Genomic DNA, 228,111 nt, shown 5'->3' on the forward strand with positions numbered 1-228,111 from the left:
GGCGGACTTCTCGAAACTTGCGGCCGTTCTGAAGGATGGCTCATCAGCCATCATCTCCAGCGCCGTCGTGGAAGCGATGACGACGAATGAGACTCTGTTCTTTCGGGACAAGGCCCCATTCGAGGACTTCACCCGCACCATGCTGCCGACCCTGCATGCCGCACGGCCGGCGGGCCAAAAGCTGCGCATTTGGTGCGCGGCGGCGTCGAGCGGTCAGGAGCCATACTCGCTCGCCATTCTGCTGCTGGAAAATCCCGGTCTCATTGGACGTCGTGACGTCGAGATCATCGGCACCGACCTCTCGAACGACGTGCTGGAACGGGCGCGGGCTGGACGCTACAACCAGTTCGAGGTTCAGCGCGGCATGGGCGTGCAGATGCTGATGAAGTACTTCACCAAGGTCGGTGACCTCTGGGAGGTGAAGGAACCCGTCCGCAAGATGGTGCAATACCGCAAATTCAATCTGCTCGAATCCTTCGCCAGCCTCGGCACCTTCGACATCGTCTTTTGCCGGAATGTGCTCATCTATTTTGATGCGCCGACGAAGGCGGACATCCTGGCGCGTATCGCGCGGGCGCTTACGCCCGATGGATTCCTCGTCCTCGGCGCGGCCGAAACGGTGATTGGCGTTGGCGATGCCTTCAAGCCGTTGCCGCAGCATCGCTGCACATATGTGCCCAATGTTACGCCCGCCGTACGGCCGGCGCCTGTTGGCATGAAGATCTGAGGCGGCCCGGCAGGGCTTGGGTGGCGGCGTCAGGAGGGAGCATCCTGATGCCGCGGATGGCACTCTTTGAGCATCTTTCCCTCTCGCGAAGTCCGGAGGGTGCGCGAGGCTATTGCTGCCGTGTGATTTGTTCGGCTGAACCGATCAGCATCACTTTCGGCGGGATCGGGTCTGCTGAGGCAGCGAAGCTCTCTGAGGCACGGTCAAGGGCGAATGCCGCTTGCTTCGTCACGAAAATTCAACGAGCCGGGTGAGGCCTTCAAAATCAACAAAGGCCTCACAGGGTGCGTCGCAAGGAGTGACGCACCCTGGGCCAGTCGGTTGCTCAGCGGAAAAGGCTGTCGATGTCGTCCTGGGAGACGACGTTCTGATCGTGCGACAGCGCCGGGCCATTCAGCAGCGCAGTATCACCCTCGCGCTGCTTTTCCATCTCCTTGGCGCGTTCCACGAGTTCGCTGCCGCCCCAAATCTCGGTCATGCGGCTCACGCGCTCTTCAATGAAGACGAGCAGCTTCACCACTTTGCGGATGCGCTGGCCCGTAATGTCCTGGAAATTGCAGGCCTCAAACAGCTTCACCACTTCGTTCTGAATGGCGTGCGCCAGCTCCAGGTCGCCGTCCGAAAGGCGGCTAACCAGCTTCTGACTCAAGTTGTCGATGGCTTCAGCTGAGGACAGGATGGTCTCGGTGGCGCCTTCGGTGTCGCTGACGACCGCTTCGAGCTCGCTGGTGGCCGTGTGCAGGCGCTCGCCCCGCGATCCCTCCGTGTGAATGGTCGCAATCTCGTGGCGTGTATTGCGGATGGCATCCTGGATGGTCTCGATGCCGGACCAAAGAACGCTGCGATCACGCTCACGCGCGAGGGTCGGATCGCGCTCTTGGAACTTGCGGATTTCTTCGCGGACTTCAGCAAGCTGTCCGAGAATGCTGTTGATCTGGCTATCGAACGATGTCAGGGCTGTCATCCCCTCGGCGTCGCTCACTGCATTGCCCATGGCCGTCTCGATGCGGAACGGACGACGACGCGCACCCGACATGCAACTCTCCTGGAACGCTCGGAAATCACCGTTCCACCTCTATACGGCGGAAAAACGTCCCCCGAAAGCCCCTGGCTGTCGCGTCCGCAAGCTTCATGCAAGCTCCTGATTGCACAAGGGCTTGTGGTTTGGTGGCATGGTTGCCGCTGGAGAAGACTTGTTCGCCTGTTTGCGGAGTGTGAGATGGCGATTGATCTTTCGATGCCGGTCCTCGTGGTGGACGACTACAAGACGATGGTCCGCATCATCCGCAATCTCCTGAAGCAGATCGGCTTCGATGACGTGGATGAGGCCGCTGATGGAACTGAGGCCCTCGCGAAGTTGAAAGAGCGCAAGTACGGTCTCGTGATCTCCGATTGGAATATGGAGCCGATGACTGGCTATGAGCTGCTGAAGCAGGTTCGTGGCGATGACGCTCTGAGCGACATTCCCTTCATCATGATTACTGCTGAGGCGAAGTCGGAAAACGTCATCGCGGCAAAGAAGGCAGGCGTGAACAACTATATCGTCAAGCCGTTCAATGCGCAGACCCTTAAGGGTAAGATCGACGCTGTTTTCGAGAGCTGATCCGCCTGGCGCGGGAAGGCGGGCGCGCAAGATTCGGTGCGTGGTTCATGTTGCGTCGATGGTGTCCCTCACCGTCGCTCAGGCTGCGTTTTCTTCGCGGCCGAGCGTCCCGCTCATCGGTGGGTTCTCCGAACGACATCCGGGCGCTGAAGGTGTGATGTAACCTTTCGGCGTGTTGTCCCTTGCCCGACTGAGGTGGGTACCGGGATGCTGGCCCGCGTCGCGGGTGGGGCGGTTCGGTGGCGTCGGCAACTGCTCCGAATCGGAGCCTTCGACGCGGTGCCGAAATCACTATTTTGGATTTAGGCGGCGCCTCATCCCTTTGATTTTGATCAAAAATGATTCGTTTGAAGAGGTAAGTTTGGTCCATTTTCGCGGGCGTTTTGTGCAATGCACTCCAGTGTGGAATTATTAATATTGAGTTAACGTATTTGCGCGGATTGCCGCTTGGGGAATCGCGAATATGCTACCTTCCTATGGTTGGTGCCTCTGGGGGAACCGGCTCCGGCATTTTTGCCGGGTCGGGCAGGGCGCACCCACCTTGAGTATGGAGGGTGGGATGTATGTGGTCGTGGACGAGCGGACGTCCGTTATCGAAAGCTATGTTGGGGCTTTTTCCCGCGAAGGGGTCGCTTCGCAGGGATTTACGCATAGTGAGTTCCGCGATTGGATTCTGACGACGTGCGAAGAGGATCTTGGTGCGGTCGAGAGTTTCCTTGTGGGGGACGTGGACGGGCGCACCGGATATCCAGACCTCATTCGAGGCTATTCAAGCGCTCCGATTATTGCGCTTGAAGATGTCAAATCGTTAACGCACACGCTTGAGTTGTTCACTGCGGGAATCGACGATGTCGTTCGTAAGCCCGTCCATGTGAAAGAGATCATGGCGCGCGCGGATGCTGTATGGCGTCGTGTTCGCGCGACCGAGCCTCAGGTTCTAGAGTGTGAGCGCCTGAAGGTGTTCTTCGATGGTCGCGATCCCGAGATTGACGGGCAGGCGTTGGCTTTGCCGCGCCGGGAACGCCACATCCTTGAGTACCTGGTGAAGAACAGCAAACGTCGCGTTACCAAGACGCAGATCTTCAATACGATCTACGGTATCTTCAACGACGATGTCGATGAGAGCGTGATTGAAGGTCACATGAGCAAGCTGCGCAAGAAGCTCCGCTTGAAGCTTGGTTACGACGTCATCGACGCTAAGCGTTATCTCGGCTATCAGTTCGTCGGCTGAACTGGGTATGTCGAGGGTCTGTACAGCCGAGAGAGATTCCTCGGCTGTACAGGCGGCGCGATGACGTGTGGCTTGAAGCGCGTTATCTGTGCTGCTCGTGCATTAAAGCATGGTGTCCTGCGAAATGGGGCATGAGCCGCTCGCGGTAGGCGTTGAACGGGCGCGGTTAGCCGGGGCTCGCTGGCCACTGCTGAGCCATGGCCGATTTGTTCGCTCCCATTAGGTGTGGCGGTAGCACCCTAGACGCGCGTGTCGTGGGCAGCTGAGGCAAGCTCTCCCATTTTCTCCTGAACAGCGTCTGCAGGCTAGCGCAGTGGGCCGAGAAGGATCCGGCGCCGGTGGGCTCATGCGTGTTGCGGTGTAACGTGTCAAAATCGGCGCTGCGTGCCGTTTTCTGCCTCACTGCGGCGGTGGGCATTCTGAGTGCCTGTCGCGTCAAGGTGTTTCCGTTGGTCATTCGTGGTGTGGCGGGCAGTGCGGATTGCCGGCTTTCGGCGTACTCGCGCCGCGTGCGGCTCTTGCCGGCCGGCGGCGCTTTCTCGCTACATTTTTGCCGCATTTGTCAAGATTGGGTGACACCGGAGGGCCAAGGCGGTTGCGAAGTGCGGCAGTAACATGGCAGACCTAGACATTGAACGGGCGCGCGATGTCGATCTCCACCAAGGGCCTTCCCTCGCATTCGGCGGGGCTGCAGCAGCAGTCCCGTGCTGAAGGAATGAGCGTCTGCGATCCCGTGTCCGGTGCTCAGAGCCGCGGGGGCAAGGGAATGGGCAGTCAGGTGCAGGGGGTCCCTCGTGTTTTGCTGGTGGACGATGATGCCCACCTCCTGGCCGAGCTCCATGAAGGTTTGCAGGCCCTTGATATCCCTACCTTAACAGCGCGATCGGCGATCGAGGCATTAGATCAGGTGAGGCGGAACGAGGGCTTGCAGGTCCTTGTCACGGATCTGCAGTTGCCGCGTATCGATGGAGCCGAGCTACTGCAGAAATTGGCGCTGCGCCGTCGGCGGCGCCCGCTCGCGGCAATCGTCATGACCGAACACGCCTCGCTGGACCGCGCGGTCCGTGCGCTCCGCCTCCATGCGGTGGATTTTCTTCAGAAGCCGGTGACGGTGGAAGAGGTCGCGAATGCGATTACCCGCGCATTCTCGCTAGTGCGGGAGGCTGAGCCCGTTGCGGTGGAGGGGCCGGGGACCATCGGGCGATCGGAGTATCTGCGAGCGCTGGTGGCCGCGCGGGCGGATCGCGCGGCAATTTTCGACGCGAATCTTTTTTCAGATCCCGCCTGGGAGATGATGCTGGACCTGGCGGTTGCGGAAGCGTGTGATCGGCCCATCTCCGTGACAAGTCTGTGCATCGCATCCGGCGCGCCCACCACGACCGCCTTGCGGAGGATTGATGAGCTTCGGCAAGCCGGGCTGCTCGACAAGATGCCGGATGCCCGGGACAAGCGCCGCATTGTGGTACGGCTCACGCCCTTGGGGCGCGAGCGCATGGAGGCCTTCGTGGAGCGGCAGGCCGAGCGCATCGGTCTCAAGCTGGACTGAACGGCAGTGGCACCCCGTGCGGTGTGCGGTATTGGCGGAAGGTTGGCCTTGAAGCAGTGCTGCGACTGGCCTATTGTGGCGCATTGGATTCAGCGTGGCGAATGTCAGGCGTTTGATATTTCGGGCGCGAGAGGATCGCAGTCAGACCTAAGCGGTGCGGGGCGATGAGCATCTATCTCGGAACGACATACGCGACTTACAACTACTACGCGAAAAACAGCGACAAGATGCTGGAGCAGCAGGCTGCTGATCCGATCACCAAGAACGCCACCGCCTATTACGAAGAGAATATCGGCAAGGTGACGTCGGTTGACGATTTCGTCAGCAATTATCGGCTGTTCAACTATGCCATGACGGCCTATGGCCTTAGCGACATGGTGTATGCGAAAGCGTACATGGCCAAGGTGCTCGAAAGCGACCTGTCCGATAAGAACAGCTTCGCCAACAAGCTGACCGACACCCGGTTCGTGAATTTCGCGAAGGCGTTTGCGTCCCTCAATCCGGATGCGACCGACACATCGACGACTGCTTCCACTGAGAGCGTGGTGAACGCCTATATGGAGCAGTCGCTCGAAGACGATGTCGGGCAGACGGACGCCGGTGTTCAGCTGGCACTCTATTTCAAGCGGACGGCTTCCACTGTTTCCACGGCTTTTGGCCTGCTTGCGGACAGCGCCATGTGGAAGGTGGTTTCCACGGCTTATGGGTTGCCCGAGAGCCTGGGCAGCATGGATCTGGATACGCAGAAGACCGTGGTCGAATCGAAGCTTGACCTCACGGATCTGCAGGATCCGGAGAAGGTGGACAAGCTGCTGGCCCGCTTCGCCGCTCTTTGGGACATCACCGAGAATGCGAGCAGTGCTCCCATCCTGGCGCTGTTCGGAATGGATACGTCGAGCAGCTCGTCCAGCGAGACGCTTGCATTGTTCTAGCTGGTGGGGCCGTGTCGGCGGCCGCGCGAAGCAGAAACGCTTCCAGACGCCTCGCAATCGCGGGGCGTTTTGCTTTTTTGCGGCTTCGCTCTCGCTCATCCATCGGGCGTTGGGCGGTCGATGGTCATGGCACAAGAGATCCACCGGCGTCTAAGGAATGGCAGATGTGCGCTCCGTTGGCTGCGTGGCGGAGGGGCGGGATTGTCGAGCCAGCCGCAGCTGCGGAGAAACCTTGGCTTGGCTTTGTCGGCCACAAGGTGCAGCAGTCCATAGTGGTGCGCTCCAATCGTCGGCGCCGGTAAGGCGAGACGTCGCGTTGAAGGGGCGGGCTCGACTCTCCGCTTTCGCTCACTGATCGAGCAGCTCGCGCAATTTATGGTGTGCTTCTACCGGGAATGCAACGGCGCGTGCGCCGGTCGCATTTTTGTTGTTCAATGAGGCCGTCGAGCCCATTGGCGCGATCAAACGGGCGCCCCCTTGGAACGAGGAGGTACAAGATGCTCCGCCTTGCAGCCCTGGTCGTGACGCTGGTGAGTCTGTGTCCCGCGCTGCCGGTGGTGGCTCAGCCGGTCATCGGCACTCCCGGTGCGCCAGACTCCACCATTGTCATTGACGGCCTGCAGCTGCCGCCACCTCCGCAGCCGTTTCGCGGTGTCATCAAGGATCTGTCACAGGATTCGAGGCCCTATTGGCCGGCCCGCATTGTTCCGCCGTCGGGGGCGCCCAATGTCCTGCTGATCATGACTGATGATGTGGGCTTTGGCGCCCCCTCCACCTTTGGTGGGGTGATCCCGACGCCGACGCTCGATCGGATCGCCAATGATGGCCTGCGGTACACCAATTTCCACTCGACTTCCCTGTGCTCGCCAACCCGTGCCGCGCTTCTGACGGGGAGAAACCACCATGTGGCCGGCTATGGTGTCATTGCAGAAATGGCCACGGGCTATCCGGGGTATGATAGTGTCATCACCAAGGATAAGGCCACCATTGGGCAGATCCTGCTCGGCAATGGCTACCGCACGTCCTGGTTCGGCAAGAACCACAACACGCCAGCCTTCCAGGCGATTTCCACCGGGCCCTTCGACCAATGGCCGACAGGCATGGGCTTCGAGTATTTCTATGGTTTCATGGGTGGGGATACCAGCCAATGGCAGCCGGATAACCTGGCCCGCAACACCACCTATATCTATCCATTTGAAGGTCATCCCGATTTCAACCTGACCACAGCCATGGCGGATGAGGCGATTGCCTATATTAATAAGGTGAATACCCTTACGCCTGATCAGCCCTTCTTCATCTATTACGCGCCCGGCGGCACCCACGCGCCCCACCACCCGACACCCGAATGGATCGAGAAGGCGACACGCCTGCACCTGTTCGACAAGGGCTGGAACGTGCTGCGAGAGCAGATCTTTGAGAACCAGAAAAGGCTGGGCGTCATCCCGGCGCATGCGCGGCTCACGCCTTGGCCAGATGACCTCTTGAAGCGCTGGGACCAGCTCTCCGACGATGAAAGGAAGATGTTCAAGCGCCAGGTGGACGTCTACGCGGCCTATCTCATGTACACGGACCATGAGATCGGGCGTGTCGTCGATGCGGTGGAGGTCGCGGGCAAGCTCGATAATACGTTGATTATCTATATCAGTGGCGACAACGGCTCCAGCGCGGAAGGCACATTGATCGGCACCCCCAATGAGGTTGCCATGTTCAATGGCGTCGATGTGCCGGTGGAGGACCAGCTCAAGTATTTCTATGATGTGTGGGGGTCGGACAAGACGTACAACCATATGGCTGTCGGCTGGACCTGGGCATTCGACACGCCGTTTTCCTGGACCAAGCAGGTGGCTTCGCACTTCGGCGGCACCCGGCAGGGCATGGCCATTTCCTGGCCGAAGATCATTACGGACAGGGGCGGAATCCGCAACCAGTTCCACCATGTGGTGGACATTCTGCCCACAGTGCTCGAGGCCACGGGCATCAAGGCGCCGGAGGAGGTGAACGGCATCCGCCAGGCGCCCATTGAAGGGGTGAGCATGGCCTACACCTTTGCCAAGGGAAATGCGAATGCGCCCTCGCGCCATGTCACCCAGTATTTCGAAATGATGGGCGACCACGCCATCTATCACGACGGCTGGAGTCTCTCCAGCAAGGTCATGCGCCCGCCATGGGTTACGGTGAGCAATCCGGACCTCGATCCCGTCCATTATCCCTGGGAGCTCTATAATCTGGCTGACGACTGGACGCAGTATCAGGATGTCGCCGCCGAGAACCCGGAAAAGGTGCAGGAGCTGTCGGCTCTGTTCTGGGCAGAGGCCAAAAAGCACCAGGTGCTGCCGCTCGATGCAACGCTGACCACGCGCCTCATCACGCCACGTCCAAGCATCACGGCGGGGCGCAATGTGTTCACCTGGCGCTCGCCGCTCATCGGCACCCCGAACGGGGACGCGCCCTCGGTACTGAACACCTCCTACACCTTCACCGCCGAGGTGGACGTGCCCGTGGGGGGCGGGGATGGCATGCTCATCACCCAGGGCGGGCGTTTTGCAGGCTATGGCTTCTACCTGTTGAAGGGCAGGCCGACCTTCACCTGGAACCTGGTCGGTTTGAAGCGCATCAAGTGGCAGGGGCAGGCGCCACTCAGCCCCGGCAAGCACACCTTGGTGTTTGATTTCAAATATGACGGCCTCGGTGCGGGCACGCTGGCGTTCGGCTCCACCAGCGGCATCGGCCGCGGCGGGACCGGTACGTTGAGGGTCGACGGCAATGTGGTCGCCACCGGCCGGATGGAGCATACCATTCCCTTCATCCTCGCCTGGGACGAAAACCTGGATGTGGGGGCCGACACCGGCACGCCGGTGGACGATGCGGACTATCAGGTGCCCTTTTCGTTCAACGGCACCATCGGCCAGATCACCCTCGCCATCGATGCGCCGCAGCTCTCTCCGGAGGATGTGGCGCGGCTGAAGGCGGCGCGCGCCAAGGCGGCGGACGGGCCCGTGGCCGGCGAGGCGGAGGCGGTGAATGCGCTGGGCGGGGTGAGCCCCGTCACCGCGCGGCTCGACCGGTTCAAAGCCTGCCGGGACGAGGCGCTGGCGAAAGATCTGGATCTGTTCGATCGCATCAAGTTCGTGCAGGAGTGCATGCACTGATAGGAGGAGAAATACCTCTTTTGGCTGTGGCCGAAGGGCCTCACCGCCGGCGCTGCGATGGCGCCATGGGGAAGTTCCTCTGGCGTGGGGAGCCGTCACCGGGCAAGATCAGGCGAGAAAAATGAGCCGGGGCAACCTGAAGGGGCGGCCGGCGCCGGTAGAGGGAGCGAGGCTCAGGTGGGCGATCATGATCGGAGAAGGCGCACTCGCGTTGCTGCCAGCCATGGGTGGCTGAAGAAGCGCGCGCGCGCGGAGCTGGCCGCGGCCATCTGCGCGATGAGCATGTGCGTCGGCGTGCCGGCTCGTGCGGCTGATCTTGCGCCGGCGGCGCCGCTTGGTGTCCCTGGGGCCGTCGGCGCGCCGGTGGAATCACGCTGGGAGTTCGAGTTCGCGCTCTATGGGTGGGCGACGGGCATTGACGGCAATGTGGGCGTGCGCCGCCTGCCGACTTTCCCGGTGGATGCCTCGTTCTCCGATGTGGTGTCGCACCTGGATGGCGCCTTCATGGGCACATTCCTGGCTAAGAAGGATGGCTGGACGCTTTTCGCGGACATTGTCTGGTCGAAGCTGTCCGCCGACAAAAGCCTGGATTGGACGGGGCTGCCCCAGCTTTCCGCCACTCAAAAGCTGTTCATCGCCAGCGGCATCGCGGGCTATCGGCTGCCGGTGGGCGGGCCCGGCTTCGATCTCAGCGCCACTGCGGGCTTTCGCTACCAGCGCCTGACCTTCGACACGAACATCAGCTCCGGCCTGCTGCCGATTTCTTTTTCCCAGAGCGATGTCAAAGAGTGGCTGGATCCGGTGTTCGGTCTGCTGCTGCAATACCGCATCAACGACAAGTGGTTCCTGAACGCGCTGGCGGATATCGGCGGCTTCGGCGTGGGCTCCAAGCTGACTTCGCAGGGGTTCGTGTCGCTGGGGTATAATTGGACCGAAGCATGGTCCACCGCCATTGGCTATCGGGCGCTTTATACGGATTATCAGTCAGTTACGAGTCCATCGGCGGATTTCCGCTACACCACCACCATTCACGGGCCCTTCCTCAGCGTCGCCTATCATTTCTGAGGACGGAGCAGCGGTCATCCCAGCATGCGCAAGCGTTTCATTCCGACCCTCCTCGCCATGACCGCGGGGCTCGCGGCCGCATGCGTGATCGCGTTCGGCACGCGGATGCCTGAGGGCCGCGCCCAGGCACAAACCGCCGTCATGGAGCTGGCACCGGGGGGCATCGGCGGCTTGGACGCGGATGCCGCCCATGCCGGCGATGGCCATGGTAATGCCATGGGCCATGTGGGCTCGGCGGCCTGCGCCTCCTGCCATGCCGATGAGACGCGCGCCTGGCTGTCCTCCCACCACGCCGCGGCCATGGCCCTAGCCACGCCCGAGACGGTGCGGGGCGACTTCGATGATGTGCGCGTGTCGGTGAAGGGAGCAAGCGCCCGTTTCTTCCGCGATGGCCCCCGCTACATGGTGGAAACCGACGGGCCGGACGGGCGCACCGAGACGTTCGAGATCAGCCATGTGTTCGGCGTCACGCCGCTGCAGCAATACCTGGTGACGTTTCCCGATGGCCGGCTCCAGGCGCTGCCTTTCGCCTTCGACACGCGGCCGAAGGCGGACGGTGGGCAACGCTGGTTCCATCTCTACCCGGATGCGCCACCGGTGGCGTCCGACCCCATGCACTGGACTAAGCTGTACCAGAACTGGAACTTCATGTGCGCGGAGTGCCATTCGACAGCCGTGGCCAGGAATTACGACCCCGCCGCCGACACCTTCCACACTACCTTTTCGGAGGTGAGCGTCGGTTGCGAGAGCTGCCATGGGCCGGGTGCCGCCCATGTGGCCTGGGCCAAGGGTGGGGCGGATCCCAACACCCCGCACAAGGGGTTCCCCACCGTGGCCGCTGCCCGGGCGGAGGCGGATTTCACGCCTGATCCGCACACCGGCAGTCCCGCCAAGGGCGCTTCCCGCGCCATTGGCGACGAGGTGGAGGGCTGTGCCCGCTGCCATGCCCGGCGCGGCATCTTCTCCGAGCACTGGCGGCCCGGCCTGTCCCTCACCGATACCCATTTGCCGACCCTGCTTTCCACCGGCCTGTTCGAGGATGACGGGCAGATGCGGGACGAGGTCTTCAACGACCACAGCTTCAAGCAGAGCCTGATGTATTCCAAGGGCGTGGTCTGCTCTGATTGTCACGATCCCCATTCCGGTCGGCTGAAGGCAGAGGGTGCGCAGGTGTGTTCGCAATGCCACCTGCCCGAGAAGTTCGAGACCACCGCCCATACCGGCCACGCCCCGGGGCCCAAGGCGCCGGATTGCATTTCCTGCCATATGCCGGTGCGCACCTATATGGGCGTCGATCGCCGCCACGATCATTCCTTCCGCATTCCCCGGCCCGATCGCACCGTGTCGATCGGCACGCCCAACACCTGCAACGACTGCCACGCCGACAAATCCGCCGCCTGGGCGGCAGAGGCCGTGGCGCGCTGGCATGGCCCCGATCGCAAAGGCTTCCAGACCTGGGCCGAGCCCTTCCACGCGGCGCGGGCAGGGGACCCGGCGGCGCGCTCCGCCTTGCTGCGGCTGGCGCAGGATGCGGCGGTGCCGGGCCTGGTGCGCGCCACGGCGCTGGCGGAGGTCCAGCGTTTCCCCTCCGCCGCCACGGCGGCCGTGAACGGGCCGGCCTTGTCGGATCCCGATCCCATGGTGCGGGTGGTGGCGCTGCGTTCGCTGGCGGGATTGCCGCCGCAGGCGCGCTGGCAGCGGGGCTCCACCTTGCTGGATGATCCAAGCCCCGTGGTGCGGCTGGAGGTCGCCTCGCTGCTGGCGGATGTCGCCCCCAATGCGGTGCCCGAGGCCGATCGTGACCGCCTGATCCGCGTTTTCGGGGAATATGAGGCGGCGCAGAAGGTCAATGCAGATCGACCGGAAGGGCGCGGCAACCTTGCCACCTTCCTGGCGCGTCAGGGGGATATCGCCGGGGCGGAACGGGAGCTCAAGGCCGGCTTGAAGCTGGACCCTTCCGCTGCGTCTCTGGCGGTGAACCTGGCGGACCTGTACCGCACGCAGGGTCGCGAGCAGGAGGCGGAGGCCGTGCTGCGCGACGCCATTGCCCACGCGCCCACATCCGGCGAGGCGCAGCATGCGCTCGGCCTGTCGCTGGTGCGCCAGAAGCGGCTGGTGGCGGCTCTGGATGCGCTGGGCCGCGCCGTTGCCCTGGCGCCGGACACGCCGCGTTATGCCTATGTCTATGCGGTGGCGCTGCAAACGGTGGGGCGTGGAGACGATGCGCGGCGGGTGGCGCGCGAGGCGCTGGAGCGCACGCCCTTTGACGCTGATCTGCTCGCCTTGGCCCTCCAGGATGCGCTGCGCGCGCGGGATGTGGCGCGGGCGGCGCCCCTGGCCGAACGCCTGTCGCAGATGCGGCCGGACGATATGGAGCTGGCTCGCATGGTGCAGCGGCTCGGCGCGACCCCCGGGCCGCGCTGAGCGGGCGCTTCAGACGCCGCGGAAGACCGGCTTGCGCTTTTCCAGGAAGGCGGTGATGCCTTCCTCGTAATCCGCGCTTTCGAACACCTGCCGGCGCATGTCCTGGATGCGCTCGAACACCTGTGCCGGAACCGGCTGGTCATCGGTCAGCACGCGCAGCTGCTCCTTCACCACCGCGATGGCGAGCGGCGCCTTCGAGGCCATCAGGGACGCGAAGGCGAGGGTGTGGGACTCGATCTCCACCGCCGGCACCAGCCGGTTGATGATGCCCCACCGCTCCGCGGCGTCGGCGGCCAGGGGCTGGGCCGAGAAAAACATTTCCTTCACGAGGTTCACCGGTAGCCGGTGCAGGAAGTGCAGCAGGCCGGTGGTATTGTATGGCAGGCTGAGATTGGCGGGCGTGATGGCGAAGGTTGATGTCTCGTCGGCGATGATCATGTCGCAGGAGAGCGCAAGGTCGAACGCGCCACCCCACACGGCGCCCTGCACCATGGCGATGACCGCGCCGGGATAGGTGCGGATGGCGCGCAGCACGCACTCCAGCGGATCGCGATAGGAGAGGGGGTCCTCATGTCCACGCGGCAGCTCGCGGATGTCGTGGCCGGCGGACCAGACCTGCATGCCGGGGGCAGCCCGGATCACCACCACCCGCACCGATTGGGCACGGCAGGTGTCGAGCGCCAGGAGCACGCCAGTCATCAGCTCCCGGCTCAAGGCGTTGCGCTTGGATGGATTGTCGAGCGTGATGACGCCGACATGCTCCAGGATTTCGTATCTCACGAGGGCCGGGGCCGTGATCTGCTGGGAAACGGTCATGTCGCTGCTCCTGGCGCACCCGGCGCGTGATGCTTCCGCCTCGCCCTACCATTTCTGCGTTGCGTTCGGGAGACGCTTTGCTGCGGTGCATTCACTGGCGCGCCCGGGCCGTTGCCGCGGGAAACCATGCCGGGCCGGCTTTTGCGCGTTTCCTTCGCCCGGAAACGTTCTAGGCGGCGCTATGGGTGAAAGCCGAGAGCTTGGCGACGAGTTCGGCCTGGCGGCTGATGTTCAGCTTCTGGAACACGCGCTTCAGCACCACGCGGGCGGTGCCCTCGGTAATGTGCAGCTCCTGGGCGGCGTCCTTCAGGGTGGAACCGGCGCCCAGCAGGGCCGCGAGGCGCGCCTCGCCCAGGGTGAGTTCGAAAGCGTTGCGCAGCACGCTGGGATCGATGACCCGATCCTGCTCCAGTGGTTGGGCAAGCACCAGAACATGCCCCCGGTGCTCGCCGTCGCTGAGATGGTGCGCCGACGCGCCGACCATGGGCAGGGTCCACACCACCAGGGGGGAGGCGCCTTCTGGGCCGGAAACGGTGGTGGGCTGGGGGGCGCCGCCCTGTTCCGCGAAGCCCTCGCGGGCCCGCTGCAGGGCGGTGGCGAAGGCCTCGTGATCGGTCCGCTGCGCCGGCGTCACGCGCCCTTCAGCATGGTTGAAGTAGCTGCCGATGAGCTTGCGCGCGGTCTGGTTCATGAGCAGGGGCCGCTGTTGCTCATCAAGCACGAAGGCGGCGCGGTCCATGCTGTCGAAGGCGGCGGTGGCGGAATGGCCGGCCGTGCGCTGGGCCGCAAAGCGCGAGGAAATGCGCAGCGACTGCTCCAGGTGCCGCGAGACCAGGCGCAGGGTCTCCATTTCCTCGGCGGCGTAGGGCCCCTTGGTCTTCGCCCGCTGCACCACGAGGCCGGTGGGGGCGCCGAGATCGGCATGGATCACCGCCGCCATCTGCCAGCCCAGCCCCACCCGCGGCAGGAACTGCGCATAGAAGGGCTGCTCCTCGATCCGAGCCTCTCCGAGAATATCCTTGTCGCAATAGACGTCGCCGGCCTGGAAGGCGATCTCGATGGACTGGTCGAGCCAGGGATTGTGCTGCCACCACCCCTCGTCCGTGTAGATGCGCACGGCATCCGATAGTCTCGGCGAGAAGGTCGCGATGTCCCAGGAGCCGGAAGGCTTGCGCGCATAGACCAGCGCGCCGGTGGAGCCGGAAAGGGCGGCGATGGCGTCCATGGCGCCGTCCCAACGCTCCGGGCTGAGTGTCGCCTCGTAGATGCGGTAGAGCACGTCACTGAACGTCAGCAAGATCCACGCTCGCGCCTGATGAGGGAGGGAAGCGCCAGGCCGGAAGCCGGCGGGCAGGGTCGAAGGTATAGCGGGACGCATTCTGAATGTTCAAGGGTCTAGATGATGTCCGCTCGCTCCGGAATATCCCGTCTGGGAGATGACGGGCCGGCAGCTTTTATGCGAGCTCATGACCGCCCGAGGCGCGTGCATCGACCCGGTTGTGGCAGTCGTTTGACTGTCATTGCGGGGCGCAGCTGAGATGGAGATGTCATGGGACACGCGCTAAGATTTCCAGCCGGGGCCGGGCACCTTCAGGCAAGGCTCTGTCCGCACGGGTACAATCTCTACGGTCCTGCCTCACTTCTATCCTCTGCTGGCGAGGAAGGGGCCCGCGCCTGTCGTCGGTAGGCGGGGGCGGCTGACGGCGCGTCGGCTCGCGTCTCAGCGAGACGAGCCGCTGAAGCCTTCTCCAGAACCCAGAAAATGGCCACGTCGAGCGGACGCATGTGGCCTGATCGTGAAGCGCGTAGATTTACGGGCTTGACGAGCAAGAGTTGCGGTTTCTAGCTGTGTCCCGTTCGAGAGTGCAGTGCATCACAGGTGCCGGCAGTCTGGATTGCGCGCTTGTGAGCATCGATTGGGCCGAGCTGAGCGAGGTATCGATGAGCAGCGAATCCACCCCCTCAACGCCTACTCCGATCCTTGATCCGCGCGCTTGGAGCGCCGCGGTTCTGCCTTGGGCGAAATCCTTTGGCGCTGGCGCGACGCCGTCGGCTTCGCCAGCCGCCTTGGCCGGCGCCTGGCCCGCAGTGGGCGCCACGGGCGGGCCCCTGGGCGAATATCTGCTCGATTCCTGGCAGCGCTCTGTGCTGTTCCTGGACCTGCTGCGCCAGCGCGGCAACGAGCAGGAGGCGATCACCTCGCGCCCGCAGGCGACGGTGCTCACCTTCGACCATGAAGTGCTGATGAGCGGCCGCGCTCTGCCGCGCCCCATCAACTATTCCCTGTCCCGCATCGTGCCGCCGGCCGGCATGGAGGTGGACCCGCGCAAGCGCCCGGTGGTGGTGGTGGACCCGCGCGCGGGCCAGGGGCCGGGCATTGGCGGCTTCAAGACCGAGAGCGAGATCGGCGAGGCGCTGCGGAACGGCCATCCGGTCTATTTCATCGGTTTCGCGGCCATGCCGGAGCCGGAACAGACCTTCCTGGACGTGGTGGAAGGGCAGGTGGCCTTCTTCGAGCGCATCGTGGAGATGCACCCGGACGCGCCGCGCCCGTTCGCCATCGGCAACTGCCAGGCCGGGTACCAGACGCTGATGGTGGCGATGCTGCGCCCGGACCTGTTCGGCCCCTGCATGGTCGCCGGTTCGCCCATCTCCTACTGGCAGGGCGTGCACGGCAAGAACCCCATGCGCTATTCCGGCGGCCTGCTCGGCGGGTCCTGGCTGACGGCGCTGGTGAGCGATCTTGGCCGCGGCAAGTTCGACGGCACCTGGCTGATCCTGAACTTCGACAATCTGAACCCCGCCAACTGGCTGTGGGGCAAGCAATATGACGTCTATTCGGCGGTCGACACCCAGGGCCAGCGCTATCTCGAATTCGAGAAGTGGTGGGGTGATTTCATCACGCTGAACGGCACTGAGATTCAGTTCCTCGTGGACGAATTCTTCGTCGGCGACAAGCTGACCCGCAACGAGGTGCGCTCCACCGACGGCAAGGTGTTCGACCTGCGCAACATTTCCTCGCCGGTGATCGTCTTCACCTCCGAGGGCGACAACATTTCGCCGCCGCCCCAGACGCTGGGCTGGATCCTCGACCTTTACAAGGACGTGGACGACATCCGCGCCGAGGGGCGCACCATCGTCTATTGCATGAACCAGAAGGTGGGCCACCTTGCCATTTTCGTGTCCTCCAAGGTGGGCGCGAAGGAAGACGAGGAAATGGTCCGCCTGATGGACCTCATCGACTGCCTGCCGCCGGGCCTCTACGAGCTGGTGATCGAGCCGGCGACGCAAGCCGAAGCGAGCGCGGCGGGTGCGGGCAAGGCCCCGTGGCACAGCCGCTTCGAGGCGCGCTCGCTGGACGATATCCGTGCCTATGGGCGCAATACGGTGGAGGATGATCGGGCCTTCGCGGCGGTGCGCCGGCTGTCCGAGATCAACCATTCGCTCTACCGCACCTTCCTGCAGCCGACGGTGCGGGCGATGGCGACGCCGCAATTCGCGGACCTGCTCTTCAAGGCCAATCCGCTGCGGGCGAGCTACACCGCCTTCGCGGACTCCAACCCCTTCATGAAGGGCGTGGCCAAGCTGGCCGGCGAGATTGCCAAGGCCCGCAAGCCCGCGGCCGCGGACAACCCCTTCCTGGTGGCGGAAAAGGCGCTGTCCGACCAGATCAACACCAGCCTCGACACCTTCCGCGATGCGCGCGACCAATGGGTGGAGAAGGCCTTCTTCGCCATTTACGGCTCGCCGGTGGTGCAGGGCATGCTGGGCCTGAACCTGGACGAAAAGGTGCGCCAGCTTCCGGCCAACAGCCCGCAGAAGGAGGCCTTCCGCGCGCACAAGATGGAGGAGTTCCGCTCTCGCCTGAAGCGGGGCGGGTTCAACGAGGCGCTGGTGCGCGCCGCGCTCTTCGTCATCTCGGCGGAACGCACCATGGACGAATGCGTGGCCAAGTCGCTCAACGATGCGCGCGGCAGGCTGACGCAGCTCTCTCTCGACGAGTTCAAGGCGCTGGTGCGTGAGCAGTTCTACATCCTGCTTTTGGAGCGGGACGCGGCGGTGGAGGCTATCGCCGATCTCGTGAGCGAGCCGGCCAAGCGCCAGGAACTGGCCGCCACCGTGGCGTCCATCGCGGCGGCGGACGGCACATACACCCTGGCCGAGCAGCAGCGGGTGGAGCGGCTGGCGGCTATCCTCTCCACTGCCGTACCCAAGGATCCCGCTTTGGCTCTCGCGGCGGACAATGTCCGCCAGATCGCGGCGAAATCCTCCAACTGATGTGATGCGGACGGTGTCGCCGTCCGCCCATCCTCCCGCGGCCTTGTTGTCCGCGACCATGCCGTGCGCGGTCCCGGGTCCGCGCCGGCAAGGTGCCGCCGTGTGCCTGGGGGCCGCTCAGGTGTCGGGCGGGGCCCTGAAGTCCCCCCTGGAAGCATCCGGTGGGTATCCGCCGCCGGGGTGAAGTCGGGAATTTGCGCCTGCGCTTTGCGGTGAGCCACCTGCCGGCTCCCGGAAGACGCCCGAATTTGGAGGCCGAGGACGATGCCAACGGTTGCGAACCGTCTTTTCGAGGAGATCAAGCCGGGCGACAGTGCCACGACCGAGCGCACCGTGCGCGGCTCGGACCTCAGGGCCTGGGCCAGCGCCTTCGGCGATGCGGGCGTCGTTGCCGGCATCGGCGAGGGGCAGGCGGTGGCAGGGATTTCGGCGTCGCTGTTCGCGGCGCTGGTGGGCTCGGCTTTGCCGGGGCCGGGCGGTGTCATCCGCAACAGCGCCGTGACGGTGTGCGGGGCCCTGCCGGTGGATGCTCCCCTGACCGTGAGCCTCGAGGTGAAGGAGACCCACGCAGCCGACAGGACGCTCCTGCTCGAAGGCCGCCTCGCCGGGCCGCATGGCGGGCTGATCGCCACCGCGACCATCACGGTCGCCGCACCCACCCACGCGGTGAAGGTGGAGGTGCCGGAACATCGGCTGGAAGGGTTGCTGGAACGCTGCCGGGGCCTGAACCCCATGCCGACAGGCGTGGTTCATCCTTTGAGCCTGGATGCCATCGCCGGGGCGCTGGACGCGGCGGCGGCGGGCCTCATCCTGCCCGTTCTGTTCGGACCGGAGGCGGATATCCGTCGCATCGCGGAGGCGGGCAAGCTCGACCTTTCGGGTGCCCGCATCGTCTCGACCTCGGGTGAGGAAGAGTCGGCGGCCAAGGCGGCCGCTGCGGCCGGGGCCGGGGAGGTGGCGGCGCTGATGAAGGGCAGCCTCCACACGGATGTTCTGCTCCACGCGGTGGTGCAGAAGGAGGCGGGCCTGCGCACCGGGCGCCTGCTGAGCCATTGCGCCCTCATGGCCGTGCCCACCTATGCGCGGCGCGTGGTGGTGACAGACGTCGCCCTCAATATCGCGCCCGACACCGACCAGAAGCGGGACATCTGCCAGAACGCCATAGGTTTCGCCCGTGCGCTCGGGGTGGAGAAGCCGAAGGTTGCCGTGCTGGCGGCGGTGGAAATGGTGCGCACGCGCATGGCCGCCACCCTGGACGGCGCCATCCTGGCGAAGATGGCGGATCGCGGCCAGATCGTCGGCGGCATCGTCGACGGGCCGCTCGATCTCGACGCGGCGGTGGATCCGGAGGCGGCGCGGGTGAAGCACATCGTTTCGCCGGTGGCGGGTGCCGCGGACGTGCTGCTGGTGCCGAACATCGAGGCCGGCAACATGGTCTACAAGAATCTCGCCTTCATGTCCGATGCGCAGACCGCCGGCCTGGTGGTGGGCGCGCGGGTGCCGGTAATGCTGACCAGCCGCGCCGACAGCGCTGCCGCCCGTCGCTTCTCCGCCGCCGCCGCCGTGCTCTACGCGGATGCGCTGAGGCGCGAGCCGGAAGCCATCTTGCCCGTGACCGCCGACTGACGCCCCACGGGCCGGACGAGGTTCTGGCCTTCCCCCAGTCTTTTCGTCCCCAGTCTTTTCGTCCCCAGTCTTTTCGTCCCCAGTCTTTTCGTCCCCAGTCTTTTCGTCGGCCGCGTCAGCGAGGCGCCCCGTCGACCGGCTCTTCCGGGAGCCAAGGAGCAAAGACCCATGACCGATGCCGTTCTGGTGGTGAACTCCGGATCCACGAGCCTCAAATTCGCTGCCTATACGACGGACAAGGACGCGCGGCTGCTGTGCCGGGGCGTGGTGGACAGCATGTCCACCGACCCCCATTTCATCGCCAAGGAGCCCGGCGGCAAGCCCATCGATGCCCATGAATGGGGCGAGGGGCAGGTGCTGCACCACAAGGCGGCGCTCAATTTCATCATCAGCTGGCTGGAGAAGCACGAGGCCAACATCAAGGTGACCTGCGCCGGCCACCGGGTGGTGCTGGGCGGCACGCGCTTTGACGGCCCTGCCCGCATCACGCCCGACGTGCTGGACTATCTCGACAGTCTCGCGGTGATGGAGCCTTCGCATCAGGCCTTCAACGTGCGCGGCGCGCGGGCCATCGCGGAGGATTTTCCCGGCCTGCCGCAGGTGGCGGTGTTCGACACCTCCTTCCACCGGACCATGCCCGAGGTGGCGCAGATCTATCCGCTGTCGAAGGCCCTGCGCGACACCGGCGTGCGCCACTGGGGCTATCACGGCATTTCCTACGATTATATCAGCCGCCAGGTGCCGAAGGTCGCGCCGGGGGCGCGGCGGGTGGTGGTGGCGCATCTGGGGGGCGGCGCCTCGGTGTGCGCCATGCTCGACGGCAAGAGCATCGAGACGTCCATGGCCTTCGCCGGCCTCACCGGCCTGCCCATGGCCACCCGCTCCGGCGACGTGCCGGCGGACGTGATCTTCTATCTGCTGCGGACCAAGGCCGGAACCGATGCCAGCCTTGAAAAGGAACTCTACGGCGATTCCGGCCTGCTCGGCCTTTCCGGCATCAGCAGCGACATGCGGGTGCTTCAGGAAAGCACGGAGCCGCAGGCGCAGCTCAGCGTGGATTACTTCGTCTACAGCCTCGTCAAGTTCATCGGCTCGTACACCGCGCTTCTGGGCGGGCTCGATGCCCTGGTGTTCACCGCGGGCATTGGCGAGAACTCGGCCCCCGTGCGCGCCAAGACCCTGGAGCGGCTGGAATGGCTGGGCCTGAAGCTGGACCTCGCCGCCAATGCCGGCAACGGGCCGCGCATCACCACCGCCGACAGCAAGGTGGCAGCCTTCGTCATCCCCACCAATGAGGAACTGATGATCGCCCGGCACACGCTGGATCTGGTGGCCGGCGCCTGAACACGGCCGGCGTCGCTTGCGTCGAAACACATTGCCTGGGCGCCCACTACACGCTTACCTTGCGTGATGTGACGTCCCCTCGCTCCGACCCGCCGGCTTTATGCCGCGCTCGTCTTGCTGAAAGGAGTAGTCCGCCGTGTCCTCCAGTCCTTCCCCGAAGCAACAGGATGCGTCCGCGGCGCCGGCCGGCGCCGATCTCGAAAAGATGCCGCTGGACCAGGTGTTCCGCGCGCTGGGCGTGAAGACGGACCAGGGCCTTTCCACCGCAGAGGCGCAGAAGCGTCTCGAAACCTACGGCCCCAACGCCATCATCGCCAAGGAACGCAGTCTGCTGTCCCGGCTGCTGGGCTATTTCGCCGGCCCCATCGCCTACATGATCGAGGCGGCCGCGGTGGTCTCCGCCATTCTGGGCCACTGGCAGGACTTCACGGTCATCGCCGCCTTGCTGGTCTTCAACGCGGCGCTCGATTTCTGGCAGGACAGCAAGGCGTCCAACGCCTTGGCGGCGCTGAAGAAGGGTCTCGCGCCCGAGGCCACCGCGCTGCGCGACGGCCAATGGGCGAGCGTGGATGCCGCCAAGCTGGTGCCGGGCGACGTGGTGAAGGTGCGCCTTGGCGCGGTGGTGCCGGCGGACCTGCGCCTGTTCGGCCCGGGCTATGCGGCCATCGACCAGTCGGCGCTCACGGGCGAATCCCTGCCGGCGGCCAAGAAAGAGGGGGACGAGGCCTATTCGGGCAGCGTGGTGAAGCAGGGCGAGATGGCTGGCGTGGTCATCGGCACCGGCGGCAACACCTTCTTCGGGCGCACCGCCAAGCTGGTGGCCGGGGCGGGCTCCGTCAGCCATGCCCAGAAGGCCATGTTCGACATCGGCAACTTCCTCATCGCGGTGGCGGTGGTGCTGGCCCTGGTGCTGGTCGCGGCCGAGGTGTGGCAGCGGGCCGTGGTGGCGCAGGACTGGAAGTGGGACGACGCCCTGGGCATCCTCCAGTTCGTGCTCATCCTGCTGGTGGCCTCCATTCCGGTGGCGATGCCGGCCGTGTTCTCCGTCACCATGGCCTTGGGCGCGCTGGCGCTCTCCAAGCAAAAGGCCATCGTCTCCCGCCTCGAATCCATCGAGGAGATGGCGGGCGTGGACGTGTTGTGCTCGGACAAGACCGGCACCCTGACCAAGAACCAGCTCAAGCTGGGCGAGCCCATCCTCATCGCCGCCACCGATGGCCAGGACGTGATCCTGGCAGGCGCCCTGGCCTCGCGGGAGGAAGATCACGACGCCATCGACACCGCCGTCATCGAGGGACTGAAGGACCCGGCGGTGGTCAAGACCTATACCCAGACCGCCTTCGTGCCCTTCGACCCGGTCACCAAGCGCACCCAGGCGACCGTGAAGGACGCCAAGGGCACGCTCATCAGCGTCGCCAAGGGCGCGCCCCAGGCCATTGTCGAGCTGGCGAAGCCGGCGGCGGACATCGCCACCAAGGTCAATGACACGGTGGCGGCGCTGGCGGCCAAGGGCAATCGCGCTTTGGCGGTGGCGCGTTCGGAGGACGAGGGCAAGACCTGGACGCTGCTCGGCATCCTGCCCATGTTCGACCCGCCGCGCGACGACAGCCGCGCCACGCTGGACGCCGTGGGCGAGAAGGGCGTGCGGGTGAAGATGATCACCGGCGACGACACGGCCATCGCCATCGAGACCGCCCGCCAGCTCGGCATGGGCACCAACATCCTCACCGCCTCGGACGTATTCCCCAAGGACATGGACCCGGACCATGTGCCGGCCAACATCTCCGATGCCATCGAGCGGGCGGACGGCTTCGCCCGCGTGTTCCCCGAGCACAAATATGCCATCGTGAAGGCGCTGCAGGCGCGTGGCCACATCGTCGCCATGACCGGCGACGGAGTGAACGACGCCCCGGCCCTGAAGCAGGCGGACTGCGGCACCGCGGTCTCGGGCGCCACGGACGCGGCGCGCGGGGCGGCGGCCCTCATCCTCACGGCGCCGGGCCTTTCGGTCATCAACAGCGCCATCGACGAGGCGCGGCGCATTTTCGGCCGCATCACCACCTACACCATCTATCGCGTGGCGCTGACCATGGACATCATGTTCCTGGTGGTGCTCTCGACCATCCTGCTGGGCTTCCAGCCGCTCACCGCCATCATGATCGTCATCATCTCGCTGCTGGATGACATCCCGATCATGACCATCGCCTACGACAACACGCCGGTGAGCCAGCAACCCATACGCTGGAAGATGCCGCGCATCCTCAGCGTGTCGGCGGCGCTGGGCTTCTTCTCGGTGGTGCAGTCGTTCGGGCTGCTGCTGGCGGGCATGTGGGCCATCAACTCCGTCGCCGGCCATGTCTATGGCCAGATGCTGGGGCTTGCCGACACCACCCACCTGCAGACGGTGATGTTCCTTCAGCTCGTCACCGGCGGCCACCTGCTGCTGTTCGTCACGCGCTCGGAGAAGTGGTTCTTCCTGCCGCCGTTCCCGGCCTTGCCGCTGGTCTCGGCGCTGCTCTCCACCCAGGTGCTGGCGATGCTGATGTGCGCCTATGGCTGGTTCGTGCCCGCCATTTCCTGGGAGGCCATCGGCGTCGTGATCGCCTACTGCTTCGTGTGGACCTTCCTCCTCAGCGCCCTGCGCATCGTGGTGGAGCGGCTGGTCAGCCACCGCACGTCCTCGCGCCTGCGGGCCATCCACATGTTCACGCAGCGCCTGCGGGCCTGACGCTCCCGCGGCCCCGGCGAAGATCCGCCGGGGCCGCAATGCGTCTCATCTGGAAGCAATGCTGACCTGAATAGTTGGGGTAAGCCGTATTCCCGTGTGTTGGAGCGGCGCCCTAAAGTGCTTTTGGCCGGCTCGACCTTGCCCGATATGAGGGCCGGGGTGGAAGGCGGCGGTTTCACCGAGAAGGAGAGCAGGATGGGCCTGCGCAAGAAGCTCATCGTCGAGCCCGGCACCCGGGTGCGGCTGAAGGATGTGGATGCCGCCTTCCATGGCGATTACGCATCCGCCGAGCACGCCAAGGAGGACCTGGCGAAGAATGTCGCGCGTCTCGCCGAGCTGCAGCAGAAGCTCTATGGCGAGAAGAAGCACGCCCTTCTCGTCGTGCTCCAGGGCATCGATGCCGCCGGCAAGGACGGCACCTGCTGGCATGTGATGGCCGCCATGAACCCGCAGGGCACCTATGTGACCGGCTTCAAGCAGCCCACCGAGGAAGAGCGCCTGCACGACTTCCTGTGGCGGGTGCATCCCCATGCGCCGGGCCTCGGCCAGGTGGCGGTGTTCAACCGCTCCCATTACGAGGACGTGCTGGTGGTGCGCGTGCACGATCTGGTGCCCAAGGAGGTCTGGTCGCAGCGCTACGACCTGATCAACGATTTCGAGGCGATGCTCACCCAGTCCGGTGTCACCATCCTCAAATTCTTCCTTTACATCACCCCCGAGGAGCAGCTGGCCCGCTTCGCCCAGCGTCTCGACGATCCGGCCCGCCAATGGAAAATCTCCGAGGCGGACTATAAGGAACGGGCGTTCTGGGACCAGTATATTGCCGCCTATGAGGACATGCTGGCGAAGTGCTCCACCAAGCACGCCCCGTGGTATGTCATCCCCTCCAACCACAAGTGGTTCCGCAATCTCGCCGTCTCCAAGATCATCGAGGAGACACTGGACGAGATGAACCTGAAGCTGCCGGCGCCCACCGTGGACCTGGAGCAGATCCGCCGCGACTACCATCACGCGGTGAAGGCCGAGAAATCGGGCAAGAGCGCCTGACGGTGGCTTGGGCCCGGGCCGGCGCACCTGTGCCGGCGCCGGGCCGGGCATTTCCGCGCGGGGGCGAATCGTGAAAAGCTCCCCGCCCGTCCATGCCCGAGGGCGCGGACACGACACACGGCGGAACCCATGGGTCTGACCTACCTGATTTTTCTGCTGGTCTATGTCGCCATGGGCTTCGGCAAGCTGCCGGGCTTCAAGGTGGACCGCACCGGCGCGGCCATTGTCGGCGCGCTGGCCATGATGGTGGCCGGCAGCATCAGCCCGAAGGCGGCCTGGGATTCGATCGACTACAGCTCGGTCGGCATGCTGTTCGGGCTCATGGTGGTTTCGGCCGCGTTCGTGGTGTCGGGCTTTTATGGCTGGACCGCCAACAAGGTGGCGATGCTGCCCGTCAGCGCGCCGGTTCTGCTGGCCGTGCTCATCGCCGTCGGCGGGCTGCTCTCGGCCGTGCTCACCAATGACGTGGTGGTGGTGGCGATGACCCCGCTTCTGGTCTCGGTGACGCTGGCGCGCGGGCTCAATCCCGTGCCGTTTCTGCTGGCCTTCTGCTTCGCGGCGAACACCGGCTCGGCGGGTACCCTCATCGGCAGCCCGCAGAACATGATCGCGGCCCAGCAGCTCGGCCTCTCCTTCAACGGCTTCCTGGCGGTGGCCGCGGTGCCGGCCCTTCTGTCCCTGCCTCTGGTGTGGCTCATCGTGGTGTGGCTCTATCGCGGCCGCTGGACCCTGGCGCAGCCGGAGAGCGAGCACCCGACCGTCGCGACCGTGGCGGTGCCGACACTGGACATGGCGGAAACGCTGAAGGCCGGCGCCATGACCTTCCTGGTGGTCCTGGCCTTCGTGGTCAGCGACTGGCCGCGGGATCTCATCGCGCTGGGGGCGGCCGGCGTGCTGCTCATCAATCGCAAGATCGCCTCCAGCGACATGCTCAAGCATGTGGATGGCAATCTTCTGCTGCTCATCATGGGCCTGTTCGTGGTCAATGCGGCCATGGCTGCCACAGGGCTGCCGCAGAACCTGCTCAACGACATCCGCGGCGCCGGCCTCAACCTGAACGAGCCGCTGTCGCTGTTCCTGGTGAGCGGCGTGCTCAGCAATGTGGTGGGCAACAATCCGGCGGTGATGCTGCTGGTGCCGTTCCTGGATCCCGGCCAGTCCAAGTCGCTGGCGGACGCGCTCGGCGCGGCGCTGGCGCTGGGCACCGGCTTTTCCAGCAACCTCATCGTGTTCGGCAGTCTGGCAGGTATCATCGTGGTGGAGCAGGCGGCGGCCTGCGGCATCAAGATCTCCTTTGGAGAGTTCGCCCGCGCCGGCGTGCCGGTGGCGCTGGCCTGCATGCTGCTCGCGGTGGGGTGGATCGTGCTCATCGCCCACTGACGCGGGTTTGCCGCCGGCCCGTGCGGCCGCGCCTGTGGCCTACGGGCCACAATCCCTGTTTGCGGTGACGATACGGTGCACGATTTTCTTTCATTGCTCCTGCGCCTTTGCTGAAAGTCAAATAAACCATCACGAGGTGGCTCCATCATCCGGCGCAGGCTTCGCCGGAAGGCGGGCAAAATCGGGGGTGGGATATGTCACAGACGGAAGTGGTGACAGCGGGCGCGCCTGGGGCGGCGCCGCCACAGGCGCAGAAGAAGGCGTCATCCTCGGCCGGCGCCGGGACGCGGCTCGATGCGGCGGGCATCGCGGCCCAGTTCAGCGCGCTGGGCAGCTCGCCCCAGGGGCTGGCGGCAGCCGAGGTCAAGGCCCGGCAGGAGAAATACGGCCCCAACGCCATTGCCGCCCACGAAGAGAGCCGCTGGCAGAAGCTGCTGGGCTACTTCTGGGGTCCCATTCCCTGGATGATCGAGGCGGCGGCGCTGCTCTCCCTGCTGCGGTTCGACTGGCCCGATTTCTCGGTGGTGATGGGCCTGCTCATCTACAACGCCATCGTGGGGTTCTGGCAGGACAGCAAGGCCGCCAGCGCCCTGGCGGCGCTCAAAAAAGGCCTAGCCCTGAAGGCGCGCGTGCTGCGCGACGGGCAGTGGGCGACGGTGGATACCGCCGAGCTGGTGCCCGGCGACGTGGTGAGCGTGGCCGGTGGCGACACCCTGCCGGCCGACCTCATCCTGACGGACGGCAAGTATCTCTCGGTGGACCAGGCGGCGCTGACCGGCGAATCCCTGCCGGTGTCCAAGAATGTGGGCGACAGCGGCTATTCGGGGTCCATCGTCCGCCAGGGCTCCATGACGGGCCTCGTCACGGCCACGGGAAACAACACCTTCTTCGGCCGCACCGCCAAGCTCGTCGCCTCAGCGGGTTCGAAGTCGCACGCCGAAAAGGCCGTGCTGCAGATGGGCGACTTCCTCATCATCCTGTCGGCGGCGCTGGCCCTGGTGCTGGTGTTCGCACAGGTGCACCGCGACATCGTTCACGATGGCCATTGGGAATGGCAGCATGCGGGCAATATCGTCCAACTCGTGCTGGTGCTGCTGGTGGCCTCCGTTCCGGTGGCGACGCCGGCGGTGATGTCGGTCACCATGGCTCTCGGCGCCCTGGCCTTGTCCAAGCGGCAAGCCATCGTCTCGCGCCTGTCGGCCATCGAGGAGCTGGCGGGCGTGGACGTGCTGTGCTCCGACAAGACCGGCACCCTCACCCTGAACCAGCTGACCTTGCAGGCCCCCATCCCCTGGGCCGGGGCCAAGCCGGAGGAGCTGATCCTCGGTGCGGCCCTCGCCTCGCAGAAGCAGAGCGATGATGCCATCGACAAGGCGGTGCTGGCGGCGGTGAAGGATCCGCAGGTGCTGGCCCAATACAAGCCGGTGGATTTCACGCCCTTCGATCCGGTGAACAAGAAGACCGCGGCCACCGTCACCGGGCCAGATGGCAAGACCGTGCATTATGCTAAGGGGGCGCCGCAGGTGATGGCGGCCCTCTGCGGCCTCTCGGCGGAGAGCGCCAAGGACTATTTCGCGGATGTGGACCGTCTGGCCCGCAGCGGTACCCGCGCCCTGGGCGTGGCTCGCTCGCAGGACGGGCAGAGCTGGACCCTGCTGGGCCTGCTGCCCATGCTCGACCCGCCCCGCCCCGATGCCGCCGAAACCATCGCCCGCGCCAAGGAGCTGGGCGTGACGGTGAAGATGGTGACTGGCGACGACGTGGCCATTGGCAGCGAGATCTCCCGCCAGCTCGGCCTGGGCGATCATCTTCTGGTGGCGAGCGAGGTGTTTGGGGAGGATTCCAATCCCGATCACATCGCCATCGATGCCGCCCGCGCGGTGGAGGTGGCGGACGGCTTCGGCCGCGTGTTCCCGGAGCACAAGTTCCAGATCGTGAAAGCGCTGCAGGAGCGCGGCCACATCGTCGCCATGACCGGCGACGGCGTGAACGACGCGCCGGCGCTGAAGCAGGCGGACTGCGGCGTGGCCGTCTCCGGCGCCACCGATGCGGCCCGCAGCGCGGCGGCGCTGATCCTCACCGCGCCGGGCCTTTCGACCATCATCCACGCCATCATGGAGGCGCGGGCGATCTTCGAGCGGATCACGAGCTATATTTATTACCGCATCGCGATGACGCTCAACATCATGCTGGTCGTGGTGCTGACATATCTCGTCTACAACTTCATGCCGCTGACCGCGATCATGATCGTGTTCCAGGCTCTTCTGGACGACATCCCGATCATGACCATCGCCTATGACAATGTGAAGGTGCAGGACAAGCCGGTGCGGTGGAACATGCACCGCATCATCTCCTTCTCCACCATCATGGGCATCATGGCGCTGGTGCAGAGCTTCGGCATCGTGGTGATCGGCATGTTCTGGATGAAGAGCCCGGAACTCACCGCCATCCTGCACATGGACTATCCCCATGTTCAGACCATGCTGTTCCTGCAGCTGGCGGCGGGCGGGCACCTCCTGTTCTTCGTCTCGCGCGTGCAGGGCACCTTGTTCCTGCCGCCCTATCCCAGCTGGCAGGTGCTCACCGCGGTGATGGGCACCCAGGTCTTCGCCATCTTCATGTGCGCCTTCGGCTGGTTCATGCCCGCCCTGCCGTGGCTGCTGATTGGCGTGGTGTGGGGCTACTGCCTGGTGTGGATGGTCATCATGGACGTGGTGAAGCTGTTCTACTTCCGCATCGTGAATGCGCGCGACCGCAAGAGCAGCATCATCGATGCCTCGATCGGGCCGGTGATGCCGGGCTGAACTGCCGGCACCCCGTGAAAAGCAGAAGGCCGGCGGGAGGCTCCCGCCGGCCTTTTTCCTGGGCTGCGTTCCGGTACCCCGCGCGCTCACTCCGGCCGGAAGGCCAGCAGGCGCAGGGCGTTCATGGTCACCAGCACGGTGGCGCCGGTGTCGGCGAGGATGGCGGGCCACAGGCCGGTGATGCCCGCCACCGTTGTCACCAGGAACACCGCCTTCAGGCCCAAGGCGATGGCAATGTTCTGGTGAATGTTGCCCATGGTGCGCCGCGACAGGGCGATCATGGCAGGAATGTCCCGCACCCGCCCGTGGAGCACGGCGGCATCCGCGGTCTCGAGCGCGACATCGCTGCCGCCACCCATGGCGATGCCGATGTCGGCGGTGGCGAGCGCGGGGGCATCATTGATGCCGTCGCCCACCTTGGCCACCACGGCGCCCTTCGCCTTCAGCTCGTTCACGATGCGCTGCTTGTCGGCGGGCAGCAGCTCGGCTTCCACCGCGATGCCGAGGCGCGCGCCGATGGCCTCGGCGGTGCGGCGGTTGTCGCCGGTCAGCATCAGCGTTCGGATGCGGGCACCGGCCAGGGTGCCGAGGGCGCTCGCCGCATCCGGGCGGGGCTCGTCGCGCAAGGCGAGGGCGCCGGCCAGCACGCCGTCCACCACCAGCACCGACACGGTCTTGCCTTCCTTGTTGAGCGCGGCGATGCAGGCGGCCTCGACCTCGCCCATCCGCGTGCGCTCCCCGGCGGCGGCGGGGGAACCCAGGAAGAGCGCGCGGCCCTCCACTTGCGCCGTGATGCCCTTGCCCGGCAGCGCCTTGGCCGCCTGCGCCGTGGGCACGGCGATGGCGTCGGCGGCCGCGCGCTCCAGGATGGCGCGGGCGAGGGGGTGGGACGATCCCGTTTCCAGGCTCGCGGACAGGCGCAGAACCTCCTCGGCCGCCAGGGCGAATGGCAGGATGTCCGTCACCTCCGGCCGTCCGGCGGTGAGGGTGCCGGTCTTGTCGAAGCAGACGGTGTCGACCTTGCGGAAGGTCTCCAGCACCGCGCCACCCTTCATGAGCATGCCGCGCCGAGCGCCCGCCGAAAGCCCGGCGGCGATGGCGGCGGGCGTGGAGATGACGAGGGCGCAGGGGCAGCCGATGAGCAGCAGGGCCAGGCCCTTATAGATCCACTCATCCCAGGATGCGCCGAAGGCCAGCGGCGGAACCACCGCCACCAGCACGCCCACGCCCAGTACGGCGGGCGTGTAATAGCGCGCGAAGCGGTCGATGAAGCGCTCTGTGGGGGCCTTCTTCTCCTGCGCCTCCTCCACCAGCCGCACCACGCGGGCGATGGTGTTGTCCTCCGCCGTGGCGGTGACCTTCACGCGCAAGGCCGCATCGCCGTTGACGGTGCCCGCGAACACGGCGTCCTCCGGGCCCTTGCGCACGGGCGTGCTCTCGCCGGTAACGGAGGCTTCGTCGATGTCGCTTTCACCGGCGATGATGATGCCATCGGCCGGCATGCGGTCGCCGGGGCGCACGAGGATGGTTTCGCCCAGCGCGAGGCTCTCCGCGCTCACCTCGCGCACGCCGCCATCGCGCTCCACCCGGGCGGTCTTCGGCACCAGGGCGGCGAGGGAGGAGATGGAGGCGCGCGCCCGCCCGGCCGCGACCCCCTCCAGCAGTTCGCCCACCAGGAACAGGAACACGACCGCGGCCGCTTCCTCCGCCGCGCCCAGGGCCACCGCGCCCAGGGCGGCGATGGTCATGAGCATCTCGATGGTGAAGGGCATGCCTTCGGCCGCGGCGGCAATGGCGCGCCGGGCAATGGGCACCAGCCCCACCAGCATGGCAAGGATGAAGAGCGGCGTGTCGAACTGCGGCACCACGAGGCCCGCCACGAATGCGAGCGCCAAAGCGATGCCGCTGGCGAGGGTCAGGCGCGCCTTGGCGGAACGCCACCAGGCGCCGTCGGCCGCTTCGGCTCCGTGAGCATGGGCGGAGGCGGGGCGTGCCTCCGCGGCGGCGGGCCCGCAGCCGGAGCAGCAGCCGTGCTCGTGCTCACCATGCTCGTGCGCACCATGGGCGTGGCGGTCATGGTCATGCTCAGCATGAGCATGGTCGTGATCGTCCTTTCCATGGGCGTGCGCGTGGGGAGTCCGGGCGCCTTCCGCCGGCGCGGAGGGGGAGGCGGGCAGGGGCGCGAGGGTGTAGCCCAGGGCGCCGAGCCGCTGCTTCAGCCGCTCCAGATCCGCCTGCGGTCCATGGTGGAGTGTCAATGTGCCCGCAGCCACCGAGACGGACACCTCCTCGATGCCGTCGACACGCCGCGCGGCGCCTTCAATCTTGGCCGCGCACGACGCGCAATCCATGCCGGTGACGCGAAACCGGGTCTGCGCAATGGGAGCGTTCACGATGACCCCTTTCCCTGAACTCCCCGGCACCCTACATCCTCTAGCGACTAGAGGAGCAAGGGGCGGAGGCGGGAAAAAATGAGCGAGGGCGTATCCATCGGGGCGGCGGCGAAGGCGAGCGGGGTGAAGGTGCCCACCATCCGCTTCTATGAGCAGATCGGGCTGCTTCCCCCCATGCTGCGCACCGAGGGCAACCGGCGGCTCTACGGGCCGGCGGACCTGAAGCGCCTGGCCTTCATTCGCCACGCGCGCGAGTTGGGCTTCGAGATCGAGGCGATCCGCGAGCTGCTGGCCTTGCAGGACCACCCCGAGCAGTCCTGCGCGAGCGCCGACGAGATTGCCCGCGGGCGGCTCGATGAGGTGCGCCAGCGCATCGCCAGCCTGAAGGTCCTTGAGGTGGAGCTGGAACGCATGGTGGCTGAATGCAGCCATGGCCGGGTGGCGGAATGCCGCGTCATCGAAGTGCTGGCCGATCATTGCGAATGCCGCTTTCACGGACATGGCGAGGACACCAGCGCCACCGCTTGAAGCTCTCCCGGGGGAGTACTGCGGGCCACCGCCGCGTTGACGCTTGGCGCCGTCCCCCATAACGGTGGCGACAGTCGATGCCGGAGTGCCCGTCCGCGCACGTGAGAGGGCTCGCTTCCGGTTTTGCTTCCCGCCAGCACGGTTGCCCCAGCCAAGGTTGCGCCCGCCATGAACAGCGACCCCGATGCCGCCGGCGCCTCGCCGCGCCACTCCCCCGTGGGCACGCCGGGTGAGGTGTTCCGTGCCTTTCTGAAGCTGGGCTTCACCTCCTTTGGCGGCCCCATCGCCCATATCGGCTATTTTCGCGACGAGCTGGTGCTCAAGCGCCGCTGGCTGGATGAGGCCCATTTCGGTGATCTGGTGGCCCTGTGCCAGTTCCTGCCCGGGCCGGCCTCCAGCCAGCTCGGTTTCGTCCTCGGCATTCTGCGGGGCGGCAGCCTTTGGGGCGGGCTCGCCGCGTGGCTCGCCTTCACGGTGCCATCGGCGGCGGTGCTGGTGGCGGTGGCGCTCACGGCGGCGGCGTGGGAAGGGGTCTGGGCGGCGGGCGTGCTGCACGCGCTGAAGCTGGTGGCGGTCGCGGTGGTGGCCCAGGCGGTGTGGGGCATGGCGCGGAACCTGGCGCCCGACCAGCCGCGCGCCGCCATCGCCCTTTGCAGCGTGCTCCTGGTGGTTTTTGTCGGCGGTGCGGTGGGGCAGGTTGGTGCCATCGCTCTGGGCGCACTCGCCGGCCTGTGGTTCTGCCGCGGCGGGGCTGCCGCCATCGGCCGGCCGATGGCGGTTCCCGTGTCGCGCCGCCTGGGTGTGGCCCTGCTGGCGCTGTTCGCGCTGCTGCTGTTGGTGCCGCCGCTTCTGGTGGGGCAGGGGCAGGCGGTGGCGCTGTTCGAGGCCTTCTATCGCTCGGGGGCTCTGGTGTTTGGCGGCGGCCATGTGGTGCTGCCATTGCTGCAGGCGGCGGTGGTGACGCCGGGCTGGGTGAGCGCCACCGACTTCCTGGCCGGCTATGGTCTCGCCCAGGCGGTGCCCGGGCCGCTCTTCACCTTTGCCGCCTATCTCGGCGCCATCATGGAGCCGCCGCCGCATGGCATCGGGGGGGCCATCCTGGCGCTCGTAGCCGTGTTCCTACCCGGGCTGCTGCTGGTCACGGGCATGCTGCCCTTCTGGAACGCCCTTCGGGAGCGGCCCCGTGCCCAGGCCGCCATGCGCGGCGCCAATGCCGCGGTGGTGGGCATCCTGGGCGCTGCGCTCTACGATCCCGTGTGGACGAGTGCCGTCTTGGCGCCGGCGGATTTCGCCTTGGCCCTTTCGGGCTTCCTGCTTCTCACCCGCTGGCAGGCCCCGCCCATCCTGGTGGTGGCACTGCTCGCCGGCATCGGCCTGCTGCGGGCCATCGCCTAGGGGCTATCGACATTCAGCGCCTGCGGTTCCGCTTATACCCCACCACCGCCGCATGCCTCATAGCGCGGCTCCTCTCCCACTTGCGGCGGAGGGCTTGGGCGGGGCAAGATCCTGGGAAGGTGGCCCCGGTCGCGAGGCGAAGGGCAGCGCTTCGAAAATCTCAGAAGCCTTGAATCTCCGGTCTCTGCGCCACTGAGGCGCTCCCGGCCCTCCCTCAACCTCCCCCGCAAGCGGGAGAGGGAACGTGCCTCTTAAATGTCGATCGGACCTGGGTCCTGCGCGGCGCAGTTGGCCTCATACGTTCAGGGCGTCGCGGATGCGATACCAGGTCTCCACCACCGGCACGGCCTGGGCCGCCACGGGCTGGAGCGGGAATGGGGGAAAGGCGAGGTCGTCGAACGCCGTGCGGCCTTCCGCGGAGCCGATGAGCTGCAGGGCCACCTTGTGCCCGAAATAGGTGGAGCGCGATACGCCCGTGCCGCAATAGCCGATGGCGAAATGCACGCCGTCCTTGGTGCGGCCGAGATGGGGCACCTCGTCATAAGTGTAGCCGATGCGCCCCTCCCAGGCGTGGGTTACGGGAATGTCGCCGAGAGCCGGGAAGGTCTTCAGCAGATCCCGCGCGAGGTGGGCATAGGCGCCGGGCGTGTCCGCCGGGGCGAGGCGCCCCACGCGGCCGCCCCAGACGATCCGGCGCTCGCCCGGCGGCGCGCGGAAGTAGGAAAAGACGCGGTTGGTGTTGCCATAGACGCGGCCCGCCGGCATCAGCGGCGCGAAGCGCTCCGGCGGGATTTCTCCGGTGGCGATCAGGCCTGAGCCCACGGGCACGATGCGCCGGCCGAGCTCCGGCACCAGCCCGCTCGTATAGCCATTGGTTGCGATGAGGACATCACGGCAGCGCACCGCGCCGCGGGCCGTCGACAGGGTGAAGCCGGCCTTCTCCGCCCGCAACCGCTCCACCTGCGCCGCGCCGTGCACACGCCCGCCCAGCGCGATCACCCGCGCCATGAGGCCGTGATGGTAGAGGCCGGGATGAAGGCTCGCATCGTCGGGCAGCACCGAGCCGCCATGGAACAGGTCGGTGCCGATTTCCCGGTGCTGCTCCGCGCGGGGCACCATGAAGCTCTCGACCCCCGCCACCGCCTTCAGGTCCTCCATGTCGCGGGCCATGGATTCGTAATGCTCGGGGCGGATGGCACCGCGGAAACGGCCGCTGCGGGCAAAGCCGCATTCGATACCTTCCCGATCGATGAGCCCGGCGATGTGCTCTAGCATCATCACGCCTTCGCGCAGCAGCGCTTCCGCCTTCGCGCGGCCCCGCAGGGTGATGAGATGCTTCACGCGGAACTTCTGATTGCCGCTGCCGACCTGGCCGCCATTGCGGGTGGAGGCGCCAAAGCCGGGCACGCCGGCATCCAGCACCAGCGGCCGGCGGCCGTTGCGCAGCAGGGTGAGGGCGGCGGACAGGCCGGTGAAGCCAGAGCCGACAATCACCACGTCCGCCTCATCCGGCAGGGGCTCCGGCGGCGTCCCTGCCCTCGGCGCCGCCTCCCACCAATAAGGTGCGAAGGTGAGTGAGGCGCCCGGCGGCACCGCGCCGCGCGCCAGTGCGTCCAGGGAGGGGTGTGCCGCAGCCTCGCTCATGATGTGCGCCTTTCCGCCGCGCGGTGCCGAATTCGCAGACAACCTTCCTAGCGCCGCGTTTCTGTGTAGGCAACTTTGTTGTCCATGCAGAAAATCGGCCCGCCGGGCGGAGCGCCGGAAAGGCCTTGGCGCGGGGTGGGGGCGCAAACCCTCAGTCCCAGGCGAGGGCGCCGCCGTTCTGGTATTCGATGACCCGGGTTTCGAAGAAATTCTTCTCCTTCTTCAGGTCCATGGCCTCGCTCATCCAGGGAAAAGGATTCTCCGCCTCGGCGAAGACAGGCGCGAGGCCGAGTTGGGCGCAGCGGCGATTGGCGATGAAGTGCATATACTGTTCGCACAGCGCGGCATTCAGCCCCAGAAGACCGCGGGGCATGGTCTCGCGCCCATAGGCGGCTTCCAGCTCGGCGGCGGCCTTGAGCATGGCGCGCACCTCCTCCTGAAAGGCGGTGGTCCAGAGGTGGGGAGCCTCCACCTTGATCTGGTTGATGACGTCGATGCCGAAATTCAGGTGAATACTCTCGTCGCGCAGGATGTATTGGTATTGTTCCGCGACACCGACCATCTTGTTGCGCCGGCCGAGCGAGAGGATCTGCGCGAATCCGGTATAGAACCACATACCCTCGAACACCACGTAGAAGGCGACGAGATCGCGCAGAAAGGCCTGGTCTGCCTCCGGCGTGCCGATGGCGAAGGCGGGATCGGAGAGGTTCTGGGTGTAGGCCAGCGCCCAGGCCGCCTTGTCGGTGATGGAGGGCACCTCCCGATACATGTTGAACAGCTCGCCCTCGTCGAGGCCAAGACTTTCCACGACGTATTGGAAGGTGTGGGTGTGCACCGCCTCCTCGAAGGCCTGCCGCAGCAGGTATTGCCGGCATTCGGGATTGGCGAGGTGGCGGTAGATGGCGAGCACGATGTTGTTCGCCACCAGGCTTTCGGAGGCGGCGAAGAAGCCGAGATTGCGCTTCACCATGTGCCGCTCGTCCGCAGTGAGGCCATCGCGGGATTTCCACAGCGCAATGTCCGCCTGCATGGACACCTCGGTGGGCATCCAATGGTTGTTGCAGGCGGAAAGATACTTCTCCCATGCCCATTTGTACTTCATGGGCAGGATCTGGTTCACGTCGGCGCGCGCGTTGAGCATGCGCTTTTCATCCACGCTCACCCGGCCGGCGCCACGGTCGATGGCGCCAAGGCCGGTGGCGTCGCTCAATGCCAGAGGGTGAGGCTCGCGGACCCCGTGCGCGGGAGGGGCGGTGACGAGGGGCTGCGGATCAGACCAGTCGAGCATGGTCAGGGCTCCTTCTGCGCTCACTGGCAGGATTCACAGGTGGGATCGGCCATGGAGCACGCGCTGGGTGCGCCAACGAGGATGGGGGTGACGGCATTGAGCTTGCCGTCGGTGCCGCGCAGGGTGGATTTTTCCACATGGGTGGCGGAGCGTGAGCGCAGGTAATAGGTGGTCTTCAGCCCCAGCCGCCATGCCAGGCGATAGGCTTCATCCAGCTTTCGGCCGGAAGGCTCGGCCATGTAGAGGTTCAGGGACTGGGCCTGGTCAATCCATTTCTGCCGCCGCGCCGCCGCGCGGATCAGCCATTCTGGCGCGATCTCGAAGGAGGTGGCGTAAAGCGCCTTCAGATCCTCGGGCACCCGGTCGATGGCGCTGACCATGCCGTCATAATATTTGAGATCGCAGATCATCACCTCGTCCCACAGGCCGCGGCTTTTCAGGTCGCGCACAAGGTTCGCGTTCACCACTGTGAAGTCGCCGGACATGTTCGCCTTCACATAAAGCTGGCTGTAGGCAGGCTCGATGGACTGGGATACGCCGACGATGTTGGAGATGGTCGCGGTGGGGGCGATGGCCATGACATTGGAATTGCGCATCCCGTTCGCCATCACCCGCTCGCGCAGCCCCGCCCAGTCGAGGCGGGCCGAGCGATCGAGTTCCATGTGCCCGTCGCGGGCGGCCGCCAGGAGGTCCAGGCTGTCCACGGGCAGGATGCCCTGCGACCACAGAGAGCCCTCGAACGAGGCGTAGCGCCCGCGCTCCTCGGCGAGATCCACGGACGCGGAAATGGCGAAATAGCTCAGCGCTTCCATGGAGATGTCGGCGAACGCCAGGGCTGCGTCGCTGGCTGTGGGCAGGCGCTGGTGTTCCAGCGCATCCTGGTAGCCCATCAGGCCGAGCCCCACCGGCCGATGGCGCAGGTTGGAGCGCCGCGCCTCGGGGATGGTGTAGAAGTTGATGTCGATGACATTGTCGAGCATCCGCATGGCGGTCGCGACCGTGCGCCGGAGCCGGTCCAGGTCCAGGCCTTCGCGCGTCACGTGGGCCGCCAGGTTCACGGAGCCGAGATTGCACACGGCCACCTCGTCGGCGCTGGTGTTGAGGGTGATCTCCGTGCACAGGTTCGAGGAGTGGACCACGCCCGCGTGCTGCTGCGGCGAGCGCAGGTTGCAGGGGTCCTTGAAGGTGATCCAGGGGTGCCCGGTCTCGAACAGCAGGGTGAGCATGCGCCGCCACAGCTCCACCGCCTTCACCTGGCGCCAGACCCGCATTTCCCCGCGCGCCGCCTTGGCTTCATAGGCCTCATAGGCCGCCTTGAAGGGCTTGCCGTAAAGGTTGTGCAGGTCCGGCGTCTCGTCGGGGGAGAACAGCGTCCAGTCGGCGCCGGCTTCCACTCGCTCCATGAACAGGTCCGGCACCCAGTTGGCGGTGTTCATGTCGTGGGTGCGGCGGCGGTCATCGCCGGTATTCTTGCGCAGATCGAGGAATTCCTCGATGTCCACGTGCCAGGTTTCGAGATAAGCGCACACCGCGCCCTTGCGCTTGCCGCCCTGGTTGACGGCGATGGCCGTATCATTCGCCACCTTCAGGAATGGCACGACGCCCTGGCTCTCGCCATTGGTGCCCTTGATATGGGCGCCGAGCCCGCGCACCTGCGTCCAGTCATTGCCCAGGCCCCCGGAATATTTGGCGAGCAAGGCATTGTCGCGGATGGCCTTGAAGATGCCGTCCAGGTCGTCCGCCACTGTGGTGAGGAAGCAGGACGACAATTGCGGGCGCGGCGTGCCCGCATTGAACAATGTGGGCGTGGAGGCCATGAAATCGAAGGACGACAGCAGATCATAGAACTCGATCGCCCGCGCCTCCCGGTCGATCTCACGCAGGGCGAGCCCCATGGCCACGCGCATGAAGAAGGCCTGGGGCAGCTCGAAGCGCGTGCCGTCGACATGGAGAAAGTAGCGGTCATAAAGGGTCTGCAGGCCGAGATAGTCGAATTGAAGATCGCGCTCGGGCTTCAGGGCGGCGGCGAGCCGGGGCAGGTCAAATTGCCAGAGCTCCGGGTCGATGAGGTCGGCCGCGATGCCGGCTTTCACATAAGCGGCGAAGTAATCCGCATATCGGTCGGCCATCTCCGCCTGGGTCGCCTGGTCGGGCCGGTTGTGCACGAAGCTGAGGGCCTCGCGCCGCAGGCTGTCCGTGAGCAGGCGGGCCGTGACCTTGGAATAGTCCGGTTCGGTCTCGATCAGCGTGCGGGCGGCCAGGATGGGCGCCAGAGCCAGTTCCGCATGGGAAATGCCGTCGTAAAGATTGCGCCGGGTCTCCGCGAGAATGGGCGCGGGGGACACGCCATCGAGCCCGGCGCAGGCCTCGCGCACCAGGATTTCCAGCCGTTTCGCGTCAAGGGGGAAGAGCGCGCCGTCGGGGCCGCGCACGTGCAGCTGCGGCGCGCTTGCCCCGGCGCTGGCGCCTTGCGCGGCGGCGCGCTCCCTGGCGCGGTCCTCGCGATAGAGCACATAGGCGCGCGCCACCTTGTGGTGTTCGCCGCGCATGAGGGCCAGTTCCACCTGGTCCTGGATGTCCTCGATGTGGAAGGTGCGCCCCGCATCGGCCCGGCGGGTCAGGTTGGCCACCACCTGCCCGGTGAGCTCGGCGACGATCTCATGCACCCGGCGCGAGGCGGCTGCATGGCCGCCTTCCACCGCCAGGAACGCCTTGGTGAGCGCCACCGCGATTTTGCCGGCATCGAACGGCGTCACCGCCCCATTGCGGCGGATGACCTGATAGGCCGGCTCGGCTGCGCGCGCTGCTGGCGGTTCACTGGAAGTGAAGGCCTTGGAAAGGGCCGGGCCGGCTTGAAGGGAAAGAGACATTTGCCTTGAACCCCAAATGGTTGGGGGCAAAGGCCAAGCGGTCGCAAAAGGGCGCGGGGCGGGCCCGCGACGCCAAGAATGCGATCCACCGGGACACCCCGCCCGAGGACGTTAGCTGTGTCACGGCAGGTCTCCTGGCTTGCGGGTCAACGCCTGAAGTCCGCCTTCCCGGGCTTGCGCCCAGTGGCATGGATGGACCTTGGCTCACCACTTACAGTTGCGGGGGCAGCGCCGGCATCGCACCGGCTTCCCTCTTCGCTCTCGCTCTTTCGAGTCGAGAGACCGTGACCGCTACATGTAGCGACGAGGTCCATGCGGCTGTCAATATATGGAGTGGAATGTCCCCTGTTCGCGAGGGGCGGTTCCGCCGAGGGCCGTCGCAGGCGTGGCACGCCCGCGACGGCCGCTCCTGCGTGGACGTCAGCCTTCGGCGCGCAGCGCGCGGGCGGCGGCCACCATGTTGACCAGGGCGGGGCGCACCTCCTCCCACTTGCGGGTCTTCAGCCCGCAATCGGGATTGACCCAGATCTGCCCGTCGTCGAGCCGCCGGCGGGCGAGGCCCAGAAGGTCCGTCATCTCCGGCACGGCCGGGATGCGGGGCGAGTGGATGTCGTAGACGCCGGGCCCGATCTCATTGGGATATTTGTAACTGCGGAAGGCATCGAGCAGCTCCATCTTCGAGCGCGAGGTCTCGATGGAGATCACATCGGCATCCATTGCGGCGATGGCATTGATGATGTCGTTGAACTCCGAATAGCACATGTGGGTGTGGATCTGCGTTTCATCCCGCACCCCGCAGGAGCACAGCCGGAAACCCTCCACCGCCCAGTCGAGATAGGCGCGCCAGGCCCTGCGGCGCAGCGGCAGCCCCTCGCGCAGGGCCGCTTCGTCGATCTGGATCATGGCGGCGCCTGCCGCCTCCAGATCCTGGACCTCGTCGCGGATGGCAAGGGCGATCTGCCGGCAGGCGGCGCTGCGCGCGATGTCATCGCGCACGAACGACCAGTTGAGGATGGTCACGGGCCCGGTGAGCATGCCTTTCACCGGCTTGGATGTGAGGGACTGGGCATAGCGCCACCACTCCACCGTCATCGGGCGCGGGCGCGAGACGTCGCCGAAAATGATGGGAGGGCGCACGCAGCGGGAGCCGTAGCTCTGCACCCATCCATGCCGGGTGAAGGCGAAGCCGGACAATTGCTCGGCGAAATACTGCACCATGTCGTTGCGCTCGAACTCGCCATGAACGAGCACGTCGAGGCCGATCTCCTCCTGCCAGCGCACGGCGCGGGCGGTTTCCTCGCGCAGGAACTGGCCATAGGCCTCCTCGCTCAGCGTCCCCTTCGCATGGGCGGAACGGGCGTGGCGGACCTCGGCGGTCTGGGGGAACGAGCCGATGGTCGTCGTGGGGAAGAGCGGCAGGCCGAAGCGCTGCTTCTGCGTCTGGGCGCGTTGGACGAACGGGCTCAAGCGGTGGGTCATGGCGGGTGAGACGGCGGCGGCGCGTGCCTCAACGGCGGCATCGTGAACCTTGGGCGAGGCCCGGCGGGCGGCTGCGGCCGCGGCCGAGGCATCAAGCGCGGCCTTCACCTTGTGCCCCTCGCCGGAAAGGGCGGAGGCGAGCACGCCGAGCTCGTCCATCTTCTGAAGCGAGAAAGAGAGCCAGGACTTCAGGTCGCGATCCAGATCGCCCTCCAGCTCCAGGTCGATGGGCACGTGCAGCAGCGAGCAGGAGGGCGCGATCTGGATGTGGTCGGTGCCGCGCCGGGAGACGATGGCCTTCAGCCGCTCCACCAGACCGGGCAGGTTCGCCCGCCAGATGTTGCGCCCGTCAATGGCGCCGAGCGACAGCACGAGCCCCCGTGGGGCCCGCACGGCGACGGTTTCAAGCTGTTCCGGCGCGCGGGCAAGGTCGAGGTGGAGGCCGGCGACGGGCAGGGAAAGGGCGGTGTCCAGATTGTCGTCGAGCGCGCCGAAATAGGTGGTAAGCATGATCTTCAGGTGGGGCAGCGCCCGCGCGAAGGCGGCATAGGCCCGGCGCAATGCGTCGCGCGTCGCCTCGTCGAGATCGAGCACCAGGCACGGCTCGTCCATCTGCACCCATTCCGCGCCATTGGCCACCAGCCGCCGCAGCATGTCGGTGTAGACGGGCAGGAGATTGCCGAGCAACAGCAGCGGATCAAGGCCCGGCGTCTTCGACTTGCCGAGCTTCAGGAAGGTGACGGGACCCAGCAGCACGGGGCGCGTCTGATAGCCCAGCGCCTTGGCCTCGCGGTATTCCTCAAGCGCCTTGAGCGAGGCGAGGGTGAATCGCTGGTCAGGGGCGAATTCCGGCACCATGTAGTGGTAGTTGGTGTCGAACCACTTCGTCATTTCCTGGGCCGGCACGCCGTTGCCCTCACCCGCGTGTGCATGCCCGCAGGAGCCAGCGGCTCGCGCGCCCTCGCTGCCTCGCGCCATGGCGAAATAGGTGGCGAGCGGAACCGGGCCGCCGCTCCAGCCATACGCTGGTGGAATGGCGCCCACCATCACGGACGTGTCGAGCACCTGATCGTAGAGCGAGAAATCGTTGGACGGGATGATGGAGACGCCGCGAGCCTTCTGGCGCGCCCAGTTCTGCGCGCGCAGAGCGGCGGCGGTGGCCAGGAGATCGGCTTGAGAGGTTCTGCCCGCCCAATGGCTTTCAAGCGCCATCTTCAGCTCGCGGCGGACCCCGATGCGCGGCGTGCCGAGTGTGGCGACGGGAATGGTGGATGACATCACGGCTGCAAAGCCCTTCTGCTGTGGGCAGGCCGTGACGGCAGGCGTGAGGTCCCCGCGCGGCGACAGCCGGTGGAGCCTGCAGCGCACACCGGGACACCCCGCCCGAGGACGATTTTGCCGGGGCAGGTCTCCTGGCTCGCGGGTCGTCACCTGAAGTCCGCCTTCCCGGGCTCGCGCCCAGTGACGTGAATGGACCTCGGCTCGCCGCTGACAGTTGCGGGGGCAGCGCCGGCCTTACACCGGCTTCCCTCTTAGCTCCGGCACCAGAAGGCAGGCCGGAGAACCTCGACATTGGAAATCTGTCCTGCGACGGCTCTCCTGTCAAGGATCATATAAGGACATGCTTATATCGTAATTTATCGCTCTCCGGCCGCATAGGGTGCGAAGACGCTGCGGTTTTCGTCCACGGCGAGGGGGCGGCCGATGAGGGGGAAGGCGCGCTGCGGGCAGGCGGGGCGCTCGCACACCTTGCAGCCCGCGCCGATGGGGGTGGCGGCGGCGGGATCGTCCAGCGCCAGCCCGCGTGAATAGACGAGCCGCCCCCCATGGCGGATGTCGCAGCCGAGGCCGATGGCGAAGGTCTTGCCCGGAGCTCCATAGCCGCCGGTGCCGTGGTGCACAGTGCGGGCGATCCACAGATAGGCGCGCCCGTCCGGCATCTGCGCCACCTGGGTGAGGATGCGCCCCGGCTGGGCGAAAGCCTCGTAGACGTTCCACAACGGGCAGGTTCCGCCGACGCGGGAGAAGTGGAAGTCGGTGGCCGATTGGCGCTTGGAGATGTTGCCGGCGCGGTCCACGCGGATGAAGAAGAAGGGCACGCCCAGCGACCCCGGCCGCTGCAGCGAGCTCAGGCGGTGGCAGATGGTTTCGAACCCCACCCCGAAGGCCCGACCCAGCCGCTCGATGTCATAGCGCTCCCGCTCGGCCGCGGTCAGGAAGGCCGCATAGGGCATCAGCAGCGCGCCCGCGAAATAGTTGGCAAGGCCGATGCGCGCCAGCGCCCGCGTTTCCTTCACTCCGCGCGCGGCTTCGTTCGCCAGCCGGTCGATGAGCGGGCCCTGCTCCAGAAAGGCGAGCTGGGTGGCCATCTGGAAGGCCCGCTGGCCGTCCTCCAGCCCACGCGCGAGGCGCAGCACCCGCTCGGCGGGCAGGAAGCGGCGCTGGCCTTCATCCTCCACCCGCGCCACTCGCACGCCGTGGTGGGCCTCCAGGTGGCGGGCAAGGCCTTCCGCCATGTCTCCGGGCACCAGTCCCGCGCGCTCGGCCAGTTGTTCGGCCGACTCATCCAGATCAGAGAAGTAATTGTGGTGGGCGTAGAAGAAGTCGCGCACCTGCTCGTAGGGCATGGGCGTGGCGAGCGTGGCGACGCCGCCGGAGCCCAGGCCCAGTTCGCCGGCCATGGCATCGGCCCGCTCCAGCGCGTGGCGCCAGCGCCGGTTCAGCGCCACCACGGCGCGGCCCAGGGCAGGCATGGCCGCGGCCACCTCCTTCAGCTCCGCAAGGCTCACCTGCTCGCCATTGAGCGGATCGGTGAAGACCTCGCGCAAGTCGGCGATCAGGCGGCCTTCCTCGCCCTCCGAGAACAGTTGAACGTCCACGCCGAAGATCTCGTTGATCTTCAGCAGTACGGGTACCGTGAGGGGCCGCTGGTTCTTCTCCAGCTGGTTGAGATAGCTCGCGGACAGGCCGAGCGCCTGGGCGAGCGCCAGCTGGGTGAGCCCGCGCTCTTCCCGCAGGCGCTTGAGCCGCACGCCGACGAAGGTCTTCTTCATGGCTGTCCTTCGCATTCGCAAGATTTGCAAATTGGCGAGTTAAGCATCGCAAATCCACGCATTTTCAGTCATTCCGCACCGTGTCGGTGGCAAATATTGTGAGGAAACGATCCGGCCGCAAGAAAATTCGCGGCTGGCGGCATGACTGAAGAACGCGAAGAGGAAGACCCTATGGGCCAGCGCAAGAGCTACGCCGCACTCGCCGCCGAACTGAAGGCGCGCTTTCCCGATGGCGTGGCGCCGGGCGGCGTGAGTGTGGACGACATCATTCAGCTGCGCCTGCAGAACAGCTTCGGCACTCATCTCGACATCGCCCGCGCCATGGCCCAGGTGATGCGCGCCGACATGGCCGCCTATGACGCCGACCCCTCCCGTTTCACCCAGTCGTTGGGCTGCTGGTCCGGCTTCCATGCCCAGCAGATGATCAAGTCGGTGAAGCGCCTCAGGGGCACGGTGAAGGGGGCGTATGTCTACCTGTCCGGCTGGATGGTGGCGGGCCTGCGCAACCGCTTCGGCCATCTGCCTGACCAGTCCATGCACGAAAAGACCTCGGTGGTGGATCTCATCGAGGAGATCTACGTTTCGCTGCGTCAGGCCGACGAAGTGGCCATGAACGACCTGTTCAAGGCCCTGAAGGCGGCGCGCGCCAAGGGGGATGTGGCGGCCGAGCGTGAGGCCATCGCGGCCATTGACGGCTTCGAGAGCCATGTGGTGCCCATCATCGCCGACATTGATGCCGGCTTCGGCAATGAGCACGCGACCTATCTGCTGGCAAAGGAGATGATCAAGGCGGGCGCCTGCTGCCTGCAGATCGAGAACCAGGTGTCTGATGCCAAGCAGTGCGGCCACCAGGACGGCAAGGTGACCGTGCCGCGCGAGGATTTCATCGAGAAGCTGCGCGCCTGCCGCCTGGCCTTCGAGGAGCTGGGGGTAGAAGCGGGCGTCATCGTTGCGCGCACCGACAGCCTGGGCGCCGGTCTCACCCAGAAGATTCCGGTCAGCCAGCGTCCCGGCGACCTCGCCAGCCAGTACACCAAGTGGCTGAAGACCACCCCTGTCACCGCCGCCGATCCGCTGCGGGAAGGGGAGCTTGCCATCGTGCTGGACGGCGCGCTGGTGCGCCCGGTGCGCCTCGCCAACGGACTGTTCGCCTTTCAGGACGGCACGGGCCGCGCACGGGTCATCGAGGATTGCATCGCCTCCCTCACCCAGGGTGGCGCCGACCTTCTGTGGATCGAGACCGATACGCCCAATGTGCAGGAGATCGCGGCCATGGTGGCCGAGATCCGCGCGGTGGTGCCGGGCGCGAAGCTCACCTACAACAATTCGCCCTCCTTCAACTGGACGCTGAATCTGCGCAAGCAGGTGCGGGCGGACTGGATCGCGCAGGGCCGCGCCGGGGCGGAGAGCTATCCCGACGGGGCGCTGCTCATGTCCGCCAAGCTCGACGACGATCCCCTGGGCCAGGAGGCGGATGCCCGCCTCGCGCGGTTCCAGGAAGACATCTCGCGCGAGGCGGGCGTGTTCCACAATCTCATCACGCTGCCCACCTTCCATCTCACCGCCAAGAGCATGGACGAACTGAGCCACGGCTATTTCGGCCCTGACCGCATGAAGGCCTACGTGAACACGGTGCAGCGCGAGGAGATCCGGCGCGGCGTCTCGGCCGTGAGGCACCAGCACGAAGTGGGCTCGGACCTCGGCGACACCTTCAAGGAAATGGTGGGTGGCGAGCGGGCGCTGAAGGCTGGTGGCCACGCCAACACCATGAACCAGTTCGCGGCGGAGTGACCTCCCGCCACGTTCCCTCTCCCGGCGCGGAAGGCGGCACCTGACCGCGCACCGGACGGCGCGGCCGTGGCAGCCCGCCGCCCGGCAGGGAGAAGGCTGGGTGAGGGGCGGCCCGCCCCGCGGTTCCGGGCTTTGCCGGAAAGGCGCCCCTCACCCCTTTTCATCCTCAACAGCATCGACCGAGGAGGATCGAGCATGAATGCCGAATTCAAGGCCGTCATGGCGCCGGAGCTGCCCGAGCAGGAGCGCGCCATCAATCGCGTGGCCGATGCCGTGCACCGGGTGAACGAGGCGATCCAGCGGGCGGTGGCCTCCGGTGTCTCGGTGGAGCTGGTGCGGGTCTCACGCCACCATGACGGGGCCGGCGCCTGGGGCGACCAGATGATCCCGCTGGTGCGTGAGCCCACAGCTGGCGGAGCCGCGTGAAATGGCCCCGCCCGCCGCCATCCCGCGCGAGGCCGCCAAGCCCCCGGTCAAGTCCCCCGCCGCGCGCTCTGCCGCGGGTGAGGGTGCCATTCCGGTGCCGGCGGAAACGCTGTTTCTGGAGATGGTGTTCCCCGATCAGGCCAATCATTACGGCACCCTGTTCGGCGGCAACGCCCTCTCGCTCCTGGGCAAGGCGGCCTTCGTGGCCGCCACCCGCCGCGCCCGCGCGCCGGTGGTGATGGCGAGCGCGCAGAAGACCGATTTTCACGTGCCGGTGCGGGTGGGCGAGATCGTGGAGCTTTGCGCCCGCGTCACCCGGGTGGGGCGCACCTCCATGACGGTGGAGGTGGAGATGACGGCCGAGGCCCTCCTCTCCGGTGCCCGCAGGCTCGCCGTGCGCGGGGCCTTCGAGATGGTGGCGGTGGATGCCGCCGGCCGACCCGTGCCCGTGCCTTCCCTTTCCAATTCAGCCGAGGATCACGCCCCGTGAAGCAGCATCACGTCCACACCTACAAGTCCGCCGAGCACCTGGCGCGGGCCGACCAGCTGGCCTGGAAGATCGCGGAAGTCGCTACCGATCCGGTGCCGGTGGAGCCGGATGTCGTCGAGATGATCGGCAACCGCATCATCGACAATGCGGCGGTGGCGGCGGCCTCCCTCACCCGGCGCCCGGTGGCGAGCGCGCGGGCGCAGGCGCTCGCCCACCCCTATCAGCCGGGCTCGACCGTGTTCGGCCTCTCTCCGCACCGGCGCGTGTCGCCGGAGTGGGCGGCCTGGGCCAATGGCGTGGCCGTGCGCGAGCTCGACTTTCACGACACCTTCCTGGCGGCCGAATATTCCCATCCCGGCGACAATATTCCCCCCATCCTGGCCGTGGCGCAGCATTGCGGGCTCGATGGCGAGGCGCTCGTGCGCGGTATCGCCGCCGGCTATGAGATCCAGGTGGACCTCGTGAAGGGCATCTGCCTGCACGAGCACAAGATCGACCACATCGCCCATCTCGGCCCCTCGGCGGCCGCGGGCATCGGCGCGGCTTTGGGGCTGGGAACCGAGACGGTGTATCAGGCGGTGCAGCAGGCGTTGCACGTCACCACCACCACCCGCCAGTCGCGCAAGGGTGAGATTTCAAGCTGGAAGGCCTATGCCCCCGCTTTCGCCGGCAAGATGGCGGTGGAAGCGGTGGACCGCGTGATGCGCGGCGAGGGCGCCCCTTCCCCGGCCTGGGAGGGCGAGGATGGCTTCATCGCCTGGATGCTGGGCGGCCCGAAGGCGGAATATCTCGTGCCGCTACCGGAGAAAGGCGAGGCGAAGCGCGCCATTCTCGACACTTACACCAAGGAGCATTCGGCCGAATACCAGAGCCAGGCGCTCATCGATTTGGCCCGCCGGCTGGGGCCGAAGATCGGCGACCTGGCGCAGGTGGCGTCCATCGTCATCCACACGTCCCATCACACCCATTATGTGATCGGCACCGGCGCCAACGATCCGCAGAAAATGGATCCGAAGGCCAGCCGGGAGACCCTCGACCACTCCATCATGTACATCTTCGCCGTCGCGCTGGAGGACGGGGCCTGGCACCACGTGCGCTCCTATGCGCCGGAGCGGGCGGGCCGGCCCTCCACCATCGCGCTGTGGCACAAGATCTCCACCGTCGAGGATCCGGAATGGACCCGCCGCTACCACGCGCGGGACCCGAAGGAGAAGGCCTTCGGCGGCCGTGTGGTGGTGACGCTGAAGGACGGCCGGGTGATCGAGGACGCGCTGGCGATCGCCGACGCCCATCCTCTCGGCGCGCGTCCCTTCGGCCGGCGGGAATACATCGCCAAGTTCCGTGAGCTGGCAAAGGGCGTGGTCTCACCGGCGGAGCAGGACCGCTTCCTCGGCACGGTGGAACGCCTTCCCAGGCTGAAGGCCGACGATCTGTGCGGCCTCACCTTCCAGGTGGATCCGGCCTTGCTCGGCGCCGCCCGCGCCACCGGAATCTTCGATTGGCGTGGCCGCGCGGTGCCGGAACTCGCCGTGGTCTCCGCCTGACCACCGCCACCGGACCGGACGCGGAACCCTCTTCCGTCCGCGGGGGAGGGGGCCGCCGGTCCGAGGCAGTGCGTGCGTCCCCATCACCTGTGGCCTTGCGCCATCTCCAATCGGTCTTCGAGGAGGATCAGATGTCCGAGCATCAGCCGAGCGCGGGAAAGGCCGCGCCGAAGAAGTCCGTGGCCCTGTCCGGCGTGGTGGCCGGAAATACGGCCCTGTGCACCGTTGGCCGCTCCGGCAACGATCTGCACTATCGCGGCTATGACATTCTCGACGTGGCTGAAAGCTGCACCTTCGAGGAAATCGCCCATCTTCTCGTTCACGGTAGCCTGCCCACCCTGGCGGAGCTTTCCGCCTACAAGGCCAAGCTGAGGAGCCTGCGGGGCCTGCCCGCCGCCGTGCGCCGCACCCTGGAGGAGCTGCCCGCCGCCGCCCACCCCATGGATGTGATGCGTTCCGGCGTCTCGGCCCTGGGCTGCGTGCTGCCCGAGGCGGCGGACCACAACCCGGCCGGCGGGCGCGACATCGCCGACCGGCTGATGGCCGCCCTCGGCTCCATGCTGCTCTATTGGCATCACTTTTCGCAGAACGGCCGGCGCATCGAGGTGGAGACGGATGACGACACCATTGGCGGCCACTTCCTGCACCTGTTGCATGGCCGCGCGCCGTCCGAGAGCCATGTGCGGGCCATGCACACCTCGCTGATCCTCTATGCGGAACACGAGTTCAATGCCTCCACCTTCACCGCTCGGTCCATTGCCGGCACGGGGGCTGACTTCTACTCGGCCATCACCGGGGCCATCGGCGCCCTGCGCGGGCCCAAGCACGGCGGCGCCAATGAGGTCGCCTTCGAGATCCAGAAGCGCTACGCCGATCCGGACGCGGCGGAAGCCGACATTCGCCGCCGCATGGCCGCCAAGGAAGTGGTGATCGGCTTCGGCCACCCGGTCTACACGGTGGCCGACCCACGCAATGCCGTCATCCGCGAGGTGGCGCGGCGCCTGTCGCTGGAGGCGGGTTCCACCAAGATGTTCGATATCGCCGCCCGCATTGAGCAGGTGATGGGCGAGACGAAGAAGATGTTCGCCAATCTCGACTGGTTCAGCGCTGTCTCATACCACATGATGGGCGTGCCGACGGCCATGTTCACGCCCCTGTTCGTCATCGCCCGCACCTCGGGCTGGAGCGCGCACATTCTGGAGCAGCGGGCGGATAACAAGATCATCCGTCCCTCGGCCAATTATGTGGGGCCGGAGCATCAGGCATTCGTGCCGCTGGAGGCGCGCGGACGCGCCGCCATCCGGGCCGCGTGAAGGAGTAGACAGATGCCCTATCTCATCTCTTCCGACCTTCCCGCCGAACCCGCCGGCCTGCGTTTCCGGGCGCTGGTGGAGCGGGGTGCCATTCTGCAGCTGCCCGGCGCCCACAACGGCATGGCGGCGCTGCAGGCGCGGCGCGCGGGGTTCGAGGCCCTCTATTTGTCCGGCGCGGCGATGACGGCCTCCATGGGGCTGCCCGATCTCGGCATCATCACAGTGGATGAGGTGGCCTTCTTCATCCGGCAGATCGCGCGGGCGAGCAGCCTGCCGCTACTGGTGGACGGCGACACCGGCTATGGCGAGGCGCTCAACGTGATGCACATGGTGCGCACCTTCGAGGAGGCCGGCGCCGGCGCGGTCCATATCGAGGACCAGCTGCTGCCCAAGAAATGCGGCCACCTCAACGACAAGAAGCTGGCGGATGCCCGCGACATGGCGGCCAAGGTGGCCGCCGCCGCCAAAGCCCGGCGCCACCTCTATCTCATCGCCCGCACCGATGCCGCCGCGAGCGAGGGCATCGAGGGCGCCGTGGCCCGCGCCAGGCTTTATGTGGAAGCCGGCGCCGACGCCATCTTTCCCGAGGCACTGACCGATGCGGAGATGTTTCGCGAGTTCGCCCGCCGCATGTCCGGCGTGCCCCTGCTCGCCAACATGACGGAGTTCGGCCGTACGCCCTTCTTCACCGCCGCCGAATTCGAGGCGATGGGCTATCGGCTGGTCATCTGGCCGGTCTCCTCCCTGCGGGTCGCCAACAAGGCCCAGGAGAAGCTCTACGCGACCCTTGCCCGCGAGGGTTCCACCCAGTCCATGGTGGGGGAGATGCAGACCCGCGCCGAGCTCTACGACACCATCGGCCTCAAGGCGTTCGAGGCGCTCGACGCTTCCATCGTGGCAACCGTGGTGCCCCCCTTGGCGGCGCAATAGGCGCGAGCGGCTCAGGCGGCGCTGGAGGTGGTCACTGGGCCGGTGACCACCTTGTTGCGACCGGCCGCCTTGGCTGCGTACAGCGCATCATCGGCGATCTGGAGCAGGGTGCGCTCGCTCTGCCCGTGGGTGACGTGCTGGGATATCACGCCGATGCTGACCGTCACCTGTTGCAGGGCGGGGGCATTCGGGCTTGGCGTCATGACCATGACGGAGCGGCGGATTCGCTCGGCGATCATCTGGGCGCCCGGCGCGCCGGTGCAGGGCAGCAGCACGACGAATTCCTCGCCGCCATAGCGGGCCGCGAAATCGCCCGGACGGCGGATGGCTTCGGAAATATGCCGCGCGACGCGCTTCAACACCTCGTCGCCGATGGCGTGGCTATAGGTGTCGTTGACCCGCTTGAAGTGATCGACATCCACCATCAGCACGGAAAGTTCCGTCTTGTAGCGTGCCGCCCGCTTCATCTCGTTGCCCATGGCCATGTCGAAGGCGCGGCGGTTGGGAATGCCCGTGAGCGCATCGGTGACGGCCATGATTTCCAGCTGCTCCTCCATGTCCTGGCTGTGCACCAAAGCTAGGCGCAGGGCCCGGAACAGCAGGACGATGAGGACGCACACCACGGCCGTGATGACCATGGTGACGAGCGCCCGCTCGTTCCAATCCTTCATGGCCGCCGCGGTGGAGATGCCGACCGCGAGCATCAAAGGAAAATCGCCGATGCGCGCGCTGACATAATAGCGCCGGATGCCATCGAGGGTGGAACGCTCGGTGATGTGGTCTCCCGGTGCAGCCAGCAGCTTCTGGAAGATGGGCGAGGTGGCGATGTCGGTGCCAATGCGCGTGTCGTGCCCGAGCGGCGGATGGCGGAACAGGAGAATGCCGTCGGTCCGCATGAGGGCAATGACGCTGTCCGCGCCAAGGTCAACCTTGGTGAACAGCTTGCGGAAGAATTCCATGCGGATCGAGGCGACGGCGATGCCGCCGAAGCTGCCATCCGGATTGGAGATGCGCCGGCTCATGGCCATGCTGGGCTCGCCATTGCGCAGGCGGCTTGGAAAAGGCCGGCTGATGAAGGTGCCGCGCCCGGGTTCCAGCTGGAGGCGGAAATAGTCCCGGTCCGAGAAATTTCCCACCCGGGGGATGGGGGAGCTGGAATCGAAGCGGATGTCGCCCTTGGCGCTCAGCACGATCATGGCGCCAAGGTCCCTGGCGCTCGCCGCGCGATCGAACAGCAGCATGCTGCGGACCGTGGGGTCCAGCGTATCGATGTTCTCGATGAGGGAGGCGCTCTCCAGGCCGATCAGCGAAAGCTGGACGGTGTCGAGGTTGCGCTCGATGTTGGCGGCCAGGGTGTTGAGGACGTTTTCCGCCGAGCGCTCAGCCAAAAGCCAAGTCGCTTCGTGGGAGCGGTGGAGAATGTAGCCCTGCACGCACACGATGGCCGCGATCAGCACAGCCACCACGGCTGGGAAAAGGGGGCCCCTCGCGAGGCGTTTCGGCCCTATGTCCATGCGGCTCACTCTTGCCGGCATCCAGATCCGTTGCTTCCTTCCTTACCGCGAATTGAGCGCGAGGAAACATGCTTTCGCCGCCAGCAGGAGGGCTTTCTCACCGGTTTTTGCTGGAATATACGACCTCAGGGTGTGGCTCGTATTCGTTGAAATCTATGGCCGTTGTCGCGCTGTGCATCCGCTCGCGCGCCTTGGGCCGGTCCGCGGTCTGCTCGGTGTGCGTCACGGCCCGGCGTGCTTTCGGTTGGGGGCGGCGATCAGGCCTGCTTGCGGATCTGGCGGCGCGCGATGTCGGCCACGGGGTGGAGCGCCGCCGGGTCGTCATCACCCACCAGGCTGTAGCCCAGGCCGTCATCCGACCAGCTGAAGCCATGGACGCCATGCCCGGCGTGCGGCGTCATGGGCGCCTCGGCATCCGCCTTCATCGGCCGGGCCAGCATCACCAAGCGCTTGCCCTGGTCGTCGTCATACATGAACAGGGCGGCCGGGCCATGCTCGGTTGCCACCACGCGGCCGCCCATGAAGCGATATCCGGCCGCGGCGAGATCGGGGATGGCCACGGGCCGCCCCAGGCGCCGCGAGGTCCAGGCGGCGAGCTGCGCGCGATCCTCGGCGCGGATTTCGACAGGCCGGGCGCGGTCCGGCGCGAACACGGCGTAGCTGGCGGAAGCCTCTTGGCCCAGCGCCTGGAGGCCCTCGGCCGGGGGCGTCTGGAAGCCGCGCGCCATCCATCCCGCTCCGGCGCCGACGGCAAGCAGCAGCACGGCCGCCGCCGCCGTCCTCCACTGCGAACGCCAGCTTGGGCGGGCACGGGCTTCGATCATGCGCTGAAGGTCGAGCTCGGGCGGCAGGGGCTCTTCGGCAACGGGAGCGAGGGCGGCGCGCAGCATGTCGCGTTCCGCGCGAAAAGCCTCGATCCGCGCCGCGGTTTCGGGGTGGGCTGCGAGATAGCTGACCACCTCGGCGCGGCGCTCGGGGGTCAGGGCATCGTCCACATAGCCGTTCAGGTCGTCCTCGGTGACGGGGCGGATGCTCATTTCACTCTCCGCAGGTGCGGGTGGGCGCTCTCGCGCCGCGCATGGTCCGACATGGCGTCATGAAGCCGCTCTCGCGCGCGTGACAGGCGGGACATCACCGTGCCCACGGGAATGTCCAGCACCTTGGCCGCCTGCGCATAGGAAAGGTCCTCGACGCCCACCAGCAGAAGCACCGCGCGCTGCTCCTCCGGCAGGTGGCCGAGGGCGGCTAGGGCGTCCTGGTAGTGCAACTGCTCCTCCTGCGGTGCCGCGTGGGCAAGCTCACCCTCGCCGGCCTCCTCGATAGGCACGGCCTGGGGGCGGGCCGACGCGCGGCGCAGGCGGGTCATGGCGAGGTTGTGCAGAATGGCGAAGATCCACGCGCGGGCGTCCCCATCCTCCCGGCGCTGATGCCAGCGACCCACCGCCCGTTCCAGGCAGTCCTGAACGAGGTCGTCCGCCGCCGCCCGGTCTCGCAGCAGCGCGCGCGCATAGCGCCGCAAGGCGGGAATGACGGGCGTGATGAGGCTCGCCATGTCGGCGCTCATGCGGACTTCTCCGTCGGCGTTGCCCGTCGGCCCGCGCGCCCGTGCGCCCTCGATCCGCGTTTCCATCCGGCGGAAGGCGCGGGCGTCGCCGCAGGGCGAGCGCGGGCGGAGGGGAAGGGCATTGCGGATCTCCATCGGGCACCGAGCCCGATCAACGGTGGGACCCCATGTAGCGTCGATTTATTCCCAACGCGCATGATTTTTTCGCCGGCATGAGTGGCCTGCGACCACAGCGGGAAAAATCTGAAATCCCGGGAATAAAGCCGGGGGTGGGTGGGTCAACGTCATGTCCGTTCCTGAAGAAGGGGATCCACCATGAGGACACTTTCCGCCTTCGCGGCACCCTTGGCCGCGCCCTTCGCCGTGCTGGCATTTTCCGCGAGCGCCGCTCTGGCGGGCCCGGCCGAAGATCTTGCCCGCGCGCGCGTCGCGGCCATCGCCGCCGGGGATCTTGTGGCCGTCACCGGCGTTTATGCTCCGGGTGCGCAGCTGCACTGGATCGGCGGTCCGTTGGACGGCACGTATGCGGGGCCGGAAGCGCTCACCGCCGTGTGGTCGAAGTTCGCTGCCGCGCAGGGCCCGCAGCAGGCTTCCATTGCCGCGATCTCGGAGGCGGCCAACCCCAAGGGCGCCACCGTCACTGCCGACGTGACCTTCGCCGGGAAGGCCAAGGTGGGGGTGCGCTATGTGCTGGTCTATCGCGAGGGCCGGCTGGTGGACGAGGTGTGGCAGGTTAATCCGGCCGCTGCGCGTTGAAGCAACCACGGGCGGTCGCAGAGGGTGCGCGCCGCCCTCCGGCGTGCCGTTGAAGCGTGTCCATGACTGCCACCCGAGGAGCAGGCCACAGGGACACAGGGAGCGATCACCATGCTGACACGACGTTGCCTGCTGCTGTCCAGCGCGCTCGCCGCCATCGGCCTTGCCCCTGGGCCGCGCGCGCTGGCGGCAACTTTTCCGGTGTCCTACTCGGACGCGGAATGGCGAAAGCGGCTGACGCCGGAGCAATATGCGGTGTTGCGCCAGGACGGGACGGAGCGGGCCTATTCCAGCCCGCTCAATGAGGAGCACCGGCGCGGCACATTCGCCTGCGCCGGCTGCGGCAATGCGCTGTTCTCCTCCGCCACCAAGTTCGACAGCGGCACCGGCTGGCCCAGCTTCTGGGCGCCGCTCGCGGGGGCGGTGGGCGAAACTCGCGACTTCTCCTACGGCATGGCGCGCACGGCGGTGCATTGCGCGCGCTGCGGCGGGCATCTCGGCCACGTCTTCAAGGACGGGCCCCCGCCCACGGGCCTGCGCTATTGCATGAACGGCGTGGCCCTGAGCTTCGCCCCCGCGGTGGGGTGAGGCGCCATGGTGCGGTTGCCGCAGGCTTGCCGAGCTGGCGCGCGCACCGGTCTCAGGCGCTCTGTCCCGGCGGTCCGGCCTTTTCGCTCAATGGCCTGTCCCTTCAGAGCGGCGTGGAGCTGAGCTTTGTGACGTGGTGGCGGCGCGGTCGTAAGTGTGGGCCGGTCGCCTTCGCCTCGCCCTCGACGGGGCGCATGGGTCAAAGGCCTTTGGTTCTGGTTGCCCATCCGGCGGCCCAGCGCCATCGGAGAGCGTATGTTTGAGGTGGGGTGCATCAAACCGGGCGTCGAGGCCTGTGCCTTCGCTTCCGGCCGAGTCCCGGCTGAACAGGGAGAGATGTGATGACAGCCAGACGTGGCTTCCTTCTCGGCCTTGCGGCCGTGTGCCTGGTGGGCGCGAGCGTGCCGGGCGCGGCACAGGAGGGCATCGCTGTTCCGCCGCCGGCGCTTGATGAGACCGCCACCGCCCCCAGCGAGGTGGCGGTGCTGGCCGGCGGCTGCTTCTGGGGCGTGCAGGGGGTGTTCCAGCATGTGAAGGGCGTGACGAGCGCCGTCTCCGGCTATGCCGGCGGGGAGGGCGCGACCGCGCGCTATGGCATGGTGAGCAGCGGCGCCACGGGGCATGCGGAATCGGTGAAGGTCACCTTCGATCCCCGGCAGATCAGCTATGGCGAGATCCTGCGGATCTACTTTTCCGTGGCCCACGATCCGACCCAGCTCAACCGCCAGGGGCCAGACCACGGCACCCAGTATCGCTCCGCCATCTTTCCCATGGATGATCAGCAGGCGCGCATTGCCAAGGCCTATATCGCCCAGCTCGACGGCACGCGGATCTATGATGCCGCCATCGCGACGCGGATCGAGCCGGGCCACGCTTTCTCTCCGGCCGAGGCGGCGCATCAGGACTTCCTCACCCGAAATCCCGGCAATCCGTACATCGTCGTCAATGATTTGCCCAAGATCCGCAATCTCGCCCGCCTTTATCCCGATCGCTACCGCGCCGCGCCGGTGCTGGTGGGGCAAAGCGGGCACTGAGGGGCTGGCGGCGAAATCTTGATCGGCGGTGGGAATAAATCCGGCCGAGTGGAGTCGATCCTTCAGGCGCCGCCGCGCTGGGCTTTCCAACGGGCGGCGCCGCCAACCCATCCGCCGGATCCCTTCCGGCCCGCGCTGCCGTGCTGCCCCTTCCTGAGAGCGGCGGTGCCCTGGAGACAGTCTTCATGATCAAGCTTGCCGTTCTGGCCATCGCGGCCCTTGCCGCCGGCATGTCGAGCGCCTGTGCCGCCGACCTCAATATCTACGGGCCGGGTGGTCCGCTGCCGGCCATGAAGGAGGCCGCCGCCGCCTTCGGAAAGGCCAAGGGCATCGAAGTGGCCGTGACCGCCGGGCCCACATCCGCCTGGATCGAGAAGGCCCGGCAGGATGCCGACCTCGTCTTCAGCGGCTCCGAGGCGATGATGACCGACTTCGTTGCTGCCATGAATGGCCAGATCCGCAGCGAGGATGTGGAGCCGCTGTACCTGAGGGCCTCCGCCATCCTGGTGCGGCCGGGCAACCCCAAGGGCATTCACGGCCTCGCGGATCTGATGAAGCCGGGGGTAAAGGTGCTCGTCGTCCATGGCGCCGGTCAGACCGGCCTCTGGGAAGATGTGGCGGGCCGCACCGGCAGCATCGACGATGTGCGGCGCCTGCGCGCCAATATCGGCTTCTTCGCCCCCAACAGCGCCGTGGCAAAACAGAAATGGGTGGATGAGACGGCCTACGACGCCTGGATCATCTGGAACATCTGGCAGGTCTCCAATCCGCAGCTGGCGGACACGGTGGAGATCGACCCCGAGCACCGCATCTATCGTGACACTGGAATCGTGGAGACCGCGCGCGGGCAGGCGAAGCCGGCCGCCAAGGCGTTCGTTGCCTTCCTGAAGAGCCCGCAGGGTGCGAAGATTTTTGAAAAATGGGGCTGGCACAACCCCGCGCATTGAGCGCCAGGACACTTTCCATCACAAGATGTAACAGAGTGGCCACGCGCGGAGATCGGGACTATTGGCCGACAAAGCATATCCCGGGGCAGGTTGGCCCCGGGCGTTTGCATCAAAGGCTTTGCCGCGAAAGTGCAGGGGGCTCGGCGCGGGGCCGGCATGGTGTAAGCGGGGGTTGGCCTCGATTGTCTCAATGCTTCATCGGCGGGCGATCAGGGCCTAAATCCGCGGCAGGATGCCAAATATTCGGCCATTATTCCGCCCGTTGTTAACTGTGCTTGGTGGGAAATCCACATCCTAGCAATAAGTTGCATTTGCGGACGGTGGCCTGGGGCTAATGATTGTCGCTGAGATGGGGGCATCGAACTGGCAATCGTCATTGCCGGGTATCTGGTTCCCGGGCAGGCCCGGGATCCGGTACGGGGCAGAGCCGAGCGCGAGAAATCATTCGAAGTGACGACGGCATGACCTTCCCGCTGCCCCCGGCGGCGGGAGAGTGCTGCCAATGATGAGACGCATTCGCATCTTTCGTTGATTTCAACGGAAATGTACAATAGTACCCCCACCTCAGGCGAGGGTCGTGTGACGCGACCCGTGATGTCAATCGGTTGAGTGCTGAGGGTCCCAATGTCCGTAACCAATGATGCCGTTCCCGTCGGAAGCTATGCCGCCTCCTCGAAGCCGGGCGGGGGAAGTGGTGCGGGTTTCCTGGCGCGGTTCAAGATCTTCACGAAGATCCTCATGGTGGTGGGCGTTCTCGCGCTGGCCGCGCTGGTGATCACGGCCATTGGCGTTCGCTCCCTGAGCGCCCTCAATTCCACCGCCCAGTCGATGAGCGGCGTTTCGGAAGCCGCTCTGAATGGCGCGCGCCTGTCCATCGGCATCACCATGCTCAGCCGCGGTGAATATCGCATCGCCATCGATCCGAGCGAGAATGCCCGCAAGGACATCATGCGGCAGGTGGAGGAGGAGCGCGCCCGGTTCTATAAGTACCTCACCGCGCTCTCCACCGCGCTGAGCGACCCCGCCGACCGCGCGCGCCTGGAGGAAATCCGGGCCCGGTTCGACACCTATATGGAGCAGATGGCGTCGACCGTGCGCACGGCGGAGAATGTGCAGGATCAGGAGGTCAGCGAGGCAACGGCGGTGCTGCGGGATTCCGCTCTGCGCGGGCGCGCGGCGGCTGAGAATGTGCGCAAGAGCGTTGCCGCCCTGGTCGGCTCCCTCGACCAGCGGATGAGCGAGTCGGTGGTCGGCGCCGAAGCCGAGTATCGCAAGGCCTCCATGGTCATGATGGCGGCTGCCGCGATCGGCATTTTCGTGGCGCTGGCGCTGGGCTATGTGATTGGCCAGTACGGCATTTCCCGCCCCATCCGCCATATCGTCGACGTGCTGCAGCAGATTGCCCGGGGCGATTTCCAGACCAACGTGGTGGGCGTGGACCGCGCCGACGAGGTGGGCGAGGTGGCGCGCTCGGCCCTGGTGTTCAAGCGGAACGGTGAGGAGAAGGTGCAGCTGGAGCGGGAGGCCGAGGAGGCCAAGCAGCGCGCCGAGGCCGACAAGCGCGCCTCGATGGCGCGTTTGGCCGAGGGCTTTGAAGCCTCGGTTGGCGGCATCGTCGACATCGTGTCTTCCGCCGCCACCGAGCTTGAGGCATCGGCCCAGACCCTTACGGCCTCCACTGAGGAGACTTCGGTGCAGAGCTCGGCCATGGCCTCGGCCTCGGAGCAGGCGTCGGCGAATGTGGAAACCGTGGCTGCCGCTGCCGAGGAGCTGGCCGGTTCCATCGCCGAAATCGGTCGCCAGGTGGAGGAGTCCGCACGTATGGCCCGCAACGCGGCGGCGAATGCCGATGCCACCGCATCGAAGATGCAGTCGCTTTCGGAATCGGCCACCAGCATCGTCGCGGTGGTCGACCTCATCAGCGCCATTGCCCAGCAGACGAACCTTCTGGCCCTGAATGCCACCATCGAGGCCGCGCGGGCGGGCGATGCCGGCAAGGGGTTCGCGGTGGTCGCCTCCGAGGTCAAGAGCCTCGCGGAGCAGACCGGCAAGGCGACCCAGCAGATCGCCGACCAGATCTCCGCCATTCAAAGCTCCACCCGCGAGTCGGTGGACGCCATGGCGGCCATCAACAAGTCGATCGACGATATCAACGGCGTCTCCAGCCTGATCGCCTCCGCCGTGACCCAGCAGATGGCGGCGACCGGTGAAATCGCACGCAATGTCCAGCAGGCCGCCGTGGGCACCAAGCAGGTGTCCGAGAATATCGAGAGCGTGAGCATCGCCGCGCGCGATTCCGGCGCGGCGTCGACCCAGGTGCTCGCCTCGGCCGAGGAGCTGGCCAAGCAGGCCGAGCGCCTGCGTGGTGAGGTTCACTCGTTCCTGTCGAACGTCCGCGCGGCCTGATCCTCCGGCGGTGAAGAAAGGCAAGGCGCCCGCTGCCCGCAGCGGGCGCCTTTGCGATGGCGGAGCCGCGCCGGATGCCGGCACCCAATGAAGGAGAGCGGCGGCTAAGGTTCCGCCTGTGCCTGCGGGATGGGGCGCCCTGAACGCCACCTTGAAGGCGCCATTCCACTCCAGCGGCGGAAGCTGCGCACGAAGGCGCTCTGGGTGGAATAGGACAGCGCGGCCGAGATCTCTCCAATGGAAAGCTCCGTCAGCGCCAGCAGTTCCGAGGCCATGACGAAGCGCACCGCATCACGCTCGCGCGCAAAGGATGTGCCTTCCGCAGCCAGGCGCCGGTCGAGGGAGCGCGGCGAGGTGTGAAGGCGCCGGGCGATGGCATCAAGGGATGTCTCGCTCAGGCTCAGGGCCGGTCGCAGCACGTGCCGCAGCCGCTCCGTGGTGGAAAGCGCGGACAGGCCCAAGGTCGCCGACAGCGTGGCCAGCAGATGTTCCCGCCGTGCCGGATCGAAGGTGGGGCAGGGGGCCGACAGATCCACCCGCCGCAGCAGAAGACAGGTTTGGGGCTGATTGAAGCGGACCTCGGTCCGCAGCAGGGCCTCGAAAAGCGAGGGGGTCGGCGGTGGCCTGAAGGAGAAGTGCACTTCAAGCGGCATGACGGCCCCGCCGGAGAGGCTGCGGATCATGTTCGCGCCCGCTCCCATGGCCAGGCCGTAAATCTGATCGGCGCCCGGGGCCTGGCGGTCGTAGATGCCGAAACCCAGCGCCGTGCACTCACCCATGGGGATGAGGTAGGAGCAGGCCGCCTGGGACATGCCGCCCTGCATGCTCACATAGTCGGCGAGTGCCTGGCCGACGGTTGGCGCCGAGGCCATCAGTTCGCCCACCAGTCCGAGGCAGCGATGGTCGTTGCGCGCGCCCACGCGCACGCCCAGCTCGGCCTGCCCGGTGAGGGCCGAGGCCCGCGCCATCATGGCCAGCGCCTGGCTGAAGGGCACCCGCGCACCGCTGACGAGATCGCGTGGACCGAAGCTCAAGCCCGCGAACACCGGCCGCGGGTCAATCCCCAGCTCCTCCAGCACCGCAGGCAATGCCGCCGCCGGGCTGACCCGCTGCAAGGCTGTCCTGGATGGGTCGGTCATCGGGCCCCGCTGGCGAGAAATGGCAAACAGGGGACGCGGTAGCACGCCTACCATCGCGCCAAAACATCACGAGGGCGTATGCCTTTTGCGGCTTTTTCCGCGCTCCGGGCGTTTCCGGGCCGGGGGCAGCCCCGAGGATCGCCCAGCTAAGGGAGACTTCCCATGAATGAAGTGTTCGGTCCAGGCGCGATGTCCCGTCGCGCCTTTCTGGCGACGACGGCGCTGGGAACGCTGGCCGCGGCCATGCCCGCCGCCCGCGCCGCGAGCTCGGCGGTGGAAGAGGCCCGCCAGATCGCCATCGACGCGTATGTCTACGGCTACTCGCTGATCACCACCGACATCACCCGCCTGCAGATGAGCAACGTGGCCAAGGCTGGGCTGATGAGCGCCCCGCTGGGCTCGTTCTTCAATGTCCGTGGCTATCCGCCGGCGACCTATCGCGGCGTTTCGGCCACCAATGCGGACACGCTCTATTCCATGGCCTGGCTCGACCTGAAGGAGCCCATGGTTTTCAGCCACCCCCAGATTACGGACCGCTTCTTCAACTTCGAGCTGGTCGACCTGTGGATGGTGGTGAAGCACTCCGTCGGCACCAACACCACTGGAACCGCTGCCGCCACCTATCTCTTCACCGGTCCCGGGTGGAAGGGCGAGGTGCCCAAGGGCATGACGCATATCGCCTACCCGACCCGCTATCTGGGCGTGCTCGGCCGCACCTACGCGCTCGATACCCCCGAGGATCTGGCGATCGTCCACAAGCTGCAGGACCAGTACAAGGTCGTACCGCTGTCCGCCTACGGCAAGGACTACACCTTCGCCGCGCCGCCGGTGGAGGATGTGGGCATCAAGATGGACGAGGCGCCGCAGAAGGTGATCCTCGCCCTTGGGCTGGAAGGCTACTTCAACTGGATGACGCGGCTGATCCCCGCCGCGGCGGAGCCCGCCGCCGAGGATGCGCCGCTGCTCGCGCGGATTGCCAAAATCGGCATCGTGCCCGGCCAGCCGTTCGAGATGTCGAAGCTGAGCGCGGAGGTGCAGGCGGCGCTGAAGGATGTGCCGCAGATCGTCACCGACAAGCTCAATGAGGGCTGGGCCCATCTCGGCAAGAACGTGAACGGCTGGCGCGTCACCACAACGGGCGCGATCTATGGCACCGATTATCTCACCCGCGCCATCTGGGCCTCGAATGGCTGGCCGGCCCAGCAGCCCAAGGTGTCGGTCTATCCGACCACCTATGTGGACGGCTCCGGCGCCAAGCTCGATGGCCGCAACGGCTATACGCTCACTTTCCAGAAGGGGGAGATGCCGCCGGTCAATGCCAGGGCCTTCTGGTCCATCACCATGTACCAGATCGACAACGGGCTGTGGTTCTATCCCAACAAGCTGAACAGGCTCACGCTCAGCACGCGCAACAGCTTCGTCTACAACAAGGACGGCTCGCTGACGCTCTACTTCCAGAACGAGTCCCCCGGCGCGGACAAAGAGGCGAACTGGCTGCCCGCGCCCGCCGCACCATTCGCCATGACCATGCGGCTTTACTGGCCGAACCGCACTGCCCCGTCGATTCTCGATGGCTCCTGGGCCCCACCGCCGGTGGTGAAGGCCTGATCTCAGCCGCCCGATGCCCGGCGTTCTCGCCGGCATCGGGCGGGCATGCTCCGGCAAGGATCGAAAAAGGATCGCGGTCCGCGGCTGGGCGAAGCTCTGGCCGCGATCCCCGGAGCAAAATCGCCATGGGCTGCGATCAGGCGGCCGATTACGGGCCTCGCGCAAGGCCGCGCTAGCCTCCGGCAGGGGTTGGCGTGCGTGGCTCGGACGCTCCCGCGTGAGGGCCTTCGCTGGCCATCACTGGCGACGCCGCGAGCAGCCAAGGCATTCATGAGCTGGAGGAAGTCGCAGGCTGGTGGTTCGGTATCGCGCCGCAGCGTGCGAAAGAAGTGGCTCCCCGAGCAGGACTCGAACCTGCGACCATTCGATTAACAGTCGAACGCTCTACCAACTGAGCTATCGGGGACCAGGTCGTTTCCGACCGAGGCCGGCGATATAGCAACCGGTTTTCCGCTTGTGAAGCCCTAAAGCGAAAAGGGTTGTTTCAACCTGTGGAAAGTTCCCCGGCCCGAGCGGGTCGGGGAACGCGAAAATCAAGCGCGCAGAAGGGTATCCGGCGTGTCGTCGCCCGGCGTCGCCTGGTCGTGGGCGAACTGGAGATGATAGAAGCCATAGTAGCGCCCGCGCTTGGCGAGCAGCTCTTCGTGGGTGCCTGATTCCAGAACCCGGCCGCTATCGATCACGCAGATCTTGTCGGCCTTGACCACGGTCTGGAGCCGGTGGGCGATGACGATGGTGGTGCGCTGGTTCTGCAGCACGCTGAGGGCCTTCTGGACCTCCGCTTCCGACTCGCTGTCGAGCGCGGCAGTAGCCTCGTCGAGCAGGAGGATGGGCGCATCCTTCAGGAAGGCCCGGGCGATGGCGATGCGCTGGCGCTGGCCGCCGGAAAGCTGCGTGCCGTGCTCACCCACATGGGTGTCGTAGCCGTGCTCGAAGCCCATGATGAAGTCGTGGGCATGGGCGGCGCGGGCGGCGGCCATGATCTCGTCCTCGGTGGCGCCGGGCCGGCCGAAGCCGATATTCTCACGCACGGTGCCGGAGAACAGGTAGACATCCTGGCTCACCAGCGCGACCGCGCTGCGCACCGAGCGGCGCGTGACGGTGCGCGTGTCCACCCCGTCGAAGCTCACCACGCCCGACTGCGGGTCGTAGAAGCGCTCGATGAGGTTGATGACGGTGGTCTTGCCGCCGCCGGACTGGCCCACCAGGGCCGTGGTCTGGCCCGGCTCGGCAACGAGGTTGAGGCCGCGCAGGACCGCCTCGCCCTGACGATAGCCGAACACCACGTCCTTGAGCTCCACCCGCCCGTGGGGGCGCGGCAGGTCCGGCGTGCCGGCCGGCTCTTCTTCGGGCGCCTTGGAATCGAGCAGCTCGAACAGCATGCGCGCCCCCATCAGGTGGGTCACCAGCTCCACATGCAGCCGCGAGAGCCGCTTGGCGGGCTCGTAGGCGAGCAGCAGGGCGGTCAGCACGGAGAAGAACTGGCCCGGCGACTTGCCCGCCACGATCACGTTGTAGCCCGCATAGAGAATGACGCCGCCGATGGCGAGGCCGCCCAGGGTTTCCATCAGCGGGCTGGACTTGGCCTGGGTGCGCACGAGCCGGTTGGCGTTGCGCTCCACGTCATCGATGTAGGTGTGGGTGCGCGCGCGCATCTCCGGCTCCAGCGTATACGCCTTCACCGTGCGGATGCCCTGGAACACCTCGATGGCGATGGAGGACAGCTTCACGCCCGACTTGAAGCCGGTGGTGAACAGCCCCTTGGCCCGGCGGATGAGCTTGCGCGTGCCGAACACCGCCGTGGGCATCACCACCAGCGCGATGATGGCCAGGAACGGATCCTGCACGATGGCCACCGTCGCCAGCATGAGGAGCGACAGCAGGTCGCGCCCGATGGACGAGATCACCAGATCCAGCGTGCCCCGCGCCCCGTTGGCGCCGGCCGCGAAGCGCGACGACACCTCCGCCGTGTGGCGGGTGGCGTAATAGGACACGTCCTGTTGCAGCAGCCGGTCAAAGGCGCGCTTCTGATTGTCGGCGACGATGCGGTTGCCCACCCGCGCCATGGCGATGGTCTGGCCAAAGGCGGAAGCGCCCTTGACCACGGAAAGCAGCATCACCGCGCCCGACACCAGCCACACCGCCTCCGGCGTGGGCGTGATGAAGATGGCGTTGACGGCATCGTTCATGAGGTAGGCGAGGGCGGCCGTGCAGGCGCCCATCATGGCCATGAAGGAGAGTGCAAGGGCATAGCCCTTCCAATGTCGCTTGCCATCCGAGAGCAGGAGGCGGCGCAGGATCGACGTCGTCTCTTCACTGCTCACGGGATCCCGCGAAGGGGGCACCGGTTTTGCGTTCATGCGGTTCTCCGGCGGCGGGCGAACGGCCGGCCGCTTGTGCGCTGTTCAAGCGCCATGGCCCTGGCAAGTCAATCGCGGGCAAATCAAACGCGAGCGTGGCCTGCGCGTGCGGTGCTTGGCATCTGCGAGGCTATTCCGCCGCCGCGCGCTCTAATTTGCCCATATGGGCGTCGAGGCATTCGGCAGGCTGGGAGAAATGTGCCGGGCACCGTGGAGGCCACGGAGGGAATCGAACCCCCGTACACGGATTTGCAGTCCGCTGCGTAACCACTCCGCCACGTGGCCCCACGAAGTGCGCTTATTACGGTGTGGGAACCGCGTGCGCAAGGCCGTGGCGGCGGATTTCCACGGCGTTTCGAATTTCGCGCGGGCGCTGGGGTCTTAAGGTGGTGCGCGGCCCGGTTTTTCGGCCTGCGCGACGGGGGCGCCGCCGAGCTCGCCGAAACCTGAATGTCCGCGCCAAGGTATAATGTTAAAGTGAATTGAAGGCCCAGGCGCGCTCCTATAAACCCCGCCCATGCCCGGTTTCGATGCTTCTTTGCCCGCAGTTGGACGCTTGATGCGATTAAGGATCAATCTCGCCCAGATTATAGTTGCCGTCGTAACGTTTCTGGTTTTGGTGGCGAGCTATTGGGGTTACCTTGAATACTCGTTTCTCGCGTCGCGTCAGGATGCTGTCGCAGCAGGGCGGTTGAGGGCACAGCAGATTAGTGAGGCTGCGCGCCAGCAGCTGACCGCTACGTTTCGCGGGGCGGATTATCTCTTGCAGAACGTGCGCAGAGACTACGTACGCTCGCCGGTCGACTTCAATCTTCTCGCCACGCAGGCCCTCTCGCTTCTGCCGGCGTCCTCAGAGGCGCAGATCGCGATTTATGGCGCGGATGGCCGGCTGGTCGTGGCCAGCGGCACGGCTCCCGTGTGGGACGATGTGACCGAGCGGGCCTTTTTCAAGCAGCAGCAGGCGCATTTTTCGGCGGATGCGCTGGTCGTGGGCGAGGCGGCGCAGGATCCGCGCGGCGCGCGCTGGCGTGTGCCACTGGCGCGCGCGCTGCTGACGCCGGAAGGGTTTGCGGGCGTCATCGTGATGACGGTATCGCCGCAGTTCCTCTCCAATGAGCTGGCGCTGGTGGTGCTCGGGGAGAACGACACGGTGGGCGCGGTCCATCTTCCCGAGGGCACCTACCTGGCCCGCAGCAGCCAGATCAAGACCTTGATGGGGCGGGCGGTGAAGGCTTCGCGGCCCTACCTGCATCTGCAGCCCGGCGCGCCCGGGCAGGGCGTCTTCATGGCCGAGGCTACCCACGAGCCGGTGGAGCGCATCTACGCCTGGGCCAAGCTGCGAGACCTGCCGGTGGTGATCTTTGTCGGCCTGTCCACCGGCGACCTCTTGGCACCGCTCAACGCCTCCATAGCGGCCCATCGCTGGACCAACCTGATCGGCACGCTGGCGCTGCTGGGTCTTGCCGCGGGGCTGGCGTTCCTGGCCTTCCGCGACATTCGCCAGCGCACCGCCTTGATGCGTCAGGAGGCGCTCTACCGGGCGCTGTTCGATCAGAACCATTCGGTGAAGCTGCTGACCGATCCAGGGGATGGTCGCATCCTTGCCGCCAATGCGGCGGCGGCGGCGTTCTATGGCTATACCGCCGAGCAGCTCTCGCGGATGAATATCTCGGACATCAACTGCCTGCCGCGGGAGGAGGTTGCCCGCTGCATGGCAGAGGCGAAGCAGGGGGAGCGGCCATCGTTCGTCTTCCCGCACCGTCTGGCTTCCGGCGACATCCGGATGGTCGAGGTGTTTTCCGGCCCCGTGACCATCGGCGAGAAGACGGCGCTTTATTCCATCATTCACGACGTGACCGACCGCTTCGAGCTTGAGCGCGGCCTGCGGGAAAGCGAGGAGCGTTACCGGGGCATTTTCGAGGCTGTTCCCGCCGGTCTCATCCTGGTCGATGAGACCGGCAAAATCACCAGCTGGAACGAAACGGTGCTGCAGATTCTGCGGACCGACGTGAACGGACTTGTGTCGCGCACGGCAACGCTGCTCGACGCCTATGGCGAAGCGGTGCCTCCGGATCGCCGGCCTTCCGCGCGCTGCCTGTCGGAAGACATCAAGGAAGAGCTCTATTCGGTCTGGGGCGAGAATGGGCGGCGTATCTGGCTCAGCGTGGAAGGGCGGCGCTTCAGCTCCGACGCGAAGGGCGTGCCGGCGGGGGCGATTCTCGTGCTCTCGGACATCACCCGGGCCGTGCAGCTCGAAGAGGAAGTGCTCATCAGCGAGCGCGTGTTCGAGGCTGCTGCTGAAGGCATCATGGTCACCGACGTGCGCTGGGAGATCATCCGGGTCAATCCGGCGTTCGAGGAGATCACCGGCTATCCGCCTCACGAGGTAATTGGCAAGAAGCCCAAGATGCTGGCGCCGGGTCGCAACGGGCTGAGCTTCTACCGCCCCATCTTCAAGAGCCTGGCCGCCAAGCGCAGCTGGGAAGGGGACATCACCAACCGGCGCCGCGACGGCCGCCTTTCGGTGGAACGCACGGTGGTCAGCGCCATCGTCCAGTCCGATGGCCGTCTCTCGGGCTATGTCACGCTGCTGTCCGACGTCACTGCGCGCAAGAAGCAGGAAGAGGAAATCTGGCTGCGCGCCAATTTCGACACCCTCACTGGCCTGCCCAACCGCACGCTGCTCGCCGATCGCATCGAGCAGGCGCTGAACATGGATCATCACTCCGAGCGCATGGTTGGGGTGCTGTTCATCGATCTCGACCGGTTCAAGCCGGTGAACGACCAGTGGGGCCATGCCGCGGGCGACGAGCTGTTGCGGCTGGTGGCGCGGCGCATTTCCGGCGCGGTGCGCGCGGAAGATACGGTGGCGCGTGTGGGCGGTGACGAGTTCGTGGTGTTCCTGCCGTCCGTGAGCAAGGAGGCGGACGTCAGCAAGATCGCCAACAAGATCCTGGATCTCCTGCGCTCGCCCTTCATCCTGTCGGAGGGCGAGGCCTCCATCTCGGCGTGCGTGGGCGTCGCGCTCGGCCGCGCCGGGGCCGTTAGCGCCGAGAATCTCATTCGCCGCGCCGATGCCGCCATGTATCGGGGCAAGACCAGTGGCCGCTCGCGGGTGGTGGTGTTCGCCGAGGCGGAGGAGCGGGTCGAGGCCTGATTCTGCGACACGCGATGGCGGGCCGGGCGCGGCCCGTCGTTCAGGCCTCCTCGGGAAGCGGCGCGATGCGCGTGCTGTCCTCGCCCCGGTGGACCGCCATTCCCATGCGGAAGCTCAGCGCCATGCGCTCGGCGTGGGCGATGGCCTTGAGGGCGCTCTCATGATCCAGGACGCGCCGCGCCACCGGGCGGAACAGCGTCAGCCACCTCGCGAAGTGCGCGTCCCCAACCGGACCGAGGGTGAGGTGCGGGGGCAGGGGGCGCCCGTCATAACGCTTGGTCTTCAACAGCACGGACGACCAGAAGCCGCACATCTTTTCCAGGTGGGCAGGCCATTCGTGAGGCGCGATTTTCGCCGCGAACACGGGGCCGATCAGAGGGTCGGCCTGCACCGTGTCGTAGAAAGAATACACCAGATCGCGGATGGCCTCCTCGGACGGGCCTTGCGCTTGTGGCGTGCCGGCAATGGTCTCGCTCATGCTTTCGTCTCCGGCGCGAAGATGGCCCAGAATCGTGATGTGGAACGCTTCGGAAGCAAGGGACATGCCGTCCCATGCGACGTGCTGCCACACTCGCGGGGCGCAGCCGGGCGATGTCAACGTGGCCTTTGGTGTGCCAAGCCCTTTGGCGCCTTGCAAAAGGGGCGGCAATGTGGCTCTTGAAGCCGAGCTGACCCGCCGGGCCGCCCCGCCAAGGCGCCCGGGCGTTATGGTCCGGAGGGAAGACATGATCGATTTCGTCGAGCTTCGCCGCGGCATGGTGGACGGGCAGGTCCGCACCAATGACGTGACGGACCACCGCATTGTCAGCGCCATGCTCGATATCCCGCGCGAGAAATTCGTGCCGCAGGCCCTGAAGTCGCTCGCTTATATCGATGACGACCTGGAGATTCGCCCTGCCGCCGGCTCCAAGCCCGCGCGCTACATCATGGAGCCGATGATTCTCGCCCGGCTGGTGCAGCTCGCCGACGTGGACGAGAAGGACCATGTTTTGGATGTGGGCGCTGGCAGCGGCTATGGCGCCGCTGTCCTGTCGCGCCTCGCGCAGCAGGTCGTGGCGCTGGAGGAAGATGCCGAGCTCGCCGCTCTCGCCAACAAGACCCTGTCCGATCTCGGCGTGGGCAACGTGGCGGTGATGCAGGGCGTGCTCGAAGCTGGCTGGGCGGCGGAGGCCGATTACGACCTCATCCTCATCGAAGGCGCGGTCGAGGTGATTCCCGAAAAGCTGTTCGCGCAGCTTAAGGAGGGCGGTCGCCTGGTCGCCGTCGTGGGTGAAGGGGGCGCCGGACGGGCCTGCATCTTCACCAAGGTGGGCGGCAAGCTCAGCGAGCGGGTGGCCTTCAATGCCGCAATTCCCTCTCTGCCCGGTTTCAAGGCACCTCCGCGCTTCATTTTCTGAATAGACCTGTGGCGCGTTTGCCGCGGTAATCCGAAAAGCGACGTTGGAACCGAACCAGTCGGTTTCGTCGCGCCTAAGCTGCGGATATCTTGCCTTTTCGTTACCGCGCGGCGGGTGCGCAGTGCGCATCGGGTGGCGTGCCGTGCCCGGTCCAGGAGATCTAGATGTCGGTTGCGACGAGCATTCGCCGAAACGTGTTCGCTTTCCTGGCGGGGTTCGGGGGCATCGCGCTGTCGGTCACCGTGGCGGGTGCTCAGCCCCTCGATGCCGCCCTCGCGTCAGCCTATGTGAACAACCCCACCTTGAATGCGCAGCGCGCCGGCACCCGCGCTACGGACGAGAACGTGCCGAAGGCCCTTTCGGGCTATCGGCCCACCATTGCGGGCACCGCATCGGTGGGGGTGTCGACGGATCGCGCCAGCTATTCGGGGCAGGTCTATAGCGGTGGCACCGTTCCGCGGACCTTCGCGCTGACCGCGACCCAGAGCATTTTCAATGGCTTCATCACCGGCAACTCGACGCGCAGCGCCGAGTCGCAGGTGCGCGGCGCGCGGGAAACGTTGCGCAACACCGAGCAGTCGGTGCTGCTGGCTGGCGTGACTGCGTACATGAATGTCATCCAGGCCTATGCGCTGCTTGACCTGCAGAATCAGAACCTGGCTGCCTTGCAGCAGGAGCTCCGCGCCACGCGCGACCGCTTCAATGTGGGCGAGGTGACGCGCACCGACGTGGCGCAGGCCGAGGCCCGCGTTGCGGACGCGCAGTATCAGGTGAGCCAGGCGGTGGCCGACCTGTCGGCGGCCAAGGCGGTTTATCGTCAGGTGATCGGTGTGGAGCCCGGCAAGCTCTCGAACCCGCGCTCTATTGAGTGGATGATTCCCTCGAAGCTCGGGCAGGTGATTTCTTCGGGTCTCGACCGCCATCCGGCGGTGAAGGCCTCTGAGTTCGCCGTGGACGCCGCCCTGTTCCAGGTGAAGGTGGCCGAGGGCGCGCTGATGCCCAGCATGAATGTGCAGGGGCAGCTCTCCCAGAGCTACCAGCCCGCCTTGACGACGGATCAGGCTTCGAGCGCCTCGGTGGCCCTGAACCTGACGGTGCCGATCTATCAGGGTGGCTCGGAATACGCCAATATCCGCCAGTCGAAGGAGCTGCTGTCGCAGGCCCGAATCGAGGTGGATGTGAATCGCGATACGATTCGCTCCCAGGCGGTTCAGTATTGGGGTTCCCTTGAGGCCTCGAAGGCGCAGATCGATGCCGCGCAGGCATCTGTTGCGGCCAATACGCTGGCGCTGGAAGGTGTGCGGGAAGAGTGGCGGGTCGGTCAGCGCACCACCACCGACGTGCTGAACGCGCAGCGCGACCTGACCAATTCCCGCTCCGCCTTGGTGATCGCGCAGCGTGACCGGGTGGTGGCCGCCTATTCGCTGGTTTCCACCATCGGCAAGCTCGACGCCACCTCCCTGAAGCTCAAGGTGAACGTCTACAATCCGACCGTTCACTACGATCAGGTGCGAGACAGCTGGGCCGGCGTGCGCACCCCGGATGGTCAATAGGGGACAGTGGGCGTTGGCGCTGGTGTGGCGCCAGCTGCCGGTGTCATAATCCCATAACTGATGATTCTGGAGACGCATGTGGGCGGATGTCCTGCCCGCATGCGTCGTTTCCGGCCGAGGTTGCGACATGGCTGCTACCCCGAAGGCGCAAGAGCCGTCGATGGAAGAGATTCTCGATTCCATCCGTCGCATCATCGCCGATGATGATCCTTCCGAGCTTGAAGCCGTGCCCACCCCGCCCCGCCCGATGGCGCCGGCGCGGCGCGTGATGAACGGCTATGGGCCGCGTCCGGTGGCCGAGCGACGCGCGGCGCCTCCGGCCGGTCGGCGCTACGGCCGGGAGACCGAGGCGGCGGTGACCGCGTTCAATGACGAGGCAGAGGATCACGCTCAGCCAGCCGCTCCCGTGAGTGTTGCCGCGGAGCGACCTCAGGCGGCCACCCGCTCCGAAGGTCTCCTCGCAGGGCCTGCTCGCGCGGACGGTCCGGAGGACGAGGGGCGTTTCGGCGAGCGGAATTCTCCTTTCCGGGGGAATGCGCGAGCCGAGCTTGGCATACGCGAAGCCATGACGCCGTCGCCCGCTGCCGGCGTGCGCGCGGGCTGGTCGGCGGACGTGTCCGCTCGGTCCGGCAGTGTAGAACGGGCCCCTGCGCGGCCGGAGCCCGCAGCCGCAGACAATAATACTGCCGATGCCGGCGCGGTCCGCGCCGCGGCGCCCCGCAGCGCGGGTGATGACCTGCGGCCGTCGCGCGAGCCCCAGGCCCGCGTCGCGCAGGCGCTACCCCCGGTGCGTCCGCAGCCTGTCGCGCGGTCCGAGGCAGGGGCCGCTGGCGCCGCCCAGGCTGCCGCCGTGGGTCCGAAGGTTGAGGGCGGCGAGCCAGCTGCGATTCGCCACGCTCAACCCATGCATTCAGCGCCTCGTGGCCCGCTGCCGCGCAAGGATCTGCTGTCTCCGGCGGTGGACGCTGCCGTGGCGGCCGCCTTCAAGTCGCTGGGCGATCTGGTTCTGCCGCAGCAGGAACGCACGGTTGAGGATCTCGTGAAGGAGATCCTCCGCCCGATGCTGAAAGAGTGGCTGGACCAGAACCTTCCGGCCATTGTGGAGCGGCTCGTGCGCGCCGAGATCGAGCGGGTCACGAGCTCTCTGCGGTGAGGGCGCAGGGCCGTCCGTTCCGCGAGGCGGCCCGCGCAAATCAGGTTTGATGCGCAGCGCAGTTGACGTTTTCTTTCCCGTGCGGCTTTAACCCCCGACGAAACCCATCTCGTGGCGAGCGCGACGGATGCCGGTTCCGGCAGGGCTTTGCCCGCCCGGGCGGGGCGTCGCGGCCGTGGAGCTCAAATCCATGCTCGAAAAAGTGTTCGATCCCGCATCCGTCGAAGCCCGCATTGCCACGGCTTGGGAAGACGCGGGCGCGTTCCGTTGTGGTCGCCCGGAACGCAAGGACAAGCCTGGCTTCTCCATCGTCATCCCGCCGCCGAACGTCACCGGCTCCCTGCACATGGGCCATGCGCTGAACAACACACTGCAGGACATCCTGGCGCGGTTCGAGCGCATGCGCGGCAAGGATGTGCTGTGGCAGCCGGGCATGGACCATGCCGGCATTGCCACGCAGATGGTGGTTGAGCGCCAGCTGGCGGCGGAGAAGCTTCCCGGCCGGCGCGACATGGGCCGGGCCGCGTTCATCGAGCGCGTGTGGAGCTGGAAGGCGCAGTCCGGCGGAACCATCGTCGGGCAGCTGAAGCGGCTGGGCGCGTCCTGCGATTGGTCGCGCGAGCGCTTCACCATGGATGAGGGGCTGTCGCGCGCGGTCCTGAAGGTGTTCGTGCAGCTCTATCGGGAAGGGCTGATCTACAAGGACAAGCGCCTCGTCAACTGGGACCCCAAGCTCATCACCGCCATCTCGGACCTCGAGGTGGTGCCGGTGGAGATGAAGGGCAATCTGTGGCACCTGCGCTACCCGGTGGAAGGCGAGAAGGGCCGCTTCATTGTGGTGGCCACCACCCGGCCCGAGACCATGCTCGGCGACACCGCGGTGGCTGTGCATCCGGACGATGAGCGCTATCGCGACCTGGTGGGCAAGAACGTGATTCTGCCGCTGGTCGGCCGGCGCATCCCCATCGTTGCCGATGAATATTCGGACCCCGAGAAGGGCTCCGGCGCGGTGAAGATTACGCCCGCGCACGACTTTAACGACTTCGAGGTGGGCAAGCGCCACAGCCTGCCCATGATCAATGTGCTCGATGCGGAAGCGCGGATCGATACCGCTGGCATCCGTGACGACCATGCGGCACGCCCCGACGCCTATGTGGAGACGCCGGATGCCGCCGGCGTGCTGGCCCACCTGCAGGGCCTCGACCGGTTTGCCGCGCGCAAGCAGATCGTCGAGCTGCTCACCAATCTGGAGCTGCTGGAGAAGATCGAGCCCCACACCCACATGGTGCCCCATGGCGACCGCTCCAACGTGGTCATCGAGCCGTGGCTGACGGACCAGTGGTATGTGGACGCCAAGACGCTGGCGCAGCCGGCCCTTGCGGCCGTGCGCGAAGGGCGCACCAGCTTCGTGCCGAAGAATTGGGAGAAGACCTATTTCGAGTGGCTGGAGAACATCCAGCCCTGGTGCGTCTCGCGCCAGCTGTGGTGGGGCCACCAGATTCCGGCCTGGTACGACCCCTTCGGCAATGTCTTCGTCGCGCTCAATGAGGATGAGGCCTTCGAGGAGGCGCTCAAGCACAATGTGGGCAATGAGAGCCTGTCGCCGGAAGAGGCGGAAGCGCTGATTCAGGATGCCGACAAGCGCGCCCAGTTCCTCACCCGCGATGAGGATGTGCTCGACACGTGGTTCTCGTCGGCGCTGTGGCCCTTTTCCACCATGGGTTGGCCCGATGAAACGGATGAGCTGAAGAAGTTCTACCCCACCAGCGTGCTGGTGACGGGCTTCGACATCATCTTCTTCTGGGTTGCCCGCATGATGATGATGGGCCTGCACTTCATGGATGGCGAAGTGCCGTTCAAGGACATCTACATCCACGCCCTCGTCCGTGACGAGAAGGGCGCCAAGATGTCGAAGTCCAAGGGCAACGTCATCGATCCGCTGGACCTCGTGGACAAATACGGCGCCGACGCGCTGCGCTTCACGCTGGCGGCCATGGCGGCCCAGGGGCGCGACATCAAGCTCGCCACCTCCCGCGTCGAGGGCTACCGCAATTTCGCGACCAAGCTGTGGAATGCGGTGCGGTTCGCGCAAATGAACGGCTGTGTGCGCCAGCAGGGTTTCGACCCCGCCAAGGTGGAGGCGACCCTCAACCGCTGGATCATCGGCGAGGCGGCCCGCGCCGCCTCGGAGGTGAGCGAGGCGATCCTGGCCTACCGGTTCAACGATGCCGCCGGGGCGATCTACCGCTTCTTGTGGAACGTGTTCTGCGATTGGCATCTGGAGCTGGCCAAGCCCGTGCTGTCCGGTCCGGACGGCGTGGCGAAGGATGAGACCCGCGCCACCACGGCCTATGTGCTGGACGTGGCCATGGCCCTGCTGCACCCCTTCATGCCGTTCCTGACCGAGGAGCTGTGGGCCGAGACCGGCAAGGAAGGCCCGGCGCGTGAGACGCTGCTGGCGTTGGCCGCTTGGCCCGATCTCTCCGGCCTTGAAGCCCCTGACGCGGAGGCTGAGGTCGGCTGGGTGGTGGACCTGGTGACCGAGATCCGCTCGGTGCGGGCGGAAATGAACGTGCCCGCCTCCGCCCAGGTTTCGCTGGTGCTGGTGCAGCCGAGCCCCGACACGGCGGCGCGCGCGGCGCAGTGGGATGATGCCATCCGCCGCCTGGGGCGTCTGGCGTCCGTCACCACGGCGGAGGCGCAGCCTTCGGAATCGGTGCAGATGGTGGTGCGGGGCGAGGTGGCCGCGTTGCCGTTGGCCGGTGTCGTGGATCTCGCCGCAGAGCTCGCCCGCCTGAAGAAGGAAGAGGGCAAGCTCGACCAGGAGATCGCCCGCATCGACGGCAAGCTCTCCAATGAGAGCTTTGTGGCGCGCGCGCCCGAGGAAGTGGTGGAAGCCGAGCGCGAGAAGCGGCAGGAATATGTCCTGCGCAAGGACAAGGTGCGCGCGGCCATCAGCCAGCTTTCCGCATCCTGAACCGCTAAGGCGGCGGGCACCCTTGGGGCCCGTCGCTCGTAGCCTGGCGTTGCGTTGCCATGCTGCAACACACGCCATTTCGGGTCAGCCCGGCAAGCGCTAGACTCTTGTCGAATATGGTTAATTTTAGATTTTTGGCGGCCTTCGGCTGTGACGGCAAAGTCACACAGCATCCGTTTCCACCCGCCAGCCTCACCCGCCGCCCCAAACGCCGCGATCCCGCCACAAAACGCCACGAAACCAGAAGCGGGAACGGGGTGGACAGCGTAGCTCGGAAGGTATTTCCGGCCGCCGCGTTGAAGGTAGGGTCCTGATGCGTGCGCATTGGATGGCAAGAGGGTTCGATATGCGGAACGCAGCGGGAAGGTGCCCCAGAGAGGCCGCGACCCGGCCTTTCCTCGGCCCCGATATTGCCGCTGCCGTCGAAGATAAAATTCGCATCATGTGTGCGGATCGTCTTTCAATCGCAAACAGCCGCCTTTGGGGCACGAGCCGGCTTCAGCGCGGGCAGGGCCAGGGGAGCGGCATGACCGGACCCAATGGCCCGCGCCGGGCGAGCCGCCTGCGTTCGCGGCCACAGGCGCGCTCCGTGGCGCGCGCCACCACGCAGCGCGTGGCGGGCTGGTTCTTCGCGGGCATGGTGGGCCTTCTGCTCGCGACGCCCGCTGCGCGCGCCTTCGATGGCACGACCCAGGACGGCTCGGCGCCGCCCTCTCACAGCTCTCAGCCCTTGACGCCGCCGGCCAATGTGCCCCTGGCGCCGGTCGTGCGGCCCGTGGATGAGGCCTTCCGCACCGGCGCGCAGGCGCTGCGCTCCGGCCAGACCGCGAAGGGCATTGACGCGCTCGGCTATGCGGCGGCGCAGGGCCACGCGGCCGCCCAATGGAAGCTCGGGCGCATCTATGCCGACGGCGATGGCGTCAAGCGGGACGATGCCAAGGCCTTCAGCTATTTCAGCAAGATCGCCAATTCGCACGCCGATGACTATCCGGGCACGGCGCAGTCGCGGTTCGTCGCCAATGCCTTCGTGGCACTCGGCGGCTATTATCTCGTGGGCATCCCGTCCGCCGGCGTGAAACGCGATCCGGTGCGCGCCCGCGACATGTATTCCTACGCAGCCTCCTATTTTGGCGACGCGGACGCGCAATATCACCTCGGCAAGCTCTATCTGGACGGCGTTGGCGGCCCCCGGGATGCACGCAATGCCGGGCGCTGGCTGACCCTGGCGGCGCAGAAGGGGCAGTTCGAGGCGCAGGCGATGCTCGGGCAGCTTCTGTTCCGCGGTGATGAGGGCGTGCCCCGGCAGGCGGCGCGCGGGCTCATGTGGCTGACTCTGGCGCGGGATGGGGCGGCGCGGCCGGAAGACCACTGGGTCGTGGCGGCGCATGAGGAAGTGTTCGCGGAAGCAACCCCCGACGAGCGCGCCATGGCTCTGACCTATCTGGAAAATTGGCTGAAGACCGCCAAGCGCTGAGGGTTTGACCCCAGGCGGCGCATTCGAGGCGCGAGGGAGCTGCCGTCGGCAGCCCTCCCGTTCATGCCGCATGCGGGATGGATGATTTCAGGCCGAAGGATACCACGCGGGAATCACCGGGGCTTGGTGTCTCCCGCCGCGGTGCACGTGTGGGCGGGCGCCTTCCCTTGCTTGCAGCGAGGCAGCAGGGCCGGCTAATCGCCACTCTCCAATGGCTTTTCGGCCTCATAGCGAGGCAGCTCGTGGCCCAGGCCCCGGCTCATGGCGAGGGCACCGGCGGTCCAGATGTGGTGGGTCGGCGGCAGGCTGTCGGGCGCGTCGAGCGTGCCGAGGGTGACGTCCACCGCCGCTTCATCCGCCATGTCGAACAGAATCGGGCTGCCGCAATTGGCGCAAAAGCCGCGCTCCACGCCGGGCGAGGAGGTGTAGCGCTTGAGGGTGCCGCGGATCACCTCGAAATCCCCGCGCGCGACCGTCGCCCAGGGCAGCGCATTGGAGCCGGAGCTGCGCCGGCACATGGTGCAATGGCACCAATAGGCGCTGCGCACCTCGCGCAGGCGATAGCGAATGGCGCCGCACAGGCAGCCGCCTTCAGCCCCCGGGGAATGCGATGTCATCGGCGGCCTCCGGCCATCACGCTGCAATGGAGAAATCGGCCCAGACGGGCACGTGATCGGAGGGCTTTTCCCAGGCGCGCACATGCTTGTCGATGCCGGTTGCGAGCAGGCGGTCCGCGGCCTGTGGCGACAACAGCAGGTGATCGATGCGGATGCCGAAATCGCGCTGCCAGGCGCCGGCCTGGTAATCCCAGAAGGTGAAGGTGCGCTCGGCGTCTGTGCAAGCGCGGATGGCGTCGGTGAGGCCGAGATTCATCAGCTCGCGGAAGGCGTTGCGCGTGCGCGGAAGAAACAGCGCGTCGCTGGTCCAGGCACTTGGGTCGGCGGCGTCCGCGGGTGCCGGAATCACGTTGAAGTCGCCGGCGAGGATCAGCGGCTCTTCCAATCTCAGGCGATCGGAGGTGAAGGCTTTCAGGCGCTCCATGAAGCCCAGCTTGTAGGGGTATTTTTCGGTGTTCGGCGGATTGCCGTTGGGCAGGTAGATGCAGGCGACGCGGACCACGCCGGTTTTCACCGACACCACGGCCTCGATGAAGCGGGCCTGCTCGTCTCCGTCGTCACCGGCCAGGCCGTGGGTCACGTCCTCCAGCGGCAGCTTGGAGAGCAGGGCGACGCCGTTGAAGGTCTTTTGGCCGTGCACGGACACATTATAGCCGAGCTGCTCGAACGGCTCCTTCGGGAAGGCATCGTTCTGGCACTTGATTTCCTGGAAGCAGACCACGTCGGGGTTCGCCTCCTTCAGCCAGGCGACGGCATGGTCGAGCCGCTGGCGGATGGAGTTCACGTTCCAGGTGGCGATGCGCATGGGTTCTGCTCTTTCCTCGCGTCCGGCACGGGCCGGGCTCGCGAGCATACTCCACCACGAGGCCGGGGCAACGGGCGGCGGCCGGCGCGGCGGGGCAGGCGGAGGTCGTATGGAGGTAGTTTTTAACCGCTTTTGATCAGGCGAGGGGTTATCTGCTGCTGCCGGCTTGCCCGTGCGGCGAAAGGGTGGCATTCACGAAGTTTGTGCGTGCATGGGTGGCGGCCGCATGACCTTCGCGTCGATCGAGTTCCTGTTCTATTTCTTTCCGCTGTTCCTCGTCTCCTACTTCTCTGCGAAGACGGTCCGGACGCGGAACTATATATTCTTGTCGTTTTCTCTGGTGTTCTATGCGGCCGGCTATACGCCGCATATTATCGTTCTGTTGTTCTCGGTCTGCGTCAATTTTTTCGTCGCGCGTGCCATCGATCGGCGCGATGGCGCCAAGCGCAAGCGTATCCTGGCGCTGGGTGTGGCTTTCAATCTCATCCTGCTGGGTGTGTTCAAGTATACGGGGTTCCTGCTGGAGAACCTCAACGTTCTTCTGGAGCCGATTTCGGTCGCGGTTCCCGTGCCGGGCATTTCGTTGCCGCTGGGTATTTCATTCTATTCCTTCCATGCCATTTCCTATCTGGCGGATATTTATAAGCGGAAGGTGCGGGCCAATGAGGACCCGGCGCAGTTCGGCCTTTATATGTGCATGTTCCCGCAACTGGTGGCGGGCCCCATCGTGCGTTACTCCACGGTGGCGCGGCAGCTCAGTGAGCGGCGCGTCACGCAGGCCCGTTTTTCGGCTGGCGCACGGCTGTTCGTCATCGGCCTGGCCTGGAAGGTGCTGATTGCGGACGAGGTCGCGCGGCTGGTCGGCGGCGTTTTCGATGCCACCACCCATCCCACCTTCGTGGAGGCGTGGCTGGGGCTCTACGCCTATACGGTGCAGATCTATTTCGACTTTGCGGGCTATTCCACCATGGCCGTGGGGCTGGGTGTGATGGTGGGCTTCGCGCTGCCCCGCAATTTTCGGCTGCCCTATACCGCGCGCTCCATCACGGATTTCTGGCGGCGCTGGCACATGAGCCTGTCCGCCTTTCTGCGCGACTATCTCTATATCCCGCTGGGCGGTAACCGGCGCGGGCCCATGCGCACCTATTTCAATCTTTCGGCGGTGTTCCTGCTGTGCGGCCTGTGGCACGGCGCCAGCTGGAACTTCGTCATCTGGGGCGCCCACCACGGGGCCTTTCTCATCGTCGAGCGGGCATTCCTCGGGCGCTGGCTGAAGCGTTTGCCCGAGGCCCTTTCGCATCTTTATGCGGTGCTCGTCGTGATGCTGGGCTGGGTGTGGTTTCGGGCCGATACGCTGCCAGGGGCGCTCGATATGTTTGCCGGGCTTTTCGGCGCCCACGGCTTCTACCGTTCGTCGCTCGCGCTGGGCTTTGGCCTCAACACGCTGTCCATCGGGGCGCTGGTGCTGGGCGGGCTCATCGGCTTCTTCCGCTGGCCGCGCTGGAAGCTGTTGTCCGGAGAGGGGCTGGCGGCGACGGTCGGGGATTTCGCCTTTGTGGGCGTGCTGCTGCTGCTGAGCGTGGCCTGGGTGGGCGGCACCACACCCACGCCGTTCCTTTATTTCCGGTTCTAAGGAGGCGCGGACCATGACCCTGCTTGCGCGCCATCGTCGCTATCTCGGGCTGCCTGTAGCGGGATTCTTCGGCTTCCTGCTGCTGTCGAATGTCATTCCCGATCCCATGGGCCGATGGACGGTGCGAACGCCCATCGATCCAAGTTGGGGCCTGCTGAAGAAGGCGCAGGTGGCGCTCCGTAATGGTCCGGCCTTCGTGCAGGATAATTTCGGTTTCCGGCCGAGCCTGGTGATGCTGCGTCGCGCCTTCCGCACGGCCATCGGTGCGCCGGACACCACGCCCGTTTATGCCGGGCAGGGCGGCCGCCTCCTGTGGGGCCTGGAACACACGCCGGAGCAGTCGGCGGGGGCGCTGGTGCGGGCGGGGCAGGTGGCGCGGTTCGTCAGCATGATCGGCGTCATGCAGCGCCAGCTCGCGCCGCTGGGCACCAAGGTGGTGGTGGCGATTCCGCCCAATGTCCAGTCGGTGGAGCTGGAGCAGCTCCCCCCGTGGGCCGCTTCACTGTCCTATCCGGTGACCGAATACGCTCTGGCCGTCGATGGCCTCAGGGCGGAAGGCGTGAGCGTGGTGGATCTGGTGAAGCTGCTGCGCGCCGCTCCGGAGCCGCGCTATCTGCTGACGGACACCCATTGGACTGCGCGAAGCTCATTGCTGGCCTTCAACGCGGTGATGGCGGCCGCCGGCCATCCCGATTGGCAGCTGGATCTGGCTGAGGTGGTCGGTCCCTTGCGGCCGCTGGGACGCCCAGGCGATCTGCTGCGCGCCATGCGGATGCCGCCGCAGGTGACGCTGGAAGATTTCGCGATCCGCCTGAAGGGACCGATGCGCGTATTCCGGCCGGATCCCGCGCTGACCCACCACAACCTGCACCCGGACTTCCACTCGACGGCAGTGGACTATGCGTCCACCGGCGCGCGCGTGCTCATCATGGGCGACTCCTTCACGGCGCGCGTCTGGCAGACCCTGTTCGTGAACGCGAAGGTGAGCGTGGTGGGCTGGATGCATGCTTCGCGCATCCATAATGGCAGCTGCGACTTCAATTTCACGGATGTGGTGCGTTTCAAGCCGGATCTGCTGATCTATGCGCGCACCGAGCGCTTCCTGCCGTGCCCGCTGAATACGTGGCCGGTGGGGCTGCCGGAGCCGAACGCCAGCGCCATTCCCGCCGGCGCCGCGCCATAGGGTGGCTTGGGAACGCAAAAGCCCTGGCGGCGGACTCAGGGCCCGCCGCGCCGATCAGCCTTTGCCACTCCGATCAAACCCGGGAAGGGGCCTCAGTTCCGCGTCTTCAGACGGCGAAGCTGGAGCCGCAGCCGCATTTGGCGGTGGCCATGGGGTTGTGGATCTTGAAGGCGGAGCCCATCAGGTCGGCCACGTAATCGAGCTGGGAGCCCTTGACGTAGTCGAGGGAGATCCGGTCGACCACGATCTTGGCGCCTTCCTTCTCGATGACGAAGTCGTCGGCTTCCTGCTCCGTCGTCATGTCGTACTTGTATGAGAAACCGGAACAGCCGCCGCCCTCCACGGAAAGCCGCAGGAAGGTGCCTTCCGGCTCGGAGGACAGGATCTGGCGGACACGGCGGGCGGCCGCGTCGGTGACGGCGAAATCGGGAGCCTCAGCGGCCGGCTCCTGGGCGGGGGCGATAGGTGCATTCATGGTATCGACTTTATGAAATGAAGCTGGCAATGCCGTTCAAGGTAAGCCCGGAACCCTTCAAGTTAAAGGGCTGCGTCGGGGAAAAAGCAGAGGCGGGGGGAGATTGAGATGGCGGTTTCCGGCGCAAAGCCTCGCGTTGCCTGGGCTTGTGATCCCGAAGCCTCGCGCGGGCGGCTGGTTCCCGAGGGGGAAATGCCGCCGCGCAGCGGCTTCCGGCGCGACTGCGACCGCATCATTCATTCCACCGCCTTCCGGCGCCTGAGGCACAAGACCCAGGTGTTCGTTTTCAATGAGGGCGACCATTACCGCACCCGCCTCACCCACACCCTGGAAGTGGTGCAGGTGGCGCGCTCCATCGCCCGCGCCCTGGGTCTGGACGAGGATCTGGCGGAGGCGCTGGCCCTGGCGCACGATCTCGGCCACCCGCCCTTCGCCCATGCGGGTGAGCGGGCGCTCGACGCCTGCATGGCCGGGCACGGCGGGTTCGATCACAATGCCCAGTCGCTCCGGGTGGTGACGCGCACCGAGCGGCGCTATGCGCTGTTTGACGGCCTCAACCTCACCTGGGAAACGCTGGAAGGCATCGTGAAGCACAACGGCCCGCTCATTGACCGGGAGGGACGGGGCATCGGCCATTATGAGAAGGGCCTGCCCCATGCCATCGCCGTGCATTCCGCCCAGCAGGACCTGGAATTGTGGAGCCATGCGGGCCCCGAGGCGCAGGTGGCGGCCCTCGCCGACGATATCGCCTATGACGTGCATGATCTGGACGACGGCATCCGCGCCCGCATGTTCACCCTCGATGAGCTGGAGCCCCTGCCGCTGGTGGGCGACGCGATCCGTGAGGTGCGCGCGCGCTATCCGGGGCTTGAAATGGCGCGGATGGTGAACGAGGTGCTGCGCCGGGTCATCACCCGCCTCATCGAGGATGTGGTGGGCCAGGGCGAGGCCGCGGCGGCGCAGGCGGGCGTGGCCTCCGCGCAGGAGGTGCGGCTCCTGGGGCGCACGCTCATCGCCTTCTCGCCGGAGATGGCGCGTTCCGAGAAGGCGCTGAAGGGCTTTCTTTATCCGCACATGTATCGCCACGAGCGGGTCAACGCCATCATGGCGGAGGCGCAGCGGGTGGTGCGCGAGCTGTTCGCCCATTTCATGGCCGCCCCGCGCGACATGCCGCCCTCCTGGCACGAGGACCTGGACAGCCTGGACGAGAACCGCCTGGCGCGCCGCGTCACCGATTATATCGCCGGCATGACCGACCGCTACGCCCTGGACCAGCACGCCCGTTTCTTTGACACGACGCCGGATCTGCGATAGGCGCCGCACCAACTAACCCGATCGGACATTTCCATGAACGTCTACGCGATCTTCGCCGATCTCGTGCGCGAAGCCGTCGCCGCTCTCGTTGCCGAGGGCGCTTTTGCCGAAGGCCGGGGCGCCGGCCTCGACCTGTCCCGTGTGGTGGTGGAGCCCCCGCGCGACGCCAGCCATGGCGACCTCGCCACCAATGCGGCGCTGGTGCTGGCGAAGGATCTGGGCGCAAAGCCCCGCGAGCTCGCGGACAAGATTGCCGGCAAGCTGAAGGCGAACGCGCATGTGGTGAAGGTGGAGGTGGCCGGCCCCGGCTTCATCAATCTCACCCTCGATGCCGCCTATTGGCCGCAGGTGCTCTCGTCCGCGTTGCGCGCCGGGGTCACGTTCGGCCGCTCCGCCCTCGGCGCCGATGAGCCGGTGAATGTGGAATACGTCTCCGCCAACCCCACCGGCCCCATGCATGTGGGCCATTGCCGGGGCGCGGTGTTCGGTGATGCCATGGCCAACCTCCTGGCCTTCGCCGGCTTCAAGGTGACGCGCGAATATTACATCAATGACGCCGGTGCCCAGGTGGACGTGCTCGGCCGCTCGGCCTACCTGCGCTATCGCGAGGCCGCGACCGGCGAGAAGGCGGAGATCCCGGACGGGCTCTATCCCGGCGATTACCTGGTGCCGGTGGGCGCCAAGCTGGCCGAGATGCACGGGGGCGAGTATCTCGCCGCGCCGGAGAGCGACTGGCTGCCCATCTTCCGCAGCTTCGCCATCGGCGAGATGATGAACATGATCCGCGACGATCTCGAAGCCCTGGGCATCGAGTTCGATGTGTTCTTCTCCGAGCGTTCCCTGTCAGCCGGCGCGGTGGACAAGGTGGGCGCCACCATCGAGGCGCTGCGCGCGTCGGGCGAGGTCTATGAAGGCCGCCTGCCGCCGCCCAAGGGCGCGCCCATCGAGGATTGGGAGGATCGCGAGCAGACCCTGTTCCGCTCCACCGAATTCGGCGACGACGTGGACCGCCCGCTGAAGAAGTCCAACGGCAGCTACACCTATTTTGCCGGCGACATCGCCTACCACAAGGACAAGGTGGAGCGCGGCTTCCACAAGATGATCGACGTGTGGGGCGCCGACCATGGCGGCTACGTCAAGCGCATGCAGGCGGCGGTGAAGGCCGTCTCCGGCGGCAAGGCCAGCCTCGACGTGGAGCTGATCCAACTGGTGCGCCTGTTCCGCAATGGCGAGCCGGTGCGCATGTCGAAGCGTGCGGGCTCCTTCGTCACCCTGCGCGACGTGGTGGATGAGGTGGGCCGCGACGCGGTGCGCTTCATGATGCTGTTCCGCAAGAACGACGCGCCGCTGGATTTCGACCTGGCTAAGGTCATCGAGCAGTCGCGCGAGAACCCGGTGTTCTACGTGCAGTATGCCCATGCGCGGTCGAAATCGATTCTGCGCAACGCCGCTGCCGCTCTGCCCGGCCTGCCCGAGGCGCCCGCCGCCTTCGCGGATGCGGCGCTGAACCGGCTCGATGACGAGGGTGAGCAGGGCCTTCTGAAGCGCATCGCCTCCTGGCCGCGCCTGGTGGAGCAGGCGGCCAGCGCCCGCGAGCCGCACCGCGTGGCCTTCTATCTCCATGAATTGGCGAGCGATTTCCATGCCCAGTGGAACCGCGGAAAAGACTTGCCTCATTTACGCTTCATTATCGAGAATGATCGAGATTTGACCTCGGCCCGCTTGGCCCTGGTGCATGGCGTGGCCACGGTGCTCGCCTCGGGTCTGAAGGTGCTGGGGGTGGAGGCCGTCGACGAGATGAAGTAGGGCTCGTCGAGCGCGGCTTCACTCGGCTCCACGGGGCTTCTCCTTAGGGCCGGACAAGAGGTCCGTCCGAGGCGGGGCGGACGAGAAGACATCGAGGCGACATGGTCGACGAAAGCAGGTTCCGCTACCGGCGAGACGCGGGCGCAAGGGACGATGGTGACGTCGGCGCGCGGGCCGAGCCCGTGCGTGAGCCGTCTCCACGCGAGCCATCTCTTCGCGAGGATATGCGTTATCCGCAGGAGCCGCGGCCGGAATCGGCGCGCCCGGCGCCCACCCGGCCTGCTCAGCCGGCTCCGGGGCGCCCAGCCACGTCGACGCGTCAGGCTCCCCCGCAGGTTCCGGCGGCGGAAACGCCCCGGGCCCCCGTGCGGTCTCAGTCGCCCGGGTCGGGCCGCGATGCTGCGACGGCGATGCGTGAGCCAAGCCTGCGTCAGGCGCCGCGCGCCGCACAGCCTGCCCGCGATTTGCCCACTCAGCGCGAGCCGCAGCCGGCTCGTGATGTGCCCACGCAGCGTGCGCCGACCGCGCGCGATTTTTCCGCGGCGCGTGATCTGCCGACTCAGCCCGCGCGGCCGGCCGCCCGCGCGGCGCGCCCACCGGCTGGCGTCGCGAGTTCTGCGCCGGTTGATCCGCTGGCGGAGCTGGCACGCCTCATCGGCGAGCAGGATCCCTTCGTCGATTTCGCCGATCTTCAGCCGGACCCGGCCACGTCCCGCGCGCCCGCCGCACCGGTGCAGGCGGATGCGCGCACGGCTGCCCGGCAAGCGGCGCGTGGCGCTGAGCCCCGGATCGCGGATGACGAGGAGCTGGAGCCCCGCCGTCCCGATCCCCGCCGGCTCGATCCTCGTCTCGCCCGCCGGCAACCGGACGCGGCGGGCTTTCCGGCCGATGGCGCCACTGCGGCGCCGCGCGCGCCGGCCCGGCCCGCAGCGCCCCGGCAGACCATTGCCCGCGTGGGGCAGGAACAGACGCAGGTTCGCGCCCCCGCCTCCGATCCGCTGACCGCCCGCCGCCCGGCCGCCGATGGCGCGACGCGCCGGGCCGACGCGGCCTTTGGCGAGGCCGATTATCCCGATCCCAGCCGACGCCCGCCACCGCGTCCGGCGGCCGCGCCTGACCTGCCGCAGCGCCAGGCGTCCCTGGCGGCGCCGCCGCAGCGTGCGGCCCTGCTGCCGCCGCGGGGCGATGGCGAGCCGGTGGACCGCAGCGCCACCTCGGTGCGCCTTGGTTACGGCTCCCTGGCCCATCAGGCCCAGGTGCCTCCGACCGGTCGCCAGCGTCCCGACCCGCGCGCGGTGCCGGACGAGGACGAGTATTTCGAGGAGCAGGCGCCCCGCGCGCCGGCGGCCGATCCGCGCCGCGCCCAGCCGCAGCAGCCCCAGCCGCAGGAGGCCAGCGCCGCCTACGCTTATTCCGCCCCCCGCCGGGCGGAAGCGGAGGAGGACGAGGCCACCTATGTGGAGGGCTATGATCCCCAGTATGAGGATGACGGCTACATGCCGGCCCATGGGGATGAGGTCTATGACGGCGAGGCGCGCCGCCGGAAGGGGCGCTCGGCGCTCATGCTGGTGGCATCGGTCCTCGGCATCGTCATCGCCGGCACAGCGGGTGTGTTCGCCTATCGCATGGCCGTTCACGGCACGGCGACGACCGCCAGCGGCGGCCCGCCCGTGATCCGCGCCGACACCGCGCCCAGCAAGATCATCAGCCCGCCCAGCAGCACGCCGCAGGACGCGCAGCAGAAGCTGATCTATGACCGCGTCGGCGGCACGGCCAGCGGCAATGAGAAGATGCTTCCGCGCGAGGAGCAGCCGGTGGATGTGACTGCCGCCGCGATCCGCTCCGGCACGCCTGCCGCGACCGACCCGGTGATCAACTCGCTGGCGACCGAGCCCAAGCGCGTGCGCACCCTGACGGTTCGCTCTGATGGCAGCATCGTTTCGGACGGTGCGGCCGCCGCGCCGGCGCCCACCGCAGGCCCGAGCGCGGGCGTGCAGGCGCTGCAGGCCTATGCCGCCAGCCAGATGCCCGGCGCGCCGCCTGCCATGGTCAACCTGCCAGCCGCCGGTTCCGGCAAGATCGACGCTCCTCCGGTGGCGCGAAGCGGGGACTATGTGGTGCAGGTGGCTTCGCAGCGCTCCGAGGCGGATGCCATGGGGTCCTGGAAGGCGCTGCAGACGCGCTATCCCAACCTGCTGAGCAGCTACGTGGCCTCGGTGAAGAAGGCGGATCTGGGCGACCGTGGCATCTATTATCGTGCCCAGGTGGGGCCGTTCGCGTCGAAGGACCAGGCCAACGACCTGTGTCAGGCCCTTCGCGCCCAGGGCGGCGACTGCATGGTGACCAAGAACTGAGCCATCATCGGCGCCCGCCGCCGGTGGCGCCCCTCGCTTGAGGTGGCGAGGAGCTGATCCTGACAAAGAACCGCCCCGGCCGCCTGCGCGACCGGGGCGGTTTCATTTTTAGCGGGATCAGGCCGGCTTCAGCGGCGCACCCAGCCGGCCGGCCAGATCCTGAATATACTGGTACGCCGTGCGGCCTGAGCGGGCGCCGCGCGTGGTCGCCCACTCAAGCGCCTCCGGCCGCCATTGGGCCTCCGCCACGGGCAGGCCATGATGCGCCACGTAGGACGCCACCATGGCCAGATATTCCTCCTGGCTGCATTTGTGGAAGCCCAGCCAGAGGCCGAAGCGGTCGGAGAGCGAGATCTTCTCTTCCACCGCCTCGCCGGGGTTGATGGCGGTGGAGCGCTCGTTCTCCATCATGTCGCGCGGCAGCAGGTGGCGCCGGTTGGACGTGGCGTAGAAGATCACATTTTCCGGCCGCCCCTCGATGCCGCCTTCAAGCACGGCCTTCAGCGATTTGTAGGACGTGTCGTCGGCATCGAACGACAGGTCGTCGCAGAAGATGATGAAGCGGTGGGTGGAGCCGCGCACGGCGCCCATCAGGGTGGGCAGCGTTTCGATGTCCTCACGGTGGATCTCGACCAGCTTCAGGCGGCTGGCGCTGTCGGGCGCGAGGCCCCCATTGATGGTGGCGTGGGCGGCCTTCACCAGCGAGCTCTTGCCCATGCCCCGCGCGCCCCAGAGCAAGGCGTTGTTGGCGGGCAGGCCGGAGGCGAAGCGGCGGGTGTTGTCCACAAGCTGGTCGCGCACGCGGTCGATGCCCTGAAGCAGATCCATCTCCACCCGGTTTACCCGGGGCACGGGCTCGAAGCGTGGCGGCTCGGTCTGCCAGACGAAGGCGTCGGCGGCATCGAAGTCCGGAGCAGGCATCCGGGCGGGCGCCAGCCGGTCGAGGGCGGCGGCGATGCGTTCCAGCAGGGTCACTGTGGCGGTGATGGTGGTCGAATCCAGATGTTCCGGCATGTTGTCCTCCCCATGGTCCGCATAGGGCGCCGCCCGCGGAGCGGCAAGGCGCAAGCTGGTCGGAACCTCCGCGCGAGCCATGCCCCCCGCGCATGTCGTGCCTTTCCCATGGTGCCAGGGAGGGGGCTGCCGCAGGTGTGGCCATGTTGCATCACGGCGGAGCCGGAATGTGCAATGCGGAAAGGCTGCCTTAACTTTTCCGCATCAGGCTGAGAGCACTGGGGTGATCGGGGCGAACCAGACCCATGCGGTGCGTCGGCCATCGGCCGGCGAGGCGTGCCGCGAGGTGGGGAAGGTTTGAATCGCAAAGGGATGCCGCCACGGCCTGGCCGCCGGCGGCGCCCTTTCTGACAGCACTATGCCGGAGAGGCCGATGCGACCCATACGACATGCGCCCGCCGCTGTCCTGACTTCCGCCGTTCTGCTGGCGACCGGTGCCCATGCGCAATCGGTGACCGCCAAGCGCACCCTGAATGCCGACGGCACCACCACCATGACCTATTCGGGTGAGGTGTCTGACTACGGCACGCTGTTCGGCCTGGATATGTCCGCCGACAAGACCTCGGTCGCGCCCGTCGCGCAGGCGGGCAATGACACGGTGAGTGGCACCGCCTATGCCAAGGTCACGCTGTCGGCGCTGCCCGATTGGCTGATGTGGCAGAAGGGGGCGGTGAACGTCGCCGTGAGCCCTACCGACGAGGAGAGCCGCCTGGGCACCACATTGTCGCGCACCTGGACCGTCAATGACGGCCTCAAGGCGGAGCTGGCCGATACCTACCAGCTGGACCGCTCGGGCTCGACGAATGGCTGGCAGATGAACAAGTCGCTGAGCATGACCAGCGTCGCGACGGACACCACCTTCTCGGTCGGCGCCCGGCTTACGGATGAGGCTTCGCGCCTGCTACCCAGCGTCAGCGCACAGCAGAAGGTGCTGGGCGGGATCCAGGTGACCACCACGGTCGCCGACACCGGTTCCGACATCAACAAGAGCATCACCGCCGGTTTTTCCCACCGCTGGTGAGGGCGCCGGCAGCGGCCCTCCGGGGGCCTCGGCCAATGCGGATGAGACAGCCGCGAAAGTCTGCAGGGTGACGGCAATCCCTTGGTTGTCCGTCACTCGGCGCCATTGCCCCGATGGGAACGGCATTGGCGAATTGCGCGCGTTCGCGCGTTGGCGTAGCACCGTGCTGTTCTCGGGAGTTTTCGAAATGATCCAGCGTCACCGCTGAAGCGGCACGGCAATCGCCCGCGGAGAAATCCGCCGACTGGACTCTGTTCCGAGAGCATCATGCACAGGCTGCAGAATAAGACGTGCGTCATTACTGGCGCGGCGCGCGGAATCGGCCGCGCAATCGCGGCGCGCTTCCATGACGAAGGCGCGATCGTCATTGCCACCGACATTGACGAGACTTTGGGGCCGGCAACGGCCATCGCGATCGGGTGCCGCTTCGAACGGCTCGACGTGCGCGAGGAAGCCGATTGGGATCGGTTGGCGCGCCTCGTCCCGCGCGCTGACGTTGTGGTCAACAATGCAGGCGTAACGGGTTTCGAGGACGGGCCTGTGCCGCACGACCCGGAGCATGCCAGCCTTGCGGACTGGCGCGCGGTTCACCGGGTCAATCTCGACGGGACCTTCCTCGGCTGCCGCTATGCGATCCGGGCGATGAAGGGCGCGGGCACAGGCTCGATCATCAACATATCCTCGCGCTCGGGGCTGGTCGGCATTCCCGGGGCAGCCGCATATGCGTCATCGAAGGCGGCGATCCGCAATCACAGCAAGACGGTCGCGCTCTATTGCGCGCAGCAGGGTTGGAAGATCCGGTGCAATTCCATCCATCCCGCTGCCATCCTTACCCCGATTTGGGACCCCATGCTGGGGACAGGCCCCGATCGGGAGGCCAGGATGCAAGCTCTCGTGGCGGACACGCCCTTGAAGCGGTTCGGGATGCCCGATGAAGTGGCGGCGGTCGCGGTGACACTCGCCTCGGATGAGGCAACTTACGTCACCGGCACGGAAATCAACATCGACGGTGGCCTGCTGGCCGGCTCCGCCGCCTCCCCGGGCTGAGGGGACACCACCAGGTGGGGCCTGCGCGACGCTGTTCGTGCCCTCTCGTAGGCCGGGCGCGCCGCCGCCAGCTCGGCCTGTCCGAGGCTGGGCATGTCGCGCAAACCGGTCTGCTGCTGTCGCCATCTTCGACGATGCAGTGCGGCGCGTTCCGATGAACGGAATGTTCCGCTCGTCCGGAGGGAGGAGCCGAAAGAACGGTGCCGTGCCACGCGCGAACCGTTACGGGTGCGGCGCAAACGCCCGTCGGCGGGTGAGATCTTCGGGGCGGTTGCGCCACCGTGGGAGACCGTCCCGGCGGGCATCGGCAGGCGCCGTCCTGATCGTCGCCGGCGCCATTCTGCTCAGGACTCCCAGCGATCCGGAGGCGACCCCTTGTCCGCCGCAATGGGAGGGGACGGCGGCAGGAGTGAATGCCCGCCGTGGCGAAGACCGGCATTTCCAGTGCCTGCCGCCGCCGGCCGATATCGCCGCCTCTCAGCCCCAGAAGATGGCCACAAGGAACCGGGTGGCCACCAGCAGCAGGAACGCGCCAAAGCCGATTTCCAGCTGGCGTCGGCTGAGCCGGTGCGCCAGCCGCGCCCCCACCGGCGCGAACACGGCCGCCAGCGGCGCCATGAGCACGAAGCCCAGCAGCGAGACATAACCTAGCGACAGCGGCGGCAGCTGGGAGAGGTGCGGCCAGCCGGCCACGGCGTAACCGATCACGCCCGGCAGGGGAATGAAGATGCCAATGCCGGCGGAGGTGCCGACCGCCGCGTGGATCGGAACGCCATAAAGCAGAAGGATATTCGTGGCGATGCCGCCGCCAGAAATGCCCACCAGCGAGGAGGCCAGGCCGATTCCGAAGCCATAGGCCGACATGACGCCAGAGGCGGGCAACTGGTCCGCCAGACGGATGTCGTTGCGGCCGATCAGGCTTTTTATGGCGAGCGCGCCCACCACCAGCACGAACACCGCCTGCAGCACCCAGCCCGGAACCCAGGCGGCGATCGCGCTTCCGGCGAGAATCCCGGCGATGGCGGGCAGTCGCCAGCGTTTCACCACGCCGGGCAGCACGCCGCCCTTCTTCTGGTGGGCGCGATAGGAGGTGATGGCAGTGGGAATGATGATGGCGAGGGATGTCCCCACGCAAAGCTGCATGCGGATGCTGTCTTCCACGCCGATGACACGGAACACCTCATAAAGCACCGGCACCATGACGCCGCCACCGCCCACGCCGAACAGCCCCGCAATGATGCCGGTGAGCACGCCGCCGGCGAGCAGGGCCACGCTGAGGGTGGCGAGCTCGCCCCAGGAAACGGACGACAGCACGGGAAGCCTCCTCAAGGGGTTCGGGCGGAATGGGGGCGCGGTCAGTGACGGGGGCCCGCTCCACGCCCGGCGCGATGACCGGTGGGGAAGAGCGTCGCGGCCGGCCGGACCCGCCCTTCCGCACCGCCTTGGAAGGACGAGGAGGGAGCATGGTGCCGTCAGGTGGACGCGCGGCTCATGTGCGCCGGTTCGCGCGTCTTGTCCAGCGGCCGCGCCTCAGCTCAGGCCGCCGCGAGGTCACGGCGGCGCACGTGGTCGATGGCGTCCCGCAGCACCTGGAGCCCCGCGCCGGGCTTGACGGATTCGGTGGCAAGATGGCGGCGGAAGAGGCGGGAGCCGCGCTTGCCGCCGAACAGGCCGAGCATGTGGCGGGTGATGTCCGACAGCCGCCCGCCGGCTTCCAGGTGCGCGGCCACATAAGGCTCGAAGGCGTTCAGCGCCGCATAGGTGTCGGGCATGGGCGCGGGCGTGCCGTAAAGTCGGGGGTCCACCTGATGCAGCAACTCGGGCTCGTGATAGGCGGCGCGGCCGAGCATCATCCCGTCGAGGCCGGTGGTGGCCTCGATCCCCGCATCGATGTTCGGTATGCCCCCGTTGAGCGCGATGGTCACATGGGGCATCCGCTGCTTGAGGCGGCGCACGCGATCATAGTCCAGCGGCGGGATGTCTCTGTTCTCGCGGGGGGAAAGGCCCTTCAGCCACGCCTTGCGGGCATGGACGATGAGCGCATCGGTGCCGGCGCTCACCACCGCATCGGCAAGCCGGTCGAGGGCCTCCTCGGGGTCCTGGTCGTCCACGCCGATGCGGCATTTGACGGTGACGGGAAGGGCTGTGGCGGCCTTCATGCTGGCGACGCAATCGGCCACCAGCTGTGGCTCGCGCATCAGGCAGGCACCGAAATTGCCGCCCTGCACCCGATCGGACGGGCAGCCCACATTGAGATTGATCTCGTCATAGCCGAAATCGGCGCAGATGCGGGCGGCCTCCGCCAGCTGGATGGGATCGCTGCCGCCCAGTTGCACCGCCACCGGGTGTTCCGGAGCATTGAAGCCCAGCAGCCGGTTGCGGTCGCCATGGATGATGGCCGGCGCCGTCACCATCTCCGTATAAAGCCGCGCATGCCGCGAAAAGGTGCGGTGAAAGGCGCGACAATGCCGGTCCGTCCAATCGAGCATGGGGGCGACGGAGAAGCGTAGGCTATTGGGGTTTAAGGGCAAAACTCGAATTCTCCGCTCCAGGTCCGGCCCGCTGGGGCCACCCGTGAGCCTGAGCCATTGGGGCGCTGCCCTCGTTTCCCCAATGAGGGGCGCGAGGCGCGGTTCACCCCGCCGGTAACGTGTCCATCTTCGCCCGCACCTTAGCATAGGGGAGCGGCGCCGGCTCAAGCGCCGCTCACTCGACCGGTGTTTCCTCCGCAGGGGCGGGCGCGGCGGCGCTGGTGGCGGCGTTGGGGTCGCCCGGCTCTGTCTCCCACGCGAGGCCCGGTATGGCCACGATGCGGCGGCCGCGGCTGTCCTGCCGGCACACGATCACCTGATGCTCTTCCATATAAGCGAGCAGGCGGCGGGCGCGGCCGGGTGAGCGGCTGCCATAGGCGCGGGCCACGTCGGCGTCGGAAGGGCAGGGCCGTCGGTCGAACGCGGCGCGGGCCAGGGAGAGGAACACGCCCTGCATGTCCTCCGGCAGTGCGGCGGCCATGGCCAGCACCTCGGCCCAGGGCGAATCCTCCGCCTCCGCCTCGGCCAGGTCGATCCCCGCATGGGCCACCGCAAGGCGGCGCCGGAAGCTGGAAAGGCTGAGCGCCTCGCCTCCCACCCGGCGGATGCGGCAGCGCACCTGGAAATCCTGGTAGAGCACGGCGATGGAGCGGAAGCCGGCGTCGCTCTCGGTCAAAATCTCGCGCAAGGCGGCGTCGATGGCGGCTTGCCGCTGCTCCGGCGTCAGCGCGGCGGGTAGCCCCGGCGGGGGCTCGGCCACCGGCGGCGGAGATGAGGGCACGCTGCGCGCGAGCTGCGCAAGCACATCGGCCGTGGGCGCGATGGCCGGCGGCCGGCGCGGCACCAGCGGCCGGCGGGCCTCATCGGCGCCGGGGGTGAAGATCAGATCGTGCGCGTCTTCGGCGGCGGCGGGCTCCGGCAAAGGCAGCAGCTTGGGGCTGGTGGAGCGGGCCTGGGTTTCCACCGCGCCGATGCGCACGGGCAGTGGCCGGCGCGCCAGGGCCGGTCCGAGGGCGACAAAATTGCCGCTCTCCAGATCGCGGAACATCTCCGCCTGCCGCCGCTCCATGCCCAGCAGGTCGGCGGCGCGGGCCATGTCGATATCGAGGAAGGTGCGGCCCATGAGGAAGTTGGAGGCTTCCGCCGCCACGTTCTTTGCCAGCTTGGCAAGGCGCTGGGTGGCGATGACACCGGCCAGGCCGCGCTTGCGGCCGCGGCACATGAGGTTGGTCATCGCGCCCAGGGAGACCTTGCGCGCCTCATCCGAAACCTCGCCAGCGGCGGTGGGCGCGAACAGCTGCGCCTCGTCCACCACCACGAGGACTGGATACCACATGTCACGATCGGCATCGAACAGCCCGCCCAGGAAGGCGGCGGCTGCCCGCATCTGCTGCTCGCTGTCGAGCCCTTCGAGATTGAGCACCACGGAAACCCGGTGCTGGCGCACGCGGGCGGCGATGCGCTGCAGGTCACCCTCGCCGCGCTGGGCGTCCACCACCACATGGCCGAAGCGTTCCGCCAGGGTGACGAAGTCGCCTTCCGGATCGATCACCGCCTGCTGCACCCAGGGGGCGCTCTGCTCCAGCAGCCGGCGCAGCAGGTGCGATTTGCCGGACCCGGAATTGCCCTGCACCAGCAGGCGGGTGGCGAGAAGTTCCTCAAGGTCCAGAACGGCCGTGCCCCCGCCGGAGCGGGTGCCGAGGTCGATGGACACCTTCGTGGGCGTCGTCATCGCGGCGCCCAGCCTCGGGTGATGGGGCGGGAGATCATGCGGTCACTCATATCAATTCGCGCCGCGAGTTCAACCGCGCTGCGGTGCCTGGAGACCCGCGCCCAGCGCGGCCCGGCGCGGCGCGCCTGATGGCGCCTTGCCTGCGGGCGGCACGGGAGAATTCTGTCCACAAGCCGCGCGCGTGCCGCCATGCCTCCGCCTCAGGCCAGAAGGTCCTGGGCGCGCAGCCAGCCCTCATACCATCTGGGCCATTCGGCGCTGCCGCTGCCGGGCCGCCCCATGCCGAAGCCGTGGCCGCCGGTGGTTGGCTCGTGCAGTTCCACCGGCACGCCCGCGCGCTGGCCGGCCTCAGCCATGATGAGGCTGTTCTGCGGTTTGGATATGCGATCATCGCGCGCCTGCACCAGGAAAACCGGAGGGCAATGGGCCCCCACATGGGGGTCGACCGACCATTCGGCACTCTGCGCGGCGGAGGGGTGGTCGCCGATCAGCATCCGGCGGGTGGAGGTGTGGTCGTAAGGTGGCTCCAGGGTGATGACGGGATAGACCAGCGCCGCCGCCTCGGGACGCGCCGGCAAGGCGTCCGCGTCGTCGACCGGCTGATAGGTACGCAGGGCGGAGCGGGTGGCGGCAAGGCCCATCAGGTGGCCGCCGGCGGAGAAGCCGAGCACGCCGATGCGCCTGGCATCGCGACCGCGTCGCACCGCCTGCTGGCGCACGAGGCGCAGAGCGCGCTGGGCATCCTGGAGCGGGGCGAGGGGGCCGTTCTCCCAGCCCTCGCCGGGCAGGCGATAGACGAGAATGAATGCGGTGATTCCGCGCGCGGCCAGCCAGCGCGCAGCGGGCCGTGCTTCCTTCTCCATCTGGATCTGCCGGTACCCCCCGCCGGCCGCGATCAGAACGCAGGCGCCACCGGGCCGCGCGGGAGTGTGAATCTCAAGGAACGGCATCGCTATGTTGCTGAGCGCGCCGCGGGCGCTGGTGCGCGGCGGCCCTGCTGGCCCGCCTGCGCCGGGGGCAGCGGCCGGCCACAATGGGATGATCCGCAGGGCGGCTTGGGCGCGCGCCGGCGTGGCCGCACAGGCCCCGGCCATAAGCAGGAAGGTGCGGCGATCCATCAACTCAGGTCTCCGGCTGCAGTCGCTCAGCGGCGGTTCCTGGTTATGGCGTTCTCGCCGTCATGGAAAATGAGCATCGCGTGAAGCCTTTTGTGAGCTGCCCCGCCACCAAGGCGGAATCGGTCCGACATGAACCTTTTTGGGGCCCACGTGGTGCAAAGGCGCCAGCAGGCGCGGCGGGCGGCCGGCGATGGCCTAAGGGGAGGCGCTTTTTGGGGGGCGGGACGCGCGGCGGATTAACGTTAAAAATACGATAACCGGGAATGCCTTACCGGAACCCCTCGACAATCTGGCGGTGTTCGGCCACTCACAAAGGTCTTGCAATCGCAAGCCGACCGCCTACAACATTCATTCAACTTTGGATGTTCGCGCGACGGGGAGGCTGTGATGCAGGGTCGGGCTTTGCCGTATGCGCACCTGATGGACGAGATCCAAAAGAAGGAACTCGGCCCCTTCAGCCATTTTCTGGATGGCATCTGGCGCAATTTCTCCTTCGCGGCGGCAGGGGCGCTCGGCATTGCCGGGTTGTGGGCACTCCTCCAGGGTGAGTTTGCTGTCTATATGCTGCCTGTGAGCGTTCTGGCGACCCAGCTCGCGAGCGGCGTCCATGGCCTGCGGGATTGGCGCCGGGTTCTGCGCCAGAAGCGCATCTATGACAGCCCCCGTTGCCAGGACTATCTGCGGAGCGTGGAAGAGCGTGCTCATGGCGTCGTGGCTTCGCAGCGGGGCACGGTCTGGATCGTGATGGATCCGGAGAGCGTGGACAACGTCTCTCAGATTCGCGTGATGAGTGACCGGGAGTATCAGCAGTTCCGGGCGCAGGGCATTGCCGCCGGCCGGTCGCTGGACGAGGTGCGGATCAAGCAGACCTCGCTCGGTCTCACTCAGGTCCGTGAAGGCCGCGAACATGCGCCTCGGGATGTGGATTTGGCTACGGGCCGGTTCACGCTGGGCGTTGGTTCTGGCCGCATCGAGCGCTGGACCAAGGAGGCCGAGGATTATGCCCGCGGCACTCAGCGCCGGGGCACGGGCGCTCCGCTCGCGGAAGCCTCCAAGGCGGCGGGCACGTCCTCCCTTAGCGCATAGAGTGCTTCCTCATTTCGCGGCTGCGGGGAGTGGCGTGCTGATGGCCCCTCCTTCCGCGAACTGAAGGCCGATCGCAAAACGGCCGCCTCGGCCTGCGCAGAGAGTGAAATCGCAGCGATTTTCAGTATTCGGGTTTTTGAACGGGCGCGGGAGCTTTTGCTCCGGCGCCCGTTTCATTTTCGCGCGCTGCGTCGAAGGGGGCGCCGGCCTTGGGCAGGCCGGGGATCGCCAGCTGGGCTGCCAAGGTGGCGCGTCGCAATGGGCGTGGTGATGGGAGGCTGCGGGGCGCTGGCGGAAAAGGAGCAATGGCGCCCGAGTCGCTGCTTGCCTGCAGCTGGGAGGGCATGGAGGAGCTCGCGCTCCCGTGCGCGCTGTCCCGCCCCTTGCGCCTTTTCTGGTCTCAGTGGGGCGCGGGGCCTGCCGCTTGCTGGCTGGCATTCCTCCGCCCTCGGTCGCCGGCCTGTATTTCCTGCGCATGCCGTGGATCACGGTGGGGCGCGGGGCGGCTCGTGGCAGAATGTTGTTTGCGAAGTTGGGCGGCGTGCTGAACAATAAGCGTGGGCGTCGCCCTGGCGGCATTGGAATCGGGTTCCTCTCGTGAGCGCACGCATCCTTCTGGTTATTCTGCTCATCATCGGCGGCACTGTCGGCGTGGGGGCGCCGCGTCCGGCGGCGGCCCAGAGCGCCTTTCAAGCCCATGTGCCGGCGGCCATGCTGGTGGACTTCGAGACCGGAACCATCCTCTACGAGAAGGATGCGGACCGTCAGCTGCCCCCCTCGAGCCTGGTGAAGGTGATGACGGCCGCCGTGGTGTTCGGCCAGATCAAGGCCGGCAAGATCACGCCGGATACGCCGTTCATGGTCAGCGTCAATGCATGGCGGCGCGGTGGTGGCCCCTCCCACGGGGCGGCCATGTTCGCGGAGGTGAACAAGCCGGTGCGGGTGGAAGACCTGCTGCAGGGCGCCATCGTCGTCTCGGGCAATGATGCCGCCATTGCTCTCGCCGAAGGCGTCGCCGGAACCGAGGGCGAGTTCGCCATGCGCATGAACGCCACGGCCAAGCAGATCGGCATGAGCAATTCGGAGTTTCGCAACCCCACCGGCTTTGACGATCCCGCGCAGCTGTCCACCGCGCGTGATATGGCGACACTCGCGCAATACGTCATCCGCACGTTTCCGGAGCAGTACAAGCTGTTTGCGCTCCCTGGGATCGACTGGAACAAGATCAAGCAGCGCAACCGCAACACCCTGCTCAATGCCGGCGTTGGCGCCGACGGGCTGCAGGAAGCCTGGCTGAAGGAGGGCGGCTACCATCTGCTGGGCTCGGCGGTGCAGAACGGCCAGCGGCTGGTGGTGGTGGTGCTCGGCGCCAAATCGGAGAAGGAGCGGCTGGACGAGGCCCGCAAGCTGCTGGACTGGGGCTTCCAGTCCTTCCATCAGCGCGTGATCTTCGCGGAAGGCGCGGAGGTGGGCCGCGCCCAGGTGTTCGGCGGAACCACCGGTTCCGTGGGGCTCACGGCCAAGGGGCCGGTGCGCGTCCTCACCTCGCGCCGGGGCGGCGAGCGGATCACGGCGCGGGTGAGCTATCTCGGCCCGTTGCGGGCGCCGGTGGCGAAGGGCACCCCGGTGGGCCAGATGGAGGTGACCCGCGGCGACATCAAGGTGCTGGAGGTGCCGCTGTTCACCACCGATGACGTGCCCGTGGGCAGCCTTTGGGAGCGCGCCCTCGACGGCGGCATGACCTTCCTCGGGGATTCCGCGCGGGACCTTGTGGCGCAGGGGCTGGCAAAGCTGCATAAATGACCCTCCAAAGCCCGAGGGTTCCCGTCATGTCTGCATCGTCCGCCTGCCATTGCCCGGCGCGCCTCGCCCGATGAGCGCGCGCGGCTGGTTCATCACCCTGGAAGGCGGCGAGGGCACGGGCAAATCCACCCAGGCGCACCTTCTGGCGGAACATCTGCGCGCGCGCGGCTGGTATGTGGTGGAAACCCGCGAGCCCGGCGGCTCCCCCGGCGCGGAAGCCGTGCGCCACGTGCTGCTGTCCGGCGCCGCCGAGCCGTTGGGGCCGCAGGTGGAAGCGCTGCTGTTCGCCGCCGCGCGGGCGGATCATGTGAATTCGCTCATCGCCCCGGCCTTGGCCGCCGGCCGCATCGTGGTGTGCGATCGCTTCATGGATTCCACCCGCGTCTATCAGGGCGTCGTCGGCCAGGTGGATGCGGACCTGCTGCAGGGGCTTGAGCGGGTGTGCGTGCGCGCGCGGCCGGACCTCACCCTCGTGCTCGACGTGCCGCCCGAGGTGGGGCTGGCGCGGGCGGCGGCGCGGGGCAAGGGCGCTGCGGCGGACCGGTTCGAGAAGGAAGGCCTTGCCTACCACACCGCCGTGCGGAACGCCTTCCTGGCGCAGGCTGCGGCCGATCCGGAGCGCTGCGCGGTGGTGGATGCCACACCTTCGGCCGAGGTGGTGGCCGCCGAGATCGCCGCGCTGGTGGATGGCCGCCTTGCGGCCCGCGCGAGGGCGGCGCGATGAGCGAGGTGCTGGCGGGAGACGTGTTGCCGGATACCCCCCATCCGCGCAGCCAGGATCGCCTGTTCGGCCACGCCACATTGGAGGCGGACCTTGCCGCCGATTGGCGTTCCGGTCGCCTGCCCCATGCCTTGCTGCTGGGCGGCCCCGAAGGCGTGGGCAAGGCGACCCTTGCCTATCGGCTCGCCCGCGCGGTGCTGGCGGGGCCCGGCGCCGTGGCTTCCGCGCATGGGCTGGATCTGCCCTCGAACCATCCGGTGTTCCGGCAGGTGGCCTCTCTCACCCATCCTGATCTTCTGGTGCTGCGCCGTGCGCCTGAGGCGGGAGAGGAGAAGATCCCCACGGTGATTCCGGCCGAAATGGTGCGCCGGGTGCGCTCCTTCTTCGGTGCCACAGCGGCCGGCGGCGGCTGGCGGGTCTGCATCGTGGACGCGGTGGACGAGCTCAACGCGTTCGGCGCCAACGCGTTGCTGAAAACGCTGGAGGAGCCGCCACCGCGGGCCCTGTTCCTGCTCATTTCCCATGCTCCCGGGCGGGTGCTGCCCACCATCCGCTCGCGCACGCGCCTCGTGCGGCTGCGCCCTCTCGCCACCGAGGAGGTGCTGGCGGCCCTCGACCATCTGCGGACCGAGGGGGTGGAGCTGGATCCCGCCCTTTTGCCCTCGGCGGCGGAGGCGAGCCAGGGCAGCGTGCGCCGGGCGGTGGTGCTGGCGCGGGGCGAGGGCATGGAGGTTCGCGCCGCCACCCTGCGCGCGCTTGACCAGTTGCCAGCGCCGAAGGCCGAGGAGCTGCATGCGCTCGGCGCCCGCTTGCAGGGGGACCGGGGCGACGGGCTGGCCTTGTTCACCGAGGCGGTGAGCGACTACATCGCGGCGCGGGCCACCAGCGGCGCCGAGCCGGCGCCTCGCCTTGTCCGGCTGGGCGAGGTGTGGGAGAAGGTGCGTCGCAGCGCCGTCGAGGCGGATGTCTTCAATCTCGATCGCAAGGCGCTGGTGTTCCGCATCTTCGCCGACCTCTCCGAAGCCGTGCGCTAAACTGGTGCGCCGGCCGCGCGGTGGCCGGCGAACGTTCGCGCTCTCCGAAGTGCTGCCAAAGAGCTACCCATGTCGATGAAGCCGCCGTTCTACATCACCACCGCCATCGCCTATCCCAATGGCGTGCCGCACATGGGCCATGCCTACGAGGCCATCGCCACCGATTGCATCGCCCGCTTCATGCGGCTCGACGGGCACGAGGTGCGCTTCCTCACCGGCACCGATGAGCACGGCATCAAGATGCTCCAGACCGCCCAGAAGGCCGGCACCACCCCGCGCGAGCTGGCTGAGCGCAATGTGGAGCGCTTCAAGGCCATGGTGGAGACCTTCGGCCTTTCCAACGACGACTTCATCCGCACCACCCAGGAGCGGCACTACAAATCCTGCCAGGCCATCTGGGAGAAGATGGCCGCCAATGGCGACATCTATAAATCCACCTATTCCGGCTGGTATTCGGTGCGCGACGAGGCCTATTACGCCGAGAGCGAGACCGCGCTGAATCCCGATGGGGTGCGCCTTGGCCCCCAGGGCACGCCGGTGGAATGGGTGGAGGAGGAGAGCTACTTCTTCCGCCTCTCCGCCTATCAGGACCGGTTGCTGGCCTATTATGCGGAAAACCCGGGCTTCATCATGCCGGAGGCGCGCCGCAATGAGGTGGTGAGCTTCGTGTCCGGCGGGCTGCAGGACCTCTCCATTTCCCGCACCACCTTCGACTGGGGCATCCCCGTGCCCGGCGACCCCAAGCACATCATGTATGTGTGGGTGGACGCGCTGACCAACTACATCACCGCGCTCGGCTATCCGGACACGGAAAGTGAGCTCTACAAGCGCTTCTGGCCGGCGAACCTGCACGTCATCGGCAAGGACATCATCCGCTTCCATGCGGTGTACTGGCCCGCCTTCCTGTGGTCGGCGGGGCTGGAGGCGCCCAAGCGCGTGTTCGGCCACGGCTTCCTGTTCAATCGCGGGGAGAAAATGTCCAAGTCGGTGGGCAATGTGGTCGATCCGTTCGACCTCGCCGCCACCTATGGCGTGGACGCGATCCGCTACTTCTTCCTGCGCGAGGTGTCGTTCGGCCAGGACGGCTCCTATAGCCATGAGGCCATTGTGGCGCGCATGAATGCGGATCTCGCTAACGACCTGGGCAATCTCGCCCAGCGCTCCTTGTCCATGATCGCCAAGAATCTGGATGGCGTGGTGCCGGAGCCGGGTCCGCTCTCGGCGGAGGATCAGGAGATCCTGGCCCAGGCCGACGGCATTCTGGAAAAGGCGCGGGAAGCCATGGGCACCCAGGCCATCCACCACTATCTCAATGCCGTGTGGGCGGTGGTGGCGGAGGCCAACCGCTACTTCGCGGCCCAGGCCCCCTGGGCGCTGCGCAAGACCGATCCCGCCCGCATGGCCACCGTGCTGTGGGTGACGGCTGAGGTGATCCGCGAGGTGGCCATCCTGGTGCAGCCGGTGATGCCGGAAAGCGCGGCCAAGCTGCTGGACCTGGTGGCGGTGCCGGCGGATGAGCGCGGCTTCGAGCGGCTGGGGGCGGCGGCTCGCCTGCCCGCCGGGCGCACGCTGCCGACGCCGGTGGGCGTGTTCCCCCGCTATGTGGAGCCCGAGGCATCCGCGAACTGAAAGCAGGGCCGCCCGGATGCGCTCCGGGCGGTGCCTCCAGACCGTTTGCGTTTGTGCGTCGGCCTTTCCTTAATGCGAACCGGTTGCCACTTCGCGCGGAACGCTCAATCAGGCGCTCAGCCGGTCGATGACCCGGGTGAGCTGCTCGTCGGTCGTGCCATAGGCCGCGATCGCCCCGCCAATGTCGCTGGCCTGCAGCTTCTGGCCGAGCTCCCGCGCGGATGTGCGGATCGCCGCCAGAGAGGGGGCGATGGCATCACGCAAAGCGGGGGCGAGGGCGCGCTCGGCCTCGAACGGCGGGTTGTCGTAGCATCGGTCGGAGCGCCCACCTACGAGGCATTGGGCCAGCCTTCCGCGCCAGGCGGAAAGCTCCGCCGCGAAGATGCGGGGCGTGTTGGCGTGGCTGCCATCACTGTCCAGCTCGCCCAGCACGTTCATCGCGGAATCCTGGGCCTTGGCGAGCAGGGCCGCGGACGAATCGCCATCGGCCTTGTTCTGCGCGGCGAGTCGCGCAACCTCGGTGAGCGAGGCGGCGATGGAATTGGTGGCCGTCTTCTGCTCGGACAAAGCGTGGCTGATGCTCTCGATGCGCTCTGTGGCGGCGCCGACGCGCTCCGACACCAGGTCCATGTTGCGGGAGACGTCGTTGAAGGCCCGGGTGCCGCTTTCCACCCGGTTGCCGCCCGCCAGCACCGCCTGGGCCACGGCGGCCAGCACCTGGTTCAGCTCGCCGAGCTTCGAAGTGATGTTGGCGGTGGTGCGCGCGGTCTGCTCCGAGAGCGCTTTCACCTCCGATGCAACGACGCCAAAGCCCAGCCCCGCCGCGCCGGCGCGCGCCGCCTCAATGGTGGCGTTGAGGGAGAGGAGCTTGGTCTGCTTGGAAATGGTGTCGATGTCGCGGGCCATGTCGCCGATGGCGCGAATGGCGCTGGTCAGCTGGTCGGTGCGCGATTGGATGTCGGTGAAGGCGGAGGCGATGTCGCCGATGGCGGCCGCCGCCTGGGCCGCCTGATCCACCGTTTGCGTGACAATGCGCGCCGCGTCGGTGGATTGCTCGTGGGTGCCGGCGGCAGCCTGGGCGATGTTGTCAGTGGTGCGCGCCAGCTCTTCCACGGCGCCGGAAATGGCCACGCTTTCGCCTGAGAGGCGCTGGGCGTTGCCGCTGCCCCAGGCGAGCAGGCAACTGAGGTCTCCCAGCAGCCGCGCGGCATCGGCGATGCCGATCGCCAGCGTCGAGGGCTGCCTGAGCGCCATGGAGGCCAGCATCGCCGCTGTCTCCGGGTTGATCGCAATCGAATTGTCCCCGCGGGCTTCCATCAAGCCTCTCCCTTCGGGCGGTTGTTTCCTCAGGAGAATGGAGTTTTCCGTCAATTCCGACTGTTGTCCATTCCCCCGCCTCAGCTTGCGTCGGCTGAGGCCACCATGTCCATTCCCCGCGCGCGTGAAAGCGCGGCGGGATGAGTGGCAACACGCCGGGAAGGATGCTTTTTGCGGTGGCGCGGTCGGCTTTTCCTGGCGCCAGGGCGGGGGGTGAGCGGCGCGGTGATGTTGGCCGGTGCTTTGGTATTTTCGTGATTCAATGATGAAGGAAAATGCTCTAGGGTGCCTTCGCCGTATCCAGCGGCGGCCAAGGCCAAAAGGGGAGGCTTCGGGAGCAGTGCCGATGACGAGGCTGAAAGGGTTGAGTGCAGTCGCGGCGATGCTGCTTTTGGCTGCGTGCTCGGGTGATCGCGGTGCTCAGCGGCCTGCGACCTATGATCCGATTCCCCCCATGATGCCCGCCGAGGCTCCGGCGCCCGCGCCCGAAGGGCCGACCGTGCCGCGGATCGAGGTGCGCCTGCAGGGGGCAGACGCCACGCTGGTGCGCGGTCGTCTGGCCACGGCCCGCCGCGCGCGCGGCTATACCATCACGGTGGACCAGCCGGCCCAGCTCGTGGCCGAGAAGCGCCTGCCGCCGGACGAAGCCCTGAAGCGGACCAATGGGGCATCCTCCAATGCCGCGTTCCGGCTCGACTACATCTTCAATACATCGGGCGGCGCGGTGACGGTGTCGCTGGAAGCCTCCATCGTGACCAATCCCGGTCCTGGAGAGGTGGTGCGCGCCATCGCCATGCCGGGCCCCGACGCCGAGGCGCTCAAGAAGGAAATCTCGGACTCCGTGTGAGCGGACGGCCCCGGCCTCATTGCCGGGGCGTTCCCGCCAGGCGCTCGACACCGATGACGGTGGCCAAGGCGGCGATGGACTTCACCGCCGCGCCCGGCACGAACGGCAGAAACGCCTTCTCGAAAGCAACCGAATAGCCGGCTTTGGTGGCGATCCAGCCCGCGCCCAGCGCCATCAGCACCAGATGCCCGCCCGCGAGGGCGGCGAGCAGCGGCAGGGGCCGCAGCCGCGCCCAATATTGCTGCGCCGCGCCGACCCCCAGCGTGACCACCACAAAGCCCGCGATGAAGCCCGCCGAGGAGCCGGTCAGCGCCTTCCAGCCGCTGCCGCCATTGGCGAAGAGCGGCACGCCCATGAGGCCGAGCGCCACGTAAGCGAGCACCACCAGAGCGCCCAGGCGCCAGCCCATCAGTGCCGCGAGGGTGAGCAGCACATAGCTCTGCAGGGTGATCGGCACCGGCTGCACGGGGATGGACACCTGCGCGCTCCACGCCAGGAGGGCGATGGAGATCATCACCAGGGCCGCGGCCCATGGAACGGACGCCTCCGCGAGGCGCTGGAAGGCGGGGCGGAAGGGCGGCACGGGAAGGCTCCTTGCAGGCGAGTCGCAACGGGCGGCATCCTGGCACGGGGCCGGTGACCTGTCGCGCCGGCTCGACGGCGCGGGGGGATGGGCTTAATGGAAGGGCAATCTTCCGGAAATTCGTGACGCATCATGCTTGTCGACAGCCACTGCCACCTGGACTTCCCCGATTTCGCCGCCGAGCTGCCCGATGTGGTGGCGCGCGCCCAGGCGGCCGGGGTCTCGCACCTGGTCACCATCTCCACCCGCGTGCGCGCGTTCGACACCATCCGCGCCATCGCGGAGCGGTTCGACAATGTGAGCTGCTCGGTGGGCACCCATCCGCACTACGCCGCCGAAGAGCTGGACGTGACGACGGCGGACCTGGTGGCCCTGGCGGCCCACCCCAAGGTGGTGGCCATTGGTGAGGTGGGGCTCGATTATCATTACGAAACCAGCCCGCGCGCGGCACAGGTGCAGGGCTTCCGCGCCCATATCGCGGCTGCGCGCGAAACCGGCCTGCCGTTGGTGATCCACGCCCGCGACGCGGACGAGGACACCGCCGCGATACTGGAGGAGGAGACCGCCAAGGGCGCCTTCCCCTTCCTGCTGCACTGCTTCACCGCCGGGCCGGAGCTGGCGCGGCGGGCGCTGGCGCTGGGTGGCTACATTTCCTTTTCGGGCGTCATCACCTTCAAGAAGACCCAGGACCTGCGCGCCATCGCGGCGAGCGTGCCGGAGGATCGCATTCTGGTGGAGACGGATTCGCCTTATCTCGCCCCCGTGCCCCATCGTGGCCAGCGCAACGAGCCGTCCTTCGTGGCGGAGACGGCCAAGGTGCTCGCGGCGGCCCGCGGGGTGAGCGCCGAGCAGGTGGCTGATGCCACCACCCGCAACTTCAGGCGCCTTTTCAGCAAGGCGAAGCTCTGAGGGCAGGGTGGGGCGGCGGACGAAAAGGGGAGGACGCCATGAACCACGACACTTACGCCGACAGCTACATTCGCGGCATTCTGGATGAGGTGCGCACCATCGCCATCGTGGGCGCCAGCGCCAACAGCGCGCGGCCGTCCTACCTCGTCATGAAATATCTGGCCGAGCGCGGCTATCGTGTGTTCCCGGTGAATCCGGGCCAGGCGGGCAAGGAGGTGGCCGGTCTCACCTTCGTGGCCCGCCTTGCCGATGTGCCGGAGCCCATCGACATGGTCGACGTGTTCCGCGCGCCGGAGCATCTGCCGGCCGTATGGGAGGAGGTGGCGGCGCTGAGCCCCCTGCCGAAGGTGCTGTGGATGCAGCTCGGCGTGCGCCATGACGAGGTGGCGGCCAAGGCCGAGGCTGCCGGCCTCAAGGTGGTGATGAACCGCTGCCCCAAGATCGAATATGCGCGCCTTTCGGGCGAGATCGGCTGGAGCGGGGTCAACTCGCGCACCCTTTCCTCGCGGCGGCCCAAGCGGCTCGGCACGGGGGTGCAGCGTCTGTCCATCGCGCCGCGCAAGCCATAGGGGCCCGCATCGCAACCGTGACGGGAAAATCGTATTTCCTGACAAAATTTATCGTCTTATATGGAATGTGACGGCCCATCGGGGCCGGCACGACGGGAGAGACCGCCAATGACCGAAGAAAACCGCCCTGAAGCCCCCGTGCACGAGCCGGGATTCGCGACGCTTGCCATCCATGCCGGCGCCCAGCCCGACCCGACCACCGGCGCGCGCGCGACCCCGATCTACCAGACCACGTCCTTCGTGTTCGATGATGTGGACCATGCGGCGTCGCTGTTCGGGCTGCAGGCCTTCGGCAACATCTATACCCGCCTGGGCAATCCCACCAACGCGGTGCTTGAGGAGCGCGTGGCGGCGCTGGAGGGTGGCACAGCGGCGCTGGCGGTGGCCTCGGGCCATGCCGCGCAGCACCTGGTGTTCCACACCCTGCTCACGCCCGGCGACGAGTTCATCGCCTCCCGCAAGCTCTATGGCGGGTCCATCAACCAGTTCAGCCACGCTTTCAAGAGCTTCGGCTGGAACGTGAAGTGGGCGGATCCGGACGACCTTTCCACCTTCGAGGCGGCGCTCAGCGACAAGACCAAGGCCATCTTCGTGGAGAGCGTGGCCAATCCGGGCGGCGTGGTGGTGGATGTGGCGGCCATCTCCGCCATCGCCAAGAAGGCGGGCGTTCCGCTCATCGTCGACAACACCCTGGCCACGCCCTATCTGTGGCAGCCCATCAAGCACGGCGCCGACATCGTCGTGCATTCGGCCACCAAGTTCCTGGGCGGCCACGGCAATTCCCTGGGCGGCGTGATCGTGGACGCGGGCACCTTCGACTGGTCCGCCACCGATCGCTATCCCTTCCTTTCGGCGCCGCGGCCCGAATATCAGGGCATGGTGCTGCACGAGACCTTCGGCAATTTCGCCTTTGCCATCGCCGCGCGGGCGCTGGGGCTGCGCGATCTGGGGCCGGCTCTGTCGCCATTCAACGCGTTCCTGATCCTCACCGGCATCGAGACGCTGGGCCTGCGCATGCAGCGCCACAGCGACAACGCGCTGGCGGTGGCCGAATATCTCGCCGCGCACCCCAAGGTGGCGTGGGTGAGCTATCCGGGCCTGGAGAGCGACCGTTATCATGCCCTGGCGCAGAAATACCTGCCCAAGGGCGCAGGCGCGGTCTTCACCTTCGGGCTGAAGGGCGGCTACGAGGCCGGCGTGCAGCTGGTGTCGAACGTGGAGCTGTTTTCCCACCTCGCCAATATCGGCGACACCCGCTCGCTCATCATCCATCCCGCCTCCACCACCCATCGCCAGCTGACGGACGAAGCCAAGGTGGTGGCCGGCGCCGGGCCGGAGGTGGTGCGCCTTTCGGTGGGCATCGAGGACGTGGCCGACATCATCGCGGATCTCGATCAGGCCCTCGCCAAGGTCTGAAAGGTCTGAAGAGACAGGGGGAGCCGGGATGAAGGTTCCGGCTCCCCCGCACGAGGTTCAGGCCGCGGTCAGTGCTCCAGCTCCTTGTGGAGCACCTTGTAATCCGGTCCGATCTTGAAGTCGTAGACGTGGCCATCGGCGCAGGTGGCATTGTCCACCACGAAAATCCCCTCGTCGAACTCCACGTGGCCGCCTTTGCAGCCCTGCTCGGTGAGGGTGGCCTGGACCTTTTCCTGCTCTGTCGGAGTGAGCGGACGGTCGGCGAGCGCTGCTCCGCTGGTGAGAGCCAGGAAGCCGGCAGCGGCGAGAAGGGGCGTCTTCATCACATTTCTCCTCGAAACTGAAAAACTGCCGCCTTGAGCGCGCTTATATAGTGACGCCCGCGTTTGTTCCCGCGGAGAGGCGCTCCCCTTCGGTCACATTTTCTGGAGGTGGGCGGCGTTTCTGCGCGGTAAAGGTGTGCTGGCTGGGATGGCCCTACGGGAAGGGGCCGTTGGTTGCTGTCGATGCTTGGGGGGGAAGCCGTGCCGTCCGTGATGTTGCATCCCGTTATCGTGGTTTTTCTGGGCGCCGGGTTCGGGGGCGTGCTGCGCCACTTGATGAACCTGTCCATTCCCAAGCTGCTGGGCGTGGGCTTCCCGTTTGCGACCCTCATCATCAATGTGAGCGGCAGCCTGTTCATGGGGCTGCTGACGGGCTACCTCGCCTTCAAGGACGGCGAGGGCTGGGGCCAGAGCGCGCGCCTGTTTCTCACCACCGGTATGCTGGGGGGCTACACCACCTTTTCAACCTTCTCGCTGGACTTCCTGTTCCTGATGGAACGGGGCGAGAGCGGCTTGGCGCTGCTCTATGCGGCGGCTTCCGTGATCTGCGGCTTCCTGGGGGTGTTCGCCGGCATCTCGCTGGTGCGGATGCTCACCTGAGCATCCCCGTCATGTCGCGGGAGAGGTGACGGCTCGCCCGCCATGCTCTATTGCCTGAGCGCAAAGGCGGAATGCCGCGCGAGGATGGGCCCAAGATGGCAGTTGAGCTGAAGACGGTGAGTGAGGACGAGGCCGGCATGCGTCTCGACCGCTGGTTCAAGCTGCATTACCCGGACCTGTCCTTCGGCCACCTCCAGAAGCTGGTGCGCACGGGGCAGGTGCGGGTGGATGGCGGCCGCATCAAGACCTCCACCCATCTCGAGCCCGGCCAGAGCGTGCGCGTGCCTCCGCTCGGGCCCAGCGAGGGGGAGACGGCCACCGCCGGCGCCACCAAGGTCGGGGGAGGGGCGCCTGGCGCTTCCGCCGCCGGCAAAGGCGCGGCCGGTGGCGCGACGGCGCGCCCCGGGGCCAAGATCAATGATGATCTCGCCTTCCTGCGTTCCCTGATCCTCTATGAGGACAAGGACGTGATGGTGCTCAACAAGCCGTTCGGCCTCGCGGTCCAGGGCGGTTCCGGCACCTATCGCCATGTGGACGGCCTTTTGGAGACCATGCGCGACAAGGATGGGCAGAAGCCCCGCCTCGTCCACCGCATCGACAAGGACACGTCGGGCTGCCTGCTGGTGGCGAAGACCCGCCTTGCCGCCTCTGTGCTGGCCAAGAGCTTCCGCTCGCGCGAGGCGCGTAAGGTCTATTGGGCGCTGGTGCCGGGCGTGCCCAAGCCCCGGCAGGGCCGCATCTCCACCTATCTCGCTCGCGACGAGAGCGAGGAGAAGATGCGCGTGGCCCGCCATGGCGAGGACGATGCCAGCCACGCGGTGACCTATTATGCGGTGGTGGACCAGGCGGCGCAGAAGATGAGCTGGCTTTCGCTGAAGCCGGTCACCGGCCGCACCCACCAGCTGCGCGCCCATCTGGCCCATATCGGCCACCCCATCGTGGGCGACCCCAAGTATTTCGATATCGAGAACTGGGAATTGCCCGGCGGGCTGCAGAACAAGCTGCATCTTCTTGCCCGGCGGCTGGTCATTCCCCACCCGCGGGGGGAGGGGGTGATCGACGTCTCCGCGCCGCTGCCGCCCCACATGGCACAATCCTTCGCCGTGCTCGGCTTCGACGCCAGCCAGTACGACCCGATCCTGGAATCGCCGGAAGGGTGATGGCGCGCCTGCCGCTTCGCCTCGCCCTGCTGGCCGCGTTCCTGGCGCCGGCAGTGGCGTTTGCGCAGGGGCCGGACATTCTGGACCTTTATCGTGAGCTCCAGGTGGCGCAGCCCAACGGCTTCCCCTCCTACGAGATCGCGGCCTCGCCCGCCGGCCCCGTGGCTTCGGGCGGCCTGCTTTACGGCCCGCGGGCGCGGGTGTCGCTGCTGCTGGACAAGCCGCGCTTCTATCTGCGCATCACCGACCGGGGCGATGCCGACACCGCCGACGGCATGGTGACCGAGATGGCCGCCTGGATCGACGCGGAAGGCTCGCCCCTGGTGGGCCTCAGCGAATGGGGCATGAAGGGGCGCGCGCCCTTCGGCGGGCGGCTTCGCTTTTACTCCCGCGCTTCCGGCCGCTGGAACCTCGTCACAGACCGGGTGTGGCCGCAGGAGCTCGACGCGACCCTGTGCCGGACCCCGCCGCGCGAGGTGCAGGAGGACACCGCCGCCTGGGAGGGGCTGGGCAGTGTGGTCGCGGTGCTGCCGCGCGCTGGAACCGACGTAAGCGCCTGGTGCGTGGGTGAAAGTCCCGTTGCCGGCACGGGCGCATCACTGCTCTGGAACAGCGCGCGCGGCAGCTTCACGCGCGGGCCGGCCCTGCAGGGGGCGCCCCCTTGGGGCAGTGCGCCGGAGCCCCAGGCCCGCTGAAGCCGCAGGCCCGCTGATCGCGGCGCAACAGAAGGGCCGATTCGGCGCACGCGCTGCAATAACACACACAAGTGTTCGACTTTTGTCGCAATTTTCTTAAGGCTAGGCCGCCGGAATGGCGTCCTGGCGCGGTTTTGAGGGGGGCTGCACTTGAAGTGCGGTCCGCTTCGCCTATGGTGCCGGCTTAATGGGCCGCGTTCATGTTGAAAGCGGCGGCCCGCGATAATCAGTCGCCCGAGGGACACGAACCCATGACACCCCTGCTCGCGCTCGCCCGCGGCATCGATGCCGTCAACGCGCGCATCGGCAAGATTGCTGCCTGGCTGATCGTTGCCGCCATCTTCGTCTCGGCCATCAATGCCATCGTGCGCAAGCTGTTCGACGTGAGCTCCAATTCGTGGCTGGAGCTGCAATGGGTGCTGTTTTCGGCGGTGTTCCTGCTGTGCGCGTCGTGGACGCTGCTGGACAATGAGCATATCCGCATCGACATTGTGAATTCCCACCTCACCAAGCGCGTGCGCGACGGCATCGACATCTTCGGGCACCTGTTCTTCCTGCTGCCCTTCTCCATCCTGCTGCTGTGGACCTCGGTGCCCTTTTTCCTGAATTCCTATGCCATTGATGAGCAGTCGCTGAACGCGGGCGGGCTGCCGCAGTGGCCGGCGAAGGCGCTGGTGCCACTCGGTTTCTTCTTCCTCACGCTGCAGGGTATTTCGGAGCTCATCAAGCGCGTGGCTATCTTCACCGGCCGCATGAACGACCCCCATGAAGGGGAGGGCGGCACCCATGCGGCGCTCGCCGCGGAGGCTGAGCGGCTGATGGAAAGTCAGGCCGACAGCCAAGGTGAGGCGGAAGCCTCTTCCTCGCAGAGCCAGCGCTGAGGAGAGCTTCATGATCCAGGCTTCCTTTGCGGCCCTGCGTCGCCTCAAGCCGGCACACCTCTCCTGGGTGCTGCTGACGGCTTTCGCCCTCGTCTCCTTCCTGCCCGATACGGCGTTCGCGGCCGAGCCGGGCTTCCGCGGCTGGTTCATCCACAATATGGCGCCGATCATGTTCGCGGCGCTGGTGGTGTTCCTGCTGCTGGGCTACCCGGTGGCCTTCTCGCTGGCGGCCAACGGCCTCATCTTCGGTGTCATTGGCATCTGGCTCGGCCTGTTCCGGCCGGACTTTCTGCAGGCGCTGCCCGAGCGCGTCTACGGCACCATGAACAATGAGGTGCTGCTGGCGGTACCGTTCTTCACCTTCATGGGCCTCATCCTCGAGCGCTCCGGCATGGCGGAGGACCTGCTCGACACCATCGGCCAGGTGTTCGGCTCCATTCGCGGCGGCCTGGCCTATGCGGTGATCTTCGTGGGCGCGCTGCTGGCGGCCACCACCGGCGTGGTCGCCGCCTCGGTCATCTCCATGGGCCTCATCTCGCTGCCCATCATGCTGCGCTATGGCTATGACCGTCGGGTGGCCTCGGGCGTGATCGCCGCCTCGGGCACGCTGGCGCAGATCATCCCGCCCTCGCTCGTGCTCATCGTGATGGCCGACCAGCTCAACCGCTCGGTCGGCGACATGTATGAGGGCGCCTTCATTCCGGGCCTGCTGCTGTCGGCCCTTTATGCCTTCTACATCTTCATCGTCGCCACCTTCTTCCCGCAGGCCGCGCCCGGGCTGCCGGCGGATGCGCAGAACCTGCGGGAGCCGAACCAGAAGGCCGGCTACTCCCACATTCTCGGGGCGCTGACCGCGGCCGGCTTCGCGGTGCTGATCGCCACCGGATCGGCGCCGCACCTGACGGCGGACATGCTGCCCGGCTTTGCCAACACCGTGGTGTGGGGCGTGGCCGCGTTCGTGGTGCTCTATTTCATCCTGTCCGGCGCGGCGCGTCTCCTCACGCCGTCGCTCTACATCACGCTGGCGCTCGCCATCGCCCTTTCCATCGTGCTGATGGGGCAGACCGGCGTGAAGTTCGGCTCGGACTATGTGGTGCTCGCCATGTCGGCGACGGTGGCATTGGCCTTCGTCATCGCGGTGGCGAACCGGCTGTTCCGCCTGGGCCTGCTCTCCAAGCTGGCTGAGCAGGTGGTGTTCGTGATGGTGCCGCCGCTGGCGCTCATCTTCCTGGTGCTGGGCACGATCTTCATCGGCGTCGCCACGCCGACCGAAGGCGGCGCCATGGGCTCGGTGGGCGCGCTGGCGCTCGCGGCCGCGCGAGGGCGGCTGAAGTTCGACCTGATGCGGCAGGCCACCTATTCCACCGCCAAGCTCTCGGCCTTCGTGCTGTTCATCCTGCTCGGCGCGCGCGTGTTCTCGCTCACCTTCTACGGGGTGGACGGGCACAAATGGGTGGAAGAGCTGCTGGTGTCGCTGCCCGGCGGGCAGGCCGGCTTCCTTATCGCCGTCAACCTGCTGGTGTTCGTGCTGGCCTTCTTCCTCGATTATTTCGAGCTGGCCTTCATCATCATCCCGCTTCTGGGGCCGGCGGCGGACAAGCTGGGCATCGACCTCATCTGGTTCGGCGTGATGCTGGCGGTGAACATGCAGACCTCGTTCATGCATCCCCCGTTCGGCTTCGCCCTGTTCTTCCTGCGCTCGGTGGCGGCCAAGAAGCCCTATGTGGACCGCGTGACGGGGAAGCTGACCGAGCCGGTGACCACCGGGCAGATCTATTGGGGCGCCGTGCCGTTCGTGGTGATCCAGCTGATCATGGTGGCGCTCATCGTCCTGTTCCCGAAGATGGTCACGCACTACAAGGGCAGCTCGGTGCAGCTCGACCAGAGCCAGGTGCAGGAGCAGTTCGAGAACCTGTCTCCGGGGCTGGATACGCCGCCACCACCGCCTCTGGATTTTGGCAATCCAAATTAGGAGCTGCCACATTGCTCTGTTAGAGCTGATCTGCCGGCTTTCCACGCGTGTGGGGCCGGCAGGGTGGACCTCATGCCTCCCTTCGGGCAACTTTGCCCGGGCGGGGCAGGGGGCAGGCCGGTCGGAGCCAGGCCGGCACAGAGACGGTGAGGCATGAACACGAAGCACGACTTCTGTCCCGGCTGCGGCGCCCAGGTTTATCCGGAAGAGGCTCAGTGCCCCTTTTGCGGCCGCTCGCTGCGCTCCAGTTTCCTGACGCCCGTGATTGTGGGGCTCGGTGGCACGGCCCTCGCGCTGATTTCCGGCGCGCTGGTGTGGTGGGTCCTGTCCTCGCCCGCGCCGCAGGGCGCCGACACGCGGCCCGCAGCGCCGCAGGCATCCGCTCCGGCTCCCGAAGCCGCGCCCGCGCCGGTCGCGAGCGCGCCGGCTGCGGCTGAGCCCGCCGCGCCCGCTTTGGTGCCGCCGCCCGCGCCCGTCGTCGCGCCAGCGGCGCCGGCCACTCCGCCGCGCATGGCCTTGCCGGAACCCGCGCCTTCGGCCACCACTCCGCCGCCTTCGGCCTTCGCGCCGCCGCCGTCCGGCTTTGACGCGACCTCGCGACCGAGCGTCGCCGTCACCCCGCTGTCGGCTTCCCCGGCACCGGAGGAAGGTCCGGTGGGCGATGCAGAATCCCGGCGCGCGTTCGCCAAGAGCAAGCAGGACAGCTTCGCTCAGAACGGACTCGACCTACAGGTGAGCACCTCTGGGCCGGATGAGACGATCCTGACCATCAAGTTCAACTTCTCCGCCAAGACGGCGGCGGAGCTGATTGTTGCCGGCCCATTCCCCAAGCAATGCCAGCAGCGCGGCTTCACGGAGATCTTGTTCCAGGACCCCACAGGGGCCACATGGTCCTATGATATCGCAACCCAGAAGATGTCCGTGAAATGACGCTCGCCGAAGGCTCCTCGTCCCGCTCCGATGCGCCTGTGACGCTGGTGCTGTTCGATTGCGACGGCACCCTGGTGGACAGCCAGCACATGATCGTCGCGGCCATGCACGACGCCCACACGACGCTTGGGCTTCCGGTGCCCGATCGCGAACGGGTGCTCTCGGTCGTCGGCCTGTCGCTGCCCGAGACCTTTACGGTGCTGGCCGCGGGCGACCGGACCTATCCGGTGATGGAGATGGCGGAGGCCTATCGCAGCGCCTTCATGCGGCTGCGCGAACTGCGCCCGCCGGAGCCCATGTTCCCCAGTGCCCGGGAGGTTCTGGCGGCGCTGCGGGCGCGCGACGACGTGGTGTTGGGCATGGTCACCGGAAAGGCGCGGCGCGGCGTGGCGCGTGTGCTGCAGGCCCACGACATGGAGGGGTGGTTCACGACCATCCAGACCGCCGACGACGCGCCCTCCAAGCCCCATCCCGCGATGGTGCAGCAGGCGATGATCGAGGCCGGAATCGGCCCCGCGCAGACCGTGGTGGTGGGCGACACCTCGTTCGACATGGCCATGGCGCGGGCCGCGGGGGCTTCGGCCCTGGGCGTGTCCTGGGGTTATCACAGCACCGATGAGCTGTGGCACGCCGGCGCCCAGAAGGTGGTCACCCATTTCGAGGCCGTGCCGCAGGCCATCGCCGATTTGCTGTCCGCAAGCGGCGGGGCAAAGGCGGGGAGGGACCAATGCGCGACCTGCTGACGGATCTCGACGGGACGAATACCGGCCCCGATGCCAATCCGATGGCGCGCGCCCAGGCGGCCCAGCGGCCGCAACTGCCCAAGCGCTTCTATAAGGACGTGAGCGTGGGGGAGGTCGAAGGCGGCTTCACCGTTCTGCTGGACGGGCGCCCGGTGCGTACCCCCGCTCGCGGCCTGCTGCTGGTGCCCACGCGCGCCCTCGCCGAGGCGCTGGCGCGGGAGTGGGAGGCCCAGGAGGCTGAGATCAATCCCTTCTCCATGCCCTTGACGCGGCTGGTGAATGTGGCTCTGGACCGGGTCGCTGCCGAGCCGGCGGCGGTGCGGGACGAAGTGGTGCGCTATGCGGGCACCGACATGCTCTTTTATCGGGCGGACGGGCCAACCGCGCTCCTGGAGCGGCAGGCGCAGCACTGGGATCCGGTGCTGGCCTGGGCGCGGGAGGAAAGGGGAGCGCCCTTTTTCCTGGCCGAGGGCGTGCGCCACGTGGCCCAGCCGGAGGAATCCCTCGCCCGGATGAGTGAGCTGGTGCCGGGGGACGCGCTTCCCCTTGCGGCCGTTCATGTGATGACGACTCTGACGGGCTCGGCGCTGCTGGCGCTGGCCGTCTCCGAGGGCGTCCTGGACGCCGACGCGGCATGGCAGGCGGCTCATGTGGATGAGGACTGGAATCGCGAGCTGTGGGGTGAAGACGAGCTCGCCACCGCACGCCGCGACGCGCGGCGGGTGGACATGGACGCGGCGGTGGCCCTGCTGCGTCTCCACAGCGACCGGGGCTGAGCCGGGCGCTTGAGTCCGTTGCTTGTCTTGCTGGGGAGGTCGGTGCAAGGGGCTCCGGCTCGACGTCGCCGTTTCGCGAACCAGAGATGATCGGCGCGCGCAGGGACGACCGGCCCGGTGCCTCGGTTGGCGTGGCACCGACCCGGAGCGTTCTCGAGTGAAGTGGCCGTCGTCACGGGCTGGGAACAAACGCACAATCAAAGCATGACAGAGCTTCCGGGTTTCGAGAACCCGGGGGAGTGCCTTGCGGCGCCTCCAGCGAAATGGGACCCAGTGTGCGGGATGAAAGAGCGTCAAATCAATGATTTGGATGCTCTCCCCTCGGTTTCGTGAACAACCAGCATGCCGCTGGCGCGCCAGCGCGTGCACCCTCGGATCTCTTGGCGGCCCGAAGTTGGCCGATCCGGGGGCTGAGCGGGCAGGGCATGGCGCAGGGCCCGAGTGTCCCACCCCGTCAATGGGCGCTCCACCCGTTCCGTGGCCGATGAAGGCGCCGCAAGACGGGCGCGCGGGTTGGTTCCTCTGACGCTTTCCATGCAGGGTGGGAGCCCGCCATGTGCTACCTCCCCGCAACGCGGGCGCATGGAGGCGATGAAAGCACTGCAATGCCTGGAGGACGCCCCTTCCGGGTTTCGCCCCTACAGGGGCCCTGCTGCGGTGCAGTGGTATGAGGAGCGCGCGCGGGGCCTTGAGCGCTTGCATGGTCGCGGCCACCCCTGGAGCGCCGGAGGGCATGTGCCACGACCTTCCGGATTCCGCCGCATCGGCGCCGCTCGGCATTGCCCGCGGGCGCGGCCTGGCCAGGATCGCGGATGGTGCTGACGCCGGTCGTCGCAAGCCCAGGATGACGGTACACTGCGCGTCATGGAAATGGCCCACCCTGCGTCCGCCACGCAGGGGCCTCCCACGGGGGATAGAGCGCACCATGACCACCGAGACCCTGCCTCCCGCGCCGCCGCTGGACGTCTTTGGACCCTTTTCCCACTTCGCCGATCCGGTTCCGGAGCGCTCGGACCTGCGGCGCGTGATCACTGCGGCCACCCGCCGGCTGGAGGCGCAGTGCCTGGGGCCGCTGCTTCAGGCGGCGAGCTTGCCGGCCGGGATGCGCGCCGACATCACGGGCACCGCCCGCCGTCTGGTCGAGGCGCTGCGGGCCAAGGGCCGGGGCTCGGTGGTGGAGCAGCTGATGCAGGAGTTCGCCCTGTCGAGCGCGGAGGGTGTCGCTCTCATGTGCCTCGCCGAGGCGCTGCTGCGCATTCCCGACGCGGCGACCCGTGACGCGCTGATCCGGGACACGGTCGGCCGCGGGGACTGGCAGCCGCATCTTGAGGCGCGCGGCGGCCGACCGCTCTTCGTCAATGCCGCGGCCTGGGGCCTCGCCGTCACCGGCCAGCTGGCGCGGGCGTGGAGCGAGCCCGGGCTGGCGGCGGCGCTTACCCGCCTTGTGAGCCGCTGCGGTGCGCCGGTGGTGCGCCGCGCGGTGGATGTGGCGGTGGGGCTGATGGGCGAGCAGTTCGTGATGGGCCAGACCATTGAGGCGGCTGTGGCCCGTGCCCGCGCGCTCGAGGCGCGCGGCTTCCTTCATTCCTACGACATGCTCGGGGAAGCGGCCGTGACGGCGGCCGATGCCGCGCGCTATCTGGCCGAGTATGAGGCGGCCATCCACGCCATCGGCAAGGAGGCGGCGGGGCGCGGAGTCTATGGCGGGCCCGGCATTTCCATCAAGCTCTCGGCGCTGCATCCGCGCTATAGCCGCGGCCAGGCGGGGCGGGTCAAGGCCGAGCTGCTGCCGCGCCTGACCGCGCTCGCGGCCTTGGCGAAGCGCTACGATATCGGCCTCAATATCGACGCCGAGGAGCAGGACCGGCTCGAATTATCCCTGGACCTGCTGCAGGAGTTGAGCTTCGCCCCCCAGCTGGCGGGCTGGGCGGGGCTCGGCTTCGTGGTTCAGGCCTATGGCCGGCGCTGTCCGTTCGTGCTCGACTGGCTCATCGATCTGGCGCGGCGTAGCCGCCGGCGGATCATGGTGCGGCTGGTGAAGGGCGCCTATTGGGACAGCGAGATCAAGCGCGCCCAGGTGGACGGGCTCGACGATTTCCCGGTCTTTACGCGCAAGGATTATACGGACGTTTCCTATATCGCCTGCGCCCGTAAGCTGCTGGCGGCGCGCGACGCGGTGTTTCCGCAATTCGCCACCCACAATGCGCAGACGCTGGCCACCATCTACCATCTGGCCGGCGAGCAATTCTCCCTTGGCTCCTATGAGTTCCAGTGCCTGCACGGCATGGGCGAGCCGCTTTACGATGAGGTGGTGGGGCCGGCTCATCTCGGGCGCCCGTGCCGCATCTACGCGCCCGTGGGCAGCCATCAGACGCTGCTGGCCTATCTGGTCCGCCGGCTGCTGGAGAACGGTGCGAATTCCTCCTTCGTCCACCGCATCGCCGATCCGGCTGTGCCGGTCGACGAGCTGATCGCGGACCCCGTGGCGCGGGTCCAGGCGATGGCGGAACCCGGCACGCCCCATCCGCGCATCTTGGCGCCCGCCGCGCTGTTTCCCGGGCGGCGCAATTCGGCGGGGCTCGACCTTTCCAGCGAGGACGTGCTTGCGGCCTTGGCCGATGATCTCGCCGCCAGCGCGCAGCGGACCTGGAGCGCGGCGCCCCCCTCCGGCGAGGGGGCGGGGCGGGAGATCCGCAATCCGGGGGATCTGCGGGAGCTGGTGGGCAGCGTGCGGGATTGCAACCCGCAGGACATCGCGGCCGCGGTGGTGGTGGCCGAATTGGCCGCGCCCGGCTGGGCGGCGCAGCCGGTGGCGCGGCGGGTGGCCCCCCTGCTGGCGGCGGCGGATGCCCTGCAGGCGCAGATGGGTGTGCTCATGGGGCTGGTGATGCGCGAGGCCGGCAAGTCCGCGGCCGATGCGGTGGCGGAGGTGCGGGAGGCCATCGATTTCCTGCGCTATTACGCCGGCGCCGCCCGGGCGCTGCGGGCGGACCAGCGGGCGCTTGGGCCGGTGGCCTGCATCAGCCCGTGGAATTTTCCGCTGGCCATCTTCACCGGCCAGGTGGCCGCCGCTCTGGCCGCCGGCAACACGGTGCTCGCCAAGCCGGCGGAAGAGACCCCGCTCATCGCCGCCGAGGCCGTGCGCCTGCTGCACGGGGCGGGCGTTCCCGAAGCGGTGCTTCAGATGCTGCCCGGAGACGGCCGCGTGGGGGCGGCGCTGGTCGCTTCGCCGGCGGTGGCGGGTGTGATGTTCACCGGCTCCACTGAAGTGGCGCGGCAGATCGCGAGGGTGCTTTCGGGGCGGCTGGCGCAGGGCCGGCCGCCGGTCCTCCTCGCCGAGACCGGTGGGCTCAATACGATGATCGTCGACAGCTCCGCCCTGGCCGAGCAGGCGGTTGCGGATGTGCTCGCCTCCGCCTTCGACAGCGCGGGCCAGCGCTGCTCTGCCCTGCGGGTGCTCTGCGTGCAGGAGGAGGTGGCGGACGGGCTGCTTGAGCTCATCCGCGGCGCCATCGCGGAACTGCGGGTGGCGCCGACCTGCATGCTCTCGGCCGATGTGGGGCCGGTCATTTCCGATGCCGCGCGTGATGCCATCGAGGCCCATGTGGCGCGGATGGCGGCTGGCGGCCACGAGGTTTTTCGCCTGCCGCTGCCGCCGGAGGCGGCGCATGGAACCTTCGTGGCGCCGACCCTGATCCAGATCGGCGCGCTGTCCGAGGTGCAGAGGGAGGTGTTTGGGCCGGTGCTGCATGTGCTGCGGTATCGGCGGCGGGACCTGCCTTTGCTCATGGAGGCCATCAACGCCAGTGGCTACGGGCTCACCTTCGGGCTCCACTCACGGCTTGAGGCGGTTCGCGATGAAGCCACGGCGCGGGTGCGCGCGGGCAACATCTACATCAATCGAAACATGATTGGCGCGGTCGTGGGGGCCCAGCCTTTTGGTGGGCGGGGGCTTTCCGGCACCGGGCCGAAGGCCGGCGGCCCGCTCTATCTCCAGCGCCTGGTGCGCGGCGCGCCGGATCTGCCCGTCGCCAATGCGGGCGAAAAGCCAGATGCGGCGGCTTTGGCCTTCGCCCAATGGCTCGACAGCCAGGGGCTTGGTGCCCTGGCCCATCGGGCGCGCGCCTGGGCCGCGATGGCGCCCGTGGGCGGTGAAATGGAGCTGCCCGGCCCGGTGGGGGAGCGCAACCGCTATGGCCTCAGGCCGTGCGGCACGGTGCTCGTTTCCGCGCAGAGCCGGTGGGGACTGCTGCTGCTGATCACGGCGGCCCTGGCCACCGGCAACCGTGTGATGGTGGATGCGCCGACCCTCGACTTTTTCCCGGAAACCCTGCCGGGCACGGTCGCGGCGCGGATCGCCCCGGCTGGTGCGTGGCCGGAGGGAAGTCACGGGGGGATGTTCGACGCGGCGATCGTGGAGGGGGATGAGGCGTGGATCGCGGCCTTTGCCCAGAGCCTTGCGCGCCTTGAGGGGCCTGTGGTGCCCCTCTATGTGCTGCCGCCTCAGGAGAGCGGCGGAAGCGCGGGCGTTCCACTGGCGTGGCTGATGCGCGAGGTGGCCATTTCGGTGAATACGGCCGCAGCCGGAGGCAATGCCAGCCTCATGGCCGCTGTATGAGACGCCGCTGTACGAGACGGCTCACCGGAAACCCTTCGCGCGCTTTGAAACCCCTGCGCCGTTTCGAGCGAAATGGGTGTGGGTTGGCGTGAGGAAAACGCGTCAACCCGGTGCGCTGGAGCATTTCCTGTTTCCACCAAAAAGGGGAAATGCCCCGGTCGCGTTCCTCGCCGGGGGCGCGTCGCTGGAGCTCCCTCACGGGGTGCCGCCTCCGGTCGGGTGAACCCACCGGAGGCTGGTGCGTGTCAGGCCGCGCGGGGCACGGAAGGGGCCTGCTCCTGCTGCGAAGCGGTCGGGGCGGCGGCGGCCAGCATCTTGCTCTGAACCAGCTCGGCCAGCTCCAGGAGCTCGGTGTTCCAGGCCAGGGCCGACTGCTGCAGGAAGGCGGCTTCACGCGTCACGGCATTGGCCGGGTTCGGATCCTTCGCCAGCTCCGCAAAGATCTGCATCTGATCCTGCGCCTGGCGCATCATGAAACGCTGAAGGTGAGAGGTGACGGCCACCGGGCATTCGAAGAAATAATTCTTCACGGCGGTCGCCGGCCATTCGGCGGGCGTGCCGACGTTCCATGCGCGGCTCAGGCCCTGAAAGATGGTCGAATCACTCATGGCGTCTCTCCTTAAGGTTGCTAACGTTCCCCCGCTCCCCTTACTTTTCTTCGTGTGGGGAAAACAATTATCGCGAAAGAACGAAACCAGCGCATTGCGTTAGGTCAAGGCATGGTTGGAAGCAACCCCTGCCTGACCATCCATGATGGCACATCCACCGAGTTGTCCAACGTGTGGCGGCGTGCCTTTGTTCCTGGCGGACGACAATCAGTATCCCATTGCGTGCACCCTGTCGCGGGCGACGATGCGGCAGTGCACGCAAACTTCGCCTTCGGCGGGCCTCAGACTTGGCTTTCGGCGGGTCTCATGGGGGTGCGCTGCGGTGGGTTCGCCTGGGGGCCTGCGGGTGGGCTCGCGAATCGCGCGTGATCCTCTACAGTGAGCTCACGCCCTTGCGCAGCGGCTCCAGGCCCTTGAAAACGTTGCCAACTATTGGATATGGCAAAGGCGGTGCGCGCCGCGCGAAAACCGAGAGACGCCGGGAGAGAACAATGACGCAGCTTCCACACGGCCTGCACAAGATCCGCATGGAGCTTGCCCGGGAAAAGGCCTTCCCCGAGGGGGCCAGGAACTTCGGCTACACCTTCGTGGCCCCGCTGGCGGCGGATGGGAAGATCGACCCTGAGTTGTGGGCCAAGAACCGCGAGCACTGCCGCGTCGTGCGCTTCCGCCCCGATGAGAAGGACGAGGTGGGCCACCTGGTGCGCCGCCCCGGCGGAAGCTGGGCCTTCCGCTATGATCTCGCCGGCACCGACGATGATGAGGCGGGCTACCGCTTCGGTGACGAGCGGTTCGAGGTGGGCGAGTACATTTCCGTCCGCGAGGATGATGAGATGCACACCTTCCGCGTCGTCTCCGTCGAGGCGGCCTGAAGGCGCAGCTCCCGGCGCTCGCGCCTGTGGCCCGGGAGCGATTCTCGCCCGCTGTCAGGTGGGGCGGGGAAGGGCGGCGGGTGGTGCGCCATCCACCAGCAGCAGGTCGCTCTCGTCCTTCAGCCCTACGCCGGTAAGGCCGAGCCGGAGGGCCTCCCGAATGTGCCAGGCCAGCTTGAAGGCCGCGAGCGGGTGGCTCAGCCCTTCCGCACGCACGTTGGAGATGCAGTTGCGCTCCGCGTCGGTGCGGCCAACCCGCGGGGCGAGCGTGAGGTAGAGGCCGAGGCTGTCCGGGGAGGACAGGCCCGGCCGCTCACCCACCAGGACCACCAAGGCGCGAGCCTTCATGAGTTCGCCCACCTCATCGCCCAGCGCCACGCGGGCCTGGGCGGCCAGTGCCACCGGCGCCACGCTCCAACCTTCCTTTTCGATCCAGGGCTTGAGGGCGGCCAGGAAGGGCGCGGTCTGGGCATGGATGGCGGCGGCGGAAAGCCCATCCGCCACCACGATGGCGAGATCCGCGGGCGGCGCGTCGAGCGCGGCGAGGCGGGCGCGGCTCTCATCACTTAGCCGGCGGCCGAGATCGGGGCGGCGCAAATAGACGTCGCGCGCGGGCGCCGCGCTCTCCACCCGCAGGGTGTCGAAGCCGAGGGCGCGAATCTCGCTTTCCACCCGCGCGGCGTCGAACGGCATGTGCACCGCGTCGCGCGCCTGGGCATGGGCCAGGGAGAAGCGCAGCACTTCTTCCGTGGGCAGGCTGGCGCCGGTGCGGCCGAGGGCGATGCGCGCCGGGGTGTGGCGGGCGAAGGACTGCCAGGGATCACGCGCGATCATGCCGCCTGCTCCTGAACGAAGCCGAGAAGGGGGTGGGCGCCGCTGGCGGGCAAGAGCTTGCCGGTGGCATCGGTGATGCCCATGCGCTCCAGCCACGCCTCGAATTCCGGTGCCCGCTTCAGGCCCAGCACCTCGCGGACATAGAGGGCGTCGTGGAAGGAGGTGGACTGGTAGTTCAGCATCACGTCGTCGGCGCCGGGAATGCCCATCACATAGGTCACGCCCGCCGCGCCCAGCAGGGTCAGCAGGGTGTCCATGTCATCCTGGTCGGCCTCCGCATGGTTGGTGTAGCAGACGTCGACCCCCAGCGGCACGCCCAGGAGCTTGCCGCAGAAATGGTCTTCCAGCCCGGCGCGGATGATCTGCTTGCCGTCATAGAGATATTCAGGGCCGATGAAGCCCACCACCGTGTTCACCAGCAGCGGCTTGAACTTGCGCGCCACCGCATAGGCGCGGGCCTCCAGGGTCTGCTGGTCCACGCCATGGTGCGCGCCGGCGGACAGGGCCGAGCCCTGGCCGGTCTCGAAATACATGGCGTTCTGCCCCACCGTGCCGCGCTTGAGGGCGCGGGCGGCCTCATAGCCCTCCTGCAGCACCTTGAGGTCCACGCCGAAGGAGCGGTTCGCTCCCTCCGTGCCGGCGATGGACTGGAACACCAGATCCACCGGGGCGCCCCGGTTCATCAGCTCGATGGAGCTCGTCACGTGGGTGAGCACACAGCTTTGGGTGGGAATGTCGAAACGGCGGATCACCTCATCCATCAGCTTCAGCAGGCGATCGAGCACCGGCAGGCTGTCGGAGGCGGGATTGATGCCAATCACCGCGTCGCCGCAGCCATAGAGCAGGCCGTCGAGGATGGTGGCGGAGACGCCGGCCGCGTCATCGGTGGGGTGGTTGGGCTGGAGCCGCACGGCCATGGTGCCGGGCAGGCCGATGGTGTTGCGGAAGCGCGTGACCACCCGGCACTTCTTCGCCACCAGAATGAGGTCCTGGTTGCGCATGAGCTTGGAGACGGCGGCCACCATTTCCGGCGTCAGCCCGCGCGCGAGGCTTGCGAGCACTTCGGGCGTTGCCTGATCGGAGAGCAGGAAGTCGCGCAAATCGCCCACCGTCAGGGCAGAGACCGGGGCGAAGGCCACCGGGTCGTGCTCGTCCAGGATCAGGCGGGTGACCTCGTCGCTCTCATAGGGAATGAGCGCCTCGGTGAGGAAGGTCTTCAGTGGCACCTCGGCCAGGCACATCTTGGCGGCCACATTCTCCTCGGCGGAGGCCGCTGCGATGCCGGCGAGCATGTCGCCGGAGCGGGGAGGGGTCGCCTTGGCCATGAGATCCTTCAGGTCAGCGAAGGCATGGGTTCGGGCGCCGATGCGGTGGACGAAGGCCATCAGGCTGCTCCTTATTCGGATTCGTCCGCACTATAGACAATAATCGTGCCATTTTGTGGAGATGTGTGGCTTTGTGTGTCCATGCGCGGAGGCGCCTCTGCCGCAGGGGAGAGTCTTCGCCCCGTTTCGCAAGGCACAAGCCCGCGCAGCAGCCGGCCGGGGCGCGCCTGTCCGAACGCGGCGCGTGCGCCGCGCGCGAGAAACAGCCCGCCGGGCCGCAGAGGACGCCCCTTCCGGGGATCACCCGGTCGCTCAGGCCTGCGTCGTGGCGGCGGGCGGGGGCGCGTGGTGCGTGGTGGGCTCCGCCAGTCCCGGTGCCGCCGCGAGCGGCTCCTCGATACCCAGAACACGCGCGGCGGCCGCCACCACCTCGGCGAGCCCGTCCGTGGCGTGGAGCCGGGCGATCTCGGCGGGGCGGAACCAGCCGACTTCGGCCGCCTCCGCGCTCACCTGCGGTTCGCCCGCGCGCCAGTGGGCGGCGTGGGCCACCACCACGAAATGGGCCGTCAGGCGGCCGGTGTCGTCGCGGCGGATGATTTCCCGCGTGGCGGCGACGCCAGCCAGCTCCGCTTCCACCCCCACTTCCTCGCGCAGTTCCCGCCGGGCGGCGTCCGCCAGGGTCTCACCCGGCTCGACCCGGCCGCCGGGCAGGCTCCACAGGCCCGCCGCGGGCTCATGGCCACGGCGCGCCAGCAGCACCAGGGGGCCGCGAAACACCGCGGCGCTGGCGGCGAGCGTGGCGCGGATCTCGTCACGCGGGGTGTCTGGCGATGCGGGCATGGTGTGAACTCCTGTGGCGGCGCGGCGCCGTCGCGAGCGAAGCGGAACCGCTCCGTGAAGAAAGCACGTCAACTCGATAGGCTTGGCATTTCGCGACGTCCGTGGAGCGGGGAAATGCCAGTGGGCGGCATATATCTGAAACGGTTGACCGGGTGACAACCCGCCCCGGCCGCAACCAATCTTCACCGGGGTGCGCTATGACCCCGCTGCGATAACGGAGCACTCGATTCGTGACCCCCCGATCCCCTTCGCCGCCGCCGGATTCTCCTTCCCCCGCCTCCGGGCGCGGGCCGCGAGCGAAGTCCGGTTCCCCGCCGCGGGCGTGGCAGCGGATGCTTTCCGGGCGCCGGCTCGATCTGCTCGACCCCTCGCCCCTCGATGTGGAGGTTGAGGATATCGCCCATGGCCTTGCCCGCGTCGCCCGCTGGAACGGGCAGACCCATGGCTCGCACATCTTCTCGGTGGCGCAGCACTCACTTTTGACCGAGCGCCTCTCGCGCGTGAGCCATCCCGATCTCGACCCCCGCTGGGGCCTGTGCGTGCTGCTGCACGATGCGCCGGAATATGTGATCGGCGATATGATCTCCCCGTTCAAGGCGGTGCTGGGGGGCGACTACAAGGTGGTCGAGGCGCGCCTGCTGGCGGCCATTTCGCTGCGCTTTTCGCTGCCGATCGCCTGGCCACAGGCGCTGGTGAAGATCGTGAAGGCGGCCGATCGCGCCTCCGCTTATCTGGAAGCCACCCACCTTGCCGGCTTCTCCGACAAGGAGGCGCGGCATTTCTTCGGCCGCCCTGTGCGGCTCGACGACCTAGAGGAAAGTGACTATCTCACTCCTTGGGAGGCGGACACCGCCAAGCGGCGGTTCCTGCAACGATTCGAGGAGCTCGACACATGATCCATGTATGCTCCCTGTCCAAGCTGCACGAGACGGTGGCGGCCACCGGCGCGCGCCATGTGATCTCGCTGGTGAACGGGGGAACGGTGTTCACTTGCCCCAGCAATGTGGACCCCACCAACCACCTCTTCCTGGGCATCAACGACATCGTCGATGAAATGGAAGGCATGGTGGCGCCGGCCGAGCAGCACATGCGCGAGCTGTTTGATTTCGTGCATGCCTGGCCGCGCCAGACGCCCTTGGTGATCCACTGCTTCGCGGGGATTTCCCGCTCCACGGCGGCGGCCTACGCATCCTTGTGCGCGCTGCTGCCGGACCAGGACGAGATGGAGCTGGCCCGCCGCCTGCGGCAGGCTTCGCCCACCGCCACCCCCAATGCTCGCATTGTCGCCTTGGCGGATGCCGCCCTCCAGCGCGAAGGGCGCATGGTGGCCGCCATCTCCTCCATCGGCCGTGGGCGCGAGGCGTTCGAGGGCGCGCCCTTCGTTCTCCCGGTGAGCTGACGCCGACACGCCGGGCAAAAGGCCGGCTTCTCTCCAGGTGGTGAACGTACGCGCGTCCACCCCTCGATGCAGGGGAGCCGGGCCGTCCCCGCGTTCGCTGCGTGCCGCGAGCGCGGGGCGCTGGCGACGGCATATCGCGGTTCGAGCGCCTCCTGGCGCGACCGCCGCTTCACGGAGCGAATGCTCTATCCACGAAATCGGGGCTTCGCGCACGCCGCGCCGAGATGGGCGCAAGGCCCGTCAACGGGCGTTCCGAGAGCGGCGGTGCCCCCCTGCGCCCGAGCGCTTCCGAGCGAGGCGGCCATCGGTTCGCGTGAAAGGAAATGCGGAAAGACCAAAGGGCAGGCTGCTTCGCCTTTTCCCTGAAGAACGGAGCGGTCGGGGCAGGCTCAGTGGCGCAGTGATTGCGGCGACGCGTCAGCCGCGTTCCAGCACCGCCACGAGGCCCGGCACCGCCACGCCTTTTTCGTTGCGCGTGGAGGCATCCTCCAGCAGGCGTACGCGAAGGCCGGCCGCCGCCGCTGCCGCGCGTACCGTGGTCGCGGGGTGGGCATAGCGCAGGGTCTCGCGCAGCAGAACACCTTCCCCGCCATGGGTTTCCACCGTGAACGCGAACAGCCCGCCCACCACCAGCGCCCGGGCCGCGGCGGTGAACAGCGGCGCCAGCTCGGCGAGGTAGCACAGGGCATCGGCCGCCACGATCAAGTCGAGGCTGGAGGCCGGCGCTGCGGCCACGGCCTCGCCCATGTCTGCGGCTTCGAGCGTGCGGTAAAGCCCCAGGGCCTGCGCGCGCGCGAGCATGGCGGGGGAAAGGTCCACCCCATCCAGCACCTCCACCAGCGGTGCGATCAGCGGGGCCGCGAGGCCGGTACCGCAGCCCAGGTCCAGCCCATGGCGGAAGCGATGCTGTTCGCCCGCCACCCGCAGCAGCGCCGCCAGCAGCAGCTCCGGCCCGCGATAGCCGAGCTTGTCGCGCAAGGCGGTGTCGAACCGGTCGGCATACTGGTTGAAGAGGGTGCGCACATAGGCAGCGGACATCGCTTCCTGCGCCGGCAGCCGCCCCAGCCGGGCAAGGCGCAGGCCGGCGCCCAGCATGTCCTCCCCATCGCACGCGCGGGCTGCGGCAAACGCTTCGGCGGCGCCGGCTCCATCGCCCGCCGCCTCCCGCGCCTCACCCAGCAGAAACCACGCGGCGGCGAAGCGCGGCGCCGTGGCCACGGTATCGGCGAGCAGGTCGCATGCCGCGTTAAGATCGCCCTCGTCAAACAGGGCACGCGCCCAGTCCAGGCGCCGATCCAGGGCGGGATCGCCGGAGCTTGCGGAATGGTGAAGAGCGGCCACGGGACCTCGCAGGTTCAAGGGGCTCCCCATATATAGAGTCTGCCCGAGAGACCAGCCATGCGCCCGGAAGACCTGCTCCGCCCCTCCGCCCAGGGGCTCTACTGCCCCATCGGTGACTTTCACGTGGACCCGACGCGGGCGGTGCCGCGGGCTATCATTACCCACGCCCATTCCGACCATGCGCGCGCCGGCCACCACCACGTGCTGGCCACAGCCGAAACCCTGGACCTGATGGCGCTGCGCCTTGGGCCGAATTTCGCCGGCGCGCGCCAGCCGCTGCGCTACGGGGAGCGGCTGGAGGTCAATGGGGTATCCGTGAGCCTTCACCCGGCCGGGCACGTGCTGGGTTCAGCCCAGGTGCGACTGGAAAGGGACGGCCTCGTGGTGGTTGTTTCGGGAGACTATAAGGACGTTGCCGATCCCACATGTGCGCCGTTGGAGCCCCAGCGCTGCCACGTGTTCGTTTCCGAGGCCACCTTCGCGCTCCCCGTGTTCCGCCATTCCGATGCCGATGGGGAGGTGGCTAAGCTGCTCTCTTCCGTCGCGCTTTTTCCCGAGCGCACCCATCTGGTGGGGGCCTATTCCCTCGGCAAGGCGCAGCGGCTGATGGCATTGCTCCGCGCGCAAGGCTATGCCGCGCCCCTCCATCTGCATGCCGCGCTGCTGCCCACCACTGAGTATTACGCCAGCCGTGGGGTGGACTTCGGCCCCCTGAATCCGGTCGAGAACGCGACTGGAAAAGAGCTCGCCGGAGCGATCGTCATCGCGCCGCCCATGGCGATGACGGACATTTGGGCGCGGCGTTTTCCGGATCCCATGACCTGCTTCGCCTCCGGCTGGATGCGCGTGCGCGCCAGGGCGCGGCAGCGTGGGGTGGAGCTTCCCCTCGTGATTTCCGACCACGCGGATTGGGATGGCTTGTGCGCCAGTATCCTGGCGACGGGCTGCGAGCAGCTCTGGGTCACCCACGGCGCGGAAGACGCCTTGGTGCGCTGGGCCGCGCTGCGCCAGCTCGATGCGCGCCCTCTGCGGCTCGTCGGCTATGGCGACACAGCGCAAACGGCCGACATCTAGCCTGACACGCCGACTGGCTGCCGGATTCGGCCGGTGCGGACGTGTTTTCCCTCAAAATCCCCCTCCTCAATGGGAATCAGAGGGCAATGCGGCACCCGATGGCAGCCCCAGCCGTTAGGTAAGGGCTGTGAAGTTCGCTCTGTTGCATAGCCGACGAACGACACTCAACAGCAGGTCTCCCCATCGCCACGGTGGCCCCCGAAAGTACAATGATAACATAGGATTAATCGCGCGATATTGCGATGCGAAATGGTGTTATTGTACGGCATTGCCCGTCGTGCTTTTCGTGCAACAGTCGCCGGAAAAGGGGCCGCACAAGGCGCCGTTTCGCCCCTGCCGCATTGATCACGGTTCCGCCTTTTGTATGTTGGCTTTGCGACGAAGGGGGGCAGTCCCCGGTCGATCAGTTCGCTGGAGACGCGCTGGGAACGGGGTGCGCGGCGAACTGGGTATCGGGGCAAGAACCTCTCAAAAGTGCAATTGCACCGGCGAAGCGGCGCTCGCTCCCTCGGAACCAAACTTGGAGGTCACGATGAAGATGGTGAAGAGCCTTCTCCTTGGCAGCGCGGCGGGTCTCGTCGCGGTGGCCGGAGCCCAGGCCGCCGACCTGCCTGTCAAGGCGAAGGCGGTGGAGTACGTTAAGGTGTGCTCCGCTTACGGCGCTGGCTATTTCTATGTGCCCGGCACCGACACCTGCCTGAAGATCGGCGGTTATGCCCGTTTCGACACCTATGTGAACGCTGTCGGCACTTTCCGTCCTGACATCGCGACCACCGCCGGCACCGGCTTCGGTGGCCCGGGCGTGGGTGCGCTGAACTTCCCCTTCCGCGATTCTGATGATCCGGATTACCTGACCCGCGCTCGTGGCGTCATCGACTTCGACGCCCGCACGCAGACCGACTACGGCACCCTGCGTTCCTACGTCCGCTTCGGCGCGGAGTGGAACTCTCAGGCGAGCGCCTCCACCACCGCGAACAACAACCTGTACTTCGAGCGCGCCTTCGTTCAGTTCGCGGGCTTCACGTTCGGTTACACCCAGTCGTTCTTCGAGCTGGGCACCAACTACATGATGACCACGCCGTTCGCGGGTTCCAACACCTGGACGGGTGCCATCGCCTACACCGCCCAGTTCGGCAACGGCTTCTCCGCCACGCTGTCGCTGGAAGACGCTGCCAACCGCACCACCGGCGTGCAGGGCAGCACCGCGGCTTCGACCGCGGGTGCCTTCTCCAACACCTTCTTTGGTCCTGACCTGAACGTGACCGCTGCTTCGCTCGGTTACGCCAACTTCCAGGCCGGCCAGCAGGCTCCCGATATCGTTGCCAACATCCGCCTCGACCAGGCGTGGGGCACGTTCATGATCTCGGGCGCTCTGCATCAGGTGAACGCTCTGACCTGGACCGGTGGCGTGGGCCCGGCCGCTTTCGCTGGCGCGTCGTCCACCGACAACTGGGGCTGGGCGATCGGCGCCGAGGCCGAGTTCAAGCTGCCCTTCCTGGCGGCTGGCGACAGCCTCCTGCTGCAGGCCAACTATGCCGATGGCGCGATCAGCTATGCGGGTATGGGCGGCAACAGCCAGGGCACCGCGAGCGCCTGGGGCAAGGTCAAGGTCAACTCCAACGGCAGCCTCTCTGGCGCTTATGTGCCGCTGGCTGACGCTGTCGTGACCGACGTGTTCGGCAACTACAGCAACTCCACCGCTTGGGCCATCCAGGCTCAGCTGCGCCACTACTGGACCCCGGGTCTGCGCTCCATCGTGTACGGTGGCTACGTCGACTACAACCCGTCTGACTCCACCGTCATCGCTGTGACCGGTGCGAACCTCTGGCAGGTTGGTACGGATCTCGTGTGGTCGCCGGTGAAGAACCTCGATCTGGGTCTGGAGTTCCTCTACACCAAGGTTGAGTCCGACACCTCGCTCACCGCTGTCAACGGCGCGACCGTTGCTCCGATCGGCACCACCGCTAGCGGCCTCATCGGCGGCTCTGCTGACGTGTTCTCGGGCGGCTTCCGCGCTCAGCGGAACTTCTGATCTTCGCAGTAGCGATGTTTTGGAAAACCCCAGTGGGCAACCACTGGGGTTTTTCTTTTGTCTGCGGGATCTTCTGAAAAAAGGTCCGGTAGTTTGGAACATTCCTATAGTGGAGCTGGTGATATTCCCTTCTGCGAAGGTTCGATCCACAATGGCAAACAAGCGACGCAGCCTGCCTTTTTGATGAGTCATCGCTCCAGGTGAGCGCGAAATATTATGCGCACCGCTCCGCGGGGCGTCGGTATTTCGGACAGGGCTGGCGTTGTGTCATCCGGTTTCCGGAAAACGGGCCGTATTGTCTTGCCATCACGCGTGCCCTATGGCATGTCGGTGATGATACAATATATCATTGGGGGTTGGTGATGAATTTCGCACAGCATCGTCCGCTGCTTCGGGGCTTGGGCGCGTCGACTGCGTTCGCGGCGCTCTTTGGGGCCGCAGGCACGCTTTCGATGGTGGCGCCAGTTCAGGCTGCGGATCTGCTGCAGACGAAGGCGAAGCCGGTTTACATGAAGCAGTGCCTGTCTCAGGGCGAGGGCTTCTTCTACATCCCGGGCACGGACACCTGTCTGCGTGTTGGTGGCTACCTGTGGGCGGAAGGCTATTACAACACCTATTCCGATTATCCGTCGGAGAATGACAAGACCTACTCCATCGCGACCGGCGGCGTGATCCTCGATGCGCGGACGGAGACCGAATACGGCACTTTGCGCTCGTATTTGGAAACCCGCTTCAAGTGGCGCTCCGCTGACCCGTGGTCCGAGGGGCCGAACGGCAATGAGGTCGAGGTGTGGAATGCCTATGTGCAGTTCGCCGGCTTCACCTTTGGTAAGGCGCAGTCGTTCTTCGACTTTTATGCCAACGCGAACGTTCTGGGTACGGATCCCGCAACGATCGGCGACGACGTCCGCCTGAACCTTGCCGCTTATACCGCCGAGTTCGGCAAGGGCTTCAGCGCAACGATCTCGCTTGAAGATGCCGCCGACCGCAAGGCGGGGATTGGCGTGAACAATCCCGTGCTGTTCGGCACCGACGACTATCAGGCGGGCCTTCAGGTTCCGGACATCGTCGCCAACATCAACTACACCGGCGAGTGGGGTCAGGCGCAGATCTCGGGGGCGCTGCATCAGGTGCGCGCGTTGGATTACATCAATCTCCTGGGCGGTACAGAGGATAGCTGGGGCTATGCCCTCCAGGCGGGCCTGATGTTCAACCTGCCGATGCTGGGCGAGGGCGATACGCTCTACCTGCAGACGGCTTATGTGGATGGTGCGACCAGCTATCTGGGGCTGGTTGATCCGGCGGGCGAGTATGGCGCTCCGGATGCCTTTGTCGGCGCCAATGGCATCAGCAAGGTCAGCGGTTGGAACGTCACCGCCTCGCTGCTGCACAATTGGAATGAGAAGTGGAGCACCGCGGTGTTCGGCGGCTATGCGGCCTACGATTTCAATGATTCGGTGGCCGAGTCCTTCTACGGTGCGACCGGCGGCGTGAACGGCAATGTCGGTGGCTATATCGGCTTCACGCCGGTCAAGAACCTGCTGCTCGCGGTCCAGTACGATTGGAACTACAACAAGGCCGACAATTACGTGTTCACCGGTTATGGCCCCAGCCGGGGCTCGACTGATGCGAGCCAGGTTCTGCTCTTCGCTCAGCGTGAGTTTTGATCCGCAGGCCTTCGGTCGCGATGTTTAGCAAGGGCCGCCCCCGGCACGCATTGCCGGGGGCGGCCTTTTTTTGGCGGCCCGGTAGTGCGGTTAAGGTCGTCGCGGGGTTTCGGAACGATGTCGAAATGTGCTGAACTCCGCAGCGATCTTAGAGAATGGTCGGGAGTTGCCGTTTCATGGCGCTGGATGCACCGGAAGGTGACACCGGAGGCCCCGTCGCGGGCAAGCGGGGGCGGGCGATCCATCGGTTCGCGGGTTGGCGGGTCTGGGTGTTGGTCCTTGGGCTGGCGGCGTGGGCGGTGCTGGCGGCTTTCACGTTGCTCACTGCGCGCGGCGCCGTCGAGGCGGATCTGACGCGGAGTGCGGAGTCAGTGTTGGCTCGTACCGGCGAATCCTGGGCGACCGCGCGTTTCGAGGGGCGCGACGCCACGCTTGAAGGCGAGTCGCTGGCGGAAGAGGCCCGCGCCAAGGTTCGTGCCTCGCTGGAGAACATGTTCGGTGTACGCACCGTGCGCGACGACACCACTCTTCTGCCGGAGCGCCGTCCCTTCACCTTCAGCGCGGTGAAGGATGGGCGCATGGTCTCGCTCGATGGCTACGTTCCCTCGCGCTATGCGCTGGCGCGGATCATCGCCGCGGTGAATGCCTCGGGCAACAGCCTCACGGGCCAGGATCGCCTGGTGAGGGCGCGGGGTGCGCCTCCTGGGGACTTCGCCGGCCTGGTGGAGTTTGCCTTGGTGCAGCTGGAGCGGTTGCCGTCGGGGCGGATCACTCTATCCGATGGTGCGCTGTCCATTGAGGGGCGGGCGCCGGATCTCGCGACCTATGATTCCCTGTCTGCCGTGATCCATGGTCCGTTGCCGTATGGGATGACGGTGGCGCGGTTCGCCGTGCGCCCGCCGGTTGCCTCGCCCTTCGTGTGGTCGGCGAGCCGTGAGGGCGACACGCTGCGGGTTTCCGGCTTCATTCCGTCGGAGGATGCGCGCGCCGAGGTGAGCAAGCTTCTGATCGCAGCGCTTCCGGGGGTGAATGTGCGCGACGATACGCGCCTCGCCGATGGCGCGCCGAGCACGGATCTTTGGCTGAAGGCGGTGCGCTATGCCGGGCGCCTGCTGGCTCAGGTGCCGCAGCTTCAGGTGACGCTGGCAGATAGCACCATCAGCGTCGAAGGTGTCGCGCCCACCTTCGCGGCGTTCGATGTGCTCGCCGCCGCGCGTCGTACCCCGCCGGAGGGGTTTCAGGTCACGCGTTTCGCGGTGGAGCCGCCACGGGCGGCGCCGTTCACCTGGGAGCTGGTACGCACGGCGGATGCGGTGCGGTTGAACGGCTATGTGCCGTCGGACGAGGCGCGGCGGCAGCTGCTTGATGCGGTGCGCAGTGCCTTCCCGGGTGTTCCGGTTGAGGATGAGATGCAGCTGGCGTCCGGCGGGCCGCCGGCCGAAGTGTGGGGGGCCGGCGCGAATTTCGCCGTTGCACAGCTTGCACGGCTGCGTACGGGGCGTGTGGCGGCCAGCGGCACCAGCCTGGTGCTCAGTGGCGAGGCGTTCGATTCAGCGGCCTATCTGTCCCTTGTGCAGGCCGTGAAATCGGTGCCCGCCGGGCTCTCGGCGAGTGCGCAGGCGGTGGAGCCACCGCGGATTTCGCCTTATGTCTTCTCGGTGCGTCGTGAGGGTGATGGGCTCACCATGTCGGGCTTCTACCCGGACGAGAAGGCGCACCGCGCGCTCTTGGCGGCCCTGGAGCGGGACTTCCTGCAGGAGAAGGTCAACGACCTCTCCGCCGTGGGCGGCGGGGCCCCTGTCGGCTTCCTGCCGACGGCGCTCGCCGGTCTCGGCGCGCTCGCACGGATGGGAAATGGCGAGCTCACCTTGACGGATGCGCAGCTTCGTCTCGCCGGGGCGGCCTTGCGGGGGCGCGTGGGTGGCGAGATCGAGGACGATCTGAAGCGGGATGTGAAATCGCCGTTCACTGTCGAGACCGCGCTGGAGGTTGCGCCGCCGGGCCCGCTGGTCGGCACGCAGGAGTGCCAGGGGCTGATTTCGGATCTCATGGGGCGCGGAACGATCCTCTTTGATTCAGGTAGCGCCCGCATCGATCGGCATTCGCTGGGGCTGCTGGATCGGCTGGTCTTCGTATTGCAGCGCTGTCCTTCCACCATGGTGGAGGTGGCCGGCCACACCGATGCTGTCGGAGAGCCGGCGACCAATCAGAAGCTGTCGGAGGCACGGGCGGCGGCAGTCGCAGCCTTCCTCGCGGATGCGGGCATCGCGCGTGAGCGCCTGGTGACCACCGGCCATGGCGCCACGCAGCCCGTGGCGGCGAACGACAGCGAGGCGGGCCGCATCCGCAACCGGCGGATCGTCTTCACGTTGAAGGAGGGGCGGGGGCCATGATCTACCTCATGCTGACGCTTTGGCTCCACCTCCTGGTGGCATTCGCCATTGGCGCCATCACCGGTTATTTTCTCCAGGGGGAGCGGACGGGAGGCACGTCGTGACGGCTTTCAATCTGGAGGTGTTGCTGCTGTTGCTGGTGGCGTTCGCGCTCGGCCTGGTGCTGGGCCTTTGGCTGCGGCGGGTGCGCAGGCGCGCGGCCGAGAGCGAGGTCATGGTGCCCGTGCCGTCCAATCTGCCGCCGACGCGGGCAAACCCGCCGGGCGGCGATGGGGCAGGCCCGGCACCCTCGGGCCAGATCGCGGGGGATGTCACAGGGGAGGGCGTCCGCGCGGAGGGTGGCGTGCAAGGCACGAAGCCGACCGCAGTGGAGCCGACGCAACCTGCTCTGCGTCCGCTGCGCGAGCCGGTTGCGGATCTGTTCGGTCATCTGCTGAACGTTCCAGCCGGCGCCATCGCCGATGATCCTGAGCCGCCGCCCCGCCGGACGAGCCCGATCGACCGTGGCGGCGCGAACCATCCGGGCGTGCGCCCGCCAGTGCTCACGGAGCCCGAGGGGGGCGCGGCCGACGACCTGAAGTGCCTGAAGGGCATCGGCCCGCAGAATGAGCGGCGACTTCACGCCCTCGGCATCTTCCATTTCAGGCAGATCGCGGCGTGGACGCCGGATGAGGCCGCCTGGGTCGGCAGCTATCTCGCCTTTCCGGGGCGGATCGAGCGGGAGGATTGGATCGGCCAGGCGCAGGCGCTGGTGGCCAAGGGAGACGATGGCGCACCGGACAAGCCCGCTCCGTGACGGCTTCGCATCGCCTGCATCGGTGATGGACGGGGGCTTTTCACCGCCGCGTGGAGCTGGCTGGCATTTCCCTGGGGCCCAGAAGGTCGCCGGTTTCGCGGAATCGGGAGAACGCTCCGACTTCTTGATCGCACCCAATGATCCGAGCCGAGGCAAGATTGCCTGCGCACGAAATGCACGCCGAAAGATGCTTCTCTGTCATGGAAATCGGGAAATGCGCCAGCACATTGAATTGGCGCATTTTTCTCGCACGAACCGCATAGCACTCCGCTCGGCAACGCCCTAGGCGTCGTCTTCTCCGGCGGCTTTGGCCAGCAGGTGAGCCAGCACCTGGGCGGCGTTCTGGTCGGGCGGGAACACCGGATAAAAGACGTGGGAGATGGCCCCCTCGTCGATGATGAGGGTGATGCGCTTCAGCAGCACCTGTCCATCCACCTCGAAGGTGGGCAGCCGCACCGCGTGCGCGAACGCGCGCTGGTGATCCGAGAGCAGCGGGAAAGGCAGGCCCAGTCGCTCGGCAGCCTCGCTCTGGTAGCCGGTGTCCTGCACTGAGAGGCCGAACACATGTTCCACCCCCGCCGCGCGCAGGTCGTCATAATGATCGCGGAAGGCACAGGACTGCGGGGTGCAGCCCCGCGCGCCTGGAATGGCATCCCAGCCATCCGGCGAAGGGGTGCCTGGCGCGCCGGTACGCGGGTAGACATAGACCACCGCCCGGCCGGAGAGAGAGGACAGGTCCACCCTGCGGCCGTCGGTGGCCGCCAGCGCGATAATGGGCAGCTCCAGCCCCGGCAGGTGAGCCGCGGCGCCGTCATCCTCCGGCGCGGGAAGATCGGAAGGCAGGGTCTGGAAATCGGTCATGGCGCCCTCTTGAGCGTTTTCAAGCGAGGGGGAGCGCGGTTCGCGCGCAGAAAACGCGTGTCATTCGTAAGCTAGAGCACTTCCCCGCGTCCGGGAAACGGCGAAGCGCCCTGATAGGAGATGAATTCGAGCAGCGAGCCGTCCGGATCGCGAAAATACACGCTCAGCCCCGGTCCCAGCGCCCCAAAGCGGGCCACCGGCCCCATCTCCGGCGTGATGCCGTGGCGGGCGAGGTGGGCGACGGCATCCTCGATGGGGCCATTCCAGCGGAAGCAGAGATCGCTGTTGCCGGGCGCCACGGGCACGCGCGCCACCGGCTTGGGGTCCAGCCCCGGCCCATGCAGGTTCAGCTGGCGATCCTTGAAGCGATAAACGAATCCGGCCCCGCGCGGCAGCACCTCGGCCCCCAACACGGCGGCATAGAAGGCGTTCGAAACCGCGAAATCGCTCACGTGAACCACGCAGTGGTCGAGTTCCAGCGGCAGCGTATCGCTCACGGTCGTGCCTCCCTAACCCTTCTCGCGCATGAGGCGGGCCTTGTCGCGGGCCCAGGATCGCTCTTTCAGCGTTTCGCGCTTGTCGTGGGTCTTCTTGCCCTTGGCCAGGGCGATTTCCACTTTGGCACGGCCGCGATCATTGAAATAGATCTTCAGCGGCACCACCGTCATGCCCTCGCGCTCCACCGCATTGCCAAGCTTGGCGATCTGCCGCTTGTGCAGCAGCAGCTTGCGGGGGCGGCGGGTCTCGTGGTTGAAGCGGTTGGCCTCGAGATATTCGGGGATATAGGCGTTGTAGAGCCACATCTCGCCGTTCTTCTGGGCGGCATAGCTCTCGCCGATGGTGGCCTTGCCGGTGCGCAGGCTCTTCACCTCGGTGCCCGTCAGGGCCACGCCGGCCTCGAAGACCTCCTCGATGGCGTAGTCGAACCTGGCTCGCCGGTTCTCCGCGGCCACCTTGCGGGGGGCGTCCTTTTTCTTGTCTGTCATGCTCAGAACCTGATGTCTGCGGCACTGGCAGACAAGGGGGCCCGCTGGTCAAAGCGGGCCCCGCGAGAGGGGTCAGTCGATGAGGCCCGCATGCACCATGGCCGAGCGGACAACCGCGCGCGTGGCCTCGCCCACGGGCACCAGCGGCAGGCGCACGTCCTCGCCCATCTTGCCGAGCAGCGAGAGCGCATATTTCGTGGGGGTGGGATTGGTCTCCACGAACAGCGCCGTATGCAGGGGCATCAGCTTGTCCTGAATCGAGAGGGCGGTGGCGAAGTCGCCCTTCAGGCAGGCGGTCTGGAACTGCGCGCAGAGGCGCGGAGCGACGTTGGACGTCACGGAGATGCAGCCCACGCCGCCATGGGCCATGAAGCCCAGCGCGGTCGCATCCTCGCCCGAGAGCTGGATGAAGTCCGGCCCCAGCACCTGCCGCTGCAGCGACACCCGCGCCATGGAGGCGGTGGCGTCCTTCACACCCGCAATGTTCTTGATCTCGAACAGCCGGGCCATGGTCTCCACCGACATGTCGATCACGGAGCGGCCGGGGATGTTGTAGATGAAGATCGGCAGGTCGACCGCCTCGGCGATGGCCTTGAAGTGGCGGTAGAGCCCCTCCTGGGTCGGCTTGTTGTAATAGGGCGTCACCACCAGCACGGCGCTGGCCCCCACCTCCTGGGCGTGGGTGGCGAGGGCGATGGCCTCCGCGGTGTTATTGGACCCGGCGCCGGCGATGACCGGCACGCGGCCGGCCGCCTGCTCCACGGTCCAGGCCACCACCTGGTTGTGTTCCTCGTGGGTCAGGGTCGGGCTCTCGCCGGTGGTGCCCACGGGCACGAGGCCATGGGTGCCCTCGGCGATCTGCCAATCCACGAACGCGCGAAACGCTTTCTCGTCCAGCGCCCCGTCGCGGAACGGAGTGACAAGGGCGGTGAAGGAGCCGCGGAACGGCGACGGGGACGGGATGGGCGACATGGCGAGCGCCTTGTTTCCTGAAAGCGAGGTTGAATTGCGGACGTGGGCCCGGATGACGGCATTGTGATGACGTCGCCGGGAGCGTTTCGGCCCACCGGCCGGGACGGCGCGGAATAGCTCCCATAGCCTGTCGCGGGCGTTCCGGAAAGGGGCACAGCGCAAAGCTACAGCAGGTCGCGCTTTTGCCGCGATCCCCCGGCAGGTTGTAGCGCCTGGGTGAGGCACACGGGACACGCGCAAGCCGGATTGGAGGATCTGGTTAGGGTTTCGTCAATGCGCCTCGCCCAACATGGCGGCCACCATTTGAGAGCGCCCCGCAAAGCGAGGAACCCTGATGTCGCCTTTCTCGAGCCTGGTCTCCGCGAGCGTCCTGGCGATCACTGTCGCCCTGGCCGGCGTCGCGCAAGCGGCGACGGGAGCGGCTCCGGTGCCCACAGCCAAGCCCGCCGCCGCCAAATCCACGTCCGCCAAATCCAGCAGCACGAAGCCGGCCTCCGCCAAAAGTGATAAGACCAGCGGCAAGGCCAGCGACAAGTCCAAGCCCAGCTCCAAGAGCTCGTCTGCTGCCAAGCCGTCGTCGAGCAAGACCAGCGCGGCCAAGCCGAGCTCGTCCAAGGCGACGTCTGGCAAGACCGCATCCAGCAAGACCGCATCCAGCAAGCCCTCCTCCGGTGGCGTCTCGTCGCAAGCGGCGTCCTCGCTGCGCTCGGCAGGCCTTGTGGCTCCCGCGGTTGCCGCCTCCAGCGGGTTGAACGGGGGAGAGCTGAGCACGCTCAAGTCCGCTGTGATCGCGGCCCGCAACGGGCGCGCCGGCGAAGCCATGGGCGCGGCCCGCCAGCTCAGCGACCCGGTGGCGCGCAAGCTGGTCACCTGGCTTGTCATCCGCCATGCGCCGAACGATCTCGGCTTCAACAATATCCAGGAATTCCTCAAGGAGGAGCCTGACTGGCCGACGCCCTCCACCCTGCGCCAGCGCGCCGAGCGCGTGCTGTTCCAGGAGAATCGGGATGCCTCCCGCACCCGCGCCTTCTTTGCCGAGCGCCCGCCCATCACCGGCGAGGGCAAGGTTGCGCTTGCGCGTGCGCTCGTCGCCAGCGGTGACCGCAAGGATGCCGTCGACTGGGTTCGGGAGGCCTGGCGCGAGGACCTGCTGAACGAGCGCTTCGAAGCCACCATCATGGACGAGTTCGGCTCGGTGCTGACCCGCACGGACCACAAGCTGCGCGCCGACCGCTTCAGCTACAAGCCGGACAGCGAACGCGCGCTGCGCGCCGCCTCCCGCGCGGGATCCGACGTGGTGGCCCTCACCAAGGCGCGGCTTGCCATTGCCAGCAAGCAGCCCAATGGCGCGGCGCTGCTGGGTGCCGTTCCCTTCACCTTGAACAACGATCCGGCCTATCTGTTCGCCAAGGCCCAGCTGCTGCGGCGCGCCGACAAGCCGCGGGAGGCGGCGCAGGCGCTGCTGGCTGGCGCGGCCGACCCTGCGGCCAATGCCGATCCGGACGAATGGTGGATTGAGCGCCGCCTCGTCGCCCGCGAACTGCTGGATGCCGGCGATCCCCAGACCGCCTACAAGGTGGCCGCAACCGGGGTTGCCCCCAAGGCCGACAATTATCGCGCCGAACAGCAGTTTACCGCCGGCTGGATCGCCTTGCGCTTCCTGCATGACCCGCGCACGGCGGCCGCCCATTTTGCCCGCGTGGCCCATGGGCAGAAGCACCCCATCACCCTCTCTCGCGCCGCCTATTGGCAAGCCCGCGCCGCCGAGGCCATGGGTGATGCCGGCCGTGCCCGTTCCGCCTATGGCGAGGCGGCGCAATATCCGGCGACCTATTACGGCCAGCTGGCCCGCACCCAGCTCGGCATGAACCCGGTCGTGCTGCGCACCGCGCAGGTCTCGTTCCAGGACCGCAACGACTTTCCTCGCATCGAGCCGGTGCGCGCCATTCGCCTGCTCTATGCCATCGGCGAGCGCGACATTCCGCTGACCATCTATTACGATCTGGCCTGGCGCATGGAGAATTCCGGCCAGCTCGCCTTGCTCGCCAATCTGGCGGAGGCCAATGGCGACGCGCGCGGCGCGCTGGTGGTGGGCAAGGAAGGCATGGCCGAGGGCCATCCCCTTGAGCAGGAAGCGTTCCCCACCTTCGGTCTGCCCTCCTACACGTCCATCGGCCACCCGGTGGAAAAGGCGGCCGTGTATGCGGTGGCCCGGCAGGAAAGCCAGTTCAACCCGCGCACCCTGTCCAGCGCCAAGGCCATGGGCCTGATGCAGGTGACGCCGGCCGCCGGCCGCGAGGTCTCCAAGGACACGGGCGTGCCCTATAATGAAGCACGCCTGATGAGCGACCAGTCCTACAATGTTCAATTCGGCGCCGCCGAGCTGGGCGAGCTGGTGCAGAACTATGACGGCAACTTCGTTCTGGTGTTCGCCGCCTACAATGCCGGCCGTGGCAATGTCCGCAAATGGATCCAGCGCTATGGCGACCCGCGCGACCCCAATGTGGACGTGGTGGACTGGGTGGAGCTGATTCCCTTCGCCGAAACCCGCAACTACGTCCAGCGCGTGATGGAAAACTACCAAGCCTACAAGGTGCGCTTCAACAGCCCCACCAAGCTGCAGATGGAAGCGGACCTGCGCGGCACGAGGTGAGCGGCCCCTTCTAGGGACCCGCGCCATCATCTGAAGGCAACCGGCGGAATGCGCCGCACCAGACTCCCGCCCCCGCGCTGCTGTACAGCGCGGGGGCGGGAGTTTGTGCTTTTAGGGCGGCGCCTGTGCGATCGGGCAGCGGTCGATGCCATTTGAAGGCGGCCGCATGCGCTGGGCAAGGAATTGGCTGAGCGCAGGTCGTGATGCGGTGCGCGCGCCCGAGGCGCCGTCAGTCCGCGAGGAAGTCGCGTACGTCCTGGAACACGGTGCGGAACATGGCGGGCGTAAGCACGCCCGTATTGGTGTTGTAGCGCGAGCAGTGATAGCTCGCGAACACCCTCACGCCCCCAATCTCACCCTTGGCCCCGTGACCGAACTTGAGGTGCGAGGCCTTCGCCCCCAGGGCCGCCAGGGTGGAATCATGGGCGATCTTGCCCAGGGTCACCACCGCCTTCAGGTGGGGCATGTGCGAGAAGGTGGGCGAGAGAAAGCGCCGGCAGGTGCGGATTTCCTCCGGCGTCGGCTTGTTCTGCGGCGGAACGCAGCGCACCGCATTGATGATGCGCGCGTCTTCGAGTTCGAGGCCATCGTCGGGGCGGGCCTCGTAGCGGCCGCGGGCGAAGCCGAAATCCAGCAGCGTTGCGTAGAGCAGGTCGCCCGCATAGTCGCCGGTGAAGGGGCGGCCGGTGCGGTTGGCCCCCCGCAGGCCGGGCGCAAGGCCGACGATGAGCAGGCGGGCCGTGATCGGGCCAAAACCGGGCACCGGCGCGTTGAACCAGGACGGCTCATTCAGCCGCCATTCATCGCGAAAATCCTTGAGGCGGGGGCAGAGCGGGCAGTCGGCGGACGGCTCCGAGGACCCCATGGCGCCGGCCGGGGCGGCATTCGCGATGACGGCGGACTTGACGGCGGCGCGCGCCATGGCAGCGCGCTCAGCAGCCGTCGTTGTCGGTGCCGGCGGGGGCGCCGCGGCGTTCCAGGAAGCGCGGGGTTTCCTGCATGCGGCCCTGGCGCTCGGAGGGGTCGCGGCCAATCTTGGGCTGGAGCTCCACGAGATCGATGAAGACATCCGCCTGACGGCGCAGGTCGTCGGCGATCAGCGGCGGCTGGGTGGAGATGGTGGACACCACCGACACGCGGATGCCCTTGCGCTGGAGCGCCTCGACCAGCGAACGGAAGTCACCGTCGCCGGAGAACAGCACGATGTGGTCGACGTGCTCGGCCAGCTCCATGGCGTCGACGGCAATCTCGATGTCCATGTTTCCGCGCACGCGGCGGCGGCCCTGGGCATCGGTGAACTCGCGCGCCATCTTGGTCACGACGGAATAGCCGTTGTAATCCAGCCAGTCGAGCAGCGGCCGGATGGACGAATACTCCTGGTCCTCGATGAGGGTGGTATAATAGAAGGCGCGCAGCAGATAGCCGCGTCCCTGGAATTCCTTCAGCAGGCGCTTGTAATCGATGTCGAAGCCGAGCGCCTTGGTCGCGGAGTATAGATTTGCGCCGTCGATGAGAAGAGCGATCTTTTCAAGGCCCTGCATAAAATGTCCGCCGATGGAAAGGGATGGGCATAACGCTGGAACGACTGTATGCCTCGCCGTCCGCTGCCTTTCTCGGACGAAGGCTGATTCAACGCAAGCGAAAAAGGTGCCGGCGCTTGCTCCGGATATCAAAGTGTTGTATCGACCCCCTCTTCCCAGGCTATGATCCAGCGCTAATGCGCATGAGGGAGTGCCGAGCCCATGGCCCGCGTCACGGTTGAAGATTGCATCGACAAGGTGGACAACCGGTTTGAACTGGTGCTGCTCGCCGCCCATCGCGCCCGCATGATCTCTTCGGGTTCCCAGATTACCGTTGATCGCGACAACGACAAGAACCCCGTTGTGGCGCTGCGTGAGATCGCCGACGAAACGGTGAGCCCGGAGGATCTGAAGGAAGACCTGATCCACTCGCTCCAGAAGTACACGGAAGTGGACGAGCCGGAGCCCGAGGCTGTTCCCATGATCGCCTCCGGCGAGAGCAGCGGCGATGACAGCGACGTCATGCTCGACCGCATGACTGAGGAAGAGCTGCTGGCGGGTCTTCAGGGCCTCGTGCCGCCCGAGCATTCGGACGACGACGAAGGCTGATCGGCGCGGCCTGAGGGGCCCCGCGATTAAGGATTTGAGAAAGCGGCCGGGTTCTGCCCGGCCGCTTTCTTTTTGTTGGCTTGAAAACTGACGGGCGCGGCGGAACCGGCGCAGCCGCCCGTGAACGCCTGGCTTGCGCGGGCGGCGCGGCCAGCACGGCAGTCGCGCGTCAGCGCTCCGCCTTCTGTGGCCGGGCCATGAGAGCCTCGATGGCGCCGGCAATGGACAGCCGCCGGCGCAGAACCGCATCCACGGCGCTGCTCACGGGCATGTCCACGCCCTTGGCCTGGGCCATTTCCATCAGCACATTGGCGGTGAAGGCGCCTTCAGCCAGCTTGTCCGGCGTCTCCAGGCCCGCGCCCAGGGCGGCGCCGAAGGCGAAGTTGCGCGATTGGGGGCCAGAGGTGGTGAGGATGAGGTCGCCCAGTCCGGAAAGGCCGGTCATGGTCTCCGCCCGCCCGCCATAGGCCTCGGCGAAGCGCGTGAGCTCGGCAAAGCCGCGCGCCACCAGCGCGGCCCCCGCGCTCGCCCCAAGCTTGCGCCCCGCCACGATGCCGGCGGCGATGGCCAGCACATTCTTGGTGGCGCCGCCGATCTCCACGCCGCGCACGTCGGTGGAGAAGTAAAGGCGCAGCGTGGAGGAGCCGAGGGCGTCGCCCAAGGCAGAGGCCAGCGCCTCGTCGGCGCTCGCCAGGGTCACGGCCGTGGGCAGGCCGGCGGCCACGTCGCTCGCGAAGCTGGGGCCGGAAAGCACGGCGGGCCGGGCCGCCGGCGCCTCCTGCGCGATCACCTCCGAGATGAAGGCGCGGGTGCCGCGCTCGATGCCCTTGGCGCACGACACCACCGGGGTTTGCGGCCGCAGCAGCGGCGCCAGCTCCCGTGTCGCCGCGCGGCACGCCTGGGCGGGAACCACCAGCAGCACGGCATCGCATTCCGCCGCCTGGGCAAGCCGGGCGGTGGGGGTCACGCCGGGGTCGAGGGGGATGCCCGGCAGCGCGCGCCGATTGGTCCGCCGCGCCATCATGTCGGCCACCTGCAGCGCGTCGCGGGCATAAAGCTGCACCTTGCGCCCCGCGCGCGCGGCCGCATTGGCCAGGGCCGTGCCCCATGCGCCGGCGCCCACCACGCCGATGGTCTGGAAGTCGCTCACGATCAGGCTCGCGCGTGGGCGGAGGCGGCCGCGGCGGGATCGAGGGGCCAGCGGGCGCGCGGGCTCACCTCCAGCGTGTCGGTCAGGCCGCGGGAAAGGCGCTCGGCGCCGGCCCAGGCGATCATGGCGCCATTGTCGGTGCACAGATTCGGCGCGGGCAGGGCGAACCGCGTGTTCAGCTCCGCCGCCTGGCGGGCCAGCGCCTCGCGAATGGCGCCGTTGGCGGCGACGCCGCCTGCCACCACAAGGGCCGTGGGCCCGCGGCCCAGCCGGTCGCGGAATGCACGGGCGCCGGCCTTCACGCGGTCCACGATGACCTCGACCACTGCCGCCTGGAAGCCGGCGCACAGATCGCTGACATCATCGTCCGTGAGGGGGGCGAGCTTCTCGGCCTCCAGCCGCACCGCGGTCTTGAGGCCGGAGAGGGAGAAGTCCGGCTCGCGCCGGCCCATCATCGGGCGGGGAAAGGCGAAGCGGCCGGCATAGCCGTGGGCGGCCTGGGCCTCCACCTGTGGCCCGCCGGGATAGGGCAGGCTCAGCATCTTGGCCACCTTGTCGAAGGCCTCGCCCACCGCATCGTCCAGCGTGGTTCCAAGCCGCGTATAGCGCCCCACATCCTCTACCGCCAGCAATTGGGTGTGCCCGCCGGAGACCAGCAGCAGCAGATAGGGAAAGGCCACCCCGTCCGTCAGCCGCGCGGTCAGCGCGTGGGCCTCCAGGTGGTTCACCGCCACCAGAGGCTTGCGCGCGGCCAGGGCGATGGCCTTCGCCGTGGTGAGGCCGACAATGACCCCGCCGATGAGCCCCGGCCCCGCCGCCGCCGCGATGCCCGAGAGCTCGCCGAAGGAGAGATTCGCCTGGCGCATGGCCTCGACGATGACGTGATCCAGGATTTCCACATGGGCGCGCGCCGCGATTTCGGGCACAACGCCGCCATAGGGGGAGTGGATGGCGATCTGCGAGCGGATCACGTTGGAGCGGATCTCGCTCGCGCCCGAAGGTGAGCGCACCACAACGGCGGCCGAGGTTTCGTCGCAGGTGGTCTCGATGCCGAGAACGACAAGATCCGCCACGTTGCCCCCGCTTCGATTCATCGCCGCGCTCCCGCACCTTTCGAGGCTGCGCCGGAACGCCGCTCTACCGCGATTTGATTCCTGCGAGCATTGTACGCGCCCATGAGTGCAGACACGAACACCCAAACGCGCCATTCCTCAGGCATTTCCGGAATTTCCCAGCCTGGCGCGCGCCTCACCATCGGCACGCGCGGTAGCCCGCTGGCGCTCTGGCAGGCCCATGCGGTGCAGGCGGCCCTCGCCGAGGCCCTCTCGCGCCCGGTGGAGAGCATCGCCATCGAGATCATCCGTACCACGGGCGACACGATTCAGGATCGCGCTTTGGCGGAGGCCGGCGGCAAGGGCCTCTTCACCAAGGAGATCGAGGAGGCGCTGCTCGACGGGCGCATCGATCTCGCCGTGCATTCGGCCAAGGATGTGGCCACCGTGCTGCCCGAGGGGCTGCATCTGGCCGGCTACCTGCCGCGCGCCGATGTGCGCGACGCGCTCATTCTCAAGACCGGGACGAGCCTCGACGATCTCGCGGCCGGGTCAAAGGTGGGCACCGCCTCGCTCCGCCGTGCCGCGCAGATGAAGCGGCTGCGGCCGGACCTGAAGGTGGAACTGCTGCGTGGCAATGTGCACACCCGCCTCGCCCGCGTGCGGGAGGGGGATTTCGACGCCACGCTCCTGGCCCTTGCGGGCCTCACCCGTCTTGGCCTCGCCCATGAGGCCAATGCGGTGCTGGACACTGCCGCCTTCCTGCCGGCGGTGGGGCAGGGGGCGGTGGCCATCGAATGCCGGGTGGCGGACCCCGTGACCAACGGCGCCATCGCCGCCATCGCCTGCCGCGACACCGGCATCGCCCTTGATGCGGAGCGGGCCTTCCTGGCCGCCCTGGACGGCTCCTGTCGCACCCCCATCGCGGGCCTGGCCCGGGTGGAGGGCGACCGCGTGCGGCTGGACGGACTGGTGCTCGCGCTCGACGGCTCCGATGCCGCCGAAACCGGGGAGAGCGCGCCCGTCGCGGAGGCGGCTGCCCTGGGCGCCCGTTGCGGCGCGCGGCTGCGCGACAGCGCGCCGGCCCGCGCTCTGGGTCTGTGAGCGAAGGGGGACACCGCCATGCACTTCCTGATCACCCGTCCGGAACCGGCGGCCAGCCAGACCGCGGAACGGCTGCGCAAGATGGGGCATGAGGCAACCGTGGACCCCATGCTGCGTATCGCCCCGACCACGGAGCCGCTGCCGGCGGGCCCGTTCGATGCGGTGGCCTTCACCTCCATCAATGGGGTGAAGGCGTTCGCCGCCCATCCGGAAGGGGCGGGCCTGTTCCATCTGCCGGCCTTCGCCGTGGGGACCCGCACGGCGAAAGAAGCGCGGGCGGTGGGATTTTCCCACGTCACCGATTGCGCCGGCGATGCGGACGCGCTGGCGGGCCGGCTGGCGGAGGCGCTGCCCAAGGGCGCGCGCGTGCTCAATCCGGCGGGCGAGGACCGGGCGGCGGACCTTGCCGAGCTGCTGAAGGCCCCGGGGCTGGAGCTGGTGCTCACCATCATCTATGCGGCGGAGCCCGCCGATGCCCTTTCCACCGAGGCGCGCGACGCGCTGGCGGCGGGACGCATTAATGCGGCGCTTCACTTTTCCCAGCGCACGGTGAAGACTCTTTTGACGTGCGTGGCGGCGGCCGGGCTCACCCGGGAGCTCGCGGGGGTGCGCGAGTTCTGCCTTTCCGAGCAGGTGGGCGGGCCGCTGGTGAAGGCGGGCTTCCCCATCGAGGCGGCTTCCGCGCCCAATGAGGATGCCCTGTTCGCATTGTTCTGATCGCGCCGCGTCCGCCGGAAGTTGCGATGGGCCGCCGGGCGGTTTATCCGAAGCAGAGGCGGATCGACCCCACGAGGAGGCCCATGGCGAGCGATAATCCCACGGCTGGCGGTTCATCCCGCCGCTCCCGCACTCCGCCAACCCTCGACCTGAAGGCTGAGGAAGTGCGCGCCGATACCCCTTCTGAAGCTGTCGCGGAAACGCCGGCCAGCGGCGAATCGGTCGCCGCCGAGGCTGTGCCCGCAGGCGTGGAGCCGGCGGCCAAGGAGCCCTCCGGCGACACGGCCTCTGTCGCAGACGCGGCGCCTGCCGAAGTGTCTGCCGACAACGTGAAGGCGGAAGCGCCGGAAGGCGACGACGCCCCGCAGGCGAAGCCCGACGCATCGGAAAGCGCGGATAAGCCGGCGGCGCAGGAACCCCAGCCGCAACCCGAAGCGCCGCGTCGCGGCGGCGCCGGCACGGTGTTCGCCGCTCTGGTGCTCGGCGCCCTGGCGGGCGGAGCCGCCGGCGGCGGGGTGTTCTATTATCTCATGCAGAATGCGCCGCGGCCTGCGGCCGTGGATCTCTCTCCGCTCACCGCCCGCATCGCGGCCCTGGAGGCCCGTCCGGCGGCTGATCCCGAGGCGCTCGCCAGCCTGCGGCAGACCCTGAGCCGGGCGGATGCGCGCTTCACGGCGCTCGATTCGGCCTTGGCCGCGGTGAAGGCGGCGCCTGCGTCGTCCTCCGCCGTTGCAACCCCGGCGCCGAACGTGGATGCGCTGAAGGCGGCTCTCGGCAAGACCGAGGCGGCGGTGGCCGACGTCTCCGGCCGGGTGACGGCGCTGAAGGCGAGTCAGGACAATCTGAAGACGGCGCAGGATACCCTGCAGTCGGCGGTGGCCGCGGCAACTTCGACCGCCCAGCAGGCGCAAGGCCAAGCCCAGGGCCTGGCGCCGCGCCTCGAGGGCATCAACACCCGCATCGACACGGTGCGCAAGGAGGCGGCCGACGCCGCTAATGCCGCCGCGTCGGTGAATCGCGGGGCGGCATCGGTGCTGGTGCTCGGCACGCTGAAGCAGTCGGTGGATGCGGGACGCCCGTTCACGCAGGAGCTGGAGGCCGCGCGCGCTTTGCTCGGTCCCCGTGCCGCGCCGCTGGAGCCCTTCGCCAGCATGGCGCAGACGGGTTTCCCGCCGCTGCCGCAGCTCGCGGATCAGCTGCTCGCGGCCGGAAATGCCGCCATCGACGGGCTCACCCCGGCGCCGGAGGCCCCGGCGGCCGATGCGTCGCTGGTGACGCGCTTCCTCGCCAGCGCCCAGAGCCTGGTGAAGGTGCGCCCGGCCGATGGCATCGATCCCGACAGCCTGCGAGGGCTGCTCAACCGGGCGGTTGCCGCCGTGCGGATGGGCGACATCGAATCTGCCCTCGCAACGCTGAAGCAGCTGCCCCAGCCGGCCCAGCAGAAGCTGGCGCCGGTCGTGGCCGAGCTCGACGCCCGCCGGCGCGCGGCTGAAGCCGCGGCCACCCTCTATCAGCAGGCGCTTGCCGCCATTTCGGGGAAAGCGCCGTGATCCGTCTCGTCAGTTTCCTCGTCCTGCTCGCCGCGCTGGCCTTCGGCGCATCCTGGATCGCTGACCGGCCGGGGGAGATCTCCGTCGTCTGGCAGGGCTGGCGGGTGGACACCACTGTGCCGGTCGCGCTCGCCGTCATCGCGGTGGTCACCGGCGTGATGCTGGCCTTGTGGCGGCTCATTGCCTTCCTCATTGCTTCGCCCAAGCTGGTGGCCGCTCTGTCCCGCCGCCGACGGCGCGAGCAGGGGCTGCGCGCGGTGAGCCGGGGCCTCCTGGCCATCGGCTCCGGCGATGCCGCGGGGGCCCGCAAGGCCCGGGCGGATGCCGCGCGCCTGCTGCCACATGAGCCGCTCACCCACCTTCTGACCGCGCAGGCGGCGCAGTTCGACAACAATCCTGAGGTGGCCATTGCCGCCTTCAAGGCCATGGCCGGCCGCGCGGAAACGCGCCTTCTTGGCCTGCGCGGCCTGCACATGGAGGCGCGCAAGAGCGGCGACAAGGCGGCTGCGGCGGCCATCGCCGCCGAGGCGGTGGCCGATGCGCCGACCCTGGCCTGGGCCGCCGACGCGGTCATTGAGGCCCATTGCGCGGCCGGCGATTTCCGCGCCGCGCGTACGGTGCTCGAACGGCAGATGGCGCAAAAGGGCATCGACAAGGCCCAATATCGTCGCCGCCGCGCCGTGCTGCTCACGGCCGAGGCGTTGATGCTGGAGCATTCCGACCCGCTGGTGGCGCGCGAGCTGGCGCAGGAGGCGGTGCGCCTTGCCCCCACGCTGGTGCCGGCTGCGGCCTGTGCCGGCCGCCTCATCGGTGCCGCCGGGGAGCTGAAGAAGGCGGCGAAGATCGTCGAGACCGCCTATGCGGCCAATCCCCATCCGGAGCTGGCCGAGGTGGAGGCGCATCTGCGCCCGGGTGATGCGGCCCTCGACCGGCTGCGCCGCGTGCGGGTTCTGGCCGGCAAGGCGCCGCACCATGTGGAAAGCGCCATCGCCATTGCCCGCGCGGCGCTCGACGCCCATGAGTATGACGAGGCCCGCCGGACCCTGGAACCGCTGCTGGAGCAGCCGAGCCAGCGGGTATGCCTGTTGATGGCGGAGCTGGAAGCTGCGGAAAAGGGCGACGTGGGCAAGGCCCGCGAGTGGACCGCCCGGGCGGTGCATGCCGCGCGCGATCCGGCCTGGATCGCCGACGGCGTCATCTCCGACCACTGGGAGCCCATCTCGCCCGTCAGCGGCCGGCTCGACGCGTTCGTGTGGGCGGTGCCGCCCGGCGTCTCGGCCACTCCCATCCTGGAGCATGGCGCCGAGCGTGTGATGGCGGCCATTGCCGCCGTGCGTGCCAATGAGCAGGCCAAGGCCCTGGCGGAGGCCGAGGCCCGCGCGGTGGCTGACGAAGCAATCGCCAGCACGCACCACACCGCACCTTCGGAGCCGGCGCCCGCCGAGACGGTGGAGAGTGTGCCCGAACCCGGGCCGGTCGAGGCCGTGGCGCACGCGGATGCCGCCCCCGAGTCGACGCCGCAGCCGGCCCGCGCGGCGGACCCGATCGTTGCCATGCCGCCGCTGCCGGATGATCCCGGCCCCAATGGCGAAGAGCCGGAGCCGTCGCCCAAGCGGCGCTTCTTCGGGATCTGAGACGCTTGCAGCGCCCCGGCGATCATCCTCGCCGGGGCGTTTTTTGTGAGAGGGCGTCCCTCAGAAGGCGGTGAGGGCGACCGCGTGGTGCTCCACCTGGGGTGGGGAGGCCATGTGCGGGCCCGCCAGGCGGCGCCACTCCTGGAATTCGGGGGCATTGCGGAAGTGCACCATATGGTCTTCCACACTGTCCCAGGTCACCACCAGGAAATAGCGGTTCGGCGTTTCCACGGAACGCTCGAGCTTCAGGCCGCGGCACCCGCGCGAACGCTGGAAGAAGGGGGCGGCTTCCTTTACCGCCGCCTCGAAGGCTTCGGCGGCGCCGTCCTTCACCTCAATGGTTGCGACCTCATAGACCATGCTGTGATCCTTGCTTGGCGCGGCGGGGGCGCCGCGGGACCTTCTTATACCATCGGCCGGGCGGGTCGACCGCCGTCGCGGGCAGGCTGGGGGCGCCTGGGGCGGGCGGCGCCGGCGCGGAGCGGCTTGCAATGCGGCGGCGGAAGCGGCACACCGGTGCCGTTCTTCCCATCGAGATTTTCGAGCGCGCCCATGGCCCATTGGCTTTACAAATCCGAACCCTTCAAATGGTCCTGGGACATGCAGGTGCAGGCCGGCGCCAAGGGCACCCACTGGGACGGGGTGCGCAACCACCTCGCCAAGCAGCAGCTTCTGGCCATGAAGCTGGGCGACACCGGCTTCTTCTACCATTCCAACGAGGGTAAGGAGATCGTCGGCATCGTCGAGGTCATCAAGGAGGCCTATCCGGACCCTTCCGACCCCACGGGCAAGTTCGTGATGGTGGATCTGAAGGCCGTGAAGCCACTGGCCAAGCCCATCAGCCTTGCCACCATCAAGGCGGATCCGCGCTTCCAGGAGATGGCGCTCATCAAGTATTCGCGCCTGTCGGTGCAGCCGGTGACCGACGAGGAGTGGGAGATTCTCTGCGCCATGGGTGGGGTGTGAGCCGCCCCATCAGCGACCCCGTCGCCTTCATCCGCGCCGAAACCCGCTTGCGCCCCACGGCCCTGGTGCCGGAGGTGAGCCTGCATGTGGCCGACGAGGCCGTGCCCATCTGGCATCGCACGGAGGAGGAACTGGGCGAAATGGGGCTGCCGCCGCCGTTCTGGGCCTTCGCCTGGGCGGGCGGGCAGGCGCTTGCGCGGCACGTGCTCGACCATCCGGAGCTTGTGGCCGGCCAGGATGTGCTCGATTTCGCCTCCGGCTCCGGTCTGGTGGGCATCGCGGCCATGAAGGCGGGTGCGCGGCGCGTGACCTGTGCCGACATCGATTCGTTCGCGCTCTCCGCCATCGCCCTCAATGGCAACGCCAACGGGGTGGCGCTTCAGCCCGTGGGTGAGGATCTCATCGGGCGCGATCTGGGCTGGGGCACGGTGCTGGCCGGCGACATCTGCTACGAGAAGGACTTGGCGGGGCGGGTCTATGAATGGCTGCTCGCCCTCTCGCGGCGGGGCGCCCGGGTGCTTATCGGCGATCCGGGCCGAACCTATCTGCCGAAGGACCGGCTGGAGCAGCTGGCCGAATACCATGTGCCCGTGACGCGTGAGCTGGAGGACATGGAGATCAAGCGCACCTGCGTCTGGCGGCCGCGCGCGCAGGATTGAGGCGCGGGGCCGCGGGGTTCGACTCTTTGGGGGATTTTGAGCCCGCTCTCTGGAGTGGGCCCTGCCGGCAGGGGGCTTCAAGCCCGGCGGGCCACCAGGGCGCTGCCGGCCACCACCAGCCAGCCGGCGATCATGAGGCTGCCGCCAAAGGGCGCGCTGCCGCCCAGCAGCTTTGCATCCAGCAGCGCGCGGGAAGATAGATCGCCACAAAACAGCAGCGCCCCGACAACAAGCACCGACGCCCCGGCGCGCAACGGCACCGCGCCGCGCGCAAGCTGAAGCGACAGCGCCAGGATGCCGCCGATGGCTGCGGCATGGAGAATCAGAAAATACGCCGCCGTTTCCAGCATGGCGCCGCCAGCGACGTGGGCGGAAACGGCCGCCGCCGCGACCCCGCACGCCCCCATGAGCCCGGCCAGGAACAGCAGGGTCCGCGTCCAGATATCCATTACGAATGCTCCTCCACACTGCTGTCGTTATAGGGGTGTACCGCCATCGCGAACATTGGCCCCGAGGACGCAGCATCGGCGAGTCCAGGGGGCAGGCGCGGTCTGCGCTTCCGCATCCACTGGTTGCGGGTATCGGGCTGCGTTCGCCTGTCCGGCGCGCATGGCTGAAGGACGGGATATGCACCCAAAGTTGGGCTTCCGGGTGCCTTGTGGAGTGGATGCGAGGTCAGCATAATCCACCGCCAATAAAGGCGAACCCAAATCGCCCAAAACAAAAGATTGCAAGCCGTCCCGTCCCTGTTCGCGGTGACGCGCCGGCGGCGGAAATGATCAAGGTTGCGGGTTCCAAGGCCCGCTGAGGGAGGCAAAAGCCATGTCCGACAAAGTCTATGATGTGCCGACCATCTGGGCCCAGAAAGCCTATGTGGACGATGCCCGATACAAGACCATGTATGCCGCCTCCATCGAGGACCCCGAGACCTTCTGGGGCGAGCACGGCAAGCGCATCGACTGGTTCCAGCCCTATACCAAGGTGAAGAACACCTCGTTCGATCCCGGCCACGTCTCCATCAAGTGGTACGAAGACGGCGTCACCAATGTCGCCTACAACTGCGTGGACCGGCACCTGGACTCGCGCGGCGACCAGCCCGCCATCATCTGGGAGGGCGACAGCCCCGACGAGTCGAAGGTCATCACCTACCGCGAACTCTCCAGCGAGGTGAACAAGCTCGCCAATGTGCTGCGCAATCGCGGCGTGGAGAAGGGTGATCGCGTCACCATCTATCTGCCGATGATCCCGGAGGCGGCCTATGCCATGCTCGCCTGCGCGCGGCTCGGCGCCATCCACTCCATCGTGTTCGGCGGCTTCTCTCCGGATAGCCTGGCCGGCCGCGTCTCCGATTGCGGCTCCAAGGTCATCATCACCGCCGACGAAGGTCTGCGCGGCGGCCGCAAGGTTCCGCTGAAGGCCAATGTGGATGCGGCCATCAACCTGATCGACAATTCAGATGTCGAGCACGTGATCGTGGTGCGCCGCACCGGTGGCAAGGTGGATATGAACCCGGGCCGCGACGTCTATTATGACGACGCCACCGCCATGGTGACGGACGAGTGCCCGGCCGCCCATGTGGGCGCGGAAGATCCGCTGTTCATCCTCTACACCTCCGGTTCCACCGGCAAGCCGAAGGGCGTGCTGCACACCACCGGCGGCTATCTCGTCTATGCGTCGATGACGCATCAGTACATCTTCGACTATCACGACGGTGATGTTTACTGGTGCACGGCTGACGTGGGCTGGGTGACGGGTCACTCTTACATCGTCTATGGCCCGCTCGCGAACGGCGCCACCACCCTGATGTTCGAGGGCGTGCCTAACTACCCGAACACGTCCCGCTTCTGGGAAGTGATCGACAAGCACAAGGTCACCATCTTCTACACGGCGCCGACCGCCATCCGCTCGCTGATGCAGGGCGGCGAGGAGCCGGTGAAGAAGACCTCGCGCGCGTCGCTCCGCCTGCTCGGCTCGGTGGGCGAGCCCATCAATCCCGAGGCGTGGGAATGGTATCACCGCGTGGTGGGCGATGAGCGCTGCCCCATCGTCGACACCTGGTGGCAGACCGAGACCGGCGGCATTCTCATCACCCCGCTGCCCGGCGCCACCAAGCTGAAGCCCGGCTCGGCCACGCGCCCGTTCTTCGGCGTGCTGCCCGAGGTGGTGGATGCCGAAGGCCGCGTGCTGACCGGCGCCTGCGAGGGCAATCTGGTGATCGCCGACAGCTGGCCGGGGCAGATGCGCACGGTCTATGGCGACCATGAGCGCTTCGAGCAGACCTACTTCTCTACCTATCCCGGCAAGTACTTCACCGGCGACGGCTGCCGCCGTGATGAGGACGGCTATTACTGGATCACCGGCCGCGTGGACGACGTGATCAACGTGTCCGGCCACCGCATGGGCACGGCGGAGGTGGAAAGCGCCCTCGTCGCCCATCCCAAGGTGTCCGAGGCGGCCGTCGTGGGCTTCCCGCACGACATCAAGGGCCAGGGCATCTACGCCTATGTGACGCTCATGGACGGCGAGGAGCCGACCGAGGAGCTGCGCAAGGAGCTGGTGGCCTGGGTGCGCCGCGAGATCGGCCCCATCGCTTCGCCCGACCTGATCCAGTTCGCACCGGGCCTGCCCAAGACCCGCTCGGGCAAGATCATGCGCCGCATCCTGCGCAAGATCGCGGAAGACCAGTTCGAGAGCCTGGGCGACACCTCCACCCTCGCCGATCCGACGGTGGTGGAAGACCTCATCAGCAACCGCCAGAACAAGCGTGACGCGGCGGCCTGAGGCCGTTTCGTCCGCAGCGCGGCCATCACGAGCCGGCGTCCTTCGGGGCGCCGGCTTTTTTCATGGGGCGATGGCGGGGGAGACACGGTGGGCGCCGCGTCGCCGGCCCGGCGGGGGAGGGGCGTGGGCTTCGCTGTTTGGAATGGCGAGGGGCGCTCTTGCCAGGGTGCGGCACGTGATGGTCGGTCCGCGGAAGCGGAGACGCAGCAGGTCGAAGTGCCGCCTCATCTGTGTGTGACGGCGCCCGTGCGTGAGATGCGCTTTGCTGAGGCGCAAAAAGAAGTGGGCGGATCGGGTATTCGCCGATCCGCCCAAGTGAAGCGGTTCCTCAAATCAAAGCGGTTACTCGAAACTGTATAAGACGATCGAAGCTGTGTTCCCGACGGGCCGGCATCTTCCCGCGCGTGCGCGGGGGCGAAGCCGGAGCGTCAATGGCGGCTGCTGGCGATGGTGTATTCGCCGGAGCGAACGCGCTCGGCGAGTCGCTCCACGAATTCGGCGCAGGCCTCCTCACCATAGGTGGCGACGAGGTTTCGCAGCGCCGTGAACAGCGCGGCCTGCACCAGGCAGTCCTCCTCCAGGCCGTCGCGGACAGCTTCCACCCAGGCGTCGTTCAGATAGGTCAAAGCCACATGGCGATCATCCGCTGCCATGTCCGCAATGTCGGGAAGGTCGATGGCTGGGTTCGGCAGTGTGGACACGTCTTGGCCTCCAGCCGCCCATCGGCGGCGACAGGAGATCAGTACCACGACAGGCCGTCGGCGGAAGTCCAATTCTAACCAAAAGGTTAACGCGTCCGCGGCGCGTTCATCAATTGCCGCCGTAGCGCACCACGATCTCATGGGCGAGGTGGGAAGCCTCTTCCAGCTGGCGGGCCACGGCCGTGCGCGCCGCCGGCGTGCAGGTGCGGTAAACCTCGGCGAAGCTTGAATAGCCGCGGTTGAAGGATGAGATCATCTTGCCCTTCCGGGCGTCCGAGGGCTGCTCGGTTTCGATGAGCGCGGCCATCTCGTCGCGCCAGCGCTGGGCCTCGCCGTTGGCCCCGCACAGGGGGCGCAGATAGTGCAGCCCGCCGAGAATTTCCGCCAGCTTCAGAAGGTCGTCGTCATAGGGGGGCGCCGCGCCTTCGGCCGAGGGGGCGGCCGCAAGCGGACCGGCCACGCCGACTAGGCCAACGGCCACGGCGGGCGGCAAAGCGAGGGACACCAGAAGGCTGGACACGATAAGGCTGCGGCTGCGCATGGCTCGTCCACGGGTTCGCCCTGTCGTGCGATCTTCCGCGGCGCGGGTCAAGGGGCGGGGCGCGGGGCTCACTCCTTCAGGCGGTCGAAGGTGCTCGCCATTTCCTCGCGGCTCACTGCGTCGAGGGCTACGGCCGCGAAGGGGTCGCCGCCATTGGCGAACTCTGCCTCGGTCTCGGGCCGCGCCAAAGCGATTTTCAGCGCCGCGACCAGATCGTACAGGCCCCAGGCGAAGCCGGAATCGCGCATGGCGGACTGTAGGGCGTTCTGCACCAGCCCGCGCACGGTGCGGTGGGGCTCGGAAACCGGCACATTGTCCAACCCGCCCTGAAGAGCGGAGACGCAGGCTTCCTCATTGAACGAGGCATGGCCGCGGCAGGCCATGGGCCGCACCGGGTAGATGACGCAGATGCCTTCGGCGAGGAACGGGCATTCGCGCACCAGCGCCATGGGCCGCACATTGCCGGAGGGCTCCACAAAGTCGGCTGCGCCGTAAAGCCGGCCGATCAGGTCGATGCCCACATTCCTGAAGCCGGCGGCCATGGAGCGCACATAGCGCGCCACCATCAGCACCTCGGGCGCGGTGGCGGCCACGAGGATCTGGCAGCATGTGCCGCAGCCCTTGCGGCAGGCGAGGGGCGGCAACTCGCGCGTCTGCTCCTGCACATTGCGCTCGAAGCTTGTGAAGGCCTGCATCCAGACCCGATCGAGCAAATCGGGCTTGGCGCGGTAGCTTGTGAGCGTATTGAGAAAGCCCTGGTGCTGCGCCTTGAAGAAGGCAACGGGACCTTCGGCTTCAGCGGCCTGTGCCGCGCTCTGAGCAATGGACACCGCGCCTCTCCTGAAAATCAAAAAAATAAAGCCGGAAAAACATGACCGGGCAGCAGACTGCCGCCTGTGGCAGCGCACTTTGATCTGGAACAAAATTATTCCCGCGCATGCATAGCGGCCAATTCGGGGAAACTGCGTAGGCGGCAAAGGCCGGGGTTGGATCGCGCCGCGCGGCCGGCCGGCGGAGGCCTTTGCATACCGTGCTGTGAGCGGAGCGGGCCGCAACGCGTCGCGGTGCCTTGTGGGCTCCTCACACCGGTGCTATGCGGCGCGGATGACCGCGAGCGCCCAGAAGAACATCCGCAATTTTTCCATCGTCGCCCATATCGACCATGGAAAGTCGACCCTTGCCGACCGGCTGATCCAGATCACCGGCGGGCTGACCGAGCGCGAGATGACCGACCAGGTGCTCGACAACATGGATATCGAGCGCGAGCGCGGCATCACCATCAAGGCGCAGACCGTGCGCCTGTCCTATAAGGCCCATGATGGCGAGACCTATGTCCTGAACCTCATCGACACCCCCGGGCACGTGGACTTTGCCTATGAGGTGAACCGGTCGTTGGCGGCCGTCGAGGGCTCGCTGCTGGTGGTGGACGCCTCCCAGGGCGTGGAGGCGCAGACGCTCGCCAACGTCTATCAGGCCATCGACAACAATCACGAGATCGTGCCGGTTCTCAACAAGGTGGACCTGCCTGCCGCCGAGCCGGAAAAGGTGAAGGCGCAGATCGAGGACGTGATCGGCCTCGACGCCTCCAACGCCATCGGCATTTCGGCCAAGACCGGCTTGAACGTGGACCAGGTTCTGGAAGCCATCGTCACCCGCCTGCCGCCCCCCATGGGCGACCGCGAGGCGCCGCTGAAGGCGCTGTTGGTGGATAGCTGGTACGACACCTATCTGGGCGTCGTCGTGCTGGTGCGCATCGTCGACGGGGTGCTGAAGAAGGGCCAGCGCATCAAGATGATGGGCTCGGGCGCGGCCTACGACGTGGACCGCGTGGGCGTGTTCACCCCCAAGATGGTGGCCATGGCCGAGCTTGGCCCGGGCGAGATCGGCTTTCTCACCGGCTCCATCAAGGAAGTGGCCGACACCCGCGTGGGCGACACCATCACCGAGGAAAAGCGCCCCTGCGCCGAGGCCCTGCCGGGCTTCAAGCCGGCCCAGCCGGTGGTGTTCTGCGGCCTGTTCCCGGTGGATGCGGCCGATTTCGACGACCTGCGCGCCGCCATGGGCAAGCTGCGCCTCAACGATGCCAGCTTCTCCTTCGAAATGGAGACCTCGGCGGCCCTGGGCTTCGGCTTCCGTTGCGGCTTCCTGGGCCTTCTGCACCTGGAGATCATCCAGGAGCGGCTGGAGCGTGAGTTCAACCTCGATCTCATCGCCACCGCCCCGTCGGTCATCTACGAAATCGAGATGACGGATGGCTCGGTGATCGACCTGCACAATCCGGCCGACATGCCGGATGTGGTGAAGATCAAGGAGATCCGCGAGCCGTGGATTCGCGCGACCATCCTCACCCCTGACGAGTATCTCGGCGCGGTGCTGAAGCTGTGCCAGGACCGGCGCGGCAACCAGATCGAGCTCACTTATGTGGGCGCGCGCGCCATGGTCACCTATGACCTGCCGCTGAACGAGGTGGTGTTCGACTTCTACGATCGGTTGAAGTCCATCTCCAAGGGCTATGCCTCGTTCGACTATCAGATTACCGAATATCGCCCCGGCGATCTGGTGAAGATGTCGATCCTGGTGAATGCCGAGCCGGTGGACGCGCTCTCCATGCTGGTGCATCGCACCCGGGCCGAAGCGCGCGGGCGGGTGATGTGTGAGAAGCTGAAGGATCTCATTCCGCAGCATCTGTTCCAGATCCCGATCCAGGCGGCCATCGGCGCCAAGATCATCGCCCGCGAAACCATCCGCGCCCTGCGCAAGGACGTGACCGCCAAGTGCTATGGCGGCGACATCACGCGAAAGCGCAAGCTTCTGGAGAAGCAGAAGGAGGGCAAGAAGAAGATGCGCCAGTTCGGCAAGGTGGAGATTCCGCAGGAAGCCTTCATCGCCGCGCTGAAGATGGACGAGTAGCGACCTGCCACACGCATGGCGTGAGGGTGCGAATCATCGCATCCTCGACCTGCTAGGTCTGCGAGGGCAGCACCCGGGAGAAACTGCCATGGCGAAGTTCGAGGTCTTCAAGGACAAAGCGGGCGAGTTCCGCTTCCGGTTTCGGGCTTCCAATGGGGAGATCATGTTCTCCTCGGAAGGCTATAAGGCGAAGGCTTCGGCCTTGAGCGCCATTGAGTCCATCAAGAAGAATGCCCCCGCCGCTCCGGTGGAGGACGAGACCAAGAGCACTGGCGCGTGAAGCGCATGCTGCCGCCTGCGCCTTCGGCCGGTGGCAGAGGGGCGGCGCGAAAGCCATTAGTGTTCGGGCTGAATGGCTGATCTGAGCCTGACGGAATCTGGCGTCTTCGACGTGGCGGATATGGCTCGGTTCTGGAAAACACTGCAGCTCAAGGCGCTTGAGCGACATTCAAGAGAAAAGGTGCGGCAACTGGCGCGCCTCCTCGCCTACTTGCCAGGCGGGGAGGGGCGATGCTCTGCGTTGACGCCCCCGGCTCTTCCGACGCGGCCCTTGCACGCGCGCCCCTTTGAAGCGATGCCCCGTCGCGCGCCTCGTCATCCACTCCCATCGTTCCCGCCCCCTCGCCGGCAAGAGGGGATGGTGCCAAGCTGCGAGAAGCGGGCCGGTGGTGGAACGCGGATGGCGGGCCGGGCCGTTCCCTTCGCCCAATGGCGATTGGTCTCCGGCAGTAGCAGCGTCTTTACATGGCTGGAGTTGCGCCGGTGCGCTGTCCTTCACCCCCACCAGGGATCGTCCTGAAGAGGGGGCGATCGCCTTCGGGCGAGGGCGCCGGCTCGCGCAAAGAAAATGCGTGAAGTCGCAGATCTGGGGCAACTCCGCGATTCCGTAAAACCGGGAAACGCCCCAGGAAAACCGGGAAACGCCCCAGGAAAACCAGGAAACGCCGCAGGAAAACCAGAAGACGCTGCAGGCCTGTGAGCTGCCTTTCGGCCGGGCTCGCTACGCAGCCGGTCAGTGGGGTGGGGCCTGGCGGCGCCCACCCGGGATCGTCACGAGCAGCGCACGTAGACCATGGTGCCGTAGCGCTTGGCCACTTCCGTGTCCACCCAGCGCAGCACCAGCACGTTACCGTCGAAGCGCATCACCTGGCGGTCGGCCTGGGCGCCGGCGGGTTCGTCGGGCGGACCGATGAAGATCGGGCCATTGGCCACCTGCTTCGACACCACCTCGGTGAGCTTGTTGTCGTCCGCCAGATACATCATGACGCCGCCGCTGGTGCCTGCGGTGATGACGTAAGGGTTCGAGCACTGGGCCTTGGCCTGGGTCTCGGTGCGGCCGGCATCATCGGGGCGATGATAGGCGGCAAGGCCCCAGCGGCCCACCAGCCGGTCCGGCGGGATGGGGCTGAAATATTGCGGCTTGGCGGGCGGCGGCGGCTCGGTCGGCGTGGTGCTGCAGGCGGCGAGCGTGAGCGCCAGCGCGGTGGCGGCCACTCCGGCCAGGCCCAGGCGACCCCGGCCGACGCGACCCTGCTTCCCGAGGCGCGCGTTCGATCGTGCAAGCAAAATGTTCATGGGGTATTCCAAGGCCTCCGCCGTCTCAACTCCGGTCCTTGCCATTGCCCACGCGGGTTCAGGCCGGCGCGCCGACCATAACGGCTCATCCCTGCGGCGTCGATAACGCTTCGTTCAAGAGTTCGCTGCCGGGGGTGAACCGCCTCGCTGGACTTCGGAAAATCACTCTAAGGGCTGGCGGTTACCGGTTCGTATCCCACCTTTTGGTCGTGAAGTTCACGCCGCGTGCCTTGACGGCGCGCACCGGCGCACTTATCTCCGCCGCGAGCTTGGCACTCCTCTTTTGAGAGTGCCAGCGATGCCGGCAGCGGCGCATGCCGCGCCAAATTCCATGTTCCGAGAGGAATAGACCCATGTCCTTCCGTCCCCTGCACGACCGCGTGGTGGTCAAGCGCATTGAAGCCGAGCAGAAGACCGCCGGCGGCATCATCATCCCCGACACCGCCAAGGAAAAGCCCCAGGAGGGCGAGGTTGTGGCCGTGGGTCCCGGTGCCCGCGACGAGGCCGGCAAGCTCGTTGCCCTCGATGTGAAGGCCGGCGATCGCGTGCTGTTCGGCAAGTGGTCCGGCACCGAGGTGAAGATCGACGGCCAGGATCTTCTCATCATGAAGGAGAGCGACATTCTCGGCGTGATCGGCTGATCGCGAGAGAGTGCCTGAGCCTTTTTCCGCACGTTTCATAAGGAGGCCGTGATGGCTGCCAAAGAAGTCAAGTTTTCTGCCGACGCGCGCGAGAAGCTGCTGCGCGGCGTGGATATCCTCGCCAATGCCGTGAAGGTCACGCTGGGTCCCAAGGGCCGCAACGTCGTCATCGAGAAGTCCTTCGGCGCGCCGCGCATCACCAAGGACGGCGTGTCCGTCGCCAAGGAAATCGAGCTTGAGGACAAGTTCGAGAACCTGGGCGCCCAGCTCGTTCGCGAAGTCGCTTCCAAGACCAACGACCTGGCCGGTGACGGCACCACCACCGCGACCGTTCTGGCCCAGGCGATCGTGAAGGAAGGCGCCAAGGCGGTTGCCGCCGGCATGAACCCGATGGACCTGAAGCGCGGCATTGATCTCGCCTGCGCCGCGGCCATCAAGGACATCCAGGCCCGCGCCAAGAAGGTCTCCTCCTCCGCCGAGGTGGCCCAGGTCGGCACCATTTCCGCGAACGGCGACAGCTCCATCGGCGAGATGATCGCCGGCGCCATGCAGAAGGTCGGCAACGAGGGTGTCATCACCGTCGAGGAAGCCAAGACTGCTGAGACCGAGCTCGACGTGGTCGAGGGCATGCAGTTCGACCGCGGCTATCTCTCTCCGTACTTCATCACCAATGCGGAGAAGATGATCGCCGACCTGGAAGAGCCCTACATTCTCATCTTCGAGAAGAAGCTCTCCGGCCTCCAGCCGATCCTCCCGGTCCTCGAGGCCGTGGTGCAGTCCGGCCGTCCGCTGGTGATCGTCGCCGAGGACGTGGAAGGCGAGGCCCTGGCCACCCTGGTGGTCAACAAGCTGCGCGGTGGCCTGAAGGTCGCGGCCGTGAAGGCTCCCGGCTTCGGTGATCGTCGCAAGGCGATGCTCGAGGATATCGCGATCCTCACCGGTGGCACCGTCATCTCCGAGGATCTCGGCATCAAGCTCGAGAACGTGACCCTGGCTCAGCTCGGCCGCGCCAAGAAGGTCATCCTCGAGAAGGAAAAGACCACCATCGTGGACGGCGTCGGCGAGAAGGCCGACATCGAGGCGCGCGTTGCCCAGATCAAGGCGCAGATCGAGGCCACCACCTCCGACTACGACCGTGAGAAGCTCCAGGAGCGTCTCGCCAAGCTCGCCGGCGGCGTGGCCGTGATCCGCGTGGGCGGCTCCACCGAGGTGGAAGTCAAGGAGAAGAAGGACCGCGTTGACGACGCGCTGAACGCCACCCGCGCCGCGGTGGAAGAAGGCATCGTCCCCGGCGGCGGCGTGGCCCTGCTGCGCGCCAAGAAGGCGGTGGAGGCTCTCACCTCCGACAACGCCGACATCAAGGCGGGCATCAAGATCGTGCTGCGCGCCCTTGAGGCTCCCATCCGCCAGATCGCCGAGAATTCCGGCGTGGAAGGCTCCATCGTGGTGGGCAAGGTGCTCGAGGCGTCCGACGCCAACTTCGGCTTCAACGCCCAGACCGAGGAATATGTGGACCTCGTCGCCGCTGGCGTCGTGGACCCGGCCAAGGTCGTGCGCACCGCTCTGCAGGACGCGGGCTCTGTGGCCGGCCTGCTGGTGACCACCGAGGCGCTCGTGGCCGAGCTGCCGAAGAAGGACGCGGCCATGCCCGCCATGCCCGGCGGCGGCATGGGCGGCATGGGCGGCATGGATTTCTGAGGAAATCCATCCGACCAAACGTCGTAAGTGCCCCAACCGGCTAGGTCGGTTGGGGTGGCGGCATGGATCCTCGATCCGGCCCCATCGGTCTGAGAAAAGGGAAGGGCGCGGCTTCGGTCGCGCCCTTTTCTTTTGTCTGGGGGGCATCTTGCGGGGATCGGGCACGATGCGACTGCTGGCGTTCGGAGAGCGGCGCTGTCGGCGGGCGGAGGCGTGTCCGGACCTCGTGAGAACTGCTGCGCGCGATGGACGTGGATAAAGCCAGTGGGATAAACCGTCGCGCTGTTTCCGCTACGGGCTGAAGGGGGGGCGTGTGGCGGACGCCCAGTGGATGTGGCGACGCCTGCTGCCCTCTCGCCCAGGCGCCCCCATGCGGTGCCTTCCTCTCCACAAGCAGGAGAAGGCTGCGGCGAGCAAGTCGTCGGGAATCGGGGACGGAGTCGAGGCGAGTGGCAACGGCTCCAAGGGCCGCGAAGCCAGACGCATTCCAGGACGCGCTGCCAGCTGCACAACGCTATGCCAATCGTCTGCGGCGCCGCCGGGACTGTCCCCCTCTCTCGCCCGCAACTCCAGCGGGCTCGGCTCTGCCTCCCCTTCGCTGGGCATTAAGGTCGCGAGGGCTCCAGGTCCGGCCCACGGTGGCGTGGCCGTTCGCGCCTTGCCGGGCCGCCGTGGGCCGTGCTTCAGGCTGGCGGCTGATACGCTGATGCCGAGCGGGCGTTCAGATGCGCGTCAAGGAACGCGTCGCCGGGCGGAAGTTGGTCCGATGCACGGGCAACGCCGACCCCAAAGCCGCGAGGCCCTAGCCGCCAGCCCGCGCTGCCCCCAGCGGAAAGGCGGAACATATTGCGTGGTGGCCGTGCGTCCGACAGAGGAGGGGAAGCGGAGGAGCGGCCGGAGCCGCCCGGCGGTCGCGTTCATTCGTTTCGGTGCCCCGTCAGCTCTGTGCGCGCCCTCTCACGTCCCGCAGAAGGTCTGGTAGTCCTTCATTTCTGGCGGCAGCTCGGCATAGGCCTCGAAGCGGGGTTGTTCCTCGAAGGGGTGCTGGATCACGCCCAGCAGTTCCTCGAACGGGCCGTAATCGCCCTGCTCGGCGGCGGCCTCCAGGGCCCATTCCACCTGGTGGTTTCGGGGAATGAATTTGGGGTTCACCCGGTCCATCTCGGCGCGGATGGCGACGCCTTCGCGGCCGGTCTCGGCGAGGCGGGCGCGCCAGCGCTCGGCCCAGGCGTCGAAGGCGGCGCGGTCCAGGAACAGGTCGCGCACGGGCGAAAGGCCCTCCGCGCTCTCGGCGGCGGCGCCCAGGCGTCGGAAGGTGAGGGTGAAGTCCGCCTTTTGCGCCTGCATCACCTGGAGCAGCTCCAGGGCCAGTGCCACATCCTGCGCCGTCCCGTCGGGAAGGCCGATCTTGGCGCGCAGGCCCGCATGGTAGGCGGCCTCGAACCGCTGGGGGAAGGTGCCGAGCAGGGTGTTGGCCACTTCCACGGCCGGCTCGCGCTCGGCATGAAGAAGGGGGATCAGCGTCTCGGCGAGGCGCGCGAGGTTCCAGTGGGCGATCTGCGGCTGGTTCTTGTAGGCGTAGCGGCCCATGTAGTCGATGGACGAGAACACCGTGGAGGGGTGGTAGGCGTCCATGAAGGCGCACGGCCCATAGTCGATGGTTTCGCCGGCAATGGACATGTTGTCCGTGTTCATCACGCCATGGATGAAGCCGATGAGCTGCCAGCGCGCGACCAGCGCCGCCTGGCGGTCCATCACCGCCTCGAGCAGGGCGGCATAGGGCTGGTCGGCGCCGGCCAGCTCCGGATAGTGGCGGGCGATGGTGTAGTTTGCGAGGGCGCGCAGGCCTTCGAGATCCTGGCGGGCGGCGAAGAACTGGAAGGTGCCGATGCGGATATGGCTTGCCGCGACCCGCACCAGCACGCCGCCGGGCAGCGCCCGCTCGCGCCAGACCGGGTCGCCAGTGGTGACGGCGGCCAGCGTGCGGGTGGTGGGTACGCCCATGGCGGCCATGGCCTCGCTCACCAGATATTCGCGCAGCACCGGCCCGATGGCGGCGCGCCCGTCGCCCCGGCGGGAAAAGAAGGTGGGGCCGGACCCCTTGAGCTGAATGTCCCGCCGCCGGCCCTGCCGGTCGATCACCTCACCCAGGAGAATGGCCCGCCCGTCGCCCAGCTGCGGCACGAACTGTCCGAACTGGTGGCCGGCATAGGCCAGGGCGATGGGCAGAGCCCCCTCGGGCACGCGCACGCCGGCGAACACTTCCACCGCCTCGGGCGTGGAGAGGGCGGCGGGGTCAAGCCCCAGCTCCTCCGCCAGCGCGGTGTTCAGTTTCACAAGGCGGGGGGCGGAAACGGGGGTCGGCTGGGCGGGGGCGAAAAAGCTTTCGGGCAGCCGGGCATAGGAATTGTCGAAGGGAATAGAAAGCGTCGTGGCCATGGCAATGCAATCTCCCCCGGGAAAAATGGGGCAGCCCCGGGAATGGAAAGTCAGGGTGATCGCTTCCGTTCCTGAAGTCCAGACACCGCGAATTCCGCTATCGCCTCAGCGCGGGATGCGGCGCAGGCCCACTGCGCCCCCATCGGCGTCGAAAAGATAATCGAAGCCGTTCAGCAGGCGCACGGAGGTGTTGAGGAAGGCCGCGCGGCCGGGCCGTGGCACGAGCACCACCTCATCCGGCGCGAGCGGGTCGGCGCGATCACCGACGACGAAGCTGTAGCGCGGCTCGCCTTTCCCCGGAGCGGGCAGGATGTCGACGCGCACGCCATCTGCGAGCAAGAGCCGCCCATCCGGCGCCAGGAGGCCGGAAAACTGGGCTTCCGGAACGGTGAGAAAGCTGCGCGTGACGCCGGTATCCACCAGCAGGCTGCCGCAGGCGGCGGGGGCGCGATGATTCAGGGCGAAGCAGGCGGCGGGGGCCTGCCACTCTCCGGCGATGGGGGAGGCCGCGAGGGCCATGCGGGCGAAGGCGTCCCCATCCCGTTCGCCCAGGCCCACCTGCACCTGCGACCGGCTGAGAATGTAGCCCCGGCCGAGCGCGCCGCGCGTGCCAGGCGCATGCTGCGTCGGGTCAGCCATGCCGGGCAGGTTGAGGAAGGGGTTCTTGTCCGGCGTACCGCCCGCCTGTCCGTCCTTCTCCCGCGCGAAGCCCACGCCCAGCATGGCGATGCCGCGCGGGGCGTCATTGGGCTGGCAGTTGCGGGCCGAGCGCAGGCACGCGATGCGGGTGACGGCCAGCACCGGGAGCGGCCGGGTGGTGAGCGCGCCGCCGTTCGCCCCCGAAAGGGTCACCGGAGTGCGCACATAGCGGCCGATCATGATGCGGCCGGAGCTGGAATAGGTGAGGCGCCCCTCTCCCAGGTCCGGCAGAGCGGCGAGATTGGGAATTGAGCTGGCGCTGATAACGATGCCGGTGGAGCCGGTGTCCAGGACCGCCGGGCGCGCGGGACCACCGATGGCGATGCCAAGCCTCGGCGGATGCCTCAACGGCTCGCCATCCCGCGGGGCGTTCAGAAAGCGCAGCACGACCGGCCGCGCCGGAGCGGGGGAGGCGGAATCGGCCATCGCACTCATCCCGGTGCCGCCGCCGAGCGCCAGCAGCAGGGCAGCAAGGCAAGGAAGTCGCGTCGCGGCCCGCGGGCGCATGAAGCGCATGGATGTCCTCGCTCCTCGTCGATTGCGGTCATTTTGGCGGTTCCAGTGCAGATTCGCTTGGCGGCGGCCCGTGGCAGGAGACCGCATGCGGGGGCGCATGTCCTTGCCTCACAAGATCCGCGAAGAGGTCGGACCCGCCCGCGAAGGCGCCGTCGTCCCGGTGCTCCCCCGCCCATTTTGCCTGAGCCGGCCCGGGAACGAGCGTTGCGGTGGTGCGCCGATGCTGCTTGTCTGTGGCCGGCGGATGTCCGAGCCCGGACCGCCGTGACCTGACGCCGACGAGGTTTCGATGCGCAGCGAGATCACAGGCACGACCCTTCCCGTTCTGACATTCACCCTGGAGCCGGGTGAAGGCGTGCTGGCCGAGCCGGACCGCCTGTCCTGGATGACATCCAACATTGCCATGAACACCACTGCCGCCACCGGCGGGGCCAGCGGGCTGTTTTCCGCCATCGGGCGCGCCATTTCCGGCGGCGGCCTGTTCATGACCGAGTTCGTGGCCCAGGGGGGTGAGGGGCTGCTGGCGCTGGCCGCCAGCGTTCCCGGCAACATCATCGAGGCGAAGGTGGAGCCGGGCCGGGGTTTCCTCATCCACCGCCATGGCTTTCTGGCGGGCACGCTGGGGCTGTCGCTGGCGGTGGGCGTGCAGCAGAGCCTGGGGGCAGGCGTGTTCGGCGGCAATGGCTTCGTGCTCCAGCACCTCACCGGCACCGGCAGCGCCTATGTGGAGCTGGGCGGCGAAATCGTCAGCTACACCCTTCAGCCGGGCCAGGAGCTGCTGGTTCATCCCGGCCATGTGGGCATGTTCGAGGAAAGCGTGTCGTTCGAGATCACGACCATTTCCGGGGTCAAGAACATGCTGTTCGGCGGCGATGGCCTGTTCCTGGCGCGGCTGCGCGGCCCCGGCAATGTCTGGCTGCAGACGCTCACGCCCTCCAAGCTGGCCCACGCGCTCGCGCCCTATCTGCCGACGCAGCGGCAGTGAGATGAAGCGCCGCTGAGCCCGCCCCTGGTGGTTGCCGTAACCCCAGGGGCGCGCGCCGCTCAGCCGTGCATCAGCGCGGAGACGTGGGCGGAGGCGGAGGAGGCCAGTGCCTCCAGGTCATATCCCCCCTCCAGGAGGGAGACGACGCGGCCGCCGCAGACCCGGTCCGCCGTCTCCATGAGGCGGCGGGTGATCCAGGCGAAGTCGGTATCCACCAGGCGCAGCGAGGCCATGGGGTCGCGCACATGGGCGTCGAACCCGGCGGAGATGAGGATCAGGTCCGGATGGAAGGCCTCCAGGCGCGGCAGCACCCGGCTTTCCATGGCCTCCTTGAACTGGGTGCCGTCGTCGCCGGCATGGAGCGGGGCGTTCACGATGGTGTCCGCGCTGCCGGTCTCGCTCGCCTCGCCGGTGCCGGGAAACAGCGGCATCTCGTGGGTGGAGCAATACATCACGGTCGGATCGTCCCAGAAGATCTGCTGGGTGCCGTTGCCATGGTGCACGTCGAAATCCACGATGGCGACCCGCTCCAGGCCATATTTCGCCTGGGCGTGGCGCGCGGCGACCGCCACCTGGTTGAGCAGGCAGAAGCCCATGGGCTTGCGCACTTCGCAGTGGTGGCCCGGCGGGCGCATGGCCACGAAGGCGTTCGCAACCTTGCCCTCCAGCACCTCGTCCACGGCGAAGCAGGCGCCGCCCACCCCGCGCAGCGCGGCTTCCCAGCTGCCCGGTGACATCACCGTGTCGGAATCGATGCGCACCAGCCCTTCCGTGGGCACGGCGCCGCCCATGGCATCGAAGAAATCGGCCGGATGGACCCGGATGATGTCTTCCCGCTCGCCCCGCGGCGCACTGTCCCGCATGAGCAGGGAGAATTTCTCCTGCTCGAAGATCCGGTCCAGCACCCTGAGGCGGTCCGCACGCTCGGGATGGCCGAGCGGGGTGAGATGATTGAGCCCGGCCGGATGAGTGACGAGCAGCGTGGACATGAAGCGTCCGACCTCCCTATGAGCTTTATTTTTAATGAACTCATAGCATATTTCGCGGTCAGGAGCACAGCTTTGAGACGGCTCAAAGTTCCGGATGCTATTTCTCGTCGAGCCGCTTGGAGAAGATGATCCGCGGCTCCTCGATGAAGCCTTCCGCGTGGTAAAAGGCGCGAACTTCCGCATTGTCCGGGCGCACCAGCAGCATCAGCTTCGGCACCGCGCGGGCGCGCAGCCAGTCCTCGGCGGCGGTCAGCAGGGTGCTGCCCAGCCCCTGGCGCTGCCGCGCCGGCTCGACCGCGAGGTAATAGACCCAGCCCCGGTGCCCATCGTGGCCCACCATCACCGTGCCCAGCAGCGCGCCGCCTTCCTTCGCCACCAGGATCGTGGAATGGGGGCCGCGCCGGGCCAGGGCGATGTCCGCGTGGGGATCGTTCCACGGCCGGGTGAGGCCGGCCCGCTCCCACAGCGCGACGATGGCGGCGATGTCGCCATCGTCGGCATGATTGATGGTGGCCTCGAGAATCGGGGCTTCGCAGGTGGGCTGGGTGGTCATGGCTGAGCCTCGGGGTGAGAAGTGGGGCGCGGGGCTGCCGCACGGCCCAGGCGGTCGGCGATGGCTTCGCCGAGGCCCGAGCGCGGCAGCGGCACCACGGCGATGGAGGGGGCGCCCGACGCATCCAGGCTGCGCAGGGCACCGTAAAGGTGGGCGGCGGCCTCGGTGAGGTCGCCCGCGGGGCTGAGGTCGAGAATGACACCGGCCTTTTCGCTGCCCGGCGGGCGGGCGCCGGCGAAGGTGAGCAGCGCCTCCCCGGGCTCGATCCTCCCGGCCTCCAGCCGCACCCGGGCGCGCGGCGCATAGTGGGAGGCGAGGCGGCCGGGGGAGGCGGGCCGGGCGGCATCCTGCGCGCCGGCGTCGGCCAAGGGCGCGCCGATCAGGGCCTCGATGTCCTCGCGGGTCACTCCGCCCGGCCGCAGCAGGCGCGGCGTTTCGCCGGTGACGTCGACAATGGTGGATTCAACGCCCACCTCCGTCGGCCCCCCATCCAGGATCAGGTCGATGAGCCCGGAAAGATCGCCGCGCACATGCTCCGGCGTGGTGGGCGAGACATGGCCCGAGCGGTTGGCGCTGGGCGCCACCACGGCGCCGCCGAAGGCCTCGATCAGCTCCCGCGCCACCGGATGGGAGGGCACACGCAGGGCAATGGTGTCGAGCCCGGCGCGGGCAAGCTCGCAGGCGCGCGCGCCGCCGGCATAGGGCACGACCAGCGTCAGCGGGCCGGGCCAGAAGGCGTCCGCCAGCTTGCGGGCGGTCGCGTTGAAACGGCCGAAGGCGAGGGCCGAGTCGGCGCTGGCGAGATGGGAGATCAGCGGATTGAAGGCCGGCCGCCCCTTGGCGGCGTAGAGGGCGGCCACGGCGTGCGGATTGGCCGCATCGGCGCCCAGGCCGTAGACGGTTTCTGTGGGAAAGGCCACCAGACCGCCCGCCTTCAGCAGGCGCGCGGCTTCCGCGATGCCTGCCGCATCCGCCGCGAGGGTGCGGGTGTCGGGCGCTTGGCCGTGGGATCCTGTGGAATGGACCATGCGTGCCTTCATGCGAGACGGCGGCTGCGACCAATGGCCAACAGACGCGACTTGACGAACGGGGGCCATCGCCGCGAATTGGGGGCCGGCCGGCGCCAGCGCTTAGAGCGCGGGTGAAGGGTCCGGTCAAGCCGCGGAGTGCCCGAGGGGATGGGGTGCCCGCGCATCTTAAGGAGAGAGTGATGGCCTATCGTGCGCCGGTCGAGGACGTATCGTTTTTCCTGAAGACCTGCACCTCGCTGCCCAAGCTGATGGAGCAGGGCCTCGTTGATCTCTCCTTCGACGTGGTGGAGCCGGTTCTGGAAGAGGCCGGCAAGTTCGCCTCCTCCGTCATCGAGCCCCTCGATCGCGGCGCGGACAAGGAAGGCTGCGTCCTCAAGGACGGCGCCGTGACCACGCCCACCGGCTGGAAGGCCGCCTATGAGTCGTGGATCGAGGCCGGGTGGAACTCCGTGGCGGCCGAGGAGGATTTCGGCGGCCAGCACCTGCCCACGACCGTGACCTCCGCACTCACCGAGTTCTGGAACACCGCCTCCCCCTCGTTCGGCATCGGCGGCGTGCTGACCCAGGGCGCCATCGAGGCGCTCACCGCCCACGGCTCCGCCGAGCTGCAGAAGATCTATCTGGAAAAGATGGTTTCCGGCGTGTGGACCGGCACCATGAACCTCACCGAGCCGCAGGCGGGCTCGGACCTCGCGGCCCTGCGCGCCAAGGCGGTGAAGCAGGCCGACGGCACCTATCGCATCTTCGGCACCAAGATCTTCATCACCTATGGTGAGAACGACCTGGTTGAGAACATCGTGCACCTGGTGCTGGCGCGCCTTCCCGATGCGCCGGCCGGCACCAAGGGCATCTCGCTGTTCGTGGTGCCCAAGTTCCTGGTGAATGCCGACGGCTCGCTGGGCGCGCGCAATGATGTCTTCTGCACCGGCATCGAGCACAAGCTGGGCCTGCACGGTTCGCCCACCTGCACCATGACCTTCGGTGACAAGGGCGAGGGCGCCATCGGCTATCTGGTGGGCGAGGAGAATCGCGGCCTCGCCTGCATGTTCACCATGATGAACAACGCCCGCCTCGCGGTCGGCATCCAGGGTGTGTCGGTGGCCGAGCGCGCCACCCAGCGCGCCTTCGCCTATGCCAAGGAGCGCCGCCAGGGCAAGGCCGTGGGCTATACCGGCGAGGGCATGGCGCCCATCATCTTCCATCCGGACGTGAAGCGCATGCTGCTGACCATGCGCGCTTCCACCGATGCCGCCCGCGCCATCTGCCTGATGACCGCCGACGCCATCGACCGCTCGCGCCGGCTGGCGGACCCCATGGCCCGCGCCTCCGCCCACGCCGAGGCCAGCGTGCTCACCCCGGTGGCGAAGGCCTTCTCCACCGACACCGGCATCGAGGTGGCCTCGCTGGGCGTGCAGGTGCACGGCGGCATGGGCTTCATCGAGGAGACCGGCGCCGCCCAGCACTATCGCGATGCCCGTATCTTCGCCATCTATGAGGGCACCAACGGCATTCAGGCCATCGACCTCGTGACCCGCAAGCTGCCGCTGGAAGGCGGCGACGTGGCCACGACCCTGATTGCCGACTTCCGCGACATCGCCGACGAAGTGCACGCTCTGGAGCTGCCGGAGTTCGGCCGCGCCGGCGAGAAGCTGGCGGAGGCGGTGGACGCCCTCGGCCGCGCCACCCGCAAGCAGCTCGACCGGCTGGGCGAGGAAAATCAGAAGGCCCTCGCCGGTGCCGCCCCTTATCTGCGCCTGTTCGCCCTGGCGGCCGGCGGCGCCTACCTCGCCAAGGCCGCTCTTGCGGCCCATCGCGAGCGCTCGGCGGGCGGCACCGATCCCCGGCTTGAAGCACGCATCGCCATCGCCCGCTTCTTCGCGGAGAACCTTTGCCCGCTGGCCAAGGGCCTCGAAGAGGTGGTGGAGGGCGGCCACGCCAGCCTGCTCGAGGCTGAGAGTGTGCTGACCCTGGACTGACGCGTTGTGGTGTTCCCCGGCCCCGCATGGAGCCGGGCCGGGGAGCCCTGACGAAGCCTGCAACGGAAAGGCCCGCGGTCTTGGCTGATGCCATGTCGCGGGCCTTTCCGCATCTGGCAGCCCGGCTTTCCGGAAGCGAAAGGCATCGAGGCGTGACACGTGCCCTCGGAGATACGCGCGCGCTGTCGTGTTCGTTGGAGCGTCTATTTGCCGGCCGTCGGAGCGCATGGCTGCTCACAGCTCCGCTCAGGGGGCGGGCGCCGGCGCGCAAGCTCAGCCCAATGGGCGTTTCCGCCCACGAGCTACGCGCAAGGGGCGTTTTCGCCTAAGCCTCAGAAGCTGGAACTCCGTCCGCGTCCGTGAGCAACCCGACAGCCCGCCAAGTGCCGCGCCCCGACGCCTTGGCCAGGTAGAGCGCGGCATCGGCATCGGAGACCAGAGTCGCCGGGTTCACATCGGGCCGGCGCGCGACCGCCATGCCGATGGAGAAGGAGGCGGGAAGGATGAGGCCCTCGGTTTCCACCTGGCGCGACAGATGGCGGTGCAGCCGGTTGGCCAGGTTCACGAATTCCTCAGGGCTCTTGCCCAGGGCAATGACCGCGAACTCGTCGCCCCCGAAACGTGCTGCGATGTCGCCCGCCCGCAGGGCGGATTGCAGCCGGCGCGCGGTGGTGGTCAACAGCACATCCCCCGCCACATGGCCGTGCACGTCGTTGACGCCCTTGAAGTGATCCACATCAATCAGCAGCACCGCGAACGGCGCCAGGTCACGGTTGAGGCGGCGGTGAGCCTGTTCCAGCGCGCGGTCGAAGGTGGCGCGGTTGGCGAGGCCGGTCAGCGGATCGTGGCTCGCGGCATGCTCCAGCGCCGCTTCCAGGTGCTTTTTCTGCGAGATGTCGGTGATGGTACCGACCGCGCGGATAGGCCCTCCCGCATCGTTGCGCTCCACCACCTTGCCGCGGGAGAGCAGCCAGACATAGGAGCCGCTGCGGTGCCGCGCCCTCAGCTCGATCTGGTAGAGCCGGTGGCGGCCCACCATGTGCTCGCGAAAGGCGCGTTTGACCTGGGGCATGTCCTCCGGGTGGATCAGCTCGCGAAAGTTGCGAACGATCTCCGCATCGGTGTCGGGATTGTAGCCCAGCATGCGATAGGCGCGGGTACTGAAGAAGATGACATCCGTGGGCAGGTGCCAGTCCCAGATGCCGTCATTGGCGCCTTCCAGGGCATAGGCAAGCCGGCGCTTATCCTCCACCAGCGCCCGCTGCTGGCGGTCGCGCTGCGCCATGATGGCGGCGATGATGAGTGCGGGACACGCGGCCAGAACCAGCCGGCCCTGGGCCTTCAGCATATCGAGGGAGCGGTCCGCGCCGGGCGCGCCCCAGGTGCCTGCAATGGTAAGGGCCAGGACCATGGCGCCGAAAGCGCTGGCCGCGAGGGCGGTGAGGAAGGGGCCCAGGCGGAAGGCGAACCACAGCAGGATGCACGCCCCCAGGTCCACCAGCAGGGGTTCCTGCGTCGCGGCTGCGAGGCCCGCGGCACCGACGAGGGCCGCACCTGCCACAGCGCATTCAAGGGTCACGCGCGGCAGGCGACGCCCGAGCGCCGCCGCTCTGGCGGGCAGGGCCGCGCCAGCCTGCTGGGGCCACAGGAGGAACAGGGGGAGCAGAAGGATGACCGCCGCCATGTCCGGCAGCCACCACCGCAGCATGGTGGGCCAGAAGGGGCCGCCATGCTCACTGATGGTCGCGGCGGCGCCGATGAGTGCGCCGGGGATGCCGGCACAGAGCGCCACCACCAGAAGCCACGCCACATGCCGCACATCGAACGGACCGCCGGGGCGCAGGTCCGCATGCCGGCAACCCTCCACGATCAGGTAGAAGCTGGTGCCGGCTGCAATCGCTGCCGCACCCGCCTGAAGCTGGGAATCACCAACCAGCAGATGGGCCACGAGGCTCGCCGCGGTGAGCGCCAGCGTGCACCAGCGTGGCGCGGCCTTGATGGCGAGAAGGAAAATGCCCGCCGCGAGAGCATTCGCCGGCCACAGGGCAAAATCCAGGTGGAGGCCGCGCAGCACCGAGAGCAGCGTGAAGATGAGGCAAAGATAGAACGAGGCAAACAGGACGATTTCGCCCAAGCTGATGCGCGCCGCGCGAGGGGCATCCCCGGCGGAGGGCGTCAGAATGGCGGACAGGGGCGTATCCGCGGCCAGGTCAAGTGCAGAGCCCCCTGCCTTGGTGGAAGCACCACCAGGTTCAGTCGCGGGAGCCTCGTCGGGGCGCATCTTAAGCTCATCATCTGGCCGGACACTGTCCCAAACTCCCCATTGGCCTGACGCAGGTCGCGTTTGCCAATGTTGCTGTGTGGAATTTCAGGGACCAAGCCGGCTGGAGTTCTTCTCGACGGTAAAATAATACGCTTAACTGCCTGTTACCGATCGCAATTCTTGTCACGTCGCCGGAGGAAAGCAAAGAGCTTTACCTCCGGCGTGCGAGTGGAAATTTCCGCCTCTCAGGGGAACAGGCGGGTCTTGGTCCAGGGCTGCCCCGCGTCCGTCCGGCGAAACACCACGCGGTCGTGCAGGCGGAAGGGGCGATCGTGCCAGAACTCCATCTGCACCGGGGAAATGCGGAAGCCGGTCCAATGGGGCGGGCGCGGCACCGTTCCAAGGGCGTATTTCGCCGTGGCGCTGGCAACCGCCGCCTCCAGGGCGAAGCGCCCCTCGAGGGGCTGGGACTGCCGGCTCGCCCAGGCACCGATCTGCGACAGGCGCGGCCGGGTGGCAAAATAGGCATCCGCCTCGGCGTCGCTGACGCGGGCGACCGGCCCGCGCACCCGCACCTGCCGGCGCAGCGACTTCCAGTGGAACACCAGCGCCGCCTTCGGTGTTGCGGTAAGCTCCTGGCCCTTGGCGCTGCCGGTATTGGTGAAGAAGACGAAGCCGTGTTCGTCCACACCCTTCAGCAGCACCATGCGCACGTCTGGCAGCCCGTCCGGGTCCACGGTGGCAAGGGCCATGGCGTTGGGATCGTTGGGCTCGCTCTTCTCGGCATCGGCGTACCATTCACCAAACAGGCGGAAAGGCTCGTCGGACTGGGTAAAATCACCAGTTGTTAAGGGGTTCTGGGGTTCCATGGTGTCGCTCGTCGTCATGTGGAGTCCCCTGTGCCTCGCCGTATCCTGGTCGCCCCGCTCGTTGGCGGGACGCCTCCTTATAGGAGCGCCGCGCGTCTGCGCGAAGTCCTCCGCAGGGGATTGGCCGCAGCGCTCCTCCTCACTGCGGCGACGTGTGCGGGTTGCAGCTCCCTTCCGCAGGGGGATGACGACCTGGTGACGGGCTCCATCAAGCCGCGCCCCGCCTCGCTTCAGCTTCCGGAAGGCGACGCCCCCAAGGGCATTGCCGGCGCCGACTGGATCGCGGCGAAGCTCGCCCTCGACCAGGCCCTGGTCTCCGGCGAGAAGGATATCAGCGTACCCTGGGAGAATGCCGAGACCGGCGCGCGCGGCACTGCGACTCCCATCGGCGAGACCCGCGCCGGCGGGTGCCGCGACTTTATGATCGCGGTCGTTGACGGCAAGTCCGCGGACCGGTGGGTCCAGGGCGAGGCCTGTCGGGCGCGCGGCGCAACGGTATTATCCCAGGTGCGGGTGCTCGGTCGGGCCTGAATGCGACGGAATCTCGGGGGCAGGCCGGCATAGGTGTTGCAATTTAGCTGGCATGGACCCACATCTTGAACGCGGCTGGCCGCTTTAGCGCCGGCCGGCGAGGTGAGATTTCATGCGTGATCCATACGACGTCCTCGGCGTTTCCCGGACCGCCGACGAAGCCGAGATCAAGCGCGCTTATCGTAGGCTGGCGAAAAAGCTGCATCCCGACGCCAATGCCGACGACCCCAAGGCTCAGGATAAGTTCGCGGAGCTGAATACGGCCCACGAAATCCTGTCGGACAAGGAGAAGCGCGCGCAATATGACCGCGGCGAGATCGACGCCGAGGGCAAGCCGCGCGCGCCCGAATTCTCCGGGTTCAGCGGCGGGCGGCGTCAGGGCCCCGGCGGCTTCTCCGGCTTCGACGGCGACACCATTTTCGAGAGCTTCTCATTCGGCCCCGAAGGCGCGCGGCGGAATACCCGTCGCGGCGGCGGCGCCGGCAGCGCGGGGCAGGGCGGTGGCTCCAGCTTCGACGACCTGGGCGACCTGTTCGGCTTCGGCCGCCAGCGGCGCAGCGCCGGTGGCGGCTTCACCCCGGCTCCCGGCGCCGACATGGAGATCACCCTGCCGGTGACCTATGAGGAGGCCACCCACGGCGCCAGCAAGCGCGTGGGCCTGCCCAACGGCAAGCAGATCGACATCAAGATCGCCGCCGGCACGCGGGAAGGCCACCGCATGCGCCTGAAGGGGCAGGGCGAGGCCAGCGCCACCGGCGGCGAGCCGGGCGATGCCTATGTCACCATTTCCTATGCGCCGCACCCGGTGTTCGAGCGCGACGGGGACGACCTGCGCCAGAGCGTGGACGTGACGTTGCCGGATTCCGTGCTGGGCACGAAGGTGCGGGTGCCGACCCTCTCCGGCGAGGTGGAGCTTTCGGTTCCCGCCTGGACCTCCGGGGGGCGTGTGTTCCGCCTGCGCGGCAAGGGCCTGCCCAACACCACGGGCGGCCACGGTGACATGCTGGTGCGGGTCAATATCGTGCTGCCGCGGGTGAAGGATTCGGAGCTGGAAGCCTTGATGCAGAAGCTTCGCTCCACCGCCGGCTGAGGCACTGGCAGGGCCCCCGGCACCCCGCCGGCTGAGATGAGACAGAAAATGCGGCAGCGTCGCTGCCGCATTTTCTTGTCGCGGGTTGGTTCCCTCCGCGCGCGGAAATGATCTACAGTCCGCGCCCCATTGGACCTGCACGGGTGCCCCCCATGTTTCTTGAACTGCAGAACCTTTATTTCGAAGACCTGACCGTGGGTCGGACCGAGCGCATGTCGAAGACCGTTTCGTCTTCCGACATCGTGGGTTTTGCCGAGCTGACCGGGGATCGCAATCCGATCCACCTGTCCCAGCACTTCGCGGCCAAGACCCCCTTCGGCGGCCGCATCGCCCATGGCCTCTACACGGCGAGCCTGATTTCCGCAGTGCTCGGCACGCGCCTTCCGGGCCCGGGCGCGGTCTATATCTCGCAGACCCTGCATTTCCGCGCCCCCGTGCGCATCGACGACACGGTGGACGTCGAGGTGCAGGTGGTGGAGCTGATCCCCGAGCGCTGCCGCGCCCGCTTGTCCTGCACCTGCTCGGTGAAGGGTGAGATCGTGCTGGACGGCGAGGCCTGGGTGAAGGTTCCCTCCAACGCGCAGAAGGCCTCGGCCTGAGGACGGCGTCCGTTTCTCGGTTGCGTTGCGCGGTTTGCTGAGGGGGCGGCGGTGTTCGAGTCGGCGAAGGTGGAGCACAAGCTGGAGAAGAGCGCCTTCAAGGCGCTGGAGCCCAGCTTGCGCGAGGATCTGCTGAATGTGCAGTTCCAGCTCATCGATCAGAAGCGCCGTAGCCTCCTGGTGCTGATCCACGGGCCCGACGGCGCCGGCAAGGGCGCCGTGCTCAACCGGCTTTATGAGTGGCTGGACGTTCGCAAGCTGGAAACCCTCACCTATGAGGCGCCCTGCCAGGACGATCGCGGCCACCCGCCCATGTGGAAATATTGGCGCGGCCTGCCGTCCTATGGCGACATCGGCATGATGCTCGGCTCCTGGTATCACCGCCCCATGTGCGGGCGTGCGCTGGGGGAAATGGGCCGCTCCGCCTTCGTCAGGACCATGGAGGACATCCGCCGGCTGGAGGCGATGCTCCACGCCGAGGGCGTGAGCCTGCTGAAGATCTGGCTTTATCTCGATCCGGCAGAGGCCCACCTGCGCCTTCAGGGGCTGACCAAGGGCGCCTATCAGCGCCCCGTGGTGCGCGAATGGGCGGAGCTGGAAAGCCACAAGGAGCGGGTGCGCCTGGCCCAGGCCGCCGAGGATGCGGCCCGCCTCACCTCCACGGATTTCGCGCCCTGGCAGGTGGTTCCCGCGTCTGACGAAGCCTATCGGGATGCCACCGTAGGCAGTGTGCTGCTGGAAAAGCTGAGGGCGATGACCGCCAATGGTGGCGGGGGAACGCCACGCCCCACGCCGAGCCCAACCCAGGTGCCCAAGGCGCTGCCGACCTTCTCCATTCTCTCCACCCTGGACCTGAGCCAGAAGCTGGAGAAGGAGGACTATGAGCGGCAGATGGCCCACGAGCAGAGCCGCATCACCCGGGCCACCCAGTCCGCCTCCTTCGCCGGCCAAGGTCTGATCCTCGCCTTCGAGGGCAGCGACGCGGCGGGCAAGAGCTCCACCATCATGCGGCTGCGGCGGGCGCTGGATCCGCGGCGGTTTCGCGTCCACCCCATCGCGGAGCCCACCGATGAGGAGAGCGCGCGGCCCTATCTGTGGCGCTTCTGGCGCCACATTCCCGCGCGCGGGCACACCGCCATCTTCGACCGCTCCTGGTATGGGCGGGTGCTGGTGGAGCGGGTGGAGAACCTGTTGGAGCCCGACCAATGGGGCCGCGCCTATGGCGAGATCAATGATTTCGAGGCGCAGCTGGCGGAGAGCGGCTATGTGGTCGTGAAGTTCTGGCTGGCCATCAGCCAGGACGAGCAGATGCGTCGCTTCGCGCAGCGCGAGGCCATTCCCTACAAGCGCTTCAAGCTGACCCCGGAAGACTGGCGGAACCGGGAGAAGTGGCCGCTCTACGAGGCCGCCGTCACCGAGATGGTGGACCGCACCTCCACCCGCGACGCGCCCTGGACGCTGGTGGAGGCGGAAGACAAGCACTTCGCGCGGGTGAAGGTGCTGCGCACCGTGGCGGACCGGCTGGAAAGCGCGCTTTCGAAGTGAGCTTCCCAAAGACCCAGTGAGCCTCGGGCAGCAGGACGGGCAGGGCGCCGGCCCCAGCCTCACGCGGCGATGGAAACCCGCCCGCGGCCGGCTTCCTTGGCCTGATACATGGCCGCATCTGCCCGCTTGAGGAGCATCTCGGCCTCCTCCTCGCCATGCTGCGAGACGGCGACACCCACGCAGCAGCCGATGGAGATGATGCGTCCGCCGATCACGAACGGCTCGTTGATGGCGCTCAGGATCTTGTTTGCCACCGCGCTGGCGCCGTCGAGGTCGCTGGCCATGGGCAGCAGCACCACGAACTCATCGCCTCCGAGGCGCGCGACCGTGTCTTCCGCGCGCACCCAGCTCTGAATGCGTAGCGCCACCGCCCTCAGCACGTCGTCACCCACCGAATGGCCGAACTGGTCGTTGACCGGCTTGAAGCGATCGAGGTCGATGAAAAGCAGGGCCACCGGCTGGTTGCGGCGATGCGCCTGCACCAGCGCCTGGGTCGCGCGGTCCAGCAGCAGCGTGCGGTTGGGCAGGCCGGTCAGCGGATCGAAATTGGCCTGGTGCCAGAGCAGCTGCTCCTTCTCCTTGCGGGCAGTGATGTCCGAGAACACCGCGACGTAGCCCGAGGCCAGGCCATTGGGGCGGCGCACCGTGCTGATGACCAGCCGCTCGGCGAACAGGTGGCCGCTCTTGTGCCGGTTGGTGATCTCGCCTTCCCAGGAGCCCTTTGTGCGCAGGCTTTCATACATGGAGCGGTAGAAGGGCTCATCATGCAGCCCAGACTCGAGCAGCGCAGGGGTCTGGCCGATGGCCTCCTGCGACGCGTAGCCGGTGATGGCGCTGAAGGCCCGGTTGACCGCCACGATCCGATTGTCGGCATCGGTCACCATGATGCCCTCGGTCGTGGAATCGAACACGAGCTGGCTCACCAGGCGCTGTTCCTCCTGCCGCATGAAATCGGTGACGTTCGAGAAGGCGATGACCGCGCCCTGGGGCGAGCCGTCCGCTCCCGGCGCCAGCCGGCGGGAAATGAAGGAAAGCCAGGTGCGGCTGCCATCCTCGTTCTGGACGTAGAACAGCTCGTGGTTGAGATCCTGCACCAAAGCACGGCGGCTGGGGCGCTCGGCTTCGGCAATGGGGCGGCCGAGGGGATCAAACAGCGGGCGCGAGCGGCTCTTCAGGCCGTCCTCGTCGGTCAGCAGCATTTCCAGGGCGGGCCCGTTGAAGGCGGTGAACTCGGCCTTTGCGTTCAGCATGACGATGCCGGTGGGCACGACCTGGAACAGGGTGCGGTAACGCTCCTCGCTATCCTTGAGCTGGGCCTCAAGCTCGAAGCGGTCCGTGACGTCGTGCACGATGGAATAAAGCACCGTGTGGCCGCCAAATTTCACCGGGCCGGAATAGACTTCCACCCGCCGGATTTCACCCGAGGCCAGGCGGTGGGGGAACAGGAAATAGGGCCGCTTGCCCACGATGGCTTCGGTGAGAGCGGCCTTGATCTGGTCCGGTGGCAGGCAGTTGATCTGGTCGAGGCGCATGTGCTCGAGCTGCTCGCGGCTGTAGCCGTAGAACTCGGCGGCGGACCGGTTGGCGGCAATGATGCGCCCGTTGGCGGGATCGGAGATCAGCTTGATGGAATGGTTCTGCTCGAAAAGGTTGTGATACATCTCCTCCTGCTGGGCGAGCGCGCGGCCCTGGCGCGCATTGCGCATCAGCAGGATGGCGACCACGGCCATCAGCGCCAGCAGCAGCAGCGCGCTGATGGCAAAGTAGCTGCGGTCCGAGGCGATGTTGCGGTCGACGTCCGTGAGCAGTCCGCCTTGCAGGAAGGTGACGAAAACCACGAGACCGTGGGTTGGCACCTCGTTCCAGGCGACGATCCGCGCCGGGCCCGCCGCCGAGGCGTCCTGCAAAACGGCGCCACAGGTGGGGCCGGATGGGGCAAGATCGCGCCGATTGCTGCCGAGGACGGCGCCGGTCAGGATGGGGTCGGCCGTGCTCGCAATGACCTCCTGGTCCGATTGCCGCACGATGGCTGCGATGTCACCGGGCCCCAGGCCGATCTGTGAGAGCTTTTCGCTGAACAGGGAGATCGGAACGTCGGCGACCAGATAGCCGGCATGCTGGCCGCCATGCACAATCGCTTGTCCCAAGGCGACATGCCACCGCATGCTGTAGGGGCCCTGGTCCGGATCCCCAATGGCGACCGCGGGTGGGGTGCTCTCCTTCAAGGCAGAAAAAAGTGTCGTTTTGGAAATGTCTCTCAAGCCCTCGGCGCCGCTGGAGACGACCAGGATACCATTGATATCATAGAGGCTGACACTCACGCCTTGCTGGTTGGGCAGCACCGAAAGGGCGTGCCGGGCCGCGGAGGCGAAATCCTGAGCCTCGCCCAGGTGGTCGTCGGCGATCTCCTGGAGGAGGAAGGAGATGACGTGAAGGGTCGTGTCGAGTTCCTGGCTGATGACCTCCGCCACCTGGGTGGCGCGGAGCAGTCCCGCGTTCACGGAATCCTGCCGGCTTTTCGAGAATGACTGCTCCAGATGGAGCCAGGCACTGAAAAACAGGCCGACAATCAACAGCGCGGCAACGGCCAATCCTTTTTCTGTATCGAGCTTGATGCGGGGCATATTCAGGATCGGACGTCACGCGAAAAGAGGTCGTGCCCGAGATGGCTTTTCCGCCAATCGGTAGCGAACTAGGGAATGCACAAATAGGCGCCCGCATCAATCGCGGCCCCCGTCGTCGCTGACGGTCTTCCCTCCACCTTGGAGGGAAAACTTCGCGCAGAACGCTGCTCGATCTAGAGCATTTTCCGCTGTCGCGGAATCGAGGAAATGGTCTAACTCATTGAGTTCAGGTGCTGTCTTTATGTGCGCTGGTATCCGTCCGGCTCGAAACTCGCCTTAGGGCCAGCGGTGATGGCGGCTGCGCTGCGGCAGTGAGTTCGGCCTAAATCCCATGGGGAATACGTCACTGCCCTTGGGTTGTGCCCCCAACACATCAGGCAGGCGTCGACCCTCCCGTTCCAGCGGGTCCTGGGCTGTGCTGCTGATCGTGGAACAGACCGTCGGGCGCATCGCGGGCCGATGAAGCCAGTTTCATCATCGCCAAACGCGGCGCGTGGGGCTGCCGAGGGCAGCGGCGTGTCGCAACTCGGAAGCTTCAGGCGGGGATTTTAGGCCGTCCACCGCGCATTAAGAATGCGCGGGGCGTTTCGCGACCTGCGGGCCGTCGCGGTCTTATTGAGGGGGTATGGGGAGCGTGGCTGGGGCGCCTGGATTCGAACCAGGGAATGGCGGAATCAAAATCCGCTGCCTTACCTCTTGGCTACGCCCCAAATGGCCATGCAACTGCGGTGGGCGCGGAACATATCGTCGGGGCGCCATCATGTCCAATGCGGCGTGCGACATATCCAAAGCGTCCTGCCCCGCCGTCGCCGGGGGGCAGGAGCGGCCCGCAATCAGGCGCCGGTGAAGCGCGGTGCCCGCTTTTCGGAGAAAGCGAGCCGGCCTTCGCGGTAGTCGGCGCTGGCATTGGCGGCGCTGGTTGCGCGCTTGGCCTCCGCCAGCAGGCTGCCATGCCCACCTTCCGCCGCGCGGATGGAGAGCTTGGCGGCCTTCAGCGTCAATGGTGCATTCTCGGACATGCGCAGGGCGAGGCGATCGGCCGTGGCATCCACCTCCTCCGGGGTGGCGATGACGTCGATGGCGCCCATCTCATAGGCCCGCGCGGCCGCGAGGCGGTCGGCGGTGAAGAAGAGCTGGCGCGTGCCCTGGCTTCCGAACACCCGCAGCAGCCGGTGCAGGCCGCGTGGATCATAGCCCAGGCCGAGGCGCGCCGCCGGAATGGCGAAGAAGGCATTGTCCGCGGCAATGCGCAGGTCGCAGCTCGAAGCGAGGGCGGCACCGGCGCCGACACAGGCGCCGTGAATGAGGGCGAGGGTGGGGAAGGGCAGCCCCTCAATGGCGGCGCAGGCGCCTTCCACGATGTCGTCATAGCTCTGCGCGCCCGAGGCATCGGAACGCGCCCCGTCGAAGTCCGAAATGTCGGCTCCGCCGGAAAATGCGAGAGCCCCCTCGCCACGCAGGATGGCGACGCGGATATCGTGGCGGCGCGCCGCCTCGGAGGCGAAACCGGCGAGGGCTTGCCACATGCCGCTGGAAATGGCGTTGCGCCGTTCGGGATTCGACAGGACGAGGCGGGCGATGCCGTCCTCGATGGTAATGGCGATGCTGCCAGCCAACTTCGGCCTCCAGTGAAAACGTGGCGCGAGCGGTGATCCGTCTCCGCGTCTAGAGCATTTTCACACGGCTTTGAAACGCGAAAATGCGCGCCGTCCTGCCCACGGCCCGTTCGAAGGGGCGCCCGAGGGTGGCATCAGGCCTTGGGGCTCAACGGGCCGTGGCTCTTAGCCAGCGGCGCAAAATGTGGGGAAGGTCACACGCCAAGAGGTATCAGGGGCGGGAAATGCGCAAGGGATACGGGACGGTGCTTGTGGGCACCGTCCCGTCCCGACGGGCGCCGGTCAGGGCTTGGCACCCGAAGCCACTTGAGCTGAGTGGCTCAAAAATCACCTGATGGGTGACTGTTTGACGCGAGTAGGCTTGAATCTCAAGCGAAAAGCGAATGCTGAAACAATTATACCGGAGCGCTTGGCGGGAAAGATCGCTGGGCGCAACTTTCCGCTTTCCGTGGCCGAAGATCACAATCTGTCGTTGGTCGCCGCCTATTCCTTCCTGAAAAGGAAGTTTCCTATAAAGCCGACAATGAGGCTGCCAATGGCAACGGCAATGCCGTAGATGGTGGCGTCATTTTGCGAGAATGATGCCACCTGCTGCTCAAAGCCACTTTTGTTTACTTCGAAATGCTCCGTCGCTCGCGCGATCACATGGCCGTCTCGAAGCAGAATGGCGGTAACATCATAGCGACCAATGGGCGCCCGCCCGGGGATGACGATGTTCGCGCGGAAAACGCCCGGCGCCAGGAACGTCACGCCGTGGGCATTGTCCTGGTAAAGGTCCTCGGCCTGCTGGGTCCGCAGGAAGGCAAGGCGGAACGGGTCCGTGGGCACCACATCGGCATAATCGGTGCCCACCCGCTGGATCAGCAGGTTGCGCGACAGGCCGATCTGCTCCAGCCGCAGCACCTCGGGCGGGGCCATCTCCTCCGGCGGCCGGTTGGCCTGCACGCTGAGAAAGGCCGGCACGTCGACGAAGGTGCGGCTGTCGGTGTTCACCCAAAGGCCGAGAACGCGCGATTTGCGCCAGGTGACGAAGCTTTGCTTGGGTCCCCGCACCGTCACCACCACGTCGGGCGCCGTGGCGGTTGTCTCGGCGGCGCCGAACACCACCAGCTCGGCGCCGGTGAAGGACGAGGTGATGCGCACCTGCGGCTGCGAGACGGAGATGACGAGCGGGGCCTGCTTCTTCTCCTGCGCCGCGGCGGGCATCGCGGCTGTGAGCGCCCACGCCGCGGCAAGCAATCCCGCCGCGAAGGGCAGGCGCGAGCGCGCCCGGCGGGCGGGAGGGGCACTCATTGCCGCGCCTCGATGGGGTGGAGCGCGTAGAGGTCAGCGGGCTGGCGCACCAGGTCGACGGCCACGCGAATTCCGACGGAGAGCACCAGCAGCCCCAAGAGGAAACGCAGGTTTTCGGGGCGCATGGTCTGCCCGGTGCGGGCGCCGAACTGGGCCCCCATGGTGCCGCCGATCATCAGCACGAAGGCGAGCACGGCATCCACCGTGCCGTTGGCTTCGGCATGCAGGATGGTGGCCGCCGCCATGGTGACCAGCGTCAGCACCAGCGAGGTGCCGACCGACGTGGTGGTGGGCACCCGCAGCATGTAGATGAGCGCGGGCACCAGCAGAAACCCGCCGCCCACACCCAGCACTGCGCCCAAGAGGCCGATCACGAAGCCGATGCCCGCCACCGGGATGGCGGAGACATAGATGCGGGAACGGCGGAAGCGCATCTTCAGCGGCAGCCGCATGAACCATGCATGAGTGCCGGGGCGGCGCACCTGGGCGGCCTCGCCCCGATGGGTGCGGCGGATGGCGCGCACGCTTTCCACCAGCATCATGATGCCGATGGCGCCCAGCAGCAGGGTGTAGGCGATGCGGATGAACAGGTCGACTTGCCCAATCATCCGCAGCCAGAGGAACAGGGCGACGCCCGCCGCCGTGCCGACCAGACCGCCGGCAATCAGCACCGCCGCCAGAGAGAGGTCCACCATGCCCTTGCGCAGGTAGGAGAGCGCGCCGGAGAAGGAGGACGCCGCCATGTAGGGCGAGACGCTGGCCACAGCCACCGCCGCCGGAACACCGGTGAAGATGAGCAGCGGCGTCATCAGAAAGCCGCCGCCGACCCCGAACATTCCAGAAATGAAGCCGACGGCGAGCCCCATGGCGAACACGGTGAAGATGGCCACCGGCAGTTCGGCAATGGGGAGATAAATGGTCACGGGGGATCGTCCGTTTCGGATCACGGCAGATGGGGCGGCTTTACGCTATCGGGACCGCCATGAGAAGGTGCGCAAACGGCCTTTTGCCATGCTCCGGCAACCTTTTTCGCTTCCGGCGCCCCCACGGCAGCTTTGCTGAGTTTGAACACAGATTCAATGGAGCGCTCACGAGCGGAGCCGGTCGCGCTTCGCCTGGGCCGCGAGCGCGACCAGCACGGCGCCCAGGGCGGTGGCCAGCGCGACGGGCGCGCTCGCGCGGCGGCCCGTGCGTCCAGGCACGTGCACGAAGATCACGGGGCGCCCGTTCGCACCGGAAAGGGCGGTGAAATAGCTGGCATTGCATAGATAGCGGCCGGCATCGCGCGAGGCGCGAACGGCGCCGCAGGCGGAACGGGCGGCGGCGAGCAGGGCGGGGACATCCGCCGTACAGCTCAAGACATGAGGCGCGCGTGGATCCACCCTTCGCGCCGGCGGATGGTGGCGGGCGACATCGGGGCGGTCGGCGCAGAGGTTCACCGCGCGGGTCTCCACGCACAACGTTCGCCGCCGGGGCGCCACCCCTAGCAACAGCACCCCGTCGGGCCTATGGCGGGTGAGGTGGCGCCGGAGAATGTCCAGCGCATCCCAGCGGGTCGGCAGGATTTCGAGGATGAGCTCGATGTCCGCGAGCGCCGGCCGCCGCGCATGGACGATCTGCCGTGCGAGGCGGGCGGAAGGGTTCACCGGCACGCCCGGAAACGGCCCGAAGGCACAGACCAGGATGCGCGCCCGCGGGCTGCTCATGCCAGGATGCGCGCGCACGGGCCGCCCGCCGGCTCAAAGGCCGATGAGGTGGGCGATCTCCGCCGCCGCCAGAGCGGGGGCGAGGGTGCCGGCGGAAACCTCGCTTTCCAGGGCGGGCAGGCGGGCCTTCACCCCCGGATCGGAGGCGACCTTTTCGGCCAGGCGCTCATTCAGCAGCGTCCACATCCAGCGCACCTGCTGGGCCTGGCGGGTGGCGGCGAAGGCGCCGGCGGCCTCGCACTTCTGGCGATGCAGTGTGACCTGCTCCCACACCTGCGCGATTCCATCTCCCGTAAGCGCGGAATAGGTGAGCACGGGCGGCGACCAATGGGCCTGCCGCGCGCCCAGAAGATGCAGCGCCGCCCGGTATTCGCTGGCGGCGGCGCGGGCGCGGGGAATGTTGTCGCCGTCGGCCTTGTTCACGGCGACGATGTCGGCCAGCTCCAGCACGCCCTTCTTGATGCCCTGCAGCTCGTCACCGGCACCGGGAAGCATCAGCACCAGGAAGGTGTCGGTCAGGTCGGCCACCGCCGTTTCCGATTGGCCGACCCCCACCGTTTCCACCAGCACCACGTCGAAGCCGGCGGCCTCGCACAGCAGCATGGTCTCACGGGTCTTGGCGGCGATGCCGCCCAGCGTGCCGCCCGATGGCGAGGGGCGGATGAAGGCGCGCGGGTCCACCGAAAGCCGCGCCATGCGCGTCTTGTCACCCAGGATGGAGCCACCGGTGCGACTGGAGGAGGGATCGACCGCCAGCACCGCCACCTTGAGGCCCTGCTCCGTGAGATAGGTGCCGAGCGCGTCGATGGTGGTGGATTTGCCCACGCCCGGCACGCCGGTGATGCCCACGCGATAGGCGCCGCCGGTGCGCGGCAGCAGGGATTGCAACAGGGCCTGGGCGCGGGCGCGATGGTCGCTGCGCCGGGATTCGACAAGGGTGATGGCCCGCGCCAGGGCCGCGCGCTCGCCCCTCACGACTCCTTCGGCGAGCTTTGCATCATCCACCTCTCGCGCAGCGCTCATCACTCTTCATCCCCCATGCGGCCGGACCGCCTCCGGCGTCATCTTCATATCTAACGGGAACTCGGCATGCCCGGCGGGCGTTGTCCAGGGCAAATTTCCGCAAGGCAGCCAATTGCAGCGCCGTGCCCCAAGCCGCCGGACCACCGGCGGGCGAGCGGGCCCCGGCGCAGCAAAGGCGTTCCGCAGTCAAGGGAGGTGATTGCGATGACCTGGGATCGCATCGAGGGACATTGGAAGCAGGTGTGCGGGCAGGTGAAGGCCCAGTGGGGCCGCCTGACCGACGACGACCTGGCGCAGATCGCCGGCCGCAGGGAGATGCTGGAAGGCAAGATCCAGGACCGCTACGGCCTGGCCAAGGATGAGGTACGCCGGCAGGTGGACCGCTTCTCCAAGAGCCTGAATTAGCGCGCCCGTTCGGGCTGTCGCTCCCGGCGGCGCGGAGGCGGCGCCTCTCAGCCAGCGACCGCCCGGATGTCCGTCGCGTCGAGGCGCGCCAGCGCGTCGGCCGCGCGCGTGCCCTGGATGACGAGCTCGGGCGCGATCTCCACCAGGGGCACCAGCGCGAACGCCCGTTCCAGCATGCGCGGATGGGGGATCTCCAGATCCGGCTCGGCGATGGCCTGTTGGCCGAACAGCAGAATGTCGATGTCGATGCGCCGGGGGCCGAAGCGCACCTCGCGGGCGCGGTTGCGGCCCAGCATCAGTTCCACCAGCAGCCCGAGGAAGAGAAGGCTGCGCGCATTGACGGGGCTTTCCACCTCCACCACCTGGTTGAGGTAGGGCCCCTGCGGGATCGGCCCCCAGGGCGGCGTTTCATAGAGCGACGAGCGCGCGCGGATGCTCAGCCCGGCTCGCGCAAGCACACCGATGGCGAGCCCGAGCGTCCCCGCCCGGTCGCCCACATTGGAGCCCAGGCAGAGATAGGCCGTTTCCATTGTCATGAGGCGTCCCGGATGGCTTCGGCGACGCGCGCCGCCTGCACATGGGCCGCCACGTCGTGCACGCGGATGATCTCCACGCCCGCCATGATGCCGATGACGTTCGAGGCGATGGTGCCCGGCAGGCGCTCGGCCGGGGTGGTCTCGATCACCTTGCCGATGAGGGACTTGCGCGAGGTGCCGAGCAGAATGGGCAGGCCCAGCACCCGCAATTCGTCCAGCCGGCGGATGGCGGCGAGGTTCTGCGGGAAGGTCTTGCCGAAGCCGATGCCGGGGTCCAGCACGATGCGCTCGCGCTTCACGCCCGCCCGCTCGGCCTTCTCCAGCGCGATTTCGAAGAAGGCGAGCATGTCCTGCACGATATCCAGCGTCTCGTCGACTTCGGCGCGATTGTGCATCACCACCGCCGCGGCATCGTGGGCGGCCACCACCCGCGCCATGTCCGGGTCGTGGGCGAAGCCCCAGACGTCGTTGACGATGTGGGCGCCGGCTTTGAGCGCCTTGTCGGCCACCTCGGCCTTGTAGGTGTCCACCGAGATCGGAACGCTGACCTCCGCAGTCAGGGCGGCGAGCACGGGGGCGAGGCGCGCCCATTCCTGCTCCGCCGGCACCGGGGTGTGGCCGGGACGGGTGGATTCGCCACCCACGTCGAGCAGGTCGGCGCCCTCGGCCACCAGCCGGCGGGCGTTGATGAGCGCGTCATCGGGCCGGGCGCTGCGTCCACCGTCGGAGAACGAATCGGGCGTCACGTTCAAGATGCCCATGACGAGGGTGCGCGGACCGAGCGGGATGGCGCGATCACGGGCTTGAAGGGTGCGGGGAGGAAGCGGGGCCATGACACGACTGTGAAATCAGGGGGCCCCACTCAAGCGCCTGGGCGGCTCCATGGCAAGCCTTGAAGCCGCGGCAGCGTCATTGTGCTGTGGCGGCGGGCGTGGTGTCCAAGGCGCAGGGATGGGCCTCCATGGCTTGCAGCGTGTTGCGCAGCGGCGCCGACGCGACGCGCATGGGGCCGCTGAAGGGCTCGCCCATCTCCACCACCAGGAACAATGCCCCCGAGATGGCGCCGGCCGAGAGCGTCAGGGCCAGAATGCTCGGCAGGTTGGTGGAGGAGAACCAGCCGAAACTGGTGAAAATGAGGGTGAGCCAGCACACCACCACGAAGATGAACAGGGGCGGAATGCGGTTTTCGGCATCTCCGCTGAGCTTCCAGCGGTGGGTGAGCAGGGCCTTCACGCTGGCCTTGGCGTTGCTGCGGCTCACCCTCTGGTCGTCCGAGACCGCCGTGAGCGCGCGCACGCTGGCATCGAGCTTCAACAGCTGGTTGGTGGCATCGGTTTCGAACCCGGTCTGGGGCGGATGCTTGTCGGAGCTCCAGGTTTCGCTGATGACGAGGCGGACAAATTTGAACAATTCCTGGCGGGCGGCGCAGGCGTCCTCACCGAAATGCCGCAGCTCCAGGTCAGTCGTGATGAGGGCGACGGCGTATTGCTGCACATCCTCCTCGGTACTGGCATAGCTGTAGCGCATGGAATTGGTCATCAGGCCCAGCAGCAGGGACGTCATGGTGGCCGTGAGGCCGACCGTCACCTTGAAAGTGTCCTGGGTCTTCTCGGAAAAGAAGTCGTCCGGCGCCCGGCGGGCGAGGAAAATCGCCAGGAAGGCGCCTGCGATCATCGCGGCGAAGGCGACCGGCGCCACCATCCAGGAAGTCATGTGGTTCCCGCCCCGTGCTGTCCCCGCGCCGCCCGGCGAATCGTTCCCAGGATGTTGCGCGCGCACCCGGTTGCCCGCAACCGCGCCATGCGGGATGCGTTGCATCGCGGCATGGGCGCTCTTGCGCACTTGAGAGGGCGCGACGCTGGGCTTACATCTTGCGGATTGCTTCAGAAAGGACGGTCCCATGCCCGTCATTCATTTGACTGATCGTGCTCTCATTCGTGCGTCCGGCGCGGAGGCGTCCAAGTTCCTCCACGGCGTCGTCACCTGCAACGTCGCCACCATGGCGGTGGGCGAGGCGCGCTATGGCGCGCTGCTGTTTCCGCAAGGTAAGATTCTCTCCGACTTTCTCCTCTACCGTGACGGGGAGGACAGCTTCCTGTTCGATGCGCCGGCCGCGCAGGTGGACGATCTGCTGAAGCGCCTCACCTTCCATCGCCTGCGGGCCAAGGTGGCCTTCGAAAAGGCGGAGGACATGGCGGTGGCTGCCGTGTTCGGTGCCGGCGAGGCCGCGCCGGAGGGCGCCTCGTTCGCCGATCCGCGCCTCGCGGCGCTGGGGCAGCGGGTGGTGCTGCCCAAGGCGGCGGCAGCGGCGCTCTCGGGTGATCTCGCTGTTTACGAGGCCCACCGCATCGCCCTGGGCATTCCCAAGGGGGGCGCCGATTTCGCGTATGGCGACACCTTCCCCCACGAGGCCGACATGGACCAGCTGGGCGGCGTGGACTTCAAGAAGGGTTGTTATGTGGGCCAGGAGGTGGTGAGCCGCATGGAGCACCGCACCACGGCCCGCAACCGTCTGGTGGAAGCCCTTTTGCCGGCGCCGGCCGAGGTGGGGGCCGAGATCATGGCCGGTGACAAGAGCATCGGGCGGCTCTCGTCGGTGGCCGGCAACAAGGCCATCGCCACCGTGCGCCTCGATCGCGCCACCGATGCCAAGGCGGAGGGCGTGCCCCTCACCATCGGCGGGGCGGAAGTGGAGCTGAAGGCGCCCGACTGGGCCCAGTTCCCCCTGGAATGGGAACGCAAGGTGAGCGAGCTGGACAAGAAGTTCAAAGCCGCAAAGACCTGAGGTGCCTGATGGCGAACGGCGAGGCCTTGGCCCACGAGGATGGGCGGATGCGGTGCCCATGGTGCGGCACCGATCCGTTCTACATGGCCTATCACGACCACGAATGGGGCGTGCCGGAGCGCGACAGCCGTGCGCTGTTCGAGAAGCTCCTGCTCGATGGCTTCCAGGCGGGCCTTGCCTGGATCACCATCCTGCGCAAGCGGGAGAATTTCCGCCGCGCCTTCGATGGCTTCGAGCCGGAGATCATCGCCCGCTACGACGCCGCCAAGGTCGAGGCGCTGATGCAGGATGCAGGCATCGTGCGGAACCGCGCCAAGATCGAAGGCGCGGTGCTATCCGCGCGCGGCTATCTGGACCTGCGGGAAAAGGGCATCTCCTTTTCCGACCTCATGTGGGAATCGGTGAACGGAGAGCCGGTGGTGAACCGCCCCCGGCGTCTGGCCGACGTGCCGGCCCAGACGCCGGCTTCGCTCGCCTTGTCCAAGCGGCTGAAGGGGCTGGGCTTCAAGTTCTGCGGCCCGACCATCGTCTATGCCGCCATGCAGGCCTGCGGCCTGGTGGATGACCACCTGGCCGACTGCCATTGCGCCCACCGCGCCTGAGCGCGGCGCGGTTCAAAACCGCGTGACGATGCGGGCGAGCTCCGGCCGGGGCCGATCCTCCATCTTCTGTGCCGCGGTGCCGATATAGATGAAGCCCGTGACGCGCTCGTGCTCGGCCAGGCCCAGGGCGGCGCGGGCATCGGCATCGTAGGTCGGCCATTCGCTGATCCACGTGGCCCCATAGCCGAGGGCCAGGGTGGCCAGGAGCATGTTCTGGCAGCATGCGGCGGCCGAAAGAAGCTGCTCCCATTCCGGGATCTTCACATGGGGCGCGGCGCTGGAGACCACGCCCACCACCAGCGGCACGCGCAGGAAGCGCTGGCGCTCGTCCTCCAGGCGCTTGTCGGTCACCTCCTGGTCCTTGGCGGCGAGCACTTTGGCGAAGGCCTCGCCCGCCCGGGCACGACCTTCGCCCTCGAACACGATGAAGCGCCAGGGCGCGAGCTTCCCGTGGTCCGGCACCCGCGCGGCGATGGTCAGGATGGTTTCCAGCTCCTCCGGCGAGGGGGCCGGCTCCTGGAGATCCATGATGCGGGAGGAACGGCGGGTGCGCAGGAGCTCGATGGCGTCGGGCATGGGGCAGGGCCTTCGCTGATGAGGGCCGGCGGGGCCGGCGGGCAGAGGGCAGACCTATAAAGGCCCGCCGAGGGGTTTTGAAAGCGCGCCGATCGCCGCGTGCCCCCGGCCTCTCACCGGGGCTTTGATCACCCAGGGGCAAGGGGATCGGACCGCAGCGGCGACTTGAAACCGCCCTGAATTTTGTGCACCTCAGTGCGATGACCTGCTTCGCACGCCTGTTCGGGCGTTCCATCCACCTTCTCGACCTGTTGGGCCGGCGGCTGCCGGTGGTGGCGCTGGCGCTCGTGGCCGCCTTCTCCTGGAATTCCGGAGCCGGCGCCCAGAGCTTGCAGTTCCTGGGTTCGCCCGCGACCCCGCCACCTGCGGGCCCGTTCGCGGCGCCGCCTTCCGGCGGCGGCCTCAGGGCCCCGGCGCTGGCCCCCGGGGTGGGTGGCTCACCTTCGGCGGGACCGCGCGAGCCCCATTCGGTGCTGCCCAATGCGCCGCCTGGCAAGGCTGCGCTGGGGGTTTTCGCCCGTTTCGGCAGCGAGGGCACGCCCATTCAGCGTGGCTTGGTGTGGCGCGTGTTCGCCGATCAGCCGGAGAGCACGGGCGCCTTTCCCCTGGTGGCGGAGAGTTCCGATTCCGCGCCCGTCTTCTTTCTCACGCCCGGCGGCTACATCGTGCATGTGACCTATGGGCTCGCCACCACTGCCCAGCGCGTGGTGGTGGGCACCGTCTCCCGGCGAGAGGCGTTCACCCTTCCCGCCGGCGGCCTGCGCCTGCAGGCTGATGTGGAGAACCACGCGATTTCACCGCAGAAGCTGACCTTCGACATCTTCGAGGGTTCGTTCCTGCAGGGCCGCACCTCCAGCCAGCCCTATTATCGCGGCGCCGGCGCCGGCGAGGTGATCTTGCTGCCCGAGGGGACCTACCACGTGGTTTCCACCTATGGCGACGCCAATGCGGTGGTGCGCGCGGACGTGAACGTGGTGCCCGGCAAGCTCACCGACGCCACCATGCACCATCGCGCCGCACAGGTGATGCTGAAGCTGGTGAAGGTAAAGGGCGGCGAGGCCCAGGGCGATACCCAATGGACGGTCATCACGCCCGGTGGCGACACCATCAAGGAGTCCATCGGTGCGTTTCCCACCTTCGTGCTCTCGGAGGGGGATTACACCGCCATCGGCCGCCACGACGGCAAGAATTACAGCCGTGATTTCAAGGTGGAAGCCGGCAAGGACCAGGAACTGGATGTGCTGATGCAATAGGCGCATCATCACTCCGCAAAATGTCATCCCCAGCGAAAGGCCCGGCCCGTGCACCATTTCTTGCGTCGTTCCACTGCGCCGCTTCTGGCTGCTCTCGCTTTTGTGGCCTTGTCTTGCGGCACGCACGCCGCCCACGCCGCCAGTGACGGGGCGGCGGGCTTGGCGCTGGCCAAGCTCTGGTGCTCCAGCTGCCATGTGGTGAGCCCCGGCCAGGACCTGGGGCAGAGCGATGCGCCCACCTTTCCCGCCATCGCTCGGGAAACGGTCAATCCGACCGCTGAGTGGATCGCCTTCGAGCTTCTGACGCCCCACCCGCTGATGCCGCAGGTCTCGCTGACCCAGATGGAAGCGAAGGAACTGGCCGCCTATTTCCGCAGCCTGAAATAACGGCGCGCGCCCGCAGACGCACTGCCGGGCAGGGGGTAACGGTGGGTCAGGCCGCGCCCGGTTTTGATCGACGATCAGGAAACATTGGCGGGCAGGGGCCTCGTTTCCCGACCTGCTTGCCTGCGGCGAGGGAATGGCACGGCCGCCTCGGCGGCGCGGAGGAAGACAGCTAAGGCGTCGCGTCCGTGTTGCTTTCAGAAACGCGAACCGTCGCGGCATTGGCCGCTCGATATTCTCAAGGTTTCCCTCTCACGCCTTCGTCTGCAAGCAAGGGGGAAGGCCGCGACATCACCCGGCATCGGTGGTCCGGCGGAAGCCGCGCTTCCGACACCGCGTGTCGACCGATACTCAGGCGCGGCTTCAATCGGCTCTCTGTGATTCCGCCGATGCGAGCACTGATGCGAGTGCTCGGGCCCGGCGCCGTGGCGGCCCGGGTCGCGCTCGAAAGCGGGGGCCTCACCCGGCCATGAAAAAGGCGGCGGGAGCTTTGGGCTCCCGCCGCCTTTTTTCTCTTGCCGGGCTTGGCCTCAGGCCGCCTGACCGGCGGCCGCGAGCACCTTGCGCTTCACGTCCGGCGGCACGGCCTCCTCGGTCAGGCTGGCGATCACGGCGTCGAGGCCGCCGCTCTCCTGGGCGTTGGAGCCGAGGCGGCGGATGGAGAGCGTGCGTTCGGCCGCCTCCTTCTTGCCGGCCACCAGCAGCACCGGCACCTTGGCCAGCGAATGCTCGCGCACCTTGAGGTTGATCTTCTCGTTGCGAAGGTCGATCTCGGCGCGCAGGCCCGCGGCCTTCAGCTTGGCCACCACTTCCTGGGCGTAGTCGTCGGCGTCGGAGGTGATGGTCGCCACCACCACCTGCGTCGGGGCGAGCCACAGCGGGAAGTGCCCCGCGAAGTGCTCGATGAGGATGCCCGTGAAGCGCTCCATGGACCCGCAGATGGCGCGATGGATCATCACCGGCGTCTTCTTCTGCCCGTCGGCGTCCACATAGAAGGCGCCGAAGCGCTCGGGCAGGTTGAAGTCCACCTGGGTGGTGCCGCACTGCCACTCGCGGCCGATGGCGTCACGCAGGGTGTATTCGAACTTCGGCCCGTAGAAGGCGCCTTCGCCCGGCAGGATGCCGGTCTTGATGCGCCCGCCGGAGGCCTCCTCGATCTGCTTGAGGACGCGCGTCATCACCTCTTCGGCGTGATCCCACACCGCGTCCGAACCCACCCGCTTCTCAGGCCGGGTGGAGAGCTTCACGATGATCTCGTCGAAGCCGAAATCGGCATAGGTCGACAGGATCAGATCGTTGATCTTCAGGCACTCGGCCGCCATCTGCTCCTCGGTGCAGAAGATGTGGGCGTCGTCCTGGGTGAAGCCGCGCACGCGCATGAGCCCGTGCAGCGCGCCCGAAGGCTCGTAGCGATGCACCGCGCCGAATTCGGCAAGACGCATGGGCAGATCACGATAACTCTTCAGACCATGCTTGAAGATCTGCACATGGCCAGGGCAGTTCATGGGCTTCAGGGCGAAAACGCGCTCGTCCTTGGTCTCATCGCCCGCGGACTGCACCTTGAACATGTTCTCCTTGTACCAGCCCCAGTGGCCGGAAGTCTGCCACAGCTCGGCGTCGAGCACCTGCGGGGCGTTGACTTCCTGGTAGTCGGCCTTCAGGCGCCGGCGCATATAGGCCACCAACTCCTGGAACAGGGTCCAGCCCTTGGGGTGCCAGAAGACGGTGCCGGGGCCCTCCTCCTGGAAGTGGAACAGGTCCATTTCCCGGCCGAGGCGGCGATGGTCGCGCTTCTCGGCTTCCTCCAGGCGGTGGAGATAGGCGTCGAGCTCCTTCTGGTCCTGCCAGGCGGTGCCGTAGATGCGGGTCAGCATGGGATTGTTGCTGTCGCCGCGCCAATAGGCGCCCGCCACCTTCATGAGCTTGAAGGCGCTGCCCACCTTGCCCGTGGAGGGCAAATGCGGGCCGCGGCAGAGGTCGAACCATTCGCCCTGCTTGTAGATCTTCACATCCTGGTCGGCGGGGATCGCGTCCACCAGCTCGACCTTGTAGTTCTCGCCCATGGCCGCGAAGACGCGCTTGGCCTCGTCGCGGGTCCACACTTCCTTGGTGAAGGGGCGGTCCCTGGCGATGATTTCGCGCATCTTGGCCTCGATCACCGGAAGGTCTTCCGTGGTGAAGGGCTCGTTGCGGGCAAAATCGTAATAGAAGCCGTTCTCGATGACCGGGCCGATGGTGACCTGGGTGCCGGGCCAGATGGACTGCACCGCTTCCGCGAGCACGTGGGCGCAGTCGTGGCGGATCATCTCCAGCGCGCGCGGATCGTCGCGGGTGACGATCTCGAACTTCGCGTCGGCGCTGATGGGGGCGGCAAGGTCGGTCAGCTCGCCATCGAGGGTGACGGCGACCGCTTTCTTGGCCAGCGATTTGGAGATCTGGGCGGCGATATCGGCGCCGGAAGTTCCCTCGGCATATTCGCGCTTGGCGCCGTCGGGGAAGGTCAAGGCAATCATGTCACTCCTCCTGCCCACTCCTGCGGACCACGCAGGTAGGCTTGCTTTCCATATGGGGCGCACCTTTTAAGAGGGAAGGGCGGGGCCGTCCAGATGCCGGCGCGGCCTCGTGATGAGGCGCTTGTGATGGGAAAGCGCACTGTGGCGGGGCTCTCGCCCCTTTCCCTTCGGCCGGGGCTCAGCTAATCGAAATATGGGGATGTGGGTTGTTCATGCCGCATGTGTCCGCGTATCGCTCGGGGGAGGTGCCCCGCAGCCGGCATGGAGCGCACGAGGGGGTGTGTGAGAGAAGGGCCGCGCAGCGTTAAGCCGCGCTTAAGTGCGACCCTGCAAAAACATTCGCTCCCGAAGGGACGCGACAGATGAGGCGGGCATGATTTCTTCGACGTTCAAGACCTTGACCTTCGCCGCCCTGCTGCAGGTGGGCCTTCTGGCCGGCGTGAGCGCGAGCCAGGCGCAGACCGCGCCGCGTGGCACCCCGGGCGCGACCATGGATATCGGCGACCAGCCGGGCCTGGTGCCGCCGGACGACGACGAGGCGCAGCTCGACCCGGCCTTCCGCCGCCAGCCGGTGTACTTCCGCACCACCGAGGCGCCGGGCACCATCATCATCAATACCAATGAGCGTTTTCTCTACCTGGTGCAGGGCGACAACCGCGCCATGCGCTATGGCATCGGCGTCGGCCGCGAGGGCTTTCAGTGGCAGGGCCTGAAGAGCATCGTGCGCAAGGCCGAGTGGCCCGATTGGCGCCCGCCGGCGGAGATGATCGAGCGCCAGCCCTATTTGCCGCGCTTCATGGCCGGCGGCCCCGGCAATCCCATGGGGGCGCGCGCCCTCTATATCGGCGGCACCGTGTATCGCATCCACGGCACCAACCAGCCGCAGACCATCGGCTATGCCGTCTCCTCCGGCTGCTTCCGGCTGGTGAACTCCGACATCATTGACCTGTACCAGCGCGTGCCCGTGGGCACCAAGGTCATCGTGCGTCAGCAGGCCACCCTCTGAGGGTGGCCCTTTCATTTCTCCCTTCTCCTGAACCGGGGGCATTCATGAAGAAGTTACTGGCCGTTCTGGCCGGCGCAGCCGCGCTTGTGGCCACCGGCGCGTCGGCGCAAACCGCTGCGCCGGGCCAGACCCTGAAGGCCGTGAAGGACCGTGGCGAGCTCGTCTGTGGTGTGTCGAAGGGCCTGCCCGGCTTCTCCGCGGCCGATGCCAAGGGGCAGTGGACCGGCTTCGACGTGGACCTGTGCCGCGCCGTCGCCGCCGCCGTGCTCGGCAATGCCGACAAGGTGAAGTTCGTCCCGCTCACCGCCGACGAGCGCTTCCCCGCTTTGCAGAAGGGTGAGGTGGACCTGCTGTCGCGCAACTCCACCTGGACCCTGGACCGCGAAGGCAAGCTGGGCCTGCTGTTCGCCGGCATCTCCTATTATGACGGCCAGGGCTTCCTGGTGCGCGACGCGCGCAAGGTCACCTCCGCCCTGGAGCTGGACAAGTCCAAGGTGTGCGTGCAGGCCGGCACCACGGCGGTGGTCAATACCCAGGAGTACTTCAAGGCCAACGGCATGGAGCTGGAGCTCATTACCCTGCCGGACTCCGCAGCTCTCGTGAAGGCCTATGAAGAGGGCAAGTGCGACACGCTCACCACCGACGTGTCCCAGCTCTATGCCCTGCGCCTCAACATGGCGAAGCCCGCCGACCACATCGTGCTGCCCGACGTGATCTCCAAGGAGCCCCTGGGCCCCGTGGTGCGCCAGGGCGACGACCAGTGGTTCAACGTGGTGAAGTGGGTGCTCTACGGCATGATCAATGCCGAGGAACTGGGCGTCACCTCCGCCAACATGGATGAGGCGCTGAAGTCCCAGAAGGCGGAAGTGAAGCACCTGCTTGGCGTCGACGGCGACAATGGCGCCTCCCTCGGCCTGCCCAACGACTTCGTCGTGCTGGTGGTGAAGACCGTTGGCAATTATGGCGAGAGCTTCGAGCGCAACGTGGGCGCGGCCTCCAAGCTGGGCATCCCGCGCGGCATCAACCAGCTGTGGAGCATGGGCGGCATCCAGTACGCCCCGCCGATCCGCTGAGTTTTCCAAAAGCACGATCCTGAAAGGCGCCGCTCGCAAATCTGTGAGCGGCGCCTTTTCTTTGCGGAAGGCAGCGATGCTATCTTTCGGCACGCGCCGCCGCCCGTCGGCGGCTCAGGCCAGGATATGCCGGGAGTGACCCCTCAATGACCGAACTGACGCGACGCACCCTCATGGCCGGCACGGCTGGAACGGCCGCCGCAGGTTTGCTGGGAACCACCGCGCCCGTCCTCGCGGCGGACGAGACACCGGCCACTTCGCGCGCGCTGCCCAGCGCCTATCGCTACAAGGTGGGCGATGTGCTGGTAACGGCCATCAGCGACGGCGTGCGCACCTTTCCCATGCCCGCCGGCTTCGTGCGCAATGCGCCGAAGGATGAGGTGAACCGCGCGCTGGAGGCGGCCTATCTGCCGCCCGATCAGGTCTCCATTCCCTTCACCGTGCTCCTGCTGGAGAGCGGTGGCCGGCGGGTGCTGGTGGATACGGGCAACGGCCCGGCCGGTGGGCCGGTGGGCAAGCTGAGCCCGACCTTGGCCGCCATCGGCGTGGCGCCGGAGAGCATCGACCAGGTGGTGATTTCCCACTTCCACGGCGACCATATCAACGGCCTGCTGGCGGCCGATGGAATGCCGGCCTTTCCCAAGGCGCAGGTGTTCGTGCCCGAGGCGGAATGGGCGTTCTGGATGGATGAGGGCCAGGCGGGCCGTGCCCCGGAGGCACTGAAGGGCAGCTTCCAGAATGCGCGGCGGGTGTTCAAGCCGTTCGAGGGCAAGGTGGAGCGCTATGCCTGGGGCAAGGAGGTGGCGCCGGGCCTCACCAGCGTCGCCACCGCAGGCCATACGCCGGGCCATACCTCGTTCGACCTGGTGTCGGGCGCCGACGCGCTCTTCATCCAATCGGACATCACCAACATCCCGGCGCTGTTCGTGGCTAATCCGTCCTGGCACGTGATGTTCGACATGGACCCGGCGAAGGCCGCCGATGTGCGCCGGCGCACCTATGACCGCCTCGTGGCCGACCGCACGAAGGTGGCGGGTTATCACTTCCCATTCCCGGGCGCCGCCCACCTCGCCAAGGAAGGTGAGGGCTACCGCTATGTGCCGGTGCTGTGGGATCCGGTGTCCTGATGCCGTGGGCGCGGGCTCGTCTTAAGCCTGCCCGCGTCACTCCTAAAGCCGCATGCGCAGGCTGAAGGAGCCCATCTGGTTCACGAAGCCGGATGGGCTTGCCTGCAAATCGTAGCCCAGGCGCAGGTCGAAATCCGCTAGCGCCGTGCTCACCAGCGCCACGCCGGTGGTGAACAGCCAGGGCGAGAGCGAGGCGCCGTCGGTGATGAAATCGCCGCCCCCGCCCAGGAACGAGGCGGTGACCTGAGCGCCCGTATCAAGCAGGTTGTAGCCGACGCCCGCATAGGCGGTGAGGCCCACCGGGGTCGACAGCTTGTAGCGGCCGCGCAGCCCGCCGCTGAGCATCAGCTCTTCATAGGATTGGGAGGCGACCGCAAGATTCAGCGCCCCCGCTCCGGTCTCGGTATAGGACTGGGCGTCCACCCGCGCATAATCGAGCCGCGCCACCGGTTGCAGTTCCAGCTCCGCACTGGCGGCGATGCTCTGCCGCAGGCCGGCGCCGGCATGGAAGGTGGTGCCGTCATAGTCGGCGGACGCGGTGCCGCCGCCGATGTTCACCAGCCGGTTTTCCGAATTCGCGTTGAAGGCCCCATCCAGCTGCATGTCCAGGGTAAGGCCGGGCAGGGCGGCGTAGCTGCCATAAAGGCCCAGGGCGTAGCTCGACACGTTGAGGCTGGCGGGTGCCCCCACTGCATTGCCGGAGAGGGACGTGCTCGAATAGGCGAACAGCCCGCCCACGCGCAGGCCATTGGCAACCTCGCGGTCCACGCCGGCCGCGAAGCCGCCGCCGCTGGCGCTGAAGCCGGAATAGCCGGCCTGCGTGGCCTGGTTCGCCACCGCGCCGAAGGGCTGCAGCCAGGCATTGACGGCATCCGCCGACCCGTCTGCGGCGAGCCGCTCGGTCACGATCTGCTGCAGGCCACGCTGGGTGTCATAGGTGGCGCGGGCGGCGTTTCCAGCGAGTACGGGCAGGGTCTGGCTCAGGGCGACGGAGAGGGCTGGGCCGGAAAGGCTGTCGAGCGCCGCGATGGCCGGGGCGAGGGGGCCGAACAGGCCGGCGGGCGTGCTGCCCACCCGGTAGAGGGTGGTGGCGGCCCCAACGGGCGCCGGATTGCCGGTGGCGATCAGTGTCGGCACATAGGGCTGGATCAGGGAGATGGCGGCGGCTCCGCCCGTCCAGGCCCCGCTGGAGTCGTACACCCCCACATCCATCTGCGCGCCGGTCGAGGAGCCGGAGATGTCGCCATAAAGGCTGGTGAGGGTGGCGCTGGCATCGGGCAGGGTGCTGAGCAGCACCTTGCCCTCGGGGGTGATGGAGCCGAGGAAGGTGAAGGCATCGCCATTCGCCGCCACGCCTCGGCCCCAGAAATAGCCACTCTGGTAGTTGGTGATGACGAGGCGGCCCGGCGCCGCCGTGCCGAACAGGCTGGGGCTGACGATGCGCCAGGGCGTTCCCTGCGTCCACGTCCATTGGGGCGAGGCATTGGAGGGCACGGGCGCCGGCGCGGGCGGGGTGAATGTGGCGGGGTCATAGGGCAGCATGTAGGCCCAGTGGGTCACCAGCATGGTGGTGCCGGTGATCATCTGCATTTCCATGGCGGTGACGCCGCCCTCTTCCCGCATCATGCCGAGCCCCACCGTGACAAGGCCGGTGGTCGGGTCCGTGAACAGCATGGTGACCTGCCCGGAGGCGGAGACCGTGCCCTGGATGTTCATCGATGATGCCGAGGTGACCGGGCCGATCGCCAGTTCCGCCGAGCTGCTGCCGGAGAACACGCCATTGGTGGAGGTGCCGAGGGTCCAGAGCGTCTGGTCACCCACCGGGAACGGGTCGGCGAAGCTGGTGCTGGAGGAGCCGTAGGCCAGCATGTTGCCGACGGGCACATACCAATTGGAATTCGAGATGACCGAATCCCATTGCGATTGCGCATGGGCGGGCGCGCTCAATGCCGCAAGGGAGATGACGCCGACGACGAAACACGCGCACGTCCCCGCCGCCCGTGAGCGCGCAAGGCCGGGAAAAGGGCCGCCCATGTCCTCTCGTCCTTCCTTGGTGTCCCTATAGGAACACCAAGAATGGCAGCCCTTGGCGTCAAGGGGGCAACATTATTTGGCCGCATTCGCCGTCTGCTGCCCCACCCATGTGGAAAACGCGGCGTCGGCGGCCTCCACCGGCAGCACCAGGATGGCCGGAACCTCGTAAGGGTGGCGTGCGCGCACGCGCTCAACGAGGGCTGGCGCGCGCTCGGCGGTGGTCTTCAGAAGGAGAATCACCTCCTCCGCCCGCTCGATGCGCCCCTCCCATTCATAGATGGCCACCTGGGCGGAGCGGATGTTGCCGCATGCGGCAAGGCGTTCCTCCACCAGGGTCCGGGCCAGCTCCTCGGCCACGGCGAGGGACGGCAGAGTGGTGTAGACGAGCTTGAGATCCATCGCATTCCCCGGCGGTTGGTGGATGATGGCGCCCCTGCGGCACCTCGACAAGGCTGGCCCGGGCGGCTACGAAGACCAAGCGCCGCACTTTGGCGCGGCGACATGGATCAGCGGGCGTGACCGTCCTGATGAACACTCCCTCTCCGTCCATGGCCCGGATAGCCTTCGTCTCCAGCCAGTCACCCGAAGCGGATGCTGCATGCGCGCGGCTGAACGCGCGCTATAACGGCGTTTCCGAAGCGGATGCGGACGTGATCGTGGCGCTTGGCGGCGACGGGCTCATGCTCCAGACCCTGCACCGCTTCCGGGATCGGGGCCTGCCCATCTATGGCATGCATCGTGGCTCCGTCGGCTTCCTCATGAACACCTTCCGCGAGGATGATCTGGTGGAGCGGCTGGCCGCCGCTCAGCACGTGCGGATCCATCCGCTGGTGATGGAGGCCATGGACCGGCACGGCACGCGCCACCGCGCGCCGGCCATCAATGAGGTGTCGCTGCTGCGCCAGACCTATCAGGCGGCCAAGCTGCGGATTTCCATCGACGGCAAGGTGCGCCTCGACCAGCTCATCTGCGATGGCGTCATCGTGGCAACGCCGGCGGGTTCCACCGCCTATAACCTGTCCGCGCACGGGCCGATCCTGCCGCTGGGCACCGCGCTGCTCGCCCTCACGCCCATCTCGCCCTTCCGTCCCCGCCGCTGGCGCGGCGCGCTGGTGCCCGACAAGGCGCGCATCGACATCGCCGTGCTGGAGGCGGACAAGCGCCCGGTGAGCGCGGCCGCCGACCATTATGAGGTCCGCGACATCGTCGCCGTCTCCGCCCGGCTCGACACCTCCTCCTCCATCGACATGCTGTTCGATCCCGACCACGGGCTGGAAGAGCGGATCCTGCGCGAGCAGTTCGTGTATTAAGGCCTTTTCAAGCAAAGTGGATGCGGCCGCGTGGACATGCCCGTTGCCGGGAACGGCGGAGCCGCCGTGTTGGGGCGCGGCGGAAGCATGGCGCTTGAGCGGCCGTCAGCCTCCGCGCTCCCGGCCGGCTGCCGCTGCGCGCGCGGCTGACGCGCTGCGTGAGATCACGCCTTGGGGCGAGGGCGGGGCAGCAGCCGGTCCACGGGCGCATAGTCCAGATAGCCGCAGCGGGCGAGCACCTGCAGCTGCGCGGTGTCCACCCGGCCATTGGTGATCGCCTCGTCGGCGATATGAACACCGATGATCTCGCCCATGACCATGTAATTGTTCGTTTCCACCCCGTCCCGTCCGCGCGGGCGGATGGTCTCCACATAGACGCATTCGAGCGCGCAGGGGCTCGCGGCCACACGCGGCGGCTTCACCAGGCGGGACGGCGCGGTGGCGATGCCGAAGGCGGAAAACTCGCTTTCGCCGGGCGGGAGCGGCGCGGAGGTGGCGTTGACCGCATCGATGAGGTCGAGCGTGGCGAGGTTGCAGACGAACTCGCCCGTGGCCTCGATATTGGCCACACTATCCTTGCGCCCGACCGACGAGAACATGACCAGGGCCGGCTGCTCGCTCACCATGTTGAAGAAGGAATAGGGCGCGAGGTTCGCGGTGCCGCTGGCGGAGAGGGAAGAAATCCAGCCGATGGGCCGCGGGGAGATGATGGCCTTCAGCGGCGAGTGGGGCAGGTCGTGGTCATTGCGGGCGGGCTCGTAGAACATGAGATCTTCCGGATGAGAGCATGCCCCCGCTTCACGGAATCGGGGACATGCTCACCTGTACTGCGTTGGAGCCCATTCTTCACGCGATGGCGTCGCTCGAAAACCCCCGAGCACGACCGATAGCGTCCCGCGCCGCCCGCATCAGCCTTTTCGGGCGGCGTTCATTTGCTCGGAAGCGCTATTTCAGCGCCGCCATGGCGCCGGCGATCTCTTCCAGATTGCGCTCAGCGGCCTCGGCGCCGGCGGCGATGGCTTCGGAGGCGCGCTGGAAATCGAACAGACCGATGGCGGCGAGCTTCGGTGTCAGCGCGAAATCCGGCGGGTCCCCCGCAAGGCGCGAGCGGGCAATGCGGTCCTGGGTGATGTTGAAGGCGTCGATCATCACCGTGGACAGGCCGCGCGGCCCGTCATCGGCCGGGGCGGTGAAGAAATGGCGCCGCAGCCGATCCGGGCTCAGCCGCGACATGAGGTTCCGCCGCTTGCCGGTGATCGCTGCATCGGCCACATGGCCGACCACGCCGCCGTGGTCCTGCACCACGGTGCCATGCCGGAACACGTCCGAATTCAGGTTCACCGCCACCACCAGCCGCGCCCCGAGCGCCCGCGCCGGCGAGACCGGAATGGGGTTCACCAACGCGCCATCCATGAGCCAGCGGCCGCCCACATGGGCGGGGGTGAAGATGCCCGGCAGGGCGAAGGAGGCGCGCAGGGCGTCCACGAAATCGCCGCGCGTGAGCCAGATCTCATGGCCGGTGCCGAGTTCGGTGGCGATGGCGCCGAAGATGATCGGCATGTCCTCGATGGCCACATTGCCGACCTTCTCGCGCATCAGGTCCACCAGCCTGCGCCCGCCAATGAGCCCGGCGCCGCCCAAGGCGAAGTCGAGCATGCCCAGCACCCGCCGCTTGGTGAGGCTGAGCGCCCATTCCTCCAACTCGTCCAGCCGGCCGCACGCCCACAGGCCGCCCACCACCGCGCCGATGGATGTTCCGGTGACGATGCTCGGACGAATGCCATTCTTCTCCAGCACCCGCAGCACCCCGATATGGGCGAAGCCGCGCGCGGCGCCGCCGCCCAGGGCAAGGCCCAAAGCGGGCTTCTGCTCCCGCTGGGGGCGGCGCGGGGGCGCCGCGTCGAGGTCGGGCCGCAGGGTGGAATCAGGTGTGGCGGCGGTGCCCGCCCCCATGTCGTCCAGCTTGGACTCGGCGGGCTCGAAGGCGCCCTCAGTGCGGCGATGGAACGGATGAAACATGCTCGCCTCGCAGTCAGTCCGCGTCGACACGCGGGCTATGCCTTAGCAATGCCCCCAGCCCCACGCCGGTTCCGGCGCGCACCACCTATTGGCAAGAGAATACTACGTGTGGATGTCGGAACCGTGGCCGTGAGATGTTCTTATGCCGTAGCGTAAGATCGAGCATTGCCCTTGCCGCATCACGCCACGGCGCCGGTGCTTGGGCCCCACGCCCGTACCCGTGGGGGCACGCAGATGTGATGGCAGGCGAGGCGCGCCGCCCGGGCGCCTTCGCGTCGTTCGGCGCGGTGGCGGCGCTCGAGCGCTCAGTGGTCGTGCGGCTTGCCGTAGACCTGGGCGGGGTCGAAGCGCGGGGTGTCGCCGGTGAAGCCGAGCCGGGTGTCCGGTCCCGGCGCCGCGCCCAGCGGGACGGTGCGATAGAAACAGGAGCGCCGGCCGGTGTGGCAGGCCGCGCCCGTGCCGCCCATCTCCACTTTGATCACCACCGCGTCCTGGTCGCAGTCCACCAGCATTTCCAGCACCTTCTGGGTGTGGCCGGAGCTCTCGCCCTTCTTCCACAGCTTGCCGCGGGAGCGGCTGAAATAGTGGGCTTCGCCGGTCTCGATGGTGAGCGCCAGGGCCTGCGCGTTCATGTGGGCGAGCATCAGCACCTGGCCGCTCTGGGCATCCACCGCCACGCAGGTGATGAGGCCGTTGGCGTCGAACCTGGGGGTGAGCTGCGTGCCTTCCTCGAGGGCTGCGCCAGAGGCGGGGGCGGCGAAGGGGGCGGCGGGCCGGGCGGCGGGCGAGGTCATGGGGAGGGCTCTTCAAGCAATGGGGCCGCCCCTTGCGGCGCGGCCCCGAATGAAAGCGAAGGCTGTCTTGCGCTTCAGGCCTTGTTGGCGCGCACCATGGTCATGAAGCGCACCTGCTCGGCCGGATCGTCGCGGAAGACGCCCGTGAACTGGCTGGTGAGGGTGGTGACCCCGGCCTTGGTGATGCCGCGCATCGACATGCACATGTGCTCGGCCTCGATCATCACCGCCACGCCACGGGGGCGCAGGCCCTCATCCAAGGTGGTGACGATCTGGGAGGTCAGGTGCTCCTGGGTCTGCAGGCGCTTGGCGAAGGTGTCCACCACCCGCGCGATCTTGGACAGGCCCACCACCCGTTCCACCGGGAAATAGGCCACATGGGCCTTGCCGTAGAAGGGCACCATGTGGTGCTCGCAGTGGGAATAGAAGGGAATGTCCTTCACCAGCACCATGTCGTCGAAGGTGCCGATCTCGCCGAAGGTGCGGTCGAGCAGATCGTCGCTGCCTTCCCGATAGCCCGCGAACAGCTCGTCATACGCCTTGATGACGCGCTTGGGCGTGTCCAGCAGGCCTTCGCGGGCGGGGTCCTCGCCCATGTAAGCGAGCAGGGTGCGCACGGCCGCCTCGGCCTCCGCGCGGGAGGGGCGGGGGCTGCCGTCGGGCAGGGGCGGAAACGCCATGAGCGGCGCGGCCTGACCGTCCTCGGTCGCCTTCTTCGCCTTCTGGCCCTGGGACGGGTGCGCCTGGGACTGGCGCGCCCGGGACTGGCGCTCGCGTTCCTCGTGTTCCGCCTGCGCCTTGAACAATTTCACCACCGCGTCCATGACGTACACAACTCCGTTCGACCTGCCTTGGCGATCCGCCGGATGGCAGGAGTGTCACCGGTCGTCGGCTACGCATGCGCGGGTGCCTTCCCCAACCGCGCCCCGCCTTGCGGCGGCGGCCATGCCGTCCGTACCCTCCAGCCTGGAGCATTTCCAGGCGAAGCTTTATCATGGGGCCGCCCGGGCTTCCGCGCAAGCGGTGCCCCACACAAGCGGCTCACAGCCGGGGCGGGGGCCTTACCGGCGCCCGGCGCAGCGCTATATAAAGCGCAGGAAGCATCCGGCGCGGGGGCAGCGGTGTCGCGCGCCGATCACGTTTGCGTACGGGACCGGCATGGCCGGCGGGTTCGAGCCCATGATCAACGATATCTACAATGCGCGCATCCTGGCCCTGGCGGCCGAGATTCCACGGCTGGGGCGCCTTCAGGCCCCGCAGGCCACTGCCAAGGCCCATTCCCGCCTGTGCGGCTCCACGGTGGTGGTGGACCTCGCCATGGACGGCGACACGGTGAGCGATTTCGCCCACGAGGTGCGGGCCTGCGCCCTGGGGCAGGCGTCTTCCTCGCTCATGGCCCGCCACGTGGTCGGCGCCAAGGCGGCGGACCTGCGCGCGCTGCGCCAGACCATGCTCAAGATGCTGAAGGAGAACGGCCCGCCGCCGGAGGGCGCGTTCGACGAATTCAAGGTGCTGGAGCCCATCCGCGACTACAAGGCGCGGCACGCGTCCACCATGCTCACCTTCGACGCGGTGGTGGATTGCATCGACCAGATCGAGGCCGCGCGGGCCGGGGTGGCGAACAGTGCCGCTGAGTGAGGGGCCGCAGCGGCGGGGCACTCTCGACGACCTGCCCTGGTCCAGCCCGCAGGGGGCGGGGCGCGGCGTTCTGCGGCTGATCGGCCGGCTGCCGCGCCTGGTGCTGCGGCTGCCCATTCTGGCCTATCGCTACACTCTGTCGTCCTTCATGGGGCGGCAGTGCCGCTATCTGCCCACCTGCTCGGAATATGCGGACGAGGCCATTTCCCGCCACGGCGCGTGGCCGGGCCTGTTCATGGCCACCGCGCGGCTGTGCCGGTGCCACCCCTGGGGTGGGCATGGTTATGATCCGGTGCCGCCGACGCTGCCGGCGGAGGGCCGCTGGTATCGCCCCTGGCGCTATGGCCGCTGGCATTTCAAGGCCGAGCGGGTGGATGAGGGCTGACGGCTCAGTCGCCGGGCGCGAGGCAGCTTGAGGAGGCTGTTACCATCGCCTGCCACACGGCGGCGACGGCCGCGTCGTTGTTGCAGCTGTCATGGGTCCGTTCCAACTGCTCGCGCAGGTTCATCTGCAGCGGCTTGGAGAGCCACCAGCTCATGGAGACCTCGCGGATCTTCTGTGGGCTGGCGGCGCCGATGGGGCATGTGCCATCCAGCGCCTCGGGCCACACCTTGATGTGCGCCAGATTGGTGCCGCAGCGGGCGCCGAAGCGCTGCCGGAGCCAGCTTTCCGCGGATGCCACGGCCAGCCGTCCGCGACCGCCCCGCACGGTGGAGATGGCGCCGATGGGGCCCGTCACCTCCGGCAACCATACATGCTCGTCCGCATCGGGCACCACCACACCGCGAGCGGTGCGCTCCTCCGTGAGGGCGCTTTGGGGGTCGTTGGAGATGACGAGGATGAAGGGCGCCAGTCGCGGTTCCACGTCCACCACCGCCTGCGCCAGCTCCAGCGCGCTCTCGGCCCCGAAATTCTCGAAATAGCCGCCGTCCACCAGCCGGTCCACGATATCGGCGCCCGCCTGATGGATGGAGCCCGGCGGCGAGATCACCGGGAAGCGCGCGGAATTCAGCGCTGCCGTGGACAGGCGCACGTCCAGGTCCGCACGTAACAGGCCGTGGAAGTCGATGACGTGGGTGAAGAGCGGGCATTCCACCCGCTCTCCGCCGCTCGGGCAGGAGCCCCGGGCCGCATAGACCGGCTGGAGGTCGGTGGTGATGATCCGCTGGCCGGTTTCCACCGATGTCCCGTTGAGCACCAGGAACGGCGCCCACACCGCGGGGTCCCGCTCCGCCGTCAGCAGTGGAATGGCGAGGCGGTGCGGCGCCGCGGCGGGGCCGGCCGTCGCGATGTCCGCGAAACGCTGCTCCCAGGATTGCTCGAGCAGGGCCGCGCGGTCTTGCAGAAAGGCCTGCACCTGGTCGTGAAAGGCGAGGCCGAAGAAGGTGGCCGTCAGGTAGTCACCGCTGGTCAGGCTTTCCAGGCAGTCCTGCCAGGTGCCGACATTGCCTCCGAACCAATAGGGCTGCGGGCCGGCGGCGCAGGGCGTCGCGTGCCCGTCCCGTGAACCGAGCGCGGCGGCGGCGACCGCCGCTCCGTAGGCGCCGCCGGAGACGCCGGAGATGGCGAAGATGCGGTTGGCCACGTCCACGCCCGCCAGGGTGCGCGCCGCCTGCGGGCTGATGCGCCGATCGTCGAAAGCGGCGCGCACCAGCTTCGAACCGTCCGCGCGCGTGAGGGTGAAAGGCTCCTCGAGCCTGGCCAGGTCCAGGAAATGGCCGATCACGCTGGCCGTGAAGAAGCCCGCCCGGCTCGCGCCGCCGGCCGCCGCGATGATGATGGGCCGGGGGCAGGCGCCGGGATCGGTCTCGCAGCCATTGGCCCGCATCCAGAGGAACAGGGCCGTGTTGAGGCTGGTGCGCCGGTAGGAGGGCTCCTCCGCCATCACGGTCCGCACGCGGTGGTTGTCTCCATAAAGGTAGACGGCCACGACACTCAGCCCCAGCAGCGCGGTGATGAGGGGAAAGCGCAGGCGCCTGCCCAGCGAGGAGAGATAGGCGAGCAGCGGCACCCAGCCCCCGAGAATGAGCGGCACCGCCATGGCCAGCGGCAAGGCGCGCGCCAGCCACAGCGGATTGGCGATCAGGACGGCGAACACCAGCACCGCATAGAACAGCAACAGCAGGCGGCCCGTGGCGTGAAGCTCCCCGTCAGGATCGCCGGCGCGCGGCGCGATGCCGAGCCCGCGGAAGAGGAAAGCGAGTCTGCGCCCCAGGGCGGCATCGAACCGATGGAAGGCGCCGATCTGCGTCAGCCGGCTGCGCAGCACGGCATAGAGGAGGAAAGGCGCCACGCACACCAGCATCACCTGGGTGATGAGTTCCAGCTGGGCGCGCACCGCCTGGGCCACCGCCGCGTCCGCGAGGGTGGGCAGGTTGATGATGGCCTTCTGCGCCCCAATGGCGAAAGCCACGAAGGTCAGCGCACCCAGCAGCCGCGGCACCTGGCGGATGACGAAATGGGTCCAGCGGTCCCGCCCCGGCAGCGCGGCGGGCGCCGATGCCGGAGTGTCAGCGGATGTTCCGGCATCGTCCTTGTCCCCTGGGGTGAGGTCGGCCGGGGAGGGGGACACGCCGGGGTCCTGGCGCGCGCGGCGCGGCGGCGCGGCGGCGTGGTCTCGCCGGCGGACAAGGGCGGCAATGCCTTCGTCGGTTTCCAGCAGCAGCCGGGCGGCGTAATGAACGGGCACCGCCCAAAGCAGGAAGATCGCCGCGACGAGGCGAAGGATGGCCGGCGAAAGGCCCGCGCGCTCCGCCAGGGGTGCCCCCGCCATGGCGACATCCACCAGGGTGTCCTGGGCCTGGGTCAGCGCCAACATCATGAGAAAGCCCAGGCCGGCGCTGGCGAGGGGGATGCGCACCACCCAAAGAATAAGCCCGAAATCCAGCGCCCGAGACCACAGCCGGGCGATCCAGCCGGGCTCCCGTGGCCCGGGGCCGGGAGTGGTGTCGGTGGACGGCGAGAGAGTGAGCCGCGCCGGGCTCGGCCGTGATGAATCCGAGTGAGCCATGTGCGAACCTGCCCGGTGTGCGCCCGCGCTCATGCTGGGAGAGCGTCCGAATGTAGCACTCCGGCGCGTGTCGCGCGAGCGTGCTGCGCCATGCAACCATCTGCTCAGCTTCGCCGACCTGAACGGCGACGTTTCCGCTTCGGCTTGCGGCGCCCCGGCGGCACTGCCTATGCTTGTCGCGCATTTCGACGGGCCGAAGCAGGCGCGAGCCGGAGGGCATGGGGTGACGATCTCGGTGGTCAGTGGCGGGCCGGTTTCCGACGTGGCATCAGCTGCGGCGCGTTTTGCTCTGGGAACCCTCGAACTCTTGGGGCCGGCATCGGCGGGATCGCCGCTGATGGCGCGGGTGCGCCTGCCGCTGGAGCCGTTCAAGGCTGGCGCGGCGGGCGCGCAGCAGGTGGCCGGGCTGTGGTTCGGCACCGTGCGCCAGGATGGCCGGGCCGAGAGCTTCCGGCTGATCTCCGAGGATGGCGGGCTGGTGGTGACGGGGCAGGTGGGTTCGGACCTGATGCTCGACGTGTCCGCGCTGGCCTATGGGCAGGTGGTGGACATCACCTCGGGCCAGATGGCGGTGGGGGCGGGTGGCGCGCTGAGCCTGGTTCTCGCGGGAAAGATGTCGCTGCCGCAGCCGTCGGGGCAGGAATTCCACGTGCATTGGGACTCCTGGTACGAGAAGCCCGATCCCGCTTATCCGGAGGTCTTCTACCTCACCAATCTGCCGCCCTACGTCTCCACGGTGACCCTGTGCTTCGCCCGCCCGCAGGTGACCTACGAGGGGTTGGACGACGATGTCTTCATGACCACCGGTCTCCAGTTCCAGGGCACGGGCCACCAGCTGAAGAACGCGCTGGACCTGCTGCGCCTGCGCCGTCCCGGCATTCGCATCGCGCTCGCCGTGCAGCAGGGCGGGAAGCTGGGCTTCGAGCCCTATGACCGCGAGGGCTGGGCGGGCATGAACGGCACCCACTTCCGCGCGCTCAGCCTGTTCCTCGACCAGATGGGCATTCGCGACATCGACGTGGACTATGAATGCGTCGCCGCCTCCATGGAGGGGGACAAGCACTGCCTCGTAAAGCCCAACAAGGACGTGTGGTGCTACACGGACGGCGAATTGGTGCGCGTCATCAAGACCTTCCGCGACAAGTTCCCGCGCCCGAAATATCGCCTCGCCTTCGATGCCTATAACACCGGCGCCTATTTCGGCCCCTATTCGCAGCAGAAGCCGGTGGGTTGGAATCACGGCTATGTGGCCGCCCTGGCGCGCGACCCCAAGGCGCGCGCGGCCATCGATATCATCAACATCATGTCGTTCGACGAGAAGCCGGGATATGACCCGGTGCGGGCGCTGGAGGCCTACCAGTATCACTTCCCCCAGGCGTCGGTTTTCCTGGGCTTGCGCTCCGGTCCGCCCTGGCATGGGGACGTGAAGCGATCGCTCACCGATGTGGTGGATTTCGCCAATGCGGCCATGCGGCTGAAGGCGGGCGGCCTGTGGCTCTATTCGCTGCTTTGGGACGTGGGCGAGCCCCATGGTCCCTATGGGCCAGACAATCCCGACGCGGACATGATGGCCCGCGTGGTGGCGGAGCGCTTCCATCTGCCCGGCGCGGATCAGCCCCTGGTGAGCAACGGCCGGTAAGCCGGCCCGCCCGTGGGGGCGCGCCGGCTTGCCGTGAGCTCAGCTCATGAAGGCGTCGGGACCGTTGCCGGAGATCTGCTCCAGGATGATCTGGCGCACCGCCTTCTTGGAGAGCTTGCCGGTGGCCGTGTGAGGCAGTTCCGGCACGATCACCACATCGTCCGGAATGGTCCACTTTGCGATTTTGCCCTCGTAATGGGCGCGCATGTCGGCGCGGGTGAAGCTGGCGCCGGGCTTCAGCACCACCACCAGCACCGGCCGTTCGCCCCAGCGGGAATCCGGCTTGGCGACGATGGCCGCCTCCTGAATGGCGGGGTGGGCCTGGGCGATGTTCTCCAGCTCGATGGAGGAGATCCATTCGCCGCCGGACTTCACCACGTCCTTGGTGCGGTCGACGATCTGGATGAAGCCGTCTTCGTCCTGGGTCACCACGTCGCCGGTGTTGAACCAGCCGGGCATCTCCTCATGGGCGGGGCTGTGCGGCGTGTTGAAGTAGGAGGCCGCCACCCACGGCCCGCGCACCATCATGGCGCCGAAGCTCTTGCCGTCGCGCGCCACCTGCTGGCCGTCGGCGCCGGCCACGCGGAACTCCATGCCGAACAGCGGGCGGCCCTGCTTGCATTCCAGCGCCAGCTTGGCTTCGGGGTCGAGGGCCTCGTGCTTGGGCTTCAGGGCGGCGGCGAGGCCCACCGGGCTCGTTTCCGTCATGCCCCAGGCGTGGCGCACCTTCACGCCCATATTGTGGAAGCGCGAGATCATGATGGGCGGGGTGGCCGAGCCGCCGATCACCACCCGCTTCAGGGAGGTGAAGCTGCGGCCGTGCGTATCCATCCAATCCAGCAGGCCGAGCCACACGGTGGGCACGCCGGCGGTGAAGGAAACCTTCTCGCCTTCGAACAGGTGGTAAAGGCTGGCGCCGTCGAGGTGGGCGCCGGGCAGCACCAGCTTGGCGCCCACCATGGCGCCGACGAAGGGCAGGCCCCAGGCATTCACATGGAACATGGGCACGATGGGCGCGATCACGTCCGCCGCGGAGAAGCCGAAGGCGTCCGGCATGGTGATGGCCATGGCGTGCAGCACGCAGGAGCGGTGGCTGTAGAGCACGCCCTTCGGGTCACCCGTGGTGCCGGACGTGTAGCAGAGGCTGGAAGCGGTGTTTTCGTCGAAGGCGGGCCACTCGAAGCTGTCCGGCTCGTCGGCGATCAGCGTTTCATAGCACAAAAGGCCCGGCAGCGCCTCGGACTTGGGCATGTGCGCCTCGTCCGTCATGGCCACGATGGCCTTGAGGTCCTTCAACTGCCCGGCCAGCTCCTCGACGATGGGCAGGAAGGTGAGGTCGAAGAACAGCACGCTGTCGGCGGCATTGTGGATGATGTAGGCGATCTGCTCGCGGAACAGGCGCGGATTGATGGTGTGGCACACGAAACCCGATCCGGAGACGCCGAAATAGAGCTCCATGTGGCGATAGCCATTCCATGCCAGGGTGCCGACCCGGTCGCCCGGCTCAAGGCCCATGCGGGCGAGCGCGTTGGCGAGCTTCTTGGTGCGCTTGGACAGCTCCCCATAGGTGTAACGGTGGAGGCCCCCCTCCACCGTCGCCGATACCACCTCCCCGTCGGAGTGATAGGCCTCCGCATGCCGCAGAATGGATGAGAGCAGCAGCGGGACATCCATCATGGTTCCGAGCATGGTTTTCCTCCGTTTGAAAGCTGTTGTGTTCGGTGTTGTCGTTGAGCGTCGTTCGGCGGGCGCTCAGAAGGCGTCCGCCGGAAGGGTCATGAGCGAGGGCGCGCCATGGGCCAGCGCGGCTTCCAGGCCGAGCGTCTCCGGCAGCATGCGCTCCATGAAGAAGCGCGCCAGCGCCGGCTTGCGCTTGGCCACCGGGGTCGCCTGGTCGCCCAGGGCGGATGCGGCAGCGGCCATGCGCACCCACATCCAGCCGAAGGAGACGAGGGCGAACAGGCGCAGATAATCGGTGGCGGCCGCGCCGGCCTCGATGGCGCCGCCATGCTCCGCGAGGCGGGCGGTGGCGCTCTTCAGCCGCGCCAGCGCATCCGCCGCTGGCCGCACCAGCTCGGCGCCGGCCAGGGGCAAGGCGGCATCGAGATCCGCTTCCACCAGCGCGAAGAAGCGCAAGGGCAGCGTGCCGCCGTCCATGGTGATCTTGCGGCCCACGAGGTCCATGGCCTGGACGCCGTTGGTGCCCTCATAGATCTGGGCGATGCGGGCATCGCGCACATACTGCTCCATGCCCCATTCGCGAATGTAGCCGTGGCCGCCGAACACCTGCTGGGAGGCGACCGCCGTCTCGAAGCCGAAATCGGTGAAGGCAGCCTTCACCACCGGCGTCATCAGGGCCACCAGCGCGTCCGCCTCCTGGCGGGCGGCGGCATCGGGATGATGGGCGGCGACGTCCATCTGCAAAGCGGTCCACACCGCGAGCGCGCGGCCGGCTTCCGCGAAGGCGCGGCCCTTCAGCAGCATCTTGCGCACATCGGGATGGGTGATGATGGCCACTGGCCCGGGCGTGCCATCGGCCCCATGGCCCTGCAGGCGCTCGCGGGCGTAGGCCACGGCCTTCTGGTTCGCGGCTTCCGCGATGCCCAGGCCCTGGATGCCCACGAACAGGCGCTCGGCATTCATCATGGTGAACATGGCGTTGAGCCCGCGGCCGGGTTCGCCCACCAGCCAGCCGGTGGCGCCGTCATAGTTCATCACGCAGGTGGGCTGGGCGTGAATGCCCATCTTATGTTCCAGCGCCCCCACGCTCATGCCGTTGCGCTTGCCCAGGCTCCCGTCCGCTTCCACCAGGAATTTGGGGCACAGGAACAGGCTGATGCCCTTCACGCCCTTGGGCGCGTCCGGCAGGCGGGCGAGCACCAGGTGGATGATGTTGCCGCCGAAATCCTGGTCACCCGAGGAGATGAAGATCTTTGTGCCGGTAATGGCGAAAGAGCCATCGCCATTGGGCGCCGCGCGGGTGGAAAGAAGCCCGAGATCCGTGCCGGCCGAGGCCTCGGTGAGGGCCATGGCGCCGGTCCACTCGCCGGAGATCATCTTCGGCAGGTAGGTGGCCTTCAGCTCGGCGCTGGCGTGATGGCCGATGGCCTCCACCGCGCCGCGGGTGAGGCCGGGGAACAGGCCGAACGACAGATTGGCCGACGACAGCATCTCGTCGAGCAGGATCTGCAGCACGCGCGGCAGGCCCTGGCCGCCGAATTCCGCATCGCCCGAAAGGCTGCACCAGCCGGCATCAGCGAAGGCGCGATAGGCCTCGGCCACACCCTTGGGCGTGGTCACCTTGTCGCCGGAGAGAGTGCAGCCTTCCTCGTCGCCGGGGCGGTTGAGGGGCTCCAGCACGCCGGCGCAGAACTTGCCGCCTTCCTCCAGCACGCTCACCGCCAGCTCGGTGTTCACCTCCGGATAGCTCGGCAGGTCGGCCATGGCCTGATCGAAGCTGAAGACGTGCCCCAGCAGAAAGGCGACGTCATCGACGGGCGGCACGTAAGCGGCCATGGGCATGTCCTTGGTGTTGAAGGGGCGCGCGGAAGTACGACGCACTCGGGCGGCGCCCTGCGGCAGCGCGAAATGGCGGGGAGGAGGGCGGAGCACGGCGCGCGGACCATTGCCGGCAAAATGTCCCAGCCATCCGGTGCCGCGCGGGTGCGCTGCGCCGATGCTTGGTTCCTGGGCCTGCCAGAGGTCTCGCCACGTTTGGTGATCTCCGCTCTTCCGCTATGTATCAAACGATTGTTACACTCCGCAAGAGGCGAGCGCGACGCGGCTTTCGCAACCATGGTCGAATGTGTTGAGGCGCTGGTGTTCCGGCGCCGGGGCGGGGTAAGGGAAGAGACGGATGGATGATCGACCCGCCGGCCTGCGACGGCCGGGGCGAGTTCGCAAAGCGGTGGGCGCGGCCTGGCCGGGCGCCGCAGCACGAGGTGTGGGGTGAGCGACAGCACGGCATCGGGCAAGGCCCACGGCGCGGCGGCCAAGGCCCAGCGGGCATCCGGCAAGGCCGCGGCGGCATCAGGCGGCGTGCCGACCAGGGTTGGCGGCGAGCTGTTCGCGGGGGAGATCAGCGAACGGCATCGCGCCATTCTGGAGGCGGCTGCCAGCCTTTTCGCGGAGCGCGGCTATGCCGCCACCTCGGTGCGCGACATTGGCGAGCGGGTGGGGCTGCTGGGCGGCTCGCTCTACCACTACATCAAATCCAAGGAGCTCTTGTTCATCAAGATCCACGACACCGCCTTGCAGGTGGCGGAGGATCGCATTCGCGCCGCCATCGAGCAGGAGAGCGACCCCTGGGCGCGGCTGGAGGCGGCCTGCGTGACCATGCTCGGCATCCAGCTCGACCCCCAATCCATCACCATGCCGCTGATGAATGATTTCCTGGCGGTGCCGCGCCATGTGCAGGAAAGCCTCATCGCCAAGCGCGACGCCTTCGAGCAGATCTTCGTGGCCCTGGTGGCGGACCTGCCGCTGGCCGAGGGAATCGACCCCGGCGTCTATCGCCTGCTGCTGCTCACGCTCTTGAACAATGTGGGCCTGTGGTATCGGCCCGGAGGCCTGTCGCCGGAAGATATCGGCCGCCAGATCGTGACCATCTTCCGCCACGAGGCCGCTGCCGTGGCTGCGAAGGGCAAGGGGCCGTAGCGCTAGGCGCCCGACTCGCTGGCGCATCCCGTGCGACAGGTGCCCGCAGCGAAACCGGCTGGCAAGGCGGCGGGATCATGCGGATCCAGACAAGCCGAATCGTGAATGCGCAGACATGTAATGGGTGTTTTGCGGTGGTACAGGTGGGTGGGCTCGAACCACCGACCTCCGGTTCCACAGACCGGCGCTCTAACCAACTGAGCTACACCTGCACGCGCTTCAGCGCGGGGCGCCGAAGAGAGCGCGGAACCTACGCAAGCTCTTCACACATTGCAAGAGGGGGAAGGGGGAAGATTGGCGAGTCGTGCACAGGGCATGCAAGGGGCGTGCATGTGGCTGCTGCCGGCCCGCGCTTGTGGGCCTTCCACCTTGGGGCAGTGGCGATGCGGGCGTGTTGGTGTAAAGCTGGCGCGTCTCGGCCGGGGGGGCCTGGGGATAGGGCGCTTCCGGGCGAAGTGGGAACCGCTTCGCGTGAAGGAAGCGCGCAAGGACAAGCGCTCTGGGGAATCATGCAGCAGTATCTCGACCTTCTGAAGCGCATTCTCCATGAGGGCGCGCGCAAGGACGACCGCACGGGGACGGGGACGCTCAGCGTGTTCGGGCACCAGATGCGCTTCCGGCTCGACGAAGGCTTTCCCCTCGTCACCACCAAGAAGCTGCACCTGAAATCCATCGTGCATGAGCTATTGTGGTTCCTCGCCGGCGACACCAACATCCGCTACCTGAAGGACCACGGCGTTTCCATCTGGGACGAGTGGGCCGATGCCAATGGGGACCTTGGCCCCGTCTATGGCCATCAGTGGCGCTCGTGGCCCAATCCCGAGGGCGGGGTGATCGACCAGATCGCCCAGGTGGTGGCGGACATTCGCAGGAACCCCGATTCGCGCCGCCTCATCGTCACGGCGTGGAATCCGGCGGATGTGCCGAAGATGGCGTTGCCGCCCTGCCACTGCCTGTTCCAGTTCGCGGTGGCCGAAGGCAAGCTTTCGTGCCAGCTCTATCAGCGTTCGGCGGATGTTTTCCTTGGCGTGCCCTTCAACATCGCTTCCTACGCGCTGCTCACCCACATGGTGGCGCAGGTGTGCGGGCTGAAGGCGGGCGATTTCATCCACACGCTGGGGGATGCCCACCTTTACCTGAATCACTTTGACCAGGCCCGCGAGCAACTCACCCGCAAGCCCCGCGCCCTGCCGCGCCTGGAGTTGAACCCGGAGGTGAGTGACCTCTTCGCCTTCCGTTTCGAGGACGTGCACTTCGCCGGCTACGATCCCCATCCGTCCATCCGGGCGCCCGTGGCGGTCTGAGCGGCCGGCGCCTCTGCCCTTGGCGGAGGTCGGCCCTCGGAGCTAGACTTACCGTCAGTGGGCTGGGGGCGTGGCATGATTGTCGATGAGCAGGTTGGTGGGCGGGATGTCGAACAGGCAACGCTCACGGGGTGGATCGTCTGGGGCACCGCGGCGCTCTTCTATCTCTACGAGTTCTTCGTGCGCGTTGCCCCCTCGGCCATGGAGCCGGAGCTTCAGGCCAATTTCCGCCTCTCGGCGGAAGCGCTCGGGGCGGCGGCCGGGGCCTATTACTTCATCTATTCGCCCATGCAGCTCTTCTCTGGCACGGTCATCGACCGTTTCGGGGCCAAGCGTACGCTGGTGGTCGCGGTGCTGATCTGCACTCTCGGCGCATTCGTGGAGGTGATGGGCACCCATCCCATGCTGCTGTCCTCCGCGCGCTTCCTGCAGGGGCTGGGTTCCGCCTTCGCCTTCGTCGGCACCATGTATCTTGCGGCGGACTGGTTCCCGCGCTCCATGCTGGCGCTGCTCGCGGGCCTCACCACCTCTCTGGGCATGGCCGGCGCCATCATCGGCAATTCCGGCACGGCCTTCATGGTGGAAACCATCGGCTGGCGCGGCGCACTGCTCGCGGCGGGTGGGCTTGGCCTCTTCATCATGCTGCTCATCCTGCTGATCGTCCGCTCGCATCCCGAGGCGGAGGCCCGCAACGCGGCGCGCAAGCGGCCCCATGTGCTGGATGCCCTGAAGGTGGTGTGGTCCAATCCACAGAGCTGGTATCTCGGTATCGTGGGCGCCGCGCTTTACATGCCGCTCTCCATCCTCGGCGCGCTGTGGGGCGAGGACTACATCCGCGCGGTCACCGGGGCGGATGCGGACCAGGCGGCGGCCGCCGTCTCTGTCATGTATGTGGGCTGGCTGGTGGGCGGGCCCATCGCGGGCTTCGTTTCAGATCGCTATCGCTCACGCCGTGCGCTGCTGCTGGGCTCGGCGGTCGCCACCTGCGCCGTCACCCTGGCCATCGCCCTCATCACCAATGTCTCGATCACCGGCATGTACGGCCTCATGCTGCTGCTGGGGCTGGCCTCCACCTCCCAAGTGGTGTGCTTCGCCTCCGCGGTGGAGCACAATCCGCCGGAGGTGACGGGCACGGCAATCGCCGCCACGAATATGATGATCATGCTGCTCGGCGGGCTTGGCGAGTGGGGCTTCGGCGTCCTGCTGGATGTCTTCGGCGAGGGGAGCGGCACCGCCCTCGACCCCCATGCGTTCCGCATGGCCATCGGCCTTCTGCCGGCGATTTGCATGGTGGGCCTGGGCGCGGCGCTGCTGCTGACCGAGGCGCCCGAGCGCGAGCCGGCTGCCGAAGTCTTGGCGGCCTGAGGGCGCGGCCTCACGCCATCGTGTGCGAGGGGCCGTAACATTGGCGCACTGCGCGGCGTATCGGGGGGGAGGGGCTCTCTCTCGCTCCACGCAAAAGGCCGCGCATGTCGCTCTTTCATGAACGCTCCGGCGCCTTCAGCCGGGAAAAGACGGGGTTCCTGCTACTCTCGCTCCTGCCTGCTGCATGGCTTTGCGGGCTGGTGCTGAGCGGAGGGCTGGGCGCGCGCCCCTGGACCGGAGCCATTCACTTCACGGGCCTGTGGGCCATCCGCTTCCTGGTGCTGACGCTGGCGGTCACGCCCCTGCGGCGGCTGTTCGCGGCACCGAAGCTGTTCTTCGGGCGGCGCATCCTGGGCCTGGCCGCCCTCGGCTATGGCCTGCTCCACCTGCTGCTTTTCATCATCGACCAGGGGCCCCTGAGGGCGGCTTCCGAGATTGTGCTGCGCGCGTACCTGACCATTGGCGCGGTCGCGGTGCTCCTGTTGGTGGTCCTTGGTGCCACTTCCACCGATGGCGCCATTCAGCGCCTGGGCGCGCGGCGTTGGAACCTTCTCCACAAGGCGGTCTATGTCATCGCCCCGCTGGCGGCGCTGCACTTCTTCATTCAGTCGAAGCTCGACGTGACCGAGCCAGTTCTGATGAGCGGCGTGCTGCTGCTGCTGGGCCTCTATCGCGTGACGTTCTGGCTGAGGGGGCAGGTGACGCCGGGTCTTCTCGCCCTCCTTTCCGTGCTGGCGGCCGTGCTGACGGCGGGCGTGGAGGTGGCTTGGTATGGCCTCGCCACACGCGTGGATCCGTGGCTGGTGGCACAGGCGAACCTGACATTCGACATCGGCCCGCGGCCCGCCTGGTGGGTGCTCGCCGGGGGGCTTGTGGTGGCCGTGCTCGCGGCCTTGCGTCAACGTTGGATGGTGCCGCCCCGCCGTGCCGGCCGTGCCCGCCCTCAGCCGAGCTGAGGGGGCAGGGCGGCCAGCAGCTGTTCCAGCGCGTCCTCAGGGCGTGCGCGCGGCCAATCGGCCATCTGATGGCGGAAGAAGGTGCGTTGGCGCTTGGCATAGCGCCGCGTGTCGCCCTGGCCTTCGGCGATGGCCTCCGCAAGGCTCATCTCGCCGGCCAGATGGCGGGTCAGGGCCGGGGCGCCATGGGCCTTGAGGGCTGTGCGCGCGGGATCAAGCCGCCGGGCGGCGAGCCGGCGCACTTCCTCCAGGGCCCCCTGATCCAGCATCGACAGGAAACGCTCATCGATGCGCCGGCGCAGGATTTCGGGATCGACCTCCAGCACCAGGCGCACGCACAACTCAGGCGCAAGAAAGGGGGGCTGAGCCGCGCCTTGCCACTGCGAAATGGGGCAGCCGGTGGCTTCCGCGACCTCGAGCGCGCGCAGGATGCGCTGGCGGTCATTGGCGCCGATGCGCGTGGCGGCTGGTGGGTCCACCTGCTGCAGGCGGGCGTGCAGGGCGGCATTCTCCATCCCCTCCGCCGCACCGCGTACGGCCGCACGAACCGCCTCGGGGATCGGGGGGACCTCCACAAGCCCTTGCGTCAATGCACGAAAATAAAGCCCGGTGCCGCCGACGAGAATCGGCAGCCGCCCCGTGGCCCATGCGCTGGCCAGCGCCGCCTGGGCGTCGCGCAGCCAATGGCCGACAGAATATTCCGCATCCGCGTCCACATGGCCATAAAGATGATGCGGTGCACGCCTAAGGTCCGCGTCGCTCGGCCGCGCCGTGAGCACCGCAAGATCGCCATAGACTTGCATGGAATCCGCATTCAGCACGATTCCTCCCGTGCGCTCCGCGAGCGCGAGGGCGAGCGCCGACTTGCCGCTGGCGGTGGGACCTGCGATGAGCACCGCCGTCCCCTTCTGTCCTGTCTCCGGTTCTTCCATGGCCTACGTTGCAACGCTGATTTCGAATCCATCTGCCCCGGCTTTGACCCGTGAGGCAATCCACGACGCGCGCGCCGTGCTGCCCCATGCCCAGGAACCGGTGATCCTCGACCCCGATGTGGCCGCCGACATCCACTTCGCGCCCACGCTCGGCGCCGATTCCCGCGCCATCGCCGACAAGGTGCGCGCCGCCCTGAAGGGCGCGCCCATCGACGTGGTGGTGCAACTGGAGGCCGGCCGGCGCAAGCGTTTGTTCCTTGCCGACATGGATTCCACCATGATCCGCCAGGAATGCATCGACGAGCTGGCGGACGTGGTGGGGGTGAAGGCCCATGTGGCTGCCATCACCGAGCGCGCCATGCGCGGCGAGATCGAGTTCGAGCCCGCTTTGCGCGAGCGCGTGGCGCTGCTGCGGGGCCTTTCCGCCTCTGTGGTGGACGAGGTGCTGCGCGATCGCATCCATCTCACGCCCGGCGGACAGGAACTGGTGGGCACCATGCGGGCGAACGGGGCCTATACGGCCCTCGTTTCCGGCGGCTTCACCCTGTTCACTTCGGCCATCGCGGCGCGCGTGGGCTTCGACGAGCATCGCGCCAACACCTTGCTGGTGGATGGCGGCGAGTTCGTGGGCGCGGTGGCCGAGCCTATTTTGGGCCGCGACGCCAAGTTCGCGACCCTGGTGGAGCTGCGCGACCGCTTCCACCTCGCCCCCTCCGAAACCCTGGCGGTGGGCGATGGCGCCAATGATCTCGCCATGCTGGCGGAAGCCGGGCTGGGCGTCGCCTTCCACGCCAAGCCCCAGGTGGCCGCGGCGGCCCATGCCCGCATCGACCATGGCGACCTCAGCGCGCTGCTCTACATGCAGGGCTATACGCGCGAGGAATTCCACCCGCTCTGAAAATGGGCCGCGCCACTCAGCTCGTGGCGCGGCGGGCCTGCCTCAGTTGAGGGGCAGGGTGACGAATTCCTGCTGGCCTTCACCATCGGAAACCAGCAGCAGCGCCGACTTCTTCTTGGCCTTGCGCAGCGCTTCGATCTGCTTTTGCACATCGGCGGGGGTGGAAACAGGCTCCTGGCCCACCTGCACGATGACCTGACCGGCGCGCAACCCCTTGTCCGCGGCATCGGTGCCGGCCTCGACGGCGGTGATGACGGCGCCCTTGATCTCCGTCTTGATATTGTAGCGCTTGCGCAGCTCTTCGCTCATGGGCGCAAGGTCCAGGCCCAGGGCGCGCTTGGGGGCGGCCTTCTGGTCCTCCCCAGCCTTGCCGGCCTCCACCTTGTCGTCCTCGGGCATGCGGGCGACCTTCAGCCGCAGGCTTTCCTCCTTGCCCTTGCGGATCACCACCACGTCCACCTCGCGCTCGGCCATGGTGTCTGCGACGGTGCGGGTGAGGTCGCGAATGGTCTTGATGTCGCGCCCGTCGAACTTGACGATGACGTCGCCGGGCTTCAGCCCCGCTTTGGCTGCCGGGCCGCCCTCGCTCACCACGCCCACCAGCGCGCCGCGCGGCTTGCCCATGCCGAGGCTCTCTGCCAGCTCGTCGGTGACGGCCTGGATGCGCACACCAATCCAGCCGCGCCGCACCTCCTTGAACTGCTCAAGCTGGGCGATCACCGGCTGTGCGGTGGCGGAGGGCACCGCGAAGCCGATGCCGATGGACCCGCCGGACGGAGAGATGATGGCGGTGTTGATGCCCACCACCTCGCCTTCCATGTTGAACAAGGGCCCACCCGAATTGCCGCGATTAATGGCGGCATCGGTCTGGATGAAGTTGTCGTAGGGGCCGGAATTGATGTCGCGGTTGCGGGCCGAAACCACGCCCACCGTCAGGGTTCCGCCGAGACCAAACGGATTGCCGATGGCCATCACCCAGTCGCCCACGCGCAGTTTGTCCGAATTGCCGAACTTCACGGCGGTGAGCGGCTTGTCCGGCTTCACCTTCAGGAGGGCGAGGTCGGTCTTGATATCGCGGCCGATCAGTTCCGCTTTCAGCTTCGAGCCATCATTAAAGTTGGCGTAGATCTCGTCGGCATCGGCGATGACGTGGTTGTTGGTCACGATCAGGCCCGAAGGGTCGATCACGAAGCCGGAGCCGAGGGAGGACACCCGCCGGGAGCGGCCCTCTCCGCCGTCTTCCTGCCGATGCTTGAAGAATTCGTCGAAGAAATCCTCGAAAGGCGATCCGGGGGGCAACTGCGGGGTGGGCACGCTGCGGGAGGCGGCGACCGTTTGCGAGGTGGAGATGTTCACCACCGCGTCCATGACGCGCTCAGCCACGTCCGCGACGGTGTCCGGGCCCTTGCCGGACGCCGCGGCCACGGGGCCACCTGCCAGCACGGGCAGGACCAGGGACAGGGCCAGGGCAGCGGCGACGAGCGGCCGGCGACGAAGGAAGCGGCGGGACAAGGGCATCGGTCTCCTCGGAGCTTCAGCGACCTGCGGAGGCTGCGCCGGGTGCAGCCAGGGCGCAAGGGCAAATGCGCGAAGCCGCTTCACATCCTTGCCCCGGGCGCGGGAGCGAGGGCGATCGGCAGCATCGGGCCGGCCGAAGAAGTCGAGACGCGGCAGGGAATCGAAAAAGAGAGCCAGGGCAATCGCCAGGAGCGCGCGCCCCGCGCGCATGGCCTTAGGGCCGTTTCAATGCGCCCCCGTGCGCACCAGGAAGACCACAAGCACCCCGGCCGCGCCGACCGCGAGCCCGGCGATGCGCATCGGGCCCTCGGGGGCGTGGAGCACCGCGAGCATCGCGCGGCGCCAGGCATGGGGGAACGCCGCGAGGCAGAGTCCCTCGATGGCGAGCATAAGGCCCAGGGCGGCAAGCAGGTCGGTCATGCCGCCCCGGATCTGGTCAGTTCGCGCCCGGCTTCGCCGCAGCGCCGCCGAAAGGATCGCGGAAATAGCGGAAGAAGCTGGAATCCGGGCTCACCACCAACCGGGTATCCGACGCCTTCATGCTGGCCTCATAGGCCTGCATGGAGCGGTAGAAGGTGAAGAAGTCCGGATCGCGGCCGAACGCGTCGGCGAAGATGCGGTTGCGTTCCGCATCGCCTTCGCCGCGGAGCTGCTCGCCCTTGGAGTTGGCCTCGGCCAGGACGATGGCGGCTTCGCGATCGGCGCGGGCGCGCAGGCGCTGGGCGGCCTCGTTACCCTGGGCGCGGATCTCGGCGGCCTCGCGCTGGCGCTCGGTCTGCATCCGCTGGAACACGGCCTGGCTGTTGGCTTCCGGCAGGTCGGCGCGGCGGATGCGGACATCGACCACGGTGATGCCGAAGCCGGCGGCCTCGCGATTCACCTGCTCGCCGATCTGGCGCATGAGGTCCTCGCGCTGGTCACGCACCACGGCGATGAATGTGTTCTCGCCCAGCACCCGGCGCAGGGCCGAGTTGAGCACCGTCGCAAGGCGCGAATTGGCGGCCTGGATGGAGCCCGCAGCCTGATAGAAGCGCAGCGGATTGGTGATGCGGTAGCGCGCGAACGCGTCCACCACGATGCGCTTCTGGTCCGAGGCGATCACTTCCTGGGAGGGATTTTCCAGGTCCAGGATGCGGTTGTCGAGATAGACGACGCTGTCGATGAACGGCGCCTTCCAGTGCAGGCCCGGCGTGGTGACGGGCTCCAGCGGCTCGCCGAGGCGCAGCACCAGGGCCTGCTGGGTCTGGTTGACGATGAAGGCGGACGAGTAGACCACCACCAGGGCGATCACCGCGAGGATGGCGAGCACACCGCCGAAAACGTGATTCCTCATCGCGTGGCTCCCTGGGTCTGGCTGGTGGCGGGCGCCGTGGGCCGGCGCATCATGTCGTTGAGCGGCAGAACGGGCACCACGCCCGTGCTCCCTCCGGGGCCGGAGGTTGATGCCACGCCGGGATCCACCAGAACCTTGTCCACGCTGCCGAGCACGCGCTCCATGGTTTCCAGGTACATGCGCTCGCGCGTCACGTCCTTGGCCTTCTGATACTCGTCATAGACCTTGAGGAAGCGCGCCGCCTGGCCGCGGGCTTCCACCACGGTGCGCTCGCGATAGGCCTGGGCCGAGTTCTCGATGCGCGACGCCTCACCGCGCGCCTCGGGCAGCACCCGGTTGGCGTAGGTTTGGGCTTCGTTCTGGGAACGCTCGGCGTCGGCGCGGGCGGCCTGCACGTCGCGGAAGGCATCGATGACCTGGGCCGGCGGATCCACCTTCTGAAGCTGGACCTGGGTGATACGCACACCGGCTTTGTACTGGTCGAGGGTGTGCTGCATCAGCTCCTGCACGGCGGTCTCGATATTCTGGCGCGCGCCGGTGAGGATCGGCTGAATGTCCGTGCGGCCGATGACCTCGCGCATGGCGCTTTCGGCCACGGCCTTGATGGTCCCCTCGTTGTTCTGCACGTTGAAGAGGTATTGCTCGGCGTTGGAGATCACCCAGAACACGGAAAAGTCCACGTCCACGATGTTCTCGTCGCCCGTGAGCATCAGGCTTTCTTCTGGCACGTCACGCGCCATCGCGCTGGGGCGGCGGCCGTCGTCCGCCACGCGGATGCCGACGTCGATGCGGTTGACGCGAGTCACCTTGGGGGTGAGTACCGTCTCGATGGGGTAGGGCCAGTGATAATTGAGACCCGGCTGGGTGAGGCCCACGAACTTGCCGAAGCGCAGCACCACGCCCTGCTCGTCCGGCTCCACCCGGTAGAAGCCCGAAAGAAGCCAGCCACCGATGACCAGCGCCACCAGAAGGATGGCGCCCTTGAAGCCGAAGGCATCCGGCATCATGGTTCGCAGCCGGTCCTGGCTGCGGCGGATCAGGTCTTCAATGTCCGGAGGCGTGGGTCCCGAGGATTGCGGTCCGGAACTCCAAGGACCGCGCGGCCCGTTTCCCCATGGGCCGCCACTCTGATTCTTCCACGACATCCGTCGTCTCCCGTCGGCGGTGCCGCGCAAGGGCGCCCGCGTCACACCGTGTCTTGCCCGAAGCACCGCGCGGGGCGGAAGGCCCGCCCGCTTCCCCGCGCCCTGCGGCCCGTTCGCGTGGCCGCCTGACGGGCGTAAACCCGCGCGGGCGGGAATGGAGCGCCATTCGCCCAAGCGGTGCGGTTATAGAAAACCGTGCGCCGCGTTTCAACGCGGCGCACCGTCCTCCAGGGAAGCAGATAAGGTCCCGTTGCGCATTACGCAACGGGAGGTGCGGTCACACCCATGCGGTCGCTGGTGCCGACCGAGCGCGCGGTCTGCGCGGCACCGCGATAATGGTCAAGCACGAACAGGCGGATAGCGGAGGACAGATTGCCCTGCGTCCGCGCGGAATCAATGGTCGCTACAAGATCGGACAAGGTGAGCCGGCGGCTCGTGGCGATCTCCTTCAGCGCTTCCCAAAAAGCGTCCTCGAGGCTCACGCTGGTCTTGTGACCGGCGATGACAATGGACCTCTTAACCACGGGGCTCTTCATGTTCTTCCCTCTCGGTCAGCGCATGGCCTTCATGGCGCAGACGCTGGCGCTCGAGCTCCTGCGCGACGGCCTCGCGGTCAGCCTTGGTCCGCCCGAATCGGATGCGGTTTTCCTCGGCCTGCGCTTGAGCCGCGCGGCGAGCCTTCGCCTTGCGCTCACGATGAAGATTCACCACGTCGCCCAACTTTTACCCTCACAGGTTCGGCTGGCTCCCCCAAAAACCAGTCGACTTCATGCTCAACTCGTGCGTGACGGACTGCGTCGAAACACAAGCCGGGCACTGAGATTAGATTACCTCTGAGAGAGTGGTGAAGATATGGCGAAATCCAGGTTTCGCCGCCTCCACGGGCTACCATTCGACAATAAATTTAACAGAAAAGTACGGCACACTTACGAGTTGCAGCGCCGGGGGCGGCCGGAGGAATGCGGCGGAAGGCTGTCTCCCCGTGGCTTCGGGACCGTGCTATGAGGCCGCCGCGCGATCCGCAGCGCGCCCGGCCGGCAGGCGGGGCGCACGCACCGGGTCCTCCACATCAAGTGCTTTCTTCACGCGGACGCAGAGCCACTTCGCCCGAGAATTCGGCAGCTCACTGAACCGGCAAGCTTCCTTCGAGGCGCAGGGAAATCCTGTCGCTCGAGGCGCTCCAGGAGAGAGGGTATACCCATGAACACGCGTACGGAGACCGATACCTTCGGTCCGATTGAGGTTCCTTCCGACCGCTATTGGGGCGCGCAGGCGCAGCGCTCTCTGGGCAATTTCAAGATCGGCTGGGAAAAGCAGCCGCTGCCCGTGGTACGGGCGCTGGGAATCGTCAAGCGCGCGGCCGCAGAGGTGAACCGCGATCTGGGCCGGCTCGATCCCAAGCTGGCCGACGCCATCATGTCCGCCGCCCAGGAGGTGATGGACGGCAAGCTGGACGAGCACTTCCCCCTGGTGGTCTGGCAGACCGGCTCGGGCACGCAGTCCAACATGAACGCCAACGAGGTCATTTCCAACCGGGCCATTGAAATGCTTGGCGGGGAGAAGGGCTCCAAGAAGCCCGTGCACCCCAATGACCACGTCAATATGAGCCAGTCGTCCAACGACACCTTCCCGACTGCCATGCATGTGGCCGCCGCCGAGGAAGTGGTGCATCGCCTGCTGCCGGCCCTGAAGACCCTGCACGACGCCCTGGCGGCCAAGTCCAAGGCGTGGGAGCACATCATCAAGATCGGCCGCACCCACACCCAGGACGCGACCCCGCTGACCCTGGGCCAGGAGTTTTCCGGCTATACCCAGCAGGTGGCCAACGGCATCAAGCGCATCGAGATGACCCTGCCGGGCCTGATGCAGCTGGCACAGGGCGGCACCGCGGTGGGCACCGGCCTCAACGCGCCCATCGGCTTCGCCGAGAAGGTGGCGGCCAAGATTGCCGAGATCACCGGCCTTGAGTTCACCTCCGCTCCGAACAAGTTCGAGGCGCTGGCGGCTCACGACGCCATGGTGTTCACGCATGGCGCCATCAACACCGTTGCGGCCTCTCTGTTCAAGATCGCCAACGACATCCGCCTGTTGGGCTCCGGCCCGCGCTCGGGCCTCGGCGAGCTGGCGCTGCCGGAGAACGAGCCCGGCTCGTCCATCATGCCCGGCAAGGTGAACCCCACCCAGTGCGAGGCGATGACGCAGGTCTGCGCGCAGATCTTCGGCAACCATGCCACGCTGACCTTCGCCGACAGCCAGGGTCACTTCGAGCTCAATGTTTACAACCCGGTGATGGCTTACAACTTCCTGCAGTCCGTGCGCCTCATGTCGGATGCGGCGCTGAGCTTCACCGAGCATTGCGTGATCGGCATCGAGCCGCGCGAGGACAACATCAAGGCGGGCCTGGAGCGCTCCTTGATGCTGGTGACCGCGCTCGCCCCGAAGATCGGCTACGACAACGCCGCCAAGATTGCCAAGACCGCGCACAAGAAGGGCACCACCCTGCGCGACGAGGCCGTGGGCGGCGGCTATGTGACGAACGAGGAGTTCGACGCTATCGTTCGTCCCGAGAAGATGATCTCCCCGAGCTGAGTCTCCGGTTGCATCGGAAAAAGCGGAAGCGGCGCCCTTTGGGGCGCCGTTTTTGTGTCGGGGGGGGGGGGGGCGGCTGGCCGTTCGACGGAGGCGCGGGGCGCTCCACTTCCGCCGTTCGCCGCATTAAGGTGCGCAGGCCGGCGGCGCCAGTGAACCGGGGGGTGTGCATGGGACAGCCACGCGAAGGTGAAGAGATCCGGATCGACCTGCTGCATCCCACGCAGCTCACCTTGGGCCTCAGCGAGGTGAAGCGCCGGGCCAAGGCCATGGACGCCCTTTCGAAAAGCGAGCTGAAGGCGCTGGTCGCCGCCAAGGCGATTCCCCATGTGCTGGGCCCGGGCGGGCGAATCTACATGGTGGATCACCACCATCTGTGCCGGGCCCTGCAGCGGATCGACGAGAACAAGGCGGTGCTCGGCACCCGGGTGGCGGACTGGTCGGACCTCGATCTGCACGGCTTCTGGCAGCGGATGGAGCGGGAAAGCCTGTGCTGGCCCATCGATACGGATGGCAATCGCCGGCCGTGCGTGAAGATTCCCCAGAACGTGAAGGATCTCACCGACAATCCATGGCGCACGCTGGCCCGCGGCGTGCGCGGCCGGGCCTATTCCAACGAGGACACGCCGTTTCAGGAATTCATGTGGGGCAATTACTATCGCTCCTTCATGAGCAACCGGCTGCTGGAAGTGGATCTGGAGCTGGCGGAAGAGCTGGCCATCAAGGTCTCGCGCCTGGATGAGGCGCAGGACCTGCCCGGCTATCTGGGGTCGGCCTAGGGACTGCCGCATGGTCACGGCGCACGCGGTGCGGTAACAGCGTCCAGGATTGAGCGAGGGAGAGAAGCGATGGGTGGTTCGTTCGCGGCGCGGCTTTCGGGGCTGAGGGCCCCGCTGTTCGCGGTCATGGTCTCGCTCCTGCTCGCGGGCTGCGGAATCAATGTGATTCCCACTTCGGAGGAGCACGCCAAGGCCATGTGGAGCGAGGTGCTGAACCAGTATCAGCGCCGCTCCGATCTCATTCCCAATCTGGTGGAGACGGTGAAGGGTTACGCCTCCCAGGAGCGTGACGTCCTCACCTCCGTCATCGAGGCGCGGGCCAAGGCGACCTCTATCAACGTGGACGCCTCGACCATCACCGATCCGGAGAAGTTCAAGCAGTTCCAGGCG

The 228,111-nt window shown here is 67.3% G+C and carries 187 protein-coding genes, 4 tRNA genes and 2 riboswitches (2 of these 193 cut by a window edge); of the genes, 107 read left to right on the top strand and 84 right to left on the bottom strand.

Annotated features, from left to right (window positions below; all coding sequences use genetic code 11):
* Window positions 1-727, top strand: partial view of a CheR family methyltransferase gene (locus V5F26_RS11290; RefSeq protein ID WP_394057654.1) — the 3' portion only. Its footprint begins 125 nt before the window's first position; the window shows 727 of its 852 coding nt (coding positions 126-852); its start codon lies off the left edge, out of view; it ends in the stop codon at window positions 725-727.
* Between the two features lie 325 nt (window positions 728-1,052).
* On the opposite strand, the gene V5F26_RS11295 is transcribed toward V5F26_RS11290, so the two are convergent.
* Complete coding sequence (locus V5F26_RS11295) at window positions 1,053-1,763, bottom strand: protein phosphatase CheZ (protein WP_234053999.1); 711 nt, start codon at window positions 1,761-1,763, stop codon at window positions 1,053-1,055.
* A gap of 183 nt (window positions 1,764-1,946) precedes the next feature.
* On the opposite strand from V5F26_RS11295, the gene V5F26_RS11300 reads away from it, so the two are divergent.
* The 7 genes from V5F26_RS11300 to V5F26_RS11330 all read left to right on the top strand — a co-directional run bounded on the left by V5F26_RS11300 (window position 1,947) and on the right by V5F26_RS11330 (window position 12,677).
* The gene (locus tag V5F26_RS11300; protein ID WP_234054000.1) at window positions 1,947-2,330 is read left to right on the top strand and encodes a response regulator; all 384 of its coding nucleotides are present in this window, start codon (window positions 1,947-1,949) and stop codon (window positions 2,328-2,330) included.
* A gap of 559 nt (window positions 2,331-2,889) precedes the next feature.
* Entirely contained in the window at window positions 2,890-3,561 is a 672-nt protein-coding gene (locus tag V5F26_RS11305) for a response regulator transcription factor (protein WP_234054001.1), read from the top strand.
* Between the two features lie 646 nt (window positions 3,562-4,207).
* Complete coding sequence (locus tag V5F26_RS11310) at window positions 4,208-5,107, top strand: response regulator (RefSeq protein WP_234054002.1); 900 nt, start codon at window positions 4,208-4,210, stop codon at window positions 5,105-5,107.
* Between the two features lie 164 nt (window positions 5,108-5,271).
* Window positions 5,272-6,039 carry a DUF1217 domain-containing protein gene (locus V5F26_RS11315; RefSeq protein ID WP_234054003.1) on the top strand — a complete coding sequence of 256 codons (768 nt, stop codon included), beginning with the start codon at window positions 5,272-5,274 and terminating at the stop codon, window positions 6,037-6,039.
* 497 nt (window positions 6,040-6,536) lie between these two features.
* Complete coding sequence (locus V5F26_RS11320; protein ID WP_394945949.1) at window positions 6,537-9,188, top strand: arylsulfatase; 2,652 nt, start codon at window positions 6,537-6,539, stop codon at window positions 9,186-9,188.
* Window positions 9,189-9,272: 84 nt separating this feature from the next.
* Window positions 9,273-10,253, top strand: coding sequence for a hypothetical protein (locus tag V5F26_RS11325; protein WP_509210503.1), 981 nt, complete (start codon window positions 9,273-9,275; stop codon window positions 10,251-10,253).
* 24 nt (window positions 10,254-10,277) lie between these two features.
* On the top strand, window positions 10,278-12,677 hold the full coding sequence (locus V5F26_RS11330; RefSeq protein ID WP_394945951.1) for a tetratricopeptide repeat protein: 2,400 nt from the start codon (window positions 10,278-10,280) through the stop codon (window positions 12,675-12,677).
* 9 nt (window positions 12,678-12,686) lie between these two features.
* On the opposite strand, the gene scpB is transcribed toward V5F26_RS11330, so the two are convergent.
* Window positions 12,687-13,493 carry a methylmalonyl-CoA decarboxylase gene (scpB, locus tag V5F26_RS11335; protein WP_394945952.1) on the bottom strand — a complete coding sequence of 269 codons (807 nt, stop codon included), beginning with the start codon at window positions 13,491-13,493 and terminating at the stop codon, window positions 12,687-12,689.
* Window positions 13,494-13,662: 169 nt separating this feature from the next.
* On the bottom strand, window positions 13,663-14,790 hold the full coding sequence (locus V5F26_RS11340; RefSeq protein WP_394945953.1) for a helix-turn-helix transcriptional regulator: 1,128 nt from the start codon (window positions 14,788-14,790) through the stop codon (window positions 13,663-13,665).
* A gap of 644 nt (window positions 14,791-15,434) precedes the next feature.
* Between V5F26_RS11340 and V5F26_RS11345 the strand changes: the two genes are divergently transcribed.
* The 7 genes from V5F26_RS11345 to V5F26_RS11375 all read left to right on the top strand — a co-directional run bounded on the left by V5F26_RS11345 (window position 15,435) and on the right by V5F26_RS11375 (window position 28,700).
* The gene (locus tag V5F26_RS11345; protein WP_394945954.1) at window positions 15,435-17,771 is read left to right on the top strand and encodes a DUF3141 domain-containing protein; all 2,337 of its coding nucleotides are present in this window, start codon (window positions 15,435-15,437) and stop codon (window positions 17,769-17,771) included.
* A 264-nt stretch (window positions 17,772-18,035) separates the two neighbouring features.
* Complete coding sequence (locus tag V5F26_RS11350) at window positions 18,036-19,397, top strand: bifunctional enoyl-CoA hydratase/phosphate acetyltransferase (RefSeq protein ID WP_394945955.1); 1,362 nt, start codon at window positions 18,036-18,038, stop codon at window positions 19,395-19,397.
* Between the two features lie 168 nt (window positions 19,398-19,565).
* The gene (locus V5F26_RS11355; protein ID WP_394945956.1) at window positions 19,566-20,741 is read left to right on the top strand and encodes an acetate/propionate family kinase; all 1,176 of its coding nucleotides are present in this window, start codon (window positions 19,566-19,568) and stop codon (window positions 20,739-20,741) included.
* 136 nt (window positions 20,742-20,877) lie between these two features.
* Entirely contained in the window at window positions 20,878-23,469 is a 2,592-nt protein-coding gene (locus V5F26_RS11360) for a plasma-membrane proton-efflux P-type ATPase (protein ID WP_394057672.1), read from the top strand.
* 195 nt (window positions 23,470-23,664) lie between these two features.
* Window positions 23,665-24,516 carry a polyphosphate kinase 2 family protein gene (locus V5F26_RS11365; RefSeq protein WP_394057674.1) on the top strand — a complete coding sequence of 284 codons (852 nt, stop codon included), beginning with the start codon at window positions 23,665-23,667 and terminating at the stop codon, window positions 24,514-24,516.
* Between the two features lie 129 nt (window positions 24,517-24,645).
* Complete coding sequence (locus V5F26_RS11370; RefSeq protein ID WP_394057675.1) at window positions 24,646-25,896, top strand: ArsB/NhaD family transporter; 1,251 nt, start codon at window positions 24,646-24,648, stop codon at window positions 25,894-25,896.
* 194 nt (window positions 25,897-26,090) lie between these two features.
* Window positions 26,091-28,700 (top strand): plasma-membrane proton-efflux P-type ATPase, encoded by a 2,610-nt coding sequence (locus tag V5F26_RS11375; RefSeq protein ID WP_394945957.1) that lies wholly within the window; start codon window positions 26,091-26,093, stop codon window positions 28,698-28,700.
* 86 nt (window positions 28,701-28,786) lie between these two features.
* Here the strand turns inward: V5F26_RS11375 and V5F26_RS11380 are convergent, their stop codons facing one another.
* The gene (locus V5F26_RS11380; RefSeq protein ID WP_394945958.1) at window positions 28,787-31,093 is read right to left on the bottom strand and encodes a heavy metal translocating P-type ATPase; all 2,307 of its coding nucleotides are present in this window, start codon (window positions 31,091-31,093) and stop codon (window positions 28,787-28,789) included.
* Window positions 31,094-31,171: 78 nt separating this feature from the next.
* Here V5F26_RS11380 and V5F26_RS11385 point away from each other — a divergent pair, with 78 nt between their 5' ends.
* Together V5F26_RS11385 and chrA are read left to right on the top strand one after the other, a co-directional pair.
* Window positions 31,172-31,621 carry a MerR family transcriptional regulator gene (locus tag V5F26_RS11385; protein WP_234054016.1) on the top strand — a complete coding sequence of 150 codons (450 nt, stop codon included), beginning with the start codon at window positions 31,172-31,174 and terminating at the stop codon, window positions 31,619-31,621.
* A gap of 168 nt (window positions 31,622-31,789) precedes the next feature.
* Window positions 31,790-33,016, top strand: a complete 1,227-nt coding sequence (gene chrA, locus V5F26_RS11390) for a chromate efflux transporter (RefSeq protein ID WP_394945959.1) — start codon at window positions 31,790-31,792, stop codon at window positions 33,014-33,016.
* Window positions 33,017-33,310: 294 nt separating this feature from the next.
* Here chrA and V5F26_RS11395 read toward each other — a convergent pair whose 3' ends face one another.
* The 5 genes from V5F26_RS11395 to V5F26_RS11415 form a co-directional block, all read right to left on the bottom strand.
* Complete coding sequence (locus tag V5F26_RS11395) at window positions 33,311-34,660, bottom strand: NAD(P)/FAD-dependent oxidoreductase (protein WP_394945960.1); 1,350 nt, start codon at window positions 34,658-34,660, stop codon at window positions 33,311-33,313.
* 151 nt (window positions 34,661-34,811) lie between these two features.
* Complete coding sequence (locus V5F26_RS11400) at window positions 34,812-35,948, bottom strand: ribonucleotide-diphosphate reductase subunit beta (protein ID WP_394945961.1); 1,137 nt, start codon at window positions 35,946-35,948, stop codon at window positions 34,812-34,814.
* 20 nt (window positions 35,949-35,968) lie between these two features.
* A complete protein-coding gene (locus V5F26_RS11405) occupies window positions 35,969-38,818 on the bottom strand; it encodes a ribonucleoside-diphosphate reductase subunit alpha (RefSeq protein WP_394945962.1) in 2,850 nt (949 codons plus the stop codon).
* 107 nt (window positions 38,819-38,925) lie between these two features.
* A riboswitch (cobalamin riboswitch) is annotated at window positions 38,926-39,120 on the bottom strand.
* Window positions 39,121-39,238: 118 nt separating this feature from the next.
* Window positions 39,239-41,575: a 5-methyltetrahydropteroyltriglutamate--homocysteine S-methyltransferase gene (gene metE / locus V5F26_RS11410; protein ID WP_394946473.1), complete on the bottom strand. Its 2,337-nt coding sequence runs from the start codon at window positions 41,573-41,575 to the stop codon at window positions 39,239-39,241.
* 107 nt (window positions 41,576-41,682) lie between these two features.
* Window positions 41,683-41,881: riboswitch (cobalamin riboswitch) on the bottom strand.
* A 53-nt stretch (window positions 41,882-41,934) separates the two neighbouring features.
* Window positions 41,935-43,350: a short-chain fatty acyl-CoA regulator family protein gene (locus tag V5F26_RS11415; protein WP_394945963.1), complete on the bottom strand. Its 1,416-nt coding sequence runs from the start codon at window positions 43,348-43,350 to the stop codon at window positions 41,935-41,937.
* Between the two features lie 141 nt (window positions 43,351-43,491).
* On the opposite strand from V5F26_RS11415, the gene V5F26_RS11420 reads away from it, so the two are divergent.
* The 6 genes from V5F26_RS11420 to prpB all read left to right on the top strand — a co-directional run bounded on the left by V5F26_RS11420 (window position 43,492) and on the right by prpB (window position 49,844).
* A complete protein-coding gene (locus V5F26_RS11420; RefSeq protein ID WP_394945964.1) occupies window positions 43,492-45,141 on the top strand; it encodes an isocitrate lyase in 1,650 nt (549 codons plus the stop codon).
* 195 nt (window positions 45,142-45,336) lie between these two features.
* Window positions 45,337-45,567, top strand: a complete 231-nt coding sequence (locus tag V5F26_RS11425) for a hypothetical protein (protein ID WP_394945965.1) — start codon at window positions 45,337-45,339, stop codon at window positions 45,565-45,567.
* Window positions 45,568-45,688: 121 nt separating this feature from the next.
* On the top strand, window positions 45,689-46,057 hold the full coding sequence (locus tag V5F26_RS11430; RefSeq protein WP_234050779.1) for an acyl-CoA thioesterase: 369 nt from the start codon (window positions 45,689-45,691) through the stop codon (window positions 46,055-46,057).
* Window positions 46,054-47,601 carry an MmgE/PrpD family protein gene (locus V5F26_RS11435; RefSeq protein WP_394057695.1) on the top strand — a complete coding sequence of 516 codons (1,548 nt, stop codon included), beginning with the start codon at window positions 46,054-46,056 and terminating at the stop codon, window positions 47,599-47,601. The genes V5F26_RS11430 and V5F26_RS11435 overlap by 4 nt, the downstream gene beginning before the upstream one ends.
* A gap of 131 nt (window positions 47,602-47,732) precedes the next feature.
* The gene (gene prpC, locus V5F26_RS11440; protein WP_394057697.1) at window positions 47,733-48,914 is read left to right on the top strand and encodes a bifunctional 2-methylcitrate synthase/citrate synthase; all 1,182 of its coding nucleotides are present in this window, start codon (window positions 47,733-47,735) and stop codon (window positions 48,912-48,914) included.
* Window positions 48,915-48,926: 12 nt separating this feature from the next.
* On the top strand, window positions 48,927-49,844 hold the full coding sequence (prpB, locus tag V5F26_RS11445) for a methylisocitrate lyase (protein WP_394945966.1): 918 nt from the start codon (window positions 48,927-48,929) through the stop codon (window positions 49,842-49,844).
* Between the two features lie 11 nt (window positions 49,845-49,855).
* Here the strand turns inward: prpB and V5F26_RS11450 are convergent, their stop codons facing one another.
* The 3 genes from V5F26_RS11450 to V5F26_RS11460 form a co-directional block, all read right to left on the bottom strand.
* Window positions 49,856-51,307 (bottom strand): sensor domain-containing diguanylate cyclase, encoded by a 1,452-nt coding sequence (locus V5F26_RS11450; protein ID WP_394057699.1) that lies wholly within the window; start codon window positions 51,305-51,307, stop codon window positions 49,856-49,858.
* Window positions 51,308-51,615: 308 nt separating this feature from the next.
* Complete coding sequence (locus V5F26_RS11455; protein WP_394945967.1) at window positions 51,616-52,395, bottom strand: anti-sigma factor family protein; 780 nt, start codon at window positions 52,393-52,395, stop codon at window positions 51,616-51,618.
* A complete protein-coding gene (locus tag V5F26_RS11460) occupies window positions 52,392-52,922 on the bottom strand; it encodes an RNA polymerase sigma factor (RefSeq protein WP_234049809.1) in 531 nt (176 codons plus the stop codon). Before V5F26_RS11460 ends, V5F26_RS11455 begins: the two co-directional genes overlap by 4 nt.
* Window positions 52,923-53,237: 315 nt before the next feature.
* On the opposite strand from V5F26_RS11460, the gene V5F26_RS11465 reads away from it, so the two are divergent.
* From V5F26_RS11465 to V5F26_RS11485, 5 genes are all read left to right on the top strand, one after another.
* Window positions 53,238-53,678 (top strand): nuclear transport factor 2 family protein, encoded by a 441-nt coding sequence (locus tag V5F26_RS11465; RefSeq protein WP_394945968.1) that lies wholly within the window; start codon window positions 53,238-53,240, stop codon window positions 53,676-53,678.
* 111 nt (window positions 53,679-53,789) lie between these two features.
* Window positions 53,790-54,266 carry a peptide-methionine (R)-S-oxide reductase MsrB gene (msrB, locus tag V5F26_RS11470; protein ID WP_234049811.1) on the top strand — a complete coding sequence of 159 codons (477 nt, stop codon included), beginning with the start codon at window positions 53,790-53,792 and terminating at the stop codon, window positions 54,264-54,266.
* Between the two features lie 341 nt (window positions 54,267-54,607).
* A complete protein-coding gene (msrA, locus tag V5F26_RS11475) occupies window positions 54,608-55,300 on the top strand; it encodes a peptide-methionine (S)-S-oxide reductase MsrA (protein WP_394945969.1) in 693 nt (230 codons plus the stop codon).
* Window positions 55,301-55,485: 185 nt separating this feature from the next.
* Window positions 55,486-56,247 carry a substrate-binding domain-containing protein gene (locus tag V5F26_RS11480; RefSeq protein ID WP_234049813.1) on the top strand — a complete coding sequence of 254 codons (762 nt, stop codon included), beginning with the start codon at window positions 55,486-55,488 and terminating at the stop codon, window positions 56,245-56,247.
* A 624-nt stretch (window positions 56,248-56,871) separates the two neighbouring features.
* Window positions 56,872-58,653: a methyl-accepting chemotaxis protein gene (locus V5F26_RS11485; RefSeq protein ID WP_394945971.1), complete on the top strand. Its 1,782-nt coding sequence runs from the start codon at window positions 56,872-56,874 to the stop codon at window positions 58,651-58,653.
* 104 nt (window positions 58,654-58,757) lie between these two features.
* On the opposite strand, the gene V5F26_RS11490 is transcribed toward V5F26_RS11485, so the two are convergent.
* Entirely contained in the window at window positions 58,758-59,768 is a 1,011-nt protein-coding gene (locus tag V5F26_RS11490; RefSeq protein WP_509210504.1) for an AraC family transcriptional regulator ligand-binding domain-containing protein, read from the bottom strand.
* Window positions 59,769-59,954: 186 nt separating this feature from the next.
* Here V5F26_RS11490 and V5F26_RS11495 point away from each other — a divergent pair, with 186 nt between their 5' ends.
* Window positions 59,955-61,400: a DUF1254 domain-containing protein gene (locus V5F26_RS11495; protein ID WP_394945974.1), complete on the top strand. Its 1,446-nt coding sequence runs from the start codon at window positions 59,955-59,957 to the stop codon at window positions 61,398-61,400.
* A 330-nt stretch (window positions 61,401-61,730) separates the two neighbouring features.
* Here V5F26_RS11495 and V5F26_RS11500 read toward each other — a convergent pair.
* The 3 genes from V5F26_RS11500 to V5F26_RS11510 form a co-directional block, all read right to left on the bottom strand.
* Window positions 61,731-61,806, bottom strand: a tRNA-Asn gene (locus V5F26_RS11500).
* A 127-nt stretch (window positions 61,807-61,933) separates the two neighbouring features.
* Complete coding sequence (locus V5F26_RS11505) at window positions 61,934-63,724, bottom strand: ABC transporter ATP-binding protein (RefSeq protein ID WP_394059743.1); 1,791 nt, start codon at window positions 63,722-63,724, stop codon at window positions 61,934-61,936.
* A 247-nt stretch (window positions 63,725-63,971) separates the two neighbouring features.
* Window positions 63,972-64,045: transfer RNA gene (locus tag V5F26_RS11510), tRNA-Cys, on the bottom strand.
* A gap of 232 nt (window positions 64,046-64,277) precedes the next feature.
* Here V5F26_RS11510 and V5F26_RS11515 point away from each other — a divergent pair.
* Window positions 64,278-66,917, top strand: coding sequence for a PAS domain S-box protein (locus V5F26_RS11515; RefSeq protein WP_509210505.1), 2,640 nt, complete (start codon window positions 64,278-64,280; stop codon window positions 66,915-66,917).
* A gap of 40 nt (window positions 66,918-66,957) precedes the next feature.
* Here the strand turns inward: V5F26_RS11515 and V5F26_RS11520 are convergent, their stop codons facing one another.
* Window positions 66,958-67,461, bottom strand: a complete 504-nt coding sequence (locus V5F26_RS11520) for a group III truncated hemoglobin (RefSeq protein ID WP_509210506.1) — start codon at window positions 67,459-67,461, stop codon at window positions 66,958-66,960.
* Between the two features lie 181 nt (window positions 67,462-67,642).
* On the opposite strand from V5F26_RS11520, the gene V5F26_RS11525 reads away from it, so the two are divergent.
* From V5F26_RS11525 to V5F26_RS11545, 5 genes are all read left to right on the top strand, one after another.
* Window positions 67,643-68,314 carry a protein-L-isoaspartate O-methyltransferase family protein gene (locus tag V5F26_RS11525; protein ID WP_394057742.1) on the top strand — a complete coding sequence of 224 codons (672 nt, stop codon included), beginning with the start codon at window positions 67,643-67,645 and terminating at the stop codon, window positions 68,312-68,314.
* A 164-nt stretch (window positions 68,315-68,478) separates the two neighbouring features.
* A complete protein-coding gene (locus V5F26_RS11530; protein WP_394057744.1) occupies window positions 68,479-69,867 on the top strand; it encodes a TolC family outer membrane protein in 1,389 nt (462 codons plus the stop codon).
* A 160-nt stretch (window positions 69,868-70,027) separates the two neighbouring features.
* Window positions 70,028-71,020: a PopZ family protein gene (locus V5F26_RS11535; protein ID WP_394945977.1), complete on the top strand. Its 993-nt coding sequence runs from the start codon at window positions 70,028-70,030 to the stop codon at window positions 71,018-71,020.
* Between the two features lie 190 nt (window positions 71,021-71,210).
* Window positions 71,211-73,997: a valine--tRNA ligase gene (locus V5F26_RS11540; protein ID WP_394945978.1), complete on the top strand. Its 2,787-nt coding sequence runs from the start codon at window positions 71,211-71,213 to the stop codon at window positions 73,995-73,997.
* Between the two features lie 637 nt (window positions 73,998-74,634).
* Complete coding sequence (locus tag V5F26_RS11545; protein ID WP_234050782.1) at window positions 74,635-75,471, top strand: tetratricopeptide repeat protein; 837 nt, start codon at window positions 74,635-74,637, stop codon at window positions 75,469-75,471.
* Between the two features lie 194 nt (window positions 75,472-75,665).
* Here V5F26_RS11545 and V5F26_RS11550 read toward each other — a convergent pair whose 3' ends face one another.
* A complete protein-coding gene (locus tag V5F26_RS11550) occupies window positions 75,666-76,088 on the bottom strand; it encodes a GFA family protein (protein WP_394057750.1) in 423 nt (140 codons plus the stop codon).
* Between the two features lie 16 nt (window positions 76,089-76,104).
* Window positions 76,105-76,893, bottom strand: coding sequence for an exodeoxyribonuclease III (gene xth, locus V5F26_RS11555; protein WP_394057752.1), 789 nt, complete (start codon window positions 76,891-76,893; stop codon window positions 76,105-76,107).
* A 226-nt stretch (window positions 76,894-77,119) separates the two neighbouring features.
* Here xth and V5F26_RS11560 point away from each other — a divergent pair, with 226 nt between their 5' ends.
* Both V5F26_RS11560 and V5F26_RS11565 read left to right on the top strand, forming a co-directional pair.
* Window positions 77,120-78,526: an MBOAT family O-acyltransferase gene (locus V5F26_RS11560; protein ID WP_394057754.1), complete on the top strand. Its 1,407-nt coding sequence runs from the start codon at window positions 77,120-77,122 to the stop codon at window positions 78,524-78,526.
* A 13-nt stretch (window positions 78,527-78,539) separates the two neighbouring features.
* A complete protein-coding gene (locus tag V5F26_RS11565) occupies window positions 78,540-79,709 on the top strand; it encodes an alginate O-acetyltransferase AlgX-related protein (RefSeq protein WP_394945979.1) in 1,170 nt (389 codons plus the stop codon).
* Between the two features lie 106 nt (window positions 79,710-79,815).
* Here the strand turns inward: V5F26_RS11565 and erpA are convergent, their stop codons facing one another.
* Window positions 79,816-80,184 (bottom strand): iron-sulfur cluster insertion protein ErpA, encoded by a 369-nt coding sequence (gene erpA / locus V5F26_RS11570; RefSeq protein ID WP_234049875.1) that lies wholly within the window; start codon window positions 80,182-80,184, stop codon window positions 79,816-79,818.
* 108 nt (window positions 80,185-80,292) lie between these two features.
* Here erpA and V5F26_RS11575 point away from each other — a divergent pair, with 108 nt between their 5' ends.
* The 3 genes from V5F26_RS11575 to V5F26_RS11585 all read left to right on the top strand — a co-directional run bounded on the left by V5F26_RS11575 (window position 80,293) and on the right by V5F26_RS11585 (window position 85,658).
* Window positions 80,293-81,498 (top strand): deoxyguanosinetriphosphate triphosphohydrolase, encoded by a 1,206-nt coding sequence (locus tag V5F26_RS11575; protein ID WP_234049876.1) that lies wholly within the window; start codon window positions 80,293-80,295, stop codon window positions 81,496-81,498.
* A gap of 33 nt (window positions 81,499-81,531) precedes the next feature.
* Window positions 81,532-83,304 carry an arginine--tRNA ligase gene (argS, locus tag V5F26_RS11580; protein WP_394945981.1) on the top strand — a complete coding sequence of 591 codons (1,773 nt, stop codon included), beginning with the start codon at window positions 81,532-81,534 and terminating at the stop codon, window positions 83,302-83,304.
* A 500-nt stretch (window positions 83,305-83,804) separates the two neighbouring features.
* Window positions 83,805-85,658: an SPOR domain-containing protein gene (locus V5F26_RS11585; protein WP_394945982.1), complete on the top strand. Its 1,854-nt coding sequence runs from the start codon at window positions 83,805-83,807 to the stop codon at window positions 85,656-85,658.
* 117 nt (window positions 85,659-85,775) lie between these two features.
* Here V5F26_RS11585 and V5F26_RS11590 read toward each other — a convergent pair whose 3' ends face one another.
* Complete coding sequence (locus V5F26_RS11590; protein WP_394945983.1) at window positions 85,776-86,672, bottom strand: ATP-binding protein; 897 nt, start codon at window positions 86,670-86,672, stop codon at window positions 85,776-85,778.
* A gap of 373 nt (window positions 86,673-87,045) precedes the next feature.
* On the opposite strand from V5F26_RS11590, the gene V5F26_RS11595 reads away from it, so the two are divergent.
* Window positions 87,046-87,693 carry a hypothetical protein gene (locus V5F26_RS11595; RefSeq protein ID WP_394945984.1) on the top strand — a complete coding sequence of 216 codons (648 nt, stop codon included), beginning with the start codon at window positions 87,046-87,048 and terminating at the stop codon, window positions 87,691-87,693.
* Between the two features lie 267 nt (window positions 87,694-87,960).
* A complete protein-coding gene (locus V5F26_RS11600) occupies window positions 87,961-88,740 on the top strand; it encodes an SDR family oxidoreductase (protein ID WP_394945985.1) in 780 nt (259 codons plus the stop codon).
* A gap of 477 nt (window positions 88,741-89,217) precedes the next feature.
* Here V5F26_RS11600 and V5F26_RS11605 read toward each other — a convergent pair whose 3' ends face one another.
* The 4 genes from V5F26_RS11605 to V5F26_RS11620 all read right to left on the bottom strand — a co-directional run bounded on the left by V5F26_RS11605 (window position 89,218) and on the right by V5F26_RS11620 (window position 94,121).
* Window positions 89,218-90,054, bottom strand: coding sequence for a sulfite exporter TauE/SafE family protein (locus V5F26_RS11605; RefSeq protein WP_234049882.1), 837 nt, complete (start codon window positions 90,052-90,054; stop codon window positions 89,218-89,220).
* 221 nt (window positions 90,055-90,275) lie between these two features.
* Window positions 90,276-91,271, bottom strand: coding sequence for a tRNA dihydrouridine(20/20a) synthase DusA (gene dusA / locus V5F26_RS11610; RefSeq protein ID WP_394945986.1), 996 nt, complete (start codon window positions 91,269-91,271; stop codon window positions 90,276-90,278).
* 175 nt (window positions 91,272-91,446) lie between these two features.
* The gene (locus V5F26_RS11615) at window positions 91,447-93,003 is read right to left on the bottom strand and encodes an ATP-binding protein (RefSeq protein WP_234049884.1); all 1,557 of its coding nucleotides are present in this window, start codon (window positions 93,001-93,003) and stop codon (window positions 91,447-91,449) included.
* A gap of 200 nt (window positions 93,004-93,203) precedes the next feature.
* A complete protein-coding gene (locus tag V5F26_RS11620; protein WP_394945987.1) occupies window positions 93,204-94,121 on the bottom strand; it encodes an alpha/beta hydrolase in 918 nt (305 codons plus the stop codon).
* A 420-nt stretch (window positions 94,122-94,541) separates the two neighbouring features.
* Here V5F26_RS11620 and V5F26_RS11625 point away from each other — a divergent pair, with 420 nt between their 5' ends.
* The 5 genes from V5F26_RS11625 to metG all read left to right on the top strand — a co-directional run bounded on the left by V5F26_RS11625 (window position 94,542) and on the right by metG (window position 100,394).
* The gene (locus tag V5F26_RS11625; RefSeq protein WP_394945988.1) at window positions 94,542-95,207 is read left to right on the top strand and encodes a hypothetical protein; all 666 of its coding nucleotides are present in this window, start codon (window positions 94,542-94,544) and stop codon (window positions 95,205-95,207) included.
* A gap of 597 nt (window positions 95,208-95,804) precedes the next feature.
* Window positions 95,805-97,010, top strand: coding sequence for a D-alanyl-D-alanine carboxypeptidase family protein (locus V5F26_RS11630; protein ID WP_394945989.1), 1,206 nt, complete (start codon window positions 95,805-95,807; stop codon window positions 97,008-97,010).
* Between the two features lie 70 nt (window positions 97,011-97,080).
* Window positions 97,081-97,734, top strand: coding sequence for a dTMP kinase (gene tmk / locus V5F26_RS11635; protein WP_394945990.1), 654 nt, complete (start codon window positions 97,081-97,083; stop codon window positions 97,732-97,734).
* Window positions 97,731-98,765, top strand: coding sequence for a DNA polymerase III subunit delta' (locus V5F26_RS11640; protein WP_234049890.1), 1,035 nt, complete (start codon window positions 97,731-97,733; stop codon window positions 98,763-98,765). The genes tmk and V5F26_RS11640 overlap by 4 nt, the downstream gene beginning before the upstream one ends.
* A 69-nt stretch (window positions 98,766-98,834) precedes the next feature.
* Window positions 98,835-100,394 (top strand): methionine--tRNA ligase, encoded by a 1,560-nt coding sequence (gene metG, locus V5F26_RS11645; RefSeq protein ID WP_394945991.1) that lies wholly within the window; start codon window positions 98,835-98,837, stop codon window positions 100,392-100,394.
* Between the two features lie 108 nt (window positions 100,395-100,502).
* Here the strand turns inward: metG and V5F26_RS11650 are convergent, their stop codons facing one another.
* Window positions 100,503-101,711: a methyl-accepting chemotaxis protein gene (locus tag V5F26_RS11650; protein WP_394057778.1), complete on the bottom strand. Its 1,209-nt coding sequence runs from the start codon at window positions 101,709-101,711 to the stop codon at window positions 100,503-100,505.
* A 346-nt stretch (window positions 101,712-102,057) separates the two neighbouring features.
* On the opposite strand from V5F26_RS11650, the gene V5F26_RS11655 reads away from it, so the two are divergent.
* The gene (locus V5F26_RS11655; RefSeq protein WP_234049893.1) at window positions 102,058-102,558 is read left to right on the top strand and encodes a hypothetical protein; all 501 of its coding nucleotides are present in this window, start codon (window positions 102,058-102,060) and stop codon (window positions 102,556-102,558) included.
* Between the two features lie 16 nt (window positions 102,559-102,574).
* Here V5F26_RS11655 and V5F26_RS11660 read toward each other — a convergent pair whose 3' ends face one another.
* Window positions 102,575-103,141, bottom strand: a complete 567-nt coding sequence (locus tag V5F26_RS11660; protein ID WP_394057780.1) for a biotin transporter BioY — start codon at window positions 103,139-103,141, stop codon at window positions 102,575-102,577.
* A gap of 132 nt (window positions 103,142-103,273) precedes the next feature.
* Here V5F26_RS11660 and V5F26_RS11665 point away from each other — a divergent pair, with 132 nt between their 5' ends.
* The 3 genes from V5F26_RS11665 to V5F26_RS11675 all read left to right on the top strand — a co-directional run bounded on the left by V5F26_RS11665 (window position 103,274) and on the right by V5F26_RS11675 (window position 106,035).
* The gene (locus V5F26_RS11665; RefSeq protein ID WP_394945993.1) at window positions 103,274-104,050 is read left to right on the top strand and encodes a TatD family hydrolase; all 777 of its coding nucleotides are present in this window, start codon (window positions 103,274-103,276) and stop codon (window positions 104,048-104,050) included.
* A gap of 38 nt (window positions 104,051-104,088) precedes the next feature.
* Window positions 104,089-104,619 carry a CoA-binding protein gene (locus V5F26_RS11670; protein WP_394057782.1) on the top strand — a complete coding sequence of 177 codons (531 nt, stop codon included), beginning with the start codon at window positions 104,089-104,091 and terminating at the stop codon, window positions 104,617-104,619.
* 108 nt (window positions 104,620-104,727) lie between these two features.
* Window positions 104,728-106,035, top strand: a complete 1,308-nt coding sequence (locus V5F26_RS11675; RefSeq protein ID WP_234049897.1) for an O-acetylhomoserine aminocarboxypropyltransferase — start codon at window positions 104,728-104,730, stop codon at window positions 106,033-106,035.
* 68 nt (window positions 106,036-106,103) lie between these two features.
* Here V5F26_RS11675 and V5F26_RS11680 read toward each other — a convergent pair whose 3' ends face one another.
* On the bottom strand, window positions 106,104-106,358 hold the full coding sequence (locus tag V5F26_RS11680) for a hypothetical protein (protein WP_394945994.1): 255 nt from the start codon (window positions 106,356-106,358) through the stop codon (window positions 106,104-106,106).
* A 213-nt stretch (window positions 106,359-106,571) separates the two neighbouring features.
* Here V5F26_RS11680 and crcB point away from each other — a divergent pair, with 213 nt between their 5' ends.
* The 9 genes from crcB to putA all read left to right on the top strand — a co-directional run bounded on the left by crcB (window position 106,572) and on the right by putA (window position 118,733).
* On the top strand, window positions 106,572-106,958 hold the full coding sequence (gene crcB, locus V5F26_RS11685; RefSeq protein WP_394057788.1) for a fluoride efflux transporter CrcB: 387 nt from the start codon (window positions 106,572-106,574) through the stop codon (window positions 106,956-106,958).
* 71 nt (window positions 106,959-107,029) lie between these two features.
* Window positions 107,030-108,118: an RluA family pseudouridine synthase gene (locus tag V5F26_RS11690; protein ID WP_394945995.1), complete on the top strand. Its 1,089-nt coding sequence runs from the start codon at window positions 107,030-107,032 to the stop codon at window positions 108,116-108,118.
* Window positions 108,118-108,813: a hypothetical protein gene (locus V5F26_RS11695; RefSeq protein ID WP_394945996.1), complete on the top strand. Its 696-nt coding sequence runs from the start codon at window positions 108,118-108,120 to the stop codon at window positions 108,811-108,813. The genes V5F26_RS11690 and V5F26_RS11695 overlap by 1 nt, the downstream gene beginning before the upstream one ends.
* Before the next feature lie 251 nt (window positions 108,814-109,064).
* Window positions 109,065-109,694, top strand: a complete 630-nt coding sequence (locus V5F26_RS11700; protein WP_234049902.1) for a TRAP transporter small permease subunit — start codon at window positions 109,065-109,067, stop codon at window positions 109,692-109,694.
* A 157-nt stretch (window positions 109,695-109,851) separates the two neighbouring features.
* Window positions 109,852-111,666: a TRAP transporter large permease gene (locus V5F26_RS11705; protein WP_234050783.1), complete on the top strand. Its 1,815-nt coding sequence runs from the start codon at window positions 109,852-109,854 to the stop codon at window positions 111,664-111,666.
* Between the two features lie 153 nt (window positions 111,667-111,819).
* Complete coding sequence (locus V5F26_RS11710; protein WP_394057792.1) at window positions 111,820-112,596, top strand: zinc ribbon domain-containing protein; 777 nt, start codon at window positions 111,820-111,822, stop codon at window positions 112,594-112,596.
* Window positions 112,593-113,339, top strand: a complete 747-nt coding sequence (locus tag V5F26_RS11715) for an HAD-IA family hydrolase (RefSeq protein ID WP_394945997.1) — start codon at window positions 112,593-112,595, stop codon at window positions 113,337-113,339. The genes V5F26_RS11710 and V5F26_RS11715 overlap by 4 nt, the downstream gene beginning before the upstream one ends.
* On the top strand, window positions 113,324-114,115 hold the full coding sequence (locus V5F26_RS11720; protein WP_394945998.1) for an ATP12 family chaperone protein: 792 nt from the start codon (window positions 113,324-113,326) through the stop codon (window positions 114,113-114,115). Before V5F26_RS11715 ends, V5F26_RS11720 begins: the two co-directional genes overlap by 16 nt.
* A 925-nt stretch (window positions 114,116-115,040) precedes the next feature.
* Entirely contained in the window at window positions 115,041-118,733 is a 3,693-nt protein-coding gene (putA, locus tag V5F26_RS11725; RefSeq protein WP_394946000.1) for a bifunctional proline dehydrogenase/L-glutamate gamma-semialdehyde dehydrogenase PutA, read from the top strand.
* A gap of 245 nt (window positions 118,734-118,978) precedes the next feature.
* Here the strand turns inward: putA and V5F26_RS11730 are convergent, their stop codons facing one another.
* Window positions 118,979-119,341 (bottom strand): hypothetical protein, encoded by a 363-nt coding sequence (locus V5F26_RS11730; protein WP_394057797.1) that lies wholly within the window; start codon window positions 119,339-119,341, stop codon window positions 118,979-118,981.
* 491 nt (window positions 119,342-119,832) lie between these two features.
* Between V5F26_RS11730 and V5F26_RS11735 the strand changes: the two genes are divergently transcribed.
* Window positions 119,833-120,213 carry a hypothetical protein gene (locus V5F26_RS11735; protein ID WP_234049908.1) on the top strand — a complete coding sequence of 127 codons (381 nt, stop codon included), beginning with the start codon at window positions 119,833-119,835 and terminating at the stop codon, window positions 120,211-120,213.
* A 54-nt stretch (window positions 120,214-120,267) separates the two neighbouring features.
* Here V5F26_RS11735 and eutC read toward each other — a convergent pair whose 3' ends face one another.
* The 3 genes from eutC to V5F26_RS11750 all read right to left on the bottom strand — a co-directional run bounded on the left by eutC (window position 120,268) and on the right by V5F26_RS11750 (window position 123,212).
* Complete coding sequence (gene eutC / locus V5F26_RS11740; protein WP_394946002.1) at window positions 120,268-121,047, bottom strand: ethanolamine ammonia-lyase subunit EutC; 780 nt, start codon at window positions 121,045-121,047, stop codon at window positions 120,268-120,270.
* Window positions 121,044-122,432: an ethanolamine ammonia-lyase subunit EutB gene (locus V5F26_RS11745; protein WP_394057801.1), complete on the bottom strand. Its 1,389-nt coding sequence runs from the start codon at window positions 122,430-122,432 to the stop codon at window positions 121,044-121,046. The genes eutC and V5F26_RS11745 overlap by 4 nt, the downstream gene beginning before the upstream one ends.
* A 252-nt stretch (window positions 122,433-122,684) precedes the next feature.
* On the bottom strand, window positions 122,685-123,212 hold the full coding sequence (locus tag V5F26_RS11750; RefSeq protein WP_394946003.1) for an NUDIX hydrolase: 528 nt from the start codon (window positions 123,210-123,212) through the stop codon (window positions 122,685-122,687).
* Between the two features lie 332 nt (window positions 123,213-123,544).
* On the opposite strand from V5F26_RS11750, the gene V5F26_RS11755 reads away from it, so the two are divergent.
* Together V5F26_RS11755 and V5F26_RS11760 are read left to right on the top strand one after the other, a co-directional pair.
* Complete coding sequence (locus tag V5F26_RS11755; RefSeq protein WP_394057804.1) at window positions 123,545-124,108, top strand: HD domain-containing protein; 564 nt, start codon at window positions 123,545-123,547, stop codon at window positions 124,106-124,108.
* Window positions 124,105-124,611, top strand: a complete 507-nt coding sequence (locus tag V5F26_RS11760) for a tyrosine phosphatase family protein (protein WP_394057806.1) — start codon at window positions 124,105-124,107, stop codon at window positions 124,609-124,611. Before V5F26_RS11755 ends, V5F26_RS11760 begins: the two co-directional genes overlap by 4 nt.
* Before the next feature lie 417 nt (window positions 124,612-125,028).
* Here the strand turns inward: V5F26_RS11760 and V5F26_RS11765 are convergent, their stop codons facing one another.
* Window positions 125,029-125,970: a methyltransferase domain-containing protein gene (locus tag V5F26_RS11765; RefSeq protein ID WP_509210507.1), complete on the bottom strand. Its 942-nt coding sequence runs from the start codon at window positions 125,968-125,970 to the stop codon at window positions 125,029-125,031.
* 39 nt (window positions 125,971-126,009) lie between these two features.
* Here V5F26_RS11765 and V5F26_RS11770 point away from each other — a divergent pair, with 39 nt between their 5' ends.
* The 5 genes from V5F26_RS11770 to V5F26_RS11790 all read left to right on the top strand — a co-directional run bounded on the left by V5F26_RS11770 (window position 126,010) and on the right by V5F26_RS11790 (window position 133,914).
* Entirely contained in the window at window positions 126,010-127,026 is a 1,017-nt protein-coding gene (locus tag V5F26_RS11770; RefSeq protein WP_394946005.1) for a ligase-associated DNA damage response exonuclease, read from the top strand.
* A gap of 532 nt (window positions 127,027-127,558) precedes the next feature.
* Complete coding sequence (locus tag V5F26_RS11775; RefSeq protein ID WP_394946006.1) at window positions 127,559-129,058, top strand: porin; 1,500 nt, start codon at window positions 127,559-127,561, stop codon at window positions 129,056-129,058.
* A gap of 452 nt (window positions 129,059-129,510) precedes the next feature.
* Window positions 129,511-130,725 carry a porin gene (locus V5F26_RS11780; RefSeq protein WP_394946007.1) on the top strand — a complete coding sequence of 405 codons (1,215 nt, stop codon included), beginning with the start codon at window positions 129,511-129,513 and terminating at the stop codon, window positions 130,723-130,725.
* 371 nt (window positions 130,726-131,096) lie between these two features.
* Complete coding sequence (locus V5F26_RS11785) at window positions 131,097-133,118, top strand: OmpA family protein (RefSeq protein WP_394946008.1); 2,022 nt, start codon at window positions 131,097-131,099, stop codon at window positions 133,116-133,118.
* Between the two features lie 100 nt (window positions 133,119-133,218).
* On the top strand, window positions 133,219-133,914 hold the full coding sequence (locus V5F26_RS11790; protein WP_394946009.1) for a helix-hairpin-helix domain-containing protein: 696 nt from the start codon (window positions 133,219-133,221) through the stop codon (window positions 133,912-133,914).
* A gap of 282 nt (window positions 133,915-134,196) precedes the next feature.
* On the opposite strand, the gene V5F26_RS11795 is transcribed toward V5F26_RS11790, so the two are convergent.
* The 5 genes from V5F26_RS11795 to V5F26_RS11815 form a co-directional block, all read right to left on the bottom strand.
* On the bottom strand, window positions 134,197-134,775 hold the full coding sequence (locus V5F26_RS11795) for a peroxiredoxin (protein WP_394946010.1): 579 nt from the start codon (window positions 134,773-134,775) through the stop codon (window positions 134,197-134,199).
* A 71-nt stretch (window positions 134,776-134,846) separates the two neighbouring features.
* Window positions 134,847-135,272, bottom strand: coding sequence for a VOC family protein (locus V5F26_RS11800; RefSeq protein WP_394946011.1), 426 nt, complete (start codon window positions 135,270-135,272; stop codon window positions 134,847-134,849).
* Window positions 135,273-135,284: 12 nt separating this feature from the next.
* A complete protein-coding gene (gene smpB / locus V5F26_RS11805) occupies window positions 135,285-135,761 on the bottom strand; it encodes an SsrA-binding protein SmpB (RefSeq protein WP_234049922.1) in 477 nt (158 codons plus the stop codon).
* Between the two features lie 72 nt (window positions 135,762-135,833).
* Window positions 135,834-136,733 carry a 4-hydroxy-tetrahydrodipicolinate synthase gene (dapA, locus tag V5F26_RS11810; protein ID WP_394057820.1) on the bottom strand — a complete coding sequence of 300 codons (900 nt, stop codon included), beginning with the start codon at window positions 136,731-136,733 and terminating at the stop codon, window positions 135,834-135,836.
* Window positions 136,734-137,003: 270 nt separating this feature from the next.
* Complete coding sequence (locus tag V5F26_RS11815; protein WP_394057822.1) at window positions 137,004-137,393, bottom strand: hypothetical protein; 390 nt, start codon at window positions 137,391-137,393, stop codon at window positions 137,004-137,006.
* Window positions 137,394-137,451: 58 nt separating this feature from the next.
* Between V5F26_RS11815 and V5F26_RS11820 the strand changes: the two genes are divergently transcribed.
* Complete coding sequence (locus V5F26_RS11820) at window positions 137,452-139,386, top strand: lytic transglycosylase domain-containing protein (RefSeq protein WP_234049924.1); 1,935 nt, start codon at window positions 137,452-137,454, stop codon at window positions 139,384-139,386.
* Window positions 139,387-139,615: 229 nt separating this feature from the next.
* Here V5F26_RS11820 and V5F26_RS11825 read toward each other — a convergent pair whose 3' ends face one another.
* Both V5F26_RS11825 and V5F26_RS11830 read right to left on the bottom strand, forming a co-directional pair.
* A complete protein-coding gene (locus tag V5F26_RS11825; RefSeq protein ID WP_394057824.1) occupies window positions 139,616-140,308 on the bottom strand; it encodes a uracil-DNA glycosylase in 693 nt (230 codons plus the stop codon).
* Between the two features lie 10 nt (window positions 140,309-140,318).
* Window positions 140,319-140,927, bottom strand: coding sequence for a LabA-like NYN domain-containing protein (locus V5F26_RS11830; RefSeq protein WP_234049927.1), 609 nt, complete (start codon window positions 140,925-140,927; stop codon window positions 140,319-140,321).
* 201 nt (window positions 140,928-141,128) lie between these two features.
* Here V5F26_RS11830 and rpoZ point away from each other — a divergent pair, with 201 nt between their 5' ends.
* Entirely contained in the window at window positions 141,129-141,515 is a 387-nt protein-coding gene (gene rpoZ, locus V5F26_RS11835; protein WP_234049928.1) for a DNA-directed RNA polymerase subunit omega, read from the top strand.
* 169 nt (window positions 141,516-141,684) lie between these two features.
* Here rpoZ and V5F26_RS11840 read toward each other — a convergent pair whose 3' ends face one another.
* Complete coding sequence (locus V5F26_RS11840) at window positions 141,685-142,665, bottom strand: NAD(P)H-dependent glycerol-3-phosphate dehydrogenase (protein WP_370640586.1); 981 nt, start codon at window positions 142,663-142,665, stop codon at window positions 141,685-141,687.
* Window positions 142,666-142,667: 2 nt separating this feature from the next.
* Window positions 142,668-143,759 (bottom strand): tRNA (adenosine(37)-N6)-threonylcarbamoyltransferase complex transferase subunit TsaD, encoded by a 1,092-nt coding sequence (tsaD, locus tag V5F26_RS11845; protein WP_234049929.1) that lies wholly within the window; start codon window positions 143,757-143,759, stop codon window positions 142,668-142,670.
* Window positions 143,760-143,840: 81 nt separating this feature from the next.
* Here tsaD and hemC point away from each other — a divergent pair, with 81 nt between their 5' ends.
* The 4 genes from hemC to V5F26_RS11865 all read left to right on the top strand — a co-directional run bounded on the left by hemC (window position 143,841) and on the right by V5F26_RS11865 (window position 148,722).
* On the top strand, window positions 143,841-144,821 hold the full coding sequence (gene hemC, locus V5F26_RS11850; protein ID WP_394946013.1) for a hydroxymethylbilane synthase: 981 nt from the start codon (window positions 143,841-143,843) through the stop codon (window positions 144,819-144,821).
* Window positions 144,822-144,839: 18 nt separating this feature from the next.
* Entirely contained in the window at window positions 144,840-145,538 is a 699-nt protein-coding gene (locus V5F26_RS11855) for a uroporphyrinogen-III synthase (protein ID WP_234049932.1), read from the top strand.
* An 83-nt stretch (window positions 145,539-145,621) separates the two neighbouring features.
* Window positions 145,622-147,088 (top strand): hypothetical protein, encoded by a 1,467-nt coding sequence (locus V5F26_RS11860; protein WP_394946014.1) that lies wholly within the window; start codon window positions 145,622-145,624, stop codon window positions 147,086-147,088.
* Complete coding sequence (locus tag V5F26_RS11865) at window positions 147,085-148,722, top strand: heme biosynthesis protein HemY (protein ID WP_394946015.1); 1,638 nt, start codon at window positions 147,085-147,087, stop codon at window positions 148,720-148,722. Before V5F26_RS11860 ends, V5F26_RS11865 begins: the two co-directional genes overlap by 4 nt.
* Window positions 148,723-148,782: 60 nt before the next feature.
* Here the strand turns inward: V5F26_RS11865 and V5F26_RS11870 are convergent, their stop codons facing one another.
* The gene (locus V5F26_RS11870) at window positions 148,783-149,082 is read right to left on the bottom strand and encodes an antibiotic biosynthesis monooxygenase family protein (RefSeq protein WP_234049935.1); all 300 of its coding nucleotides are present in this window, start codon (window positions 149,080-149,082) and stop codon (window positions 148,783-148,785) included.
* 192 nt (window positions 149,083-149,274) lie between these two features.
* On the opposite strand from V5F26_RS11870, the gene V5F26_RS11875 reads away from it, so the two are divergent.
* Window positions 149,275-149,688 carry an EVE domain-containing protein gene (locus V5F26_RS11875; protein ID WP_234049936.1) on the top strand — a complete coding sequence of 138 codons (414 nt, stop codon included), beginning with the start codon at window positions 149,275-149,277 and terminating at the stop codon, window positions 149,686-149,688.
* Window positions 149,685-150,347, top strand: a complete 663-nt coding sequence (locus tag V5F26_RS11880) for a class I SAM-dependent methyltransferase (RefSeq protein WP_394946016.1) — start codon at window positions 149,685-149,687, stop codon at window positions 150,345-150,347. Before V5F26_RS11875 ends, V5F26_RS11880 begins: the two co-directional genes overlap by 4 nt.
* Window positions 150,348-150,424: 77 nt before the next feature.
* Here the strand turns inward: V5F26_RS11880 and V5F26_RS11885 are convergent, their stop codons facing one another.
* A complete protein-coding gene (locus V5F26_RS11885; protein WP_394057838.1) occupies window positions 150,425-150,796 on the bottom strand; it encodes a DUF423 domain-containing protein in 372 nt (123 codons plus the stop codon).
* Between the two features lie 373 nt (window positions 150,797-151,169).
* Here V5F26_RS11885 and acs point away from each other — a divergent pair, with 373 nt between their 5' ends.
* On the top strand, window positions 151,170-153,128 hold the full coding sequence (gene acs, locus V5F26_RS11890) for an acetate--CoA ligase (protein ID WP_394946017.1): 1,959 nt from the start codon (window positions 151,170-151,172) through the stop codon (window positions 153,126-153,128).
* Between the two features lie 428 nt (window positions 153,129-153,556).
* On the opposite strand, the gene V5F26_RS11895 is transcribed toward acs, so the two are convergent.
* The 3 genes from V5F26_RS11895 to V5F26_RS11905 all read right to left on the bottom strand — a co-directional run bounded on the left by V5F26_RS11895 (window position 153,557) and on the right by V5F26_RS11905 (window position 155,200).
* On the bottom strand, window positions 153,557-153,829 hold the full coding sequence (locus tag V5F26_RS11895) for a hypothetical protein (RefSeq protein ID WP_234049940.1): 273 nt from the start codon (window positions 153,827-153,829) through the stop codon (window positions 153,557-153,559).
* Between the two features lie 109 nt (window positions 153,830-153,938).
* A complete protein-coding gene (locus tag V5F26_RS11900; RefSeq protein ID WP_394946018.1) occupies window positions 153,939-154,370 on the bottom strand; it encodes a TIGR02301 family protein in 432 nt (143 codons plus the stop codon).
* A gap of 68 nt (window positions 154,371-154,438) precedes the next feature.
* Complete coding sequence (locus V5F26_RS11905; protein ID WP_394057842.1) at window positions 154,439-155,200, bottom strand: YkgJ family cysteine cluster protein; 762 nt, start codon at window positions 155,198-155,200, stop codon at window positions 154,439-154,441.
* A 274-nt stretch (window positions 155,201-155,474) separates the two neighbouring features.
* Here V5F26_RS11905 and lepA point away from each other — a divergent pair, with 274 nt between their 5' ends.
* The gene (gene lepA / locus V5F26_RS11910; RefSeq protein WP_394057843.1) at window positions 155,475-157,280 is read left to right on the top strand and encodes a translation elongation factor 4; all 1,806 of its coding nucleotides are present in this window, start codon (window positions 155,475-155,477) and stop codon (window positions 157,278-157,280) included.
* A gap of 88 nt (window positions 157,281-157,368) precedes the next feature.
* The gene (locus V5F26_RS11915) at window positions 157,369-157,560 is read left to right on the top strand and encodes a YegP family protein (RefSeq protein WP_394057844.1); all 192 of its coding nucleotides are present in this window, start codon (window positions 157,369-157,371) and stop codon (window positions 157,558-157,560) included.
* Window positions 157,561-158,330: 770 nt separating this feature from the next.
* Here V5F26_RS11915 and V5F26_RS11920 read toward each other — a convergent pair.
* A complete protein-coding gene (locus V5F26_RS11920; protein WP_234049946.1) occupies window positions 158,331-158,855 on the bottom strand; it encodes a hypothetical protein in 525 nt (174 codons plus the stop codon).
* Between the two features lie 353 nt (window positions 158,856-159,208).
* Here V5F26_RS11920 and groES point away from each other — a divergent pair, with 353 nt between their 5' ends.
* The gene (groES, locus tag V5F26_RS11925) at window positions 159,209-159,496 is read left to right on the top strand and encodes a co-chaperone GroES (RefSeq protein WP_234049947.1); all 288 of its coding nucleotides are present in this window, start codon (window positions 159,209-159,211) and stop codon (window positions 159,494-159,496) included.
* A gap of 51 nt (window positions 159,497-159,547) precedes the next feature.
* A complete protein-coding gene (gene groL / locus V5F26_RS11930; protein ID WP_394946020.1) occupies window positions 159,548-161,194 on the top strand; it encodes a chaperonin GroEL in 1,647 nt (548 codons plus the stop codon).
* 957 nt (window positions 161,195-162,151) lie between these two features.
* Here groL and V5F26_RS11935 read toward each other — a convergent pair.
* Together V5F26_RS11935 and V5F26_RS11940 are read right to left on the bottom strand one after the other, a co-directional pair.
* Window positions 162,152-163,633, bottom strand: coding sequence for a protein adenylyltransferase SelO (locus tag V5F26_RS11935; RefSeq protein WP_394946021.1), 1,482 nt, complete (start codon window positions 163,631-163,633; stop codon window positions 162,152-162,154).
* Window positions 163,634-163,738: 105 nt separating this feature from the next.
* Entirely contained in the window at window positions 163,739-164,758 is a 1,020-nt protein-coding gene (locus V5F26_RS11940) for a hypothetical protein (RefSeq protein ID WP_394946022.1), read from the bottom strand.
* 379 nt (window positions 164,759-165,137) lie between these two features.
* On the opposite strand from V5F26_RS11940, the gene V5F26_RS11945 reads away from it, so the two are divergent.
* On the top strand, window positions 165,138-165,833 hold the full coding sequence (locus V5F26_RS11945) for a TIGR00266 family protein (protein WP_234049951.1): 696 nt from the start codon (window positions 165,138-165,140) through the stop codon (window positions 165,831-165,833).
* A 59-nt stretch (window positions 165,834-165,892) separates the two neighbouring features.
* On the opposite strand, the gene V5F26_RS11950 is transcribed toward V5F26_RS11945, so the two are convergent.
* From V5F26_RS11950 to V5F26_RS11960, 3 genes are all read right to left on the bottom strand, one after another.
* Window positions 165,893-166,822 carry a histone deacetylase family protein gene (locus V5F26_RS11950; protein ID WP_234049952.1) on the bottom strand — a complete coding sequence of 310 codons (930 nt, stop codon included), beginning with the start codon at window positions 166,820-166,822 and terminating at the stop codon, window positions 165,893-165,895.
* A gap of 97 nt (window positions 166,823-166,919) precedes the next feature.
* A complete protein-coding gene (locus V5F26_RS11955) occupies window positions 166,920-167,375 on the bottom strand; it encodes a GNAT family acetyltransferase (RefSeq protein ID WP_394057850.1) in 456 nt (151 codons plus the stop codon).
* Complete coding sequence (locus tag V5F26_RS11960) at window positions 167,372-168,403, bottom strand: L-threonylcarbamoyladenylate synthase (RefSeq protein ID WP_394946023.1); 1,032 nt, start codon at window positions 168,401-168,403, stop codon at window positions 167,372-167,374. Before V5F26_RS11960 ends, V5F26_RS11955 begins: the two co-directional genes overlap by 4 nt.
* Before the next feature lie 182 nt (window positions 168,404-168,585).
* Between V5F26_RS11960 and V5F26_RS11965 the strand changes: the two genes are divergently transcribed.
* The gene (locus V5F26_RS11965; RefSeq protein WP_394946024.1) at window positions 168,586-170,382 is read left to right on the top strand and encodes an acyl-CoA dehydrogenase family protein; all 1,797 of its coding nucleotides are present in this window, start codon (window positions 168,586-168,588) and stop codon (window positions 170,380-170,382) included.
* A 325-nt stretch (window positions 170,383-170,707) separates the two neighbouring features.
* Here V5F26_RS11965 and V5F26_RS11970 read toward each other — a convergent pair whose 3' ends face one another.
* Together V5F26_RS11970 and pdxH are read right to left on the bottom strand one after the other, a co-directional pair.
* Window positions 170,708-172,663 (bottom strand): diguanylate cyclase, encoded by a 1,956-nt coding sequence (locus V5F26_RS11970; protein WP_394946025.1) that lies wholly within the window; start codon window positions 172,661-172,663, stop codon window positions 170,708-170,710.
* A gap of 227 nt (window positions 172,664-172,890) precedes the next feature.
* On the bottom strand, window positions 172,891-173,532 hold the full coding sequence (gene pdxH, locus V5F26_RS11975) for a pyridoxamine 5'-phosphate oxidase (protein ID WP_394057858.1): 642 nt from the start codon (window positions 173,530-173,532) through the stop codon (window positions 172,891-172,893).
* A gap of 177 nt (window positions 173,533-173,709) precedes the next feature.
* Between pdxH and V5F26_RS11980 the strand changes: the two genes are divergently transcribed.
* The 4 genes from V5F26_RS11980 to pap all read left to right on the top strand — a co-directional run bounded on the left by V5F26_RS11980 (window position 173,710) and on the right by pap (window position 177,279).
* Complete coding sequence (locus tag V5F26_RS11980) at window positions 173,710-174,045, top strand: RT0821/Lpp0805 family surface protein (RefSeq protein WP_234049958.1); 336 nt, start codon at window positions 173,710-173,712, stop codon at window positions 174,043-174,045.
* Between the two features lie 112 nt (window positions 174,046-174,157).
* Window positions 174,158-175,135 (top strand): DnaJ C-terminal domain-containing protein, encoded by a 978-nt coding sequence (locus V5F26_RS11985; protein WP_234049959.1) that lies wholly within the window; start codon window positions 174,158-174,160, stop codon window positions 175,133-175,135.
* 152 nt (window positions 175,136-175,287) lie between these two features.
* A complete protein-coding gene (locus tag V5F26_RS11990) occupies window positions 175,288-175,734 on the top strand; it encodes a MaoC family dehydratase (RefSeq protein ID WP_234049960.1) in 447 nt (148 codons plus the stop codon).
* Between the two features lie 51 nt (window positions 175,735-175,785).
* On the top strand, window positions 175,786-177,279 hold the full coding sequence (gene pap / locus V5F26_RS11995) for a polyphosphate:AMP phosphotransferase (RefSeq protein ID WP_394946026.1): 1,494 nt from the start codon (window positions 175,786-175,788) through the stop codon (window positions 177,277-177,279).
* A gap of 59 nt (window positions 177,280-177,338) precedes the next feature.
* Here the strand turns inward: pap and V5F26_RS12000 are convergent, their stop codons facing one another.
* From V5F26_RS12000 to meaB, 7 genes are all read right to left on the bottom strand, one after another.
* Window positions 177,339-179,903 carry a sensor domain-containing diguanylate cyclase gene (locus tag V5F26_RS12000; protein ID WP_394946027.1) on the bottom strand — a complete coding sequence of 855 codons (2,565 nt, stop codon included), beginning with the start codon at window positions 179,901-179,903 and terminating at the stop codon, window positions 177,339-177,341.
* Window positions 179,904-180,538: 635 nt separating this feature from the next.
* A tRNA-Gln gene (locus tag V5F26_RS12005) sits at window positions 180,539-180,613 on the bottom strand.
* A gap of 123 nt (window positions 180,614-180,736) precedes the next feature.
* The gene (locus V5F26_RS12010) at window positions 180,737-181,519 is read right to left on the bottom strand and encodes an enoyl-CoA hydratase-related protein (protein ID WP_394057866.1); all 783 of its coding nucleotides are present in this window, start codon (window positions 181,517-181,519) and stop codon (window positions 180,737-180,739) included.
* Between the two features lie 483 nt (window positions 181,520-182,002).
* Complete coding sequence (locus V5F26_RS12015; protein WP_394946028.1) at window positions 182,003-182,812, bottom strand: TIGR02186 family protein; 810 nt, start codon at window positions 182,810-182,812, stop codon at window positions 182,003-182,005.
* Window positions 182,809-183,735, bottom strand: a complete 927-nt coding sequence (locus V5F26_RS12020) for a sulfite exporter TauE/SafE family protein (protein ID WP_234049965.1) — start codon at window positions 183,733-183,735, stop codon at window positions 182,809-182,811. Before V5F26_RS12020 ends, V5F26_RS12015 begins: the two co-directional genes overlap by 4 nt.
* 165 nt (window positions 183,736-183,900) lie before the next feature.
* Complete coding sequence (locus V5F26_RS12025) at window positions 183,901-184,518, bottom strand: pyroglutamyl-peptidase I (protein ID WP_394946029.1); 618 nt, start codon at window positions 184,516-184,518, stop codon at window positions 183,901-183,903.
* A 33-nt stretch (window positions 184,519-184,551) separates the two neighbouring features.
* Window positions 184,552-185,541, bottom strand: a complete 990-nt coding sequence (gene meaB, locus V5F26_RS12030) for a methylmalonyl Co-A mutase-associated GTPase MeaB (RefSeq protein WP_394946030.1) — start codon at window positions 185,539-185,541, stop codon at window positions 184,552-184,554.
* Window positions 185,542-185,745: 204 nt separating this feature from the next.
* Between meaB and V5F26_RS12035 the strand changes: the two genes are divergently transcribed.
* A complete protein-coding gene (locus V5F26_RS12035; RefSeq protein WP_234049968.1) occupies window positions 185,746-185,946 on the top strand; it encodes a CsbD family protein in 201 nt (66 codons plus the stop codon).
* 47 nt (window positions 185,947-185,993) lie between these two features.
* On the opposite strand, the gene folK is transcribed toward V5F26_RS12035, so the two are convergent.
* From folK to V5F26_RS12050, 3 genes are all read right to left on the bottom strand, one after another.
* Window positions 185,994-186,482, bottom strand: coding sequence for a 2-amino-4-hydroxy-6-hydroxymethyldihydropteridine diphosphokinase (gene folK / locus V5F26_RS12040; RefSeq protein WP_394946031.1), 489 nt, complete (start codon window positions 186,480-186,482; stop codon window positions 185,994-185,996).
* Window positions 186,479-187,315: a dihydropteroate synthase gene (gene folP, locus V5F26_RS12045; RefSeq protein WP_234049970.1), complete on the bottom strand. Its 837-nt coding sequence runs from the start codon at window positions 187,313-187,315 to the stop codon at window positions 186,479-186,481. Before folP ends, folK begins: the two co-directional genes overlap by 4 nt.
* 76 nt (window positions 187,316-187,391) lie before the next feature.
* Window positions 187,392-188,195 carry a bestrophin-like domain gene (locus tag V5F26_RS12050; RefSeq protein WP_234049971.1) on the bottom strand — a complete coding sequence of 268 codons (804 nt, stop codon included), beginning with the start codon at window positions 188,193-188,195 and terminating at the stop codon, window positions 187,392-187,394.
* A 187-nt stretch (window positions 188,196-188,382) separates the two neighbouring features.
* On the opposite strand from V5F26_RS12050, the gene ygfZ reads away from it, so the two are divergent.
* Window positions 188,383-189,267, top strand: a complete 885-nt coding sequence (gene ygfZ, locus V5F26_RS12055; protein ID WP_394946032.1) for a CAF17-like 4Fe-4S cluster assembly/insertion protein YgfZ — start codon at window positions 188,383-188,385, stop codon at window positions 189,265-189,267.
* Window positions 189,268-189,275: 8 nt separating this feature from the next.
* A complete protein-coding gene (locus V5F26_RS12060; protein WP_394946033.1) occupies window positions 189,276-189,869 on the top strand; it encodes a DNA-3-methyladenine glycosylase I in 594 nt (197 codons plus the stop codon).
* Window positions 189,870-189,881: 12 nt separating this feature from the next.
* Here the strand turns inward: V5F26_RS12060 and V5F26_RS12065 are convergent, their stop codons facing one another.
* Window positions 189,882-190,445 (bottom strand): nitroreductase family protein, encoded by a 564-nt coding sequence (locus V5F26_RS12065; protein WP_394946034.1) that lies wholly within the window; start codon window positions 190,443-190,445, stop codon window positions 189,882-189,884.
* A 200-nt stretch (window positions 190,446-190,645) separates the two neighbouring features.
* Between V5F26_RS12065 and V5F26_RS12070 the strand changes: the two genes are divergently transcribed.
* Both V5F26_RS12070 and V5F26_RS12075 read left to right on the top strand, forming a co-directional pair.
* Window positions 190,646-191,698: an RgsD C-terminal domain-containing protein gene (locus tag V5F26_RS12070; protein ID WP_394946035.1), complete on the top strand. Its 1,053-nt coding sequence runs from the start codon at window positions 190,646-190,648 to the stop codon at window positions 191,696-191,698.
* A 159-nt stretch (window positions 191,699-191,857) separates the two neighbouring features.
* The gene (locus V5F26_RS12075; RefSeq protein ID WP_394946036.1) at window positions 191,858-192,085 is read left to right on the top strand and encodes a c-type cytochrome; all 228 of its coding nucleotides are present in this window, start codon (window positions 191,858-191,860) and stop codon (window positions 192,083-192,085) included.
* A 527-nt stretch (window positions 192,086-192,612) separates the two neighbouring features.
* Here V5F26_RS12075 and thrS read toward each other — a convergent pair.
* On the bottom strand, window positions 192,613-194,595 hold the full coding sequence (gene thrS / locus V5F26_RS12080) for a threonine--tRNA ligase (RefSeq protein ID WP_234049977.1): 1,983 nt from the start codon (window positions 194,593-194,595) through the stop codon (window positions 192,613-192,615).
* A gap of 373 nt (window positions 194,596-194,968) precedes the next feature.
* Here thrS and V5F26_RS12085 point away from each other — a divergent pair, with 373 nt between their 5' ends.
* From V5F26_RS12085 to V5F26_RS12095, 3 genes are all read left to right on the top strand, one after another.
* Entirely contained in the window at window positions 194,969-195,601 is a 633-nt protein-coding gene (locus V5F26_RS12085; RefSeq protein WP_234049978.1) for a L,D-transpeptidase, read from the top strand.
* Window positions 195,602-195,645: 44 nt separating this feature from the next.
* Window positions 195,646-196,674 (top strand): amino acid ABC transporter substrate-binding protein, encoded by a 1,029-nt coding sequence (locus V5F26_RS12090; RefSeq protein WP_234049979.1) that lies wholly within the window; start codon window positions 195,646-195,648, stop codon window positions 196,672-196,674.
* A gap of 146 nt (window positions 196,675-196,820) precedes the next feature.
* The gene (locus tag V5F26_RS12095) at window positions 196,821-197,801 is read left to right on the top strand and encodes an MBL fold metallo-hydrolase (protein ID WP_394946037.1); all 981 of its coding nucleotides are present in this window, start codon (window positions 196,821-196,823) and stop codon (window positions 197,799-197,801) included.
* 42 nt (window positions 197,802-197,843) lie between these two features.
* Here the strand turns inward: V5F26_RS12095 and V5F26_RS12100 are convergent, their stop codons facing one another.
* The gene (locus tag V5F26_RS12100) at window positions 197,844-199,835 is read right to left on the bottom strand and encodes an autotransporter family protein (protein ID WP_394946038.1); all 1,992 of its coding nucleotides are present in this window, start codon (window positions 199,833-199,835) and stop codon (window positions 197,844-197,846) included.
* 72 nt (window positions 199,836-199,907) lie between these two features.
* Window positions 199,908-200,234 carry a divalent-cation tolerance protein CutA gene (gene cutA / locus V5F26_RS12105; RefSeq protein WP_234049982.1) on the bottom strand — a complete coding sequence of 109 codons (327 nt, stop codon included), beginning with the start codon at window positions 200,232-200,234 and terminating at the stop codon, window positions 199,908-199,910.
* A gap of 89 nt (window positions 200,235-200,323) precedes the next feature.
* Between cutA and V5F26_RS12110 the strand changes: the two genes are divergently transcribed.
* Window positions 200,324-201,145 (top strand): NAD kinase, encoded by an 822-nt coding sequence (locus V5F26_RS12110; RefSeq protein WP_394057889.1) that lies wholly within the window; start codon window positions 200,324-200,326, stop codon window positions 201,143-201,145.
* Between the two features lie 164 nt (window positions 201,146-201,309).
* Here the strand turns inward: V5F26_RS12110 and V5F26_RS12115 are convergent, their stop codons facing one another.
* The 4 genes from V5F26_RS12115 to folE all read right to left on the bottom strand — a co-directional run bounded on the left by V5F26_RS12115 (window position 201,310) and on the right by folE (window position 204,782).
* Entirely contained in the window at window positions 201,310-201,912 is a 603-nt protein-coding gene (locus tag V5F26_RS12115; protein WP_394946039.1) for a flavin reductase family protein, read from the bottom strand.
* Window positions 201,913-202,090: 178 nt separating this feature from the next.
* On the bottom strand, window positions 202,091-203,164 hold the full coding sequence (locus V5F26_RS12120; protein ID WP_394057893.1) for a patatin-like phospholipase family protein: 1,074 nt from the start codon (window positions 203,162-203,164) through the stop codon (window positions 202,091-202,093).
* A 305-nt stretch (window positions 203,165-203,469) separates the two neighbouring features.
* Window positions 203,470-203,958 carry a phosphoribosyl-AMP cyclohydrolase gene (hisI, locus tag V5F26_RS12125; RefSeq protein WP_394057894.1) on the bottom strand — a complete coding sequence of 163 codons (489 nt, stop codon included), beginning with the start codon at window positions 203,956-203,958 and terminating at the stop codon, window positions 203,470-203,472.
* A 74-nt stretch (window positions 203,959-204,032) separates the two neighbouring features.
* Entirely contained in the window at window positions 204,033-204,782 is a 750-nt protein-coding gene (gene folE / locus V5F26_RS12130; RefSeq protein ID WP_370640589.1) for a GTP cyclohydrolase I FolE, read from the bottom strand.
* Window positions 204,783-205,137: 355 nt separating this feature from the next.
* On the opposite strand from folE, the gene V5F26_RS12135 reads away from it, so the two are divergent.
* Together V5F26_RS12135 and yidD are read left to right on the top strand one after the other, a co-directional pair.
* Window positions 205,138-205,596, top strand: coding sequence for an iron-sulfur cluster assembly scaffold protein (locus V5F26_RS12135; RefSeq protein ID WP_394057930.1), 459 nt, complete (start codon window positions 205,138-205,140; stop codon window positions 205,594-205,596).
* Entirely contained in the window at window positions 205,583-205,981 is a 399-nt protein-coding gene (gene yidD, locus V5F26_RS12140) for a membrane protein insertion efficiency factor YidD (protein ID WP_394946040.1), read from the top strand. Before V5F26_RS12135 ends, yidD begins: the two co-directional genes overlap by 14 nt.
* 4 nt (window positions 205,982-205,985) lie before the next feature.
* On the opposite strand, the gene V5F26_RS12145 is transcribed toward yidD, so the two are convergent.
* Window positions 205,986-208,607, bottom strand: a complete 2,622-nt coding sequence (locus V5F26_RS12145; protein WP_394946041.1) for a hypothetical protein — start codon at window positions 208,605-208,607, stop codon at window positions 205,986-205,988.
* Window positions 208,608-208,830: 223 nt separating this feature from the next.
* Between V5F26_RS12145 and V5F26_RS12150 the strand changes: the two genes are divergently transcribed.
* Window positions 208,831-210,246 (top strand): hypothetical protein, encoded by a 1,416-nt coding sequence (locus V5F26_RS12150; RefSeq protein WP_394946042.1) that lies wholly within the window; start codon window positions 208,831-208,833, stop codon window positions 210,244-210,246.
* 39 nt (window positions 210,247-210,285) lie between these two features.
* On the opposite strand, the gene V5F26_RS12155 is transcribed toward V5F26_RS12150, so the two are convergent.
* The gene (locus tag V5F26_RS12155; RefSeq protein WP_394057902.1) at window positions 210,286-211,935 is read right to left on the bottom strand and encodes a long-chain-fatty-acid--CoA ligase; all 1,650 of its coding nucleotides are present in this window, start codon (window positions 211,933-211,935) and stop codon (window positions 210,286-210,288) included.
* A 63-nt stretch (window positions 211,936-211,998) separates the two neighbouring features.
* Window positions 211,999-213,762, bottom strand: coding sequence for an acyl-CoA dehydrogenase family protein (locus tag V5F26_RS12160; RefSeq protein ID WP_394057932.1), 1,764 nt, complete (start codon window positions 213,760-213,762; stop codon window positions 211,999-212,001).
* A 432-nt stretch (window positions 213,763-214,194) separates the two neighbouring features.
* Here V5F26_RS12160 and V5F26_RS12165 point away from each other — a divergent pair, with 432 nt between their 5' ends.
* The gene (locus V5F26_RS12165; protein WP_394946043.1) at window positions 214,195-214,902 is read left to right on the top strand and encodes a TetR/AcrR family transcriptional regulator; all 708 of its coding nucleotides are present in this window, start codon (window positions 214,195-214,197) and stop codon (window positions 214,900-214,902) included.
* A gap of 135 nt (window positions 214,903-215,037) precedes the next feature.
* On the opposite strand, the gene V5F26_RS12170 is transcribed toward V5F26_RS12165, so the two are convergent.
* Window positions 215,038-215,114 (bottom strand) — tRNA-His (locus V5F26_RS12170).
* A 297-nt stretch (window positions 215,115-215,411) separates the two neighbouring features.
* Between V5F26_RS12170 and V5F26_RS12175 the strand changes: the two genes are divergently transcribed.
* The 3 genes from V5F26_RS12175 (at window position 215,412) to V5F26_RS12185 (ending at window position 218,527) form a co-directional block, all read left to right on the top strand.
* Window positions 215,412-216,206 carry a thymidylate synthase gene (locus V5F26_RS12175; RefSeq protein ID WP_394946044.1) on the top strand — a complete coding sequence of 265 codons (795 nt, stop codon included), beginning with the start codon at window positions 215,412-215,414 and terminating at the stop codon, window positions 216,204-216,206.
* Window positions 216,207-216,281: 75 nt separating this feature from the next.
* Window positions 216,282-217,571 carry an MFS transporter gene (locus V5F26_RS12180; protein ID WP_394946045.1) on the top strand — a complete coding sequence of 430 codons (1,290 nt, stop codon included), beginning with the start codon at window positions 216,282-216,284 and terminating at the stop codon, window positions 217,569-217,571.
* Window positions 217,572-217,675: 104 nt separating this feature from the next.
* A complete protein-coding gene (locus V5F26_RS12185) occupies window positions 217,676-218,527 on the top strand; it encodes a protein-methionine-sulfoxide reductase heme-binding subunit MsrQ (protein ID WP_394946047.1) in 852 nt (283 codons plus the stop codon).
* On the opposite strand, the gene miaA is transcribed toward V5F26_RS12185, so the two are convergent.
* Window positions 218,515-219,459 carry a tRNA (adenosine(37)-N6)-dimethylallyltransferase MiaA gene (gene miaA / locus V5F26_RS12190; RefSeq protein WP_394946048.1) on the bottom strand — a complete coding sequence of 315 codons (945 nt, stop codon included), beginning with the start codon at window positions 219,457-219,459 and terminating at the stop codon, window positions 218,515-218,517. The genes V5F26_RS12185 and miaA overlap by 13 nt on opposite strands.
* Between miaA and serB the strand changes: the two genes are divergently transcribed.
* A complete protein-coding gene (gene serB, locus V5F26_RS12195) occupies window positions 219,458-220,357 on the top strand; it encodes a phosphoserine phosphatase SerB (protein ID WP_394946049.1) in 900 nt (299 codons plus the stop codon). The two genes, miaA and serB, sit on opposite strands and share 2 nt — an antisense overlap.
* Before the next feature lie 42 nt (window positions 220,358-220,399).
* Here serB and V5F26_RS12200 read toward each other — a convergent pair whose 3' ends face one another.
* From V5F26_RS12200 to V5F26_RS12225, 6 genes are all read right to left on the bottom strand, one after another.
* Complete coding sequence (locus tag V5F26_RS12200; RefSeq protein ID WP_394057916.1) at window positions 220,400-221,875, bottom strand: DegQ family serine endoprotease; 1,476 nt, start codon at window positions 221,873-221,875, stop codon at window positions 220,400-220,402.
* Window positions 221,876-222,100: 225 nt separating this feature from the next.
* Window positions 222,101-222,295 (bottom strand): DUF2065 domain-containing protein, encoded by a 195-nt coding sequence (locus V5F26_RS12205; RefSeq protein ID WP_234049997.1) that lies wholly within the window; start codon window positions 222,293-222,295, stop codon window positions 222,101-222,103.
* A 16-nt stretch (window positions 222,296-222,311) separates the two neighbouring features.
* Window positions 222,312-223,208 carry a protease modulator HflC gene (gene hflC, locus V5F26_RS12210; RefSeq protein ID WP_234049998.1) on the bottom strand — a complete coding sequence of 299 codons (897 nt, stop codon included), beginning with the start codon at window positions 223,206-223,208 and terminating at the stop codon, window positions 222,312-222,314.
* Complete coding sequence (hflK, locus tag V5F26_RS12215) at window positions 223,205-224,353, bottom strand: FtsH protease activity modulator HflK (protein ID WP_394057919.1); 1,149 nt, start codon at window positions 224,351-224,353, stop codon at window positions 223,205-223,207. Before hflK ends, hflC begins: the two co-directional genes overlap by 4 nt.
* Window positions 224,354-224,610: 257 nt before the next feature.
* Window positions 224,611-224,889, bottom strand: a complete 279-nt coding sequence (locus tag V5F26_RS12220; RefSeq protein WP_234050000.1) for a ribbon-helix-helix domain-containing protein — start codon at window positions 224,887-224,889, stop codon at window positions 224,611-224,613.
* Entirely contained in the window at window positions 224,870-225,064 is a 195-nt protein-coding gene (locus tag V5F26_RS12225; RefSeq protein WP_394057933.1) for a DUF4169 family protein, read from the bottom strand. Before V5F26_RS12225 ends, V5F26_RS12220 begins: the two co-directional genes overlap by 20 nt.
* Before the next feature lie 489 nt (window positions 225,065-225,553).
* Between V5F26_RS12225 and fumC the strand changes: the two genes are divergently transcribed.
* The 3 genes from fumC to V5F26_RS12240 all read left to right on the top strand — a co-directional run.
* On the top strand, window positions 225,554-226,942 hold the full coding sequence (fumC, locus tag V5F26_RS12230; RefSeq protein WP_394946050.1) for a class II fumarate hydratase: 1,389 nt from the start codon (window positions 225,554-225,556) through the stop codon (window positions 226,940-226,942).
* 170 nt (window positions 226,943-227,112) lie between these two features.
* A complete protein-coding gene (locus V5F26_RS12235; RefSeq protein ID WP_394057923.1) occupies window positions 227,113-227,721 on the top strand; it encodes a ParB-like protein in 609 nt (202 codons plus the stop codon).
* Between the two features lie 126 nt (window positions 227,722-227,847).
* Window positions 227,848-228,111, top strand: partial view of a LemA family protein gene (locus tag V5F26_RS12240; RefSeq protein WP_370640629.1) — the beginning only. It continues 294 nt past the right edge of the window; the window shows 264 of its 558 coding nt (coding positions 1-264); its start codon is at window positions 227,848-227,850; its stop codon lies off the right edge, out of view.

Source organism: Xanthobacter variabilis (assembly GCF_043831965.2).
Classification (GTDB): Bacteria; Pseudomonadota; Alphaproteobacteria; order Rhizobiales; family Xanthobacteraceae; genus Xanthobacter.

What these genes read in the sequence shown, in the direction of transcription:
- V5F26_RS11305 (WP_234054001.1), top strand. Translation starts at nt 2,890, where the DNA reads ATGTATGTGGTCGTGGACGAGCGGACGTCCGTTATCGAAAGCTATGTT.
- V5F26_RS11675 (WP_234049897.1), top strand. Translation starts at nt 104,728, where the DNA reads ATGACCGAAGAAAACCGCCCTGAAGCCCCCGTGCACGAGCCGGGATTC.
- V5F26_RS11665 (WP_394945993.1), top strand. Translation starts at nt 103,274, where the DNA reads ATGCTTGTCGACAGCCACTGCCACCTGGACTTCCCCGATTTCGCCGCC.
- V5F26_RS11735 (WP_234049908.1), top strand. Translation starts at nt 119,833, where the DNA reads ATGACGCAGCTTCCACACGGCCTGCACAAGATCCGCATGGAGCTTGCC.
- V5F26_RS11420 (WP_394945964.1), top strand. Translation starts at nt 43,492, where the DNA reads ATGACTGAAGAACGCGAAGAGGAAGACCCTATGGGCCAGCGCAAGAGC.
- V5F26_RS11415 (WP_394945963.1), bottom strand. Translation starts at nt 43,350, where the DNA reads ATGAAGAAGACCTTCGTCGGCGTGCGGCTCAAGCGCCTGCGGGAAGAG.
- crcB (WP_394057788.1), top strand. Translation starts at nt 106,572, where the DNA reads ATGTTGCATCCCGTTATCGTGGTTTTTCTGGGCGCCGGGTTCGGGGGC.
- V5F26_RS11950 (WP_234049952.1), bottom strand. Translation starts at nt 166,822, where the DNA reads ATGTCCACGCTGCTCGTCACTCATCCGGCCGGGCTCAATCATCTCACC.
- V5F26_RS11480 (WP_234049813.1), top strand. Translation starts at nt 55,486, where the DNA reads ATGATCAAGCTTGCCGTTCTGGCCATCGCGGCCCTTGCCGCCGGCATG.
- V5F26_RS11830 (WP_234049927.1), bottom strand. Translation starts at nt 140,927, where the DNA reads ATGCAGGGCCTTGAAAAGATCGCTCTTCTCATCGACGGCGCAAATCTA.
- thrS (WP_234049977.1), bottom strand. Translation starts at nt 194,595, where the DNA reads ATGATTGCCTTGACCTTCCCCGACGGCGCCAAGCGCGAATATGCCGAG.
- V5F26_RS11710 (WP_394057792.1), top strand. Translation starts at nt 111,820, where the DNA reads ATGAACACGAAGCACGACTTCTGTCCCGGCTGCGGCGCCCAGGTTTAT.
- V5F26_RS11885 (WP_394057838.1), bottom strand. Translation starts at nt 150,796, where the DNA reads ATGGATATCTGGACGCGGACCCTGCTGTTCCTGGCCGGGCTCATGGGG.
- V5F26_RS11920 (WP_234049946.1), bottom strand. Translation starts at nt 158,855, where the DNA reads ATGAACATTTTGCTTGCACGATCGAACGCGCGCCTCGGGAAGCAGGGT.
- V5F26_RS11575 (WP_234049876.1), top strand. Translation starts at nt 80,293, where the DNA reads ATGGCGGTTTCCGGCGCAAAGCCTCGCGTTGCCTGGGCTTGTGATCCC.
- V5F26_RS12135 (WP_394057930.1), top strand. Translation starts at nt 205,138, where the DNA reads ATGATCAACGATATCTACAATGCGCGCATCCTGGCCCTGGCGGCCGAG.
- V5F26_RS12085 (WP_234049978.1), top strand. Translation starts at nt 194,969, where the DNA reads ATGATTTCTTCGACGTTCAAGACCTTGACCTTCGCCGCCCTGCTGCAG.
- V5F26_RS12235 (WP_394057923.1), top strand. Translation starts at nt 227,113, where the DNA reads ATGGGACAGCCACGCGAAGGTGAAGAGATCCGGATCGACCTGCTGCAT.
- V5F26_RS12185 (WP_394946047.1), top strand. Translation starts at nt 217,676, where the DNA reads ATGTCGCTCTTTCATGAACGCTCCGGCGCCTTCAGCCGGGAAAAGACG.
- lepA (WP_394057843.1), top strand. Translation starts at nt 155,475, where the DNA reads ATGACCGCGAGCGCCCAGAAGAACATCCGCAATTTTTCCATCGTCGCC.
- V5F26_RS11425 (WP_394945965.1), top strand. Translation starts at nt 45,337, where the DNA reads ATGAATGCCGAATTCAAGGCCGTCATGGCGCCGGAGCTGCCCGAGCAG.
- tsaD (WP_234049929.1), bottom strand. Translation starts at nt 143,759, where the DNA reads ATGAATCGAAGCGGGGGCAACGTGGCGGATCTTGTCGTTCTCGGCATC.
- V5F26_RS11945 (WP_234049951.1), top strand. Translation starts at nt 165,138, where the DNA reads ATGCGCAGCGAGATCACAGGCACGACCCTTCCCGTTCTGACATTCACC.
- V5F26_RS11545 (WP_234050782.1), top strand. Translation starts at nt 74,635, where the DNA reads ATGGTGGGCCTTCTGCTCGCGACGCCCGCTGCGCGCGCCTTCGATGGC.
- V5F26_RS12070 (WP_394946035.1), top strand. Translation starts at nt 190,646, where the DNA reads ATGACCTGCTTCGCACGCCTGTTCGGGCGTTCCATCCACCTTCTCGAC.
- chrA (WP_394945959.1), top strand. Translation starts at nt 31,790, where the DNA reads ATGAACAGCGACCCCGATGCCGCCGGCGCCTCGCCGCGCCACTCCCCC.
- V5F26_RS12000 (WP_394946027.1), bottom strand. Translation starts at nt 179,903, where the DNA reads ATGCCCCGCATCAAGCTCGATACAGAAAAAGGATTGGCCGTTGCCGCG.
- V5F26_RS11625 (WP_394945988.1), top strand. Translation starts at nt 94,542, where the DNA reads ATGGACGAGATCCAAAAGAAGGAACTCGGCCCCTTCAGCCATTTTCTG.
- cutA (WP_234049982.1), bottom strand. Translation starts at nt 200,234, where the DNA reads ATGGATCTCAAGCTCGTCTACACCACTCTGCCGTCCCTCGCCGTGGCC.
- V5F26_RS11620 (WP_394945987.1), bottom strand. Translation starts at nt 94,121, where the DNA reads ATGGATCGCCGCACCTTCCTGCTTATGGCCGGGGCCTGTGCGGCCACG.
- V5F26_RS11405 (WP_394945962.1), bottom strand. Translation starts at nt 38,818, where the DNA reads ATGTCTCTTTCCCTTCAAGCCGGCCCGGCCCTTTCCAAGGCCTTCACT.
- V5F26_RS11345 (WP_394945954.1), top strand. Translation starts at nt 15,435, where the DNA reads ATGAGCAGCGAATCCACCCCCTCAACGCCTACTCCGATCCTTGATCCG.
- V5F26_RS11965 (WP_394946024.1), top strand. Translation starts at nt 168,586, where the DNA reads ATGGCCTATCGTGCGCCGGTCGAGGACGTATCGTTTTTCCTGAAGACC.
- V5F26_RS11730 (WP_394057797.1), bottom strand. Translation starts at nt 119,341, where the DNA reads ATGAGTGATTCGACCATCTTTCAGGGCCTGAGCCGCGCATGGAACGTC.
- serB (WP_394946049.1), top strand. Translation starts at nt 219,458, where the DNA reads ATGGCCTACGTTGCAACGCTGATTTCGAATCCATCTGCCCCGGCTTTG.
- metG (WP_394945991.1), top strand. Translation starts at nt 98,835, where the DNA reads ATGTCGATGAAGCCGCCGTTCTACATCACCACCGCCATCGCCTATCCC.
- V5F26_RS11355 (WP_394945956.1), top strand. Translation starts at nt 19,566, where the DNA reads ATGACCGATGCCGTTCTGGTGGTGAACTCCGGATCCACGAGCCTCAAA.
- eutC (WP_394946002.1), bottom strand. Translation starts at nt 121,047, where the DNA reads ATGATCGCGCGTGATCCCTGGCAGTCCTTCGCCCGCCACACCCCGGCG.
- acs (WP_394946017.1), top strand. Translation starts at nt 151,170, where the DNA reads ATGTCCGACAAAGTCTATGATGTGCCGACCATCTGGGCCCAGAAAGCC.
- V5F26_RS11970 (WP_394946025.1), bottom strand. Translation starts at nt 172,663, where the DNA reads ATGCGCCCCGACGAGGCTCCCGCGACTGAACCTGGTGGTGCTTCCACC.
- V5F26_RS11550 (WP_394057750.1), bottom strand. Translation starts at nt 76,088, where the DNA reads ATGACATCGCATTCCCCGGGGGCTGAAGGCGGCTGCCTGTGCGGCGCC.
- meaB (WP_394946030.1), bottom strand. Translation starts at nt 185,541, where the DNA reads ATGAGCGCTGCGCGAGAGGTGGATGATGCAAAGCTCGCCGAAGGAGTC.
- V5F26_RS11520 (WP_509210506.1), bottom strand. Translation starts at nt 67,461, where the DNA reads ATGTCCCTTGCTTCCGAAGCGTTCCACATCACGATTCTGGGCCATCTT.
- tmk (WP_394945990.1), top strand. Translation starts at nt 97,081, where the DNA reads ATGAGCGCGCGCGGCTGGTTCATCACCCTGGAAGGCGGCGAGGGCACG.
- V5F26_RS12120 (WP_394057893.1), bottom strand. Translation starts at nt 203,164, where the DNA reads ATGTTTCATCCGTTCCATCGCCGCACTGAGGGCGCCTTCGAGCCCGCC.
- hisI (WP_394057894.1), bottom strand. Translation starts at nt 203,958, where the DNA reads ATGACCTCGCCCGCCGCCCGGCCCGCCGCCCCCTTCGCCGCCCCCGCC.
- V5F26_RS11750 (WP_394946003.1), bottom strand. Translation starts at nt 123,212, where the DNA reads ATGCCCGCATCGCCAGACACCCCGCGTGACGAGATCCGCGCCACGCTC.
- prpC (WP_394057697.1), top strand. Translation starts at nt 47,733, where the DNA reads ATGTCCGAGCATCAGCCGAGCGCGGGAAAGGCCGCGCCGAAGAAGTCC.
- V5F26_RS11310 (WP_234054002.1), top strand. Translation starts at nt 4,208, where the DNA reads ATGTCGATCTCCACCAAGGGCCTTCCCTCGCATTCGGCGGGGCTGCAG.
- erpA (WP_234049875.1), bottom strand. Translation starts at nt 80,184, where the DNA reads ATGAATGCACCTATCGCCCCCGCCCAGGAGCCGGCCGCTGAGGCTCCC.
- hflC (WP_234049998.1), bottom strand. Translation starts at nt 223,208, where the DNA reads ATGAGGAATCACGTTTTCGGCGGTGTGCTCGCCATCCTCGCGGTGATC.
- putA (WP_394946000.1), top strand. Translation starts at nt 115,041, where the DNA reads ATGACCACCGAGACCCTGCCTCCCGCGCCGCCGCTGGACGTCTTTGGA.
- V5F26_RS11705 (WP_234050783.1), top strand. Translation starts at nt 109,852, where the DNA reads ATGGCGCCGATCATGTTCGCGGCGCTGGTGGTGTTCCTGCTGCTGGGC.
- pdxH (WP_394057858.1), bottom strand. Translation starts at nt 173,532, where the DNA reads ATGACGACGAGCGACACCATGGAACCCCAGAACCCCTTAACAACTGGT.
- V5F26_RS11295 (WP_234053999.1), bottom strand. Translation starts at nt 1,763, where the DNA reads ATGTCGGGTGCGCGTCGTCGTCCGTTCCGCATCGAGACGGCCATGGGC.
- V5F26_RS11535 (WP_394945977.1), top strand. Translation starts at nt 70,028, where the DNA reads ATGGAAGAGATTCTCGATTCCATCCGTCGCATCATCGCCGATGATGAT.
- V5F26_RS12115 (WP_394946039.1), bottom strand. Translation starts at nt 201,912, where the DNA reads ATGTTCTACGAGCCCGCCCGCAATGACCACGACCTGCCCCACTCGCCG.
- V5F26_RS11955 (WP_394057850.1), bottom strand. Translation starts at nt 167,375, where the DNA reads ATGACCACCCAGCCCACCTGCGAAGCCCCGATTCTCGAGGCCACCATC.
- V5F26_RS11760 (WP_394057806.1), top strand. Translation starts at nt 124,105, where the DNA reads ATGATCCATGTATGCTCCCTGTCCAAGCTGCACGAGACGGTGGCGGCC.
- V5F26_RS11715 (WP_394945997.1), top strand. Translation starts at nt 112,593, where the DNA reads ATGACGCTCGCCGAAGGCTCCTCGTCCCGCTCCGATGCGCCTGTGACG.
- V5F26_RS11485 (WP_394945971.1), top strand. Translation starts at nt 56,872, where the DNA reads ATGTCCGTAACCAATGATGCCGTTCCCGTCGGAAGCTATGCCGCCTCC.
- V5F26_RS11315 (WP_234054003.1), top strand. Translation starts at nt 5,272, where the DNA reads ATGAGCATCTATCTCGGAACGACATACGCGACTTACAACTACTACGCG.
- V5F26_RS12095 (WP_394946037.1), top strand. Translation starts at nt 196,821, where the DNA reads ATGACCGAACTGACGCGACGCACCCTCATGGCCGGCACGGCTGGAACG.
- V5F26_RS11900 (WP_394946018.1), bottom strand. Translation starts at nt 154,370, where the DNA reads ATGCGCAGCCGCAGCCTTATCGTGTCCAGCCTTCTGGTGTCCCTCGCT.
- V5F26_RS12050 (WP_234049971.1), bottom strand. Translation starts at nt 188,195, where the DNA reads ATGACTTCCTGGATGGTGGCGCCGGTCGCCTTCGCCGCGATGATCGCA.
- V5F26_RS11825 (WP_394057824.1), bottom strand. Translation starts at nt 140,308, where the DNA reads ATGGCGCGCGCCGCCGTCAAGTCCGCCGTCATCGCGAATGCCGCCCCG.
- V5F26_RS11775 (WP_394946006.1), top strand. Translation starts at nt 127,559, where the DNA reads ATGAAGATGGTGAAGAGCCTTCTCCTTGGCAGCGCGGCGGGTCTCGTC.
- V5F26_RS11770 (WP_394946005.1), top strand. Translation starts at nt 126,010, where the DNA reads ATGCGCCCGGAAGACCTGCTCCGCCCCTCCGCCCAGGGGCTCTACTGC.
- V5F26_RS11370 (WP_394057675.1), top strand. Translation starts at nt 24,646, where the DNA reads ATGGGTCTGACCTACCTGATTTTTCTGCTGGTCTATGTCGCCATGGGC.
- V5F26_RS11300 (WP_234054000.1), top strand. Translation starts at nt 1,947, where the DNA reads ATGGCGATTGATCTTTCGATGCCGGTCCTCGTGGTGGACGACTACAAG.
- V5F26_RS11395 (WP_394945960.1), bottom strand. Translation starts at nt 34,660, where the DNA reads ATGAGCGAGGCTGCGGCACACCCCTCCCTGGACGCACTGGCGCGCGGC.
- V5F26_RS12090 (WP_234049979.1), top strand. Translation starts at nt 195,646, where the DNA reads ATGAAGAAGTTACTGGCCGTTCTGGCCGGCGCAGCCGCGCTTGTGGCC.
- V5F26_RS11430 (WP_234050779.1), top strand. Translation starts at nt 45,689, where the DNA reads ATGGTGTTCCCCGATCAGGCCAATCATTACGGCACCCTGTTCGGCGGC.
- V5F26_RS11495 (WP_394945974.1), top strand. Translation starts at nt 59,955, where the DNA reads ATGAATGAAGTGTTCGGTCCAGGCGCGATGTCCCGTCGCGCCTTTCTG.
- msrB (WP_234049811.1), top strand. Translation starts at nt 53,790, where the DNA reads ATGCTGACACGACGTTGCCTGCTGCTGTCCAGCGCGCTCGCCGCCATC.
- V5F26_RS11590 (WP_394945983.1), bottom strand. Translation starts at nt 86,672, where the DNA reads ATGCCGGAACATCTGGATTCGACCACCATCACCGCCACAGTGACCCTG.
- V5F26_RS11385 (WP_234054016.1), top strand. Translation starts at nt 31,172, where the DNA reads ATGAGCGAGGGCGTATCCATCGGGGCGGCGGCGAAGGCGAGCGGGGTG.
- V5F26_RS11540 (WP_394945978.1), top strand. Translation starts at nt 71,211, where the DNA reads ATGCTCGAAAAAGTGTTCGATCCCGCATCCGTCGAAGCCCGCATTGCC.
- V5F26_RS11670 (WP_394057782.1), top strand. Translation starts at nt 104,089, where the DNA reads ATGAACCACGACACTTACGCCGACAGCTACATTCGCGGCATTCTGGAT.
- dapA (WP_394057820.1), bottom strand. Translation starts at nt 136,733, where the DNA reads ATGTCGCCCATCCCGTCCCCGTCGCCGTTCCGCGGCTCCTTCACCGCC.
- V5F26_RS12205 (WP_234049997.1), bottom strand. Translation starts at nt 222,295, where the DNA reads ATGACCGACCTGCTTGCCGCCCTGGGCCTTATGCTCGCCATCGAGGGA.
- V5F26_RS12220 (WP_234050000.1), bottom strand. Translation starts at nt 224,889, where the DNA reads ATGAAGAGCCCCGTGGTTAAGAGGTCCATTGTCATCGCCGGTCACAAG.
- V5F26_RS11650 (WP_394057778.1), bottom strand. Translation starts at nt 101,711, where the DNA reads ATGGAAGCCCGCGGGGACAATTCGATTGCGATCAACCCGGAGACAGCG.
- V5F26_RS12015 (WP_394946028.1), bottom strand. Translation starts at nt 182,812, where the DNA reads ATGAGTGCCCCTCCCGCCCGCCGGGCGCGCTCGCGCCTGCCCTTCGCG.
- V5F26_RS11755 (WP_394057804.1), top strand. Translation starts at nt 123,545, where the DNA reads ATGCTTTCCGGGCGCCGGCTCGATCTGCTCGACCCCTCGCCCCTCGAT.
- V5F26_RS11320 (WP_394945949.1), top strand. Translation starts at nt 6,537, where the DNA reads ATGCTCCGCCTTGCAGCCCTGGTCGTGACGCTGGTGAGTCTGTGTCCC.
- rpoZ (WP_234049928.1), top strand. Translation starts at nt 141,129, where the DNA reads ATGGCCCGCGTCACGGTTGAAGATTGCATCGACAAGGTGGACAACCGG.
- V5F26_RS12145 (WP_394946041.1), bottom strand. Translation starts at nt 208,607, where the DNA reads ATGGCTCACTCGGATTCATCACGGCCGAGCCCGGCGCGGCTCACTCTC.
- prpB (WP_394945966.1), top strand. Translation starts at nt 48,927, where the DNA reads ATGCCCTATCTCATCTCTTCCGACCTTCCCGCCGAACCCGCCGGCCTG.
- V5F26_RS11350 (WP_394945955.1), top strand. Translation starts at nt 18,036, where the DNA reads ATGCCAACGGTTGCGAACCGTCTTTTCGAGGAGATCAAGCCGGGCGAC.
- V5F26_RS11330 (WP_394945951.1), top strand. Translation starts at nt 10,278, where the DNA reads ATGCGCAAGCGTTTCATTCCGACCCTCCTCGCCATGACCGCGGGGCTC.
- V5F26_RS11455 (WP_394945967.1), bottom strand. Translation starts at nt 52,395, where the DNA reads ATGAGCATCCGCCCCGTCACCGAGGACGACCTGAACGGCTATGTGGAC.
- V5F26_RS12060 (WP_394946033.1), top strand. Translation starts at nt 189,276, where the DNA reads ATGGCGAACGGCGAGGCCTTGGCCCACGAGGATGGGCGGATGCGGTGC.
- V5F26_RS12155 (WP_394057902.1), bottom strand. Translation starts at nt 211,935, where the DNA reads ATGCTCGGAACCATGATGGATGTCCCGCTGCTGCTCTCATCCATTCTG.
- folP (WP_234049970.1), bottom strand. Translation starts at nt 187,315, where the DNA reads ATGGCCCCGCTTCCTCCCCGCACCCTTCAAGCCCGTGATCGCGCCATC.
- V5F26_RS12200 (WP_394057916.1), bottom strand. Translation starts at nt 221,875, where the DNA reads ATGCCCTTGTCCCGCCGCTTCCTTCGTCGCCGGCCGCTCGTCGCCGCT.
- argS (WP_394945981.1), top strand. Translation starts at nt 81,532, where the DNA reads ATGAACGTCTACGCGATCTTCGCCGATCTCGTGCGCGAAGCCGTCGCC.
- V5F26_RS12065 (WP_394946034.1), bottom strand. Translation starts at nt 190,445, where the DNA reads ATGCCCGACGCCATCGAGCTCCTGCGCACCCGCCGTTCCTCCCGCATC.
- V5F26_RS11615 (WP_234049884.1), bottom strand. Translation starts at nt 93,003, where the DNA reads ATGACGACGCCCACGAAGGTGTCCATCGACCTCGGCACCCGCTCCGGC.
- V5F26_RS11365 (WP_394057674.1), top strand. Translation starts at nt 23,665, where the DNA reads ATGGGCCTGCGCAAGAAGCTCATCGTCGAGCCCGGCACCCGGGTGCGG.
- xth (WP_394057752.1), bottom strand. Translation starts at nt 76,893, where the DNA reads ATGCGCATCGCCACCTGGAACGTGAACTCCATCCGCCAGCGGCTCGAC.
- hemC (WP_394946013.1), top strand. Translation starts at nt 143,841, where the DNA reads ATGAGTGCAGACACGAACACCCAAACGCGCCATTCCTCAGGCATTTCC.
- V5F26_RS12035 (WP_234049968.1), top strand. Translation starts at nt 185,746, where the DNA reads ATGACCTGGGATCGCATCGAGGGACATTGGAAGCAGGTGTGCGGGCAG.
- groES (WP_234049947.1), top strand. Translation starts at nt 159,209, where the DNA reads ATGTCCTTCCGTCCCCTGCACGACCGCGTGGTGGTCAAGCGCATTGAA.
- V5F26_RS11935 (WP_394946021.1), bottom strand. Translation starts at nt 163,633, where the DNA reads ATGGCCACGACGCTTTCTATTCCCTTCGACAATTCCTATGCCCGGCTG.
- V5F26_RS12180 (WP_394946045.1), top strand. Translation starts at nt 216,282, where the DNA reads ATGATTGTCGATGAGCAGGTTGGTGGGCGGGATGTCGAACAGGCAACG.
- V5F26_RS12025 (WP_394946029.1), bottom strand. Translation starts at nt 184,518, where the DNA reads ATGAGCAGCCCGCGGGCGCGCATCCTGGTCTGTGCCTTCGGGCCGTTT.
- V5F26_RS11720 (WP_394945998.1), top strand. Translation starts at nt 113,324, where the DNA reads ATGCGCGACCTGCTGACGGATCTCGACGGGACGAATACCGGCCCCGAT.
- V5F26_RS11960 (WP_394946023.1), bottom strand. Translation starts at nt 168,403, where the DNA reads ATGGTCCATTCCACAGGATCCCACGGCCAAGCGCCCGACACCCGCACC.
- groL (WP_394946020.1), top strand. Translation starts at nt 159,548, where the DNA reads ATGGCTGCCAAAGAAGTCAAGTTTTCTGCCGACGCGCGCGAGAAGCTG.
- miaA (WP_394946048.1), bottom strand. Translation starts at nt 219,459, where the DNA reads ATGGAAGAACCGGAGACAGGACAGAAGGGGACGGCGGTGCTCATCGCA.
- V5F26_RS11655 (WP_234049893.1), top strand. Translation starts at nt 102,058, where the DNA reads ATGACGAGGCTGAAAGGGTTGAGTGCAGTCGCGGCGATGCTGCTTTTG.
- V5F26_RS11940 (WP_394946022.1), bottom strand. Translation starts at nt 164,758, where the DNA reads ATGGCCGATTCCGCCTCCCCCGCTCCGGCGCGGCCGGTCGTGCTGCGC.
- V5F26_RS11565 (WP_394945979.1), top strand. Translation starts at nt 78,540, where the DNA reads ATGACCCTGCTTGCGCGCCATCGTCGCTATCTCGGGCTGCCTGTAGCG.
- V5F26_RS11600 (WP_394945985.1), top strand. Translation starts at nt 87,961, where the DNA reads ATGCACAGGCTGCAGAATAAGACGTGCGTCATTACTGGCGCGGCGCGC.
- smpB (WP_234049922.1), bottom strand. Translation starts at nt 135,761, where the DNA reads ATGACAGACAAGAAAAAGGACGCCCCCCGCAAGGTGGCCGCGGAGAAC.
- V5F26_RS11990 (WP_234049960.1), top strand. Translation starts at nt 175,288, where the DNA reads ATGTTTCTTGAACTGCAGAACCTTTATTTCGAAGACCTGACCGTGGGT.
- V5F26_RS12100 (WP_394946038.1), bottom strand. Translation starts at nt 199,835, where the DNA reads ATGGGCGGCCCTTTTCCCGGCCTTGCGCGCTCACGGGCGGCGGGGACG.
- V5F26_RS11795 (WP_394946010.1), bottom strand. Translation starts at nt 134,775, where the DNA reads ATGACCGATTTCCAGACCCTGCCTTCCGATCTTCCCGCGCCGGAGGAT.
- V5F26_RS11875 (WP_234049936.1), top strand. Translation starts at nt 149,275, where the DNA reads ATGGCCCATTGGCTTTACAAATCCGAACCCTTCAAATGGTCCTGGGAC.
- V5F26_RS11460 (WP_234049809.1), bottom strand. Translation starts at nt 52,922, where the DNA reads ATGAGCGCCGACATGGCGAGCCTCATCACGCCCGTCATTCCCGCCTTG.
- V5F26_RS11915 (WP_394057844.1), top strand. Translation starts at nt 157,369, where the DNA reads ATGGCGAAGTTCGAGGTCTTCAAGGACAAAGCGGGCGAGTTCCGCTTC.
- V5F26_RS11400 (WP_394945961.1), bottom strand. Translation starts at nt 35,948, where the DNA reads ATGCTCGACTGGTCTGATCCGCAGCCCCTCGTCACCGCCCCTCCCGCG.
- V5F26_RS12160 (WP_394057932.1), bottom strand. Translation starts at nt 213,762, where the DNA reads ATGGCCGCTTACGTGCCGCCCGTCGATGACGTCGCCTTTCTGCTGGGG.
- V5F26_RS11985 (WP_234049959.1), top strand. Translation starts at nt 174,158, where the DNA reads ATGCGTGATCCATACGACGTCCTCGGCGTTTCCCGGACCGCCGACGAA.
- V5F26_RS11640 (WP_234049890.1), top strand. Translation starts at nt 97,731, where the DNA reads ATGAGCGAGGTGCTGGCGGGAGACGTGTTGCCGGATACCCCCCATCCG.
- msrA (WP_394945969.1), top strand. Translation starts at nt 54,608, where the DNA reads ATGACAGCCAGACGTGGCTTCCTTCTCGGCCTTGCGGCCGTGTGCCTG.
- scpB (WP_394945952.1), bottom strand. Translation starts at nt 13,493, where the DNA reads ATGACCGTTTCCCAGCAGATCACGGCCCCGGCCCTCGTGAGATACGAA.
- V5F26_RS11680 (WP_394945994.1), bottom strand. Translation starts at nt 106,358, where the DNA reads ATGAAGACGCCCCTTCTCGCCGCTGCCGGCTTCCTGGCTCTCACCAGC.
- V5F26_RS11745 (WP_394057801.1), bottom strand. Translation starts at nt 122,432, where the DNA reads ATGGCCTTCGTCCACCGCATCGGCGCCCGAACCCATGCCTTCGCTGAC.
- V5F26_RS11690 (WP_394945995.1), top strand. Translation starts at nt 107,030, where the DNA reads ATGCCGCGCGAGGATGGGCCCAAGATGGCAGTTGAGCTGAAGACGGTG.
- V5F26_RS11780 (WP_394946007.1), top strand. Translation starts at nt 129,511, where the DNA reads ATGGTGGCGCCAGTTCAGGCTGCGGATCTGCTGCAGACGAAGGCGAAG.
- hflK (WP_394057919.1), bottom strand. Translation starts at nt 224,353, where the DNA reads ATGTCGTGGAAGAATCAGAGTGGCGGCCCATGGGGAAACGGGCCGCGC.
- V5F26_RS11860 (WP_394946014.1), top strand. Translation starts at nt 145,622, where the DNA reads ATGGCGAGCGATAATCCCACGGCTGGCGGTTCATCCCGCCGCTCCCGC.
- V5F26_RS11595 (WP_394945984.1), top strand. Translation starts at nt 87,046, where the DNA reads ATGCGACCCATACGACATGCGCCCGCCGCTGTCCTGACTTCCGCCGTT.
- V5F26_RS11375 (WP_394945957.1), top strand. Translation starts at nt 26,091, where the DNA reads ATGTCACAGACGGAAGTGGTGACAGCGGGCGCGCCTGGGGCGGCGCCG.
- folE (WP_370640589.1), bottom strand. Translation starts at nt 204,782, where the DNA reads ATGGACGCGGTGGTGAAATTGTTCAAGGCGCAGGCGGAACACGAGGAA.
- metE (WP_394946473.1), bottom strand. Translation starts at nt 41,575, where the DNA reads ATGTCATCCACCATTCCCGTCGCCACACTCGGCACGCCGCGCATCGGG.
- V5F26_RS11695 (WP_394945996.1), top strand. Translation starts at nt 108,118, where the DNA reads ATGGCGCGCCTGCCGCTTCGCCTCGCCCTGCTGGCCGCGTTCCTGGCG.
- V5F26_RS11700 (WP_234049902.1), top strand. Translation starts at nt 109,065, where the DNA reads ATGACACCCCTGCTCGCGCTCGCCCGCGGCATCGATGCCGTCAACGCG.
- V5F26_RS12175 (WP_394946044.1), top strand. Translation starts at nt 215,412, where the DNA reads ATGCAGCAGTATCTCGACCTTCTGAAGCGCATTCTCCATGAGGGCGCG.
- folK (WP_394946031.1), bottom strand. Translation starts at nt 186,482, where the DNA reads ATGACAATGGAAACGGCCTATCTCTGCCTGGGCTCCAATGTGGGCGAC.
- V5F26_RS11870 (WP_234049935.1), bottom strand. Translation starts at nt 149,082, where the DNA reads ATGGTCTATGAGGTCGCAACCATTGAGGTGAAGGACGGCGCCGCCGAA.
- ygfZ (WP_394946032.1), top strand. Translation starts at nt 188,383, where the DNA reads ATGCCCGTCATTCATTTGACTGATCGTGCTCTCATTCGTGCGTCCGGC.
- V5F26_RS11855 (WP_234049932.1), top strand. Translation starts at nt 144,840, where the DNA reads ATGCACTTCCTGATCACCCGTCCGGAACCGGCGGCCAGCCAGACCGCG.
- fumC (WP_394946050.1), top strand. Translation starts at nt 225,554, where the DNA reads ATGAACACGCGTACGGAGACCGATACCTTCGGTCCGATTGAGGTTCCT.
- V5F26_RS11515 (WP_509210505.1), top strand. Translation starts at nt 64,278, where the DNA reads ATGCCCGGTTTCGATGCTTCTTTGCCCGCAGTTGGACGCTTGATGCGA.
- V5F26_RS11465 (WP_394945968.1), top strand. Translation starts at nt 53,238, where the DNA reads ATGAGGACACTTTCCGCCTTCGCGGCACCCTTGGCCGCGCCCTTCGCC.
- V5F26_RS11560 (WP_394057754.1), top strand. Translation starts at nt 77,120, where the DNA reads ATGACCTTCGCGTCGATCGAGTTCCTGTTCTATTTCTTTCCGCTGTTC.
- V5F26_RS11525 (WP_394057742.1), top strand. Translation starts at nt 67,643, where the DNA reads ATGATCGATTTCGTCGAGCTTCGCCGCGGCATGGTGGACGGGCAGGTC.
- V5F26_RS11530 (WP_394057744.1), top strand. Translation starts at nt 68,479, where the DNA reads ATGTCGGTTGCGACGAGCATTCGCCGAAACGTGTTCGCTTTCCTGGCG.